The sequence below is a fragment of the Tardiphaga sp. 215_C5_N2_1 genome, from assembly GCF_052076055.1.
Taxonomy (GTDB): domain Bacteria; phylum Pseudomonadota; class Alphaproteobacteria; order Rhizobiales; family Xanthobacteraceae; genus Tardiphaga; species Tardiphaga robiniae.
In genome coordinates this window covers 170674-401359 of record NZ_CP197240.1, presented here as the reverse complement: position 1 = coordinate 401359, position 230686 = coordinate 170674, and the positions used below count along the sequence as shown (strand labels likewise).

The 230686-nt window shown below is 60.7% G+C and carries 172 protein-coding genes, 1 tRNA gene and 2 pseudogenes (2 of these 175 running past the window's edge); 74 read left to right on the top strand and 101 right to left on the bottom strand.

Annotated elements, in window-relative coordinates; genetic code table 11:
• The 3 genes from AB7828_RS01675 to AB7828_RS01665 form a co-directional block, all read right to left on the bottom strand.
• On the bottom strand, positions 1–1548 hold the 5' portion of the coding sequence (locus AB7828_RS01675) for a S8 family serine peptidase (RefSeq protein ID WP_441229216.1). 201 nt of this gene lie to the left of the window's left edge; only the first 1548 of its 1749 coding nucleotides appear in the window; its start codon is at positions 1546–1548; its stop codon lies off the left edge, out of view.
• An 80-nt stretch (positions 1549–1628) separates the two neighbouring features.
• Positions 1629–2363 (bottom strand): hypothetical protein, encoded by a 735-nt coding sequence (locus AB7828_RS01670; RefSeq protein WP_439057924.1) that lies wholly within the window; start codon positions 2361–2363, stop codon positions 1629–1631.
• A complete protein-coding gene (locus AB7828_RS01665) occupies positions 2360–2929 on the bottom strand; it encodes a sigma-70 family RNA polymerase sigma factor (protein WP_089266985.1) in 570 nt (189 codons plus the stop codon). The genes AB7828_RS01670 and AB7828_RS01665 overlap by 4 nt, the downstream gene beginning before the upstream one ends.
• Positions 2930–3480: 551 nt before the next feature.
• On the opposite strand from AB7828_RS01665, the gene AB7828_RS01660 reads away from it, so the two are divergent.
• From AB7828_RS01660 to AB7828_RS01645, 4 genes are all read left to right on the top strand, one after another.
• Entirely contained in the window at positions 3481–4629 is a 1149-nt protein-coding gene (locus tag AB7828_RS01660) for a GGDEF domain-containing protein (protein WP_089266984.1), read from the top strand.
• A gap of 69 nt (positions 4630–4698) precedes the next feature.
• Positions 4699–5811, top strand: coding sequence for a DUF2336 domain-containing protein (locus AB7828_RS01655; RefSeq protein WP_309949079.1), 1113 nt, complete (start codon positions 4699–4701; stop codon positions 5809–5811).
• A gap of 189 nt (positions 5812–6000) precedes the next feature.
• Positions 6001–6975, top strand: a complete 975-nt coding sequence (locus AB7828_RS01650; protein ID WP_441229215.1) for an NAD-dependent epimerase/dehydratase family protein — start codon at positions 6001–6003, stop codon at positions 6973–6975.
• Positions 6972–8300, top strand: coding sequence for a flavin-containing monooxygenase (locus tag AB7828_RS01645; protein ID WP_175366663.1), 1329 nt, complete (start codon positions 6972–6974; stop codon positions 8298–8300). The genes AB7828_RS01650 and AB7828_RS01645 overlap by 4 nt, the downstream gene beginning before the upstream one ends.
• A 40-nt stretch (positions 8301–8340) precedes the next feature.
• On the opposite strand, the gene AB7828_RS01640 is transcribed toward AB7828_RS01645, so the two are convergent.
• Positions 8341–8979, bottom strand: coding sequence for an NrsF family protein (locus AB7828_RS01640; protein ID WP_441229214.1), 639 nt, complete (start codon positions 8977–8979; stop codon positions 8341–8343).
• Positions 8980–8981: 2 nt separating this feature from the next.
• Positions 8982–9527 (bottom strand): sigma-70 family RNA polymerase sigma factor, encoded by a 546-nt coding sequence (locus AB7828_RS01635; RefSeq protein WP_175366665.1) that lies wholly within the window; start codon positions 9525–9527, stop codon positions 8982–8984.
• A gap of 331 nt (positions 9528–9858) precedes the next feature.
• On the opposite strand from AB7828_RS01635, the gene AB7828_RS01630 reads away from it, so the two are divergent.
• Positions 9859–10542: a hypothetical protein gene (locus AB7828_RS01630; RefSeq protein WP_441229213.1), complete on the top strand. Its 684-nt coding sequence runs from the start codon at positions 9859–9861 to the stop codon at positions 10540–10542.
• Between the two features lie 76 nt (positions 10543–10618).
• Positions 10619–11398: an enoyl-CoA hydratase gene (locus AB7828_RS01625; protein ID WP_439076586.1), complete on the top strand. Its 780-nt coding sequence runs from the start codon at positions 10619–10621 to the stop codon at positions 11396–11398.
• Here AB7828_RS01625 and AB7828_RS01620 read toward each other — a convergent pair.
• Positions 11395–13245, bottom strand: coding sequence for an acetyl-CoA hydrolase/transferase C-terminal domain-containing protein (locus tag AB7828_RS01620; protein WP_441229212.1), 1851 nt, complete (start codon positions 13243–13245; stop codon positions 11395–11397). The two genes, AB7828_RS01625 and AB7828_RS01620, sit on opposite strands and share 4 nt — an antisense overlap.
• A 330-nt stretch (positions 13246–13575) precedes the next feature.
• On the opposite strand from AB7828_RS01620, the gene AB7828_RS01615 reads away from it, so the two are divergent.
• On the top strand, positions 13576–14991 hold the full coding sequence (locus AB7828_RS01615; RefSeq protein ID WP_089266977.1) for a TolC family outer membrane protein: 1416 nt from the start codon (positions 13576–13578) through the stop codon (positions 14989–14991).
• Between the two features lies 1 nt (position 14992).
• On the opposite strand, the gene AB7828_RS01610 is transcribed toward AB7828_RS01615, so the two are convergent.
• The 4 genes from AB7828_RS01610 to AB7828_RS01595 all read right to left on the bottom strand — a co-directional run bounded on the left by AB7828_RS01610 (position 14993) and on the right by AB7828_RS01595 (position 23754).
• Positions 14993–17557 (bottom strand): HWE histidine kinase domain-containing protein, encoded by a 2565-nt coding sequence (locus tag AB7828_RS01610; RefSeq protein ID WP_441229211.1) that lies wholly within the window; start codon positions 17555–17557, stop codon positions 14993–14995.
• 250 nt (positions 17558–17807) lie between these two features.
• Positions 17808–20930 (bottom strand): efflux RND transporter permease subunit, encoded by a 3123-nt coding sequence (locus AB7828_RS01605; RefSeq protein ID WP_089266975.1) that lies wholly within the window; start codon positions 20928–20930, stop codon positions 17808–17810.
• A 36-nt stretch (positions 20931–20966) separates the two neighbouring features.
• A complete protein-coding gene (locus tag AB7828_RS01600; RefSeq protein WP_441229210.1) occupies positions 20967–22136 on the bottom strand; it encodes an efflux RND transporter periplasmic adaptor subunit in 1170 nt (389 codons plus the stop codon).
• 220 nt (positions 22137–22356) lie between these two features.
• Positions 22357–23754, bottom strand: a complete 1398-nt coding sequence (locus AB7828_RS01595; RefSeq protein WP_441229209.1) for a CoA transferase — start codon at positions 23752–23754, stop codon at positions 22357–22359.
• 98 nt (positions 23755–23852) lie between these two features.
• Here AB7828_RS01595 and AB7828_RS01590 point away from each other — a divergent pair, with 98 nt between their 5' ends.
• On the top strand, positions 23853–24140 hold the full coding sequence (locus tag AB7828_RS01590; protein ID WP_089266972.1) for a hypothetical protein: 288 nt from the start codon (positions 23853–23855) through the stop codon (positions 24138–24140).
• A 32-nt stretch (positions 24141–24172) separates the two neighbouring features.
• Here AB7828_RS01590 and AB7828_RS01585 read toward each other — a convergent pair whose 3' ends face one another.
• The 3 genes from AB7828_RS01585 to AB7828_RS01575 are packed head-to-tail and all read right to left on the bottom strand — an operon-like array spanning position 24173 to position 29788.
• Positions 24173–27520, bottom strand: a complete 3348-nt coding sequence (locus AB7828_RS01585; RefSeq protein WP_441229208.1) for an error-prone DNA polymerase — start codon at positions 27518–27520, stop codon at positions 24173–24175.
• On the bottom strand, positions 27517–29103 hold the full coding sequence (locus AB7828_RS01580) for a Y-family DNA polymerase (protein WP_441229207.1): 1587 nt from the start codon (positions 29101–29103) through the stop codon (positions 27517–27519). The genes AB7828_RS01585 and AB7828_RS01580 overlap by 4 nt, the downstream gene beginning before the upstream one ends.
• Positions 28997–29788: an ImuA family protein gene (locus tag AB7828_RS01575; protein WP_175366676.1), complete on the bottom strand. Its 792-nt coding sequence runs from the start codon at positions 29786–29788 to the stop codon at positions 28997–28999. The genes AB7828_RS01580 and AB7828_RS01575 overlap by 107 nt, the downstream gene beginning before the upstream one ends.
• A gap of 162 nt (positions 29789–29950) precedes the next feature.
• On the opposite strand from AB7828_RS01575, the gene AB7828_RS01570 reads away from it, so the two are divergent.
• Together AB7828_RS01570 and AB7828_RS01565 are read left to right on the top strand one after the other, a co-directional pair.
• Complete coding sequence (locus tag AB7828_RS01570; RefSeq protein ID WP_441229206.1) at positions 29951–31192, top strand: putative DNA modification/repair radical SAM protein; 1242 nt, start codon at positions 29951–29953, stop codon at positions 31190–31192.
• A 22-nt stretch (positions 31193–31214) separates the two neighbouring features.
• The gene (locus tag AB7828_RS01565; RefSeq protein ID WP_441229205.1) at positions 31215–32678 is read left to right on the top strand and encodes a UdgX family uracil-DNA binding protein; all 1464 of its coding nucleotides are present in this window, start codon (positions 31215–31217) and stop codon (positions 32676–32678) included.
• Positions 32679–32681: 3 nt separating this feature from the next.
• Here AB7828_RS01565 and cnbZ read toward each other — a convergent pair.
• The 12 genes and pseudogenes from cnbZ to AB7828_RS01505 form a co-directional block, all read right to left on the bottom strand.
• Positions 32682–33426, bottom strand: a pseudogene (gene cnbZ / locus AB7828_RS01560) (2-amino-5-chloromuconate deaminase CnbZ).
• A gap of 127 nt (positions 33427–33553) precedes the next feature.
• Positions 33554–36643: a MexW/MexI family multidrug efflux RND transporter permease subunit gene (locus tag AB7828_RS01555; RefSeq protein ID WP_441229204.1), complete on the bottom strand. Its 3090-nt coding sequence runs from the start codon at positions 36641–36643 to the stop codon at positions 33554–33556.
• A 116-nt stretch (positions 36644–36759) separates the two neighbouring features.
• Positions 36760–37956 (bottom strand): efflux RND transporter periplasmic adaptor subunit, encoded by a 1197-nt coding sequence (locus tag AB7828_RS01550; protein ID WP_441229203.1) that lies wholly within the window; start codon positions 37954–37956, stop codon positions 36760–36762.
• 1 nt (position 37957) lies between these two features.
• Positions 37958–38665, bottom strand: coding sequence for a TetR/AcrR family transcriptional regulator (locus AB7828_RS01545; RefSeq protein ID WP_439061344.1), 708 nt, complete (start codon positions 38663–38665; stop codon positions 37958–37960).
• A gap of 587 nt (positions 38666–39252) precedes the next feature.
• Positions 39253–40116: a sugar phosphate isomerase/epimerase family protein gene (locus AB7828_RS01540; protein ID WP_441229202.1), complete on the bottom strand. Its 864-nt coding sequence runs from the start codon at positions 40114–40116 to the stop codon at positions 39253–39255.
• 1 nt (position 40117) lies between these two features.
• Positions 40118–41317 carry a dihydrodipicolinate synthase family protein gene (locus tag AB7828_RS01535; RefSeq protein WP_175366683.1) on the bottom strand — a complete coding sequence of 400 codons (1200 nt, stop codon included), beginning with the start codon at positions 41315–41317 and terminating at the stop codon, positions 40118–40120.
• A gap of 8 nt (positions 41318–41325) precedes the next feature.
• The gene (locus AB7828_RS01530) at positions 41326–42477 is read right to left on the bottom strand and encodes a Gfo/Idh/MocA family protein (RefSeq protein WP_089266960.1); all 1152 of its coding nucleotides are present in this window, start codon (positions 42475–42477) and stop codon (positions 41326–41328) included.
• 2 nt (positions 42478–42479) lie between these two features.
• Entirely contained in the window at positions 42480–43895 is a 1416-nt protein-coding gene (locus AB7828_RS01525) for a hypothetical protein (protein ID WP_441229201.1), read from the bottom strand.
• Positions 43896–43906: 11 nt separating this feature from the next.
• The gene (locus AB7828_RS01520; protein WP_089266959.1) at positions 43907–44758 is read right to left on the bottom strand and encodes an ABC transporter ATP-binding protein; all 852 of its coding nucleotides are present in this window, start codon (positions 44756–44758) and stop codon (positions 43907–43909) included.
• A gap of 50 nt (positions 44759–44808) precedes the next feature.
• Positions 44809–45801 carry an ABC transporter substrate-binding protein gene (locus tag AB7828_RS01515; protein ID WP_093761915.1) on the bottom strand — a complete coding sequence of 331 codons (993 nt, stop codon included), beginning with the start codon at positions 45799–45801 and terminating at the stop codon, positions 44809–44811.
• Positions 45802–45875: 74 nt separating this feature from the next.
• On the bottom strand, positions 45876–46607 hold the full coding sequence (locus AB7828_RS01510) for an ABC transporter permease (RefSeq protein WP_246297556.1): 732 nt from the start codon (positions 46605–46607) through the stop codon (positions 45876–45878).
• 194 nt (positions 46608–46801) lie between these two features.
• A complete protein-coding gene (locus AB7828_RS01505) occupies positions 46802–47461 on the bottom strand; it encodes a TetR/AcrR family transcriptional regulator (protein ID WP_309949136.1) in 660 nt (219 codons plus the stop codon).
• A 231-nt stretch (positions 47462–47692) separates the two neighbouring features.
• Here AB7828_RS01505 and AB7828_RS01500 point away from each other — a divergent pair, with 231 nt between their 5' ends.
• Positions 47693–48454, top strand: a complete 762-nt coding sequence (locus tag AB7828_RS01500; RefSeq protein WP_120291166.1) for a sulfite exporter TauE/SafE family protein — start codon at positions 47693–47695, stop codon at positions 48452–48454.
• Positions 48455–48551: 97 nt separating this feature from the next.
• Here AB7828_RS01500 and AB7828_RS01495 read toward each other — a convergent pair whose 3' ends face one another.
• Entirely contained in the window at positions 48552–49397 is an 846-nt protein-coding gene (locus AB7828_RS01495) for a VOC family protein (RefSeq protein WP_441229200.1), read from the bottom strand.
• 204 nt (positions 49398–49601) lie between these two features.
• On the opposite strand from AB7828_RS01495, the gene AB7828_RS01490 reads away from it, so the two are divergent.
• Both AB7828_RS01490 and AB7828_RS01485 read left to right on the top strand, forming a co-directional pair.
• Positions 49602–50495: a sugar kinase gene (locus AB7828_RS01490; protein WP_439057886.1), complete on the top strand. Its 894-nt coding sequence runs from the start codon at positions 49602–49604 to the stop codon at positions 50493–50495.
• 5 nt (positions 50496–50500) lie between these two features.
• Positions 50501–51411: pseudogene (locus AB7828_RS01485) on the top strand (ribokinase).
• 2 nt (positions 51412–51413) lie between these two features.
• Here the strand turns inward: AB7828_RS01485 and AB7828_RS01480 are convergent.
• Positions 51414–53120, bottom strand: coding sequence for an IlvD/Edd family dehydratase (locus AB7828_RS01480; RefSeq protein WP_441229199.1), 1707 nt, complete (start codon positions 53118–53120; stop codon positions 51414–51416).
• Between the two features lie 87 nt (positions 53121–53207).
• Complete coding sequence (locus AB7828_RS01475) at positions 53208–54023, bottom strand: NAD-dependent epimerase/dehydratase family protein (protein ID WP_441229198.1); 816 nt, start codon at positions 54021–54023, stop codon at positions 53208–53210.
• Positions 54024–54169: 146 nt separating this feature from the next.
• On the opposite strand from AB7828_RS01475, the gene AB7828_RS01470 reads away from it, so the two are divergent.
• A complete protein-coding gene (locus AB7828_RS01470; protein ID WP_441229197.1) occupies positions 54170–55129 on the top strand; it encodes an SMP-30/gluconolactonase/LRE family protein in 960 nt (319 codons plus the stop codon).
• Positions 55130–55327: 198 nt separating this feature from the next.
• On the opposite strand, the gene AB7828_RS01465 is transcribed toward AB7828_RS01470, so the two are convergent.
• The 3 genes from AB7828_RS01465 to AB7828_RS01455 form a co-directional block, all read right to left on the bottom strand.
• On the bottom strand, positions 55328–56758 hold the full coding sequence (locus AB7828_RS01465; RefSeq protein WP_068738114.1) for an aldehyde dehydrogenase family protein: 1431 nt from the start codon (positions 56756–56758) through the stop codon (positions 55328–55330).
• A gap of 264 nt (positions 56759–57022) precedes the next feature.
• A complete protein-coding gene (locus AB7828_RS01460; RefSeq protein WP_439088990.1) occupies positions 57023–57997 on the bottom strand; it encodes a DMT family transporter in 975 nt (324 codons plus the stop codon).
• Between the two features lie 157 nt (positions 57998–58154).
• Entirely contained in the window at positions 58155–59075 is a 921-nt protein-coding gene (locus AB7828_RS01455) for a c-type cytochrome (protein ID WP_441229196.1), read from the bottom strand.
• A gap of 164 nt (positions 59076–59239) precedes the next feature.
• Here AB7828_RS01455 and AB7828_RS01450 point away from each other — a divergent pair, with 164 nt between their 5' ends.
• On the top strand, positions 59240–59662 hold the full coding sequence (locus AB7828_RS01450; protein ID WP_184515328.1) for a CHRD domain-containing protein: 423 nt from the start codon (positions 59240–59242) through the stop codon (positions 59660–59662).
• Between the two features lie 77 nt (positions 59663–59739).
• Here the strand turns inward: AB7828_RS01450 and AB7828_RS01445 are convergent, their stop codons facing one another.
• The 5 genes from AB7828_RS01445 to AB7828_RS01425 all read right to left on the bottom strand — a co-directional run bounded on the left by AB7828_RS01445 (position 59740) and on the right by AB7828_RS01425 (position 66495).
• On the bottom strand, positions 59740–60186 hold the full coding sequence (locus tag AB7828_RS01445; RefSeq protein WP_093761935.1) for a c-type cytochrome: 447 nt from the start codon (positions 60184–60186) through the stop codon (positions 59740–59742).
• 92 nt (positions 60187–60278) lie between these two features.
• Positions 60279–62576: a xanthine dehydrogenase family protein molybdopterin-binding subunit gene (locus AB7828_RS01440; RefSeq protein ID WP_441229195.1), complete on the bottom strand. Its 2298-nt coding sequence runs from the start codon at positions 62574–62576 to the stop codon at positions 60279–60281.
• A gap of 103 nt (positions 62577–62679) precedes the next feature.
• Positions 62680–64212, bottom strand: coding sequence for a murein biosynthesis integral membrane protein MurJ (gene murJ, locus AB7828_RS01435; RefSeq protein ID WP_441229194.1), 1533 nt, complete (start codon positions 64210–64212; stop codon positions 62680–62682).
• A 43-nt stretch (positions 64213–64255) separates the two neighbouring features.
• Positions 64256–65407 (bottom strand): DegT/DnrJ/EryC1/StrS family aminotransferase, encoded by a 1152-nt coding sequence (locus tag AB7828_RS01430; protein WP_441229193.1) that lies wholly within the window; start codon positions 65405–65407, stop codon positions 64256–64258.
• Positions 65408–65484: 77 nt separating this feature from the next.
• Complete coding sequence (locus AB7828_RS01425; protein ID WP_441229192.1) at positions 65485–66495, bottom strand: Gfo/Idh/MocA family protein; 1011 nt, start codon at positions 66493–66495, stop codon at positions 65485–65487.
• Between the two features lie 274 nt (positions 66496–66769).
• Here AB7828_RS01425 and AB7828_RS01420 point away from each other — a divergent pair, with 274 nt between their 5' ends.
• Positions 66770–67261 (top strand): hypothetical protein, encoded by a 492-nt coding sequence (locus AB7828_RS01420; protein ID WP_441229191.1) that lies wholly within the window; start codon positions 66770–66772, stop codon positions 67259–67261.
• Positions 67262–67382: 121 nt separating this feature from the next.
• Here AB7828_RS01420 and AB7828_RS01415 read toward each other — a convergent pair whose 3' ends face one another.
• The 8 genes from AB7828_RS01415 to AB7828_RS01380 all read right to left on the bottom strand — a co-directional run bounded on the left by AB7828_RS01415 (position 67383) and on the right by AB7828_RS01380 (position 95679).
• Complete coding sequence (locus AB7828_RS01415; protein ID WP_441229190.1) at positions 67383–85190, bottom strand: T1SS-143 repeat domain-containing protein; 17808 nt, start codon at positions 85188–85190, stop codon at positions 67383–67385.
• Between the two features lie 637 nt (positions 85191–85827).
• Positions 85828–86172, bottom strand: a complete 345-nt coding sequence (locus AB7828_RS01410) for a hypothetical protein (protein WP_441229189.1) — start codon at positions 86170–86172, stop codon at positions 85828–85830.
• A gap of 124 nt (positions 86173–86296) precedes the next feature.
• Positions 86297–87334, bottom strand: coding sequence for a transglutaminase-like cysteine peptidase (locus AB7828_RS01405; RefSeq protein ID WP_441229188.1), 1038 nt, complete (start codon positions 87332–87334; stop codon positions 86297–86299).
• A gap of 224 nt (positions 87335–87558) precedes the next feature.
• Positions 87559–88893, bottom strand: coding sequence for an HlyD family type I secretion periplasmic adaptor subunit (locus tag AB7828_RS01400; RefSeq protein ID WP_116660556.1), 1335 nt, complete (start codon positions 88891–88893; stop codon positions 87559–87561).
• Positions 88880–91066 carry a type I secretion system permease/ATPase gene (locus AB7828_RS01395; protein WP_231077420.1) on the bottom strand — a complete coding sequence of 729 codons (2187 nt, stop codon included), beginning with the start codon at positions 91064–91066 and terminating at the stop codon, positions 88880–88882. Before AB7828_RS01395 ends, AB7828_RS01400 begins: the two co-directional genes overlap by 14 nt.
• Before the next feature lie 216 nt (positions 91067–91282).
• Positions 91283–92866, bottom strand: coding sequence for a TolC family outer membrane protein (locus AB7828_RS01390; protein WP_093761952.1), 1584 nt, complete (start codon positions 92864–92866; stop codon positions 91283–91285).
• Between the two features lie 392 nt (positions 92867–93258).
• Positions 93259–94671: a mannose-1-phosphate guanylyltransferase/mannose-6-phosphate isomerase gene (locus AB7828_RS01385; protein ID WP_441229187.1), complete on the bottom strand. Its 1413-nt coding sequence runs from the start codon at positions 94669–94671 to the stop codon at positions 93259–93261.
• Positions 94672–94680: 9 nt separating this feature from the next.
• Positions 94681–95679 (bottom strand): NAD-dependent epimerase, encoded by a 999-nt coding sequence (locus tag AB7828_RS01380; RefSeq protein ID WP_439068185.1) that lies wholly within the window; start codon positions 95677–95679, stop codon positions 94681–94683.
• Positions 95680–95935: 256 nt separating this feature from the next.
• On the opposite strand from AB7828_RS01380, the gene AB7828_RS01375 reads away from it, so the two are divergent.
• Positions 95936–96949: an MraY family glycosyltransferase gene (locus tag AB7828_RS01375; RefSeq protein ID WP_439068184.1), complete on the top strand. Its 1014-nt coding sequence runs from the start codon at positions 95936–95938 to the stop codon at positions 96947–96949.
• A 7-nt stretch (positions 96950–96956) separates the two neighbouring features.
• On the opposite strand, the gene AB7828_RS01370 is transcribed toward AB7828_RS01375, so the two are convergent.
• The 3 genes from AB7828_RS01370 to rfaD are packed head-to-tail and all read right to left on the bottom strand — an operon-like array spanning position 96957 to position 101336.
• Entirely contained in the window at positions 96957–98867 is a 1911-nt protein-coding gene (locus AB7828_RS01370; RefSeq protein WP_441229186.1) for an SDR family NAD(P)-dependent oxidoreductase, read from the bottom strand.
• Positions 98864–100333, bottom strand: a complete 1470-nt coding sequence (gene rfaE1 / locus AB7828_RS01365; RefSeq protein WP_441229185.1) for a D-glycero-beta-D-manno-heptose-7-phosphate kinase — start codon at positions 100331–100333, stop codon at positions 98864–98866. The genes AB7828_RS01370 and rfaE1 overlap by 4 nt, the downstream gene beginning before the upstream one ends.
• Before the next feature lie 22 nt (positions 100334–100355).
• On the bottom strand, positions 100356–101336 hold the full coding sequence (gene rfaD / locus AB7828_RS01360; RefSeq protein ID WP_441229184.1) for an ADP-glyceromanno-heptose 6-epimerase: 981 nt from the start codon (positions 101334–101336) through the stop codon (positions 100356–100358).
• A gap of 191 nt (positions 101337–101527) precedes the next feature.
• Between rfaD and waaF the strand changes: the two genes are divergently transcribed.
• Both waaF and AB7828_RS01350 read left to right on the top strand, forming a co-directional pair.
• The gene (gene waaF / locus AB7828_RS01355) at positions 101528–102601 is read left to right on the top strand and encodes a lipopolysaccharide heptosyltransferase II (RefSeq protein WP_441229183.1); all 1074 of its coding nucleotides are present in this window, start codon (positions 101528–101530) and stop codon (positions 102599–102601) included.
• On the top strand, positions 102598–103128 hold the full coding sequence (locus tag AB7828_RS01350) for an HAD family hydrolase (RefSeq protein WP_093761968.1): 531 nt from the start codon (positions 102598–102600) through the stop codon (positions 103126–103128). Before waaF ends, AB7828_RS01350 begins: the two co-directional genes overlap by 4 nt.
• Here AB7828_RS01350 and AB7828_RS01345 read toward each other — a convergent pair.
• Complete coding sequence (locus tag AB7828_RS01345; RefSeq protein ID WP_441229182.1) at positions 103110–104168, bottom strand: glycosyltransferase; 1059 nt, start codon at positions 104166–104168, stop codon at positions 103110–103112. The genes AB7828_RS01350 and AB7828_RS01345 overlap by 19 nt on opposite strands.
• 115 nt (positions 104169–104283) lie before the next feature.
• On the opposite strand from AB7828_RS01345, the gene galE reads away from it, so the two are divergent.
• Positions 104284–105297, top strand: coding sequence for a UDP-glucose 4-epimerase GalE (gene galE / locus AB7828_RS01340; protein ID WP_441229181.1), 1014 nt, complete (start codon positions 104284–104286; stop codon positions 105295–105297).
• Positions 105298–105305: 8 nt separating this feature from the next.
• On the opposite strand, the gene AB7828_RS01335 is transcribed toward galE, so the two are convergent.
• Positions 105306–106229 carry an AraC family transcriptional regulator gene (locus tag AB7828_RS01335; protein ID WP_441229180.1) on the bottom strand — a complete coding sequence of 308 codons (924 nt, stop codon included), beginning with the start codon at positions 106227–106229 and terminating at the stop codon, positions 105306–105308.
• Between the two features lie 386 nt (positions 106230–106615).
• On the opposite strand from AB7828_RS01335, the gene AB7828_RS01330 reads away from it, so the two are divergent.
• From AB7828_RS01330 to AB7828_RS01305, 6 genes are all read left to right on the top strand, one after another.
• Positions 106616–107425, top strand: a complete 810-nt coding sequence (locus AB7828_RS01330; protein WP_441229179.1) for an outer membrane protein — start codon at positions 106616–106618, stop codon at positions 107423–107425.
• 245 nt (positions 107426–107670) lie between these two features.
• Positions 107671–109473, top strand: coding sequence for an ABC transporter ATP-binding protein (locus tag AB7828_RS01325; RefSeq protein WP_093761976.1), 1803 nt, complete (start codon positions 107671–107673; stop codon positions 109471–109473).
• Positions 109474–109552: 79 nt separating this feature from the next.
• Complete coding sequence (locus tag AB7828_RS01320) at positions 109553–110251, top strand: fumarylacetoacetate hydrolase family protein (protein WP_441229178.1); 699 nt, start codon at positions 109553–109555, stop codon at positions 110249–110251.
• Positions 110252–110329: 78 nt separating this feature from the next.
• On the top strand, positions 110330–111355 hold the full coding sequence (locus AB7828_RS01315; RefSeq protein WP_441229177.1) for an LLM class flavin-dependent oxidoreductase: 1026 nt from the start codon (positions 110330–110332) through the stop codon (positions 111353–111355).
• Positions 111356–111451: 96 nt separating this feature from the next.
• Positions 111452–111748, top strand: coding sequence for a hypothetical protein (locus AB7828_RS01310; protein ID WP_231077434.1), 297 nt, complete (start codon positions 111452–111454; stop codon positions 111746–111748).
• 22 nt (positions 111749–111770) lie between these two features.
• Positions 111771–113171 (top strand): S8 family serine peptidase, encoded by a 1401-nt coding sequence (locus tag AB7828_RS01305; RefSeq protein WP_231077435.1) that lies wholly within the window; start codon positions 111771–111773, stop codon positions 113169–113171.
• Between the two features lie 23 nt (positions 113172–113194).
• On the opposite strand, the gene ahcY is transcribed toward AB7828_RS01305, so the two are convergent.
• The 3 genes from ahcY to AB7828_RS01290 all read right to left on the bottom strand — a co-directional run bounded on the left by ahcY (position 113195) and on the right by AB7828_RS01290 (position 117431).
• A complete protein-coding gene (gene ahcY / locus AB7828_RS01300) occupies positions 113195–114616 on the bottom strand; it encodes an adenosylhomocysteinase (RefSeq protein WP_231077436.1) in 1422 nt (473 codons plus the stop codon).
• Positions 114617–114821: 205 nt separating this feature from the next.
• A complete protein-coding gene (gene metK, locus AB7828_RS01295) occupies positions 114822–116015 on the bottom strand; it encodes a methionine adenosyltransferase (protein ID WP_089268239.1) in 1194 nt (397 codons plus the stop codon).
• 60 nt (positions 116016–116075) lie between these two features.
• On the bottom strand, positions 116076–117431 hold the full coding sequence (locus AB7828_RS01290) for a hypothetical protein (RefSeq protein WP_089268228.1): 1356 nt from the start codon (positions 117429–117431) through the stop codon (positions 116076–116078).
• Between the two features lie 198 nt (positions 117432–117629).
• On the opposite strand from AB7828_RS01290, the gene AB7828_RS01285 reads away from it, so the two are divergent.
• Positions 117630–118940 (top strand): UDP-glucose dehydrogenase family protein, encoded by a 1311-nt coding sequence (locus tag AB7828_RS01285; RefSeq protein WP_441229176.1) that lies wholly within the window; start codon positions 117630–117632, stop codon positions 118938–118940.
• Between the two features lie 86 nt (positions 118941–119026).
• Here AB7828_RS01285 and AB7828_RS01280 read toward each other — a convergent pair whose 3' ends face one another.
• The 6 genes from AB7828_RS01280 to AB7828_RS01255 all read right to left on the bottom strand — a co-directional run bounded on the left by AB7828_RS01280 (position 119027) and on the right by AB7828_RS01255 (position 124940).
• Entirely contained in the window at positions 119027–120145 is a 1119-nt protein-coding gene (locus AB7828_RS01280; protein WP_116660575.1) for a cobalamin-independent methionine synthase II family protein, read from the bottom strand.
• 31 nt (positions 120146–120176) lie between these two features.
• Entirely contained in the window at positions 120177–120923 is a 747-nt protein-coding gene (locus tag AB7828_RS01275; RefSeq protein ID WP_441229175.1) for an ABC transporter ATP-binding protein, read from the bottom strand.
• The gene (locus AB7828_RS01270; protein WP_089268231.1) at positions 120916–121668 is read right to left on the bottom strand and encodes an ABC transporter ATP-binding protein; all 753 of its coding nucleotides are present in this window, start codon (positions 121666–121668) and stop codon (positions 120916–120918) included. The genes AB7828_RS01275 and AB7828_RS01270 overlap by 8 nt, the downstream gene beginning before the upstream one ends.
• Positions 121665–122708 (bottom strand): branched-chain amino acid ABC transporter permease, encoded by a 1044-nt coding sequence (locus AB7828_RS01265; protein ID WP_441229174.1) that lies wholly within the window; start codon positions 122706–122708, stop codon positions 121665–121667. Before AB7828_RS01265 ends, AB7828_RS01270 begins: the two co-directional genes overlap by 4 nt.
• Before the next feature lie 7 nt (positions 122709–122715).
• Positions 122716–123582, bottom strand: a complete 867-nt coding sequence (locus tag AB7828_RS01260; protein WP_068738185.1) for a branched-chain amino acid ABC transporter permease — start codon at positions 123580–123582, stop codon at positions 122716–122718.
• A 188-nt stretch (positions 123583–123770) separates the two neighbouring features.
• On the bottom strand, positions 123771–124940 hold the full coding sequence (locus tag AB7828_RS01255) for an ABC transporter substrate-binding protein (RefSeq protein WP_175366718.1): 1170 nt from the start codon (positions 124938–124940) through the stop codon (positions 123771–123773).
• Positions 124941–125188: 248 nt separating this feature from the next.
• Here AB7828_RS01255 and AB7828_RS01250 point away from each other — a divergent pair, with 248 nt between their 5' ends.
• The gene (locus tag AB7828_RS01250) at positions 125189–125680 is read left to right on the top strand and encodes a MarR family winged helix-turn-helix transcriptional regulator (protein WP_068738189.1); all 492 of its coding nucleotides are present in this window, start codon (positions 125189–125191) and stop codon (positions 125678–125680) included.
• A 541-nt stretch (positions 125681–126221) separates the two neighbouring features.
• On the opposite strand, the gene AB7828_RS01245 is transcribed toward AB7828_RS01250, so the two are convergent.
• Together AB7828_RS01245 and AB7828_RS01240 are read right to left on the bottom strand one after the other, a co-directional pair.
• Positions 126222–129392 (bottom strand): autotransporter outer membrane beta-barrel domain-containing protein, encoded by a 3171-nt coding sequence (locus tag AB7828_RS01245; protein ID WP_441229173.1) that lies wholly within the window; start codon positions 129390–129392, stop codon positions 126222–126224.
• A gap of 231 nt (positions 129393–129623) precedes the next feature.
• Positions 129624–132419: an autotransporter outer membrane beta-barrel domain-containing protein gene (locus AB7828_RS01240; protein ID WP_441229172.1), complete on the bottom strand. Its 2796-nt coding sequence runs from the start codon at positions 132417–132419 to the stop codon at positions 129624–129626.
• A 213-nt stretch (positions 132420–132632) separates the two neighbouring features.
• Between AB7828_RS01240 and AB7828_RS01235 the strand changes: the two genes are divergently transcribed.
• Together AB7828_RS01235 and AB7828_RS01230 are read left to right on the top strand one after the other, a co-directional pair.
• The gene (locus tag AB7828_RS01235) at positions 132633–134357 is read left to right on the top strand and encodes a winged helix-turn-helix domain-containing protein (protein ID WP_175366722.1); all 1725 of its coding nucleotides are present in this window, start codon (positions 132633–132635) and stop codon (positions 134355–134357) included.
• Between the two features lie 199 nt (positions 134358–134556).
• Entirely contained in the window at positions 134557–134736 is a 180-nt protein-coding gene (locus AB7828_RS01230; RefSeq protein ID WP_092147566.1) for a hypothetical protein, read from the top strand.
• 32 nt (positions 134737–134768) lie between these two features.
• On the opposite strand, the gene purU is transcribed toward AB7828_RS01230, so the two are convergent.
• Complete coding sequence (gene purU / locus AB7828_RS01225) at positions 134769–135629, bottom strand: formyltetrahydrofolate deformylase (protein ID WP_231077455.1); 861 nt, start codon at positions 135627–135629, stop codon at positions 134769–134771.
• Positions 135630–135773: 144 nt separating this feature from the next.
• On the opposite strand from purU, the gene AB7828_RS01220 reads away from it, so the two are divergent.
• The 7 genes from AB7828_RS01220 (at position 135774) to AB7828_RS01190 (ending at position 144378) form a co-directional block, all read left to right on the top strand.
• Positions 135774–136610: a uroporphyrinogen-III synthase gene (locus AB7828_RS01220; protein WP_231077456.1), complete on the top strand. Its 837-nt coding sequence runs from the start codon at positions 135774–135776 to the stop codon at positions 136608–136610.
• 61 nt (positions 136611–136671) lie between these two features.
• Entirely contained in the window at positions 136672–139116 is a 2445-nt protein-coding gene (locus tag AB7828_RS01215) for a CoA transferase (protein ID WP_441229171.1), read from the top strand.
• A gap of 128 nt (positions 139117–139244) precedes the next feature.
• Positions 139245–140477 carry a branched-chain amino acid ABC transporter substrate-binding protein gene (locus tag AB7828_RS01210; RefSeq protein ID WP_441229170.1) on the top strand — a complete coding sequence of 411 codons (1233 nt, stop codon included), beginning with the start codon at positions 139245–139247 and terminating at the stop codon, positions 140475–140477.
• A gap of 202 nt (positions 140478–140679) precedes the next feature.
• Positions 140680–141627 carry a branched-chain amino acid ABC transporter permease gene (locus AB7828_RS01205; protein ID WP_068738207.1) on the top strand — a complete coding sequence of 316 codons (948 nt, stop codon included), beginning with the start codon at positions 140680–140682 and terminating at the stop codon, positions 141625–141627.
• Positions 141624–142937, top strand: a complete 1314-nt coding sequence (locus AB7828_RS01200) for a branched-chain amino acid ABC transporter permease (protein ID WP_441229169.1) — start codon at positions 141624–141626, stop codon at positions 142935–142937. Before AB7828_RS01205 ends, AB7828_RS01200 begins: the two co-directional genes overlap by 4 nt.
• On the top strand, positions 142934–143683 hold the full coding sequence (locus AB7828_RS01195) for an ABC transporter ATP-binding protein (RefSeq protein ID WP_231077459.1): 750 nt from the start codon (positions 142934–142936) through the stop codon (positions 143681–143683). Before AB7828_RS01200 ends, AB7828_RS01195 begins: the two co-directional genes overlap by 4 nt.
• Positions 143683–144378 carry an ABC transporter ATP-binding protein gene (locus tag AB7828_RS01190; RefSeq protein WP_441229168.1) on the top strand — a complete coding sequence of 232 codons (696 nt, stop codon included), beginning with the start codon at positions 143683–143685 and terminating at the stop codon, positions 144376–144378. Before AB7828_RS01195 ends, AB7828_RS01190 begins: the two co-directional genes overlap by 1 nt.
• 45 nt (positions 144379–144423) lie before the next feature.
• On the opposite strand, the gene AB7828_RS01185 is transcribed toward AB7828_RS01190, so the two are convergent.
• Positions 144424–145098, bottom strand: coding sequence for a Crp/Fnr family transcriptional regulator (locus AB7828_RS01185; protein WP_231077460.1), 675 nt, complete (start codon positions 145096–145098; stop codon positions 144424–144426).
• A 227-nt stretch (positions 145099–145325) separates the two neighbouring features.
• On the opposite strand from AB7828_RS01185, the gene AB7828_RS01180 reads away from it, so the two are divergent.
• Together AB7828_RS01180 and AB7828_RS01175 are read left to right on the top strand one after the other, a co-directional pair.
• Positions 145326–146147: an ABC transporter ATP-binding protein gene (locus AB7828_RS01180; RefSeq protein ID WP_441229167.1), complete on the top strand. Its 822-nt coding sequence runs from the start codon at positions 145326–145328 to the stop codon at positions 146145–146147.
• Positions 146144–148075, top strand: a complete 1932-nt coding sequence (locus tag AB7828_RS01175; RefSeq protein ID WP_441229166.1) for a long-chain fatty acid--CoA ligase — start codon at positions 146144–146146, stop codon at positions 148073–148075. The genes AB7828_RS01180 and AB7828_RS01175 overlap by 4 nt, the downstream gene beginning before the upstream one ends.
• 110 nt (positions 148076–148185) lie before the next feature.
• On the opposite strand, the gene AB7828_RS01170 is transcribed toward AB7828_RS01175, so the two are convergent.
• Complete coding sequence (locus AB7828_RS01170; RefSeq protein ID WP_441229165.1) at positions 148186–148593, bottom strand: endonuclease domain-containing protein; 408 nt, start codon at positions 148591–148593, stop codon at positions 148186–148188.
• 78 nt (positions 148594–148671) lie between these two features.
• Between AB7828_RS01170 and AB7828_RS01165 the strand changes: the two genes are divergently transcribed.
• The 4 genes from AB7828_RS01165 (at position 148672) to AB7828_RS01150 (ending at position 153030) form a co-directional block, all read left to right on the top strand.
• The gene (locus AB7828_RS01165) at positions 148672–149565 is read left to right on the top strand and encodes a branched-chain amino acid ABC transporter permease (RefSeq protein WP_089268124.1); all 894 of its coding nucleotides are present in this window, start codon (positions 148672–148674) and stop codon (positions 149563–149565) included.
• Positions 149566–149570: 5 nt separating this feature from the next.
• Complete coding sequence (locus tag AB7828_RS01160) at positions 149571–150644, top strand: branched-chain amino acid ABC transporter permease (RefSeq protein WP_441229164.1); 1074 nt, start codon at positions 149571–149573, stop codon at positions 150642–150644.
• 55 nt (positions 150645–150699) lie between these two features.
• Positions 150700–151980, top strand: coding sequence for an ABC transporter substrate-binding protein (locus tag AB7828_RS01155; RefSeq protein WP_441229163.1), 1281 nt, complete (start codon positions 150700–150702; stop codon positions 151978–151980).
• A gap of 210 nt (positions 151981–152190) precedes the next feature.
• Entirely contained in the window at positions 152191–153030 is an 840-nt protein-coding gene (locus AB7828_RS01150; protein ID WP_441229162.1) for an ABC transporter ATP-binding protein, read from the top strand.
• On the opposite strand, the gene AB7828_RS01145 is transcribed toward AB7828_RS01150, so the two are convergent.
• Entirely contained in the window at positions 153027–153653 is a 627-nt protein-coding gene (locus AB7828_RS01145; RefSeq protein WP_441229161.1) for a VTT domain-containing protein, read from the bottom strand. The two genes, AB7828_RS01150 and AB7828_RS01145, sit on opposite strands and share 4 nt — an antisense overlap.
• A gap of 73 nt (positions 153654–153726) precedes the next feature.
• Here AB7828_RS01145 and AB7828_RS01140 point away from each other — a divergent pair, with 73 nt between their 5' ends.
• Both AB7828_RS01140 and AB7828_RS01135 read left to right on the top strand, forming a co-directional pair.
• Positions 153727–154956 (top strand): phenylacetate--CoA ligase family protein, encoded by a 1230-nt coding sequence (locus AB7828_RS01140; protein WP_441229160.1) that lies wholly within the window; start codon positions 153727–153729, stop codon positions 154954–154956.
• A gap of 91 nt (positions 154957–155047) precedes the next feature.
• Positions 155048–155500 carry a GtrA family protein gene (locus AB7828_RS01135; RefSeq protein ID WP_441229159.1) on the top strand — a complete coding sequence of 151 codons (453 nt, stop codon included), beginning with the start codon at positions 155048–155050 and terminating at the stop codon, positions 155498–155500.
• Between the two features lie 13 nt (positions 155501–155513).
• Here AB7828_RS01135 and AB7828_RS01130 read toward each other — a convergent pair whose 3' ends face one another.
• Positions 155514–156665 (bottom strand): AGE family epimerase/isomerase, encoded by a 1152-nt coding sequence (locus AB7828_RS01130; RefSeq protein WP_441229158.1) that lies wholly within the window; start codon positions 156663–156665, stop codon positions 155514–155516.
• A gap of 844 nt (positions 156666–157509) precedes the next feature.
• On the opposite strand from AB7828_RS01130, the gene AB7828_RS01125 reads away from it, so the two are divergent.
• From AB7828_RS01125 to AB7828_RS01085, 9 genes are all read left to right on the top strand, one after another.
• Positions 157510–158328 carry an ABC transporter permease gene (locus tag AB7828_RS01125; RefSeq protein WP_441229157.1) on the top strand — a complete coding sequence of 273 codons (819 nt, stop codon included), beginning with the start codon at positions 157510–157512 and terminating at the stop codon, positions 158326–158328.
• Positions 158318–159751: an ABC transporter ATP-binding protein gene (locus AB7828_RS01120; RefSeq protein ID WP_441229156.1), complete on the top strand. Its 1434-nt coding sequence runs from the start codon at positions 158318–158320 to the stop codon at positions 159749–159751. Before AB7828_RS01125 ends, AB7828_RS01120 begins: the two co-directional genes overlap by 11 nt.
• Positions 159723–160583: a class I SAM-dependent methyltransferase gene (locus AB7828_RS01115; protein ID WP_441229155.1), complete on the top strand. Its 861-nt coding sequence runs from the start codon at positions 159723–159725 to the stop codon at positions 160581–160583. Before AB7828_RS01120 ends, AB7828_RS01115 begins: the two co-directional genes overlap by 29 nt.
• Entirely contained in the window at positions 160583–161551 is a 969-nt protein-coding gene (locus AB7828_RS01110) for a class I SAM-dependent methyltransferase (RefSeq protein ID WP_441229154.1), read from the top strand. Before AB7828_RS01115 ends, AB7828_RS01110 begins: the two co-directional genes overlap by 1 nt.
• A gap of 20 nt (positions 161552–161571) precedes the next feature.
• Complete coding sequence (locus AB7828_RS01105) at positions 161572–164568, top strand: glycosyltransferase (RefSeq protein ID WP_441229153.1); 2997 nt, start codon at positions 161572–161574, stop codon at positions 164566–164568.
• 36 nt (positions 164569–164604) lie between these two features.
• Positions 164605–165633 (top strand): GDP-mannose 4,6-dehydratase, encoded by a 1029-nt coding sequence (locus AB7828_RS01100; protein WP_441229152.1) that lies wholly within the window; start codon positions 164605–164607, stop codon positions 165631–165633.
• Positions 165634–165955: 322 nt separating this feature from the next.
• Positions 165956–166894 carry a GDP-L-fucose synthase family protein gene (locus AB7828_RS01095; protein WP_441229151.1) on the top strand — a complete coding sequence of 313 codons (939 nt, stop codon included), beginning with the start codon at positions 165956–165958 and terminating at the stop codon, positions 166892–166894.
• On the top strand, positions 166854–167639 hold the full coding sequence (locus AB7828_RS01090; RefSeq protein ID WP_441229150.1) for a glycosyltransferase family 2 protein: 786 nt from the start codon (positions 166854–166856) through the stop codon (positions 167637–167639). The genes AB7828_RS01095 and AB7828_RS01090 overlap by 41 nt, the downstream gene beginning before the upstream one ends.
• Positions 167640–167836: 197 nt before the next feature.
• The gene (locus AB7828_RS01085) at positions 167837–169666 is read left to right on the top strand and encodes a hypothetical protein (RefSeq protein ID WP_441229149.1); all 1830 of its coding nucleotides are present in this window, start codon (positions 167837–167839) and stop codon (positions 169664–169666) included.
• Between the two features lie 119 nt (positions 169667–169785).
• On the opposite strand, the gene AB7828_RS01080 is transcribed toward AB7828_RS01085, so the two are convergent.
• The 9 genes from AB7828_RS01080 to AB7828_RS01040 all read right to left on the bottom strand — a co-directional run bounded on the left by AB7828_RS01080 (position 169786) and on the right by AB7828_RS01040 (position 181578).
• Positions 169786–172152: a hypothetical protein gene (locus AB7828_RS01080; RefSeq protein WP_441229148.1), complete on the bottom strand. Its 2367-nt coding sequence runs from the start codon at positions 172150–172152 to the stop codon at positions 169786–169788.
• Between the two features lie 81 nt (positions 172153–172233).
• Positions 172234–174516, bottom strand: a complete 2283-nt coding sequence (locus AB7828_RS01075) for a hypothetical protein (RefSeq protein ID WP_441229147.1) — start codon at positions 174514–174516, stop codon at positions 172234–172236.
• Entirely contained in the window at positions 174513–175847 is a 1335-nt protein-coding gene (locus AB7828_RS01070) for an NAD(P)/FAD-dependent oxidoreductase (protein WP_441229146.1), read from the bottom strand. Before AB7828_RS01070 ends, AB7828_RS01075 begins: the two co-directional genes overlap by 4 nt.
• Before the next feature lie 68 nt (positions 175848–175915).
• Positions 175916–177007, bottom strand: coding sequence for a lysylphosphatidylglycerol synthase transmembrane domain-containing protein (locus AB7828_RS01065; RefSeq protein ID WP_441229145.1), 1092 nt, complete (start codon positions 177005–177007; stop codon positions 175916–175918).
• Positions 177004–177783, bottom strand: coding sequence for a glucose-1-phosphate cytidylyltransferase (gene rfbF, locus AB7828_RS01060; protein ID WP_441229144.1), 780 nt, complete (start codon positions 177781–177783; stop codon positions 177004–177006). The genes AB7828_RS01065 and rfbF overlap by 4 nt, the downstream gene beginning before the upstream one ends.
• Before the next feature lie 138 nt (positions 177784–177921).
• The gene (locus AB7828_RS01055; protein WP_441229143.1) at positions 177922–178899 is read right to left on the bottom strand and encodes a glycosyltransferase family 2 protein; all 978 of its coding nucleotides are present in this window, start codon (positions 178897–178899) and stop codon (positions 177922–177924) included.
• A gap of 9 nt (positions 178900–178908) precedes the next feature.
• On the bottom strand, positions 178909–179739 hold the full coding sequence (locus tag AB7828_RS01050) for an NAD-dependent epimerase/dehydratase family protein (RefSeq protein WP_441229142.1): 831 nt from the start codon (positions 179737–179739) through the stop codon (positions 178909–178911).
• A complete protein-coding gene (gene rfbG, locus AB7828_RS01045) occupies positions 179736–180809 on the bottom strand; it encodes a CDP-glucose 4,6-dehydratase (protein ID WP_441229141.1) in 1074 nt (357 codons plus the stop codon). Before rfbG ends, AB7828_RS01050 begins: the two co-directional genes overlap by 4 nt.
• A 121-nt stretch (positions 180810–180930) precedes the next feature.
• Positions 180931–181578 carry a TVP38/TMEM64 family protein gene (locus AB7828_RS01040; protein WP_441229140.1) on the bottom strand — a complete coding sequence of 216 codons (648 nt, stop codon included), beginning with the start codon at positions 181576–181578 and terminating at the stop codon, positions 180931–180933.
• 451 nt (positions 181579–182029) lie between these two features.
• Between AB7828_RS01040 and gmd the strand changes: the two genes are divergently transcribed.
• Positions 182030–183121, top strand: coding sequence for a GDP-mannose 4,6-dehydratase (gene gmd, locus AB7828_RS01035; RefSeq protein WP_441229139.1), 1092 nt, complete (start codon positions 182030–182032; stop codon positions 183119–183121).
• Positions 183122–183227: 106 nt separating this feature from the next.
• Positions 183228–184373 carry a glycosyltransferase gene (locus AB7828_RS01030; RefSeq protein ID WP_441229138.1) on the top strand — a complete coding sequence of 382 codons (1146 nt, stop codon included), beginning with the start codon at positions 183228–183230 and terminating at the stop codon, positions 184371–184373.
• Positions 184374–184385: 12 nt separating this feature from the next.
• Here the strand turns inward: AB7828_RS01030 and AB7828_RS01025 are convergent, their stop codons facing one another.
• Entirely contained in the window at positions 184386–185192 is an 807-nt protein-coding gene (locus AB7828_RS01025) for an SDR family oxidoreductase (RefSeq protein WP_441229137.1), read from the bottom strand.
• A 531-nt stretch (positions 185193–185723) separates the two neighbouring features.
• A complete protein-coding gene (locus AB7828_RS01020; RefSeq protein ID WP_441229136.1) occupies positions 185724–185858 on the bottom strand; it encodes a hypothetical protein in 135 nt (44 codons plus the stop codon).
• 248 nt (positions 185859–186106) lie between these two features.
• Between AB7828_RS01020 and AB7828_RS01015 the strand changes: the two genes are divergently transcribed.
• Both AB7828_RS01015 and AB7828_RS01010 read left to right on the top strand, forming a co-directional pair.
• A complete protein-coding gene (locus AB7828_RS01015; RefSeq protein WP_441229135.1) occupies positions 186107–187300 on the top strand; it encodes a CaiB/BaiF CoA transferase family protein in 1194 nt (397 codons plus the stop codon).
• Positions 187301–187422: 122 nt separating this feature from the next.
• The gene (locus AB7828_RS01010; RefSeq protein WP_441229134.1) at positions 187423–188352 is read left to right on the top strand and encodes a glycosyltransferase family 2 protein; all 930 of its coding nucleotides are present in this window, start codon (positions 187423–187425) and stop codon (positions 188350–188352) included.
• 29 nt (positions 188353–188381) lie between these two features.
• On the opposite strand, the gene AB7828_RS01005 is transcribed toward AB7828_RS01010, so the two are convergent.
• From AB7828_RS01005 to AB7828_RS00985, 5 genes are all read right to left on the bottom strand, one after another.
• Positions 188382–189899 carry a tripartite tricarboxylate transporter permease gene (locus tag AB7828_RS01005; protein ID WP_089267956.1) on the bottom strand — a complete coding sequence of 506 codons (1518 nt, stop codon included), beginning with the start codon at positions 189897–189899 and terminating at the stop codon, positions 188382–188384.
• A 10-nt stretch (positions 189900–189909) separates the two neighbouring features.
• A complete protein-coding gene (locus tag AB7828_RS01000; RefSeq protein ID WP_231077510.1) occupies positions 189910–190452 on the bottom strand; it encodes a tripartite tricarboxylate transporter TctB family protein in 543 nt (180 codons plus the stop codon).
• Positions 190453–190657: 205 nt separating this feature from the next.
• Positions 190658–191665, bottom strand: coding sequence for a tripartite tricarboxylate transporter substrate binding protein (locus tag AB7828_RS00995; protein ID WP_441229133.1), 1008 nt, complete (start codon positions 191663–191665; stop codon positions 190658–190660).
• Positions 191666–191856: 191 nt separating this feature from the next.
• Entirely contained in the window at positions 191857–192654 is a 798-nt protein-coding gene (locus AB7828_RS00990) for an enoyl-CoA hydratase/isomerase family protein (RefSeq protein WP_439057784.1), read from the bottom strand.
• Between the two features lie 111 nt (positions 192655–192765).
• On the bottom strand, positions 192766–193965 hold the full coding sequence (locus AB7828_RS00985) for a pyridoxal-phosphate-dependent aminotransferase family protein (RefSeq protein ID WP_441229132.1): 1200 nt from the start codon (positions 193963–193965) through the stop codon (positions 192766–192768).
• 232 nt (positions 193966–194197) lie between these two features.
• Between AB7828_RS00985 and AB7828_RS00980 the strand changes: the two genes are divergently transcribed.
• The 3 genes from AB7828_RS00980 to AB7828_RS00970 are packed head-to-tail and all read left to right on the top strand — an operon-like array spanning position 194198 to position 198584.
• Positions 194198–197167: an FAD-binding and (Fe-S)-binding domain-containing protein gene (locus tag AB7828_RS00980; RefSeq protein ID WP_441229131.1), complete on the top strand. Its 2970-nt coding sequence runs from the start codon at positions 194198–194200 to the stop codon at positions 197165–197167.
• 12 nt (positions 197168–197179) lie between these two features.
• A complete protein-coding gene (locus AB7828_RS00975) occupies positions 197180–197611 on the top strand; it encodes a GlcG/HbpS family heme-binding protein (RefSeq protein ID WP_309946411.1) in 432 nt (143 codons plus the stop codon).
• A gap of 7 nt (positions 197612–197618) precedes the next feature.
• Positions 197619–198584, top strand: coding sequence for a metallophosphoesterase (locus AB7828_RS00970; protein ID WP_441229130.1), 966 nt, complete (start codon positions 197619–197621; stop codon positions 198582–198584).
• 6 nt (positions 198585–198590) lie between these two features.
• Here AB7828_RS00970 and AB7828_RS00965 read toward each other — a convergent pair whose 3' ends face one another.
• From AB7828_RS00965 to AB7828_RS00955, 3 genes are all read right to left on the bottom strand, one after another.
• Positions 198591–199370, bottom strand: a complete 780-nt coding sequence (locus AB7828_RS00965) for an enoyl-CoA hydratase/isomerase family protein (protein ID WP_441229129.1) — start codon at positions 199368–199370, stop codon at positions 198591–198593.
• 44 nt (positions 199371–199414) lie between these two features.
• Entirely contained in the window at positions 199415–200065 is a 651-nt protein-coding gene (locus tag AB7828_RS00960) for a glutathione S-transferase family protein (RefSeq protein WP_175366772.1), read from the bottom strand.
• Positions 200066–200157: 92 nt separating this feature from the next.
• Positions 200158–200535 carry a hypothetical protein gene (locus AB7828_RS00955; protein WP_441229128.1) on the bottom strand — a complete coding sequence of 126 codons (378 nt, stop codon included), beginning with the start codon at positions 200533–200535 and terminating at the stop codon, positions 200158–200160.
• Between the two features lie 365 nt (positions 200536–200900).
• Between AB7828_RS00955 and AB7828_RS00950 the strand changes: the two genes are divergently transcribed.
• Positions 200901–201083, top strand: coding sequence for a hypothetical protein (locus AB7828_RS00950; protein WP_309946426.1), 183 nt, complete (start codon positions 200901–200903; stop codon positions 201081–201083).
• Between the two features lie 165 nt (positions 201084–201248).
• Here AB7828_RS00950 and AB7828_RS00945 read toward each other — a convergent pair whose 3' ends face one another.
• Positions 201249–203030, bottom strand: coding sequence for an adenylate/guanylate cyclase domain-containing protein (locus AB7828_RS00945; RefSeq protein WP_441229127.1), 1782 nt, complete (start codon positions 203028–203030; stop codon positions 201249–201251).
• Between the two features lie 253 nt (positions 203031–203283).
• Here AB7828_RS00945 and cysK point away from each other — a divergent pair, with 253 nt between their 5' ends.
• Entirely contained in the window at positions 203284–204339 is a 1056-nt protein-coding gene (gene cysK / locus AB7828_RS00940) for a cysteine synthase A (protein WP_441229126.1), read from the top strand.
• Between the two features lie 71 nt (positions 204340–204410).
• Here cysK and AB7828_RS00935 read toward each other — a convergent pair whose 3' ends face one another.
• From AB7828_RS00935 to AB7828_RS00915, 5 genes are all read right to left on the bottom strand, one after another.
• Complete coding sequence (locus AB7828_RS00935) at positions 204411–204851, bottom strand: hypothetical protein (protein ID WP_441229125.1); 441 nt, start codon at positions 204849–204851, stop codon at positions 204411–204413.
• Between the two features lie 313 nt (positions 204852–205164).
• Entirely contained in the window at positions 205165–205920 is a 756-nt protein-coding gene (locus AB7828_RS00930) for an IclR family transcriptional regulator (protein WP_441229124.1), read from the bottom strand.
• Positions 205921–206006: 86 nt separating this feature from the next.
• Positions 206007–207095: an extracellular solute-binding protein gene (locus AB7828_RS00925; RefSeq protein ID WP_441229123.1), complete on the bottom strand. Its 1089-nt coding sequence runs from the start codon at positions 207093–207095 to the stop codon at positions 206007–206009.
• A gap of 31 nt (positions 207096–207126) precedes the next feature.
• Positions 207127–208920 (bottom strand): ABC transporter permease subunit, encoded by a 1794-nt coding sequence (locus AB7828_RS00920; protein ID WP_441229122.1) that lies wholly within the window; start codon positions 208918–208920, stop codon positions 207127–207129.
• Complete coding sequence (locus AB7828_RS00915) at positions 208917–210068, bottom strand: ABC transporter ATP-binding protein (protein WP_441229121.1); 1152 nt, start codon at positions 210066–210068, stop codon at positions 208917–208919. Before AB7828_RS00915 ends, AB7828_RS00920 begins: the two co-directional genes overlap by 4 nt.
• Positions 210069–210319: 251 nt before the next feature.
• Here AB7828_RS00915 and AB7828_RS00910 point away from each other — a divergent pair, with 251 nt between their 5' ends.
• The 9 genes from AB7828_RS00910 to AB7828_RS00870 all read left to right on the top strand — a co-directional run bounded on the left by AB7828_RS00910 (position 210320) and on the right by AB7828_RS00870 (position 218682).
• Entirely contained in the window at positions 210320–211126 is an 807-nt protein-coding gene (locus AB7828_RS00910) for a CoA transferase subunit A (RefSeq protein WP_441229120.1), read from the top strand.
• Positions 211126–211893: a CoA-transferase gene (locus AB7828_RS00905; RefSeq protein ID WP_441229119.1), complete on the top strand. Its 768-nt coding sequence runs from the start codon at positions 211126–211128 to the stop codon at positions 211891–211893. The genes AB7828_RS00910 and AB7828_RS00905 overlap by 1 nt, the downstream gene beginning before the upstream one ends.
• Positions 211894–211926: 33 nt before the next feature.
• Complete coding sequence (locus AB7828_RS00900; RefSeq protein ID WP_441229118.1) at positions 211927–214239, top strand: molybdopterin-dependent oxidoreductase; 2313 nt, start codon at positions 211927–211929, stop codon at positions 214237–214239.
• 15 nt (positions 214240–214254) lie between these two features.
• Positions 214255–214824, top strand: a complete 570-nt coding sequence (locus AB7828_RS00895) for a peroxidase-related enzyme (RefSeq protein ID WP_068738357.1) — start codon at positions 214255–214257, stop codon at positions 214822–214824.
• 76 nt (positions 214825–214900) lie between these two features.
• Positions 214901–215587: an L-fuculose-phosphate aldolase gene (locus AB7828_RS00890; RefSeq protein ID WP_320447563.1), complete on the top strand. Its 687-nt coding sequence runs from the start codon at positions 214901–214903 to the stop codon at positions 215585–215587.
• Between the two features lie 33 nt (positions 215588–215620).
• Entirely contained in the window at positions 215621–216580 is a 960-nt protein-coding gene (locus AB7828_RS00885; protein ID WP_441229117.1) for a sugar kinase, read from the top strand.
• Between the two features lie 39 nt (positions 216581–216619).
• Positions 216620–217366 carry an SDR family NAD(P)-dependent oxidoreductase gene (locus AB7828_RS00880; RefSeq protein ID WP_309946442.1) on the top strand — a complete coding sequence of 249 codons (747 nt, stop codon included), beginning with the start codon at positions 216620–216622 and terminating at the stop codon, positions 217364–217366.
• Between the two features lie 328 nt (positions 217367–217694).
• On the top strand, positions 217695–218114 hold the full coding sequence (locus AB7828_RS00875) for a hypothetical protein (protein WP_441229116.1): 420 nt from the start codon (positions 217695–217697) through the stop codon (positions 218112–218114).
• Positions 218115–218445: 331 nt separating this feature from the next.
• Complete coding sequence (locus tag AB7828_RS00870) at positions 218446–218682, top strand: hypothetical protein (protein WP_120290462.1); 237 nt, start codon at positions 218446–218448, stop codon at positions 218680–218682.
• 354 nt (positions 218683–219036) lie between these two features.
• Here the strand turns inward: AB7828_RS00870 and AB7828_RS00865 are convergent, their stop codons facing one another.
• The 7 genes from AB7828_RS00865 to AB7828_RS00835 form a co-directional block, all read right to left on the bottom strand.
• Positions 219037–219312, bottom strand: coding sequence for a hypothetical protein (locus AB7828_RS00865; RefSeq protein WP_093760270.1), 276 nt, complete (start codon positions 219310–219312; stop codon positions 219037–219039).
• A 370-nt stretch (positions 219313–219682) separates the two neighbouring features.
• Positions 219683–219758, bottom strand: a tRNA-Lys gene (locus tag AB7828_RS00860).
• Positions 219759–219931: 173 nt separating this feature from the next.
• Complete coding sequence (locus AB7828_RS00855) at positions 219932–220585, bottom strand: Spy/CpxP family protein refolding chaperone (RefSeq protein WP_441229115.1); 654 nt, start codon at positions 220583–220585, stop codon at positions 219932–219934.
• A 138-nt stretch (positions 220586–220723) separates the two neighbouring features.
• Entirely contained in the window at positions 220724–222049 is a 1326-nt protein-coding gene (locus tag AB7828_RS00850; protein ID WP_068738414.1) for a TRAP transporter large permease, read from the bottom strand.
• Positions 222046–222621 carry a TRAP transporter small permease gene (locus tag AB7828_RS00845; RefSeq protein ID WP_068738416.1) on the bottom strand — a complete coding sequence of 192 codons (576 nt, stop codon included), beginning with the start codon at positions 222619–222621 and terminating at the stop codon, positions 222046–222048. The genes AB7828_RS00850 and AB7828_RS00845 overlap by 4 nt, the downstream gene beginning before the upstream one ends.
• 143 nt (positions 222622–222764) lie before the next feature.
• Entirely contained in the window at positions 222765–223766 is a 1002-nt protein-coding gene (locus AB7828_RS00840) for a TRAP transporter substrate-binding protein (RefSeq protein WP_441229114.1), read from the bottom strand.
• Positions 223767–224104: 338 nt separating this feature from the next.
• Entirely contained in the window at positions 224105–225685 is a 1581-nt protein-coding gene (locus AB7828_RS00835) for a 2-isopropylmalate synthase (protein ID WP_441229113.1), read from the bottom strand.
• A gap of 499 nt (positions 225686–226184) precedes the next feature.
• On the opposite strand from AB7828_RS00835, the gene AB7828_RS00830 reads away from it, so the two are divergent.
• Positions 226185–227078, top strand: coding sequence for a dihydrodipicolinate synthase family protein (locus AB7828_RS00830; protein WP_441229112.1), 894 nt, complete (start codon positions 226185–226187; stop codon positions 227076–227078).
• A 151-nt stretch (positions 227079–227229) separates the two neighbouring features.
• Here the strand turns inward: AB7828_RS00830 and AB7828_RS00825 are convergent, their stop codons facing one another.
• The 3 genes from AB7828_RS00825 to AB7828_RS00815 form a co-directional block, all read right to left on the bottom strand.
• Positions 227230–228204: a polyphosphate kinase 2 family protein gene (locus AB7828_RS00825; protein ID WP_441229111.1), complete on the bottom strand. Its 975-nt coding sequence runs from the start codon at positions 228202–228204 to the stop codon at positions 227230–227232.
• Between the two features lie 66 nt (positions 228205–228270).
• Positions 228271–228978 (bottom strand): NUDIX hydrolase, encoded by a 708-nt coding sequence (locus tag AB7828_RS00820; protein WP_441229110.1) that lies wholly within the window; start codon positions 228976–228978, stop codon positions 228271–228273.
• Between the two features lie 9 nt (positions 228979–228987).
• Positions 228988–230043 (bottom strand): ABC transporter substrate-binding protein, encoded by a 1056-nt coding sequence (locus AB7828_RS00815; RefSeq protein ID WP_089267889.1) that lies wholly within the window; start codon positions 230041–230043, stop codon positions 228988–228990.
• 130 nt (positions 230044–230173) lie between these two features.
• On the opposite strand from AB7828_RS00815, the gene AB7828_RS00810 reads away from it, so the two are divergent.
• Complete coding sequence (locus tag AB7828_RS00810) at positions 230174–230635, top strand: cupin domain-containing protein (RefSeq protein WP_441229109.1); 462 nt, start codon at positions 230174–230176, stop codon at positions 230633–230635.
• A 50-nt stretch (positions 230636–230685) separates the two neighbouring features.
• On the opposite strand, the gene AB7828_RS00805 is transcribed toward AB7828_RS00810, so the two are convergent.
• Position 230686, bottom strand: a 1-nt sliver of a protein-coding gene (locus AB7828_RS00805) for an ABC transporter permease (RefSeq protein WP_441229108.1). The gene runs 788 nt beyond the window's last position; just 1 of its 789 coding nucleotides falls inside the window; its start codon lies beyond the right edge, outside the window; only part of the stop codon is in view: it crosses the right edge, with 1 base visible at position 230686.

Below are 230686 nucleotides of genomic sequence, written 5' to 3'. Positions count from 1 at the left end.
ATCACGCGCGGTTGTCATCAGGATGCTGCGGATTTCGTTCGGCCGCAGTTGCGGATTGCGCTCGATCATCAATGCGGCGAGCCCGCTGATATAGGCCGCCGAGAACGAGGTGCCGGACGTCATCTGGTACTTGTTGTCCGGCGCGGGCAGGAAGATATCGACGCCCGGCGCAGCCACTGCGATGTGGCTGCCACGGTTCGACGCGGAGAACAGCCTGTCATAGGCATCTGTGGCGCTGACTGCGATCACGCTGGGGCTTGCAGCAGGATAAAGCGGCGGCGATTTCGGTCCGGCATTGCCTGACGCTGCAATCATCACGATGCCCTTGCTGGCTGACGCCGCAATACCGCGCTCGATCAGTGGATCCTGCGGGCCGGCGAAGCTCATATTGATGACCTGGGCGCCATTCAATGCCGCGTGGTTGATGCCCTTAAGGATGATGAAAGACGAACTCTCGGCACCGCCCTGCGACACACCAAAAGCGCGAATGGCCAAGATGCGCGCGCGCGGCGCGCTTCCCATCAGTCGCGCATGCGATACGATCGCCCCCGCAATGCCAGTGCCGTGCACGTGCGCCCCTTCCTTGCTGCGAAGCGCATCGAACGAACCCACGATGGCATCAGCGAGTTCGGGATGCGCGACGTCGATGCCGGAGTCGATCACGGCAACTGTGACATTGGCACCGGCCGACAGCTTGTGCGCCTCAGGCAGACGAAGCTTCGCCAGCGCATATTGCGCAGGATCGCCCTCACCCGGTGCCGGCGTTGTCACCTGGTCCTGCAGCACATAGCGGAAATTGGGTTGCACAGCGCGCACGTCGGCCTCGGCGCGCATCTGGGATTCGACAGTCTCGACCGAACGGTTGTCGGTGATGCGGAACAGGCTGATATTGGCGCCGATCAGCGGAAAGTCCTGCGACGACAGACGCTCCAGGCGCAGACGGCGCGCCAGCGCATCTGCCTGGTCGGGCGTCAGCGCGCTGTCGAGTTCGGCGACGATCTGTCGGGGGACATAACGCGTGTTCAGCGCCGCCTGTGGGCCATTGCTGCGCGGTCCACCACCGGCATTCTGGCTGCGCGGCGTCGGGCCGCCGCCGAGATCAGCAACGAATGGCTTCTCGTTGCATTCGCCGGATGCCGCGCGATTGGCATAGGCGCAGCTCGGATAGGTGTTGGGGGAATAGCGCACATAAGGAATGGTTGGCAGCACTCCCACGATCTTCAGCGGCGGCGTACGCCCTGGCCGCGAGGATATGGGCGGTGCCCGGCCGGCTGTCGTGCCGATCGCCGCCCCGCGCGGGCCGACGCTGGTGATACCGACGCGACCAGCAATGGGTCCACGGCTCACGATATTCGGGCCACGGCCGGCGATGCGACCCGCGCCGGCAGCGATGTTCGGATTGATGCGCGGTGTTGTGCTGGGTGCGATCGTGGGAACGCGCGATCCGATATTGAGGCTCGGCGAGCGCATCATACTCTGCGCGCCCGCGACCGAAAGGCCGAACGGCCATGCGACAGCGAGCGAAAGCACAGCGGCCGTGCATTTCATCATTGGTCCGGAGGCACCACGATCATGTCTCATGGAACAGGCCTCGCACGCACAATGCGGATCGGATCAACCGACGGCGCCTACTGCGCCTGAACCGCCATGCTGACGATCTTCTCGTTCTCCAGCCGGCGGATCAGCCCGGCGATCTGGTCCTTGGTCATCACCCGATTGCCGAACTGCAGCCGGAACAGCCCGTCCTTGCCGTTGTCAACAATCGTACCCTGATAGCCATCGAGCAGCGCCGTGATGTCAGACACCCGCGCAGTCGGCGCAAAACGGACGAACAGGCGCGTCGGGGCTTCTACCGAGGCCGGTGCCGGCGCGAGCGACCGGGTGACAGTGGTCGGTGCACTCGTTGGCGACGGCGCGGCTTCATAGGACGCAGTCTGGAATGTGCGTGTATCGCGCTGCATCAGCACGGTGCCAATCACACCGGCCTGCAGCATGATGGCGAGCGCACCAACAGCGGCCGAAGCCGCCAGCGTCCGCGGCGAAAGCGATGCGAAAAATCCGGAAATCCGCGCCGACAGACCGACCGACGTCGATCCGCTGCGCACCGGCTCGGCGTCAATCGCAGCAAACAGCTTCTGCATTGCCCGTGAGGACGGCGCACCGAGGCTCTCATTGAGGCCAATGGTCTCCGCGTATTCTTCCTGGATCACGGCATATTGCTTCGCCAGTTCCGGATCCTTGGCCAGTGCATCATCGACGCGGCGAGCATCACGCGCGTTGAGCGTGCCCGCGGCGTGCCAAGGCAGCAATGCCTCGATCTCGCCTGGCTCCTGGGTCGGCACTTTGTTGCTCATCGCCATCATGGCCAGCCTCGTTCAATGCCGGCTGCCTTGAGCAGATCGGCTAATTTCTTGCGCGCATAAAACAGGCGCGTCTTGACGGTGTTCTCGGGAATTCCGACGATCTCGGCCACCTCTTCCACGGACTTCTCGTGGTAGTAGACGAGATCGACGATTTCCCGATGCTCGGGCGAAAGGGATGTCAGGCACTTTCGCAACGCGTCACTGGTATCCTTTTTCTGAACCGACACTTCGGGATTATCGGACGTATCCTCGATCGCGTTGGCCGTCTCGTCGTCCAGTTCGGCGTCCTTGCGCTTGCGCAGCGCGGACAGCGCCTTGAACCTCGTAATCGCCAGGAGCCAGGTCGAGACCGCGGAACGGCCCTCGAATTTGCCTGCCTGCCGCCACACATCCAGGAACACTTCGCTGATAAGATCCTCAGCAATCTGTTCGTTCCGCACCAGCCGAAGGCCGAAGCGAAACACCCGGACGTGGTGCCTGCCATAAAGCACCTGCATGGCAAGACGGTCGCCTTGCGCAATCCGGGCGATCAGAATCTCATCCGATGCCGCCTGTGTTGCACTCACTGCCCGTCTCGCAAGGTTGGTCTGAATGAGGATGTAAGAGGTTCGATTGACAAGATAAAATCTTCTCGAATGGGCAGGAATATACCGGTCGCGGCTGTTTTAACCGCGCCGAACGGGCTTTTACCGCCCTTTTCTTGGGCGGAACGGGTAACAGGTAGCATAATGCTGGGGCATTTCCGACCCGAACGCCAGCGATTCACACGGCAACCTTACCAAGTCGTGGCTTCCGGAACAGCCTTGAGACGGCGGAACCTGCATTTTGCAGCCATATCCCGAAACCCTCGTCAATGAATACCGTAACTTGTCCCGGCGGCTTGTCCGCCACATCAAGTCAACTCGCCCGGGCCCGTCATCGGTCCGGGCATTTTTACTTAAACAACAAAGCTATGCTTGAAACCTTCTGGCAGTCCCGCAGTAAGCGATCTGTCGACAGATGTCGCCGGGAGCAGCAAATGAGTAGCCCGTTACCAGATTTGACTTGCGGCAATAGATACCAAACCTAAAGGCTTTGAGCACTAGAGTTCCATCAGCAAAACCCATCGATGGGCTCAATGACCGCAGCCGCTTCATCAGTCTTGAATCCAGTCAACGGCGACTTCGAAGCCGTCGATGGAGAGTTGCGGTCTGATATGCTGGCACGTCGCCTGAAGCGGCGGCGCCAAATGCTCGCATTGGCGGCCGCCAGTCATGCCGTCAACGTCGTGCTGCTTTTCGTCTTCCTTGCAGCAGGCACTATCGATGGCACCATCGTCGCGGCCTATGCCGGCTGCGCTTTTACCTCTGTCCTGATCTTCCTCGCGATCTCCGAGAGCGGCCTGACGGATGACTGGCGCGATCACTTCTTCGCAGCGCCCTACACGGCTGTCACTTACGCACTTCTGCTCGCCTTCGTTTACACAGCACCCAATGTCGCCGTCGTGTTTCTCTGCGCATTGTTTCTTGTGGCCAATGTCATCGCCTTGCGTACCTCGCCACGTGAAGGTGTCGGCGCCTGGACCGTCATGACCGGCGGCCTCGCGCTGCTGTATTTCTTCGTCGATCTGCCCTTGACGCTCCCCTCCAGCAACTCGATCGAACGCTTCGGCACCTTGCTGACATTCTCGATGACCATCGCCCGCAGTATGTTCATTGGCATTTTCTCCAGCTCGCTACGCGACGCGCTGTTTCGGCGCCGCGTTGAACTCGAGGCCGCCTACAAGCGCATCGAAGAGCTCGCAGAACTCGATGAACTGACGGGGTCGTTCAATCGCCGCTGCATCATGCGGCTGCTTGACGATGAAATCATCCGCGCACAGCGCAGCAACACACCCTGCACCGCCGCGCTGATCGACCTCGACTGGTTCAAGCGGATTAACGACAATTTCGGACACCCAACCGGCGACGAAGTACTGCGGACCTTCGCCATCACCATTTTCGCCAATATCCGCAGCATCGACAAATTCGGCCGCTATGGCGGCGAGGAATTCCTGCTGGTGCTGCCGGACACGCCGCATGACAAGGCCGTGCAAATGCTCGACCGTTTGCGGGGGATTGTCGAAGCACTGGATTGGAGCGCATTTTCCGACGGCTTGACCGTGACGATTTCGGGCGGCGTTGCGACATTGGGTCCGAACGACACGCCAGACACCTTACTCGCACGCGCCGACAGCGCACTCTATGCCGCCAAAGAGCGCGGACGAAATCGAATTGCAAGCGCCTGAACGAATTTAACGAACCCTGGCCGCAACATATTAGCGGCAGGACACGATTAGAATTACGGGATTTGATTTATGTCTTCGAAGTCACCGTTATCGCCAAATTTACTCGACGAACTTGACGCCGCACTGGCCCACGGAACGGTCGCACGGCGCGTGGAAACGCTGCGCCGTGTCACGGATCTGTTCGTCAATAATGCCGTGGACTACTCCGATGCGCAGATCGCAGTGTTCGACGACGTCTTCGATTGCCTGCTGACGCATATGGAAGCGTCTGCAAAGGCCCTTCTGGCCGAGCGACTGGCACCCATCCCTGTCGCACCGCCCCGGGTCGTCCGGACCCTCGCATTCGACGATTTGATCGAGGTCGCCGCCCCCGTGCTCTCACAATCGGAGCAGCTCGATGACCATGCGCTGATCGAAAATGCACGCACCAAGAGCCAGGACCATCTGCTCGCGATTTCGACGCGCAAGGTCCTGAGCGGCGCCCTGACGGATGTTCTTGTCGAACGCGGCAACGACGCCGTCGTCACCAGCACCGTCAACAACCGCGGCGCCGACATTACAGAGCGCGGCTACAATACCCTGCTCTCCCGTGCCGAGGGCAACGACACGATTGCGACATGTGTTGGCCTGCGTCCCTCCATTCCGCGCCACCACTATCTGAAGCTCGTCGCCAAGGCGTCGGCCTCGGTCCGGGCGAAGCTGGAAGCCGCCCACGTCCACCACACCGCCGACATATCTCTGGTGGTTCAGCAGGTCGCCCGGCGGGCTCGCTCCGCACCAGGCAGCATCAGTCAGCAGACCGTCATCGCCCATGGTCTCGTACGCTCCCTGTTTGAAGACGGTCGGCTGGATGAAAACGAAGTGGCGAAATTCGCCGAAGCCGGCAAGTTCGACGAGGCTAACGCCGCGCTCGCGTGCCTGGCCAACGTGCCAATCTCCGTCGCGGAAACCATGATGGTCGAATCCCGCAGCGAGGGCATTTTCATTCTGTGCAAGGTCGCGAATTTTTCATGGAAGACCGTCAAGACCATCATCAACATGCGCGAGCAACTCGCTGGAACACAGCTGTCTGACAGCGCGACCGACCGCGAGACCTATGAACGTCTGCGCATCTCCGCGGCACAACAGGTCCTGCGCTTCCACCGTATGCAGCAGGCGACGTCCGACCTACCTGCCGCCTGACGTTTGTCAGTCGACATGTTCCACGCGAATGGCCGCAGTCTGGCCATTGAGACCGAGCGCCGCAACGCCAATTGCGCTGAGCAGCCATTCCGTCAGCAGGCATCGACTTGCCGGTGAAGGCGCTGATAGTGATGCCTCGATCACGGCGAATAACGCCGGAACGGGTTGGCATCAAGCAGGGCGGGATTCATGCGCGTCTTGATTACAGGCGCCGGTGGCTTCATCGGCAGAACACTCACTTCTGCGCTGCTTCAAGCAGGCGCGCTCACCAGTACTGCAGGCACAAGCGAAACAATCGAGGAGCTCCTCCTTCTCGACACACATCTGCCGCCAGCATCCGACCGATGTGTGAGGCACTTGCAAGCCGACATCGACGCACCCGATACGCTGAAGAAAATCGCTGCATGGAAACCCCATAGCGTGTTTCATCTCGCCGCTGTGCTGACCAGCGCCGCAGAACAGGACCCGGCGCGCGCGCTGGCGGTGAATGTTTCGGCACTGGCGGAATTGATCGACGCGATCGGCGCGAAAGATGCTCCGCCGCGCCTGATCTTTCCAAGTTCGATCGCGGTCTTCGGCGGCCTATTACCTGATCATGTCGATGACGATCATTTGCAGCGTCCACAAACCTCCTATGGCACGCACAAGGCCATCGCCGAATTGATGCTGGCGGACGCCACGCGTCACGGAATGGTCGATGCACGCGCCCTGCGCCTGCCGATCGTGCTGGTGCACCCCGGCCCGCCAACACAGTCGGTATCTGACCGTATCGCAGGCATCGTTCGTGATGGCGTCGCCGGAAAGCCGTCGATTTGCCCATTGCGCGCGGACACCAAAGTGCCGGTCGTTTCGGTGGAGACCGTTGCGCAGAATTTGATCACGCTTCACAATGCCGATCCAGCCAAGATGCGCGGGAAACGCGTGCTCAATCAGCCTGCTTTGACGATCAGCATGGAGGACATCATTGAATCGATTGCACGTGTCACCAACGCCACGCCGAACGTGACATATACCCTCGATCCCGATCTCAAGAAGATCGTCGATAGCTGGCCGAAAGGTTTCATTTCCACCCGTGCGCCATCCCTCGGCGTCGTCGCCGACAAGAGTTTCGAGGACATCGTGAGCCAGTATCGCCAGCGTCTTGCCGAAAAATCTGCTGCATGACCGAGCCTGCAGTCGACATCTGCATCATTGGCGCCGGCTCATCCGGTATTGCCGTTGCCAAGGCCCTGCACGACAAGGGGCTCAGTTTCGACATCTACGAGAAGGGCTCAAATATCGGCGGGATGTGGCGCTACGGCAATGACAATGGCCTGTCCTGCGCCTATCGCAGTCTGCATATCGACACCAGCCGCAACAATCTCGGCTACTCCGATTTTCCGATTCCAGCCGACAAGCCCGACTTCCTGTCGCACCAGCAGTTGCTGGAATATCTGGAAGCCTATGCGGATCGGTTTGGCGCACGATCTCGCACCCGCTTCAACTGCGAAGTGACCTCGGTCGAAAAGACCGATGACGGCTGGCGCGTCACGACGAAGGAAGGCACCCGCGAATACAAGACGGTGATTGTCGCCAACGGCCATCTCTGGGATCCGCGTTGGCCGACGTTCTCTGGCACATTCAACGGCACGGCGATTCATTCCAGCCAGTATCGCACCGCGCAGCCTTTCGAGGATAAGAAGGTGCTGGTCGTCGGCATCGGAAATTCGGCCGTCGATATCGCCATCGATCTCTGCAAGCGCGCCAGCAGCGTCGTGCTGTCCACGCGAACCGGCGCCCATATCATGCCGAAATACATGATGGGCATCCCGATCGATCGCTGGTCAGCCTTCTTCGCGCGCAAGCTGAAATTCCCGACACTGCTGACACGCATGATCATGGCACGGCTGATCTATCTCGCTGTCGGCGACCAGACCCGCTTCGGCGTGCCGAAGCCGAAACATCCCATGTGGCGCGAACATGCGACATTGAGCCAGGAGCTGCTGCCTTATATCGGCCATGGCTGGATCAGCATCAAGCCAAACGTCACCGCGCTGGAGGGGGACGCCATCGCCTTCGCCGATGGCACGCAGGAGAGCTTCGACGCGGTGATCTACGCAACCGGTTACAAGACCAGCTTCCCGTTCCTCGCGCCCGAGATCTTCTCGGTGCCGGAAGATGGCGGCATGGTCGATCTCTATCGGCGCATCACGCCGCCGAACCGACCCGGCCTGTTCTTTGCCGGATTGGTGCAGCCCATCGGGCCGACCATACCGCTGGTCGAAATCCAGGCCCGATGGATCGCATCTGTGCTGACCGGAAAGGTCGCCCTGCCCAGCCCTGGCGATATGGCGCTGGAGGTCCGCGACTTTCACCAGAGGAAGATCAGCACCTGGCTCAATTCAGCGCGCTACACGCTGGAAGTCGATTTCAAGGATTATGCCGGCGAGCTCAACGGCGACATCGCGAAGGCGGCGAGCGGCCGTCCTGCGGCCATGGCATCGGCTTGACCGGATTCATTTTTCGCGGAACGCGTGGCTCGCCCGCCGCTCAATAGCGCAGTACTTTCGAACCGATGGCTGCACCCAGCGCCGCCACGACGAGGGCTGCGAGCGTATACCAAGTCGCCACAAACAGCGGCGAGTCATCCGCGCAATGCGCGGCATAAAACGTCGCCCCTAGCCCGGCTGACATCAATCCCGCGAGCGCACCGGCAATGGCGGGGCGTGACGGCGCACCGTGGCGCAGCGCGATCATCGCGCCGCCGAGAATCGGCAGCGACAGCAACGTGATCGCCGCCGAACACAGCGACGAGTTTCTGCCGATAATGCGCACCATCATCGGCGCGCGCTGCGGCATCGTCATTTCGACGATCAACGCAACGATGAGAATGAACGGCGACAACAATAACAGCCAGATCCAGCGCCCCAACGACGCCTCGGGCCGGGACAGATGGACACTGATCACAATGGCTGGAATGGCGAGCGCCAAGGTCACCAGAAACTTCGTATCGAAGAACGGATTGCGCATCGCCGACATGAAGTCCGGGCGAATGCCAAGCGTCACCAGCAACATCGCTGCAACGACCGGCAGCGTGACCAACAGGGCCATCGCGAGCTGCGTGCTCACGGAACGCGGCCTCTGATCATTGTCGGCGGCGAGCGTCTGAATCAGGCGATCGGTATCCATGGTCAATCCTTTCGCAGCTTGGCTGCGAGGCTCGCGAGCCCACGATGCAACGCCACGCGCACGGCGCCTTCGGTCATCGACAATTTCGACGCCGTGGTCTTGATGGATGCGCTTTCCACCGCGATCGATCGCAACACGTCGCGCTGCCGCGGCGGAAGATCGGCGAGATGATTGGATATCTCGACGGTGGGCAATGTTTCAGCTGGCGGTTCGCTCGGAATCGTCTCGGCAAAATCGTCGATATTGACGAAGACGCGACGTCCGCGGCGACGCAGCGCATCGATCAGTTTGTTGCGGGCGATCGCAAACAGCCACGGCGCGAATGGCGCGTTCGCGTCCCAGGTCTGCCGCTTCAAATGCACCGCCAGCAAAATGTCCTGCACAATATCCTCGGCCTGATCGGGCGGCTGGCCAGCCCGTGACAGGCCCTGCCGCGCTCCGGCACGCAGCACGGGCGTAACCGACTTCAGCAGGCGATGATAAGCAACGCTATCCCCTGCATTGGCCGACCGCATCAGATCGGTCCATTCGTCGTCACGTCCGCGCACGCGCGCTCCTAAAGCCAATTCGGCGGATAGTTCAATTTGTTACGTCAGCCGAGAGAAAAATCACGGAACCGTGAAGCCCTCACCTGCGCCCCAACCCCGAACCGAAGATTTCAAAGACATCCGGCTCATAACATCGAACCGTCAGAGTGACATCCGTCGCCTTGATTTCAAAGGCAGATTTTTGCCGACGTCTGTGGAGACGATGGCTGCGGCGGTGTTCATGCCCCGTTTTTGCCGGACTCGTCCGAAGATTCCCTTTTTTTGCCCCGGTGTGAACACCTGCGCAGTTTCCCTTGCGGCCATTGGGGGCCGGTATTTTGGGGAGATTTCCATGAACATCAGAGCCAGCGGGCGTGCGGCATTGGTCATCGCAGCCGGATTGTGGATCTGCACATCGGCACCGCTTCACGCGACCGAAAACGATGCCCCGGCATCCGAGCCGGCCGCAGCGGTCGGCAGCGCCGCAGACACATCCGCCGAACCAGCAGCGAAGGCCACCAAGCACCGCAGTGCTAGGAAGAGCGAAACGAAATCGCGCAAGTCCGACCGGCAGGCCACCAAGGCGTCGAAAAAGCCCGCTGAGGAGGACGCCGCCAAGACGGAAGACGCGAAGCCGGGAAGCAGTGATACCGCCATCCCATCATTGGTTGCTAATGCCAATGCGCAATGGCCCTCCGAGACCGCAGCGACCAACACCTACAACATGTCATCGCAAGCCGGCGGCGCGCTTGGCCAAATCGGCGGCCAGCAGGAACAGCCCGCAACGACGTCACCGGATTCCGGCGCCAGCAACGCGCAGCTCGTTGCCGCTGACCAGCTCAACGACCTCGATCGTGCCATCAGCAACGACAAGCCGCCGCTGACGCTCGCAAAGGCCACCATCGATACGCCGGCACCGGAAGTCGCCACCGAGAGCAGCACGACCTGGGACAAGACCTCCCTTGTTGGCAAGATCTTCATCGCATTTGGCGGTTTGCTGACCATGGCCTCTGCGGCCCGTATGTTTATGGCTTGAACCCCATCCCCCGAGCGGGCAAATTGCGCGGGGCTGCCGATCCTGGCAGCTTCGGCAAAAATCCGCGGGATGGAACATGAGCAGCTACGAACACCTCATCGTTGAGCGCAAAGGCGCGGTCGGCATCATCACGCTGAATCGCCCGAAGATGCTCAATGCGCTTTCTTTCGGTGTGTTCAGCGAAATCAAGATCGCCATCGACGAGCTGGAAGCCGACACCGACGTGGGCTGTATCATCGTGACCGGCAGCGAGAAAGCATTTGCCGCCGGAGCAGATATCAAGGAGATGCAGCCAAAGAGCTTCATCGACATGTTCTCCAGCGACTTCACCGCGATCGGCGGCGACCGTGTCGCCACCTGTACCAAACCGACCATTGCTGCCGTCTCAGGCTATGCACTCGGCGGCGGCTGCGAACTCGCCATGATGTGCGACATCATGATCGCCGCAGACACCGCGAAGTTCGGCCAGCCGGAAATCACTCTTGGCACCATTCCCGGCATCGGTGGCACCCAACGCCTCACCCGCGCCATCGGCAAATCAAAGGCGATGGACCTCTGCCTGACGGGCCGCATGATGGATGCGGCGGAAGCCGAGCGCTCTGGCCTCGTCAGCCGCATTGTCCCAGCCGACAAGCTGATGGAAGAAGCCATCGCTATGGCGGAAAAGATCGCCGCCATGTCGCGCCCGGTGGCAACGATGGCAAAGAACGCCGTCAATCGCGCCTTCGAGACGCCGCTCACCGAAGGCCTCAAGGTTGAACGCGATCTGTTTCACGCGACATTCGCGCTGGAAGACCGTTCAGAAGGCATGGCCGCCTTCATCGAGAAGCGGAAGCCGGTCAACAAGAACCGCTAGGCTGAGCCGCTGCGCGCGAGCGCGGCGGACACCAGCACACGATAGGCACGTTCGGCCCATGTGGCCGGACGATCGAGCCCAAGCCGCGCAAGCGCCGCTTCATCTGACGCACTCGGTGCGTGTGTCATGCCCTGCCAGAACAGGCCTGCGAGTTGTTGTGGCGACACCGATGCGGCGCTCAGGACCTGCAGCGCAGGGATCAGGCGCTGTTCTACTTCGGTGAAGTCGCTACCAAACGGGAACATGGGCAGCAGACCAGCGTCCCGCGCCGGCTTAAGAGCAGCGGAGATTCGCTCGGGCACGTTGTCGCGATACCCGGCGGGAATGTCATAGCTCCTGGGAAGCTTTCCAGCATCCTTGGCCTGCTTCATCAGCTCCGACTGAAAGCGCGAGTCGGACACCTGCAGCATGGCCGCGATCACGTCGGCGTCCGATTTCCCGCGCAAATCGGCGACACCATACTCCGTCACGATGATATCGCGCAGGTGTCGCGGGATCGTGGTGTGACCGTAGCTCCAGCGAATATTGGAGGCTGGCTTCTTGCCGGCGCGCGTCGCTTCGAGAGTCAGGATCGAGCGTGCACCCTCCAGAGCAAAAGCCTGTGAGACGAAATTGTACTGTCCGCCGACGCCGCTCACGACCTGGCCGTTCTCGAGACCGTCGGAGATCGCGGCGCCCATCAGCGTCGCCATCATCGTATTGTTGACGAAGCGCGCATCGACACGCGCCTGCCGTTTCGCCTCTTCGTTGCCATAGAGTTCGTTGGTGAATGACACCGGCATCATCTGGATTTTCGCCAGACGCTCCGGCACCATGTCGCGCAGCGCCTGATAGAATGCCTTCGGCCCAAGAAAGAACGCGCCATGCACGATGGTGCCATCCACCTCGCGCTTGAGAATGCCCGCGTCGATCAAACCGAGAAATGCTTCGAACAGCATTTCGCTCACGCCATAGAGACCACGTTCGAACGTTGCGACTTCCTTCGGAGGCGCGTCGGGGGCAAGATGCTGCATCAGACTGCGGAACGCCGCATTGTCGCGGTGGCGAACGATCAGGCCCTGCGCCAGCGCATCACCCACTTGTCCAATGCCGATCTGCAGCGTGCCGCCATCGCGCACCAGGCCTGCAGCGTGTAATCCAATCGCATATTTGGTGTCGTTGACCGGTTCGGACGGTGGCGCAAACAGCGGAAATTCAGCCTCCGGACTTTCGAGCACCGCCTGAAACTCATCGCCGGTGAGATCACCCTGCCCCGGCATGAAGGGCAATTCCGAATTGACCTGACCGATCAACTTGAACGAGACGCGCCCTTCGTTGCGCGCCCGCATCAGATCGAGCGTGGTGTCCGTATTGCAGCTCAGACTGTAGCGCGCCGCGCCATCGACCACACGCTTCGACACCAATTGCGTGATCACGTTAAGCCCGCGCGTCAGAAGATAGGACGACGCATGAGTGTAGTTCGCCGAGATATAGTGCTGCTGCGCGTCGGCAACCCGCAGCCATTTTCCCGCAAGGAAGAAGAATTCGTTGACCTGAATGTTTGGCGGGAGCTCGCCTTTATGCAACGCGTTTGCATAAGCGAGATCGGGATAGCCCCCGAACAGCCGTTCGATCACCGGATTGATGAAGCGCTTCTCCAGCTCGCTGGATGGTCTCGGCTTCTCCAGTGTCAGGGCAGAGAAGAACGTCAGTCTGACATTGCGATCGGCCAGCGCGCGCTGATAGAGCGCATTGATGATATGGTTGGCCTTGCCAAGCCCGAGCGGCAGCCCGACCACGAGCGTCGTCCCAACGTCGCGAATGATGTCTTCAGCGATGGCGTCGGGATCAGTGAAGATCTTGGGCATAAGCATTCCGGATGGGCAGGATCGGCAGCTCCTCAGCGCAATCGCGCAGCAAAGCCGGACAGAGTTACCACTGCGTGCGGTTATTCAGAAATGTGCCCGACATGCAACACACGCGGCCATGTGAAGCGGGTTTATTCGTCGCATTCACGGAGCGCCCCATCCTCCCTAGAGTCCTGATCAATCAAGCAAATCGGGGCAGCCAAATGCCCTGTGGGGAAAGCGCAAAAGCCCGGAGGTTCTTCGCCGGATGGTTTGCCTGCAAAGGCAACGCCCTCTAAACATACCTAGACGTCAGCGGGGGCGGACGTCCGAAGATTGCTTTGGGATAATATGGTTCGTCACGGCATATTTGGCCTCGCCGCAAGGCGCGCGCTTCGGACAGGCATGGCCCTGAGCCTGATTGGCTATGGCATTTTTGCTGCGGTCGATGCCCGAGCCGAAACGGTGTCGGAAGCCCTTGCCAAAGCCTATCAGTCCAATCCGCAGCTGAACGGCGAACGGGCTCGCCAGCGTGCCACCGATGAGAACGTTCCGCAGGCGATGGCCGGCTACCGGCCCCAGGTGGCAGCCACACTGAGCTATGGCCTTCAGGCCGTACGCAACCTGCTCGTAGACAACACCATCCAGGGCGCAACGCTGAAGCCATGGACCATCGGCGTCACAGTCACCCAGACGCTTTATAACGGAAACAAGACAGCCAACAGTGTCCGCGTCGCGGAATTGCAGGTCCAGTCCGGCCGGGAAGCGCTGCGCAATGTCGGCCAGGGCGTGCTGCTCGATGCTGTCGTTGCCTATACCAATGTTCTCGCCAACCAATCGCTGGTCGAAGCCCAGCGCACCAACGTCACCTCCCTGCGCGAAACCCTCGGCATCGCCCAGAAGCGGCTCAACGCCGGGGACGTCACGCCCACCGACACGTCACAGGCCGAAGCGCGACTGGCGCGTGGCCAGGCCGATCTCAATGCCGCCGAGGTCAATCTCGCCATCAGCCAGGCAACTTATACGCAGGTGATTGGTGCTGCACCCTCGCGGCTCAGTCCGGCGGAACCGATGGATCGGCTGCTGCCGCGCAACCGCGACGATGCCGTCAATCAGGCTTTCAAGGCGCACCCCGCCGTGCTGGCAGCCGGCTACGATGTCGACGTGGCGACCACGACGATCAAAGTGGCCGAGAGCAGCCTGTTGCCCACTCTGACGCTGCAGGGCAGCGCCAGCAAATCCAGCCAATCGGATCCGACGCTTGGCACTTTTGGCACCGACCAGGCTTCGATCGTCGGCCAATTGACGGCGCCGATCTATGACGGCGGCCTCGGTGCTGCGCAGACGCGCCAGGCCAAGGAACTGTCATCGGTTAGCCGTCTGGTGCTCGAGCAGGTCCGCAATCAGGCCCGCACAGCAGTCGTCGGTGCATGGGTGTCAAATGAAGGCGCCAAGACGGCGGTGAGTGCCGCTGAAGCCGAAGTACGCGCTGCTGGCGTTGCACTGCAGGGCGTACAGCGCGAGGCCCAAGGCGGTCAGCGCACTACTGTCGACGTCCTGAACTCACAGCAGGATCTCGTACAGGCAAAGGCACGCCTGATTGGCGCGCAACGTGACCGGGTCATCGCATCCTATTCGCTGCTCAGCGCAATTGGCAGGCTGGATGTGAAGACGCTTGGGCTGAACACGCCAGACTATCTACCAGAAGTTCATTACCATCAGGTGCGCGATGCCTGGCACGGGCTGCGCACGCCCTCGGGGCAGTAAACTATCCGGCCGAGCTCTTCTTCGTCATCGCCGTGGTCATCGCGGCGACCAGCGATGCGAGGTCGTAGGGCTTGCGTACGATCGGCACGTCATCCATCGACGCCGGGATCAGGCTGGTTTCGCCATAACCTGTGGCGAAGACGAAGGGGATGCCTCGCTCGCACAATGCCTGGGCCACCGGCACCGAACTGCCATTGCCGAGATTGACGTCGAGGATGGCAACATCAGGCCTCATGATCGCCAGCGCGATCAATGCCTCCTTGACCGAAGATGCTGTCTCGACCGATGCCGCGCCCTCGTGGGTCAGCATGGTCTCGACGTCCATGGCAATCAGAAGCTGGTCCTCGACCATCAACACCTTCAAGCCGCGCATCGACGCCATCGGCCTGTCGTCCTCGCGTCGGGCGCGCACGTTGCGCGCCGCCGCCGGCGCGGGCCAGACAACGAAGCGCGCCGGGATGAGCAACCGCACGCGCGCGCCGGCCGGCTCATAATCGACATCACTTTCACCCCCGAGATCATAGGGAATGCTGCGGCTGATCAGCATCGATCCAAAGCCCGGCCGCAATGGCGGCGCGACAAGGGGGCCGTCGCGCTCAAGCCAGTGGATTTCGCAGTCGCCGATATCGGTGCGTTTCCACTGGAGCGACAAGCGCCCCGTGCTTACGGAAAGCGCACCATATTTGGCGGCATTGGTGGCCAGTTCGTGCAGCACCAATGCGAGTACCGAATAGGCCCGAGCGTCGAGCGAAACATCGGGGCCGGTCACCTCGATCGCTTTCACCGACTCGCGATACGGCGAAAATTCCGCATCGAGCAATCCCTTCAACGCACCGCCACCGGCGCCGCGGATGACCTGATCATGCGCAAGCGACAAGGCCTGAATACGTCCCTTCAGGGAGGCGACATAATCCTCGATGCTGCGGCCATCCTCGACCGGGTGGGAGACCAGCGATTTGATCAGTGCCAGGATATTCTTGACGCGATGATTGAGCTCTTCATTCAACATTTTCTGGCGCAGGTCAGCCTTGTGCCGCTCATCCGCCAGTAATTCGTTGTGGCGAAGCACCACTTCCACCAAAGCCGAGCGCACGGCCTCGGCGGTGTCGCGCTCGTTTTGCAACCATGGCTGGGACTGGCGCTGTACGGTCTCCTTCCAGATCGCGAAGCTCTTGCGCGGTGTCAGCCGATCGCCCAATGGGCCGATTTCGTACGTCTTGTTGGGATCACCCGCCCAGTTCAGGGTTTGCGCAACTTCGCTACGAAAGAACAGAAGATAATCGCGCGGCAGTTGCGACAAGGGCACGGCCAGTACGCCGGAAACGGCAACGGCATAGTCTTCAGCTGCAGGTAATCGATCTGACAATGCGCTCGTCGCCCACACCCTGCCCTCGGCCACTGAATTGATGAAGCCCATGAGCGCCGGCGCTGCGGCAGCCGGTGGCGCACTGCCATAAGACGTCCAGGTCTTGTTGAGATATAGGCCAATACCGTCACACGGCATCAGTACGCTAAAATCGCGAATGCTTTCCTTGAGCAGGTCTTCGATATCGCTGTGATGCGAAACATTGTGCAACAGCTGGTCGAGATAGCGCCGCGCGCTTTCGCTAGCAGCCAGTTTGCGCTTTTGAAGAAGCCCGGCCAGTTGCATGGAAAAGAACTCGCCAAACATTTCTGCAGCGACGCGCTTCTCCATGGAAAGCGCGCGCGGTGCATAGTGATGACAGGCGATCAGCCCCCAGAGCACGCCGTCATGGATAATGGAAATCGACATCGACGCACCGACGCCCATATTGCGGAGATACTCGCAGTGGATCGGCGAAACGCTGCGCAGATGTGCAAAGGACAGGTCGAGTGGTTCACCGGATGTGTCGAACTCCGGATCGATGGCCACCCGCTCACCGCTTGCATCCGAGACGATACGCACCGTGTTCTGGACGTAAAGTACCCTCGCCTGCTGCGGGATGTCGCCGGCCGGGAAGTGCTGCCCTAGAAAGCTCTCGAGATCGCCGCGGCGCGCCTCGCTGATCACCCGGCCGGAGCCATCATGAGCGAATTGATAGACCATCACCCGGTCGTAGCCGAGTGCGCCGCGCAGCAGCCGCGCCGCGTTGTCGAACAACACATCGAGATCGTTGCATTGGCCGATGCGGCCGATCAGCAAGCGCGACAACTCCAGAGGCGGTGTCGCCTCGCTGGCGTCCACAGGCTCGAATTCGATGATGTTGACGCCCTTGTGCCGATGCACAGCGACGTTGAACGCGGTCTGCGAATGCGCGACCTTGAAATCGATCAGCAATCCCGGGCGCTGCTGGTTGCCCCATTTGGCGATGGCGTTGCGAATGTCGTGCGCCGGCCCCTCGCCGATCAGATCGTCTAGCCTGCGGCCATTGATGTCGCCTGATCCCACACCAAGCATCGCGCCGGCATTGACCGAATGGCGCCGGACCATCCCGACAGAGCCATCGCAGGCGAGCAGACAACCATAGGGTTGAACACTGCCGGGGATGTGGATTGGCTCGCGGTCGCAATTGGTCAGGTCGACAGAGGCGGTCTTGGTGAGCATCAAAAAGTCTCTGAAAAGATGCGGCGCTCGAAACGACGGCCGCCAGCATGGCACGGCTGCATCTTTGAAAAAAGATCAGTAAATACAGCGTTCAAGAGCACCTACCGAAACGCCACGGGGGCTGGAATAGCCGGGTGGGGAACCGGTCAACGGGCAAGCGCCGGTTTCGATCCATGCCGAGGCCGGTTTTTTGGATATGGCCATTGGGCTGCCTCAGGGACAGCCCGAGCCGCTCCCGTCGCAAGCTGGTTTAACGCGCCCGGCTTGAGAAGAACGAGATCAGCACCGGCAGGGTGATCAGGATCACCAGCGGCGCCAGCATCATGCCAGTGACGACGACAACCGCGAGCGGCTTCTGGACCTGAGACCCGATTCCCTCCGACAGCGCCGCCGGCAGCAGGCCGACGCCCGCAACGATGCAGGTCATGAGCACCGGCCGCAGTTGCAACTCGCCGGTCCGGATCACAGCCTTGATGCGCTCATAGCCCTCGTCGATCAGCTGATTGTATTGTGACAGGATCAGGATGCCGTCCATGACAGCAATGCCGAAGAGCGCGATGAAGCCGATCGCCGCCGATACGCTGAACGGAATACCCGTGATCAGTAGACCGAGCACGCCGCCAAAGATCGCCATCGGGATCACACTCATGGCCAGCAGTGTGTCGGCCATCGAGCCAAAGTTGAACCAGAGCAGCACGCCGATCAGAGCGAGGCTGATCGGCACCACGATGGAAAGCCGTGCGATAGCGTCCTGAAGATTGCCGAACTCGCCGACCCATTCGGTCCGCGAGCCCGGCGGCAGCTGAACGAGCGCGGCGACCTTGTCCTGCGCTTCCTGAATGGCGCTGCCGAGATCGCGTTCGCGTACCGAGAACTTGATCGGCAGATAACGCTCCTGGTTCTCGCGATATATATAGGCCGCACCGGAGACGAGATTGATCGACGCCACTTCACTTAGCGGGATCTGCGCGATCGTGCCGTTCGGACCGGGTGCGCCGATGCGCAAATTCTGGATCGCCTCAGCGCTACGGCGATATTCCGGCGCTAACCGCACCATGATCGGGAAATGCCGATCGCTGCCGGGCTCATAGAGATCGCCCGCGGAGTCGCCGCCGATCGCGACCTTGATGGTGGCGTTGATATCGCCGGGCGACAATCCGTAGCGCGCAGCCTTGGCACGGTCGACGTCGATCTGGATGGTTGGCTGTCCCAACGATGTGAACACGGCGAGATCCGTCACGCCCTGCACCGTCGACAGTACGGCCTTGATCTCGTTAGCGGTCTTGGTCAGTGCATCCAGATCGTTGCCGTAGAGCTTGATCGAATTCTCGCCCTTCACGCCTGAGACGGCTTCAGAGACGTTGTCCTGCAGATATTGCGAGAAATTGAACTCGACGCCGGGAAATTTCGTCTGCAGTTCCTTGAGCAGGCGCGCCGTCAGCGCATCCTTGTCCTGCGGCGCCGGCCATTCGGAGGCAGGCTTCAGCGGGGCGAAGAATTCCGCGTTGAACAAGCCAGCCGCGTCGGTGCCGTCATCGGGACGGCCGTGCTGCGAGACGACGGATTCTACCTCGGGCTGCTGGCGGATCAGCCTGCGCATCTCGTTGACGTAAGTGTTGCCTTCCTGCAGCGAGATCGTCGGCGGCAGCGTGGCGCGGATCCAGAGATTGCCCTCTTCCAGCTTCGGCAGAAATTCCAGGCCGAGGAAACGCGCCATGAAGAAAGTCACCACGACGAGACCAATCGCAATGCCCAGTACGATCTTTCGGCTGGCGACCGCCCAGTGCAGCACCGGCATATAGAGGCGATGCAGCTGGCGCATGATCCAGGTTTCGGTCTCCTGGACATGCGCCGGCAGAATGATCGCGCTCAGCGCAGGCGTGACGGTGAATGTCGCGATCAGGCCACCGGCCAGCGCATAAGCATAGGTCCGCGCCATCGGCCCAAAGATATTGCCCTCGACGCCAGACAGCGTGAACAGCGGCAGGAACGCGGCGATGATGATAGCGGCGGCAAAGAAGATCGAGCGCGACACGTCAGCGGATGCGCTGAGGATACCATGCTTCTTCATGCCCATGATGGTCTCGGGCGAGATGTGGCTGCGCTCCGCTTCGGAAAGCTCTGTGGTCTGGGTCAGCCGTCTGAAGATAGCCTCTACCATGATGACCGTACCATCGACGATCAGGCCGAAATCGATGGCGCCCACCGATAGCAGGTTGGCGGATTCACCGCGCAGCACCAGAATGATGACAGCGAAAAACAACGCGAACGGAATAGTGGCGCCAACAATCAGCGCGCTGCGCAGGTTGCCGAGGAACATCCATTGCAGCAGCACGATCAGCAGGATGCCGACGACCATGTTGTGCAGCACCGTATGCGTGGTGGTATCGATCAGGTCCTTGCGGTCATAGATGCGTTCGATCCGCACGCCGGGCGGCAAGATGCCTCCGCGATTGATCTGCTGCACCAGCTGTTCGACACGCGCGATGGTCGGCGAACTCTTCTCGCCGCGGCGCATCAGCACGATGCCCTGGACGATATCGTCCTCCTGATTGAGACCGGCAATGCCGAGGCGCGGCTTCTCGCCGACCGACACCGTGGCGACATCCTTGACCAGAACCGGATTGCCGTTGGTCTGGGAGATCATCGTATTGGAAAGGTCGTCGATCGAGCGAATGAGGCCGACGCCGCGCACCACGGCCGATTGCGCGCCGATATTCACGGTGTTGCCGCCGACATTGATATTGGCGTTGCCGACGGCGGTCAGCAGTTGCGGCAGCGTCAAGCCATAGGCAACGAGCTTGCTGAAGTCGACCTGGATCTCATAGGTTTTTGTCTTGCCACCCCAACCAATGACGTCGATGACCCCTGGTACCGCACGGAAGCGGCGCTGCATGATCCAATCTTGCAGGGTCTTGAGATCGAGCACGCTATAGTTCGGCGGCCCCACCAGACGATAACGGAAGATTTCCCCTACCGCAGAGATCGGCGATATCGTCGGCTGTGCATTGCCCGGCAAGGTCCCGAGCTGCGACAACCGGTTCAGGACTTGCTGCAATGCTTCGTCATAGGTGTAGTCGAACGAAAACTGCAATTTGACGTCGGAGAGACCGTAGAGCGAGATAGTGCGGATCGTTTTGAGGTTCTTGATGCCCGCGACCTGCGCTTCGATCGGAATCGTGATGTAGCGTTCGATTTCCTCGGCAGAGAGACCGTTGCTCTGGGTCACAATATCGACCATCGGCGGGGTCGGATCGGGATAGGCCTCGATATTCAGCTGATTGAAAGCAAACAGACCACCGATGAAAACGACGGCGAACATCGCCACCATCAGGAAGCGACGGTCGACGGCCAGAGCAACAAGACGATCCATCCAGATCGGACCTTTCAGAAGAGCCGAAGCTGGGGGTTAGCTGGCGGAGGCCGCGCGATCGATAAACAAGCTGCCTTTGGTGACGATGCGTTCGCCGGCTTTCAGGTTGCCATGGACCTCGACGAGATTGCCATTGGTCATACCGGTCTTGATCGTGCGCAGCTCGATGGTCTTGTCGTCATGCGCGACCCAGACGCGGACCTGATCGCCTTCATAGATCAGCGCCGTTTTCGGCACGCCTATCGTCGGCTGGTCGCCAGGCGCGTAGATCGTCACGGTGGTGAACATTTCCGGCTTCAGCAGACCGTTGCTGTTGTCCAGCGTGGCACGTACCAGCAGACGACGCGTCGCGGGATCGAGCGCAGTCGCGACATAGCTGATGCGGCCAGTGAGCACACGGCCCGGCAGCGCGAGTGCGGTGAAACTCATTTCCTGACCGATCTGCACGGCAGCAGCTTCGGTCTCGCGCACGAAGGCCGTGAGCCACACCGATGAGAGATCGCCGATCACGAAGACCGGATCGGCAGCGCCGGCGCTGATGTACTGGCCCGGGCCGATCTTGCGCTGAACCACCGTGCCTGCAAGCGGCGCGTAGATCGTCGTTTCCGGATTGATACGGCCTTTCTCCTGAAACGCCGTGATGGCGTCTTCCGAGAGGCCAAGAATACGAAGGCGATTGCGTGCGGCTTCGAGTGCCGTGTCGGCGGTGCGCAGATCGTTCTGTGCCTGCAGCAGCGTGGCCTGGCTCTGCTGATAGTCTTTCAGCGGCACAGCCTTGCCTTCGAACAGGTCGCGGGCGCGCTTGTCCTGGATCTGTGCGAGGTCGACTTGCGACTTCGCCTTGTTGAGAGCCGTGGTCGCGGCAACGAAATCATTCTGCGCGCCGACGGTGTCGGCTGCTTCGATCACAAAGAGCGGCTGGCCCTTTTCGACGTGGTCGCCTGGCTTGGCGAGCAGCTTGGTGACGCGGCCGGCATAGGGTGAGAAGATCGGGGTCGAGCGGTCCTCATCGACGGCAATCTTGCCCTCGGTGACGTGTTCGGCGCGGAAGGCACGCACAGTGACCGGCTCGATGGTCAGGCTCGCCCATTCCGACGGCGACGTTGCATAACGCTGCGGGTTCTTTCGCGACTGGCTCGAAACGTCGGAATGCCCCTTCGACGGGGTGGACAGCCGCACGTAGCCGATGCCTGCGGCGACCAGCATAGCAGCAATGCAACCGCCCGCGATCAGGCGTTTTCCGCTAAACAGCTGAGATCGTTGATCTAAATTCGTCACTGTCCAGTCCTTGGTAGGAAACGCACTTATTCCGCGGCGATTTGTCCCATTCACGCGCTAATAGTGCGCATCTGGGCGTTCAGACAATCTAAAAACGCGTGTGCACTTACGAATCTTCGTTAAAATTTTGAAATCCTGCAAATGGGTTTCAATTGCCGGACGGCCATACCGCCGGATGGCTGCCGAGGGGCATGGCTGGACGCACCCACGATGCCGGGGTTCGCGATAACACGGCTGCATGACGGACCGCCGACAACTGGCCAAATCCGGACGGCATATCCTCAGTAAAGGCTTTGACCATCTCTCCCTTCAAGTCTTCGACCGCGAGACCATCCGCGATCCTTCCCATATCCCACAGCCATTGACCGGTGCGGGCAAGAGAGACCTGCACGTGCCAGCTACCGCCTTCACGCGCCTGACGTGCACGGGCGATCATGGCGCCGAACGCCATTAAGTAGCCGGTGGCGTGATCCAGCATCTGGGCCGGTAATTCTCTGGGCCCATCGACGCCGGCCGCCTGCCCTTCGGCATGGTTGAAGCCGGTCGCGCATTGCACGAGAGAATCGAAGCCGCGGCGCCCGGCCCACGGCCCGGAGCGGCCATAGGCGGAGAGCGAGACATAGACGATACCGGGACTGACACGGGCCGCCTCCTCCGGCGAGAAGCCGAGCGCCGCGAGCGATTGCGGGCGGTAGCCCTGCGAGAAGATATCCGCCTGCGCGAGCAATCCTCGCAAGGTGTCGCGCCCCTGCCCGCTCTGAAGATCCACGAAGCTCGAGAGCTTGCCGCGGCCGGTATCGATGCTGAGCCACGGGATCGCCGGCAGATCGGGGCTGGAGACCAGCATCACATCCGCGCCATGGGCCGCAAGCGTGCGACCAGCGACAGGACCGGCGATAACGCGTGAGAGATCGAGTACGCGCAAACCGGCAAGCGGCCGGGCGCCGATCGGCCACAGCTTCGGTTCGGCGTCGCCAATCCGGGTGATCTCGACGAGCGGCAGTTCAGCAACGGCTTTGGCCTGCGGCAACCCCATCCATTCGTCATGGGATCGCATCAGCGCTACGACACCGCCGGCTGCATAGGCCGCGGTCTCGAAGGCCTCGCCGTTCCATTGCATCAGAGCCGCCTGCACCGCCTCACGCGTCGGCGCACATGACAGCACCTGGCAGACAGCATCGCGATGATGCGGGAAATTGGTATGCAGCCGCACGAACTTGCCGTCACCGGTCTGGTAGACGCCGGCGATCGCATCCCAGGCGGGCGGCGGCGGATTGCCGTCGCAGCGCAGATAGCGCTCGCTGCGGCATTCGACGATGGCGTGGCGCATGTCGACGGAGACAGTCTGCGTCTGCCCGCTGCGTAGCCGCCAGATTTCGGCAGCCGCCATTCCGGCCGCAGCGATACTGACCTGAGCGGCTGCACCGACATGGAATGACGACGGCAATTGCGGCTCATTGCCGGTCAGCGCGACACGCTGGAGCGCCGCAATATCACCGCCAGCCTGCCTCCAGAGGTCGCCGAGCAGTTCACGAATGCCGTACATCAACGTCCTCCCCCTTTCCCACGCCACCGATTCAGCTCACGCTTCCAGGTGACCACATCCGTCATCGCATCATCTTGTACAAGCATGGAGGAGAGAGCATGGCCACCATCGATCCATTGACAGCCGGCGCCGTGGTGCTGGCCACGGCTGCCACCGACGCGGTCTATGTGATGTTCACCTCTGCGGTGGTGGCCCGTCGGCGCATCCCTGCGGCCACCTGGAGCAGCGTCTGGTATGTACTCTCGTCCTATGCCGTCATCAGCTATACCGAAAACTGGATGTATGTGGGGTTCGCCGCCGTCGGTTCATGGATCGGCGCCTATGCCACTATTACTTTCCTGCACCGGCCGCCCGGCGGACCGCCAGTCGGTGCATCACCTGAATAGGTAAGAACGGCTGAATGGTTTCTGAACGGCGCTTAATGGAAATCCCGCGAGCGCGGCAGGATCCGGACATTGCGCGGATGGCGAATGCGTTGTGCGGGATTGTCGGGATGCTCGCGGCGATCGTCATTGATCGGTTCCGGACCTGACAGCGCCTGCTGCGGTGTGCCGAGTGCATCATTGCCAAGGTGCTTCAGATCGTCCGAGCGATCGATCAGCCGTTCGGCGACGAGATGCACGACCTTGTCCGGGCTGCTCTGAATCGTACCCTCGACCAGAATGAGCCTGGAGCCCATGACCTCCCTGCGAAACTCCTCCATCACCTTCGGCCATACGACGATATTGGCGATACCGGTCTCGTCCTCCAGCGTCATGAAGACCACGCCATTGGCGCTGCCCGGCCGCTGCCGCACCAGCACGACGCCGGCACAACGCACGCGCCGTCTGTCATTGGCATCCACAATGCTCGCGCAGGTCACCACTTTTTCCCGCGTGAAATTCGCGCGCAGGAACTCCATCGGATGTCCCTTCAGTGACAGCCGGATAGTCTGATAATCGGCGACCACCTGTTCGGGCAAAGGCATCTGCGGCAGCGGTGCCGCATGTTCGTCCGGCTGTTCGCGGGCACTCGCAATCTGGAACAGTGGTAGCGGCACGTCATCCGGCAAGCGCCTTACCGCCCATAATGCTGCACGACGATCCAGGCCGATGGAGCGAAATGCATCGGCATCGGCGAGCATGATCAGCGCGCGTTTTGGCAAAGCGGTATCGCGGGCAAAATCTTCCAGCGAGGTGAAAGGCTGTAGCTCTCGCGCGGCAACGATGCGCTTGCCCCAATCTTCTCCCGGCGGCTTGCCAGCTTTTTCACGTTCGCGCTTCTCATCCGGATCCGCCCATTTGAATCCATCGATCTGGCGAAAGCCGAGGCGAACGGCGCAATAGTCTCCGCTCGGTTCTTCTAGCGTATTCTGCGAATGACTGAAGGACACATCGATCTCCCGCACATCGACGCCGTTGTCGCGCGCATCGCGCACGATCTGCGACGGCGCATAAAACCCCATCGGCTGTGAGTTCAACAGCCCGCAGCAGAATGCATCCGGATGATAATGTTTCAGCCATGACGAGACATAAACCAGCTGCGCAAAGCTGGCCGCATGGCTTTCCGGAAAACCGTAGCTGCCAAAACCTTTGATCTGATCGAAGCAGCTCTGGGAAAATACCGGATCGTAGCCGCGGTCGACCATCTTGCCGACCATCTTCGCTTCGAACGTATGCATGGTGCCGACATTGCGGAACGTCGCCATGGCGCGGCGCAGACCATTGGCCTCTTCTGAAGTAAAATGTGCCGCTTGGATGGCAATGCGCATCGCCTGTTCCTGAAACAGTGGCACGCCAAGGGTCTTGTGCAGGACATTCTTCAGTTCGTCCTTGTTGCCCCCCTTCGGAAATGGATATTCGATATCATCAGGGTTCATCGCCCGCCGCTTGAGATAGGGATGCACCATGTTGCCCTGGATCGGGCCCGGGCGAACAATCGCGACTTCGATGACGAGATCGTAGAAGGTGCGCGGTTTCAAGCGCGGCAACATGTTCATCTGGGCACGACTCTCGACCTGGAATACGCCGAGGGATTCTCCCCGCTGAAGCATCTGGTAGACCGGATCATCATCCTTGGATTTGATGTCCTTGAGTTCGTAACGCTGTCCTTTGTGATAAGCGACCAGATCCAAACATTTCCGGATGCAGGTCAGCATGCCCAGCGCGAGCACGTCGACCTTCATCATTTTCATCGTGTCGACATCGTCCTTGTCCCATTCGATGAAGGTGCGGTCGTCCATCGCCGCATTCCCGATCGGCACATAGGTATCGAGCCGGTCCTGCGTCAGCACATAGCCGCCCACATGCTGCGACAGATGGCGCGGAAATTCGATCAGCTCGGTGGCAAGCTCGACTGCGCGCATGATCATCGGATTAGACGGATCGAGACCGGCCTGCTTGACCTGCATCTCGTTGAGGCCCTTGCCCCAGCTGCCCCAGACAGTATCGGCCAGCGCCGAGGTGACGTCCTCGGTCAGCCCCAGCGCCTTGCCGACATCGCGGATTGCCGAGCGCGGCCGGTAGTGAATGACGGTGGCGATGATCGCCGCGCGATGACGGCCGTATCTTTTGTAGACATACTGCATCACCTCCTCGCGCCGGACGTGTTCAAAATCGACATCGATGTCCGGCGGCTCAAGCCGCTCCTTGGAGATGAAGCGCTCGAACAAAAGGTCGACCTCGGCGGGATTGACCGAGGTGATATCGAGCATGTAGCAGACCGCTGAGTTTGCCGCCGATCCCCGCCCCTGACACAGGATGTTCTGGCTGCGCGCATAACGCACAATGTCGTGGACGGTCAGGAAGTAATGCGCGTAACCGAGCTCGGCGATGAGCGCGAGCTCCTTGCGTAAGGTGGCTTCGAGCGTCTCATCGACACTATTCGGGAAATGCCGGGCATATCCCTCCCAGGTCAGATCCGCGAGATGCTGCTGCGCGGTCTTTCCCGGCGGCACCGGTTCGTCGGGATATTGGTATTGGAGTTGGTTCAATGAAAACGTGATGCGATCGGCAAAACGGATGGTCTCGCGGATCGCATCCGGATAATCGCGAAACAGCCGCGCCATTTCAGCAGCCGGCTTCAGATGCCGCTCGGCATTCATTTCCAGCACGCGGCCGGCCTGCTCGATGGTGGCCTTCTCGCGAATACAACTGACCACGTCCTGCAGGATGCGACGCTCCGGCATGTGATAGAGCACATCATTGGTAGCAATCAGGGGCACGCGCGCAGTGGCTGCGATGCGCTGCAACTTGGCCAGACGGCGTTTGTCATCACCCCGATGAAACGGACTGGCGCCGAGCCATACACCGCCTGTCGAAAATTGAGATAGTGCGTCGAACGTGCGAAGGACAAGGTTGCTGTCAATACGATAGGCCGGCATCAAAACAAGCAGCAGCCCTTCGCTAAAGTCAGCGAGATCGCCGAGCTGCAACAGGCATTCACCCTTGTTGCCGCGCAACTTGCCCATACTGAGCAACCGGCACAGTCGGCCATAGGCAGCGCGGTCGCACGGATAGGCAAGGATGTCAGGCGTACCGTCATTGAAGACCAGCCGTGTGCCGATCAGAAGCTTCGGTTTGTAGACAAGATCCTTGTGGTCCAGCTCGGCAAAGGCACGCGCCACTCCGGCCATGGTATTGTGATCAGCAATGCCGATGGCATAAAGCCGCTCGGCACTGGCCTGATGCACATAGTTCTGCGGATGCGACGCACCGCGCAGGAACGAGAAATTGCTGGTAACACCAATCTCGGCATAATCAGTCGCGCCGACGCCGCCCGTGCTCATGCGAACAGCCCATGCACGAACCATTGCGGCGAAACGGCTTGATCGTCCGCGTCTCTGATCTCACCATAAAGCCCGTCGCGGAAGAGCCAGAAACGTTGACCTGCCTCATCCTCGACGCGAAAGTAATCGCGCGTGGGCTTCGCCTCCTGCGAACGCCACCACTCCATCGACACACGCTCCGGACCTTCCACATGAATGACGTTGTGAGAAACGCGTCGCCAGGTGAACTTCTTCGGCGGCTTGTCTGGAAACTCCGCGAGCGGAACATCGATCAGTTCGGGCTGCTCGAACAACCGTAACGGCCGCAATGGCAGCTCGTCTTCACGCGCCGGCCATGCTGCCTGCATGGCGGCAGCCAGATGATGCTGTGCCGGCACACCCAGCATCGCGCGTTCGGGAATGTGGCTCTCGACGGGCAGATAAACCAGCACACGCCGCGACCCGATCCGCGCAGCAATACGGTCGATCAGGTCGGCCAGTTCGTCATTGGCGTGAACATTGGCATCGAGGTCGCGCTGCTGCTGCACGACGATTTCCGTGCGGCTGGCTGACAGGCGGATCATATCGAAACCGAAGCCCGGATCGAGTGGATCTGCAATCGCGTCCAGTCGCTCGCGGAACAACCGGTCGATCACCTCGCCCTTGGTCACCGGCAGGCCGGTTTCCGCGGTGATCACCCGCACCGCGCCGTCGGTGCGAAAGAACGCCGCTTCCAGCCGCCGCGCGCCCTTGCCCTGCCTGTCCATCGCATCGATCAGCGTGCGCGCCAGCTTGGCCAGTGTCAGCGTAATCACGCCATCGGTGGCAATCGGTTCGGCGAAACGTTGCTCGACGATATAATCCGGCAGCGGCTTGCGCGGCGAGATCGGTGCATCGCTTTGCCCCAGCGCCTGTTCCAGCAGCGTCGTGAATTCCGCGCCGAAGCGCGCAGTGATTTCAGGGCGCGACCGCGAGGCGACATCGCCGATGGTCTTCAAGCCGGCGCGGCGCAATCCGCGGATGATCGCCTCATCGGCGCCGAGCGTGAACAACGGCAGCGACGTCACTGCCTTGGCCTCCTCGCCCGCGGCGACGATCCGGCCATGTACATATCGACTGAGCGTGCGCGCGCATGTCGATGTCCCCGCAATCGCTGCACTGACAATAAAACCCTGCCGCGACAGCGCCGCGCAGAGCTGCTCCATCAGTGCGGCCTCGCCACCGAACAGATGGGCACAGCCGGTGATGTCGAGAAACAGACCATGCGGCAGATCCAGCGCCACCAGTGGCGTGAAGCGGTCGCACCAATCGGCGATGTCGGTCAGTACCTGCGTATCGGCGACAGGATCGGCATCGAACACCTGAATGTCCGGACAGACCGCACGGGCATTGGCAAGCGGCAGACCTGGTTCAAGGCCGAGCTTCGCCGCGGCATCGTCCAGCGCGGAAATCTGCAGCGCATTGCTTTGCTTGGCGACGACAATACTTGCTTGCAGATTAGCTGGCGCGCCGTTGCGCGCGAGCTGACGTTTGATGCGATCGGTTGGCAGGCGCGGCAGCCACAGGCTGAGGATGCGCCGATGTGTCACGGAAAACGCACTCATCACACTTCCATTCCATGATCCATTGCCCGTTCGGGCCGTGGCGATTTCGAACCAGTTGCACGTCGAGCATGGGCACGCCCCATGATTGCCAGGGCCTGAATGGCGGCGAATGCGCGGAGCGGATGATCCAGCGCGTCTCTGCCGTACTTGAGACCGGAACGCCTGCAGTCCGCAGCAACAGGCACGTGACGCCCGAGCCGCGCGCCGCCAGCGTGAGCTTGCGGCTGGCGACGAGGTCGAACTGCTTGCTGTCGCCCCAGGTTTCCAGCACGACGCTGCCCAGCGCATCGCAGGCCAGCGCATCAGCCGTGGTCCGCAATGCCGTCTCGACATCGGGCGCGCGCACGGTGACCAGCAGGCGCGGATCGAGGCCGAGCTCACGCCAGCCGCTCATGGCCAGCGCGCCGCATTCGCGTTCGGAGAAATCCTGCCGGATCCACAGCAGCGGCCGCTTTGCCGAGACACGGTGCGCGAGGCCGGCGACAAAGCCCGTGGCCGCCGCGCTGTGCCGGCCTTCGGCGAACACCTCATGCATGGTGCCACGTGCTAGCCCGCCTTGCAGCGCCGCGTCCGCCTCGGCATGACCGAGCGACACGCGATCCGGCGCATAGGTATCGCTGTGGGTCTCGATGCGTTCGATGCTGCCGCGCAATTGCGCGAGCGTGGTCATGCGTGCGCCGGTCATGCGCCGCTCCTCGAAATTGTTTTGCCATCACGGGTTTTTAGTGAACCCATTGCCGGCCCATTTGTTCATGATATGTTCTAATATAAAGCTAAGATGGCAAGCCGAGTCAATCGGGATCATCAGCCACTTTTTTAGCATTTGAAATCAAAGGGATTTTTGAACATGGACCTGAAGCGCAAGCTGGAGATCCTGGCAGATGCCGCGAAATACGACGCGTCCTGTGCGTCCAGCGGTACCGAGAAACGGGACTCCCGCGACGGCAAAGGCATCGGCTCGACCGATGCAGGCATGGGGATCTGTCATTCCTATGCGCCGGACGGCCGCTGCATCTCGCTGCTGAAGATCCTGCTCACCAATGCCTGCAATTACGATTGTCTTTATTGCGTCAACCGGGCCTCCAGCAATGTGACGCGCGCCCGCTTCACCGTCGACGAAGTGGTGCAATTGACGCTGGATTTCTACCGACGCAATTACATCGAGGGACTGTTTCTCTCGTCGGGCATCATTCGCAGCGCCGATTACACGATGGAACAGGTTGTCGCCGTCGCGCGAAAACTGCGCGAGGAGCATTATTTCCGCGGCTATATTCACCTCAAGACCATTCCGGAAGCCGACGATGCGCTGATCACCGAGGCCGGCACATATGCCGACCGGCTCTCGATCAATATCGAGGTGCCCGAGGAAGACAGCCTGGCAAAGCTGGCGCCGGAGAAAGACGTCCGCGCCATTCGTCGCACCATGGGTCGATTGCGGTTGAAGCTCGATGAAGCCCGCGAGGGTCGCAAGCCGACGCCGCGCGGCAAAGTCGGGCCGCGTTTTGCGCCGGCCGGCCAGAGCACGCAGATGATCGTCGGCGCCGACAGCGCCAATGATTCAACCATCATCCGGACCTCGGCCAATCTGTACGGGTCCTACAATCTGAAGCGCGTCTATTACTCCGCCTTCAGCCCGATCCCCGATGCGAGCCGTTCGCTGCCGCTGCGCGCGCCGCCGCTAATCCGCGAGCATCGGCTGTATCAGGCCGACTGGCTGATGCGCTTCTATGGCTTCGAGGCCGACGAGATCGTCGATGACGCCGACGGCATGCTGTCGCTGGACATGGACCCGAAACTCGCCTGGGCGCTGCGCCACCGCGACCGCTTCCCGCTCGACGTCAACCGCGCCAGCCGCGAAGACCTTTTGCGCGTGCCCGGTTTCGGCGCCAAGGCCGTGCAGCGGATCATCGAAACGCGCCGGATCTCGTCGATCCGCATCGGCGACCTCGCCCGGCTGCATATTCCGCGGAACAAGGCACTGCCTTTCATCGTTCTTCCGGATCATCGCCCGGCCGTGAATTTGCTGGACAGCGCGAAGCTGGTGGAGCGGTTCAAGCCGAAGGCGACGCAATTGGGATTTGGGTTTTAGAATTTCATTTCAGGAGAACCCGATGCACAGTATCGTGCTGGAGAGCGACACCGACTTTGAAGGCTGGCGCAAGGCGGCACGCAAACTGGCGCTCAACGACATTGCTCCCACTGACGTGACATGGACGGTTGCAGGCGCCGAGCCTGAATTGTTCTCCGCCTCGCCAGCAACGTCGCTATCCGACGCCGCAAAAGGCGCGTTCAACGTTCCCGCCAAATTCGTCGAGCTCGCCGAGACTGCGGTCCTGCATCGCGATCCCGAACGCTTCGCCCTGCTGTATCGTCTGCTGTGGCGGCTGCGCGACAATCCCGATCTGATCCACGTCGCGATCGATTCCGACATCGCTAAATTGCAGGCGATGGCCAAGGCCGTCCGGCGCGACGAACACAAGATGCATGCTTTCGTACGGTTTCGCGAAATCGGCCGCGAGCCAAAATCGCATTTCGTCGCCTGGTTCGAGCCCGAACATCACATCGTCGAACTTGTCGCGCCCTTCTTCGCGCGGCGCTTCGCCGACATGGCGTGGTCGATCCTGACGCCGGATCTCTGCGCGCATTGGGACGGCCACGCGATTTCCATCACGCCCGGCGTCAGCAAGGCCGATGCGCCGACCAAGGATCGGCTCGAAGAAGTGTGGCTGACCTATTACGCCAACATCTTCAATCCGGCACGGTTGAAGACCAAGGCGATGCAGAACGAGATGCCGAAGAAATACTGGCGCAACCTGCCCGAAGCCGCGCTGATCAAACCGCTGATCGCGGAAGCTGAACGCATCACAGGTGACATGATCGCGGCAGAAGCCAGCGCGCCCAAGAAACCGCAACGTCGGGAGGAGACGATGGTCAAGTCGCATACGACCAAAACGGCCGAACATACCGGGAAGGAAAGTCTTGCCGCATTGCGCGACGAAGCCGCCGATTGCCGTGCCTGCCATTTGTGGAAAGATGCGACGCAAACCGTGTTCGGCGAAGGCCCGCAGCATGCTTCTGTGATGATGGTCGGCGAACAGCCCGGCGACAAGGAAGATCTCGCCGGCAAGCCGTTCGTCGGACCGGCCGGACAGATGCTCGACAAGGCGCTGAAGGAAGCCGGCATTGTCAGGGACAAAGTCTATGTCACCAATGCGGTGAAGCACTTCAAATTCGTGCCGCGTGGAAAATTCCGTCTGCACCAGAAACCGGCAACACCTGAAATCAAGGCGTGCCGACCCTGGTATGAGCGTGAAAAGGCGTCCGTAAGACCCGAGCTTGTCGTCGCGATGGGTGCGACAGCCGCGCAAAGCGTGCTCGGCAAGATCACGCCGATCGGCAAGACGCGTGGCCGTATTATCGAGGCTGACGACGGCACACAGGTTCTCGTGACCGTGCATCCATCCTATCTGCTACGACTGCCCGACGAGGATGCCAAGGCGCGCGAATATGCGCATTTCGTCGAAGACCTGCGCATCGTCGCCGCGCATCTCTGCAAATCAGCGCGCGCTGCCTGACGGTCAGATCACGAATTCACGCATCACACGCCGCGTATCCATCTCGAATTCGAGATCGACCACCGGCGGCCGCGCAAAATGCCAGGTCATGCCCTGCCGCGACGCACCGCGCTTGACCAATTCATCGGCCACCACGGGATGGAAATCCTGTACCGTGTAAATCTGCGTCGCGGTGGTGTCCTTCCACGAGAAGCCGAAGGCGCCGAGGCGTTCTTCCATATTGCTCATGGTCATCCGCGTTTTCTCCCGGAATGCGTCCGGCGAGGTCTCGCGATAGCGCGTGATGCGCTCGGGATATGTTCCAGGACCGCCACGCGCTTCAGCACCACCCGCAATCACGAAAGTCGGCTTGGCACCGAGCGACGGCCGCGTGAACGAGAACGCGTAAAACGACGGTTCACTCGGCGGATCGATCTCGAGGCACACATTGCTGCGCGCGACGGGATTGTTCGTGCCGTCGAAGATGCCCCATTCAGCAAGCGTCTTGACATAGTGCTCGTTGAACTTCCGGAAGCCAGCTTCCGTCCACCACTACAGGCGAGCGCAACTCGCAGGCGCAGAACGATGTCAGCGGGCGATCCGCCGCGAGAATGTAATCGGCAATACGCGCAAACCCATCGGCCAATGGCAGCCACGTGTCGAAACGAACGCGCTCGATCTCGAAATCCGCATTGGCGGCAACGCCGCTGGAATACTGAAACACTGCGGGAAGATAGCGATAATTGCCGGCCGGAAAATCGCGCGTCATGGGATGGGTCCTGTGGAAGCCATGCGGGCCGCCAAAAGATAATGGCGGATCGCATGAAGCGATCCGCCATCCAACCTCAAACCATGTGTCCCCGCAAGCTCAGCTTCGCAAGGCCGCGTCCGTGCGATCAGGCCGTCCGCGTATGCTCCAGATCGAATTCCTCGATCTGCTTGGCGCGCTCCGTCTCTTTGCCGGCGCGGTGATCGGTGGCGATGGCCACGTAAACCGCGGGCAGCACGAACAACGTGAACAGCGTACCGATCATCATGCCGGAGACGACGACGAGGCCGATCGAGAAGCGGCTCGCTGCACCAGCACCCGCCGCGGTGAGCAACGGCAACAGGCCGGTGACCATCGCGGCCGTGGTCATCAGGATCGGACGCAGACGCACGCGGGCAGCCATCTCGATGGCCGAACGACGATCGAGACCTTCCTTGAGCTGCAGTTCGTTGGCGAACTCCACCATCAGGATGCCGTGCTTCGAGATCAGACCGACCAGCGTCAGCAAGCCGACCTGGGTGTAGATGTTGATCGTCGCCATGCCGAAGAACAGCGGGATCAACGCGCCCAGGATCGCCATCGGCACAGTAATCATGATCACGAGCGGATCGCGCAGACTTTCGAACTGCGCTGCCAGCACCAGGAAGATGATGATCAGCGCGAAGCCGAACGCCACTGCCAGCTGGTTGCCCTCCTGCACATACTGCCGGGAATCCGCGAGATAATCGTGGTTGAAACCCGACGGCAGTTGCTTGGCGGCACCCTCAAGGAAGTCGACCGCCTGCCCCACTGTCACGCCGGGCATCGGCACCGCCTGGAAGGTCGCCGAATTCAGCTGGTTGTAATGCGACAGCGCGTTCGGGTTGGTGCCCGTTTCGACCTTCACCAGCGTCGATAACGGCACCTGCTGACCCGTGACCGTCGGCACATAGTAGTTCGCCAGCGAATCCTGCGAGAGCCGCATGCCGCGCGGCACCTGCGGGATCACCTGATAGGAGCGCCCCTCGAGGTTGAAGCGGTTGGTGTAGTTGCCGCCGAGCAGCGTCGCCAGCGTATTGCCGATGCTCGACATCGTAATGCCGAGGTCGTTGGCCTTGGAGCGATCGATGGAGACGCGCACCACCGGCTGATTGAAATCGAGATCGCTGTCGCTGACGATGAACAGGCCGCTCTTGCGCGCGGTGTCCTTCAACTTGACCATCTCCTCATAGACCGACTGGAAACCGTTGGTCGAGCTGATCACCATCTGGATCGGCAGACCGCCGGGACCGCCCGGCAGCGCCGGAAGGTTGAATGCGAAGGCGTTGACACCCTCGATCTTGCTGAGTTCGGCCTGCACCAGCGGCTTCAGCTGCGTGGACGAACGCTTGCGCTCGTCCCACGGCTTCAGCAGCATGCCGGCGATACCGTTGCTCGGACCGTTGGTGCCGTTGATGATGAAGCGCAGATCGGTTTCCGGGAACTTCTTGAACGCCTCGTCCATGCGATCGCCATAGAAATCCGCGTAGTCGATGTTGGCGTATTTCGGTGCCTTGGTCACCGCAAACAGAATGCCCTGATCTTCCTCGGGCGCCAGCTCCTTCGACGTATTCATGTACATGAAGCCGACGAGACCGAGGATCACAACGGCGAACATGGCCGTGATGGGGCGATAGTCCAGCGAACGATCGAGCTGCCGGCCATACCAGCGCGTGGTTGCGCCGAACACCTTGTCCACCTTCTTGGCGAACCAGCCCGGCTCTTCCTGCTTTAACAGCACCGAGCACATCATCGGTGACAGCGTCAGCGCGATAACGCCGGATACGATCACCGAGCCCGCCAGGGTGAAGGCGAATTCGCGGAACAGCGCACCGGTCAAACCGCCGATGAAGCCGATCGGCGCATACACCGCCGCCAGCGTGATGGTCATGGAGATGACCGGACCAACGATCTCGCGCGCGCCTTCCAGCGACGCCTGCACCGGCGATTTGCCCTCCTCCAGATGGCGGTGGATGTTCTCCACCACCACGATGGCGTCGTCGACCACGAGGCCGATGGCGAGCACCATCGCCAGCAGGGTCAGCAGATTGATGCTGAAGCCCATGACGAGCATGAGGCTGCAGACGCCGACCAGCGACAGCGGAATCGTCACCACCGGAATGATGACCGAGCGGAACGAAGCCAGGAACAGGAAGATCACCACGATCACGATGCCGACGGCTTCGATCAGCGTGTTCTGAACTTCCTCGATCGACGACGTGATGAACTTGGTGGAGTCGTAGGCTACCTTCATCTTCAGCGATGGCGGCAGGTTACGCTCGAGTTCGGGGAACAGCGCGCGCACGCCCTTGACGATGTTGAGCGGATTGCCGAGCGGTGTCGCCTGCACGCCGATAAAGATCGCGCGCTCGCCACTAAACGCCACGCTCGCGTCCGTACTCTGCGCGGCAAGCTCGATGGTGGCGATATCCTCCATACGAACAAAGCCACCGTCCTTGGCTTTCACCGTCATGCGCTTGAATTGCTCGACGTTCTGCAGGTCGGTATTCGCCGTCACGTTGGAGACGATGTAATAGCCCTTGGTCTGACCGGCTGCCGCCTGGAAGTTGTTGGCGCGGATCGCCGCAGCGACATCGTCCGGAGATACACCGCGGCCCTGCATGCGCAGCGGATCGAGCCACAGGCGCATGGCGAAGGTCTGACCGCCGAGGATTTCGGCCGACGCCACGCCGTCCACCGTCGACAGGATCGGCTGCACCGCGCGCGTCAGGTAGTCGGAGATCGCCGAGCCAGACAGTTCCTCACTGGAGAAGCCGAGATACATCACCGCCGTCGTCGATCCCGTGGACTTCAGAATGACGGGGTCATTCGCTTCGCGCGGGATCAGATATTTGACCGAATTGACCTTCGACAGCACTTCGGTGAGCGCAGCATTGGGATCGACGTTGAGCTTGATATAGACCGAGATCAGGCTCTGGCCCTGCGTCGACGCCGACGTCATGTAGTCGATGCCTTCAGCAGCCGCGACGGCCTGCTCGATCGGCGTGGTGATAAAGCCCTGCATCAGGTCCGGCGACGCGCCGGGATACACCGTGGTGACGGTGATCACGGTGTTCGACAGTTTCGGATACTGACGGATCGGCAGGCTGGTTGCAGCCTTGAAACCGATCAGCAGGATCAGCAGGCTGACGACCAGCGCCAGCACCGGGCGCTTGATGAAGATATCCGTGAAGACCATTGCGGTCGCTCCGTCATCGGCACCATCTGCCGGCCATTACAGGCCGCGCGACGATGCGAGAAAATTCATTCAGATGAGCCGGGACGGACCGCATGTCGCGGCCCGTCCATCGGGTTTCAGTTCAGCGGCGGCTTCGCCGGAATTTGCGGCAATGGATCGGTCGAGATCGACACCAGCGCGCCGGACTGCAACTTGAGCTGTCCGACCGCCACGACGCGATCACCGGCTTTCAGGCCCTGCGTGATCACCGCACGGCCATCGATGCGGTCGCCAGTGCGCACGAAGGTGCGCACCGCCGAGAGCTCGGTCTTGCCATCGTCGGTCTTCTTCTCGGTGATCAGGTAAACCGAGTCACCATAGAGCGTGTAGTCGACTGCGGTCTCCGGCACGGTGATCACAGCCGGTTTGTCCGGCAGCACGACGGTCGTGGTCGCGAACATGCCCGGCTTCAGAATGCCTTCCGGATTCTGCAGCGTCGCCTGAACACGAATGTTGCGCGTATCCGCACTGATCTGCGGCTCGATCGTGGTGATCTTGCCCTCGAACTTGCGGCCCGGATAAGCGTCCACCGAAATGCGCACAGCCTGACCGACCTGCAGCTTGCCGGAGTCTTTTTCCGTGACCGTGAAGTTGTTGTAGACGGCGGACAGATCGGTGAGCGACACGATCTGCGTGCCGGCCGTCAGGTACTGGCCGACTTCGACCCGACGCGTGCCGAGCACGCCGTCGAACGGCGCGCGCACCTGCTTCTGCGAAATCACCGCTTCGGTCTTGGCGATATTGGCCTGCGCCTGATCATACGCCGCCTGCGTGGTGTCGACGGTGGCCTGCGGACCAACCTGACGCTCAGCGAGCTGTTTGGCGCGGTCGAGATTGATGCGCGCCACGGTGGCAGCCGCCTTGAAGTTGGCGAGGTCGCCCTGGTCCGGTCCGTCGAACAGTTGCACCAGCGGCTGGCCGGCCTTGACGGTCGCGCCCGCGGTGAACTGGATGTCGGTAATGCGACCATTGACGTCGGAGGTGACGTTGACCTGATGCACAGCGGCGAGATCGCCGACGGCGCTAATCAGGTTGGGCACGACTTCGGACTTGGCATCCGCAACACTCACCACAGTCGGCGGCGGCTTCATGGTGGCGAAGAACTGCTTGATCATGTGGGCGCGGAATGCGTTGAAGCCCACCAGGCCGCCCACCAGGATCGTCAGCAGGATGCCGACGATGATGAACCAACGCACCATCCGCGGACGCGGACGGGGCTTCTCGACAGTCGCGCGCGGCGCCGTAGTGCTGTTGGGTTCGGTCGTGAGTGTCATGTCATGCGCTTTCTGTCGTAGTCGCTGGCATCAGGTACGCCGGAAGTTCGCGATCGATATACGTCGCGATCGCCGTGTCTTTCAGTCCGATACCGCGGAGAATAAACTCACAAAGTTGCCGCTCGTTGTCGGCGGTGCTGGCATAAGGCAAACAGGGAACCGAGGGAAGGCGCGATAATGCCGCCATCATCGCGGTGTGGTGCGCGAACCAGAAAAGACCCATCGGCTCTTTTCCGATCCGGACCGCATCGTTTGTCCGGACAGCGTCTTCAAGTGACGCCGTAAAGGTCGGGCCGATCAGCTCGCCGATCTTGTCAAACAGCAGCCGGGCGAATTCGCCGTCCTGCAACTGGCTGATGACCATTAGCCGCAGGCGCTGTGCCTCTTCATGATCGGGATCGGGATCGCGCGGAATGTCGAGGAAGTGCCCGACCATGCCGCGAATCAAAATCACCAGCGTCTCGGTCGACGGCGGCAGACCGAGCAGCTTGTTCAGTCCGGGATCGGCTTCGCATTCCTCCGCCAGGATCTCCGCATAGAGCGCCGACTTGGTCGGGAAGTGCTTGAACAGCAAGCCTTCCGAAATCGACGCCGCAGCCGCCACGCTCTTGGTCGTGGTGCCGGCAAATCCATTGCGCGCAAAGCATCGCTTCGCCGCACTGAGGATCAGCTCGCGCCTGAGGTCATGGGTCATTCGAAGTGTGCTCATAGCGTCGTGAGTAAGCACTCACCTCTATTCGTGTCAAGAAAATGGTGCATCGCATCCGGAGAATGACTGCAGGTGGTATCTGGCCGCCACAGTGTTGCATTCTCGCGACGCCAATGCGCCCGAGTTATGCGGCCCCCTCAAGATGAGGGGTGGCAGCGCGCCATGAGGCACAAAGGGTGGTTTTTATCGCGATCCGCTCCGCCGGAACGCCGGTAATCCGCAACCGCGCAACGCCACCGCAGACAAGTTTACGCAGTCTGCGACTGCTATGGGCGATTTCTGTCCCCGGGACCGTGCTTCCTGGGACGTGGCGCCGGCCGGTTTCCCCGCTTTTGCCTGTCCCAGTCCAGCCGTTTCCATCAGAGCCTGTAGTGGGCCCGGACGGCTACCCAGGGCCTCCCGAGTGCGCGAGGTACGTCCCCTCGCCGCCCGCGGGCGCCACAATCCCAGCTCCACCTCAAGACGCCTCTAGAAGCGCGCCTCGCGAACCGGATGAGCGAAGGACAATCCTTCTAGGTATATTGTCAAGATATATAGGAAAAAATGTTTAAGCTCTACCCTCGTGCGTTTCGGCACTACACCGTGAGTTACACCACCGTCTTGTGACGCTCGATGCAGGTCGTCATCACCTCATCCATCGACTTGCTCCACCAGTTCTCCGAGAAGATCTCGATCTCGGAATAACCGTCGAAGCCCTGCGCCTCGACGGCGGCGCGGGCGGATTTGATATCGATGACACCGTCGCCCATCATGCCGCGGTCGTTGAGGATGTCCTTGGTCGGCACCAGCCAGTCGCAGACGTGAAATGCGAGCAGACGGTCCTGCCCTGCCCGCGCGATCTGGGCATGCAGTTCAGGATCCCACCAGATGTGATAGACGTCGAGGGCGACGCCGAGCATGCCGGTGCGGTTGGGATCGAGCCGGTCGCAGATATCAAGCGCCTGTTCGGTGGTGTTCACGCAGGCGCGGTCGGCGGCGTAAGCCGGATGCAGCGGCTCGATGGCCAGCGGCATCTTCGCCTGCCGGGCGTATTCCATCATCTCGGCGATGCCATCATCGACCTGCGCACGCGCATTGATGATGTTCTTCGAGGGCGTACTGCCTGGCCGCGAATATTGCGGCAACCCGCCGACGACCAGCACGATGCACGGTGAGCCCAATGCCACGGCCTCGTCGACGCAGCGCTTGTTGTCGTCGCGCTGCTGCTGGCGATGGGCTTCGTCGGAGACGAACATGCCGCCGCGGCAATAGCCGGACAGTTCGAGGTCGTGATCCCGCACCGCCTTCACGGCCTTGTCGAGGCCGACATGAGCGACCTGGTCACGCCATGGGCTGACGCCGCGGATCTTGTGACGGGCACAGGCTTCTGCGATGGCGACGAAGTCGCCCTGCTTGCGGACTGTCGCCGTGTTCAGCGACAGCCAGCGATGGTCATTCGAGAAGTCCCGCATCTCAGGCTTCGATCCCGCGCGTTGCCATGATCGCCTTCATACGCTGCGTCGCCAGTTCGGGATTGGCCAAAAGACCGGCCTTGTCGGCGAGACGGAACAGTTCGGCGAGATGCTGCGTCGAACGCGTGCTCTCCTGCCCGCCGATCATGGTGAAGTGATCCTGATGGCCGTTGAGATAGGCCATGAACACGATTCCCGTTTTGTAGAACCGCGTCGGCGCCTTGAAGATGTGACGCGACAGCGGCACCGTGGGACCAAGCACGTCGTGGAAACCGGCCTCGTCGCCTGCCGCCAGACGCGACAGCGCATAGGATGCCGCCGGCGCGATGGCATCGAAGATGCCGAGCAGTGCATGGGAGAAGCCCTTGTCGTCGCCGGCGATCAGTTCGGCATAGTTGAAGTCGTCGCCGGTATACATCTTCACTTCGGGCACAAGGCGGCGGCGCATGTCGATCTCGCGCTGCGCATCGAGCAGCGACACCTTCACGCCGTCGACCTTGGCGGCGTTGCGGTTGATGACGTCAACGGCGATATCCATCGCGGTGTCGAGGCTCGACGTGCCCCAGTAATTCGCCAGTGCCGGATCGAACATGTCGCCGAGCCAGTGGATGATCACCGGCTGCGCCGACTGCGACAGGATGCGGTCATAGACGCGGCCGTAATCCTCGGCGCTCTTGCCGAGCTTGGCCAGCGCACGCGACGCCATCAGGATGATGCGGCCGCCGACCTTCTCGATCGCTTCGAACTGCTGTTCATAGGCCTTGATCACGTCGTCGATCGACTTGGCATCTTCCACCGCGAGGTGATCGGTGCCGGCGCCGGAGAACACAAGCGCGCCGCGCGGCTTGGCCGCCGCGACGGAGCGCGTGATGAGTTCGAGCGAGGTCGGCCAGTCCATACCCATGCCGCGCTGAGCGGTGTCCATCGCTTCTGCGACGCCGAGACCGAGATCCCAGACGTGTTCACGAAATGCGATGGTGCGGTCCCAATCGATGGTCTGATTGAGCCACGGATCGCACTCCGCCAGCGGATCGGCGACGATATGCGCCGCCGAGAAGGCAATGCGGTTCAGCGTGCCTTCCAGCTTGGCCGGAAACGTGCGCGACGCTGCGAGACGATAGGTCTCGATCGAACGATCGGCCTTCGGCAGCTTCAGCGACAGAGACGACGCAGTCGACGTGGGCATGACTGGCTTGTTCATGGCGGACCTCAGACCTTGAGTGTGGGAACGTCGATCCAGCGGCGCTCCTTCCAGCTTTCCAGCGCGCATTCGACGAGCTGCACGCCCTTGGCACCTTCGAGCAGCGTGTACTTGTAGGGCGCATCCTCACAGACGTGACGGATGAACATTTCCCACTGTTCCTTGAAGCCGTTGTCATAGACGGCGTTGTCCGGAACCTTCTGCCAGTCGGCATAAAAATCGTGGGTGCGCTTCTCGTCGGGATTCCAGATCGGGCGCGGCGTCGCCTGACGCGCCTGGATCATGCACTCGGTGAGACCGGCAACGGCCGAACCGTGGGTGCCGTCGACCTGGAAGGTCACGAGATCATCGCGATAGACGCGCGTGGCCCAGGACATGTTCATGTGGGCGATGACGCCGCCCTTCAGCTTGAAGGTCGCATAGGCCGAGTCGTCGGCAGTGGCCGTGTACTTCTTGCCCTGCTCGTCCCAGCGCGCCGGGATGTCGGTGGTGCCAAGGCACGTCAGGCTCTCGACTTCGCCGAACAGGTTGTCGAGCACGTAACGCCAATGGCAGACCATATCGAGGATCATGCCGCCGCCGTCTTCGGCGCGGTAGTTCCAGGACGGGCGCTGGGCTTCCTGCCAGTCGCCTTCGAACACCCAGTAGCCGAACTCGCCGCGTACCGAGAGCATCTTGCCGAAGAAGCCAGAGTCACGGAGCATCGCAAGCTTCTTCAGACCGGGCAGGAACAGCTTGTCCTGCACGGTGCCGTGCTTGAGACCCTTTGCGTTGGCCTTCTTGATGACGTCGAGCGCGGCTTCGAGATTGGTCGCGATGGGCTTCTCGCAATAGATATGCTTGCCGGCCTCGATGGCGCGGTTGAGCAGACCCGGGCGTGCCTGGGTGGTCGCCGCGTCGAAGAAGATGCTGTCGTTCTTGTCGGCGAAAGCCTTGTCGAGATCAGTGGTCCAGCGCTCGATGCCGTACTTCTTGGCGAGGCCTTCGATCTTCTCGGCATTGCGACCGACCAGGATCGGATCCGGCATCATGCGGTCGCCGTTCTTCAGGGTCACGCCGCCCTGCGCACGGATCGCGACGATCGAGCGCACGAGATGCTGGTTGAGACCCATACGGCCGGTGATGCCGTTCATGATGATGCCGAGGCGGTGGACAGCCATAGTCAGGACTCCTGGAGAACTTTAGTTTGAGAATGATCGGATGAAGCGAGCTGGAGCGGCGACAGCACCGACCAGTCCGGATGTACGCCGGATGCAAATCCGGCAGAGGTCAGCGATCCCGTGAGGAGATCGCCGTCGTGAATCGACAAGCGGATGGTTTCGTCGCCATCGCGGCGGTAGAGATCGGGATGGGCATTCAGGAATGCCTCGGCCTCCTCCGCTGGCGCGGTGCCGAAACCATCGACGTAGTGATGGCCGTTGCGCTCGGCATGGGTGGCGCCGATCAGCGCGCCAAGCGCCAGATCCTGCTGCACAGCAAGGCCGGCTTGGCAGGTGAGATCCTCGCCGGTGATGAAATGGTTGACACCCTGCGCGCTCCACGCGGCAGCACGGGTCGCATTCGCAATCGACTTGTAGAAGCCCTTGCAGGATTTCGAGGAGATGCCGCGATAGCCCAGCGCCTTGGCGGCGGGGAATGCATCCCAATTGTCGTCAGCCTCATCAATGATGAAACTGCGCGAGGACAAATTGCCAAGCGGCGACTCGCGCGTGATGTCTCGCGGCATCGGCTGTTCGATGTAAAGTAGCCTGGATGCAATCGGCGCCAGTGCGCTGTCATTGTCGAGGCGATCGACCAGCGCGCCGAGCGCGTTGAGATCGGCATATTGCTCGTTGGCGTCGAGCGTCACCTGATAATCGTAAGGCAGCGTCGTCAGCGCGTTTCCGATCCGGGTCAAACGTGCGGCGTCTGCCGCGGGATCGCCGTTCATCTTGAGCTTGAAGTATCGTGCGCCGCTATTCTCACGGGGGTCGGCGACACCGCCCTCGCCTTCGATCACATCATCGAGGCCGACGGTGTGGCGCAGCGCGACGCGCTCAAGCCGGTGACGGCTGGCCAGGAACGTCGCGATGTCGTCGGCGCCGAGATCGGGAGCAAGACGCGCGGTAAGACCGGCGACGTTGGCCTTCATGCCCGTGAAGAAATCCGTGCCCAAGCCACGCAGCAGCGCGTCGAGCACAGCCTTGTCGATTTCCGCCGGTCCGAAGCTTGCAGCCAGCGGTGGAATGTCCGCATCGGCGCAGGCCTTCATCTGGTCGCCGATGCAGGCTGCATGCAGACCGAAGGCCGAAATGAAGCCCGATTGTGCGCGATAGAGCTCTTTCGCGATTGCGAGCGACTGCCGCAGTTCGTTCACGGTGTCGCCGATGGCCAGATGCGGCCGCTTGTCGAACCACTTCGGCACCATCAGCTCGGCCGAGGCGCCGACAAACACGCCCTTGCCTTCGACCTCCAGCTCGACCCGAACGAAAGCCTGCGGCGCGGCGTTGACCGTCACGGCGCCAAAGCGAAACGGCCGCACGAACGCCACGTGGCGTTCGAACAGCGTAATGTCTCGCAAGGCGATCCGTGGCGACATGGAAATGGGCCTTAGTCCAGCGTGCTGTTGGTCATGAAGTGCTTGCGGATGCGCGCGACCAGATCGGTGAAGATCGGGTTCGACATCGCATCGAGCGTGCGCTCGCGGCCGAGCGGCACATCATAGATCGCGGCAATGCCGCCGGGGCGCTCGGTCATGACCAGCACCTTGTCGGCAAGGAACACCGCTTCCGGAATCGAATGTGTGATCAACAGAATCGTCTTGCCGGTGGTGCGCTGGATGCGCGACAGCTCGACATTCATCTTCTCACGCGTCATGGCGTCGAGCGCGCCGAACGGCTCGTCCATCATCATGATCTTGGGATCGTGCACCAGCGCACGGCAGATCGAGGCGCGTTGCTGCATGCCGCCGGAGAGCTGCCACGGCAGCTTCTTCTCAAAGCCCTCGAGGCCGACCATTTTCAGCAGCTGCTTGGCGCGGTCCATATACTGCGCGCGCGGCAGATTCTTCATGTCGATGGGCATCAACACGTTGTTGATGATGTTCCGCCACGGCAGCAGCAGCGCATTCTGGAACACGATACCGACATCGCCATGAGGCTCGGTGACTTTCTTGCCGTCGACGTGGATTTCGCCTGATGTCGGCGCAAGAAGGCCCGAGATCAGTTTGAGCAGTGTGGACTTGCCGCAGCCGGATGGGCCGACCACGACGAAGAACTCACCGTCATTGATGTGGAAGTCCAGGGGACGCAGCGACTGCACCTGGCCGTCGCCGGTCCCATAGGTCTTGGAGACGCCGGAGAGATTGATCCCCGACGCCTTTGATGGTGCGGACTGCTCGGATACGACGCGAAGATGCGCACTCGGTTGATCGACGCTCATGGTCCTCATCGCTGCAGTCATTACGGCTAGTCCTGTTGATTTCGTCAGTTCAGTCGAGATAACCGGGCCGGTTACTTCGGCAGATATTCGTTGGTGTAGAAGGCCTTCGGATTGTCCTTGGCCTTGGCTTCCAGACCGCCGTATTCGACCATCAGCTCTACTGATTCCTTCATGTTCTGATCGGTGACCTGGAACGGGCGCTTACCCTTGGTTTCCGGCGTGGTGTAGAGCGGGATGGTGAGCTCGAAGCCCTGGGTCAGGGTCTCGATCTTGCCGCCCTTCGGATTGGCATCGAGGATTGACTGCGCGGCAGCCTTCGGCTCCTTCGACGCAGCTTCGACGGCCTTGGTGGTGGCCGACATGAAGCGCTTCACGAGATCCGGATTGGCCTTGGCATAGTCGGTATTGGTGACGATGCCCGACGACACCAGATGAATGCCGTAATCGGCAAACTTGATCGGATACACATCCTTGCCGGTGGCATCCTTGATCTTCATGGACTGGTCCATGACGTAGCCGAGCAGCAGGTCGGCCTGGCCGTTGATGACGGCGTTGAGCTTGGTCTGTCCGTCGCCGGCGACGGTCTTGAAATCGGATTCCTTGAGGCCCGCCTTCTTGAGGAACAGCGGCCAGATCTGGGTCATGGAATCCGCCGGCGTGATCGCCACGGTCTTGCCCTTGATGTCGTCCGGCTTCCTGATGTTCTTGTCGACGAAGCCCATCACCGACATGGCCGAGGTCTGCAGCAGCACGCCGGTGGCGATCACCGGGGCGCCCTTCACGGCTGCGCGCATCATGGTGGGAACGTCGACATAGCCGAAGTTCACGCTCTTGGCGGCAACGGCCTGCACGGTGGCCGCCGAACCGCGGCCTTCCTGGATGTCGAGATCGATGCCTTCGGCTTCATAGATGCCCTTGGCCTTGCCGTAATAGAACGGCGAATGCTCACCATAGACATACCAGTTGAGCATCAGCGTCACCTTGTCGGCCGCAGCGGCCGGCGTGGCGAGTGCGAGCGTGACGGTGATCGCGGCAGTCGAAACAGCAGTAACCCATTTCAGCATTTTTAGCCTCCCATTGAAGCAGGTGATCGCGGCCCGTTTCGCCGGACCGCTTGTTTGGAAATTGCAGGTCCCGATCAGGACCCGATGAAGACATCCGCGCGCTGGCTGACGTGCCAGGGAATCGCAAAGCGTTCGATACGATCGACCAGCCAGAACAGAATGACGCCGAGCAGCGCGAGGATGACGAGAGCCGCAAACATCGTCGGCAGATCGAAGGTGCCGATCGAGCGCTGCAGCACATAGCCGATGCCGGAATTGGAGCCGACGAATTCACCGACCACCGCGCCGACGACGGCGAGCGTGACGGACACCTTGAGACCGGAGAAAATCGCCGGCAGCGCGTGTGGCAGGTTTACGGCGCAGAACACACGCAAGCGGCTGCCCTTCATGGCGCGGGCAAGATCGACCATGTCGGGATCGACCGACTTGAAGCCCTGCACCGCCGACACGACGACGGGAAAGAAACCGAGCAGGAAGGCGGCGATGATCTTCGGCACGATGCCGAAGCCGAACCACACCACGAACAAGGGCGCGATGGCGACTTTGGGAATCGACTGCGAGAACACCAGCAGCGGATAGACATAGCTCTCGACGGTCCGCGAACCGGCGATCAGCATGGCAATCGGAATGCCGAACACGGCCGAGGCGAGAAAGCCGAGCAGCGTGGCGTAAGTCGTCGGCCCTGACTGCGCGAGCAGCTCGGGCCAATCGGTGTAGAGCACCTTCACGACGTCGCCGGGCGCAGGGATCTGATAGGCAGGAATGTTGAAGATGCGGATCGCCAGATCCCAGCCGACAACGATCATCACCAGCAACAGGAACGGGCGCAGCCATGAGGCGTTCAGCAGCTTCGATACACTGCCGGGTGCTTTCTTCTCACTCACGCGTCTCGTCTCCCAGATGCCGGCTTCGCGGTCGCATTTAACTCGTTGGATAAATACAGCGCATGGCTTCACCGTTGTCAATTGGGCGCTTAACTAGCGAAAATTACACAATGATTTCAGGCGCTTTGGCGGGCCGAGGTGTGGACAACCGTCGCCGGCGGGAGCTGGAATTCGGCCACGGATCGGCCGGTGAGCGCCGCCAGGACGAGTGCCACCATATGGGCCAGCCGCTCGTCCCTCGCCTCCTTCGCCAGGAGATCCCTGCCGAAAATCACGCTGAGCGTAGCGTTGTTGCCGATATAGAAAAAGCTCAGCGCGGCGATGGAAATGTAGAGCTGCACCGGATCCATCGCGACCTTGAAATCGCCTGACGCGACGCCGCGCAAAACCACCGTGCGGATCATCTCCACGAAGGGCGAATGCATCGACTTCACCTTCGTGGAGCGCTTGATGTGCTTCGCGCGCTCCAGATTCTCGGTGTTGAGCAGCGCGAGGAATTCCGGGTTGCGGATAAAATAGTTCCAGGTGAAGGCGATCAGGCTCTCGATGGCCTCGGGCGGATCGAGATGTTCGAGATCGAGCGTGCGTTCTTCGGCGCGGATCTGCTCATAGGCACCTTCGAGTACCGCAAGATAGAGCGCATCCTTGTTGCCGACGTGATAGTAGAGCATGCGCTTGTTGGCGCCGGCCTGCGCAGCGATGCGATCGACGCGCGCACCGGCGAGGCCCTTGCTCGCGAATTCCTTCTTGGCAGCCTCGAGAATGCGCAGACGCATCCCTTCCGGGTCACGCTGCCACTTCAATGCTTTCTTCGGCGCTTTTTTAGTTGTTTTTGCCAAACCCGGATCCCGTCGCTCAGCGGAATGACGCAACAGCCGCACGTCTATCGCGTGTAGCATGCGTTTGCCCGCTTGAGAACAAAGCATGTTCCGGGCCATATGCGCAAACGGGCATCGCCTTTTGCGGGTGTCGTCGCTATCACTGCCCTGCCCCAACCGGACCTGCTTGTGCCTGCCATCATCACAGACCCGTTCTTCTATGCCGTCGCCATTCCGGCGGTGATTTTCCTTGGCCTCTCCAAAGGCGGCTTCTCCGGCGTCGGCATTGCCGCCACGCCGCTACTGGCGCTGTATCTGCCGCCGCTCGAGGCGGCCGCATTGCTGCTGCCGGTGCTGATCACGCAGGACCTGATCTCGATCTATGTCTATCGCCGCGAATGGGACGCCTCGAATCTGAAGATCATGTTGCCGGGCGCCGTCGCCGGCATGACGCTGGCGTGGCTACTCGCCTCCTATATTTCCGACAATGCCGTGCGCATCACCGTTGGTTTGATCGGCCTCATCTTCGTGATCGATGTCTGGCGCAAGCGCGCCAGGATCGAACCAACGCGCATGGGCCCGGCCGGCGGCGTGTTCTGGGGCGCGGTATCTGGCTTCACATCCTTCATGACCCAGGCGGGCGGTCCACCGTTCCAGGTCTATGTGCTGCCGCAGCGGCTGCCGAAGCTGGTGCTGGTCGGGACCACCACGATCTTCTTCGCCGTCGTCAATGCGCTGAAGATCGTGCCCTATTTCGCGCTCGGCCAATTCCACGCCGGCAATTTCGCGACATCGCTGGCACTGCTGCCGATGGCCATCATCGCGAATTTCATGGGCATCTGGCTGGTGAAACACACGCCCACCAACCTGTTCTACAACATCGCCTATGCGCTGTTGCTGGTGATCTCGCTGGTGCTGCTGTGGCAGGGTTGTTCGATGTTGTGGCGGTAGGTAGCAACACGTAGGATGGGTAGAGCGCAGCGAAACCCATCGCTTTCATGCGTTTAAATGATGGGTTTCGCGAAGACGCTCTACCCATCCTACACCTCTACACATCCTTCCCCGTCCGCTCGATCAGCAGCGTCGGAATTCCGCAGGTGCCATCGCGGAGGCTGACAACACGGGTGCCCGGCTTGCGGCCACTACGCACCTCCGACACGTTGACATGCGCGGCGAGCAAGCGCTCGCGGACGGCATCCGCGTCAGCGACGCGCCAGGTCATGCCCCAGAGCTTGTCGCGATTCTTGTCGGCCTTGTCGTCGGGGCGATGCACGACCTCGACGATCAGATCGCCGCAGCGGAAGAACATCAGATGGCCCCACTCCGGATTGGAGCGATCCAGTGCCATGTCGAGGCCCAGTCGCGCGCCATAGAGCGCAGCGGCGCGCTCCGGATCCTGCGTGGCGACAACGATATGGTCGAGGCCAAGGAACGGCGTATCGCCCACCGGAGGCGACACCGGACGCTCGTCGGACAGTTCGAGAAAGAATTGCCGGACGCCGCGCGTCGCGTCCGTCGCCGCACGGGTACGCTTCCAGGTGAGTGTGGCGCCGGTCTCGGTATCCCTGCTCTCGACCTCGGCGATGGGATCAGGCTTCAGCGCCAGGCGATCGAGCCGGCGATGCATCCCAGCGATATCGCCAGTCCGGAAACAGATGCTGGCCAGCGTCGCACCCTGCTCCGGCAGCACGGCCCTGATGCGATCGGCGGCCGGGCCGTGACCGACAGGCGCCATCAGCTCGACCGACATGTTGGCCACCGTGAAGATCGCCATGGCCGCACCGTCGCTGGTGCTGCGCCAGGCGGGCGCGCGGGCGAACAGGGTCTGATAGGTGGCGATCCCCACCTCCAGGTCCTCCAGCAAAATGACGACGTGATCCAGCCCGGTGATCATCGCATCCCTCCCGTCTTCGTGGCGTTGTTGTGATCGAACTATGCCAGTTTTCGAGCCGCAATGCTGAAAACCGACTCCGCCCGGCTGCGGCATCCTGCGGCATCGCACAATTTCGGTGGTGACCTCGTCGCAACCGCTGTTAAGCTGACTGATGCGCCGTCTCCGGACGGGTGCAGCCATCCCTCAGGCGAGACGGACGGATTCATGAAGGCACTCTTTATCGGACAGACCTATATCGACGTCACGTTCATCACCGACCATATGCCGACCGGCGACGAGAAGCATGTCGCCTCCGACTATGCCGTGTCGTTCGGCGGCAACGCGGTCACCGCCGCCTTCTGCTGCGCCAAGCTGGGCATCGTGCCTGATCTGATCGCCACCGTCGCCAATGACTGGCTCGGCCGCATGTTCATGGACATGTCGGCGAAATACGCCATCGAGGTCCATCCGCGCAAAGTGGCGAGTTCGTCGCTGTCCTTCATCATGCCGAAAGACGGCAAGCGTGCCATCGTCCGCTGCCGTGACGACGAACACATCCATCCGTTCCCGCTGCTCAATCTCGGTGCCTGCCGCGCGCTCCATATCGACGGCCATCAGCCCGATGCCGCGATCCACTACGCGAAGCTCTGCCGCGAGGCCGGCATCCTCACCTCGCTCGACGGCGGCGGCTTGCGCACCAATACCCATGAGCTGCTTGAGTTCATCGACGTCGCCATCGTCGCCGAACGTCTCTGCGAGCAGATGGACCTGACGCCGGAGAAGATGCTCGATTATCTCAAGAACCGCGGCTGCCGCGTCGGCGGCGTCACGCTCGGCGAGAAGGGCCTGCTCTGGTATGACGAAGCCGGCACAGTGCACACACTGCCCGCGCTGCCGATCCCGCGCGAAAAGGTGATCGATACCAATGGCGCCGGCGATGTTTTCCACGGCGCTTACGTCTATTCGTACCTCGCCAATCCCGGCCATAGCTGGGCCGAGCATTTCAAATTCGCGCGGGCCGCATCGACCTTCAAGATCCAGCGGCTTGGCAATGAAGCGGGACTGCCGACATTGTCGGATATCGCGGCGGTGCGTGAGGAATATCGGGCGCAGGTGTGACAACCATGGGCCAGGTTGTCGTCGCCGGCAGCATCAATATGGACGTGGTCGCGACAGCCGACCGTCATCCGGCAATCGGTGAGACTGTAGCAGGCCGCGAAGTGTTGTATTTTCCCGGTGGCAAGGGCGCCAATCAGGCCGTGGCTGCGGCGAAACTTGGTGCAGCGACCATGCTGATCGGCTGTACCGGCGCGGATGCCTTTGGCCGCGACACCAGGGCATTTCTGGCCATGCAGGGCGTCGATCTCGCTTACGTGCGTGAGGTCGCTGGCGCCGGCACGGGAACAGCGATCATCACCGTTGCGAGAGCTGAGAACACCATCATTGTCATTCCCGGCGCCAATGCGTTGGTCAATGCGGCCGATGTCGCTGCGTCCGCATTCCGAAAAGGCGATATCGCCGTCAGCCAATTCGAGATTCCGCTGCCGGCCATCACGGCTTTCTTCACGCGGGCGCGCGCATCCGGTGCAACGACGATTCTCAACCCGGCACCGGCGATGCCGATTGACCGTGAGCTGATGGCTCTGGTGGATATTCTGATCCTCAATGAAAGCGAACTCGGCCTGCTTGCAAGTCTCGAACTGCACGACACCGATCCCGATGCGCGCTTCATCGCCGCCGCATCGACATTGCAAACCGATCATCGGCCGAACATCTGCATCACGCTGGGCAAGCGCGGCGCGATCGCGCTGATCGATGGCCGGGTCCACCTCGAAGCCGCCCGCATCGTGAAGGCCATTGACACCACCGGTGCCGGCGACTGTTTCGTGGGGGCTGTTGCCGCAAAGCTTGCGGATGGACATTCATTGCAGAGCGCCATTGGCTATGCTAATGTCGCCGCATCGCTTTGCATACAGCGGATGGGCGCCGGGCGTCGATGCCAACCGCGGAAGAAGTGTCAGCGGCTGCCGGCTAGCGTCAGCCCTTCCCCTTCGCCGTCATGAAGTCGAAATCGCAGCCGTCATCGGCCTGCAGGATCGTGGTGTGAAACAGATGCGCATAGCCGCGCTTCGCCCAGTCCGGCGTCTTCGCTGGCGGGAGCGCAGCCTGGCGCTTCGCAAGCTCGGCATCGTCGACCAACAGATCGATCGAGCGCTTCGCCACATCCAGACGGATCATGTCGCCATTCTTCACAAGCGCCAGCGGGCCACCCACGGCGCTCTCCGGCGTGATGTGCAGCACGATGGTGCCGAAGGCTGTACCGCTCATGCGCGCGTCTGAAATACGCACCATGTCCTTCACGCCGGCACGCGCCAGCTTCATGGGGATTGGCAGATAGCCGGCCTCCGGCATGCCCGGTGCGCCCTTGGGACCGGCATTGCGTAGCACCAGCACGTCGTCTGCAGTCACATCGAGATCGGAGTCGTCGACGCGGTTGGTCATGTCCTCGACGGACTCGAACACAACGGCACGGCCGGTGTGCTGCATCAGCTTGGGCGACGCGGCGGAATGCTTGATGACGGCGCTGCGCGGCGCCAGATTACCGTGCAGGATCGCCAGCCCGCCTTCGCGCTTGATCGGATTGTCCTTCGAGCGGATCACGTCCTGGCCCGGCACTTCTTCGGCATTCACCACGATCTCGCGCAGCGTCTCGCCGGTGACAGATTTCGCGTCGAGATCGATGAGATCCCCGAGCTGTTGCATCAACTTCGGCACGCCGCCGGCATGATGGAAGTGCTCCATATAGTGATCGCCGGACGGCTTCAGATCGACCAGCACCGGCACGTCGCGGCCGAGTTCGTCGAAAGCGGCGAGATCGATCCGGTTCGGCGTGCGGTTGGCCATCGCGGTGAGATGAATGAGGCCATTGGTGGAGCCGCCGATCGCCTGCAGCACCACCTGGGCATTGCGGAACGAACCCGGCGTCAGGAATTCGCTCGGCTTCGGCCCCTTGTTCTTGGCGAGCGTCGCGGCAACCTTGCCGCTGGCTTCGGCGGACCGGAAGCGCTCGGCATGCGGCGCGGGAATGGTCGCGCTCATCGGCAGCGACAGCCCCATGGCTTCGGTGATGCAGGCCATGGTGGAGGCCGTGCCCATCACCATGCAGGTGCCGACCGACGGCGCGAGGCGCGCATTGACGTCGTCGATTTCCTGCTGGTCGATCTCGCCGGCGCGGAACTTGCCCCACATGCGCCGGCAGTCGGTGCAGGCGCCGAGCACTTCTCCCTTGTGATGGCCGACCACCATTGGGCCGACCGGGATAACCACCGTCGGCAGGTCGACTGACAGCGCCGCCATGATCTGCGCCGGCAGCGTCTTGTCGCAGCCGCCGATCACCACCACCGCATCCATCGGCTGCGCCTTGATCATCTCCTCGGTATCCATCGCCATCAGATTGCGCAGATACATCGAGGTCGGATGGGCGAAGCTCTCGCCGATCGAGATGGTCGGAAACACCATCGGCAGTGCGCCGGCCAGCATCACGCCACGCTTCACTGCCTCGATGATCTGGGGCGAATTGCCGTGGCAAGGATTGTAATCGCTATGGGTGTTTGTGATCCCGACGATGGGCCGGTCCAGCGCATCGTCGGAATAACCCATGGCCTTGATGAAGGCCTTGCGCAGGAACAGTGAAAACCCGGCATCGCCGTAACTAGTCAGCCCCTTGCGCAATCCGTCGGCCATGTGCGTTCCCATTCCAAGCTTGTTTTGAATGCTTCTTATGAAGCCGCCAAAATTCTTGTCAATGCGCGGGACGGACTGGCTGGGCCCCTATTTCGGCTCCCACACCTTACTGAAATCACCAGCGAATTCGGCGCTGCAAAATGCCCCGCCCTGATAGAAATCACCGACCGGATCGGATTTCATCTTCGCCTGTTCCGCCATTGCGTGTTCGCGATGATCCTCGGCTTTGCCGACCGGGCGATAGCCGAGTTCATAGGCGCGGGAGTTATCCCACCAGGCACGCTCGTTATAGGAGGCGCCATACAGCACCTCGAAATGGATCGCGGGATGTTCGAGCCCGATCTGGCAGAGCTGCACCAGATCCTCGGGCTTGAGCCAAATCGACAGCCGACGTTGATCCAGCGGACGGTCACCGAAATTGCCGATGCGCAGACATGTCACCGACAGTCCATATTTGTCGGCGTAGAGCGAGCCCACCGCCTCGCCGAACACCTTACTGACACCGTAGCGGCTGTCCGGCCGTGCGGTGACATCGGGCGGAATTTTGCTGTGACGCGGATAAAAACCAACTGCATGGTTCGATGACGCGAAGATGATGCGCTTGACGCCCTTCTTGCGCGCGGCCTCGAACAGATTGTAGCCGCCGATGATATTGGCCTGCAGGATGGTGTCCCACGGACCCTCCACCGAGAAGCCGCCGAAATGCAGGATGCCGTCCACGCCCTCGCAGATCGCCTCCACGGCGGCGAGATCGGCGAGGTCGGCCTGTTTGAAATTCTCGGTCGGCTTGAGATTGGGCGGCGTGGTGAGATCGCTCAGCGCCAGGTCAGGATAGATCGGCGGCAGCAATTCGCGCAAGCGCGTGCCAATTCCGCCAGATGCGCCCGTCATCAAGATCTTCATTCCGTCCCTCGCAATGTTGTCAGTTGTCAGACAAGTATGGCGCGGCGCGGGCGCAACGGCAAGGCAGTGGAACCGGCATTGCTTGCCGCCTACCCTCGCCAATGTTAGCAAACGCATCCGAGGAAACGACAGAGAACGAGACGCCAATGTCCGACACATCATCGCGCGGCTGGCAGCCGGCGACCTATTATCCCGATCCCGCCATCCACGCCCTCGATCCCCGTTTCGAGAAATACTGGATCAAGCTCGGCGCCATCGAACGCATCGCCACCGGCATGCGCTGGGCCGAAGGACCGGTATGGTTCGGTGACGGCCGCTATCTGTTGTGTTCAGATATTCCCAACAACCGCATTATCAAATGGGAAGAGGAAACCGGCGCGATCAGCGATTTCCGCAGACCGTCGAATTACGGCAATGGCAACACGCGGGATCGCCAGGGACGCCTGATCACCTGCGAACACGGCCGCCGGATCACACGCACCGAATATGACGGCTCCATCACGGTGCTGATGGATAATTTCGAAGGCAAGAAGCTGAACTCGCCGAATGACGTCGTGGTGAAGTCCGACGGCTCGATCTGGTTCACCGATCCGCCGTTCGGTCTGATGAGCAACTATGAGGGCAACAAGGCGCCGTCCGAAATCGGGCAGAATATCTATCGCATCGATGGCGATACGTTGAAATCCACCATTGTCGCCGATGATGTGCTCGGCCCGAACGGACTGTGTTTTTCGCCCGACGAGAAGCTGCTCTATGTCGTGGAATCCCGCGGCGTGCCGAACCGCAAGATTCTCGCCTACGACGTTGCCGCCGACAGCAAGACGCTGAAGAATAAGCGCGTACTGATCGATGCGGGCCCGGGCACGCCCGACGGCATGCGCTGCGATATCGACGGCAATCTGTGGTGCGGCTGGGGCATGGGCAAGCCGGAGCTAGACGGTGTCTTCATCTTCGCGCCCGACGGCGAACAGATCGGCCGCATCGCGCTGCCCGAGCGCTGCGCCAATGTCTGTTTCGGCGGCGTGAAACGCAACCGGCTGTTCATGGCATCGAGCCAGTCGATCTATGCGGTCTATGTGAACACGCAGGGGGCGTTGGGAGGCTGAGGGCACGCCGCCCTCTCAACGTCATTGCGAGCGTAGCGAAGCAATCCAGTCTTTCCACGCTTGTGGCCTTCTGGATTGCCGCGTCGCTTCGCTCCTCGCAATGACGGCGGAGAGACCATCGTAGAAACAAAAACGCCGGCATGGATGGCTCCATGCCGGCGTTTTCAGTCACGAAGCTTGCGCTTCAACGACGCGGTCTTACGCCGCGGTGTAGCCTGCGATCGCCTTGACTTCGAGGAAGTCCTCGAGACCATGCTTGCCCCATTCGCGGCCGTTGCCGGACTGCTTGTAGCCGCCGAACGGCGCCGTGCGATCGTTCGGAGCGCCCTGCAGGTTGACGTTGCCCGCGCGGATGCGACGGCCGAACTTGCGGGCGTTCTCAACCGTGTCAGCCGAGACGTAGCCAGCGAGGCCATAGGGCGTGTCGTTGGCGATGCGGAGCGCATCGGCTTCGTCCTTGGACCCCATGATCACAAGCACCGGCCCGAAGATTTCCTCGCGCGCGATGGTCATGTTCTCGGTGACGTCGGCGAAGATCGTCGGACGCACATAGAAGCCCTTGTTGACGCCTTCCGGCAGGCCGGGGCCACCGGCGACCAGCGTGGCGCCTTCCTCGATGCCCTTCTGGATCAGGCCCTGGATCTTGTCCCACTGGCCGCGATTGACCACCGGACCGATGACGGTGCCATCAGCGCGCGGATCGCCGGCCTTAGTCTTGTCCGCCTGGGCCTTCGCGATGGCGGCGATTTCCTTCATCTTCGCCTGCGGCACGATCATGCGGCTCGGCGCGTTGCACGACTGTCCGGAATTGTTGAACATATGCGCGACGCCGCCGGTGACGGCCTTCACGAAGTCGGCGCCGTCAAGGATCACATTCGGCGACTTGCCACCGAGCTCCTGGCTGACGCGCTTCACGGTATTCGCGGCGCGCTTGGCAACGTCGATGCCGGCGCGGGTCGAACCGGTGAAGGAGATCATGTCGATATCGGGATGTTCGCTCATGGCGACGCCGACATCCGGGCCGAGACCGTTGACGAGGTTGAACACGCCCTTCGGCACGCCGGCTTCATGGAGGATTTCCGCGAAGATCAGCGCTGAGGTCGGGGTGTATTCCGACGGCTTCAAGAGCATGGTGCAGCCGGCGGCGAGCGCGGGTGCGACCTTGCAGGCGATCTGGTTCAGCGGCCAATTCCACGGGGTGATCATGCCGACGACGCCAATCGGCTCCTTCGTGATCATGGCGGCGTTGTGCGCCTCGTCGAACTTGTAGGTCTTCAGCACGTCGAGCGTGGCGACGAGATGACCGAGCCCGGCACCGGCCTGCAGCTTCTCGGCCATCGGCAGCGGAGCGCCCATCTCGTCGGAGACCGACGCACCGATATCCGACATACGGGTCTTGTAGACCGCGATGATCTTTTCGAGCAGCGCGATGCGCTCTTCACGGGTGGTCTGGGAGAACGTCTCGAAAGCGCGCTTGGCAGCGGCGACAGCCTTGTCGACGTCGGCCTTGGAGCCCAGCGCAATGTCGTACATCGCATCTTCAGTCGCCGGATTGACGACAGGGGTGGTCTTTTTGACGACGGGATCGACCCAGGCGCCATCGATGTAGAATTGCAGGCGGTTGACCATTGGTAACCTCTTTGATTGCGGGAACGTCTGTCGTCAGAAAATTCTGTGCAGCCGGGTCTATCTGGGAAGGAACGACACGTCCGGCAAGCACCCTTGCGCGGTCATTTCGCCTCATGAGCCCGTCATGCACGGGGTGCCGCGTGAAAGCAGCAAATGCATATAAATCCAGCCGCGTGGCAGGAGCAAGGCCCCGTGTTTTGCGCGCGTTCTAAAATCGAAATGGCACAGCTTGCCAGTGTGCATTGCAACAAATTGAACAAGAAATCACCGCGACTTTGCGCGGACAGCGATGGGCGCGTCCGGATCAGCTTCGTCATCGGCCATGGTAGAAATCGGCGACATCGGTGTGTCACGCAGCCGCTTCAGGCCAAGATGGCGTTCGCGCAGGATGACGAAGATGCCTGCGCCCGCGACGATTACCGCGCCGCCGACCACGTAAGGCGTCGGCACCTCGCCGAACATCCAGAAGCCGAGCAAGAAGGCCCACAGCATCGCCGTGTAGTCGAACGGCGCCAGGAAGGACGCCGGCGCATAGCGATAGCTCTCGGTGAACAGCATCTGCCCGAGCCCACCGGAAATGCCGATGCCGATCAGCAGCGCCAATTCGAAACTCGTCGGCCAGCGCCAGCCGAATGGCGCCGTGAGCAGCGACGCCGCCATCACAATCAGCGTCATGAAGATGACGATCGCGGATGAGGACTCCGTTGCGGTCAGCCGGCGGATCTGGATGGTCGCACCGCCCGACGAGAAGGCATTGAGCAGCGCCAGCGACAGACCGATGATCATCGACGTGGTCAGCGCCGCGTGGTCGTGGAAATACGGCGACAGCATCAGGATCACGCCGGAAAAACCGATTGCCACCGCTGACCAGCGATAGGCATGGACCTGCTCTTTCAGGAAGATCGCGGCGAACACCACGGTGATCAGCGGCGCGATGAAGGCAATGGCGGTCACGTCCGCGATCGGCAATCGCGCCAGCGCGCCGAAGGTGCAGAACGTCCCGATCACGCTGAACGAACCGCGCACCAGATGCGCGGAGACGCGGTTGGTGCGCAGCGCGCCGCGCAATTGGCCGCGCCAGCCGAAGAACAGCACGATCGGGATCAGCGCAAACAACCCGCGCGCAAACACGATCTCGCCGAGCGGCACTTCGCTGCCGAGATAGCGACCCTGCGCGCCCATGATGGCAAACGCCATGGTGCTGGCAATCTTCAGCGACACGGCTTTGAAGATGTTCATGAGTTCGGGGAAATGGAGATCAGGGGAATCGTGGGGGTCTTCATATTGCAGCACACAATCACGTGAGGCCGCTCACGAAAACCGCCGATGCGACATGGCTTGGCGGGTTTCCATGCAGGGCTGCACCTCGCCACAACCCAACCTTGCGCGGTCGGTTTTAGCCCTTTTTGGCGGGCCTGAGGGGCCCCTCCACCGCAGGGAGCGACTTCAGATAGAGCGCTATCGCCGAGCGGTCGTCTGCGCTCAACTGGGAGGTATTGCGGATCACGCGGGCCATTGAGCCACCGGCGGTGTCGCCGTCCGGCGTCTGCCCGGTTTCGAGAAAATACGCGATGTCCTTTTCGCTCCAGTCACCGAGACGCTTTTGGGTGATGTTGGGTACCCAACCCTCTCCGTCAGGATTAGGACCTCCGGCAAAGCGCTGTGCCGTCACGATGCCGCCCAGCGCATTGCGCGGGCTGTGGCACTCGGCACAGTGGCCCAGCGCATTCACCAGATAGCTGCCGCGATTCCACTGCGGCGACTTCGATGCATCCGCCTCGAAGGGTTTGCCATTAAGGAACAGCAATTTCCAGACACCGAGATTGCGGCGGATGTTGAACGGGAATGGCACGGTGTGATCTGGCGCCTTGCTCGTGACCGGCGCCAGCGTCTTCAGAAAAGCGAACAGGTCGCGCGCGTCCTCCACCTTTATCTGCTGGTAAGACGTGTAGGGAAAAGCCGGAAAGTAATGCGAGCCGTTCGGCGACGTGCCCTTCAGCAGCGCCGTCACAAAATCAGCCTCGCTCCAGCGGCCGATACCGGCCGTGGGATCGGGCGAGATGTTGGGCACATAGAACGTACCGAACGGCGATGTCAGCGGGAGCCCGCCCCCGAGCTTGAGCCGATCCTGCTGCGCCGGCGTCGCATGGCATGACGAGCAGCCACCGGCATTGAAGACCACTGCGCCATTGCCGGGATTGGGCGTGTGCGGCGGAAGCGTGCTCGCAGCCACCGTTACGGGAATCGTCAGCCACCAGAACACGCCGAGGCCGATGACAGCCGCGACAAATGCGAGAATGAAAAGCCGTTTCAGCACGTGCATGTCCAATTGGTATCCGGGTCAAACTTCAGCACATAAAGCGCGTCGAACAGCCGCTGCCGGAACGAAACCGTGATCCATCCCTTAGGCTCCCGGGGGAATGAATTGGCGTCTCGGATGTTTCCAGCCATGACGACCTCACCATCATCAGGGAGAAACCCATGTCACCTCGTTCGATCATGCTCGCGTCCCTCGCGCTCGGCACCAGCATCGCCCTCGCCGGCCCCGCTTGCGCCGACAAGATGAAGGCGACCCTCAACAGCGCTTCCGAAGTGCCCGCCAATACCAGCGCCGGCAAGGGCACCGCCGATATCGACTTCGATCCCGCTACCAAGAAGCTGACCTGGAAGCTGACCTATTCCGGCCTCACGGGTCCTGCGACCATGGCGCATTTCCACGGCCCCGCCGAAGCCGGCAAGAATGCCGGAGTGGCCGTACCGATCACACCAGCCACATCCGGCTCCGAAGGCAGCGCCACGCTGACCGACGCACAGGCCGCCGACCTGTTGGCCGGCAAGTACTATGTCAACATCCACACTGAGGCCAACAAAGGCGGCGAGATCCGCGGACAAGTCACGAAGTAACATTCGAATCGACGATGGTTGAACAAAAGGGCGAGCGCTGCGGCGTTCGCCCTTTCATTCAGAGTTCACAATCGAGCTCAGATCTTCAGTCTGAACGTCTCGTGGCAGCCGCCGCATGCCTTGCCAATGCCGCCGACATTCGCCTTGAGGCTGTCGAGATCCTTGATCTTGGCCTTGGCGTCGGTGACGGCCTTGGCGAAGGTGACGATGTGGGCATCGAAACCGGCCTTGTCTTCCCAGACCTTCGGCGACGTCGAATAGTCACCCTCGGCCTTCAGACCCTTGGTGCTGTCCGGAAACAGTGTCGGCAGCTTCTTGGCGGTTTCGTCCAGCACGGTCAGCGCGGCCTCGACCGCGGCCTGATCATACGGCTTGTCGCCCTTGGCCATCGCGCTGAGCGTGCCGCCAAGAGCGCGACCATTGGACTTCATCAGCGTCTGGCGTTCCTTGACGATCTCTTGCTGGGCCGAGACCGCCCCCACACCCAACAGCAAAGCTCCGACAACGAGAAGCGCACGTTTCATCAACCAATACCCCTGTTTGGAATTCAATTAGGACTAGTTCGCAACATGTAGATGAACCCCGCCGCCATCCGGCTATTCCCGGCGGCGGCGCCCTACAGCGTGTGGAGCCGTTCGTGCTCGCGGATCGCCATCCAGACCCGCTCCGGGGTTGCAGGCATGTCGATGTGCTCGATTTTGTATTCGCGATAGAGGCCATCGATGATGGCGTTCATCACGGCCGGACAAGAGCCGATGGCGCCAGCCTCGCCCGCCCCCTTCACCCCCAGCGGATTGGTCACGCAGGGGATGTTGTGGGTCTCGAACGAAATCGGCGCGCCGTCGGCCGCGCGCGGCAGCGCATAGTCCATGAAAGTGCCAGTGACGAGCTGGCCGTCCTCGGGATCATAGACCGCCTGCTCCATCAGCGCCTGGCCGATGCCCTGCATGGTGCCGCCATGCACCTGGCCGGCCAGCAGCAACGGATTCAGCGTGACGCCGAAATCGTCGACGATGACGTAATTGACAATGGCGATCTTGCCGGTCGCAGGATCGATCTCGACCTCGACCAGATGGGTGCCGTTCGGGAACGTGCCGTCGGCGCTGCTGAAGGTTTCCGACGCATTGAGCTTCGACGGATCGGCCTTCTTCGCGAGATCGGCGAATGACACAGAGCGGTCGGTGCCGGCGATCTTCACCACGCCGCCATCGATCTCGAGGTCGGCGGCGCTGGTTTCCAGCACATCCGCCGCCAGCTCCTTGAGGTTGATACCGAGCTGCCTGGTGGCGCGCTGCACGCTGACGCCACCGGTCGGGATCGATGCGGAGCCGCCGGTGCCGAGACCGGTCGCCACCTTCGCCGTGTCGCCCTGAATGATGTGCACGCGATCCGGCGTCACGCCGAACTGTTCGGCGACGATCTGCGCGTAGGCGGTGTGGTGGCCCTGTCCTGTGGATTGGGTGCCGATCAGGATCGTGATGTCACCATCGGCGCCAACAGCAACGTTGGCGGTCTCGTCGCCCATGGTGCCGCAGACTTCCACATAGGTGGCCATGCCGATACCGCGAACCAGGCCCTCCTTCTTCGCGGCCTTGGCCCGCTTTGGAAATTCCTTCCAGCCCGCAACATCCATCGCGCGTTTCATATGCGCGGTGAAATCGCCGGAGTCGTAAACCTTGCCGGTCGCGGTCTTGTAGGGCATCGCCTTCGGCGAAATGAAGTTCTTGCGGCGGATCGCATCCGGCGTCATGCCGAGCTTGCGCGCGCATTGATCGACGAGACGCTCGACGACATAGGCTGCCTCCGGACGGCCGGCGCCGCGATAGGCATCCACCGGCACAGAATTGGTGAACACCGTGCGCACGCGGCAATGGAATGTCTGGATGTCGTAGAGACCCGGCAACATGCCGGCGCCGCCATGCGGGATGTAAGGTCCAAAGGTCGACAGATACGCGCCCATGTCGGCCATCAGGTCGACATCCATGGCGAGAAACTTGCCATCCTCGCTCAGCGCCATGCGTGCATGGGTAACGTTGTCACGGCCCTGCGCGTCGCCGAGGAAGTGATCGGTACGGTCCGCCGCCCACTTCACATTCTTGCCGAGCTTCTTGGCGGCAAAGGCCACCAGCGCATATTCGCGATAGGGAAACAGCCGCGTGCCGAAACCACCGCCGACATCGGGACAGATCACGCGCATCTTGTCCTTGGGCATCTTCAGCACGTTATCGCAGAGGATGTCGCGCAGACGATGGCTGCCCTGGCTGCCGATGGTCAGCGTCATGTAATCGCGCTTGGCGTCGTATTCACAGATCGCCGCGCGGGTCTCCATATAGTTGATGATGACGCGCGGATTGACGATCTTCACCTCGGCGACAACTGGCGCCTTGGCGAACACCGCATCGACCGCCTTCTTGTCGCCGATCGGCACATCGAACAGGATGTTGCCGGGATGCTTGGCCCACACCTGCGGCGCGCCCTTGCCGACGGCATTGACCAGACCGTTCACGGACGGCAGCGGCTTCCAGTCGACCTCGATCGCCTCAATCGCATCACGCGCCTGCGCTACAGTCTCCGCAACGACGAAGGCCACGGCGTCGCCGACATGGCGGACTTCCCCGGCGGCGAGGATCGGATAATCCGGCCCGGTGAAAGGATGATCTTCGAGATTGAACAGGCAGGGCAGACCGCCGAGGTCCTTGGTGTCTTCCGCCGTCAGAATCGCAGCGACACCCGGAAGTGTGTGCGCCTTGCTGACATCGATGGTGAAATTGGCATGGGCATGCGGCGAGCGCAGCACGAGGGCATGCAGCGTGACGGGCGCATGATCGTCGGTATAGCGGCCACGGCCACGAATGAGGGCGTCGTCTTCTTTGCGCAGGACACTCTGTCCGACGCCGAATTTGATGGGGGCCATCGTTCCTCCGCATGCAGTTTAGACTCAATCTACACTGCGGGAGGACGGCGGCAAGTGGCACGGGGGCGCCGCCCTGCCCGACTTTGGGACACGATGAAGCGAGCTATCTGGCGCGGACCAGGCTGCGCAGCCAGCTTTTGCCGAACAACATCAGAACCAATGCCGAATAGACCAGGACGGTCACGATGATGAGAACTCCCAGCGTCGCTTCGTCGCGGAGGCTGGTGAGGCCCGCAAACTGCTCCGCCGCAAGACGCGCGGCCCCCCACAGCACCGCGGCAAGGACCACGCCGGTCAGCGCGAATTTGCCCAGCGCCAGCAGGAATGCGCGGTCGAATTCGAGATAGCCGGCCCGCATGGCAAAGAAGATGACCAGCAGCAGATTGATCCAGGCGCCCGCCGCGGTGCCAAGCGCAAGGCCGATCTGCGCCAGGGGCCCCATCAGCAAAATCTTCAGCGTGACGTTGACTGCGATGCCGGTGAGCGCGGCAATCATCGGCGTCGTGGTGTCCTTGCGGGCGTTGAAGGTTGCAACCGCGCTGCGGATCATCACGAAGGGGATGAGCGCAATGGCATAGGCGGCGAGCGTCGCCGCAGCGACGGCAGCATCCGCCTTGGTGAAGGCCCCGCGGGTAAACATTGCGCGCATGATGACGTCGGGCACCACGAGGAATGCGGCGACGAAGGGCAGCGAGAACAACAGCGTGAACAGGAAGGCGCGGCGCTGCGCGCCCATGGCGCCGACGTGATCGTCTGCCGCCATCCGCCGCGACATTTCCGGCAACAGTACCGTGCCGATGGCGATACCGATCACCCCGATCGGCAACTGGTTGAGACGGTCGGCATAATACAGCGCCGACAGCGCGCCGACCGGCAAGAAGGTCGCGATGATGGTATCGGCAAATAATGCGACTTGCGTGCCCATTGAGCCGAGCGTCGCCGGGCCGAGCGCGCGGAAGAATCCGCGCACATCCTCGTCGAGGCGCAGCGGCGCGAAACGCGGTAGCCCGCCATGGCGCTGCAAGTCTCCGGCGAGCAGGAAATATTGCAGAAAGCCCGAAATCAGCACACCCCAGGCCGCCGCGTGACCTGCACTCGGAAAGAACGCAGCCAGCGCCAGCGTCGCCATCATGGAGATATTGAGGAAGATCGAGGCCGCCGCGGCACTGGCAAAGCGCTGCATGACGTTCAGCATGCCGCCATAGAGCGTCACCAGCGTGATCAGCAGCAGATAGGGAAAAGTGATGCGTGTCAGCTCGATGGCGAGATGACGCTGCGCGGGATCATCGGTGAAGCCCGGCGCCAGGATGCTCATGGCCTGCGGCATGAACAGAATGGCCAAAATGAGCAGGACGACCTGCGACGCAAACAGCAGCGTGAAGATGCGATCGGCAAACAGATGTGCCGATGCCGGCCCGCCCTTTCCCGTCACATGGGCATAGGCCGGGACGAAAGCGGCATTGAACGCGCCTTCGGCGAAAATGGCGCGGAAATGATTGGGCAGTCGCAGCGCCACGAAGAAGGCGTCAGCCACCGGCCCGGCGCCAAGGATCGCCGCGAGCATGATGTCGCGCGCGAAACCGGTGATCCGCGAGAGCAGCGTATATCCGCCGACGGTGAAAATGCGTCCCAGCATCAGCCGCTTCTACAGCATGAAGCGGCTGCGCAAAACGGCCAAATCAGGCCGCCAGTGCGTCGCGCACAGCCTGAATGACACGATCCTGGGTGGCCTCGTCGAGATAGGCATGAACCGGCAAGCTGATGACATCGGCCGACAGCGCCTCGCAGACCGGCAGGCCGCCATCGACGACCGGATAGTCCTTATAGGCAGTCTGCATATGCATCGACTTCGCGTAATAGATCGCGGTCGGCACGCCCTGCGCCTTCAGCGCATTGGCAAAGGCGTCGCGGTCGGTGCCCTTCGGCAGACGGATTACGTAGCAGGCCCAGATCGACGTATTGCCTTCGGCGACTCGCGGCACGGTGACGAGGTTACCGAGGCTGCGGGCGTAGCGGTCGGCTACTTTGTTGCGGGCGGCGATTTCGTCGTCGAAGATCTTCAGCTTTTCCAGCAGCACCGCGGCCTGGATGGTGTCGAGGCGGCCGGTGATGCCCAACCGGACATTGTCGTATTTGTCCGAGCCCTGGCCGTGGATGCGAATGCTGCGCAGGTCCTCGGCGAGCTGGTCGTCATCGGTGAAGATCGCGCCGCCGTCGCCGAAACAGCCGAGCGGCTTGGCCGGGAAAAAGCTGGTGGTGGTGGCCAGCGCCGAGGTGCCGACGCACTTGCCCTTATAGGTCGCGCCGAAGGCCTGCGCGGCGTCCTCCAGCACGAACATGCCTTCGGCCTCAGCGATGGCGTTGATCGCATCGAGATCGGCGGGCTGGCCGAACAGATCGACCGGGATGATCGCCCGGGGCTTAAGACCGGCCTTCCTGGCGGTGGCAATGCCACGCTTCACGGACTCAGGGTTGATGTTGAAAGTGACTTCATCGACTTCGACAAATACGGGCGACGCGCCGACCAGTGCCACGGCCTCGCCGGTGGCGCAGAAGGTAAAGGACGGGCACAGCACGGCGTCGCCCGGGCCGATCTTCTTGGCCATCAGCACCATCATTAGCGCGTCGGTGCCGCTGGCGCAGCTGATCACATGCTTGGCGCCGCAATATTTGGCGAGTTCTGCTTCGAGCCTGGCGACTTCCGGACCATTGATGAACTGGCAGTGATTGAGCACGCGGGTAACCGCCTCGTCGATCGACGTGCCCAGCCGCTGACGCTGCGCATTGAGGTCGATGAAGGGAACGGGGTCGATGCGGGTGTGCTGGTTCATGATGCCTGGCCTGCAGAGTGTCGTGTTGAAGTCTGGATATTGGACGCCGGCGTATGCATGCGCCGGCCGCGCTTGCGTCAGCCAACCACCTTGCGGGGCGCCGGACGCGTCGCCGTAGCCGCGCGCTTCTTTGGCGCTTCCAGGCACTGGATCGCGATTTCGAGGGAGGCAACGCCCTCCTCGCCCGTCACCGCCGGCACGCCACCAGTCCGCACGGCATCGAGAAACGCCATCAATTCGGCACGCAACGGCTCGTCCTGCCCGACCGGCAGATGGCGCATCGAATAGCTGCCATCGGTCTTGAAGCCGAAACATTCGGTAACCTGCCGGGTCAGCAGATCGCCCATCACATATTTGCCGCGCGTTGCGACCGTGACGGTGCGCGCCTTGAACGGCGTCAGCCAGTTGGTGTTGATATGAGCGAGTACGCCGGATGCCGTGCGGAACTGCAGCAGCGCGATGTCTTCGCGCTCGGCGACGGCGGAAGCCAGCTGCGGCTGCACCTCGACGATGTCGCTCTCGGTGAACCAGCGGATCAGGTCGATGTCATGCACGGCGAGATCGATGACGACGCCAACATTGGACATGCGCGGCGGGAACGGGCCGACGCGCGTGATGCCGATCGACAGAATGTCCTCGCCCTCGATCGCCTTCTTGATGGTGGCGACGGCAGGGTTGAAACGCTCGACATGGCCGATCATCAGAGTCACGCCAGCCTTTTGCGCGGCCTCGACGATCTCGCGTCCCTCTTCCACGGTGGACGCAATCGGCTTCTCGACCAGGACATGGATGCCCTTGGCGATGCAGGCGAGCGCGACTTCGTGATGCAAGTGAGTGGGCGCTGCGATGGTCACGGCATCGACGCCAGCGGCCAGCAGCGTGTCCAGATCAGCAAAGGTCTTGCAGCCGATCAGTTTCTCGGCGCGGGTGCGATGTTCGAGCATGGGATCGACGATGCCGACCATTTCGATGCCGGGCAGCCCGGCCAGCACGCGGCCATGATTGGTGCCCATGACACCTGCGCCCACGACGCCGACACGCAGCGTGCGCACCGCATCCTTCGTTGCGGAAGTTTCTTTCGACACCATTCAACAAACCTCAGAATTCTTAAGAGCCGGCGCGGCGATTCACCATACTGGCGCCGTAGGTTCTCCTAGCATGTCCGCCACAGATGTGGCGATTGCCCCGCGGAGCTACCCAAACACGTTTTGATTCAAAGAATTACACCAAGTCGTGAGACCGGCCAACCGCCCCTCGTCGACCCGGCCCGCGGACCTGCGATCCATTGATATGACAGCACTTTTGCTGCATCCTTGGGATGTCGCGACGCGCTGTTATCACCTGCCAATCGAGAGAAATTCCATGTTTCGCAAGCCGGTTGTCGCGCTGAGTCTCGTCATAAGCACTCTGGCGGGAACCGGTGCCGGAACCGCCGTCTGGGCGCAGACGCCCTCGCCCACGCCGCCTGCCGCGACACCGTCTGTCGTCGAGCGGACCGCCAAGGGCCCGACCGCGCGTAATTTCCAGGTCGGCGTTTATCTCAACGTCCAGCCGGACTGCACCTCGGGCACCCTGCCCGCCTTGCGCATGGTCACCCCACCTGCGAACGGCACCGTCAGCATCAAGCGCGGCAAGGTGAGCGCCACCAATTACAAGCAGTGCCTCGCTTTGGAAGTGCCAGGGTTCATCGCCTTCTATCAATCGAAGGCCGATTTCGTCGGCAGCGACGAAGTCACCATCGAGGTGAAGTATCCGGCCGGGCGCACGGAGGTGCAGCGGATCAGGATCGATGTGGGCGGGAGTGGCGGAGGTGTGCCCGCGGGGCCGAAGGCTCCTGCGGGGCAGAAGATCTGACAGACAAGTCCGATCTCACTGGCTCGTGCGGCCATTCCTTCATTTATAACACCCATTAAATAAAATCGCCGGAGGTTATCCTCCGGCGATTTTTGTTGTGCCTTCCCGGCTGTCGCAAAAATCAGGCTGCGTTCGTCAATTGACGGGCCTGGCTTTCGAGCTGGACCAACACATGGTTGCTGGCATCGCTGCTGAGGTGGAAGTCTGCAGTCGAATACTGTCCGGCAAATGCGATGTTGGCCGTGTGAGCGCCATCCGTCACCGTCAGAACACCACCGGTGCCTTGAGCGTTTTCGGTGTAGTTCACCGAAGCCGTGCTCCCGAGGATGTCGGCGAGATCAATGGTGTCGTTGCCATCGAAGCCGGATACCAAGCCGCCGAAGTCGGCCGAATGATCGAGCACCAGCGTGCCTTCGGCCGTGCCATCGAACAGGATGTGCTCGTTGAACACACCGCCGAGTTCGATGCTGGCATGGCCTGACAACAGCGCTGAACCACTGCCGGTTACATTGCCATCGAAGTCCAGGTCGCCGCCGTTAGCCCACACCAGACCATTGTTGACGACATCACTGTGCACATTGAGCCCACCGGTGCCGGTCGCTTCCAGCGTGCCGGTGTTGATCACCGCGTTGTCGCCGGTGTCGATCACCAGCGCATTGCTGCCGTCGGCAACGATCGTGCCTTCGTTGACCAGTGTGAGATGGCCATCGCCGAGCTGGCCCGCGCCGGAGATAGTGTTGTCGACATTGGTCAGCGTGACATCGTCGGCGCTGCCGAAGATGACATTCGACGAACTATCGGACAGCGTTACCGTTCCGCCACCGAGCAGCGTGAGACCACGCTGCACAATCTCAAAGGCGGTTTCACCACCGGTCGAAGCGAGGTGGATGCTGCCGGTGTTGTCGAGCACACCGCTGAACGGCATCAGTGCACCATTGCTGAGTACGATATCGCCCGCATTGTGCGTGAGTGGGGTCTCGTTGAACAGGAAGTCGTCCGCGCTGAGCGACGCAGCACTGACGCCGTTCAAGGTGATCGTTTGACCATCGCCGAGCGTGATGATGGCGTTACCTGCCGCATCGGTGCCGAGATGCGCCTGAACGTCCGCGAAGCTCGAGAAGCCGGCGAAGCCGATCAGATCGATCTTGTCGTGCACCGTATCGAAGTGGTGCACAACGTCGGTGCCGATCTTGTTGGCGAACACCAGCGTATCGGCGCCGCTCGACGCGGTCAGCGTATCGTCGCCCGACCAGGCGAAGATCGGCGCACCCTTGGCATAGGCTTCGACATTGTCGGCGACATAGGCCGTGCCGGTCGAGCCGTCGGCGTTGGTCCAGGTTTCGGTGACGTGGAGAACCAGCGCGCCGGTGTAGCCGTCGGGCGATGTGACCGACAACGACGACGGATCGCTGGTCAGGATCGACCAGGTGCCGTCGGTGTTGAGCGTGCCCTCGCTCAGGGTCCAGCCGGCGGCGAGACCGGCGATGGTGAGCGAGACCAAGCCGACGTGATCGGTCGGAGCGGTCAGTGCGAGGTTGATGGCTTCGCCGGAGGTGCCGGCGGGAGCAACCGACGTTTTTGTTGCTGAGGTCGTATTGCCTGCAAGATCGGTCGCAACCACTGTTATGAGCTGACCGGTCGAGAAGTTGGTGCTCGAAATACTCCAGCTGCCTCCAGGGAAGGTCGTATCGCTTCCAAGGCTAGTGCCTCCACTATTCCTTGTGGCGACCACCGACGCCATTCCGGAACCGGAGTCGCTCACTGTACCCGACAGCAGATCCTGTGAATTATCTGCCGTCGTAAACGCTAACGTAGGCGCGGTCGTATCGACCTTGTAGTTGCTGTTATCCGTCACGCTTGCGGCAGTCAGCGTCGCGTCGTTGCCGGCCGCGTCGCGGATCGTGCCTCCGTTCAGGCTTAGCCCATTGGTATTGATGCTGATGCCGTTGCTGTCGTTCTGACCTGCCACGACCGTGTAGGTGAACACCAAAGTCGAGCTGCCGCTGCCCGATGCGTAGTTCGCCTGCACCGTGGTGCCGTTGATGTTCAGCCCCAGTTGTGGCGTGCCGGTCACCGTCACAACCTCACTCATGTTGACGGTGATGCTCACAACATCGCCGGCATTGAGATAGCCATTCTGGATACCGGTCGCGCTGGTGATGGCCTCGCCACTCACTGTCGGCTTGGTCGTATCGATCGTCACGTCATTGGCACCGCTGGCGGACAATGCCCCAACGTTACCTGCAACGTCCGTAGTTGCAGCCCTCAAGTTGTAGGACGACCCGTTGGTCAGCGTCGGCGTCGTGATATCGACGAAGCCAGCGGTGATATTGGCGCCCGTCAACGTCACCGCACTGCCCAGCGCGGTGGTGTTGCTCGAGAGCTGTACCGTGTCGCCCGCGACAGCCCCTGTACCCGTCAGGCTGACGTGCACCACAAGCTGCGTATCGTCGCTGAACGCGCCGTCTGCCAGGTTCGTGCTCTGGATATTACCGACATTGTCGATAACGCTAATGCTCGGCGCACTCGGCGCCGTGGTGTCTTCCGTCACTGTCAACGTGCCGCCCTGGGTACCGGTGTTACCGGCCTTGTCGACCAACTGCACAGTGAAGTTATGCGCACCATCATCAAGGGTCGTGAGGACGATGTCCTTAACGCCACCGACACCGCCGCCGGCGCTGTTCCATTGGCTGCTGCCATTCAGATCGCTTGCCTGGACGGTGTAGCTGCCCACCACGGCGTTACCGTGGTTGGTATCAATGATCTGGATGACGTCTCCAACTGACATTGGGATACCGTTAAGATGCCCCACCGTGATGGTCGGCGTCGTAATCTTGGTGATGTTGTCGCTGTTGCTGGCACCCGCGCTGTCGCTAGCGTCGGTCAGATCCAGCGTCGTTCCAGCCAGGCTGCTGGGGGCCAAGGTGTCGATCGTCAGTGTGTAGTTGGCGGAAGCAGCACTGACGTGTCCCGCGATATCGGTCGCGGTCGCGGTGATGGTGGTGTGCGTGGTCGACGACAACGCATGCCCCGCATCCGGCGTAAAGGTCCACGCGCCGTTGGCGTCTGCCGTGGTGGTGCCGAGGACCGTGGCGCCGTCCTTGACCGTGACGGTCGAGAACGCCTGCGCCGTGCCGACGAAGGACGGCGTCGTATCGTTGGTGATGTTGTCACCGATCGCACCGCTATCGCTGGCGGCCGTGATACCGGTGATGACGGGAGCTCCTGGCAAGCCGTTCACCGTGACAGTAACGTCCTTGGTGACGACGCCGCCATGATGATCGTCGAGCGTCAGCGTGTAGGTTTCGTTGACACTTTGGCCGACGGCGAGACCCGCAATCTCGGAATCCTTGACCACGAAGGTCCAATTCACCTGGTCGGTGGCCTCGTCGACTGTCGCGGTCATGTAGCCGTAGGGGTTCACGGTCTTGCTCGCCACCGACACCGTATGCGTGTTGTCGGTCAGATCGACGTCGCTGAAGCTGATCGACCCCTGCGCGACTTCGGCCCGCACCAGCGAGACGCTGTCGATGCGCAGGTCCTGGTTCTTCGCGTCGAAGGCAAAGGTCAGCGCGTCGGAGTTGCCATCACCCGTGACCAGATAGGTATAGGGCGAACCAACGCCGCTATCGGTGTTGGTATTCTGGATGCCGCTCAACGAGATGATCTGCGAGCCGGCCCACGAGACCTTCAGCGTCGAATCCGGGCTCAGCCCATAGGCTCCCGCATAGTCGAACGCCAGCAGATAGTGCTGACCGGCGACGGTGCTGATCGACTGCGAAATCGTCGCGATGCCTTCTCTGGTTGCAGGGTTGGTGCCATAGACGTCGAAATTCCAAGTGTTGCCGCTGGCAAAATTGAACGTGCTGTCAGCCTGCGCGTAAGTATTGGGCTGCGCCACCACCGTCCAGCCGCTGGTATTGCCGGTATCGAATCCGCCATTCGTCAGCAGATTGCCCGTCGGCAGGGTCGATTGCGCCACGACCCCCGTGGCGGTGCCCGATCCGAACACCGGGGCGTCGTTGACGCCGGTCAGCGTCACCGTGACTTCCTTGATGGACGTGTTGGCGTGGTCGTCGGTAACCGCGACTTCATAGGTCTGGGTTACCGTCTGTCCGGCCGCGAGGGACTGCAGGGCGCTGTTGCTGGCCGAGAAGTGCCAGCCGATCGAGTCGGTGCCACTCGTTTCCGTTACGCTATCGAGGCTGAACGTGCCGAGATAGGCCGTCCCTGCAGAGTTGAGCGCGCTGCCCTGCGTGAAGCTGGCCGTATGGGTGTCGGCAGCCTCGTCGGTGAAGTGCAGCACACCAGACGCGGTCTGCGTTGTGTTGGCGGTGAACTTCGTCACCGAAACGTCGTCGAGGCGCATCGACGTATAGTTGGGATCGTTGCCGATGAAGGTCAGCGTGTCGTTGCCGGTCCCGGTCACCGTGACCTTGTATTCCTTCCAGCCCCCGGTTCCATCGCTGGCAGCGGCGATCGTATTGCCGTTCCACTGCACGTAGAGCGTCGCAGTGGTCGAATATTCCAGGACCCAGAAGTCGAGGAGATAGCTTGTGCCGGCAGTGGTCGGGATCGCGGTCTGGCTGAAGCTTTCATTGCCGCCGTATTCGACCATCCCCAGGAAGCCCGAGCTTGTGTGGTTTGCATACCAAGCCGGGCTCCAGAAGCCGCCGGAACTGGATGGCGTCCAGTTCGCGGCAAAGGAGTTGGCATAGTCATAGTTTTCGAAGTTGCCGTTCTGGATAAGGGTCGCGCCCTGTGTTGTTCCGGCATCCTCAACCACGCCGCCTGCCACATCGCTGGTCGTAAAGGCCGGTGCGTTGTTGGCACTAATCACGGCCACCGTCTGCGCAGTGGTTGCCGTGGTGTCGTGGAAGCCCTGGCCATCAATATAGGTCGCATAGGCCGAGATTGCGTGCCCTGCGTCGCTTGACCCAAGCGTATAGGAAGAGGACGTCCCGCTCGACACCTCGGTGCCGTCACGGAGCCAATGGTAGACGATGCTGGATTCTGCACCGTCAGGATCGGCACCGAGCGTCGCATTCAACACATCACCAACCTTCGGAGCGGTGGCGGTCTGGGTCGTATCGGTGATCGAGATCGTGGCCACGCCGTCATTCACCGGTGTCACGGTGAAGGTGAAGGCCTGATTCACCGGCGTCGAGTTATCCTCGTTGCCGTCCTCAACCTTGATCTGGAAGCTTGCCGAACTGGCCTCGCCCCCATTGTGGAAGAACTTCACCTGACCCGCAGCAAGCTCGGTGCCCGTGAACGTCGTCGCCGTCACGCCGTTGACCTGGAGCGTACCGTTGACGAGTGACGACGCGGTGAAGGTCACGCCCGACGCAACGTCGTCCGGATCCGAGAAGCCGAGATCCGCGGCAACGATCGTGTAGGTGCCACCTTCGGCCACGGTCGCGGTGTGATCGCCGGTCAGCACCGGTGCATCGTTGGTGCCGGTAACCGTTACCGTCACCGTCTGGATTGCCGTTGCGCCGTGTTCATCCGTTACCGTCGCGGTGAAGAGCTCTGCGACGTTCTGCCCAGCAGCCAGAGCCTGGACTCCCGGCAGGCTGTTATTCAGCGTGTAGGTCCACTTGCCGGTCGCATCGATCGCGATCGTGCCATAGGCTGGCGTACCGGAAATCGTCCAGCTTTGCGTCGCATCATTGTCGATGTCGGTAGCGGTCAACTGGCCGCTGACGGCATTGACCGTGGCGTCTTCCACGACCGTTCCCTTGGCGTCGCTTGCGACGGACGTAATCACCGGCGCATCGTTGGTGCCAATGATGGTGAGATACCCGATCGCCGACGTCAGCGCGCCATGACCATCGTCGATCACATATGTGAAGCTGTCGGTATGGGTTTGCCCCACGGCAAGCTGCTGCAGAATTTTGATATAGATCGAATTCTGATCCGCCGGATCGTAGGTGGCGGGATCATAGGTGATCATGCCCGTTGCTTTATCCAGCGTGAGCTTGGCTCCGGCGCCGGACATCTCGCTGACATAGGTCACCTTGAGCGTGTCACCCTCGGCATCCGTATCATTGGCAAGCAGCAGGCTGGTCGAGAACGTCGTGATGGCATTCTGGGGCACGCCCGCGCCAAAGAGGTTGTCGTCATTTGCAACAGGCGCATCATTGGCGCCGTGGATGGTGACAGTCACCACCTGCGGCGTGCCATCCGTCGTCTTCACTGTGAAGGTGTCGGTCAGCGTCTGAGCGGCACTCAGCGCCTGAACGGTCACGTTGCTATTGTCGAGCGTGAAGGTCCACGCGCCACCCGAGGTCATCGTATAGGTACCGTAACCGTGGGCCGTGGCGGTTGCCGTCGTCACCGCCGTGAAGGTGTTAGCAGCATTGTCGACGTCCGCGTCGGTCAGCGTGCCGGTCGCCGTCGGCGTGCCAACTGTACCGTTATCGACGCCACCAGCCTCGATCACACCGCCGGTGGTCGTACCCGAGATCACCGCGGCGTCGTTGGCGCCGTTGATGGTGATTACCAGCTGCGCGGTGTCGGTCAGATTGCCTGTATCTTTCACAGTATAAGTGAAGGTTTCAGTCAGTGTGCCGCCGACATTCAGCGCCTGAACCGCCGGGAGGCCGTCATTGAGAACGTAACTGTAGGTACCATCGGCATTCAGCGTCAGCGTGCCATAAGTGCCTAGCAGCGACGAACCAACCGTGCCGGACGTGCCGCTGCCAGCCTCCGTGCCGGTGCGAATGGACGAAACGACCAGCGATGCGCTGGCAGTCTCCGCATCAGTGTCGTTGCTCAGCACATTGCCGGTAGCGTTGCTGCCGCTGGTGCCGTTGGCCACGCCGCCCTTTTCGGTCGCCGTGCCGGTGTCGTTCACCGCCAGCGGTGCGTCGTTGACGGCAATGACGTGGACGACAGCCGTTCCGGTGTTGGAATTGTCGTGTCCGTCATTGACGGTGATCTGGAACGAGCGATCCGTCGTGGATGGATTCTCGCTGGTGCTGGCGTATTTCACCGCCTCGATGGCCAGCTCATAGGCCGCCTTGGTCGCGGCCCCGCTGAAGGTAATGGTGATTGCGCCAGCGAATTCCGCCACCAGGTAGGACACACCGTTCACGGTGCCGGTCGAACCGTTCGACAGAGCCGTGCTGTTGATCCAGAGCTGATCACCGGCCTGCTTGTTGGTCAGGACAACCGTGGCCGACGCCATGTTTGCATCGTCGACGTCGGACAGCGTCGCGTTGCTGATAATCGCGACCGCCGAGCCGTTCTCGGTAAAAGTCGGCTCGTTGCTGTAGGAGATATTGACGTTATCGAGATAGACGTAATCGTTGTCGCCAAGCCCACCCGACGCCACAAAGCGAATCGTCGTTGTGCTCGAACGGTAGGCTGAGAGATCGATGCTGGCGCTCAAGAAGCCATTGTCATCGAAGTTTCCACCACCGATCACAGCAATCTGCGTGAAGTTCACGCCATCGGTCGAGACCTGCACGAAAACCTGGTCACTCGAACTATCGAGATCAACGCGCCGATAGTCGAAGGTCAGCGTGGCCGACGACGTCCCGCTGAGATCGACCGTGCGTTGCAAGGATGAATTTGAACCGTCGCTATCACCCAGTCGGACGTAAGAGTTACCGCCGCTGGATGAAATTCGGATGTCGCCGTTGCTTGATGAGTTGTTGTCACCGACTTCGGTCCAGTTGGTGGTCCACAGGTTCGGGCTGCCGGTCGAGCCGGTATAGCCGCCGCTCTGGAAGCCATCGCCGATATCGTCGCTGACACCATTGGTCACGGTCAGCACAGGCGCGTCATTGGTGCCGGCGATCTTGATCGTCACGCTGGTCTGCGTGCCGTCCGCTGCGCTCACCGTGAAGGTGTCGGTATAAGTCTGACCGACCTGGAACTCGTCATGGGCGTTGTTGGCGGTGTAGGTCCATGCACCTGCAGAGGTGATGGAGAACTTGCCATAGGTGCCCGAAACATTGTTCTGGGCAACAAAGGTCGCAGGATTGTCGACGTCAGTGATCGTCAGCGAGCCCGTGGCGCTGATGGACGCAGCCGAATTGGTCTCCGTGAGGTTCACCGTTGCGGAAGACACAACTGCAGCGTCGTTGGCGCCGTTGATGGTGACGTCGATCTGCTTGGAGGTGCCGTCCGCCGTTGTGACGGTGATCAGGTCGTGAAGCGTGCCGCCGTTGTTCAGGCCCTGAACCGTGCTGTTGGCGTTGTTCAGGTTATAGGTCCAGGCGCCGTCGGCATCGATCGAGAAGGTGCCGTAGCTGGTCGCGACATTGCTCTGCACCGTGAAAGTCGCAGCATTGTCCACATCGGTCGCGTTGAGATCGCCGGTCGCGGTCGGGATTCCGGGCGTAGCGTTGGCAACGCCGCTCGCTTCCGTCACCGAGCCTGTGACGTTACCGGTGATGACAGCTGCGTCGTTGGCGCCATTGATCGTGATCACGAGCTGGGCTGTGTCGGTAAGACCACCCGCATCGCGCACCGTATAGGTGAAGGTTTCGGTGACAGACTGACCGACGTTCAGAGCCTGGACCGTGCTGTTCGTTTCCGTGACCGTGTAGGTGTAGCTGCCGTCGGAATTCAGCTTGAGGCTGCCATACTGGCCAGCCAGTGACGAACCGACTGTACCTGCAGTACCCGTACCGGCTTCCCCGCCGGTGCGAACGGCGGAAATGACCAGCGAGGACGTCGTGTTGTCGACATCGCCGTCGTTGGTCCGCACATTGCCCGTCGCAGTGACACCGCCGCTGCCGTTGCTGACGCCGCCCTTTTCGGTGGCGCTGCCCGTATCGTCGGTCGCCACCGGTGCATCATTGGCACCGTTGATGGTGATCGTGAGCTGGGCGGTGTCGGTCGCACCGCTCGGATCCCGGACCGTATAGGTGAAAGTATCGGTGATGGTGCCATTGACGTTCAGTGCCTGCACCTGCGCATCGGTCTCGTCGATGACATAGGTGTAGGTACCGTTGGCATTGAGCACCAGCAAGCCATGCGCGCCGGTCAGAGTCGAACCGACGGTCCCGGTGCTGCCGGCGGTGCCGACGCGCACGCCGGAAACCACCAGCGAGGTCTGGAGATCATCGACATCGCTGTCGTTGCTCAGCACATTGCCGGTGGCATTGCTGCCGCCGGTGGCATTGGCAACGCCGCCCTTCTCCGTAGCCGAGCCCGTGTCGTTGATGGCCAGCGGTGCATCGTTCACCGGCGTGACATGGATGGTGACAGTCGACGTATCGGACAACGCCGGGCCACTGCCGTCATTGCCACCGTCGTTGAAGGTGACGGTCGCCGTGCGATCCGCACCCGTCGGGTTCTCAGAGGTCGACTGATAGGCGAGAGCCTTCAGCACCGTTTCGACATTGCCGTCGGTGGCGCCAGCCGCGAGGCTGATCGTCATGTTTGCAGTGCCGTAACCGCTCACGGTTCCGACCACGGTGAAACCAACCCAGATGACATTGCCGACCAACGAGACGCCGCTACTACCGGCGAATACCAGCTGGTCGCCGCTGACCGCGGTCGCACCGAGCGAGGCGGTGATCGAACCGCCCACGAAGCTCGACGGGCTATCCGGATCGGTGACCGACGCGTTCGGCATCAGCTTCAGCGCGTTGCCGTTCTCCGTATAGCTGATCGAATTCGTGTCCGGCGCCAGAACCGGCGCCTCGTTTACATTGGTGACGGTGACGTTGATGGTCTGAACGGCCGTACCGCCATTGCCGTCCGACACGCGGACGTCAACCTCATAGGTGTTGTTGCCGTTGGTGCCGCCAACATCGGTCGGATTTTCGTAATCGGGCGCTGCGTTGAAGCTGAGCGCTCCGGTGACCGGATTGATCGTGAACTTCGCCCAATCCGTACCTGACGTCTGCAAGATCGAGTAAGTCGGCGTGCCACCGTCAGGATCTGTGGACGTTACGGTGGTCACTCCTGTGGTGTTCTCCGCCACCGAAACCGAGCGCTCGGAACCGCCAGCGATCACCGGCACGTCGTTGACCGGAGTGACATGAATGGTCACCGTCGAGGTGTCGGACAATGGGCCGCCGCTTCCGTCATGGCCGCCATCGTTGAAGGTGACGGTCGCCGTGCGGTCTACGCCGGTCGGATTGTCGGAGCTCGAATAGAACGCCAGGCTGCGCACGACAGTCTGCACATCAGCCACATCAGCATTCGCATTGAGCGCGATCGTCACGGACGTACCGCCGAAGCCGCCGGCCGAAATCGTGCCGATCGTCGTCCAACCGCCGAAGCCGTTGGAGACCTGCACGTTATTACCTTGCAGGCGCACATTGCTGTTGTCAGCAATCTGCAGCTGGTCGCCGGCAACGGTGTTGCCGAGGGTAACGGAGATGAAGCCGCCATTGAGCGAGGTCGGGTTGTCCGGATCGGTGATCACTGCGTTCGACAGCAGCTTCAGATCGTTACCGTTCTCGATATACGAAACTTCACGCGTTTCCGGCGTGATCACGGGCGCATCGTTCACCGGGTTGATGGTAATGGCGATCGTGTCGGTGTCGCTCTTGGCACCGCCCACGCCATTGTTACCGTTGTCGTTGGTCACGATCGTTAGCGTATCAGCGCCGTTGTAGTTGTTGGACGGCAGATAGCTCAGGCCGTTCAGCGCGGAATTGATTGCCGCAACCGTGCCTGTGACGGTTACATTGCCCGTGCCATTTCCGGTCACGGTGAGACCGCTCAGACCCGACAACGTCAGATTGCCGTGCAGCACCGACAGCGTGACGGTTTCGTTGCCACCGTTGTGATCGGCATCCGCGATCGAGATCGCGTTGCTATTGCCGGAACTGAAAACGATCGCCGTGTCTTCATTCACCACGCGCGCGGTCGGAACGGTGTTGGTCGGCGCGTCGTTCACCGCGGTGACGCTGATGACCAGATTGGCGCCGGCGGTGTCCTTATCGCCATCGATCAATGTGTAGGAGAACGTTTCGGTCGTGTTGGTCACGAGCTGGGCCGGCGCGCTGTAGCTCCAGGCGCCGGTCGAGAAGTTGAAGTTCAGGTGACCGTTGATGCCTGTGTCGATCGACAACGCATTGCCGGGGATCGTACCGGTTTCCCCGCCGCTCTTGGTGATGGTCGACGCGCCATTCCAGGTATAGGTGACGCTGCCGATCGTGATGGACAGAATCCGCCCACCATCGGCGCCGAAGTGGTCATTGCTGAGAATATTGCCGGTAACCGAGGTCGGCAGCGTCGGCGTGATGGTGCCGAGCAGCGCCGGATCGTTGGCCGTTGTGATGATCAGCGGTGAGCCGGGATAGGCGACATCGTTGAGGTCGGGATCGTTGGCGCCGATGCCGTTACCCACGCCGACGGCGTAGGACGTCATGCTCTTGCTTTGCAGGAAGCTTTCCCATGCAGCACGTTCCGTGCTGTTGAGACCGCCGCTACCTGTCGGCTGGCCATCGGTGAAGAAGTAGACCGAGGTACCGCCAGACGGAATCGTGGCGCCCTGGATTGCGGCCGTGGCGTTGTCGTAGTCCGTGCCGCCGTTCGTTCCCGGGAACGAATTGCTGTTGATATACGCGATCGCCTGCGCCTTGGTCATCCAGGACGAGGACGTGGCGTTGTCCGAGAATGTCACAATCAGAACCTGATCAGCATTGCTCGTGTTCAAGAGATTGATGGCTGCAGCCTTCGCCAGCGCAAGCCGCGACGAGAAACCACCCGAGCCATCCGGATCGTCATTCATGCTTCCGGAGCGATCGAAAGCCAGAATGATATTGCCAGTGCCGAGCGCCGGCGAGGATTCAGCCACCGTAGCGGTTTCGCCAGCAGCGGTCGGTGCGTCGTCGTTGACGGTGACCTTGAAGGATGACGTGGCCGTATCGCCGTCGCTGTCCGTTGCGGTGAAGTTGAAGGTCAGGTCGATATTGTCTTCGGTTGTCGTATCCGGATGGTCGAGCTTGCCCTTGAGCGTAAAGATGTACGAACCGTCGTTCTGGTCGGACAGCGTGACGCTGAACACTTCCGCCGTACCCGCCATGCCCTTCAGCACCGTGCCGTTGTTGCTGATGACATAGGTCAGCTCAACGCCGCCCTGAGAGAGATGCTGCGAGGTCAGCGCAGCCGTCGTCGCGCTATCGAAGGTGACGGCGCGGTCGCCATTCACTGACGCGCCATTGATGCCGCCATTGACGGAGCTGTTGCCGTCATCAGCCCCCCACGAAATGCCGAGCTTGCCGCCCACGGTCAGTCGGCTGCTGTCGGTATCGACCGTCACATCGGTGATCGGCGCAAGGCCATCATGATTTCCGGCCGACAGATCGTCCTCATCGACTCGTGATGCAGCCGGGCTGCCGATGGTCGGAAGATCGTCGTTGACGGCGACCGCAAAGGTGGAGGTCGCCTTGTCGCCATCGCTGTCGGTGGCGATGAAACTGAAGGTCAGATTGAGATTATCTGCCGTGCCGTGGGTCGGATGATCGAGGCTGTCGACAAGCGTGAAGATGTATTTACCCGAACCGTCATCCGACAGCTGCACCGTGAACACGGTCGCGCCGTTGGCCTTCGCCGTCAGCAGCGAATTACCCGAGCTGTAGCTATAGACCAGAGACGTACCGTCATGGGTCAGATGAAGCGCGTTAAGTGCCGTATTGGTCGCGTTCACATCGAACGTCACAGCGCGATCGCCGTTGACCGAGGCAGCACCGGTAATGCCGACATTGCCGAGATTGTTGCCGTCGTCGGCACCCCAGGAGATATTGAGTTTGCCGCCAACGGTCTTGCTGCTGTTGTCGGTATCGACGCTCGAGTCGGTGATGATCGACAGACCCGCCACATTGCCGAGTGAACTATCGTCGGCCTGGGCCGAGGCCGGGGTGCCGATCACCGGGCTATCGTCGTTCACTTCGACGGTGAAATTGCCGGCCGTGACATCGCCGTCCGAGTCGGTCGCGTTGAACTTGAACGACAGAGGCAGATTGTCCTCGCCGGACCGGTCCGCATGATCCAGATTGCGCGTCAGTGTGAAAATATACGAGCCGCTGTCGACGTCAGACAGCTTGACGTTGAAAATCTCTTCGCCATTCGCCTTCGCGGTCAGGGTCTGGCCATCGGCACTGATCTGATAGCTCAGCGCAGCTCCGTTATGCGTCAGGTTCAGGCCAAGCAGCGTCGTGATATTCGACGCGTCGAATGTCACGGCGCGATCGCCGGCCACCGGAGCGCCGGTGATGCCGCCATTGACGACCGTATTGGAATCGTCACTGCCCCAGGAAATGTTGAGCTTTCCGCCGACGGTGCGGTTGTTGTTATCGGTGTCGATAGCACTGTCCGTGATCAGGCTGAGGCCCGCCGGATTGCCGAACGCGTCCTCATCCGCCCGAGCCGACTCGGGTGTCCCAACGGTCGCCTTGGTGTCCGCGACTGTGATCGTGAAGGTGCGATCAACCGTATCGCCATCGCCATCGATAGCATGCGCCGTGAAGGTGAGCGTCAGGCTGCTGTCGTTACCAGCGCCGACATGGTCGAGATTCTGGAACAGCGTGGCAGCGAAGGCCGGATTGACCAGACCATTCAGCGCGACGATGAACACCGGATGGTCCACAGTGTCGCCGACCTTGTAGGCGACGAGCTCTTCATCAACACCGTTGGCCGCGAGACGCACAATGTAGGCAAGCGCAACACCGTCCGAGGTCAACCCCTGCGGAACGATGGCCAGGCCGTTGGAATCCTTTGCGAATTCAAGATGGGCCGAACCACGATCATCGGCATTCCAGTCGATGCCAAGATTGCCAAACGTCGACGAGACAGCCGGCAGCCCCGTTTCCGTGAGCGCGCCGACGTCGGCATTACCGACCAGTAGCGGGACATTATCGGTGACGACAACGGTGAAATTCGAGATCGGAGTCGTATCGCCGTCGCTGTCGGTCGCGGTGAAACCGAACGAGAGATTGAGCGATGTCCCATCGCCCGTCTTGTGATCGAGATTGTCGTAGAGCTTGAACGTGTAGCTGCCGTTGCCGAGATCCGACAGTTGCACGCTGAACACGCGTGCAGCATCCGATGGCGAGGTACCGAGATTGCCGCCACCGACCCCGATATAATTGGTGCCGTCAAAACGATAGGCCGTCAGCCCGGTGCCGTCAGCCGACAGCACATAGATCAAGGCAACGCCGTTCGAAGTCAGACCGCTCGGTGCCGTACCGGCGAGCGCGGCATCGAAGGCGACAGAGCGGTTGAACGCGCCGGAATTGTTGTCGTCCGCGCCCCACGAGATATTCAACGAAACGTCAGACAGAGTCTGAGTCAGGAAGGTATTGGAGAACTCGGTGCTGGTGCTTTCTGCAATCGTCTGATCGCCGATCTTGCCGATCGAAGGGGCATCGTCGTTGACCAGAACGGCGAATGACGTGTGAATGCTGTCACCATCGCTGTCAGTCGCACGAACTGCGAAGTTCAGCGTCACATTGTCTTCGACCGAATGCAGCGGGTGATCGATGGCGCCGGTCAGCGTGAAAGTGTAGGAGCCGGTGTCAACGTCGGACAACGCGACGTGGAAGATCTCCTGCTCTCCTGCCGAGGCGATCAGCTTGGTGCCGTCGGCAGAGATTTGATAGGTGATCACGGTGCCGTTGTGGGTCAGGCCCAAGGCCGACAGCGCGCTCACATTCGACGCATCGAAAGTAACGGCGCGGTCACCATTCACCGGCAAGCCCGTGATGCCGCCATCAACGACGCTGTTGCCGTTATCGGAGCCCCAAGAAATATTCAGCGCATTGGTGACCACGGTCACCTGACCGGCGACATCGCCGACACCGCCTGCCACGCCGTTGGCCAAACCATCTTCATCGACGATACCGACCGCTGCCGCCGTCAGGCTGACATTAGCGAGGAAGGTGCCGCTGTTATCGATGGCGCCCGTTTCCTTGAACGACAGCGTGTTACTGGTGCCATCGGCAACGACAGTCAGATCAATGGTCTGCATCGCGCCGGTTTGCGGCGAATAACTGCCAACCAGGGTGCCGTTCCAATACACTTCCAGATGTGCACCATACGGCCCCGTCGCTTCGCCGATCGCGAAAGACAGATGATAGGTCTGGCCGGTGGTCATGCCGCCAACGGTCTGGGACAGGGTCAGGTCGCCGGGCGAGGCTTCCAGATCCACCATGTGACCGCCATTCGGCAAGGTCGCGCCGAGATAGCCACTATTGACGCGCTCGAGACGGTCGCCGGTGATGGTCCAGCCGGTGACATTGGTGCTGTAGTTGCCCCAGCTCGCGACGCCCGACCAGTCGCCGGCGGAGAAGTCACCATTGATGATCAGATTGACCGGCGTGGTGACTGGCACCACTGGCGCGTCGTCGTTGATCGTCACCGAGAAGCTCGACGAGATCGCGTCGCCGTCGCCGTCGCGCGCCGTGAAACTGAACACCGGCGTCAGATCGTCTTCAACGCCCGAAATCGGGTGATCGAGATGACCCAGCATCGTGAAATTGTAGGAACCGTTGCCCTGATCGGACAGCGTGACGGCGAACACCTTGTCGCCATCGAGACGGCCTGAACCCTGATAGGCCGTCAGCGTCGTACCATCGGTCGACAGGACATACTGCAGCGCGACGCCGTTCGACGTGAGATTCTGCCCCTGAAGCGAACTGACGGCATTGCTCGCAAAGACCACCGAACGGTCGCCAGCACTGCCCGTGAAGCCGCCATCGACCACGTTATTGGCGTCGTCCGCCCCCCACGCGATGTTCAGCGATGCGGTCGCGGTCTTGGCTTCGCCAGCGAGATCGCCGGACGCATAGGTGTCGCCCGCATTGCCCTCCTCATCGACAAACTGGGGCGCAACGCCTTCGGAGGTGAAGGACGGAGTTTCGTCGGTAATGTTGACCGTGAAACTCGCTGGAACCGTCGAGTCGCCATCGCTGTCGGTCGCAATGAAGCCAAATGTCAGCGCCTGGCTGCCTTCGGAGCTGCCCCGATGGTCCAGATTGTCCAGCAAGGTGAAGTCGTAGCTGCCATTTCCGCTGTCGGACAACTGCACAGTAAAGATGGTGCGCGCGCTATGGCCTTCGGTGGCAGCAGTCGTTGCCGTCAGCAAAGTGCCCCCCGCGGAGATCGTGTAGATGATCGTCGCGCCGTCGGAAGTCAGGCCGAGGTTTTCGAGAGCGGTTTGCGTCGCAGCGGTGAATGTGACCGAGCGATCATGCGCGCCGCCCGCAGCAGTCGGATTCTGATTATCCGAACGCCAATCGATGTGCAGCGATACGGCTCCCGTATCCTTCGGCGTAAATGAACCGCCGACCACCAGCAAGGAGGGCATGTCCCCGCCACCTTCGCTCGGCGGCGTTTCGCCGTTGCCTTCGCTCAGTGTGCTTGCGTCGGCCGGACCGGTCACAACCGGCACCGTATCCGCGATCACCGCATGCAGCGTGCCGTTCACCGTATCGCCATCGCTGTCCGTCGCAGTGAAGTTGAAGGCCAGATCGATGTTCTGGAACGTGGCTGAACCATTATCGTGATCCAGCGAACGATACTGGGTGACGACATAGCTGCCGCTATTGCTGGCGTCGGACAGGGTCACGACGAAGACGACGTTGTTGGCAATTCCACCTTCGCCACCCTCGCCTTCACCGCTCGGCGTGCCGCTCTGCTGCAGATCGGCGAGGCTGGTCGGCGCGGTCGCGCCTGTATAGGCAACCAGCACAGTGCCGTTTTCGAGCAGCACGTAGTGGACGGTCTCGCCATGCGACGTCAGCGTACCAATGGCCGTTGCGCCGTCGCCGGTGGCCGTCACCTGCGTGTTGGCAAACACGACCGAGCGGTCGCCCGTTGCGCCTGTGGTCGCGGATACGCCGCCATCGACATGATCGTTGTAGCGATCGGCACCCCAGGAGATTCCCAGCGAGCCCGTCTGCGTCGCCGGATTGCCGGACAGCGGATCCGTCAGCGCGGCATCGGCAGGCGTGCCGATCACTGGCGTATCGTCGTTGATGCCGATCGGAATCGTGACGGCCACAGTGTCGCCACTACCATCCGTCGCGATCACGTTGATCGAGAGATTGATCGTGTCTTCGGTGCCGCCGATCGGATGATCGAGCGGACGCAACAGCGTGAAGGTATAGTTGCCCTGCAGCGATGAAGCATCCAGGGACACCGTGAAGACCTGATTGGCGGCGGCATTGAAATCGCCACCGACATAGCCGATCAGCACGGGCTGGCCGTTCACGGTGGTGAAAGCGAGCTGAACGGTCTGACCATCCGAGGTCAGGCCGGCGAGCGTCGGCTGATTCAGCGAGAACGCGAAGCTGCGATTCGAACCATCGGTACCGAAATCGACATTGAGCGAACCGGTCACGGACGTCGCGGTGCCGCCCGTGTCACCGGTGCCGCCGAGATTGCCTTCCGCAAAACCGTCTTCGTTCAGCGTCACAGCCGTCACGCCGCCGGGAATCGGCGACGGGTTAGGCGTCCCATCGTCGAGATTATCGAAGCCGCCACCAGTGTCTTCGCCCGTCAGCAGCGCGAGACGCGCGCCGGAGGCAGCAAGCGCGCCGACGGTCGCATCACCGAAATTCGCGCCGCCCGTCGGGCCCGTTGCACCGCCGGCTGCGGGCAGAACGGACTGATCGGTGGTGATCGGAAATGTTTGCGCGAACTGCTCGCCTGTCAGCGTGCGATCGGAGCCCATGTCGAATGCGAGATCGGTGAGCGGCTTGCCCATCGAGTCGAACACCGGATCGACAGTCACCGTCGACTGATTGTCGAAGAGGATGATGAGCTTTTCACCGACCTTGACGAAGGTCAGCTTCTCGCTCGCGATATCAGCAAAATCGAGCTTGGTGTTGCCGTCGAGATGGACCGAAATCGCCTGCCCATTTTGCGGCTTCTCGAGCTTCAGGTTCTTCGGAGACGGCGGGGTCTGCGTGGTGGAACCGGCGAGCTGCGCGAGCAATACGGGAGCGTTCATGACTACAACCTCAAGCTGATCGGACCGAAAAACGTCCAAGTCCTGCGAGGGTTAAAATATTCTTAAGAACGTAGAGACGTCAATGAATACCTGTAAAATTTGAAGCGTTTTCGTTGCATTGGTTAAGTTCAAAAATGAAACAGCGTATTAATAAAGATGAACCATTCCACAGTAATACTTCTTCTAGACAGTCTATTTTTGGGAATGCCCGGAAAAATCCACAAATCGCGGCGTATCTATTGTAAAAATAAGAAAGTATTCGAAAAAACGACTTATTTTATACTTTGTAAGATGACTTCTCATATCGCACTGAACAACGAAATCAGCTCACAACCACAGGCACGTCCGCCAATATTGGACGGGCGCCTGAATTTGCTTTCGCGAGCCGATATCGACAGCGGCGCGAACCGCTGCGTGGTGATCGCCCTTCGCGAGTAAATTTCGAAATGGGACAGTTGCTTAAAGCGCATTCGTGTCACGGCCAGATGGCAGGGTCGCCATTTGCCGTGCGCATTCCGCGAATCTCTGGGATCGCGCACTTGTTCTCCGGACACAGACGTGAGTCAGCAAGCTGCGCAGATGCGCAACTCGCTATCGCAGGACTGCTATCGCAGGAGATAGTTGATAGGATAAAAGTCTAGACGCGGGTAACGACGCACGCGACCGGGCTATACTTGGCCCGATACAACAGCGCGTGCTCGCGAATGCCATCCAGCCATACGCCACGGCCTGCATAGCGATATCCCTCACCCATCGGGATCAGGCGAACAGGCATTGCACGGTGCGGGGTCAGGTACAGATGGCCGGTGACGATATCACCCGGAAAGGTCACACGGCCTGAGGTCAGCTTGTAGACCGCCCCATTCTGACAATCGACGGAGAAGGCAGCGCCTGGAAGCAGGCCTTCGGCATGCGAGACAGTTGCACCGGAAGCCATTCCGGCAGCCACCAACAAACCCAACAGCGTGTGCTTGAAGCGCATCTCAATCCCCTCGTCGACCTCACCCTGGCGCATTAAGAGCCCAAGATGCACGGAAGTACAAGATCGCGAAGCGCATAAAACGTCGATATCAGGCCGATTATCGACGTTGTGTTGTCGAACTATCTCAGAGCGCCAGCGGCAAGGAAGAGCCACCCCCGAAGCCGTCCACCTCGGCCGCGGGCAACATGTCGGTCTCACTCTCATGATGCGGACGCGCGGCATAGGGCGCGGCGAACAGGCTGACGCCTTTGTGGTCGATGGCGAAAAGCGGCATGAAATGCGGCAGATCGCGCGTTTCCGACAGTCGGGAGTAGCGATTGTCGAGCACCAGCCAGCGGCCATCGACACGGACGGTCAGCACCGCATGGTCCTGGCGCACCGCCATGTCACGCACCAGCATCATCTTGATATCGGCCTCCGGCACACCCGTTGCGACGAGCATGGCGAATTTGGCGATCGCATAATCTTCGCAATCGCCGATGCCCGCAGACAGCGTCTCAAGCGGCGAACTCCACAGATCGGCGACGCCGTGCTGCTGATAGTCTCCAACATAGCGGATTGCGTAGTTGACGTCGCGATTGATCGCCTCGACGCGTGTGCGCAGATCCAACTCGGCGGCGGAACGCGTGACGGCGACGAACTTGCGCGCGCCGGCGGCGCAGTTCTCGCTATCGGCCTTGCAATCCTCGATCGATTTCATGTCGGCGCGCATACGTGCTTCGACACCGCGCCACTTCGTCCACAACAGCCCTTCGGGCGCGCGGAAGGTGAACAGGCCGAACGGCTCCTCGCTGGTGGCAGGCAGGATCGCGGCCGGAGACGGCGCATCGCTGATCACCTTGGCATCTGATCCCTGCGACGCGTCCAAGGATGCGAGTTCGATATTGCCGGGCTTTGCACGGTTCTCGCTGTCACGCTTGGCCAGCACCTGGTTGATCGTGAAGAACCGAACCGGCGGCGCGGTCATGCCCGCGATCGCCGATTCCATCACGGGGCGCTCAAGCACCGTCTTCTTCGCGCGTGACTTTGCAAATGCTCCATCGCAAGCGCTGACGCTTACAACACCGGCGAGCACGAACCCCAGCGCACGCGGGAATGCCCGCGTCTGATCGATACGCAACATGACTGACGCCCCGTTGTCCGGAGCATCGGCCGACGTCATTGCGTCGATCCCCGTCCGGATCTTGTGGCATCAGGGATAAATCGGGGGCTGCTTCAGGCCGGTTAAAACGCGTCAACCTAGGCTTGTATGTCGTTAAACGCGCTCAATCGCCTACCAACGCATTCGCTCGAATTTTAGCGAAGCCTGCGTTTTAAGAGTTCGTTGACTCTGACGGGCTGGGAGCAAGGTAACATACGGAGCACCGGAGATGCTCCGTAGCGCTATCAGCGTTCGCGAAACGCCTCGTCACGCAGCATGCGCGCAGGCTTCACGAGATAATCCAGCACCGACTTCTTGCCGGTCAGGACTTCCACTGTCGCCACCATGCCGGGAATGATCGGCAGCGGCTGCTCGGCAGTGCCGAGGTGGTTCTTTTCGGTGCGCACCATGACGCGGTAGAACGTCTCGCCGCGCTCATTCTTGTCACCCTTCTCGTCGGTGATGGTATCGGCGCTGATACGTTCGACCCGGCCGTGAAGCGATCCATAGACCGAAGAGTCGTAGGCGCTGAGCTTCACCACCGCCTCATGGTCCGGACGGATGAAGGCGATGTCCTGCGGACGAATGCGCCCCTCGACCAGCAGCGTATCCTCAAGCGGCACGATCTCCATCACGCTGGCGCCTGGTGCAACGACCGCACCAATGGTGGTGACATTGAGTCTATTAACGATGCCGTAGACCGGTGACCGCAGTTCGGTGCGCCGAACGCGATCCTGCGCGGACTTGATGTTCTCGTCGAGCACCGCGAGATCACCGCGCGATTTCGCGAGATCATCTTCCGCCGTGGAACGAAATGCCGTGGTGATATTGAGAAGTCGCGACTGCGCTTCCTTCACGGCGGCCTCGGTCTTGACCATGGTTGCCTGCACCACCGCGAGCTGGCCGCGCATGTCGGTGGCCTGCCGGTCGGACCGCAGCATCTCGATCTCGGGAACGACCTTCTGCTCATAGAGCCGGCGCGTCAGCAAGGTTTCGCGGGTCAGCAGCGTCAGCGTCTCGGAGAAGCGGGTTTCCGACGCACGGAGCTCGTCGATTTCCTTTTTCTTCTGCCATTCCTGCTGGGCAATCACGTCGATGTCCTGCGCAAGCTTGCGCATATGAGCGTCGAACACGCTCCGTTCGGTCTGAACCGCACGAGGTGCAAGCTTCGTGAGATCTTCCGGAAACTCGACGCTGGTCTTGCCGAAGGTCTCTGCCTCCAGTCGGATCACGCGGGCAGCCATGGCACCGCGCCGCTCGCGGATTTCGCCAAATTGCGCCGCGAAGTTGGTATCTTCGATGCGCGCCAGCGGCTGATCCTTTCTGACGATAGCGCCTTCCTGAATCAGCAATTCGCTGATGATGCCGCCTTCGAGCGATTGCACCACCTGGGTCTGGCGCGACGGCACCACCTTGCCATTGCCGCGCTTCACTTCATCCAGCACGGCGAAGTGTGCCCACAGCAGGAACACGACGAGCAGACCGGTGACGGTCATCAACAACATCCGCGCCGTGCGCGGCGTGCGCATTTCCATGGCCGCACGAACGTCGTTCGAAAATGCGAAATCAGACTGCGACATTGACCGGCCTCCCCGCGGCTTGAGGAGCCTGCGGCTGCGGACGCAAGCGCGTCAGGATCTGATCGGCAGGACCGTCGGCGACGATCTTGCCGTTGTCGAACACCAGAATGCGATCGACCAGCGACAGGAGCGACGGACGATGCGTCGAGACGATGATCGACATCTCGCCCTTGGCGAGCGTCTTGAGGCGATCGAGGAATTCACCCTCACTGCGCACATCGAAATGCGCAGTGGGTTCGTCGAGAAACAACACACGTGGCTTGCGGATCAGCACACGGGCGAGGCCGATCGCCTGTTTCTGGCCGCCCGACAGGCTACGGCCGCCTTCGGCAACCATCATATCGTAGCCTTGCGGATGACCGGCGATGAAGGTCTCGACGCCGGACAGCCGTGCAGCCGCGAGCACTTCCTCATCGGTCGCATCGGGACGGCCAAGCGTGATGTTGTCGCGCAGCTTGCCATAGAACAGATCGGTGTCCTGCAGCACGAAACCGATGCCGGCGCGCAGGTCCGCCGGGTCGTATTGCCGGATATCGATGCCGTCGATCAGGATGCTGCCTTCGCTCGGCGGATAGAACGCCGTCGCCAGACGGCCGACTGTGGTCTTGCCTGAGCCGACCCGGCCGATGATGCCGATCTTCTCGCCAGGCTTCACATGGAAAGAGATGCCGTCGAGCGCTTTGGCCGGGCTGTTCGGATAGGAGAAGCTGACATTGCGGAATTCGATGCTGCCCTTGGTGATCTCACGGGCCACGAAGATCTTTTCCGGCGGCCGCTCGCGCTCCGTCGCCATCAGGCGATCGATCGACCGCAGGGCCGACATGGTCTGCGTCGCGCGCGTCATCACAGCCGCGATGCCGGCGATAGGACCGAGAATGCGGCCCGACAACATATTGGCCGCAACCAGCGCACCGACCGACAGTTTGCCGTCAAGAATGAGGAACACACCGACCACGACCAGCAACAGGCTGCACAGCTGCGTCGCCACGCTCGCACTGGTCATCGCCAGCGACGACCAGAACTGCACGCCTTCGCTTGAACGTGCCGTCGCTGCGACGGAACGTTCCCACACTGTCTGCACCCGGCTCTCGCCAGCAACTGCGCGAACGGTCTCGATGCCGTTCAGCGATTCGATGAGAATGCCGTGGCGCGCGGCCGATTCTGCCTGCAGGCGCTTCATCGCACGATCGAGCGGCCGCTGGATCAAGAGACCGACGAGGATCATCACAGGCAGCATCGCCAGCGGGATCCAGGCCAGCGGCCCGGCAATCACGAACAGCACCGCAATGAAGATGATCGCGAATATCATATCGGTCGCCGACACGACCGTGCCCGATGTGAAGAATTCGCGCACCGAGTCGAAGTCGCGCATCTGATTGGCGAGAATGCCGACCGAGGGCGGACGCTTGTCCATCTTCAGCGCCATCACATGTTCGAAGATGTTCGACGCCAGCACCACGTCGATCTTCTTGCCGGTCATGTCGATGATGCGGCTGCGGACCACCTTGAGCAGGAAGTCGAAAGCGATCGCCAGCGACAGGCCGATACCAAGTGCCACCAGCGACGGGATCGCGCCATTCGGGATGACGCGGTCATACACGCTCATGGTGAACAGCGGCGCGGCGAGCGCCAGCATGTTGACGATGAAAGCTGCAATGGCAACATGGCTGTAGTTCGAGCCGAACCGGCTAACGACCGACCAGAACCAGTGCGCCTTCGGCAGATCGCCGGCGGCGACAGCACGCGGATCGCTGACAGACGCCGGACGGACGAAATAGACGAAGCCGGCATATTTCTCTTCGACGGCTTCGATGCGCTCCATGGCGATCGCGCCGTCACCGACGGGGGTTGCCAGTGTCAGACGGCCACTCGCCAGATCGATGCCGCGCAGAATCCGCGTCGAACCGTCGTGAAACAGAAGCACAGCAGGCAGGACCAGCGCGGGGATATCCTTGAGCGGCCGCTCGTTCAGTTCGGCCTCGAGACCAGCCCGCTGCGCCGCGCGCTCATACAGAGCCGTTGTCAGCACGCCGCGCTCGACCGGGAGACCGGCAAGCAGCGCACTGCGGCTGACAGCTCTGCCGTGGTGAGCGGCGAGATAAAGCAGGCTGTCCGTTAACGGATCAGCATGCTGATGCTCGACCTCCGCTACGGGCGCAGCCGGCAGGTCCATTGCAATATCGAACTGGGGTGAGCGAATGTTCAATGCAGCCTCGGAAATTCCAGGCGCCTTGTATGACCCGTGCGCGGATCTACTGGCCTTACAAAATATGACTTGCCAGCTTTACAGGCGATCCTTACGGAGCGCCTGTACTATTTCGCGGTTCAGACGAATTGCTGAACTTACGGTAAACCCGACCGCGGATTATAAATCCGCGTGCTTAATTGGTTAACGGCGCCCCGCAGAAGCATCGGCCGACACGCTGCCCTGCCCGACCTGGCCCGATGTCACGAACAATGCGTTGGCGTTCGACAGATCTTGCGAGGCCCAGCGATCACCGAACAGCACGGCTTTCGGTTCCAGCGCCGGTGCGAAAGGCGAATTCCAGGTCTGGAAGGGCAAAACCGTATTAAGCGGTTCGGATCCCGGCTCCGGCGCCGTCAGCAGGATCGGGGGCAGGCGATACGGGATCAGGCCGGATGCACGGCTCTCGATCGGCTCAGACTCCGGCGGCTTGCCGGTCTTCAGATAGGACAGCAACTGTCCCATGGCCGCCAGCAACTGATAGTCGGCGAACACGGTGACGCCGCGTGCAGACACCAGCGAGACGTTGGCGTTGAAGTACTGGTTCTGCGAGTTCAGCAGATCGATCAGCGTGCGCTGGCCGAGCTCGTATTCCTTGTTGTAGGCCACGAAAGTACGGCGAGCCGCTTCAACTTCACGCACCAGCGCCGCTGCACGTTCCGTCGTGATCGTCCGCGCAGCCCACGCCTTGTCGAGCGACTCCAGCGCATCACGCTGCAGGCGTGCATGGCGCTGCTGCTGCTCAATCATGCGTTCGCCAGCTTCGGCGCGCTTCCACGCATCCTGACCGCCGCGGAAGATATCCCAGCTCACAACAACCTTGCCGCTGACTTCGTCGCGATTGCCCGGATAGGTGATTGAGTCCTTGCCGCGCAGCGCGCGGCCTTCCAGGGCGACGTTCGGAACGAATGCGCCGGCGGTCGAGTCGAAAGCACGCTTGGCCGCATCGACATCTGCGCCAGCGGCGCGGATCGTCGGATTGTACTTGAAGGCGACGTCAAGCGACTCGTTCTTGGTTGCCGGCATATCCGGCAAGCGACCGGGGAAACGCACATTGAACGGCTCAAGACCGACGGTCTTGCGATACTTGGCGCGCGCAAAATCGAGGCTGAGGCGGAAATCCGACAACACGGCTTCTGCTGCAGCCACCCGCTCTTCCGCCTGCTGGGTATCGCCCTCACCGGCGCGACCGCCAGCGAAACGCGCACGGACGTTGGCGCGCAGTTCGAGATGAACCTTGAGATTTTGTTCGGCCAACGCGACCAGACGCAAATAGCGCGTCACATCGACATAGGCTTCTGCCGCATCGAGCGCGATCAGTTCGGTCCGTTCAAGCACCCGGAACGCAGCAGCATCGACGCGCGCAGCCTGACGCCAGATGTCGTTGATCGACGCAAAGCCGTCGAACACCAGCTGGCGCACCGTTACCGACGCCTCGCTGCCGTTGACATAGGAGCCATTGCCGGCCGGCGCAGGAACGATTGCCCGGTTCAACATCTCGGGACCGGTATTCGCCTGCAGCCTGATCTGAGGCAGCAAAGTACCTTGGCTCTGGCGAAGTTCCGCTTCGGTGGCGCGGCGATTGGCAGACGCCTCGCCGACACCTGGGTTCGTCTTTACCGCCTGATTGATGGCGTCAAGAATGAAAAATGGTTCGGCTGCATGAGCGAACTTGCCGCTCGATCCCAGCAATACAACTACAAGGAAAATCTTTGCGATCTGCTTCATGGATTGAGCGCTAACAAGAAACGGAACTTGCCGCAATCCGAAAGCCACATTTTGGATCGAAAACTGACTCATTGTTGCAAGAATGCATTACCTCGTCCGGAGGCGGCACGGTCCGCTTATCCGTCACGGCGCTGTCATTTTCGTCTCTGATTTCAGGCATTTATCAATACCTAACAACAGGTTAATACGATTTCGTGAGTGGCAGAACCGGCCCCAGGACAACGAATGCGCGTTGGCCGGACCAGCGCGCGCCCAATTGTGGCAATCATCGCTATTTCGTAAAATGGAAAAAGATACGACATGAAGGGATCGTGGTAGCCCCTCACCGGCACCAATTCAGGCGAATGCACGCTGTGGGTGCATCGATTCGGGCGAGTATCGCCCGGCGCCCGCTAGCTCCGCTTGTAGTCATCCTCGATGCGAACGATGTCGTCCTCGCCAAGGTAGCTGCCCGTCTGCACCTCGATCAGCTCGAGCGGAATTTTACCAGGGTTTTCCAGACGGTGCGTGGCACCGAGCGGGATGTAGATCGACTCGTTCTCGTGGACGGTCTTGTTCTGATCGTTGATCGTCACCTTCGCGGTACCACGCACAACGATCCAGTGCTCGGAGCGATGGTGGTGCATTTGGAGTGACAGCCGCTCTCCGGCTTTCACCACAAGGCGCTTGACCTGATAGCGCTCGCCATCCTCAAGGGCCTGCACGGATCCCCATGGGCGATGCACCTTGAGATGATCCTCGGTGACCTGCGGCGCCGTGACCTTCAGCTTCGCCACAAGCCGTTTCAAGCCGTTGGCATCCTTCTGACGGGAGACCAGCACGGCGTCGTGCGTCGCCACCACCACGAGATCGTCGACGCCCTCCAGCGCCACCACCGGACCATCGCTGGCCACGTTGCAGTTGCGCGAGTCCTCGAACACCGCCACCCCCTGCGCGGCATTGCCCTGCGCATCCTTGTCAGACAGCTCCCACACTGCGAGCCACGAGCCGACATCCGACCAGCCGCAGGACACCGGCACCACGGCCGCCTTCCTCGTCTTCTCCATTACGGCATAGTCGACAGAGATCGATTTTGCCTTCCCGAAAGCGTCCGCATCGAGCGTAAAGAAGCCGAGATCGCGGCCGGCCTTCGCCACAGCGCTGGTGATGGTCTCGACACTATCGGCGTCGACACCACGATATTCATCGAGCAGCATCCCCGCCCGAAACATGAAGTTGCCGCTGTTCCAGAGATAGCCGGCCTCAATATAACCGGTTGCCGTCTGCAGGTCCGGCTTCTCGACGAATTTGGCGACACTCTTCACCTCGCCGGAAAGCACCTGGCCTGGTGAAATATAGCCGTATTCGGTGGCCGGACGCTCCGGTTGCACGCCGAACGTCACGATGTGCCCGGCATCGGCAACCACCAGACCAGCCCGGCACGCCGCCACGAAAGCCGGCACGTCGCGCACCACGTGATCAGCCGCAAGTGCAAGCACGACCGCATCCTCATCGCGGGTTTGGGCGAACGCGGCACCGGCGGCAATGGCCGGGCCTGAATCGCGCCGCGCCGGCTCGAGCAGAATGTCTGCATCGAGCCCGATCTCGGCGAGTTGTTCGCGCACCATGAACCGATAGGCGGCACTGGTGATGACAATGGGACGATCGAACAAGCCAGTATCGGATACACGAATCACGGTGTCCTGAAAGGTCGAGCGCGGTCCGAACAATGGCAGAAATTGCTTCGGGCGCCCCTCACGCGACGACGGCCACAGGCGCGTACCGGCACCGCCACACATGATCAGGGGAATAATGCGCTTGCTCATCAGTCGCTCTCAACCCTTCGCGTTCAGATTACCGTAGTGGCTGCGATACCACGTCACGAATTGCCGAATCCCCTCCTCGATCGAGGTATCCGGTTTGAAGCCGACGTCACGCATCAGATCGTCCACATCGGCAAAAGTCTCAGGCACATCGCCCGGCTGCATCGGCAGCATCGTCTTGATCGCCTCAAGCCCCAGTTCCTTCTCAAGAACCGAGACCACATGCAAAAGGTCCTCTGGCTTGTGGTTACCGACGTTGTAGATTCGCGCTGGCGCCTCGTCCTCGCTACCCGTCGGCACATGATCAATCAGCCGCCCGATAGCACCGACAACGTCGTCGACATAGGTGAAGTCGCGTCGCATGTTGCCGTGATTGAAGAGCTTGATCGGCTGCTTGTCGAGAATCGCCTTGGTAAACAGGAAGATCGCCATATCCGGCCGACCCCAAGGACCATAGACGGTGAAGAAACGCAGCCCGGTGGTCGGCAGGCGATAGAGATGGCTGTAGGAATGCGCCATCAACTCGTTGGCCTTCTTCGTCGCGGCATAAAGGCTGATCGGATTGTCTACCCTGTCGCTGACGGAAAACGGTTTCTTCTTGTTGGCGCCATAGACCGACGATGACGACGCATAAAGCAGATGTTCACAGCCATTGTGCCGGCATCCTTCGAGGATATTGAGAAAACCCTCGAGATTGGCATCGGCATAGGCGTGCGGCTGATCGATGGAATAGCGCACCCCCGCCTGCGCAGCGAGATGAATGACAACAGGGAATTTGTATTCGCCAAACAGCGCCGAGATCGCGGGACGATCTGCCAGATTCGCTCTCACAAAGGTAAAGCGAGGCTGGCCCTCCAGCAGCTTCAGCCGCGCCTCCTTCAGCGCCGGATCGTAATAGCTGTTGACGCTATCGAGACCAACGACCGTTCGGCCTTCGGCCAGCAACTGCCGCGTCACGTGGAAACCGATGAAGCCGGCAGCACCGGTGACAAGGATGGGTTGTTCAGACATCGTGTCCCCAGACATTCGCCAGAAATCGCCATGTTGCATGACGATCCGTGTCGCATTCCATTAGCCATCCAGGCGATGATGTTGCAACACTTCGGCATCGCAGCATCCGATTGCGTCAGAAGCGCGGCCTTCGCCGCTAGCTATGCCATGAAAACAGGGTAAGAAGAGCCGCCGTGCATAACTCAGAACTATTTGTCTCATTGCGACCCAAATCTTCCCCGCAACGCATGTCTTTCCTGCGATCAATGTCATCCCGATGTCGTCATTCGAATTGATTACAACCTTCGTCGCTCTGGTTGTAGCCGCCGTTCTGTCCGCGGTTTGCATCAACGCTATTCATCCGCTGCTCATCCGCTATGCAATGGCGCGACCGAATGCCCGATCGTCCCACAAAGTGCCGACGCCGCAAGGCGCCGGCATCGCGGTGATATCAGTCACACTGCTGGTGGCCGGGCTCTCCGTTGCAGTTCTTCCCGCCTCAGCGACACCGGCACTGTGGGTGCTGTTCGGTGCAACGATCCTGATCGCGACCATCGGCGCGATTGATGATCTGCGTCCGATTTCCGTGACGCCGCGACTGCTGCTGCAAGCCGTGAGTATCGCTGCGATCCTGTTTGCCCTGCCCCCGACACTGCAGATCACACCGGACCTGCCTCTCTGGATCGAACGCGGCTTGCTGCTGCTGGCCGCACTCTGGTTCGTCAATCTCGTGAATTTCATGGATGGGCTCGACTGGATCACAGTGGCCGAAGTGATTCCGATCACCGCAGCGCTGGTGCTGATCGGCTTCTCCGGGCAACTGCCGTTATCGACGGCGTTCATTGCCGCTGCGCTCTGCGGCGCCACACTCGGCTTCGCGCCGTTCAATCGGCCCGTTGCGAAGATGTTTCTGGGCGACGTCGGCAGCCTCCCCATCGGGCTGTTGCTGGCTTGGTGCTTCCTGCAACTCGCCTATGCGCACCATCTGGCTGCCGCCATCCTGCTGCCGCTGTATTACCTTGCCGATGCGACCATCACCCTGCTGCGGCGGTTGACAAAACGCGAACCGGTATGGCTGGCGCATCGCTCGCACTTCTATCAGCGCGCGACGGACAATGGCTTCACCGTGATCGAGGTGGTGCGAACGGTGTTCGTACTCAATATCGGGCTGGCGGCCCTGGCCGGGTTGTCGATCTATTTCCGCTCAGGCGTCGCCGACACAGCTCTGCTTGTCCTTGGCAGCGTCGCCGTCGCCACGGCATTGCGGGCATTCTCGACGCCGCGCCGCTGACGCAGACTCACTGTGCCGCCGCCCGATATTCCGGCACCGCATCCTTCAGCGTCGCCACAGCGACCTCGTGTTGATCCGCCTCAATGGCTTTCCGCAAGATCGCAAGCCAGCTGTTCAGCGTCTCCAACGGCAGTTCGTTCGGGCGGGCAGCGACGATGCCGGCAATACCGATCTCGCTGGTTGGCTCCTGCTCGGCGAACAATATCTCGTTGAGCCGCTCGCCCGGTCGGACACCGGTGAACACGATATCGATATCGTAGCCGGGCTGAAGACCGGACAGCCGGATCATGCGGTCGGCGAGATCGACGATCTTCACCGGTTGCCCCATGCTGAGCACATAGACCGATGCGTCGGCATGCTGCGCATTCATCGCATGGGTTGCAGCGGTGACGACTAGATCGCAGGCCTCGCGGATGGTCATGAAGTAGCGCACCATATCGGGATGCGTCACCGTCACCGGCCCACCGGCTTCGATCTGCGCCTTGAACTTCGGCACGACGGACCCATTCGACGCCAGAACATTACCGAACCGCACCGAGATTAGCCGCATGGGTGATTTGGCGTCACTGCCGCTGATGGCGTCGCCATCGAGCGCCTGGCAATACATCTCGGCAAAACGCTTGGTGAGGCCGAGCATCGACACCGGCTCGATTGCCTTGTCGGTCGAGATCATCACCATCGCATCAGCGCCCGATGCGAGCGCCGCATCGGCGACATTCACAGAACCGAAGATGTTGGTCTTGACACCCTCGCCCCAGTCACGCTCCAGGATCGGCACATGTTTCAGCGCGGCTGCGTGAAACACCGCATCCGGCTTGAAGGCGATCATCAGTTGATGAATGCGCTCGCGGTCCCTGACATCGGCGATGCGGCCCTCGATCGCTGCGCTGGTGACTTTGGCCGCCAGCTTTTCCATAGCCGCATGAAGCGCCGGCTCCGAATTCTCGATAATGAGCAGCCGTGCCGCGCCGAAGGTGATGACGCGGTCGCAGATCTCGTAGCCGATCGAGCCGCCACCGCCGGTCACGACGATCGCCTTGCCGCGCACGAAATTCTCCAGTCGGGCATAGTCGATCTTGACGCTCGGCCGCAGCAACAGATCCTCGACTGCCACCGGCGCCAATTGCGGCGTATCGCGGCTTTCCTCGAGCGACGGAATCCGGCTAACCGTCAGCCCGAGCTTGCGCGCACGCATCAATACCGACTCGGGCAACGCCTCTGCTTCAAACGCCGACGGCGTCATCACGATCCGTTCGATCGGGCGTTGCCGCGTGCTGAAGTCATCAACGACATTACCGAGATCATCGATGCCGCCCAGGACCGGCACACCTCGGATCGCCTGTCCGCGGTCGGACATCGCCGGCGACAAGATACCAACCGGCCACATGCGCTTGACGGCACCACTCTCAATGCCGCGCAAGAACACCTCGGCATCGGCCGCACGACCGATCAGCAGTGCCGGTGACGCATCCATCGCGCGCGCCTGATTGCGCGTACGTGTATAACGGAAATAGCGATAGGCCAGTCGCGATCCGCTCAGAAAGAAGATCTGGATGAACCAGTAGATAATGATCGTTGTCTTGCCGAGGAAGAACGTGCCGTACACGTTCGGCGCCAGGAAGATGTAGTCGAGCACCAGAAGTGCGCCCGTCAACACCGTGGATGTCTTGATGATATTCAGCAAATCGGGCAGCGAAATGAAGCGCCACTTCGTCGTCGTCAGATTGAACAGGTAACAGACGAAAAAGCTGAAGACGACGAAATACGGCAGGATCTTCAGGAGCAGCGGCAGCCGATCCCACAGATTTTCGCCATCGAAACGCAGCACGAAGCTGAGAACGACCGCGGCCGCCGTGACGATGGCGTCATGCGTCGCAATCAGCCAGTTACGGGCAGAAAACTGTGTGATGCGTGTCATGACTGTCCGCTGCGCGCGCGCTCGACCAGCGACGTCGTGCTGTGGCCTTGGAGGATATCGATCAGGATCACCTCTCCGCCGTTGGCGGCGACAACCTCATGGCCAACCACCTGCTCTCGCGTGTAATCGCCGCCTTTGACCAGCGTCGCCGGCGCGATCTGCGTAATCAGGTTCAGTGGGGTATCCTCTTCGAAAATCACGACCAGATCGACCGCCTCCAGCGCCGCAAGCACTTCTGCGCGAGCGCGTTCGTCCTGCACCGGGCGCCCCTCGCCCTTCAGACGCTTCACCGACGCGTCGCTGTTGAGGCCGACGATCAGGCGATCGCAAGTCGCGCGCGCAGCCGTCAGAACCTTTACATGACCGGGATGCAGGATATCGAAACAGCCATTGGTGAAACCGATCCGCAACTGCTGTTTGCGCCAGTCGGCCAGTTGCGCATTGAGCTCAGTCGATGCCACGATTTTCTCTTCAGCGGCCAGAAATGCATGCGGCAAAATCCGGCGACGCAGTTCGGACGGTGTGACCACCGCCGTCCCCTTCTTGCTGACAGCGACCGCTGCTGCGGCAGTTGCCGCGCGCAATGCCGCTTCCCAGTCAGCTCCGGCCGCGAGCGCTACAGCCAGCATCGCCGCCACCGTGTCGCCGGCACCCGAGACGTCGCGCACCTTGACCGGCAGCGCTGGCACATGGATGGGCTCGCCATCGCGCGGCACCAGCGTCATGCCATGCTCGCTCTGGGTCACCAGCATCGCGGCGCAGTCCGCCAGAATCATCGCTTCCTGCGCGGCGGTCGCGATGTTGATGTCGCTGTCTGCACGGCTACGCGTTGCCTCGGCGAATTCCTTGCGGTTCGGCGTCAGCAAGGTCGCGCCGCGATAAATCGCAAAATTTGCACTCTTGGGATCGACGATGACGCGCTTGCGGAGCTTCTTCGCCGCGTCGATGACGTTGCGGATCACCCGCGCGGTCAGCACGCCCTTGGCGTAGTCGGACAGCAGTACGATGTCGACACGCGCGAGTTGCGGCAAAATTGTATCGATCAATTGCTTCTCGATGGCGGCGGACGCGGGCGCAGCCAGTTCCCAGTCGGCGCGCAGCATATGCGTCGCGAAATGCTCGGACACGAAGCGCACCTTGCGCGTCGTCGGGCGCGATGAATCCGTGACCAGCAATGCTTCGATCAGAGGCTCCTGCGCGAGCGCATTCTTGAGCGTTGCACCGGCATCGTCCTCACCGACCAGACCGACAAAGATGCATTTCGCGCCGAGGGCTGCAATATTACGTGCGACATTGCCGGCGCCGCCAATATTGATCTCGCTGCGCTGGACCGCGATGACCGGCGCAGGCGCTTCCGGCGAAATCCGCGACACCTCGCCATAGACGAATTCGTCGATCATCAGATCGCCGACGCAGAGCACTGTCTGGTCGGCAATCGCGTGCGACAGGGCGTCGAAATCAAACATCACACCGGTACCTGTTGTGCCGTCAACGGAAGCGATCGGGCTGGTCGAGGAAGCCCCTCACATAATGCGAGACCGCATCTTCCAATGTTGTAAAACCGCCGTTGTAGCCGGCGCCGCGCAACCGATCGACTTCGCTCTGCGTGAAGTACTGATAGCTGCCGCGAATCTGCTCGGGCATGTCGATATAGTCGATGTTCGGCCTGGTGCCGAGTGCAGTGTAGGCAGCCAGCATCAGATCCTTGAAGCTGCGCGCGGTTCCCGTCCCGACATTGAAGATGCCGCTGACATTGGGTGACGCCAGCAGCCACATCATTACGCGGACGACGTCCTCGACATAGATGAAGTCGCGGCGCTGATCGCCATCGGCAATACCTTCGCGATGCGACTTGAACAGCTGGATGCCGCGGCCGGCCTTGATGTCGTCGAAGCGCCGCGCCAGCACGCTCATCATCGAGCCCTTGTGGTACTCGTTCGGCCCGAACACATTGAAGAACTTCAGGCCGGTCCATTGCGGCGGCATCTTCTCGCCCTTGGCGACGCGCTCGGCCACCGCGAGGTCGAACAGGTGCTTGCTCCAGCCGTAGAGATTCATCGGCCGCAGTTTTTTGAGTTCGGGAATGGTCTGCTCGTCGCGAAAACCGTGCGCACCATCGCCATAGGTCGAAGCGGACGATGCATAAATCAGCGGCGTCGCATTGGCCGTGCACCAGTCCAGCAGGCGCATCGAGAGGCGGAAATTCGTCTCGATCACAAGATCACCGTCGGTCGCGGTGGTTTCCGAAATCGCGCCGAGATGAATGACCGCATCGAGCTTGCGGCCCTTCAGCCAGTCCATCAGCTCGGCTGGCGGCACCACATCCGCAAGTTGCCGCTTGGCAAGATTACGCCATTTTCCATCATGACCGAGCACATCGCAGACGGCCACGTCCGCGCGGCCGGCGTCATTCAACGCGGCCACGACATTCGATCCGATAAAACCGGCTCCCCCGGTCACAAGCAGCATGAAGTCCCCGATCTCATGATTGACCCACCTTTGCCTCAACCCTGCCCCACAGGCAACTTGGGCGCAGGGATGTCATAAAGACCGTGGGGACATATTTGGAAGCAACCCAAATGGCTTTACCTGCCGGAACGGAGCGGGTACCGATTTGAGCCGGATGTTGCCTGCGGCAGAACAGCGAAGTCCTTGAAAGAATGAACGTAAATTCCCCATACCAGGGCGTGATGGTCGATCCGGACGATACCCGGCCGATCCTGATCGTGCCCTATATGTGGATCGGTGATTTCGTTCGGGGTCATACGGTCGTCCGGGTTCTGAAAGAGCGCTGGCCGAACCGGCCGGTCGATTTGCTGGTGACCAGACTGGTCGCCCCGCTGGTCGACTACATGCCGGGCGTGCGCGCAGGCATCGTCTGGGACCTGCCGCGCAGCCAGCTCGCGCTCGCCAAGCAATGGGAACTGGCGGCCACCCTGCGCGCTCGGAACTATGGCACCGCGCTGGTAATGCCGCGGACCTGGAAATCGGCCCTGGCACCCGCTCTGGCCGGCATCCCGGAGCGTATCGGCTTTGTTGGCGAGGCGCGCTTCGGCCTGATCAATCAGTGGCGCTGGGGCGAAAAGAAGCTGCCGCGCATGATCGACAAGAAATGCGCGCTGGCGCTGCCAGATGGTACGCCGCTGCCGCCGGAATGGCCGGTGCCCCAGTTCCGTGTACCCGCCGACGAGATCGCGCGCTGGCGGCAGGCCAATGGGCTGGGAACCGGTCCGGCGGTCGCGCTCGGTCCCGGCTCGGTCGGCTCCTCCAAGCGCTGGACCTGTTACGCCGAGGCGGCAAAACTGCTGGTCGAGCGCGGGCTGGACGTCTGGGTCATCGGCGGCCCTAGCGAGAAGGACCTCGCCAATGAGATCATTGCTGCCGCTGGTCCCCGCGCGCGCGATCTTACCACCAACGACCTGCGCAATGGCGTGATCGGCATGGCCGCCGCCAATGTCGCCGTGGCCAATGATTCCGGCCTGATGCATATCGCGGCGGCTGTCGGCACGCCGACCGTCGGCATTTTCGGACCGACCAGCCCACAGCTTTGGGGACCGCTCAATCCGCTGGCGGCAACCGTGCAGACCAAGACCATCGTTCCGTGCCAGCCGTGTCACAGACCGGTCTGCACCATGAACAACCATGCCTGCATGCGGGACATTCCGGCCGACGATGTCGCCGAGATTATCCAGAGCGTGATGGCCGAGGCGTCCAACAGAAGCGCGCAGATATGACGACCACGCAAGCAAAGCCCGCAGCGTTTCTCGATCGCGACGGCGTCATCAATTACGACGACGGCTATATGGGCACATCCGATCGCATCCGCTGGATGCCGAACGCGGCCAAGGCTATTCGCCGGCTCAATGATGCCGGTTACTTCGTCTTCCTGTTTTCTAACCAGTCCGGCGTCGCACGCGGTTATTTCACCGAAGACGAACTCAATACGCTGTTTAAGTGGATGCGCTCCGAACTCGCCGCACAAGGCGCCCGCATCGATGACGTCCGCTATTGCCCGCATCATCCGGCCGGATCAGTTGCTGGCTATCTGGAAGATCATCACTGGCGCAAGCCGAGCCCGGGCATGATCCTCGATCTGATGCAGCACTGGCCTGTGCAACGCAAAGGCAGTTTTGCCATCGGCGACCGCGATTCGGATATCGAAGCGGCCAAGGCTGCGCACCTGCCCGGCTTCCTGTTTGCAGGCGGAGACTTGGACGCGTTCGTTGCGGATATCCTGCAGGGTCAGAGCAGCCTGCGATAAACCTCAGCGATTCCTCGCGCTTCCGCATCGAGGCTGAATTTGTCGAGCACACGCTGGCGCGCATGTGTGCCCATGGTTGCAGCGGCATCGGGATTGCGCATCAGCGGCTCCAATGCCAGCGTGAGTGCCACTGCATCGCCGGTTGGCACGAGCTTGCCGGTCACGCCCTCCTCGACCACGATCTCCGCGGCGCCCGCACGCGTTGCGACCAACGCGGCTCCCGCCGACATCGCCTCGATCAGCGTCAGACCGAAGCCTTCATTGCGCGAAGTGAAAGCGTAGATCGTCAGGCGTTGATACCATCGCTCGACGTCTTCGATCGGCAACTCGCCGGTGATGACGATGCGCGACTGCAGACCGGCATCGGCGATCTTCTTCTTGAGCTCATTGGCGAAGCCGATCTGATCCGGCGTGATCGCGCCGACGATAACCGCCGTGAAATCCGGATAGCGCGGCAACAACTCGCACATCGCCTCGACAAACAGATCGGTGCCCTTCTGCGCGCGCACGCGGCCGAAGCAGCCGATTGCATAGCGCCCCGGTAGCTTCGCCTCGGCAAACGCCGCTCGGCGATCGATGGGCGGCGCGTAGCGGTCGGTATCCACACCATGCGTCACCACCGTCGCAGACCGTTTCAGATACGACGCGGAGATCTCGCTGGTGGCGATGATGGCGTCCATCCTGCCGATCAGCCAGCGCGTGATCCACGTATGATGGCGCTGCGCAGCCGAGGTAAAGAGCAGTTTCAGCGGCCACCCGAGCGCCTTGAGCAGAACGCCGGCAATCATCTCGTTGTTGCGCCGCGCGTGCCAGATCACCGGCTTGCGGCGCAGCCACAATTTCATGAGATCGCCGATGTCCATGCGCGCAATGCCGGCGGGCGCGTCGGATCCGAGCCAAGCCGCGTCGAACATGTCTGCGAGTTTCGGCGCCACCATGCGATTGGTCGCCGTCACACCGGAGTAGCGCCAGTGCAGATTCGTGACGATCAGCTGCAATTTATCGGCCGTTTTGCCCGCAATCGGCACAGGTGACTCCATTTCGCCCGATTTCCTATACGCAACATTAAGCATAGTGGCCAGTTGCCGGCCGTCGAAACCCACTCTTCATCCCGGGCGCGATAGCGTTCCCAAAACGGGAGAGTGAGTAAATCCAATGACCGTCCTTGTCACCGGCGGCGCCGGTTATATCGGAAGTCACATGGTCCATGCGCTGGTGGAAGCCGGCGAGAGCGTAGTCGTGATCGACAATTTGTCGACGGGCTTCTCAACATATCTCCCCGAGGGCGTTCCGCTGTTTATCGGCGATGTCGCTGACGAAAATCTTGTCGAGGGCGTGATCGCCGCCCATGGCATCGATGCCATCATCCATTTTGCAGGCTCTGTCGTCGTCCCGGAATCGATGCGCGACCCGCTCAGCTATTACCGCAACAACACGATGACGACACGCAACCTGCTCAGCGCAGCGGTGAAATGCGGCGTCAAGCGCTTCATTTTCTCGTCGACTGCTGCCGTTTACGGCAATCCCGATTTCACGCCAGTGGCAGAAGATGCCCCAACGCGTCCGCTATCACCTTACGGGTCATCGAAGCTGATGACCGAGATCATGCTGCACGACATCGCCCCGGCCTATGGCATGGAATTCGTCGTGCTGCGTTACTTCAACGTTGCCGGTGCCGATCCGCAGGGCCGCACTGGTCTGGCCACCATGGGCGCGACGCATCTCCTCAAGATCGCCGTCGAGGCCGCCACCGGCCAGCGCAGCAAGATCGACGTGTTCGGGACCGATTACCCGACGCCCGACGGAAGCTGCATCCGCGACTTCATCCATGTGAGCGATCTTGTGCAGGCCCACCGCGCCGCGCTGAGCTACCTGCGCGAAGGCGGAGCATCGACCACCCTGAATTGCGGCTATGGCCGCGGCTATTCGGTGCTGGAAACCATCGAGGCCGTGCGACACGCATCGGGCCGAAACTTCGCGGTTCAATACGCTCCGCGCCGCGACGGCGATATCATGACCATGATCGCCGATACGTCCCGGATCCGCGCCACGCTGAACTGGACACCGCAATACGACGATCTTGAAACGATCGCCCGGCACGCACTGGCCTGGGAAGAAAAGCTAGCCCGAGAGCGCTATGGGATCGAATTGATAGCGAAGTCGGCCTAAGCATCCGATCAGCGCCGGCACTGCGTCGGCGTCTCTCCGAAACGCCGTCGAAACCGCTGATTGAAGTATGAGATCTCGTTGAAGCCACTGGCCAGCGCGATCTCACTGATCTTCAGCCGATCGCCCTGCTCGCTCGTCAGCAAACGCATTGCATGTTGCAGACGGCACTCCAGAAGGCGTTCGGTGAAACTCGAGCCGGTATCTTGCAGAAGATCCTGGAGATAGCGCGGCGACAAATCCAACCGACGCGCGACCTGCCCCACTGAAAAATCCGGATCGGCGAAATGGCGGTCGATCTCAGCAATAATCTCCTGCGTCCGTGACGCGCGCAGACCGCGCATCGAAGCGAGTTGCGCGGCGTCACCGCGCGCGCCAAGCGCTAGCGCAGTCAGATCCAGGAGGGTCGTGCTGATATGGCTGTCGAGCTCCGCATCATGCGGATCGCGCAGGAGATCGACAGAGATTTCGATGTAGCGCCGCAAATGGGCCACGACTGCGCGCCGTTCGTCGAGCGGCTGGATAAGGAGATCGTCGACATTGCCAATGAGGGGCAACAGGCGCTCCCTACTGACAGTCAGCGTCGTCGACGAAAAATTCGCATCCGACCGCAAATCGGCCGGACGTCCGTTTGTACCAATAAATGCGCGGTCAGACGACAAGGCCGTCTCGCGCCCCACCTGATCGACAACCAGCGTCCCCTCGCCTCGATGAAACATCAAACAGAAATCATCGTCGGGTCCGCGCGAGATTGCCGTTCTGGATCGCCGGATTCGACTGAACGTGCCGCCGAACCGCGTGACCCGCACCTTCGAATAATCTGCCCAGTGCACGAAGGCCGAGAATGGCCGATCTTCAGCACGTGTGATGTCCACGCAGCAGGTGAGCGCTTCCATATTTTCGCACCACAGCGCGAATTTCTGGTGATCCAGCAATTCCGGATCAAATCCATCTGAGACGAAACTAGCCTGATGCATACGTCCAACTCATTTCCGGCGGATAGTGTAGCAACACAAAACAAACTCATCACGAAAAATATCGGCAGAGCGATGTTCTGCCACCGTATTTGTACAGTGCGCTTATGTGCTGTTGCGACAACGCCACATCGACGCGAAGTTTAGTGGCAGTGCGCGAGAACTAAAATCTGCTACGCGCGTGAACAAGACCTCTCCGCCGGCCCTGTCATTGTGCACGGGGAAGCCGCGAGTCCCGGCATCATTCGCAGATGCCTTGGCCCGACGACACTTCTCACATGCGATCGCTGATGACGGCGATGCATCGAAAATCACTTGCCGAGAGCAAGAAACTGAGGGGCCTAATCATGAAGAGAGTATTCGCTGGCGCAGCACTGTTTATCGGTGCAGCCGTTCCTGCCATTGCGGCCGACATGCCCTATCCGGTGAAGGCGCCCGTCGCGCCCATCCAGGTGTTCTCCTGGACCGGCTTCTATGTCGGCGCCAATGTTGGTTTCGGCGGCGACAAGTTCGACTATCCGTTTCAGGCTACACAGCGGCAGTTGCAGGCCGAGGCAGCCGCGCTCGTTGCCAACACCAACGGCAATTTCAGCCTGACCTCGAGCGGTTTCTTCGGTGGTGGACAGGCTGGCTACAACTATCAATACAACGGCGGCTTCGTTGTCGGCATCGAGACCGACTTCCAGTGGTCCGGCATCAAGGGCCGCTTCGAGGGCAATCAGACGCTGAACAATAACGGCGTGACCACGTCCGCGGCATTCGGCACCGGCTCCGAAGTCGAATGGTTCGGCACGATTCGCGGACGGCTCGGCTATGCATGGGACCGCGTGTTCCTGTACGGCACCGGCGGCGGCGCCTATGGCCGGGTCAACACCAACGGGAACTTTACTCTGACCGGCCCGAATGGTGTACTCGGCCAGATTGCGGCGGTGTCGGCCGGCCAGACACAGTGGGGCTGGACCGCCGGCGCGGGCCTCGAATACGCGTTCACCCCGCAGTGGTCATTCAAGACCGAGTATCTCTATGTGGATCTTGGCCGGAGCACGCTGTTCTCCACTGCCGTCAACGACGTCGCCAATGGCTTCTCCTCCAACTCCAGCATCGCGGTCGATACCACGTTCCACACCATGAAAGCAGGCGTAAATTACCGGTTCTGATCGGGTTGCATCCTGCCGACCGGAAGCACGGCGCGTGCCGGTCACGTGCCGTGCTTTCGAGCGATTCTGGGACAAAATCGGCCCGCCCCCCACAGCGGACGTCGCTGGGCCAATGGGTTAACAAAGTCTTGGCAAGCCCGATTTTGGCTTGAAAAACCGCGATTTAACGGGCAATCAGGCGGCTGTTTCGCAAGCTGACCGGGCGCCCTGGCAAATCCCTGCCCGGCGCCGTCGCTGGACCGCGGATGGCCAAGATTACTCGCAAAGTCACTGACGATCCTTACGGCGCTTGGGCGCTGATCCGCCGCTTGGTCGCCGAACAGGCGGTCACCTATTGGCGGCGCTACCTCCTGGCTTTCCTGCTGATGGCCGTCTCCGCCGCCACCACCGCGGGCGCCGCCTATATGCTCGGCGAGGTCATCAACCAGGCCTATGTGGACAAGAGCATCGAGCGGATTGCACTGTTCTCGGGCTTCGTGGTGGTGATCTTCCTGATCAAGGGCGCCTCAACCTACGGCCACACCGTCATTCTCTCGAAGATCTCCAACGCCATCGTTGCCAACAATCAGCGCCGGCTTTTTGCCAAGCTGATGAACGAGAGCATCGGCTTCTTCTCGGAGCGGCATTCGTCGGAATTCCTACAGCGGCTCACCGCCGGCGCCAATTCGGTGACCCAGGTGCTCAGCCTGCTGATCAACGCCGTCGGCCGTGATCTCTTGTCACTGATCGCGCTGGTCGGCGTAATGGTGATGCAGGACCCCTATATGGCGCTGTTCGGCTTCCTGGTGGCGCCGCCTGCGATGTTGGTGCTGCGCAAGCTGGTCCGCCGCATCAAGGGGCTCGCCCGCAACCAGTTCACCGGCACCACCGAGATTCTGGAAGTGATGCAGGAATCGCTGCAGGGCATCCGCACGGTGAAGGCCTTCACGCTCGAACAGACCATGCAGCAACGCATGGAAGCGAGCATCACGGCCGTCGAGCAGAACGCCAACAAGATGGCGCGTGTTTCCAGCCGCTCCAGCCCACTGATGGAAACCCTCGGCGGCTTCGCCATCGCGGCGTCGCTGATGTATGGCGGCTATCGCGTGGTGGCGATGGGCGCGACACCCGGGCAATTCTTTTCCTTCGTCACCGCCTTCCTGCTGGCCTATGAGCCGGCGAAGCGGCTGGCGCGGCTGAACATCGATCTCAACAGTCAGATCATTGGCGCGCATACACTGCTGGAAATCGTCGACAGCCCGGCTTCCGAGCCGAATGACGACCACAAGCCGGCGCTTAAGCTGACCGATGCGCGCGTCGAATTGCATGACGTGACGTTCCGCTATCGCCCCAACGAGGTCGTGCTCAACCGCATGAGCTTCGTCGCCGAGCCCGGCAAGGTGACCGCACTGGTCGGCCCGTCCGGGGGCGGTAAGTCCACCGTGCTCGCGCTGCTGCTGCGACTCTACGAAGTCAGCGAAGGCGATATCACCATCGACGGCCAGTCGATCGGCCAGGTTTCGCGGCGCTCGCTGCGCGGCCAGACCGCCTATGTCGGACAGGACGTCTATCTGTTCCGCGGCACCATCCGCGAGAACATCGCCTTCGGCAAACCGGGAGCTACGGAAGACGAGATCGTCGCGGCAGCCAAAGCCGCCTGCGCCCATGATTTCATCATGGGCTTCCCGCTCGGATACGAGACGCCGGTCGGCGAGCATGGCGCACAACTCTCCGGCGGCCAGCGCCAACGCATCGCTATTGCGCGCGCGCTGGTGAAGAACGCACCGGTCATCCTGCTGGACGAAGCTACCGCAGCACTGGATTCCGAATCCGAAAAATCGGTGCAGGAAGCCATCGAGCATCTCTGCCAGAATCGCACCACGATCGTCATTGCGCACCGCCTGCACACCATCATGCACGCCGACGCCATTCTTGTGGTCGAGGGCGGCGAGATCGTCGAGCGCGGCCGCCACGACGACCTGCTGCGCCGTGGCGGACGCTACGCGTCGTTCTTCCGCTTGCAACATCGTGATGCTTCGCCGCTGGCACCGCTTCATGCGTCGGCGTAAGACTTGCTTTTGTTTTCTGCCGCGCAAGCGCGGCATCCGTTTTTGATCCCAGCCTTCACAACCAGCCCGAGAGCCGTCCATGACCGCATCGTTCGTTATCGCCCCTCCGCCACAGGCCACCATCGCCGTTCAGGGCGAGACTTCGACATTCCCGGTGCGCCGTGTCTGGTGCGTGGGCCGCAACTATCTCGAGCACATCCGCGAACTCGGCAATGACGAGCGCAACCCTCCCTTCTTCTTCGCCAAGCACGCCGACATGATCGTGCCAGATGGCAGCGAGATCCCCTACCCGACCCTGACCAAGGACATGCAGCACGAGGTCGAACTCGTTGTCGCGCTGAAGAGCGGCGGCCTCAACATCTCGCCGGAAAAGGCACTCGATCACGTCTGGGGCTATGGCGTCAGCGTCGATCTCACCCGCCGCGACCTCCAGACCATCTCGCGCAAGAAAGAGCAGCCCTGGGAAATCGGCAAGTCGTTCGACATGTCGGCGCCCACCGGCGCGCTGGTGCCCGCTTCGAAGGTCGGCCATCCCTCCAAGGGTAAGATCTGGCTCTCGGTGAACGGTACCGAACGCCAGAAGGGCGACCTGTCCGAGATGATCTGGAACATCGCCGAGATCATCGCGAAGCTCTCGCTGCAGGTCGAACTCGGTGCCGGCGACGTCATCCTGACCGGTACCCCGGCCGGCGTTGCGGCGCTTCAGCCGGGCGACAAGGTCGAATGCGGCGTCGATGGCATCGGCACCTTGAAGTTCGAAATAACCAAACTCAAGTAAGGCCCGCACGCCTTTATTGCGAAAGGCCGCGCATGATGCGCGGCCTTTTTCGTTTCGGCTCCATCAGGGAAGCGATCCATGCCGCTCGAACTAGGTCTCGACACGTTCGGTGACGTCACACGTGGCGCCGGCGGCGAAATGCTGTCACATGCACAAGTCATCCGCAATGTCATCGACGAGGCCGTCCTCGCCGATCAGCTCGGCGTCGACTTCTTTGGCGTCGGCGAGCATCACCGCGCAGACTTTGCCGTATCGACGCCCGAAGTCGTGCTCGCGGCCATCGCCGCACGCACCAAGCGCATTCGCCTCGGTTCCGCCGTGACCGTGCTGAGCTCCGACGATCCGATCCGCGTTTTCCAGCGCTTTGCCACCGTGGATGCTGTCTCCAACGGCCGGGCCGAAGTCATCCTCGGCCGCGGCTCGTTCACAGAATCCTTCCCGCTGTTCGGCTTCAAGCTCGACCAGTACGAGACGCTGTTCGAGGACAAGCTGGATCTGTTCGCAGCGCTCGCGTCTGAGCCAGAAGTGACCTGGAGCGGCACGACCCGCCCGCCCCTCACCAATCAGCGTGTCTATCCGCCGATCGAAACCGGCAATCTGACAACATGGATCGGCGTCGGCGGCAGCCCTGAGTCGGTCGTCCGCGCCGTGCGCTACGACCTGCCCTTGATGCTGGCGATCATCGGCGGTGAGCCCGAGCGGTTCAAACCCTATGTCGATCTCTATCATCGCGCCTATGTGCAGATCGATCGGCCGGTGAAGCCGATCGGCGTGCATTCGCCAGGCTATGTCGCCGTCAGCGACGAGCAGGCGCGTGAGGAACTGTGGTCTGATTACAAAGCAATGCGCGATCGCATCGGCAAGGAGCGCGGCTGGCCGCCGATGCAACGCCGCGAATTCGATCAGGAAGCCGAACACGGATCGCTCTATGTGGGATCGCCAGAGACCGTGGCGAAGAAGATCGCGAAAACCGCGAAGGCGCTCGGCATTTCGCGCTTCGATCTGAAATACAGCGCGGGGCCATTGCCGCATGAGAAGCTGATGACGTGTATCGAGCTATACGGAACAAAGGTCATTCCGATGGTGCGGGATATTCTACGCTGAGCGGACCACGAACGCGGCAAGATACAAAGCTGGAGGACTGCTCGATACCCGGACGTTTCGTGCTATTATCTTGGCTAGGCCGGTTCGAGGTATCGAATGCCCGACAACAATGACCCAATCCTGACACTACGGATCGCTCTAGATTCCCCGAGCGCTGGGATCTCGACAACCGCGGGCAGCCAGCTTAATGCGGCAGGCTTTTCTATTGAGGCGGCTACGCCAAGGAGCCTCATGGTCGAAGGAAAGCAATCTTTAATTGAACAATTCTTTGAAACACGCATTGATTTTATCGAGAACTCACCTCAATTTAAAGGTGAGCCGACCTTTGGTCGGCTTCCGGGCGGGATGGGTTATCGGGCATATTTTCCGAGAAGGCCGACCCCGTTTCCGTAACTAACCATCGGTGGGGGTAATCATGGCGGATCAGGTCGTTGTACGGTTGGTGCCGAAATCGCGCAGCCGCGCACCTCGGCTCGATTTTGCTCTGGAATCCATTCAGATAAAACCGCAGGAATTCTCACCAGATCCGGCTCGGGCACGTTCGGCTCTCAACTACTTCGCTGCAAACAGATCGGTAGAGGTAAAACCGACCGAAAAGAATCGCGTCGAGCTTGCAATGGGCCGACAGGAGTTCAATGAGCTGTTCGGCGTGACGTTGCAGCCCGGCGAATATTCTGATCGCCACAAGAACCGGACGCCACAAGCCGAAACTTTCCTGGTGCCAGAGAAGGCCCTCAAAATACCCACTCCGCTTAAGGATACAATTGACTACGCCTACATTCCTCGTCCGATTGAATTTTACAGCGCCTCCTATCGCCCGCCATCGGAAGACGTTCCCCATCTCCATCTCGATGACGTCCGCGCTGCGCTGAACGCGCCGCGTGCCCATCGACAGGACTGGACCGGACGTGGCGTCAAAGTCGCTATGGTCGACAGCGGATTCTTCCCGCACCCGTTCTTCGCAGCGAACGGCTACAAACTCATCGCTTCCGCCGCGCCAGGAGCAGAGAATCCGCAGGATGATCCAACCGGACACGGCACTGGCGAGTGCGCCAATATATTCGCGATTGCGCCGGATTGCACGGTGTATGGCGTCAAGAGCAGCATCAGCGCGGCGTCTTCACTGGAAGCGGCGATCGGCCTCGGTCCTGATGTTATGTCGAATTCATGGGGGTATGATGTAGACGTCAGGTCGCGTGATCAGCTCAAGATCGCGGACCCAAATTTCTTCAACGAGATGGTCGATATCGAGACCATCCTGTCCGACGCCGTTCAAGCCGGCATTATCGTTGTGTTCTCTTCAGGCAACGGCCATCACGCGTTTCCAGGCTGTATGCCCCAAGTGATTTCGGCAGGTGGTGTGACCATCCTTGAGGACGGATCACTCGAAGCATCGAGCTATGCCAGCTCGTTCGAGAGCCAGTTCTATCCTGGGCGTAGAATTCCCGATCTGTGTGGGGTCGTAGGTGCGGCAGGCTCGAATCCGCAGAAAAATCATATCATGCTGCCGGTTCCCCCCACCTCCACATTGGATGGTCTGAACTTCTCGTCCAACCGAAAGGGCACGGGCTGGGGGATTTTCTCAGGCACATCGGCCGCCTGCCCTCAATTGGCGGGAGCCGTCGCCTTGCTAAAAGAGATTCGTAAAAACGTTAATAGCGAGCAGGCTCGAACAGCTCTGTCGAAGACAGCAACTGATGTTGCGTCCGGCACAACTGCGATGGGCACTCAAGCCGCAGTTGGCCCGGACCTTGCGACCGGTGCGGGTTTAGCAAGCGTCAGGTCAGCCTGCGAGTTTATCGCATCGATGACCTGACGCCCGTCATAGGCAAACCGAACTCAGTAGCGGTAGTGGTCTGCCTTGAACGGACCTTCCTGCTTCACGCCGATATAGTCGGCCTGGTCCTTGCGCAGCTTGGTGAGGTTCACGCCGATCTTGGCGAGATGCAGCATCGCCACCTTCTCGTCGAGCGACTTCGGCAGCACATAGACTTCCTTCTTGTACTTGCCGTCCTTGTTGTTGGCATAGAGTTCGATCTGCGCCAGCGTCTGGTTGGTGAAGGATGCCGACATCACGAAGGACGGGTGACCCATGGCATTGCCGAGGTTCACGAGGCGGCCTTCCGACAGCATGATGATGCGGTGACCGTCGGGGAACGTGATTTCGTCGACCTGCGGCTTGATGTTGTCCCACTTCAGGTTCTTCAGCGACGCGATCTGGATCTCGTTATCGAAGTGACCGATGTTACAGACGATGGCACGATCCTTCATCGCGCGCATGTGCTCGATGGTGATGATGTCCTTGTTGCCGGTCGCGGTGACGAAGATGTCGGCCTGAGGCGCGGCGTCTTCCATCGTGACGACCTGATAGCCTTCCATCGCCGCCTGCAGCGCGCAGATCGGATCGACTTCGGAGACCATCACGCGGCAGCCGGCCTGGCGCAACGAAGCGGCCGAGCCCTTGCCGACGTCGCCGAAGCCGGCGACCATCGCGACCTTACCCGACATCATCACGTCGGTGCCGCGGCGGATGCCGTCGACCAGCGATTCACGGCAGCCATAGAGGTTGTCGAACTTCGACTTGGTGACGGAGTCATTGACGTTGATCGCGGGCCACAGCAGCGTACCGGCCTTCTGCATGTCGTACAGACGATGCACGCCCGTGGTGGTCTCTTCCGAAACACCCTTGATGCTCTCGGCAATCGCCTTGAAATAGCCCTTCGGCTTTTCCTTGAGTTGCTTCTTGAGCAGCGCGAAGAACACTTCCTCTTCTTCCGAAGCGGGCTTGTCGAGGAACGCCGTGTCGCCGTTCTCTGCCTTGAGGCCGAGATGGACATACATGGTGGCGTCGCCGCCGTCATCGAGGATCATGTTGGGGTGACCGCCGCCGTGCCAGTCGAACAGCTTTGCGGTGTAGTCCCAGTATTCGGTCAGGGTTTCGCCCTTGATGGCAAATACCGGAATGCCGGCAGCGGCGATCGCGGCTGCGGCGTGATCCTGGGTCGAATAGATATTGCACGAGACCCAGCGGATGTCGGCGCCGAGTGCCTTCAGCGTCTCGATCAGCACGCCGGTCTGAATGGTCATGTGCAGCGAGCCGGCGATGCGGGCGCCTTTCAGTACCTGCTTCGGGCCGTATTCCTCGCGGGTGGCCATCAGGCCTGGCATCTCGGTCTCGGCGATCGAGAGCTCCTTGCGGCCGAAGGCGGCGAGGTTGATGTCTTTGACGATGTAGTCGGTGAAACCGTTGGGGGCGGTCATATTTGAATCCTTGTTCCTATAGTGCGAGAGGTTCTCGCGGACGCTCAAAATTGCGCCCTCTCCCCTCGCGGGAGAGGGCTGCACAGACGGTCACGACATACTCGGTTCGGAGAGGGGGCTGGTCGTAGGCCCTCTCCCGCCTTCGCTTCGCGAAGGCACCCTCTCCCACTGCGCAAAGCTTCGCCGGGGGAGAGGGGAAGTAAGATCAGACGTTGCGCTTCAGCGCATCGACGAGGTCGGTCTTCTCCCAGGAGAAGCCGCCGTCGGCATCCGGCGTGCGACCGAAATGACCGTAGGCCGACGTACGGGCGTAGATCGGCTTGTTGAGGTCGAGATGCTTGCGGATGCCGCGCGGTGTCAGATCCATCGCGGCAGCAACGGCCTTCTCGATGGCATCGTCAGCGACCTTGCCGGTGCCGTGGGTGTCGACATAGATCGACAGCGGGCGCGCCACACCGATGGCGTAAGCGAGCTGCAGCGTCGCCTTGTCGGCGAGGCCTGCGGCAACGATGTTCTTGGCGACGTAACGCGCAGCGTAAGCGGCCGAACGGTCCACCTTGGTGGAGTCCTTGCCCGAGAATGCACCGCCACCATGCGGGGCTGCGCCGCCGTAGGTATCGACGATGATCTTGCGGCCGGTGAGACCTGCGTCGCCATCGGGACCGCCGATGAAGAACTTGCCGGTTGGGTTGATGTGCCAGATCGTCTTGTCGCTGATCCAGCCATCCGGCAGCGCCTTGCGGACGTAGGGCTCGACGCGTTCGCGCACCTGGTTCGAGGTCATGTCCTCAACGAGATGCTGATGCGAGACGACGATTTCGCGCACGCCGACCGGCTTGCCGTTTTCGTACTGCACGGTGACCTGGCTCTTGGAGTCCGGACCGAGCACCTTTTCTGTACCGGCATGACGGGCTTCCGAGATCAGGCGCAGAATCTTGTGCGCGTAGAAGATCGGTGCCGGCATCAGCTCGGGCGTTTCGTTGGTGGCATAACCGAACATGATGCCCTGGTCGCCAGCGCCTTCTTCGGCATTGGTCGGCTGCTTGGCATCGACGCCCTGTGCGATATCGGCCGACTGCGGATGCAGCAGAATCTCGACGTCGGCGGTCTTCCAGTGGAAACCGTCCTGCTCGTAGCCGATGTCCTTGATGGCGGCGCGAACGACGGCTTCGATGTGGTCGTTGGTGACGGTGGATGGACCGCGGGTCTCGCCGGCGATCACAACCTTGTTGGTGGTGGCGAGGGTTTCGCAGGCAGCGCGAATATCCCAGGGATCAATGCCCGCCTTCGGGCCTTCGCGGAAGAACAGATCGACGATCTCGTCGGAGATACGGTCGCAGACCTTGTCGGGATGGCCTTCGGAAACCGATTCACTGGTGAAGAGATAAGACGCGCGCATCAACTGGTCCTCTAGGTTGCGCCGGAGCCCGGCAGCCTTTGTCACATTGTTCCAGAAATGTCAGTCGCGACGCCGCGAGATGACGTAGGATTCGTCGTAGAACCAGAGACCGTTGTGCTTGCGCAAAACTTCTCGGGTGGCATCCAGGTAACGGCCGCTCTCCGTCACTTCCGTCAAACGGTCATCCTCGATTTGAGCCACGTAAACCGCCGCGTTCCACGCTGCAAAAGCCGTCGAAGTTCCGATCGATCCGGTCACCTCGTTCGGCAGCGCCTCCATGGCGTAGCGAAAGATCGACCGCTGGTCGGAATAGGCATTGAAGTTCAGATCGCGGCCGGCTGAGCCCAGCTCGTATTTCACTGCGCGCAATAGCTCATGACGGCTCACGGCGAAAGGGTTTTCTTTGGGCCAGACGGCTTGGACGATCTCCATACCGGGGTCCTGCCCATGCGAGTGGATACCGATCAGTCGCCCACCTGCCCGCAGCGCCCGGGCCAGCGGCGCCATGATCCGTTTGGCCCGAAATTGCACCGAAGACTTCGCCCGATAGGGCTGGGAGGCGATAATCAGGTCAAAATTGGCCTCCGTGCGCCCTGCGCGGGGGATAATAGAATCCAGCAGGAACCGGTGATCCTCGCGATAAACCACCAGCGCCACGGGCCGTTCATAGGTCGGCATGCCTGATCGGGGGTTGATGCTGGCCCGCCAGTTGTCCTCAAGAAAAGCTCCAAGTCCGGCGATCTGGTCGGCGAATTCGCCGGACGAAGCCCCCCGCAGCGGAACTTCGTGCCAGATCATGGCGGCCGCGGCGGCCGGCGATGCCGGGGTCAGTGTGGGCGCCTCGGCATAATGCATGTTGGTCAGCACGAAGACCGTGGCCGGATGTTCGAACAACCGATCCGGCACCTTGTCGAGAGTCAGTCGCACATCCTCCAGGCTGAGCTCCTTGCCGGCGATATAGAACGGCATATGCGGAAAACGGCCGTGCATCGAGCGCATCACCCGCGCCAGCACCGTGCCGTCACCGACGCCCGCATCGAACACCCGCAGCGCTGGCGGGCGCGGATGGATGCTTGCCAATTCGAGGCCGACGCGATCGGCAATGACCCGCTTTTCCGAGCAGGTATGGACAAACAGCAGGTATTTCTGCCGGTTCTCGAAGAAGCGGAAATTGCTGCGCGGATCGCGACGCTCGATTGGCGGCTCCAGCCCGCGTGGCGGCGGCACGCCCTCCGGCATCGACTGGGCGATGAAGGCCTGAATCCGCTCCAGCGTGTCGATAGTGATGCGCTTTCCCTCACGCAGGCGATTCACCAGCTTGCCGTCGTTGACGGCCCGGCGACCGAAGGTCGACTCCGCCATCTCCGCCTGTCGGCAGAAATCGGAGATGATTCCGAGGATCTGATCGTTCTTCATGTGCGGGGATGTGACCGGATGTGCGGGGATGTGACCGGAAGTGGGCAGAATTATGCTCGGCCCACTCTTTAGCACAGTCTGCCCACAGATGAAATGCCCCCTTCGATCCGCCTGCCGTCGTGTGAAAGTCGCGCGCTTCTGCTAGGATGTGCCAAGTTCAAATTCTCGCCTCTCGATCACTCAAAACGGGCTTTCTCCATGCGCATTGCGATGATCGGCACCGGTTACGTCGGCCTTGTGTCCGGCGCCTGCTTCGCCGATTTCGGCCATAGCGTGATCTGCGTGGACAAGGACAGCAGCAAGATCGACGCCCTGCTCCGTGGCGAGATCCCGATCTTCGAGCCCGGCCTGGACGCGCTGGTGGCCAGCAATGTGAAAAGCGGCCGGCTCGGCTTCAGTCTCGACCTCAGTGAAGCCGTGAAGACGGCGGATGCCGTGTTCATCGCGGTCGGCACCCCGTCCCGCCGCGGCGATGGCCACGCTGATCTCAGCTACGTGCATGCCGCCGCGCGCGAGATCGCCGCCAACCTGCGCGATTTTACCGTGGTCATCACCAAGTCGACCGTGCCTGTCGGCACCGGCGACGATGTGGAACGCATCATCAAGGAAGCCAATCCCGACGCCGACGTCGCCGTGGCGTCAAACCCGGAATTCCTGCGCGAGGGCGCCGCGATCCGCGACTTCAAGCATCCGGACCGGATCGTTGTCGGCACCGACGACGAGCGCGCACGCACGGTGATCTCGGAGATCTATCGCCCGCTTTATCTCAATCAGGCGCCCATCATGTATACGGGTCGGCGCACGGCCGAGCTGATCAAATACGCCGCCAACGCGTTCCTCGCGACCAAGATCACCTTCATCAATGAAATCGCTGATCTGGCCGAGCGCACCGGCGCGGATGTCCAGGACGTCGCGCGTGGCATCGGCCTCGATAACCGCATCGGCGCGAAGTTCCTGCATGCGGGTCCCGGCTTCGGTGGCTCGTGTTTTCCGAAGGATACCCGCGCACTGGTCAAGACCGGTCAGGACTACGACGCGCCGCTGCGGATCGTCGAGGCCGTCCTCACCGTCAACGATAACCGCAAGCGCGCCATGGCCCGCAAGGTGTCTGCCGCGCTCGGCGGCAATCTGCGCGGCAAGACCGTCGGCGTGCTCGGACTGACATTCAAGCCCAACACCGACGACATGCGCGAGGCGCCGTCGATCCCCCTGATCACCGCGCTTCAGGATCTCGGCGCGACGGTGCAAGCCTACGATCCCGTCGGCATGGAACAGGCCAGGCACGAACTGCCGGATATCACCTATTGCGACGATGCCTATGCCTGCGCGACTGGCGCCGACGCGCTCGTGATCGTGACCGAATGGGAGCAGTTCCGCGCACTCGACCTCGCGCAAGTGAAGCAGAAGATGAAGCAGCCGGTCATCGTGGACCTGCGCAACATCTACCGCCCCGAGGAGATGGAGAAGGCCGGATTCACCTATGAAAGCGTGGGCCGCGGCAAGTCCTGAGAGCTCATCGTCAGGAGACTAAATGCAAATGCCCGGCAAAAGCCGGGCATTTTTGTTGGCGAGCCGCCGGTCAGGCGACAACGGGCTTACTTGCCCCACAACTCGTTCGCGACATCGACCGCGAGCTTGAGCTTGGCCCACTGCTCTTCCTCGCTGAGGATGTTGCCTTCCTCGGTGGAGGCGAAGCCACATTGCGGCGACACGGCCAGCTGCTCGAGCGGCGCGAACTTCGAAGCCTCTTGCAGGCGCGCCTTGATGTCTTCCTTCTTCTCGAGCTCGCCGAACTTCGAGGTGATGACACCAACCACGACGACCTTGTTGCCCTTCGGCAGGAAGCGCAGCGGTTCGAAGCCGCCTGCACGATCCGAATCGTATTCGAGGAAGTAGCCGTCGTAATTGGTACCAGCGAGCAGCGTTTCAGCCACTGGCTCGTAGCCGCCCGACGAAATCCAGGTGGAGCGGAAGTTGCCGCGGCAGACATGCGTGGTGATCACCATATCCGCAGGACGCTCGGCGATCGCGTAATTGATGATGCGCGAATAGATCTGCTGCAGATTGTCGGCATCCTCGCCGCGCGCACGGACCTTGTTCAGCTCGTCTTCCGAGCAGAGATAGGCCCAGACCGTGTCGTCGAACTGCAGGTAGCGGCAGCCGGCGTCATAGAACGCCTTCACCGCCTTGCGATAGGTCTTGGCGAGATCCTCGAAGAACACTTCGATATCCGGATAGACCTCCTTCGAGATCGCCTTGCGACCGCCGCGGAAATGCAGAACAGCCGGCGACGGAATGGTCATTTTCGCGGTGACGCCCGCCGTGTCGCAATGCTTCTTCAGGAACTTGAAGTGCGCCAGCATCGGATGATCGTCGGGGAAATCCACCTTGCCGATCACGCGCACCGAGTCATGACGGGTCTCGACGCCGGTGAACTGGATGCCGGTGTCGGGATGATAGAGTTCGCAGCCGGTCAGCTTGGCGAGGAAGTCGAAGTGCCACCACGAACGACGGAACTCGCCGTCGGTGGCTAGCTTGAGGCCGGTCGAGGCCTGGCGATGCACAACCTTCTCGATCTCGATGTCTTCGACCTTGCGCAGGTCGTCGGCCGAAATCTCGCCCTTCTCCAGCTTGGCGCGCGCTTCCTTGATCGATGCGGGCCGCAACAGGCTGCCGACTTCGTCGGCACGGAACGGGGCTTTGGTTCTCTGCATAGTCGTTACTCCAGAATGTTCGGTTTGCAGATCAGCCGGGTGTGCCGGCCGTGTGTTTATTCTTGCTGCCGGCAGCGCCGGCGACGCCGAGGAAATGCTCCAGCACGGCAGGATCGGATTTCAAAGCAGCACTCGTTGCATCATGCACGATGGTGCCGCGTTCCAATATCACGACACGATCGGCGAGCCCGAGTATTTTTTGTGCATTCTGTTCCACGATGATGGAGCAGATGCCGCCGGCGCGTGTGATCTTGCCAAGCGCTGCCAGCAATTCATCGACGATGATCGGCGCAAGGCCTTCGGTCGGTTCATCCAGCAGCAGCACCTGCGGATTGAGCGTCAGTGCCCGACCGATCGCCAGCATCTGCTGTTCGCCGCCGGAGAGTTGATTGCCGAAATTGTTCTTGCGCTCTTCGAGCCGCGGAAACATCTCGTAGATCTTCTTGACGTCCCATGGCCCGGGCTGCGCCACGGCGGTCATGTTTTCTTCCACGGTGAGCGAGCGGAAGATATTGCGCTCCTGCGGCACCCAGCCGATGCCGGCTCGCGCACGCTGGTCCGGCCGCAGCGACGTGATGTCCTTCCCGTCGAGCTTCAGCGTGCCGCTGAAGCGGCGGGTAACGCCGACGATGGAATTGATCAGCGTGGTCTTGCCGGTGCCGTTGCGCCCGAGCAGTGCCAGTACCTGGCTTTCGCCGAGTTGCAGCGTCATCTTGGGAATGACCACGGCTTCGCCATAGCCCGCGCGCAGGTCATTGATGTCGAGAAGGTCAGACATCGGCGCCCTCGCCCAGATACACGGCCTTTACGCGCGGATCGCGCGCCACTTCGTCCGGCGGGCCTTCCACGAGCATGGCGCCCGCGACCAGCACAGAGATCCGATCGGCAAAGGAGAATACCAGATCCATGTCGTGCTCGATCAGCAGCACCGTGACGTCGCGCGGCAGGCTGGCGACGGCCGAGAGAATATCGTGGCGCTCGCTTTCCGGTACACCCGCAGCCGGCTCGTCGAGCAGCAGCACACGCGGCTTGGTGGCGATGGCGACGGCGATCTCAAGAAGGCGCTGCTTGCCATAGGGCAATGTCGCCGTCGGCTCATTCATGACGTCGAGCAGATGAAAGCGCGCGAGGTTTTCCGCGATCGCGTCATTGACGTCACTGCGGGTGCCCATGCGACGCCACCAGTCGCTGCCATGGCCGAGATGTTCGGACGCAGCGAGACCGACCGTCTCCAGCGGCGTCATGTCAGGATAGAGCTGATTGATCTGGAACGTCCGCGACAGCCCGCGCAGCACGCGCTTGTGCACCGGCAGGCCGGTGATGTCGTTGCCTTCGAGCAGGATGCGGCCGGAATTCGGCTTGAGCACGCCGGTCAGAAGATTGATCACGGTGGTCTTGCCGGCACCGTTCGGGCCGATCAGCGCATGGCGCGCACCGGCCTCGATCTTCAGCGACAGGTCACGGGTGACCCGCAGCCCACCGAAGGACTTTTCGAGATTGACGGTTTCCAGCGCGATGGTCATGGCGCCTCACCTTCCGGCGCAACGACCGGCGTCTTGGCACGGCCGAACTTGCTCGCGATCAGCCGCGGCAGAAACAGCGCCCAGCGATGCATCCGGTCGCGGCCGATCAGCACGATGACTACCAGCACGGCACCAATCCAGAACTGCCAGTATTGCGGCGTGATCGTCGAGAACAGTTCCTGCAGCAATTTGAAGATCACGGCACCAATCAACCCGCCATAGAGATAGCCGGTGCCGCCAATGATCAGGACCAGCATCAGGTCGGCCGAGCGGTCGAAGGCAAAACCGTCGAGCGAGGCCAGCGCCGTCGTCTGCGTCGAGAGTGCACCGGCAACGCCCGCATAGAAGGCAGCAATGGTATAGATCGCGATCAGTCGGCGATTGACTGGAATGCCGATCGCCGCGGCGCGCAGCGGATTGTTGCGGATCGCTCGCAGCGACAGGCCGAATGGCGAATGCACGATGCGTCGCGCCAACAGGAACAAGACGAACAGCACGCAGAGACAATAGATGAAGCCGACCTTGCCGAAGATGTCGAACGAGAACTGGCCGAGAATCGGCGCCATCTCGATGCCTTGAAGGCCATCGGAGCCACCGGTGATATTTGAAAAGCGGTTGGCGAGTTCGCGCAGTAACAGCGCAATACCGAGCGTCACCATTAGCCGCGTCAGATCTGACCCGCGCATGACGAGGAAGCTCGTCACGAAACCGAGCGCCATTGCGGCGAGACCGGCAACAACCAATGCAATCACCGGCTCGGTGACGATGCCGTGCAGTGCCAACAAACCCGCCGCGTAGCCACCGAAGCCGAAGAATGCGGCGTGGCCGAGCGAGACGATGCCGGCATAGCCGAGGATGAGATCGAGCGAGAGCGCGAACAGCGCGAGCCAGGCGATTTCGGTCAGGATCAGGTAGCGGTTCGGGAACAGCAGGATGCAGCCTGCGGCGAGCAGCCAGAATACGACTTCGGGCCAGCGCCATTGCGCGCGCGCCATGGCGAATTGGCCTACTTCCGGATGGGCGGTGCTGTTTACTGTCATGATGCCCTCACCGCGCCGCGGTGCGGCCGAACAGGCCGTTCGGGCGCCAGATCAGGATCACGATCATCATGGTGTAGATCACGAAGGCGCCGAGCTTCGGCACGTAATATTTGCCGGCTACATCGCCGATGCCGAGCAGCAGCGAGGCGAGGAACGGCCCGGTGATGCTGGACGAGCCGCCGACCGTCACCACGATCAGGAAGTAGATCATGAATTTCAGCGGGAAATACGGATCGAGGCCGAGGATTTCGGCGCCAAGTGCGCCGCCCATGCCAGCCAATCCGCAGCCGAAGGCAAAGGTCAGTGCGAAGACTTGCGGGACATTGATGCCGAGACCCGACGCGGCGCGTGGATCATCGACCGCGGCGCGCAGCCGGCTGCCGAAGCGCGTCTTCGACAGGATCATCTGCAATGCGATGGTGAGCAATCCGCAGATCACGATGATCATCAGACGATAGCGACCGACGCCAAGGCCGAACAGATTGATCTGGCCCTGCAGATAATCCGGGAGATGGATGAAGGTCTGCGCCGAGCCCATGAAGTAGTCCATCGCCGTCACGGACATGAAGACGAGGCCGATGGTGAACAGCACCTGGTCGAGATGGCTGCGCGTATAGAGATGGCGATATAGCGATCGCTCAAGCACGGCGCCGATCGCCGCGCTCACCACGAAAGCAATCGGCAAAGCCGCAAAGAATGGCAGGCCGGCGCGATTGACCAGGATCGCGCAAGCATAGCCGCCCGCCATGGCGAAGGCACCGTGGGCGAGGTTGACGAAGTTCATCAGCCCCAGCGTCACCGCCAGCCCGCACGCCAGCACGAACAGCAACATGCCGTAGGCGACGCCGTCGAACAGAATGGTGAGAAGGGTCATGCAGTCTTTCGTACTTTCTTGTCCCTCCGCCCTTGCGGGGAGGGTGGCCGGCCGCAAGGCCGGTCGGGTGGGGGTGGCGCCACCTGGAGAGCGCCGCGTGTGGCGCCCCACCCTACCCCTCCCCACGCAAGCGCGGGGGAGGGAAATTGCCGATGGCGGAGCTTACTACACTTCCGAAAAAGTGTCGCTTACTTCTTCGTCTTGCCGGGATCCTTCACCGCCTCGAACGTCGCGAATTCGATGTTGTAGAGTTCGCCGTCCACCTTCTCGACTTTGCGGATATAGATGTTCTGCACGATGTCGCGGGTCTCCGGATCGATCGAGATCGGGCCGCGCGGGCTTTCCCACTTCATGCCCTTCATCGCCGCGATCAGGCTGTCGCCGTCGGCCTTGCCGCCGGTCTTCTTCAGTGCCTCGTAGACGAGATGGATGCCATCCCAGCCACCGACGGCCATGAAGCCCGGACGGGTGTTGTAGGCCTTCTTGTAGGCCGCAACGAACTCCTTGTTCATCGCGGAGGGATGCGCTGCCGAATACAGATGCGCTGTCACGGCGCCCAAGGCTGCATCGCCCATATTGTTCAGCAGGTCGTCGTCCATCACGTCGCCGGGTCCGATCACCTTGATGCCGGACTTGTCGAGGCCACGCTCGGCATACTGCTTCATGAAGTTACCGCCCTGCCCGGCGGGCACGAACACGAACACCGCGTCGGGCTTGCTGTCCTTCATGCGCTGCAGGAACGGCGCGAAATCCGGATTGGCGAGTGGCACCTTGACCTCTTCGACGATCTCTCCGCCGCCGGCGGTGAAGTGCTCCTTGAAGAATTGCAGCGCGTCGTTACCCGGTGCGTAGTCGGAGGTCAGCGTCGCGACCTTCTTGATGCCGTTCTTGGCAGCCCAGTCGCCGATGATGGTGGAGGACTGCGCCAGCGTGAAGGAGGTGCGCACGATATAGGGCGAGCGCTCGGTGATGATCGAGGTGCCCGCGGCCATCACGATTTCCGGCACCTTGGCCTGGGTCGCGAGCGGCGCGGCGGCCAACGCGGCCGGCGTCACGCCGAAGCCGGCGATGATGTTGACCTTCTCGTTGACGATCAGTTCCTGCGCGAGGCGCTTGGTGTTGTCAGGCAGCGCCGCGTCATCCTTGAGGATGATTTCGACCTTCTTGCCGGCAACGGTATCGCCGTTCTTCTGCTGATAGAGCTTGATGGCGTTGTTGATCTGCTGGCCGGTCGAAGCCTGGCCGCCGGTCATCGGCACGATCAGACCGATCTTGACGGTCTCCTGCGCCTGCGCGAGCCCGCCGATGGACAGCACGCTGACAGCGGTCACGGTCGCGGAAATCAAATTCCTCAGCATTAATTCCTCCTCTGTAGGTGATGCCGGCTCTTCAAGGCCGTGAAGTCATAGTCCCCATACGCTGTCGCCTGCGATGATGATCGCCCGCGATAACGGAGCCATGTTGACCTGTCAACGGCTGGGTTGACAACACAACGCGGTCTGTTGAACTGCGTAATTCCGACGCATCGTGGCATGCTGCTAAAGTCTAGCCAAGCATTCACGGGCCGCTCGATTTCCGTTCATTTCAGATTGCAGATCGTATCCAGATGACAAAGCCGGTGATCAACCATGGACGATATGTACCGGCGCTCATCAATTTCCTGGGCAACAAGCTCGCCGCGGGCGCCTCGAGTGCCTATCGGCGCGAATTCGGCGTCGGCGTCACGGAATGGCGAATCCTCTCGAAGCTCGCCAGCGAAGACGCGTGCACCGCACAACAGATTTGCCAGTATTTCGATCTCGACAAGGGTCTCGTCAGTCGCACCCTTAAATCTCTGGTCGATAACGGCAGCGTGACAGTGACCGATCTGGCCGGCGACAACAGGCGCGTCGTCATCCTGACCAAATCCGGCCGCGCGCTGCATGACCGGATCATCGAGCTGGCGCTGGACCGCGAACGGGTCCTGCTGGATTGCCTCGATGAGAAGGAAGTCGAAAAGCTGATCGACATGCTGGGCCGCCTGCTGGCACAGGCACCGGCGGTCAACGCGGTACAGGTTCGCAAACCCGCTGCATCGAAGCGCAAGACCACGGCGTGAGACGACATGGCTGAGTGCGGCCACGCGCCGTCCTTGCCCGCGCCTGTGCGCGTGCGTGGCGGTCCCGGTGGCCTCCCTCAAGAATGAGGGAGATGAAGCGCCGAAAGGCGCGACTTGGGTACAGTGCCGCAGCGTAGTGTCCGGATCGCCGGACAGCAGAGGCTGCGGAAACGCCTTTCGACGCTCCATCGTGGCGATTTCTGTCCCCGGGACCGTTCTTCCGGGCAAAGGCGCAGACCTCCGCACTCCGCTGATCCCGACGGTTTCCCGCCGTTCACCAATGCCACGTCCAGCCAGCATGAGTGGCAGACCCCCGTAGTGGGGCCGGACGGTGACCCAAGGCCTCCCGAGTGCGTGAGGGAACGTCTCCCTCCCGCCCGCAGGCGCCACATCCCGCCCCGCGCTAACAAGCGTCCCTGGCAACGCCCCTCAAAGTGGGACGGGATGCAGGGGAATATAATCTGCGCTGAAACGACGTCAAGGATTATTTTCAAATTCCTGCCGAACGAATGCGCTCGGCGCACCGCGCCCTCGGCACCTGCTACCACGTATAACGCGCAACGCCCTTGCCGGCATAGCTGCGCGTGACGTCCGAGAACTCGCCCTCGAATGTCGCTGCCAGCGAGAAGCCGCTGATGAAGCCCATCTCGGCCGAGGCCGTGGTCAGCGCCGCATCGCGTGCCGGCGCTGCGCCTGACACCGTGAACGAGGCGCCGGGCAGTGACTGGAACGTGGCTGCGATGCTGCGATCGCTGTTGAAATCATGCGCCCACGCGGCGCGGCCACGCAGCGTCAGGATTGCATCGTTGACGGCGAAGGACTTGTCGGTGCGCAGGCCGAGTTCGCTGCGGGTCGATGTCACTGTCTTGCCCGCGTAGTTCAGCGCAAAGGTGCTGGCGCCGCCATTGACGGTTTCCGCATAGGACGGCAGGTCGAATGCGATCACCTGCGCGGCGACATAGGGCGTCACGCCGACGCCGCCGAGCCATGAACTCACAGTGCGGTTGCCGCCTTCGACCCGCGCCGAATAGGAATTCGCATTGAATTGCGCATGCAGGCGATCGATACCGGCGACGGTGACGATGCGATCGGTGGTGATGTCCTGCCAGCCATAGGCGGCGGCGGCGGTGATATAGGCCGACGACACGCTGTGGCGCACGAAGGCGCCCATCTGAAACATGTCCGAATGACCGCTGCCGCCATTGGCCACGGAGAAATTCGTGCCGGCGCCCGCAAGCGAGAAGCCGGCCACCGTGTTCGGCGACAACAGCACGTCGGCACCAACGGCGGTGCCGCCGATGCTGCTGCGCGCGGTGTTCGATCCCGTCGCCGCATTGCCGTCGGAGGTCTGCGACCCGCCGAAGCCCGACGCCCACACGCTCCAGCGTGCCTCGAAGGACGGCGCGCGCGGCGGCGCCTTGGTCAACATCGCGAAGGCATCACGCGGCTTGCGCGCATCCGCGTAGCCCATCGCGCCCGGCGCATCGAATCCCCTGCCCGCGCTGAACGGATCGGTCATCATGCCCATGAACTGCGTCATGGCGTTGAAGGTCGTCTGCTGCGATCCCGTCGCGGTTTCCCCCGAGGTCTGCGTCAGCGCGTTGCGCAGTGCATCGCCGGTGAGCGCAAACAGCGCGTTGAACTGGCCCGGCATCGTGCCGCCGCTCGTCAGCGCATTGTCGATGGCGGTTGCGACGGCCTTCTGATTGCGGCCGGCACTGTCCGGCAGGTTCGGGCTGAGCAGGCCGGGATCGACGGTCAGCAACACGTCGTTGCCCACATAGCTCAGCCGCGCATTGCGCGCGAAGTTGTTGAGCAGGGTTGTCGTGTCGAAGCTGCCGCTGATCGTGCCGGCAGTCAGGATCGTATAGGTCGTCGTCGCGGCGATGCGCGCCAGCGGATCGACCGTGACCTTGCCAGCCAGCGTCGCGGTGCCGGTGACGATGGTCTTGTCGGATGATGCTCCGGAGATCTGCACCAGATAGGTCGATGCCGCCGTCATCGTCAGGCTGCCAGTGACATTGAGCGTGCCGATAGAATTGCCCGGCGCCAGCGTGCCGCCATTGACCAGCGTGTCGCCGACAAAGCCGTTGCCGCCGAGCGTGCCGCCTGAATTCACCGTAGTCAGCGACGACGATGCGATCGAACCGTTGACGCTGAGCGTGCCGACGTCGACCGTCGTCGTGCCGGTATAGGTGTTGATCCCGCTCAGCACGGTGTTGCCCGCACCGGTCTTCACCAGTTTGCCCTGGTCGGCGCCGCTGTCGGAAATGACTCCGTCGAAGCTGTAGAAGTTCGAGCGATTGAAGATCAGCGTGCCGCCGTTGGCGACATCGCCGACGATCGAACCGGTGGTGCCGCCATTGCCGATCTGCAGCGTCGAGCAGAAGCAGATCGCGGTGCCGCCGGTATAGGTGTTGGCGCCGGTCAGTGTCGTGACGCCGGTGCCGTCGATCCACAGCGACATCTTCGCCGCCGCGCCATCTCTGATCACGCCGGCAAAGGTCGTGCTGCTGTTGTTGAGGCCGACGACCAGAACCGCATCGGCGGCGTTGGCATTGGTCACGCTGCCGGCGCCGGCCAGCGAGCCGATGAACTGGAACGGGTTGTCGAGGGCCAGCGTGGCGCCGGCCGCGATCGTATAGGCGCTGTCCGGGCTGAGCGAGCCGCGCGCCAGCAGCGTGCCGGCAAGAATATTGGTGGCGCCGGTATAAATGCTGTTGCCGGTGAGCGACAATGTGCCGGCGCCGCTCTTGGTCAATGCGCCAGGCGTCCCGCCGCTGTCCGCGATATTGCCGGACAGTCCGAGGGTGCCGGTATCGACCTGCAGGGTGCCGCCGCCAGTGCCCAAAGCAATGTTGCGCGCCGATGAAAAGCCGGCAGTCGTCTGCAGCGTGCCGCCGGTGAAGGTCAGCGCCCCCGCTGCGCCGCCGAGATTGGCATCCTGCGCGACGCTAATCGTGCCGCCGGCAAAGGTCGTGCCGCCGGTGTAGGTGTTGATCCCGGACAGGATCATCGCGCCGGCGCCGGTCTTCACCAGCGAGCCGCCGGTGCCGCCGTCGGCGATGACGCCGGTGACGTTGGTGGAGAAGTTGTTGCCACCGACCGTCAACTCGTTTTGGCCCAGTCTGAAAGTGCCGCCGCCGTTGATCGAGCCGGCGCTGAGCTTGTTGTCGCCAAGGGGGCCGGTCGATCCGCCGAAATCCGTGGTGCCCGCCGCGCCATTGGTGATGGCCGCGTTGCCGGCCGTGCTGGTGTTGATGAATTGCAGTTGGAAGTTGTTGGCGATGGTGGCACTGCCGGCCGTGCTGGAGTTGGCGAAAGTCATTACGCTGTTGTTGGTAATGTCGACTGAACCGCCGTTGACGACGATGCCGGCGCCGGTGAAAAAGAGACTGCTGCCGACGGTGAAGCTGTAAGCCGAAGCACCGGCATTGAAGGTCCAGCCGCCGAGGGTCGTAGAGGCCGAAAATGACAGCGCGGCGACGCCGGACGTGCCGAAGAACGCGGTGCCGGTCGGCACCGCGGCCGGACCCCAGTTCGCTGCCGTGTTGAAGTCGCCGCTGCCGGGCGTGTTCAGCCAGGTGGCGTCCTGCGCCGCCGCCGGCAGCGCCGCCAAAAAGGGCGCGATGCACAGCGCCGACGAGGCCAGCAAAATGGCCCGTAACCGGCGCGCCGCGCCGAAACGATCGTTGAGAACCCGTATCGCCACCCGCTCACCCCGTTGCATTTCGACGCTCAAGGGCGCGGCGAAGCCGTGTATCGGAGCGGACCCTGCCACAATGGAACCGCGCCGTCGTCGCATTTTGCGCAAAGCGACGCGCGGCACCCCAAAATGGTCGGTTCGGCAGGTGATTTCCCGGCAATGTCGCCGGAAAGTCACAGCCCGTTGGCGCGTCCTTGCACGACGACCAAGCCGACGTCACCCATCAGACAGGCGCGATCACCATGTGTAGCGCGCAACGCCCTTTCCGGCGTAGCTGCGCGTGACATCCGAGAACTCACCCTCGAATGTCGCCGCCACCGAGAGGCCGCTGGTGAAGCTCATCTCGGCCGAGGCCGTGGTCAGCGCGGCGTCATGCGCCGCCGCTGCGCCGTTGACGACGAAGCTCGCGCCGGGCAGCGACATGAACGTCGCCGATGCGGCGCGGTCGGTGTTGAAATCATGCGCCCAAGCCGCGCGGCCGCGCAGCGTCAGGATCGCATCGTTGACAGCGAAGGACTTGTCGGTGCGCAGGCCAAGTTCGCTGCGGGTGTCGTTCACGGTCTTGGATGTGTAGCTGAGCGCGAAGGCGTTGCTGCCGGCGACAGCGGTTTCCGCATAGGCCGGCAACATGACGGCGGTGAACTGGACGGCGGCGTAAGGCGTGAGACCGAGGCCGCCCTGCCATGACGTGACGGTGCGATTGCCGACTTCAAAACGTCCCGAAAACGTATTGGGGCTGAAACGCGCCTGCAACTGATCCGTCATCACAGCGCGGTTGGTGGTGACGTCCTGCCAGCCATAGGCCAGTGCGCCGGACAGATAGGTCGAGCCGATCGCGTGGCGCACGAAGCCGCCGATCTGGAACAGGTCGGAGCGACCGGAGCCGCCGCCTGTCACGCTGAAGCTGGTGCCGCCGCCGGCCATCGCAAAACCGGCGACGGTGTTGGGCGAGATCAGATAGTCGGCGCCGACGGCGACGCCGCCGATGCGGCTGCTCGATGTATTCGAACCGGCGGCCGCATTGCCATCGGTGGTCTGCGTACCGCCGAAGCCCGACGCCCACACGCTCCAGCGCGGATCATAGGCTTGCGCCAGTGGTGCTTTCGTGAACATCGCATAGGCATCGCGCGCCGCACGGCTCTTCGCTGTCGATGTGTCAGCGTTGGTGTCGGCGAATCCCATCGCGCCCGGCGCCGTGCCGCCGCGACCTGCTGCAAAGACGTCGGTCATCGATCCCATGAACTGCGTCGTCGCCCCCATGGCGATCTGCTGAGATCCCGTTGCAGTCTCGCCGGAGGCCTGCGTCAGCCCGGTGGCGGTCAGTCCGCCATAGACCAGCGGAATGCCGCCATTGCGGTTGAAGTAATTGACCAGCGCGCTACCGACGCCGGACTGATTGCCGCTGAGGCCGGTGTTCGGCGGCGCGATGAAGGCAAGCGCCAGATCCAGATAGGCATTGTTGGCGTCGTAGCTCAGGCTGGTCCTGAAGCCTGACGGCAGATTGCTGTTAACGAGCGCGTTGAAGGTGGTGCCACCAAGACCGCCGGTAGCGTTGAGGATGGCGTATTGCCTGACAACGTAAGAGCCTGCCGCGAAGCTGGCATTGACAGTGCCGCCGTTCAGCGTAGCGCTGCCGGTGACATTGGTGCGGTCGGATGAATACGGCGAGACCTCGACATTGTAGTTCGACCCGGCGCCGAAGGTCAGGTTGCCATTGACGGTGATGGTGCCGATCGAGTTGCCCGGCGCCACTGTGCCGCCCGATGCAATCGTCGTGTTGCCGAGCGTGCCGGTGCCACCGAGCATGGCGCCATTGTTGACGGTGAGCATCAATGACGAGGCAATCGAGCCATTGACGATCAGCGCGCCGCCATTGACCGTGGTCGCACCGGTATAGGTGTTGGCGCCGGACAATGTCAGCGTGCCGGTGCCGGCTTTGACAAGCGACCCGCCGATGCCGCCGGCGCCATGGCCACCATCAGCAATGATTCCGGTGACATTGGTCGACAGATCATTGCCGCCGACGGTCAGTTGGTTGGCGCCGAGGGTGAACGAGCCGCCGCCGGCAATCGAACCGACGCCAAGCGCGCCGACATGAGCGCTGAAATCCGTGACGCCTGCCGCGCCATTGGTAATCGCAGCGGTGCCACCCGTACTCGTACTTATAAAGTTTAGCAAACCGCCGTTGGTTATCGCCGCACTGCCGGCCGTGGAGGCGTTGTAGAAATACATCAAGTTGACATTGAGAATGGACGCGTTTCCGGCGCTGCTTGTGTCAAGAAAACGCAGCAAGTTTGAATTGGTGATCGTGGCGCCGCCAGCCGTCGCACTATTACTGAAAAACAGGTCATTGGTACTGGTAATGGTCGCGCTGCCGGCTGTGCTGCTCGCGTTGAAAGCGAGATTGCCGGTATTCGTGATCCTCGCATTGCCCGCTGTCGTCGTTCCGTTGAACGACATCGAATTGCTGCTGTTGATGGTAGCGTTTGCGGCCGTGCTGTTATTATAAAACCCCAAAACGTAGGTGTTGACGATATTGGCGCTGCCGGCCGTGCTGGTTTGATTAAAAGACAAAATACCCGGGTTCGTCAGCGTGGCGCTGCCAGCGGTGCTGGCATTGTTGAAATTCAGCAGTCCGCCATTGATAAAATTGACGCTGCCGCCAAGGACGGAAATGCCGCCGCCGCTGAACTCAAGCGTTCTGAGATTGTCGCTTGAGAACGTGTAGGCCGGCGCCCCGGCGGAAAAAATCCAGCTGTCGAACACAATATCGGCAGTGATAACCACAGAGGCGGCGTTCGTGACTCCGAATGTCGCAGTGCCGGTCGGCACCCCCGCGCTCCAGTTACCAGCCAGGTTGTAGTTGTTAGAGCCGGGATTGAGCAGCCAGGTCGAATCCTGCGCCGCCGCCGGCAGCGCCGCCAAAACGGGCGCCAGGCCCAGTGCCGACGACGCCAGCAAAATGGCCCGCAGCCGGCGCGCCGGCCCAAGTCTCTGGTTGGCGAGTCTCTGGTTGAAAAGCCCTAGCGCCACCCGCCACCCCATTCCAGTTCGCCGTCGCTCGGGCATTTCGGCAACCGAAGGCCCGAGACGGCAGAATCAACGTCGCACGGGTGGCGCGCGGGCGTCCTGAAGCAGCGCGCGTATTTTCTGAAGTTTTTCTGATATCTTGCGATCAGACGCCCGCACGGCGCGTTTTCTGGTAATTGCTGGCCCCGGACGGTTTCGGGAAACCGCGGAGGCACGGTGTACCGTTTTGCTGGCTTTGAATTTGATCGGCTGCGCGCCGAGCTGCGCGGGCCAGACGGCAAAGCCATCAAGCTTCGGCCGAAAACCTTCGATATGCTGGCGCTGTTCGCAGCCAACGCCGGCCGCATCATCAGCAAACAGGAGCTGATGGAGGCGGTCTGGCCGAACGTCCATGTCGGCGAAGACAGCCTGTTTCAGTGCATCCGGGAGCTTCGTACCGCGCTGGGCGACGATCAGCGGCAGGTGATCAAGCTCGTGTCCGGCCGCGGCTATATGTTCGATGTCGAGATGTTGGCCGAACCGGCCGCCGTGGAGACGCCAGCCGCGTTGCCGCTGGCCGCCTTGAGCGGGGAGCCTGCCCGCGCCGTGGCCGCCGCTGAACCCGTCGAACGGCGGCGGTTGTTCGGCTTGCGCGGACCCGCGGCGCTCGCCGCAATGGCGGGGCTCGGCGCGATCGTTGGACTGGCCGTTGCCGCCCCGATCTTCGGTCCGGATGTCATCTTCGGGCGAGCGCCGCCGACCATCGCCGTGATGCCGATCGCCGGTGTGGGCAGCGACAGTCAGGTCGCCGAGACGGCAGCGAACGTGACCACGCGTCTCGTCGATGGCCTGGCGAAGATCGACAATATTCGCGTGATGACGCAAACCGCGCCGCAGCCGGCATCGCCACTTGCGACACAACCGGACTTCGTCGTGAATGGCGAACTGGCGAAAGGCGAGCGGTCGTGGGAGCTGCGTGCGCGCATGACTAGGACGGCGACCGGCGAAGTGGTGTGGACTGTGCCGGTGGCCGTCAGCTTCAAGGATTCAGACCTGGAAGAGCCAGACCTCGGGATGCAACGGTCCCGGCTGGCGGCGGGACTTGGACATCCGCTCGCGCTTCGCATCAACGCGCTTCTTGAGCCGGGTGCACGAACCGCTGCAACCGTCGGCCGTTCGCCCGGCAATGCCAGGGTTGCGATCGAGCAGGCCATCGCCTCAATCAACCAGACCACACGCGAGCGTTTCGCCACGGCGCAGGCGATGCTGGAAAAAGCGCTCGCCGAAGAGCCCAACAATGCCGACCTGCAAGTCGCGCTCGCGGCGCTGCAAATGCGCGGCATCCAGATGGTCTGGTACGGCCCGGACGACGCCGCCGCAGCGGAGAAAAATGCCAAGGCCATGCTGGAGCGCGCGGTGCGGACCAGACCCAGTTCTATTCCGGTGCTCGAAGCCTATTGCCGCTTTCTCAACGCGACCAATGAATTTGTCGAAAGCCTGGTGGTTTGCGCCAGAACATTGGCGTTCGATCCCTGGAACGGAATGGCGTTGTACCACATAGGCCTCGGGCAACTTCCGCTTGGCCGGTTCGAGGACGCGCTGGCAACGTTCAAGCAAGCCAACCGGTTTGATACGCCGCCGGTGTCGCGCTGGACCTGGCTGCTTGGCGCGGGAGTGAGCTACCTGATGATGGGCCGCGACGAAGAAGCATTGCCCTGGCTGCAACGGTCCATCGCCATCACGCCGGCCTCCGGGCGTCCGCTTGTGCTGCTGGCCGCGGCCTACCAGCGGTTGGGCCGCACGGACGAAGCACAGGCGGCTTTGACGCAAGGCTTGAAGCTGCGGCCCGGTTCGACAGTGAGCAACATCGGGATCCCGACCAAGAATGTCAGCGCCGCATATATGGAAGCGCGCGGCCGGATCGAACAGGCGCTCATCGCGGCCGGATTGCCGGAGCGCTGAGGCCGTCCAGCCACGCTCGGTAATATTTGACCATTGATTTGCCGTGAATTCTCGGCAAAACCCGTCGCAGATCTGCTATATTCCGCAGACCGCCTCAAATGATGTTGCCGCCATGCCAGTAGCCCGCCGCGTCCCCGTTTTTGTCTGTCTTGTGCTGTTGTCCTGCAGCCTTGGCGGTTGTGGCTCAATCAGTTCATTCATGGCCGGTGGCATGGCCGACCTGATCCCGGCATGGGCCGGCGGCCTGCCCGCAGACGCGCCGCCGCGTCCGGGCAGCCCGGAATACGAAGCCTATGCGAAGCGACATGAGCAGCAGCAATCCGGCGCCATGACGGGGCCGGACCCCGCCACATCGCCCTCGGCAGAGGCTGTTCGCTGATCGCGGTGTCACCGACGCCGCGACGGCGTCGGTCAGTTCATGAAAACGACGGTCTTCATGCCGTTGAGGATCACCCGATCCTCAAGGTGATAGCGCATGGCGCGCGCCAGCACGCGGCGCTCGATGTCGCGGCCCTTGGCCACGAGTTCTTCCGGCGTGTCGCGATGGCTGATGCGCTCGACGTCCTGGTCGATGATCGGACCTTCGTCGAGATCGCTGGTCACGTAATGCGCGGTGGCGCCGATCAGCTTGACGCCGCGGGCATGGGCCTGGTGATAGGGCCGTGCGCCCTTGAAGCCCGGCAGGAACGAATGATGGATGTTGATGCACTTGCCGGACAGTTTCGCCGACATCTCGTCGGACAGGATCTGCATGTAACGCGCCAGCACCACGAGCTCGGTCTCGGTCGTGCCGACCAGATCCCAGATCGCCTGCTCCTGCTCGCGCTTGGTCTCCTTGGTGATCGGCATGTGGTGGAACGGGATGTCGCCGAAATCGAGATCCTTGAAGGCTTCGCGCGGATGATTCGAGACGATCGCGGTCGGGATCATGTCGAGATCGCCGGTGCGCCAGCGATACAGGATATCAACGAGGCAGTGATCGGACTTCGACACCAGCAGCATGACGCGGCGACGGGTCGCCCGGTCCCGCATCTGCCAGTCCATCTTGAAGCGCTCGGCGATGGCCCCGAAGCCGGTCTTCAGCGCCGCCAGCTCGACATTCACATCCGCGGCGTTGAACACGACGCGCATGAAGAAGTGGCCGGTCTCGACATCGTTGAACTGCTGGGCATCGAGAATATTCTGGCCATTTTGGGCCAGGAAGGTCGATACAGCGGACACGATGCCGGGGCGATCTGGACAGGACAGGGTCAGAACATATTGATGGGACATGGGACGGGCTGATCTGCTTCAAGTGAACTGGAAATTGAGGCCCTGCTCTATCATCCGCGGCGGCCTTGCGCCAATCCAATTGCGCGCTGCAATATGGACGTCATTGCCAGCGAATTAACGTGCGAAAACAGGCAGAAAACAGAGATGGCTGACAAGCTCAACGGTTACCGCATCCTGATCCTGGAGACCCGCGAGGAAGCGCAATTCTCCCGCCTGCTGACCGAACAGGGCGCCAATGTGCTGCAATGTCCGATGTTCACCATCGAGGACGCGCCGGATTCCGCTCCGGTCGAGGCCTGGATCGGCCGGTTCATTGCTAACCCGTTCGACGACCTCGTTTTAATGACCGGCGAAGGGCTTCGCCGGATGATGAAAATCGTGCGTCAACGCGGCATCGAAAAAGAGTTCGTCGCCGCGGTCGGCAAATCCCGCAAATTCGCACGCGGACCGAAGCCCGGTCGCGCCTTGCGCGAGATCGGCCTCGAGGCTGACATCACCACCGAGAAGCCGACCTCCGAAGGCGTCGCCGAAATGCTGTCGCGGCTCGATCTCAAAGGCCATCGCCTCGGCCTGCAGCTCTATCCCGAGAAGGACCACACCGTTCTGATATCAGCGATCACCGCCTGCGGCGCCGAGGTCGATACGGTGCTGCCTTACGTCTACGACTCCAAGGCCGCTGAAACGAACATCCTCTCGGCCATCGACGAAATGGAAGCCGGCCGCGTCGATGCCATCGCGCTGACGAGTTCGGGTCAGGTGCGCCGTCTCGTCGATGCTGCGAAGGCGCATGGCCGCGAGGATCAATTGCGCAGTGCACTTGCAAAGACACCGATCGCATCGGTTGGTCCCGTCGTGTCTGATGAATTGAAATCGTACGGCCTCGAGGCCGACATCTATCCAGCCAATGATGCGTTCTTCATGAAGCCGCTGATCTCGGCGATGTCGATCGCGCTCGACAAGGCTGCAGCGCGCGCCGAATGACTTGACGCCCGCACACATCTCGACATGATGCCCCGACACATAAAAAAATGATCGGGCGGAAATGCCAAACTTGCCACTATCGGATTTGCGTGTCGCGGAAATCGGATCCGGCGATACGCTGGATTACTGCGGCAAACTGTTTTCCGATTTCGGCGCCGAGGTCATCAAGATCGAACCGCCGGGCGGCGATCATGCGCGGCAATACCCGCCGCTCGTCGATGCCGGCAATGGCCGCCGCGAGAGCGGATATTTCGCCTGGCTGAATACCAACAAGCGCAGTGTCATCGCCGATCTCAACAAGTCCGACGATGTCGCGCGTGTTCGTGCATTGCTTGCGACATGCGACCTGCTGATCGACGCGCGCGCGCCTTCGGAGATTCCGAACTCACTCCTGACGCATGATGATCTGCGCAACGAGCAACCCGGCCTCGCGATCACCGCGATCTCGTGGTTCGGCGAACACGGCCTCTACAGCAATTATCAGACGACGGACTCCGTCTGTCGCAGTCTCGCGGGCAGCGTGAAGCTGGTCGGTGCGCAGGAAGGCCCGCCGGTGCTGCCGCGCGACGGCCAGATCGCCGTCATGGCCGGCCTCACTGCGTTCATCCCGACGCTGGCTGGCATGTATGATCGCAACACCGGCGCACGACGCTTTGCCGTCAGCGCACATGAGGCGATGCTGCAGATCAGCGAGTTCGACACAGGACTCGCGCTGGAGGTCGGCTTCACGCGGCCACGCATGGCCATCAACCGGTTCGGCCGCGGCTATCCCGTCGGCAATTTTCCAACCAAAGACGGCTGGCTCGGCATCACCGTCGTGACACCGGCGCAATGGGCCGCATTCTGCGTGATGCTCGGCCTTCCCGAACTGGAGACAGAGCCGCAGTTCAACGACGGTCTCGCGCGCACCAACAATTCCAAAGCGCTGTTCGATATCTTCCAGCCCATCCTGATGCACAAGAGCGCCAACGAATGGTTCGAGATGGGCATCAAGCTGCGTCTTCCGCTCGCTGTCGTGCCCGACATGGAGACGCTGCTGAAGCAGCAATACTATCGCGATCGCGGCGCTTTCGCGAAAGTCGAGATTGGAACGGCATCATTCGATGCGCCGGTGCTGCCGCAGACACTCACCGGCTCGCGGCCGAAGCCCAATGGCCGCGCGCCATTTGCCGGCGATGACACGATCGACGCCCTGCCCACGCATCAGCGCGTAGCGACGCGGCAGGCAACACCTGATGATCCGCAGCCGCTGAAGGGGCTGCGCATTATCGATCTCACCATGGGATGGGCCGGGCCATCGGCAACACGGCAGATGGGCGATCTCGGCGCCGACGTCATCAAGGTCGAGTCCTGCCAGTATCCCGACTGGTTTCGTGGCACCGATCCACGCGGCCCGTATTTTCCCGAACGCACCTACGAGAAAATCTACTGGTTTCAGCAGATGAACCGCAACAAGCGCGGCATCACGCTGGATCTCACCAATCCCCGCGGCAAGGAGCTGCTGAAGCAATTGCTCGCCGGCGCCGATGCGGTGATCGACAATTATGCCGCCGACGTGCTGCCGCGCATGGGCCTTGATGCTGCAGCCATGCACAAGATCAATCCGCGTCTCGTCGTCGTGACCATGCCCGCCTTCGGCATGACCGGCCCATGGAGCGGCGTGCGTGCCTATGGTTCGACGCTGGAGCAAGCTTCCGGCCTGCCGTCAGTGACCGGGCGTGAGGGCGATCCGCCGACCATGCTGCATGCCGCGCTTGGTGATCCCTTCGGCGGCGTCAGTGCCGCGGCGGCATTGATGCTCGGCTTCATGCATCAGAAGAATACCGGCCTCGGCCAACACATCGATCTCAGTGCGACGGAAGCCCTGCTGCCTCTTGTCGCACCCTCGGTCATCGAGCAATCAGCCACCGGCAAATCCGGCCCGCGCATTGGCAACCGGCATCCGCGCTTCGTGCCGAACGGTTGCTTTCTCTGTCTCGGCGAAGATCAGTGGATCACCATTGCCGTGCGCAGCGACGACGAATGGCGGGCGCTGTGCAAGGTCATGCATCGCAACGACCTGGCCGATGACGCCGCACTTGCCACAGCCGAGGGACGCCGCGCCGAAGAGGACCGTATTGAGGTCGCGGTCCGGCATTGGACGACGACGGTGCGGCCGGATCTGGCCATGGTGACGCTGCAGGACGCCGGCGTGCCCGCGGGTACCGCGCGACTGCCGCTCGATCTGGCCGGGGATCCGCACCTGCTCGCAGTCGGACATTGGCAGCCTGTGACCAAGGTATTTATGGGCCCGCATCTACTGCCCTCCGTTGCCTATCGCGAAGGCAGTGCAAAACTGCCCTACCCGATCACCCGGCTGGCGCCGACGCTCGGCCAGCACAATGAGGAAGTCCTGCGCGATCTCCTGGGCCTCAGTGCCATCGAAATCGACCAATTGCGCGCCGCGGAAATCATTGGCGACGCTGCAATATCCAAGAAAGCGAAGGCCGCGCCTACGACCAAGTGAGGCTGCAAGTGAGGCTTGCAGCTTCTACCGCCATGGCTCACACTCCCGGCATAAGGCCAGCGACGGATGGATCAAAAGATTCGGCGTCGCGAAAACGGCCAGCACAAATGCTTCCAGGGAGAAACACCATGCGCAAACTAGCCCTCATTGCGTCCATTGCGCTGCCGATGCTCGGCGGCACGGTGATGGCGCAGGAGACCGTGAAGATCGGCTATATCGATCCACTGTCCGGCGGCGGCGCCAGCGTCGGCGAAGTCGGCCTCAAGACCTTCCAGTTTCTCGCCGACGAGCTGAACGCCAAGGGCGGCATTCTCGGCAAGAAGGTCGAGATCGTCCCACTCGACAACAAGACCAATCCGCAAGAGAGCCTGATCCAGGCACAGAAGGCGATCGATGGCGGCATTCGCTACATCACCCAGGGCAACGGCTCGTCGGTCGCCGGTGCGCTGTCGGATTTCGTCACCAAGTTCAACGACCGCAATCCCGGCAAGGAAGTCCTGTACTTCAACTATGCCGCCGTCGATCCGGTTCTGACCAACGAGAAATGCAGCTTCTGGCATTTCCGCTGGGATGCCAATTCAGACATCAAGATGGAAGCGCTCACCAACTACATCAAGACCGTGCCTGCGGTGAAGAACGTCTACCTGATCAATCAGGACTACTCGTTCGGTCAGTCGGTGCGCAGCCAGGCGCGCGCCATGCTCGGCGCCAAGCGACCCGACGTCAAGATCGTCGGCGACGAACTGCATCCGCTGCTGAAGATCACGGACTTCGCGCCCTATATTGCGAAGATCAAGGCCTCCGGCGCCGACAGCGTCATCACCGGCAACTGGGGTCAGGATTTTGCCCTCTTGCTGAAGGCTGCGGCTGACGCGGGCCTCAAGGTAAGCTGGTTCACCTATTATGCCGGCGGCACCGGTGGCCCGACCGCGATCAAACAGGCCGGCCTGAATCATCAGGTATTCCAGATCGCCGAAGGCATCCCGAATCTCGGCCATGCCTCGGCCGACGTGTTCGAAAAGGCACTGCGCGCCAAGTATGACTTCAGCCTGTTCTATCCGCGCGCCGTGAACGAGATGCGCATGTTCGCCGCGGCCGCCGAGAAAGCGAAGTCGCTCGATCCGGTGAAGGTGGCGGCGGCCCTCGAAGGCATGGAGTTCGAGGTGTTCGACGGCGGCAAGGGCAATATGCGCAAGGACGACCATCAGTTCTTCCAGCCGATGTATATCGCCTCGTTCGGCGAGCGCACCGACAAGGAGCCGTTCGACGAGGAAAAGACCGGCTGGGGCTGGAAGCTGGCCGCGAAGATCGACACGCCGCAGACGGTGCTGCCGACGACCTGCAAGATGGAACGGCCGTAAGCCCTGCCTTCTCCCCGCCTGCGGGGAGAAGGTGGACCGAACTTGCAGAGCAAGTTCGGGACGGATGAGGGGGACTCTCAGTTTCACTCACTGCCTCCCCCTCACCCGGATTGCTGCGCAATCCGACCTCTCCCCGCAAGCGGGGAGAGGTTAAGACGCCGCCGCACTCCGGCACACTCCTCACCCGAGAGGCAGATACTTCGTGCTTGAACTGATCGTCATCTCCACGCTCAACGGCGTCCTCTACGGCATGCTGCTGTTCCTGATGGCCTCAGGCCTGACGGTGATCTTCAGCATGCTTGGCGTGCTGAACTTCGCCCATGCCAGTTTCTATATGCTTGGCGCCTTCTTCGGCTTCCAGATCAGCCGCTGGTTCGGCTTCTGGCCGGCGCTGATCCTTGCGCCGCTGCTGGCCGGCGCGCTCGGCGCCGCCGTAGAACGCTATGGCCTGCGTCACGTCCACAAGAACGGCCACGTCGCCGAGCTGCTGTTCACCTTCGGGCTTGCTTTCGCCATCGAGGAGATCGTGCAGATCATCTGGGGCAAGAGCCCGGTCGATTTTCGCGTACCGCCGCTGCTCGACTTCCCGGCCTTCACACTGTTCTCCACCAACTACCCGGCCTTCAAGATCTTCATGCTGGTCGTCTCCATCGTGATCTTCATCGGATTGCTGGTGGTGCTGAAGCGCACGCGCATCGGCCTGATCGTACAGGCGGCGCTGACCCATCCGCACATGGTCGGCCATCTCGGGCACAATGTCGGACGCATCTTCATGCTGGTGTTCGGCGTCGGCACCGCGCTCGCCGCCGTCGCCGGCGTGATCGCAGGCCCGGCACTGGTCACGCAGTCCAACATGGCCGGCCTGCTTGGCCCGATCCTGTTCGTCGTCGTGGTGGTCGGCGGCCTTGGCTCGCTGCCTGGTGCCTTCATCGCATCATTGCTGATCGGCCTCGTGCAAACCTTCGCGGTGTCGATGAACGGCTCGCTGGCCGGCGCCTTCGGCCCGCTCAGCCCCGACTATGCCGCCACCTGGCTGTCCGACATCTGGAACGTCACCGTCGCCCAGATCGCACCAATCATGCCCTATCTGCTGCTGGTGCTGATCCTGATCTTCCGCCCGATGGGCCTGCTGGGAACACGCGACACATGAGCGACGCCACCGCCAAAATTCCGGCAACCATCGCCCCGCCCCGCCCCGCCGCCTCCGACCGGCTGAAGTTCTACGGCATCTGGATCGCCGCCGCGCTGGCGCTGCTGGTGCTGCCGAAACTGTTCTCGTCGGGCGGATCGCTGACCACCTTCAGCCTGATCGGCATCTCGATCATCTTCTCGCTGTCCTACAATATCCTGCTCGGCCAGACCGGCATGCTGTCGTTCGGCCATGCCGTCTATTACGGCCTCGGCGGCTTTCTCGCGATCCACGCCATCAACATCATCGCCAGGAACAAGTTCGCGATCCCGCTGCCGCTGGTGCCTTTGGTCGGCGGCGCGGCCGGCCTCGTCTTCGCCATGCTGCTCGGCTGGGTGTCGACGCGGCGCTCCGGTACGGCCTTTGCGATGATCTCGCTTGGCGTCGCAGAACTCGTCGCATCCTCGGCGCTAATCCTGCGCACCTTCTTCGGCGGCGAAGCGGGCGTCTCCGCCAACCGTACCAAGGTGCTTCGTCTGTTCGACTGGAGCTTCGGCCCGCAGATCCAGATCTACTATCTGGTCGCGGCCTGGACGTTGATCGCCGTCATCGCCATGTATGCCCTCACCCGCACGCCGCTGGGGCGCATGTGCAACGCCGTGCGCGACAATCCCGAGCGTGTGCAGTTCGTCGGCTACGATCCGCACATCATCCGTTACATCGCGTTCTGCTTCTCCGGCCTGTTCGCCGGAATTGCCGGCGCGCTAGCCGCGATCAATTTCGAGATCGCCAATTCGGCCTATCTCGGCGCCGTACAATCCGGCACCGTGTTGTTCGCCACCTATATCGGCGGCGTCGGCTTCTTCATCGGTCCAATCGTCGGCGCGATCTTCGTCACGCTGCTGTCGCTCGGCCTCTCCGATCTCACGCAGGTCTGGCAGCTCTATTTCGGCCTGATCTTCATCGCCGTGGTGATGTTCGCGCCCGGCGGCATTACAGGCCTGCTGATGATGCACCGGCCGCTGCTGAAAGGCGGCACGCTCAGCCGCGTGCTGCCGAGCTATCTCGTCGCCTTCGTACCGACGCTGGCGATGATCACCGGCCTGATGCTGGCGATCGAGACCACCGTCCACTTCACCGTCAATCCCGGCGAGGATTCACACATCAAGGCCTTCGGGATTCCATTCGATGCAGCGAACCCTGCGATCTGGGCCGTTGCCGCCGTGCTGCTGATCGGCGGCTTCATCATTGCGCGCAAGACCTGGGCGCGCGTCGCCGGCAGTTGGGACGACGCCCTCTCCGCCGCGCGCGAGAAGGGAGTGGCCGCATGAGCACCGCCATCGAACTGCGCGGCGTCGAAAAGACCTTCGGCATCACCTCCGTGATCCGCAACGTCAATCTCACGGTCGCCCAAGGCGAACGCCACGCGCTGATCGGTCCCAACGGCGCCGGCAAGTCGACGCTGTTCAATCTCATCAGCGGCTACATGAAGCCATCAGTCGGCAGCATCCTGCTGCGCGATCAGGTGATCTCCGGCCTGCCACCGTTCCAGATCAACCGGCGCGGATTGTCGCGCTCGTTCCAGGTCACCAACGTGTTCGCCAAGATGAGCGTGTGGGAGAACCTGCGCTGCGCCGTGCTATGGGCGACCGGGCATCGTTACGCGTTCTGGAAGAATGTCGACAACCTGCCCGAGGTGCGCGACCGCACCGCGCAGATCCTGCAGGATATCAACCTCGTATCGCGCCGCGACGTGCCCGCAGGTCTCTTGACCTATGCCGAACAGCGCGCGCTCGAAATCGGCATCACCATTGCGGGCGGCGCCGATGTCATCCTGCTGGACGAACCCACGGCCGGCATGAGCCATGCTGAGACCGAACGCGCCGTGGCGCTGATCCGGCGACTGACCGAGGGGCGCACGCTGCTGATCGTCGAGCACGACATGAGCGTGGTGTTCGGCCTCGCCGACCGCATCTCGGTTCTGGTCTATGGCCAGATCATCGCGTCGGGGACGCCGGAGGAAATCCGCGGCAATCCCAAGGTCAAGGAAGCCTATCTCGGCGAGGAAGTGGCGTGATGCTCCAAGTTCAGGACCTGCACGCCTATTACGGCAAGAGCCACATTCTGCAGGGCGTCGATCTGCATATCGATGCCGGCGAAGTGGTCTCGCTGCTCGGCCGCAACGGCGTCGGGCGCTCCACCACCGTGAAGGCCATCATGGGTGAAGTGCCGCCGCACGGCACGATCACCTTCAAGGGCGCCAATATCGCCGGCCTGCCGAGCTTCAGGATCGCGCATCTCGGCCTCGGCTACGTACCGGAGCATCGCGACATCTTTCCGGGCCTCACGGTGCGGCAGAACCTGATGCTGGGCATCAAGGATCCGCGTCAGCCCGGCAAGTGGAAACTCGACGACATGCTCGGCATGTTTCCGAACCTCGCCGCGCGCGCCGATACCGCAGCGGGCGTGCTGTCCGGCGGCGAGAAGCAGATGCTGACGATCTGCCGGACGCTGATGGGCGATCCTGAACTCGTGATGATCGACGAGCCCACCGAAGGCCTCGCACCGATCATCGTCCAGCAGGTCGGCGACCTCATCGCGGAGATCGCGCGCCGCGGCGTGGCGATCCTGCTGGTCGAGCAGAAGCTCTCCATCGCGCTGCGCATCTCGCACCGGGTCTATGTGATGGGCCACGGCAAGATCGTGTTCGAAGGCACGCCCGCCGAACTCAAGGCCAATGACGCCGTGCGCAGGGAATGGCTGGAGGTCTGAGCGCCGACTTCCTTACCTCGCCCCGCTTGCGGGGAGAGGGAATCCCTAATCGCCGTAGCTACCTAGCTTCTCCAGATCGACCACTGTCACGCCGCCATATTCCAGGCGCAGCAGACCCTCCTTCTCCAGCGTCTGCAGGCATTGGTTGGCCTTCTGCCGTGATATGCCGGTGATGGCACCGAGCTCTTCCTGGGTGATGTCCAGATGCCTAGTCGCGTCACGATAGAGGATCGGGTTGAAGAGCGAAGCTATGCAACGCGCGAGACGCCCGGTGGCATCGAGCCTGCGCCCGTACTCGGTCAACGCGATGAACTGACCGAGCCGTTCGTTCAACAGCGAGACCAGGAAGCGGTTAAAGCCGACACTGTTCTCGAACAGCCACATGAATGCCGGACGCTCCATGAATGCCAGCTTGGAGTCGCGTAGCGGCACAATGTCGTAACGTCGCGGTTCGTTCTTCAGCACGCTGCCCTCGCCAAACCACGCGCCCGCCGTGAGGCCGGTGATGCTCACCTCCTTGCCGCTGCGTGAGATGGTGCCGATCTTCGCCAGACCGCTGACAACGCCGGTCCAGTATTCGAACTGGTCACCGCGCATGCAGACGAATTCATTCGCCTTGAACGACTTCTCGACGATGCCGGCGCGCGCGACCTCGATCTCCTTCTCGTTCAGGTCCCGTGCCCAGGCCGCGATGCGCTTGAGATGATCTGCAGCAATCATGGGCCCGGCTTCACTTCGAATGTTGCAACGCAAAAGAACGCGTGCGCGACAAATTGGCAGGCAGATTGTCCGCCGCGAGACATTTCAGGATACCGATTTGACGTAGGGAAGACTACCGCGAAAGGTCATTAGTAGAATGGCTTAGCGTGACCGGGCGATATAGGCTCGGGACCATCCGAGGAACGTGGATAAAGAGCGCGACAAGCGCCGTATCTGGGAGGATTTGAGTGGCGGTTGCTCTGGACGTGCGCGGGGTGTCACTGCGCTTTGGTGGCGTTCGCGCGCTCACCGATGTGAGCTTCGCTGTCAATGACGGCGAGCTGTTCTCGATCATCGGGCCAAACGGCGCCGGCAAGACCTCCATCGTCAATTGCATCTCCGGCCGCTACCGTCCCACCGAAGGCGAGTTGTTCTACCACGGCAAGAACATCACCGGGCTCAATCCAAACGCCCGTCCCGGCCTCGGCATCGGCCGCACCTTTCAGAACCTCGCGCTGTTTCATCATATGAGCGTGCTCGACAACATCATGGTCGGGCGCCATCACCTCCTGAAGAACAACTTCCTCACCGGCTCGCTGTACTGGCTGACCGGCGCGCGCAAGGAAGAGCTCGAGCATCGCCGCAAGGTCGAGGAGATCATCGACTTCCTCGATCTGCAGAGCGTGCGCAAGGCGACCGCCGGCACCCTTCCCTATGGTCTGCGCAAACGCGTCGAACTCGCCCGCGCGATGGCGCTGGAGCCCAACCTCATCCTCCTCGACGAGCCAATGGCCGGCATGAATTTCGAGGAGAAGGAGGACATGGCGCGTTACATCGTCGATCTCAACGAAGAATACGGGATGACGGTGATGATGATCGAACACGACATGGGCGTCGTGATGGACATCTCCCATCGCGTGATGGTGCTGGATTTCGGCCGCAAGATCGCCGAGGGCGATCCGGCTGCAGTGCTCGCCGACCCGCACGTCAAGCGCGCCTATCTCGGTGAAGAAGACGAAACCCTCGTCGATCCCGACCATGCGCCTATCGCTGCGGAGAGTGCCGCATGATGGACTATGCCGGACGCGTCAAACAGGCCGATACCTATCCGAAGCTGCTGCGCCTCAACGCCAAAGAACATGGCAGTGAGATCGCGCTGCGCGAAAAGGACTTCGGCCTGTGGCGGGAGTTCACCTGGAACGACTACCACGCCCGGGTGAAGGACTTCACGCTCGGCATGGTCGAGCTCGGCATCGCCCGTGGCGACGTCATCGGCATCATCGGCGACAACCGGCCCGACTGGGTCGCTGCCGAGATCGCCGCGCATGCCATCGGCGGGATGAGCCTCGGTCTCTATCGCGACGTGCTCGACGAAGAAGCTGCCTATCTCCTCAACTATGGCGAAGCGAAGATAGTTTTCGCCGAAGATGAAGAACAGGTCGACAAGCTGCTGACCCTCGCCGACCGCGTGCCCGCGCTGAAGCACATCATCTACAGCGACCCGCGCGGGATGCGGAAATACGACGACCCACGGCTGCTGGAAGCCGACAGGCTTGCGCAGATGGGCCGCGACCGCGCGGCGCGCGAACCCGCACTCTATGACCAGCTCGTCGATGCGACCAAGGGCGAGGATGTCGCGATCCTCTGCACCACGTCAGGCACCACATCGAATCCAAAGCTCGCGATGCTCGCCGCGGGCCGCGTGCTCGGCCACTGCGCGGTGTATCTGTCGTTCGATCCGAAGGGGCCGGACGACGAATATGTTTCGGTACTGCCGCTGCCCTGGATCATGGAACAGGTCTACGCACTCGGCAAAGGTCTCCTGAGCCGGATGAAGGTCAACTTCGTCGAGCAGGCCGACACCATGATGAACGATTTTCGCGAGATCGCGCCGACCTTCGTGCTGTTCGCGCCGCGCGTCTGGGAAGGTATCGCAGCTGACGTGCGCGCACGGGTGATGGATTCGTCGCCGCTGAAGCAGAGCCTGTATGAGCTCGGCATGAAGTCCGGGCTATCCGCACTTGCCAACGGCAAGCGCTCGGCCGTGGCCGATACGTTGTTGTTCCGCGCGCTGCGCGATCGTCTCGGCTTCACACGCTTGCGCTCGGCCGCCACCGGCGGCGCGGCGCTCGGCCCGGATACGTTCAAATTCTTCCGCGCCATGGGCGTGCCGCTACGCACGCTCTATGGCCAGACCGAAACGCTGGGCGCCTTCACGCTGCATCCGCCAGACGCCGTCGATCCCGACACCACCGGCATTGCCATGGGCAGTGGCATCGAGATCGAAGTCCGCGATCCCGATGTGCAGGGCGTCGGCGAGATCGTGGTGAGACACCCCAATATGTTCCTCGGCTATTACAAATCGCCCGAGGCCTCCGCTGCCGATCTGCGCGATGGCTGGATGCATTCAGGCGATGCCGGCTATTTCAATGATAACAAGCAGCTCGTCGTTATCGACCGCATCAAGGATCTCGCGCAGACCGCGCGCGGTGAACGCTTCTCCCCGCAATATATCGAGAACAAGCTGAAGTTCTCGCCCTATATCGCCGAGACCGTGGTGCTTGGCGACAACCGCGATGCGCTCGCGGCGATGATCTGCATCCGCTTCTCGATCATCTCGAAATGGGCCGAGAAGAATCGCATCTCGTTTACGACCTATACGGACCTGTCGTCGCGCCCGGAGGTCTATGAGATGATCCGCAAGGAAGTCGAGACGGTCAATGCCACGCTGCCGCCGGCGCAGCGCATCGCCAAGTTCCTGCTGCTCTACAAGGAGCTCGACGCCGACGACGGCGAACTGACCCGCACTCGAAAGGTCCGCCGCAGCGTCATCAACGAGAAATATGCCGATATCATCGACGGCATCTATGGCGGCGCGCGGGATATCCCCGTCGACACAACGATCCGTTTCCAGGACGGCACCTCCCAGCGCATCCGCACGCGATTGGTCGTGGTGGACATGGCGCGGGATGGCGCGCGGATGGAGGCGGCGGAATGAAGAACCTGAGCTTTACCGATAGCCCCCCTCACCCGGCACGCGCGCTAACGCGCGCCTGCCGACCTCTCCCCGCAAGCGAGGGGAGGTTAAGAAACTGCGGCGTCTCGGTTCTAGCTAACCTCTCCCCGCTTGCGGGGAGAGGTCGGATCGCTCTTGCGATCCGGGTGAGGGGGAGCTTCCGCAAGCGCCGTCGCAATGACTTCGAGAACACCCTCGATATTGTCCAAGACATCATGGTTCCAGAATCTGAGCACCCGGTAATGATGCTCGACCAGCCACTGGTCACGGGCAACATCGCGCACATTGTCAGCGTGTTGCCCACCATCCACCTCAACGATCAGGCGCCGCTCCCGGCAGATCAGATCGACGATGTAGTTGCCGATCGACTCTTGTCGCACAAACTTGTGTCCGTCCAAGGAACGTGCGCGAAGGCGATACCAAAGCGCATTCTCGGCATCGGTCGAATCTCGCCGCAGCCTTCTGGCACGTGTGGTTCTGACCGCATTGGCCTTGCGCATGTGGAAGCTCCCCCTCACCCGGCGCTGTGCGCCGACCTCTCCCCGCAAGCGGGGAGAGGTTAGCACTCCGGCCATCGCATGAACACGCAGTTCCTCCTCCAGCTTCTGGTCAATGGCCTCGTGGTGGGCACGCTGTATGGCGTGGTCGCGATGTCGTTCGTGCTGATCTACAAGGCGACGCAGGTCGTGAACTTCGCGCAGGGCGAATTGCTGCTGATCGGCGCCTGGGTGTGCTGGACGCTGCTGACCAAATACCAGGTGCCGTTCTGGCTCGGCATGCCGATGACCCTGGTGTTCATGTTCGCCTTCGGCATCCTGATCCAGGTCGTGATCCTGCGGCCGCTGGTCGGCGAGCCGGTCATCTCGGTGATCATGGTGACCATCGCGCTGTCCGCCGTGTTTCAGGCGGCACTGAAATGGATCTATGGCGTCAACCCGCAGCCATTCCCGCGTGTCTTCACCAGCCAGTCGGTGACGATCGGTAGCCTACAGATCCAGACCGTCTACGTGATGAGCCTGGTTGTCTCCGTCGCGATGATGATCGGCATGGCGTGGTTCTTCAAAGTGTCCAAGTGGGGTCTGGCGATGCGCGCCACCGCGTTCAACCAGCAGGTGGCGCAATCGCTGGGCATTTCCGTCAAAACCGTATTCGCGATGGCCTGGGCGATCTCGGCCATGGTCTCCGCCGTCGCCGGCGTCGTCGTCGCCGTCGTCAACGGCGTGTCATCCGGCTTGTCGATCTACGGCATCAAGGTGTTTCCGGCGGTCATCCTCGGCGGTCTCGACAGTATCGGCGGCGCGGTGGTCGGCGGCATCATCATCGGGCTGCTAGAGAACTTCGCGCAATTCATCGACAGCGAATATCTGCATTGGGGCAATCTGTATGAAGTGGCGCCCTTCTATGTGCTCATCATCATCCTGATGATCAAGCCTTACGGCCTGTTCGGCACCAAAGACATCGAGCGGGTGTAAGGATCATGGCCAGTCCCTCCCTCATCCCGGCCGGCGACTTCCGCACCAGCTATGCGGTCGACACCACCATCTTCCCAACCACCACCAGCCGCAACGCGGCGATCCTCGGCGTGGTGCTGATCTGCTTCGCGCCGCAACTGCTCAGCGAATACTGGCTCAGCCAGCTGATCATGATCGGCATCTACGGCATCGCGGCGCTGGGGCTCAACATCCTGGTCGGCTTTACCGGCCAGATTTCCATCGGCCACGCCGCGTTCTTCCTGTTCGGCGCTTTCACCTCGGCCTATATCTCCAACAACTATCCGATCCCGGTGTTTTTCTCGATTCCCATCGCCGGCGTGGTCACGGCCATCGTGGGACTCATTTTCGGCCTGCCGGCGGCGCGGTTGAAGGGGCTGTACCTCGTTATCGCCACGCTGGCCGCGCAATACATTCTGCTCGACTTCTTCTCCCGCGCCGACTGGTTCAGCGGCGGCTCGGTGCCGGCGACGGCCAAAGCGTTCTCGATCTTCGACTATATGCTGCGCGGCGACCGGCAGTATTTCTATGTGGTGCTGGCCTATGTGGTGGCGAGCTATCTGCTGGTTACCAACCTGATGCGCTCGCGCGACGGCCGCGCGCTGGTGGCTGTGCGTGATCACTATCTCTCGGCCGAGATCATGGGCATCAATCTCACCAAATATCGCACGTTGTCCTTCGGCCTCGCGGCGTTCTTCGCCGGTATCGCCGGCGCGCTGTACGCGCATAACCAGCTCGTGGTCTCCAACGAGGGTTTCGGCATCGAGCGCTCGATCCTGTTCCTGGCAATGGTCATCATCGGCGGTACCGGCTCGATCATGGGCACGCTGATGGGCACGGCCTTCGTGGTGCTGGTGCCGGAAGCGATGGAATGGATCAGCATGGAGCTGAAGGGCGGCGTCATCGACAAGGCGCTGGCGCTCAACAACAATCTCACCTTCCTGCGCGAGATCGCCATCGGCCTCATCATCATCGCCTTCCTGGTGTTCGAACCCGACGGGCTCGCGCATCGCTGGCGGCAGATCAAGACCTACTGGAAACTCTACCCGTTCTCGCATTGAGAACGGGACGGACTGGACGAAACGACAAAATATAAAATCCAACGGGAGAATGCTCATGACGATGAAAACATTTCTAACGTCCGCATCCATTGCCCTTCTCATTACGGGCGCCTCCGCCAGTGCGCAGGCGCAGATCGCCGTCGGCCACCTCGCCGATTATTCCGGCGGCACCTCTGACGTCGGCACGCCATATGGCCAGGGAGTTGTCGATACCTATGCCTGGATCAACAAGAATGGCGGCGTCGGCGGCAAGCAGGTCAATCTCGATAGCAACGACTATGGCTATCAGGTGCCGCGCGCCATAGCCCTGTACAAGAAGTGGTCGGGCGCCGACAAGGTCGCGGCGATCATGGGCTGGGGCACGGCAGATACCGAAGCGCTCACCGGCTTCCTCGCACAGGACAAGATCCCGGATATCTCCGGCTCCTATTCGGCCGCGCTGACCGACCCGACCGGCGCCGGCGGCAAGGCGAAGCCTGCGCCGTATAACTTCTTCTACGGCCCGTCCTATTCGGACGCGCTGCGCGCCGAACTGACCTGGGCCGCAGAGGACTGGAAGTCCAAGGGCAAGTCGGGCAAGCCGAAATATGTCCATATGGGCGCCAACCATCCCTACCCCAACGCGCCTAAGGCCGCGGGTGAAGCGCTCGCCGCCGAACTCGGCTTTGACGTGCTGCCGCCGCTGGTCTTCGCACTCGCGCCCGGTGACTACAGCGCGCAGTGCCTCAGCCTGAAGAGCGCCGGCGCCAACTACGCTTATCTCGGCAACACCGCAGCTTCGAACATCTCGGTGATGAAGGCCTGCAAGGCCGCCGGCGTCGACGTGCAGTTCATGAGCAATGTGTGGGGCATGGACGAGAACGCCGCAAAGGCCGCAGGCGATGCTGCCGACGGCGTGATCTTCCCGCTGCGCACGGCGGTGAGCTGGGGCGGCAACGCGCCGGGCATGAAGACGGTGCAGGAGATTTCCAAGATCTCCGATCCTTCGGGCAAGATCTATCGCCCGGTGCACTACATCGCGGCGGTCTGCACCTCGCTCTACATGAAGGAAGCGCTGGACTGGGCCGCGAAGAACGGCGGCGCCACCGGCGAGAACGTCGCCAAGGGCTTCTATCAGAAGAAGGATTGGGTGCCGGCCGGCATGGAAGGTGTCTGCAATCCCTCGACCTGGACCGACAAGGATCACCGCCCGACCACCAAGGTCGATCTGTATCGCTCGAAGGTCTCCGGCGCGACCGATGGCGATCTGAACGACCTGATGGCCAAGGGCACGATCAAGCTCGAGAAGGTCAAGACCGTGGAACTGCCGCGCAAGCCGGAATGGCATGGGTGGTAGTCCTCCCTTCTCCCCGCCCGGCGAAGCGGAGCTTCGCTAGGCGGGGAGAAGGTGGCGCGGACCTAGTCCGCGTCGGATGAGGGGGAGCCTCAGCAGGCTCTGAGCTAGCGGAGAGTCCCCCTCACCCGGATTGCTCGCTATCGCTCGCGATCCGACCTCTCCCCGCAAGCGGGGAGAGGTCGGCTAGAACCGGAATTCGGAGTTCATCCTGTGCAGCCAACCATCGATACCAGCACCCGCCCGACAGCGACACAGGCCACCGCCCCCCTGCTCGACATCCGCAACATCGAGGTCGTCTATGACGACGTGATCCTTGTGCTGCGCGGCTTGAGCATGGAGGTGCCGAAGGGCGCCATCGTCGCGCTGCTCGGCGCCAATGGTGCCGGCAAGTCGACCACATTGAAGGCGATCTCCGGCCTCCTGAAAACGGAAGATGGCGAAGTCACGCGCGGCGAAATCCTGTTCGACAATGAACGGATCGACGGCATCGATCCCGACAAGATCGTCCGCCGCGGCATCTTCCAGGTGATGGAAGGCCGCCGCATCGTGTCCGACATGACGTCACTGGAAAACCTACGGCTCGGCGCCTTCACGCGCAGGGACAACGAGGTCTCCGCCGATATCGACATGGTCTACGATTACTTCCCGCGGCTGAAGGAAAGAACAGGCTTGGCCGGCTATCTCTCGGGCGGCGAGCAGCAGATGCTGGCGATCGGCCGAGCGCTGATGGCGCGGCCGAAGATGATCCTGATGGACGAACCCTCCATGGGCCTGTCGCCACTGCTTGTGAAAGAGGTGTTCGCGATCATCAAGAAGATCAACCGCGATCTCGGCGTTACCATTCTGCTGGTCGAACAGAACGCGCGCGCGGCACTCTCCGTCGCCAGCCACGGCTACATCATGGAACAGGGCAAGGTGGTGCTCGACGGCACCGCCGATGAGCTGCGCGACAATGAGGACGTGAAGGAATTCTATCTCGGCGGCGCCGGCGACCAGCGCAAGAGCTTCAAGAATCTGAAGAGCTTCAAGCGCAGGAAGCGATGGCTTTAGCTGCTCACGGTCCCGCAGGTCGCGATGCCGGTCTTGCGCGCAAGGATCGCGCGAATGCGGCGCGACACCAGCAACAGGATGACAAGCACAATGACCAGGGCCATGGCAATCAGCACGCGGTTGAGCGGCATTGGTCCATCATCGAGCAACAACGCCCGTCCGGACGCACCGAGATACACGTAAAGCACGATCTGCGGCAGCGTGAACACGAAAGTGACCAGGGCAAACGGGAGCAGTCCGATATTTGTCAAACCGAACAGATAATTTTGCACCGAATTGGGCAATGGTCCGCCGAACCGCATCAGTGCGACGATGCGCCAGCCCTCGTCATCGACGGCCTGGGCAATGAGGCGCCAGGCCGCGCGTTTTTCGGTCTGCCGTTCCACCCAACCGCGCAGGATGGAGCGCGCCAGCATGAAGGCCAGAGCGGATGCAGCCGCGGCGACTGGAACAATGACGACGAGAGAGCGCAAGCCGAACGCAGCACCGGCACCGAACACGATGAATGTTCGCGGGACCGGCAAAAACGAAGAGGCAACCACCAATGCGGCCAGCACGACGGCAGCAGGAAAATCAAGCTGGCCGAAGCTGTCGAGCCATTGGACGATACGTTCTGACAACATGATTTCCCACTAGCACGGCGCCACAGGCTACCGGAATAACCGCGACGACGCCAAACCACCAGGACACACCCAGATGCGCCACTTCGACACACTCGAAAATTGCGATCCGTCGCAGCGCCAGGCCAATCTGTTTTCGCGCCTGCCGGATGTGCTGCGCCACGCGATGCAGGCGCCCGCTTATGCGGAGCATCTCAAGGGCATCGATCCCGCTGCGATCGTCAGCCGCGCCGCGCTGGCGCAATTGCCGGTGCTGCGCAAATCCGACCTGCCGGCCCTGCACAAGGCCAGCCCACCGTTCGGCGGCTTCGTGTCAGGCGCGACCGGCTCGTTCGGCCGGTTGTTCACCTCGCCGGGGCCCATTTTCGAGCCGGAGTCGAAACAGGCCGATCCCTGGCGCGGCGCGCGGGCGCTCTATGCCGCCGGTTTCCGCGCGGGCGACGTGGTGCTGAATACTTTCAGCTATCACCTGACCCCCGGCGGCTTCATCTTCGACGGCGCCGCGCGGGCGCTCGGCTGCGCTGTGATTCCCGCCGGTCCCGGCAATACCGAACAACAACTCGAACTGATCGAGGCCTATCGTCCATCAGCCTATAGCGGCACGTCGGATTTTCTGAAGATCCTGCTCGATGCCGCGAAGGCGGCCAATCGCGACGTCTCGTCCATCAAGCGCGCCATGGTGTCTGGCGCAGCCTTCCCGCCCTCGCTGCAGGCCGAGATCGCATCGCGCGGTGTCGAGGCCTATCAGGCCTTCGCCACAGCCGATCTGGGCTTCATCGCCTATGAGAGCACCGCCCGCGATGGCCTGATCGTCAACGAGGACCTGATCCTGGAAATCGTGACCCCCGGGACCGGCGAACCCGTGGCCGAGGGCGATGTCGGCGAAATCGTGGTGACCTCACTGGACCCCCACCACCCCTGGATCCGGCTGGCTCTGGGCGACCTGACGGCCGCCCTGCCCGGCCCCAGCGCCTGCGGCCGCAGCAATATGCGCATCCGGGGCTGGATGGGCCGCGCCGATCAGGCCACCAAGGTCAAGGGCATGTTCGTGCGCCCCGAACAGGTCGCCGAAATCGGCAAGCGGCACCCGGAACTCGGCCGGCTACGGCTGGTCGTGTCCAGAGACGGTGAAAATGATGCCATGGTGCTGAAAGCCGAAGCGGCGGTCCAGGACAAGCCTAGCCTGCAGGATGCCGTCACAGCCACGCTCAGGGCCGTCAGCAAGCTCGGTGGCGCCGTGGAGCTGGTGGCGCCGGCCTCGCTGCCCAATGACGGCAAGATCATCGCGGACGAGCGCGGGAACTGACCGCGCAGGACTGCCGCGGCGCATCATAAAAAGCCGGACTTCCCTGGGCGATCCTGCTATGCAGCCGCCCAGATCGAGGATGCCTGCTGCCGTGAGACTGATTTTACCACAAATTGTCGAGACCTGGCTGTCGCGCCCCACGGTGTCGAAGATCATCAGCTTCGGCGTGATTGGCCTCGGCAACGCCCTCATCGATCTGGCCATCTTCACCCTCGCCTATCAGGTGCTGAAGCTGCCGCTGGTGCCCGCCAATGTCATAGCCTGGCTGGTGGCCGTATCGTGTTCCTACGTGATGAACACCATGATCACGTTCCGCGCCGAATCCGGCCGCGTGTTGCGACGGAAGGATTATCTCAGCTTCGTCGCCTCGGGTGTATTAGGCGTGATCGCGACCACCACCACGCTCGTGGTGCTGTCGCACTTCATGCCGGTCTATGCCGCCAAGCTTCTGGCCATTTTGGTCAGCTTCATCGTGAATTTCACGATGTCGCATTTCGTAGTGTTTCGGACCAAGCCGACGGATCCGAACGAAGTCATCCGCTAGATCGCACAGATAGTCAGGCGCCGAGCACCCGTTCGGCTTCGGCGACCGCGCATAGAATGTGATAGAAGGATGACGCCGGGATCGTATCGACCAGCGAGCGTCCCTCACCGTCAAACTGATCGTACCAGCCGCCTTTGACGGGATACTGCAGATAATATTTGTCCAGCCGCATCAGCGCCGCCCGTGCCTCGTCGGCCGCGCCCTCGACGCCTGACTCCGCCTGCGCGACGAAGGCCTTGATGATCTCGGTCTGCGGCCAGCAGCGCCGTGTTGCCTTCACGATATTGCCCTGGGCGTCGCCTTCGTCCACCAGACAGCCGGTGGCATCGCGATAGCGCAGCGCGGATTCAAGTAACGCGGCACGCTGCTTGCCGGTCGGACAGCCGGTGATGCGCTCAAAGCCCTTGAGCAGCCAGACCCATTCCGCCTGATGGCCGGGCTCAACGCTGACCGGCTCGATCCGCGACCAATCCTGTTCGAAATATTCGCCGAGCACGTCTTTCTTCGCATCGAACAGGTTCGACGTGAACAGACCGAACAGATTACCGGCCCGCGCCTGGAACGCCAGATCATGGGTCGCGTCAAAACCCGCGATGAAGGCCTCCAGCAGATGCATCTGCGGATTCTGGCGCCGCGGCATCGAAGCCGGCACGCCCTCGAGATAACCGCCGTCGGGCGAGCGCAGTTGAGTATCGATGAACTGCATCAATTCGTCGATCTCGGCGCGCATCTTTGCATCGCGATCCAGCTGATAGACCGTCGCCAGTGCCAGCAGGACGAAAGCGTGGTCATAGGTGTCGCGCAGCGGATTCAGCACCGAGCCATCTGGCGCGAGAATATGCACGAAGCCCGGCTTGCCATCCGGCGCCTTCGCCTTGGCCAACGTGTAATCGAGACCCTTGCGGGCAATCTCGGCGCCCTGCGGATACCAGCCAAGCTGCGCGGCCTTGGCGAAACAATAGATCTGGCGAGCCTGCACACGGACACGACGGGGGGCAGCGAGATCGGCCTTACCATCACAATCAAGACGCTCAATGAAGCCGCCTGACTGTAAATCCCAGCCCTTGCCTGACCAAAGCGGCAGGGCGTCAGTGATCAATTTGGATTTAAGAAGCGCAACGATGTCCGGTTTCTTGCCATTTGAGTGATTGGGCAATTCATTCATGTGCAGCGCCTCTTACGTTTACAGACTCCACTCGCACAGCCGCGAGCTACGTCGATATGACTGCAATACCAGTCAACCGACAAGGAGGCGAACGCCATCCGCGCGACCAGCGCTGCCCGGCAAAGCCGCGATCAACGCTGGCTCCGTTTTCAAGCAATTCCACTGAGCTTTAAGGACGCAAAGCACCCAGAGGCAAAAGCGTTGGAGATCGAACTATAACGAGCAGGTCCGAATCGAGCGGCCGCAACCGGCGTGGAAGCACCATTTCCCGCCTGCTCATTGGGCACCTCCGCTGCCAGCGCTCGTCCAACAGAACAACCCCTATATTTAGCTGATGGCCAACTCAACCCTGGATCGGCAGATTTTCCGGTGCGAATTCCAAGCTCTCCGAACCTCAACTGTCGAAACCGCTATCCTGCGCATAAAGCAACCTTGGCGGGGAACCCGAGGCGGACAGAAAATAAACATAAGCAATTGATTTATTTGAACAATAAAAAAATTCGTGATGGGCGCTACGGCTGCCGCTGGAGGCAGAACGAGAGTTGTCCGTTCTATTGAAGTTCTGCTATGAACGTCATTGTTAATAGCATCATCACCGACAGCGCTATTAACACGTCTGAGGGCAAATCACCGGCGATCTGTGTAACCGCAGCTTGGTCAATACCTAATGTCGCCGGCATCGGTATACGACCCGGCCTAATGACGGCGGTGCCCTGAGCAACCGGCCGTTCGGCTAGGGATAAGCTCGTTCATAACCACATCGAAATTGATCTGCTCGTTTCACACATCGGGCGAATGCTTGAGTATGGCGGACTAGACCAAGGCGTCGGAACTTAGTGCTGAAATGAAAAATTATCCGATCGGTCTGGCTCCAGCGGCGCGGTCCTTTTACGCGAATGGCGGGCTTTTGTGGGAACTGATGAAACGGGACTTCATCGGGCGCTATAAGGGGTCGATTTTTGGCATCGCCTGGTCGCTGTTTAACCCACTTCTGATGCTGGCCATCTACACCTTTGTCTTCAGCGTCGCATTCAAAGCTCGCTGGGGCGCACAGGACGAAAGCCGGGTCGATTTTGCCATCGTGCTTTTTTCCGGACTGATCGTACATGCGTTGTTCGCCGAGTGTCTGATCCGGGCCCCCACGCTCATTGTGGTCAACGCGAATTACGTCAAGAAGGTCGTGTTCCCGCTTGAAATTCTTCCACTCATGACGATTGGTTCGGCACTTGGAAATTTCCTCATCAGCTTTGCCGTGCTGACCGTTTTCTGCTTGCTATCGGGAACGTCATTGCACGCGACAGGATTGTTGGTGCCGATCCTGCTATTACCGATGTTGTTGATGATCCTCGGCTTTAGCTGGCTTCTCGCTTCTCTAGGGGTCTATCTGCGCGATTTTGCGCAAATCATTGGCATGCTGACTACCGTCGCGTTGTTTTTAGCGCCGGTCTTCTATCCGATCACTGCTCTCCCGAAGGTCTACCAGACTCTTCTCAACTTCAACCCCATCACCCTGCCAGTGATTCAGCTCCGGGACTCGTTGCTGTGGGGGAACACAATCGACTGGTTCGCCTGGGGGATTAGCTTCATCGCGGGTCTCGCAATTTTCTATCTCGGCTTTGCCTGGTTTCAGAAGACCCGAACGGGATTCGCCGATGTCCTCTGACAAAGCCGTCATTCAAGTTCGCGATTTGGCCAAGCGCTACGACATCTACGAGAATCCCCGTGATCGACTGAAGCAGTTGGTCATCCCACGCCTGTCGAAGATGGCCTCATATGCCGGACTGAAGAAAAGGGACGAGGCGCCGGTCTATCACCGCGCGTTCTGGGCGTTGCAGGGAATTTCGTTCGAGGTCCGCCCCGGCGAGACACTTGGCATCATCGGCCGTAACGGCAGCGGCAAGAGCACCCTGTTGCAGATTATCGCGGGCACATTGTCGCCGACCGCCGGCGAGGTGAACGTTACGGGACGGGTCGCGGCACTGCTCGAACTAGGAAGCGGCTTCAATCCCGAATTCAGCGGCCGCGAGAACGTCCTTTTGAACGCCAGAATCCTCGGACTAAATCGCGACCAGATCGAAGCTCGCTATGATCAGATCGCTGCGTTCGCGGATATTGGCGATTTCATCGATCAGCCAGTCAAGACCTATTCCAGCGGAATGTTCGTGCGGCTGGCGTTCGCGGTGCAGGCGCATATCGACGCATCCATCGTCATCATCGATGAAGCACTTGCAGTCGGCGACGTGTTTTTTCGCCAGAAGTGCTATGCGCGCCTCGAGGAAATTCGCGCCTCCGGCGCGGCGGTCCTGCTCGTGTCCCACGCGATGACAGACATTGAACAATTTTGCGACCGCGCCATTCTTCTGGATCACGGGAAGACCAGCTTTATCGGAGACGCGACCGAAGCTTCGAAGAAATATTACCATCTTCATCAGAAACGGCTCTTGAAAATCGAAATAGAGCCAGATGGCGCGCAGGTAGCAAAATCCGCCGTTGGCGCGCCACTCGTTTCAGGCTTGGATTTCTGGCCAGACGATCATAACTTCGTTGACGCAACGTCTCTTACACAGATCGGTGATGGCTGGGCGACTTGCCTGCGGTATACCGTTTGCGACGTCAATAACCATCAATGCGCAAGCTTCGGCCAAGGTGAGACAGCCGTCTTCTATTATGAATTCCTCATCGAAAGGCCAATTTCTGTTCCCCTTGCCGGGATCGTGCTCCAAAACGAACGCGGAATAAACGTCCACGGAAAAGGAGCACTTGAGCACTACGTCAACGCTCCGAGCCATCTGCCCAAGGGGACAGTCATTCGATGTCGTCAGACAATCGAGCTGAAGCTGGAGTTGGGCGAATACACCTTCGAAGTAGGGCTAGCAACAATAGACGGTGCAACGTATGACCGAGTGAGCGAACTCAACCATGAGGGAATTTTTTCGCACATCGAGCGCCTTTGTCATATGCCTAGAGCTGGCGTGCTCGCGATCGGGTGGCGTCCCGCGCATGACGGCCCTCCCCTCACTCATCATGGAATAGCCGATTTACCGGGAAGCTTTGAATATGCCTTCGACACCCCTGACGCAAAGTAATGTACCAACGAGGATTCTTCCTGCGGCGGAAATCCTCAAAGGTTATGATGCAGTCGCAAGCCTTTATCCATACATCCCACCGCTGAGTCATTGGCGAGCTTGGGAGTATGCGGCGTACAAACATCATCGCATCGATGGTCGCATTCTAGACGTCGGCTGTGGCGACGGCCGCTACTTCAAACTTATTTGGCCCCACGCCAACAATGTCGTTGGCGTTGACATGGACAAGGAAGCTGCCGAAAGGGGCCGTCAAAGTGGCGTATACAATACGGTCCATACGACAATTGCCGACAGAATCCCCGAGCCGGACGCTAGCTTTGACAATGCGTTTGCTAATTGCTCACTCGAACATATGGACAATCTCAACGGCGTACTGCTCGAAATTACTCGATGCTTAAAGCCCGGAGGGACACTCTCCTGCAGCATCGTGACAAATCGTTTCGTGGATTGGTCGCTTTTGCCCACGATGATATCGCAGGCCGGCTTTCAAAAGGCCGCCGACCATTTGCACGCCGACTTTCTGAAATACCATCACTTAGCAAATCCTCTCAAAGTCGAGATGTGGGTGGATAGTTTCAATAAGGCCGGCTTAACTGTCGAGAGCCACATTCCTATTCTGCCGCGCTACAATACAAGCATCTTTCTTCTCATGGACACTCTTTGGCACGTGAAGAAGGACAATGGCGAATTCGGAGAGCTGATATATCCAATTCTGTCTTCAAATCCGGGGTTTCCGCGCGCGTTTCGTAAGATTGTGGATGCACTACTCGAGATGGAACAAGATTGGCACGACTGCTCCGGAGCGGTCTTTAGCGTTAGAAAGGCAAAGTAATGGCCGACAGAGATTGTTGGTGCGGTAGTCACAACCTATGTGGATTCAGCCCCGAATATGCCCGGTGCTCGGTATGCGGTACGCTTGTCGCGCTTGCAGGACTTTCCGACGAGGCCCTTCAAGTTAAAAACGACGACACCGACTTTTATGGAAAGCAATACTGGCTCGAACATCAGAGTAAGGACCTGGGTCACCCGGACATTTTTGGTCGGGCGCGGGAAGATCTTATTGAACGAAATCTCCACTGGTTGAGGACGCTCAAAGCATACAAGTTGCCAGGATCCAAGGTCTTGGAGCTCGGCTGCTCGCATGGAAGCTTTGTCGCCATGCTAAGACAGGCAGGTTACGACGCTTCAGGCATGGAAATGAGCCCTTGGGTCGTTAATTTTGCCAAGGAAACTTTCGACATTCCGGTCTTCGTTGGTCCGGTGGAAACCACCGAACTTCCGAACGGCAGTTTCGACGTCGTTGCCCTTATGGATGTATTGGAACATCTTCCTGATCCGATCGGGACAATGCGGCACGCACTGAATTTGCTCAATCCGGATGGTATACTGTTGATACAAACACCTCGGTTTCGAGAGGAGATGAATTATGAAACCTTGATTAACACCAATGCCACGTTTCTGGCGCAGCTCAAGTCCGATGAGCACCTTTACCTGTTTACGGAAGACTCGGTATCGAACCTCTTTAAGCGGCTGGGCGCGGATTACATCCGTTTCGAGCAGCCTATTTTCCATCAGTACGACATGTTTTTCGTAGTAAGTCGCCAGCCCATCGAACCCATTACGGACCCAAAAGAAGGATCCCTTCTTACTCCAAAGGGTCGTTTCGTGCAGGGGTTGCTCGACCAGGATCGAAAGATCAAGGAGCTGGAAGAACATATCAAGGTGATTGACTCTGATCGGGCCGCGAGACTGGAGCAGATTCTCGAGCTGACCAAAATGATCAACGAGCAGCGTAGCTGAGCGGAGCACTAGAGCTGGATATGTCGTCAAAGATCCTGCCGAAAATCTCTATCGTGACTCCATCCCTTAACCAGGGACGGTTCTTGCAGGATGCTATCGATTCCATAGCCGCTCAGAATTGGCCGAATGTCGAGCATTTCATCATTGATGGTGGTTCGACCGACAACACACTCGACATTATCCAGCGGAACAAAGCCAGCTTGGCTGGCTATGTCAGCGAGGCCGATAAGGGAGCCGCCGATGCCATCAATAAAGGGCTAGCGAGATGCACGGGCGACATCGTCGCCTGGCTTAACGCTGACGACTTCTATCTGCCAGGCGCGTTCCAGATTGTAGCAGACGCTTATCATGCCAGCCCCAACGCCAGCTTCTGGTTCGGCAACGGCTTGCGCACCGACGTCAACGGCAAGGAAACCGGTATATTCAACCGCACGACGGTGGCTTACGACCATCGGGCTCTGATCGAAGGTCTGGACTATATCCTCCAGCCGTCGACATTCATTAATCCGGTAGCCCTCAAAGCAACGGGGGGGGACCTCGATGGAGGTCTTCGCTGGAGCTTCGATTGGGATCTTTGGATTCGTCTCGCAGAGATTGCCGAGCCATACGCGATCAATGCCAACCTCGCCGCATCTCGAGAATGGGGAGAAACGCTTACGGCAAATGGCGGCTTCCGCCGCGCCGAGGAATTGCGCCTTCTCGCCGAACGTCACAGTGGAGATCCGATGACACCAGGAGCACTATGCTACTGGATCGACAACATGTCATCGTTTCTGCGATCGTCTCCCGGCGTTTTCAGTCAGCATACGGAGACGGCCCTGCAGGCGTTCTGGCGGGAAGCCCAGAAAGATATGCAGCAGTTGGACGTTGATTCCGCGGGTAACCCGCTGCGAACATCGGGACAATGTGTAGGAAAACTGCCATGGAAAAAACGCGACCGCATAAACTCCAAAAACCTGGACATCGCAGTTGATCTTTTCCCTCTGGTCGCCGGGGTTTCAGGCGGCATCGTGCCTTGGGTGCAAGGCGTTCTCCGGGAAATGGCTAGGCTATATCCTGAAGACAGGCTGGTCATGTTTCATCGGCCGGGCACATCCGCGCTGCTGATTGAAGAGCCCAATGTGGCCTTCGTTGCGCTCGATGAGCACCCCACTACGTTCTACGCAAAAATGACGCGCCATTGCAGAAGCATGGGCATCGACGCGATAATTCGAACCTATCCTCAGGAGCAACATCCGGCGCTGCCTGTTAATCGACAGATCTTTGTCATTCCGGATATGCAGCACGAGTTTTTTCCGGAGTTTTTCTCGAAGCCAGTATTGGCAGCCCGTCGTCGGGCATTCGGTTATGCTCTGTCCTGCGGCGCTGCGATTGCCACGATGACCAGCCACGCGCGCAAGACAATGGTCAGCAACGGCTGGCTCATGACCGATGACGTCTTTCTGATGCCTGCCGCTCTCCCCGAAGAGCTGCGAGATACGCCACCTCAAACAGATTTGCCGGCAGCAGCTGCATCCTTCGACTGTTTCTTTTACATGCCGGCCAACCTTTGGGCGCACAAGAACCATCGCCGTCTTTTTGAAGCATTCAAGCTCGCCCTTCCCAAGTTGCCTCCTGGGACCGGACTTGTATTGTCTGGATCTCCGGAAGATTTGGACAAGGCCCTCAAAGGTTTTGAAAGCCTGCCTATCGTACATCTGGGCTTTGTGCCTCACCGACAGGTCGCTGCCCTTTTCCGCCACGCAACGGCGTTGGTCTATTTTTCGCTCTTCGAAGGCTTCGGAATGCCGCTCTTGGAAGCATTCCACCATGGGACTCCCGTTCTCTGCAGCAATACGACGGCGCTGCCGGAAGTAGGAGGCGATGCAGTTCTTTCGTGCGATCCGACCGACGTTCCCGCGATGGCGAACTTGCTTGTGCGGATAACGATGGAAGAAGGTTTAAGACAGAGCCTTTCCGAAAAAGCCAAGCTTCGGGTTGAAACTTACAATTGGTCATCCCCAGCGCACGAGTTGCGTGCCGCGCTGGCTCGCGTTTCAGCCAGTCGCCCGAACCGTCCAAAAAAGGAGCCGCTGGTCAGCATCGTCATGCCGACTCGCAACCAAGGTCGCTTCATCCGCGCATCCATCGATAGCGTCCTGAGCCAGGATTACGCCAATATAGAACTATTGGTGATGGACGGCGCTTCGACCGACAATACCGTCGAGATCCTGAAGTCGTATGGCGATCGCATCCGATGGATCTCGGAGCGCGACAAAGGCCAGACCGACGCGATCAACCGAGGAATGGGGCTCCTCAGTGGAGAGGTGCTCGCCTATCTGAACTCCGACGACATCTTGCTGCCAGATACGATAAAAAAAGTCGTCGGCTATTTCAACGATCATCCGGAATGTGACCTTGTGTATGGAGATGCCGACTATATCGATGTAGACGGCAAAATCACCGGGCCCTATGCGACGGCCGACTATTCGCTCGATCGCTTGATGAGCGATTGCTGCATCTGTCAACCAGCCGCGTTCTGGCGACGGCGCATCGCCGAACGCGTTGGTCCTTTCGATGCTTCGCTGCAGACTGCCATGGATTACGAATATTGGCTTCGGATAGCGACATCAGGTGGCGTCATCTATCATACGATCGACAAACTGGCGCAGTCTCGTCTACACGAGGATGCGAAAACCCTGGCGATGCGCGGCAAGATCTTCGAGGAAATATTCGAAATTTGCAGAAAGCATGGCGGCTATGTCAGCTTGAACTATTTTTTAGGACGATGGTCCTATAGGCTATACGAGAGCTGGTGGGGTGGCAGCCGACTTCGAGCTATCGCACCTCACACATATAAGTTGCCCGCGACTGTCCTGTTTACCAGCCAACTCTTTCGGATTGGGAGCAATAGACGTCAGGCGATGGAGCTTTTGCGCACCGCATTTGATACAATCGACCGCCGGTCGCCCTATCTGGGACGGCTTATTCGCAAAGCTCGCGCGAGCTCGTCTTTCTTGCGTGGGCGGCTGCGTTGAGAGAATCCGTAGTCCTAAAATGAGGAAGGGCGTATTATGAAGCGAGCGCTCATCACAGGTATTACCGGGCAGGATGGCTCATATCTCGCGGAACTGCTTGTCGATAAAGGCTACGAGGTCTTCGGCCTTGCGCGTCAAAAGAGCTGGTACAGCCCGAATTGCGCCAGCCACTTGGCCGGGAAAGTCGGAATTCTATTTGGCGATGTCACAGAGGGCGCCGACGTTGCCAACGCCGTTCGCGATGTCGGCCCGGACGAGATCTACAATCTCGCCTCTCAGTCCAGCCCGGGCGAATCATGGGCCCGCGCCCCGGAAACTCTTTTGGTCAATGGGCTCGCTGCGATCCGGCTGTTCGAGGCCGTGCGCCATAATCGCCCCGAAGCACGCGTATACCATGCGTCTTCCTCGGAAATGTTCGGAAGATCCCTCGCTGATCGTCAAAACGAGAGCACGTCTTTCAATCCGGTAAACCCCTACGCTGCGGCGAAAGTCTATGCCCATCATATGGCGGCCATTTACCGGGATAGCTACAATCTCTACATAACAAGCGGGATTCTGTTCAACCACGAGAGTGAGCGCCGACCATTGCACTTCGTCACACAGAAGGTCGCATACGGAGCAGCTTGCGCTTCGCTCGGGATTTCGAATTCGCCCGACCGTAATGAGCGAGGACGTCCCATTGTCGAGGACGGCAAGCTAGCGCTTGGAAATCTCGGCATCGCCAGAGACTGGGGTTATGCCCCAGATTTCGTGCGCGCGATGTGGATGATCCTGCAGCAGGAGAGACCGGCCGACTTCGTGATCGGGACGGGTAAATTGCACACGTTGAGCGAATTATGTGAAGTCGCCTATCGAAGCGTGGGCTGCGATTGGCAGCAATGTGTTTTCAGCGATCCCGCACTTGTGAGACCGCTTGAATCAGGACAAATCCTATCAGATCCTTCAAAAGCACGGGACGTGCTCGGCTGGCGCCCGACGCTCAATTTTGAGCAGATGGTAGCGCAAATGGTACAGGCGCAGGTGAAGCGCCTGAGTTCGCTTATCGATGGTCGCGACGGACAATGAATGGTCACTCGGCATCCGAGCTAACCCAGGACGACTGGATCTGCACATCTTCGAGAGCACAAAAACGGCGCCCCAGTTGTCAGCCATCGGCCGGCCGAACTGGTCGGAAATTGCTCCATGAACTATAGAAGACTCACATTTTGGCTTTTTGAACTCCTGTCGCTATCGTACCATTAGAACTCCCCCTCATACGTGTTCGTGCAGCCAGAAATCACGTTTGTAGAACCGCCTCCCGAAATGATACGGGAAGGCTCGAATTGAACAAAGTGCAACGCTCGTGAAAAAGTGCAGCTTTGCCGGACCCGGCCATCAAGAGTAAGTCATGGACAAGAGTGCAAAGATCTATGTTGCAGGCCATCGCGGGATGGTTGGCTCTGCTATTGTGCGGCAGCTCCAGAAGGCCGGTTATTCCAACGTGCTGTGGCGCTCGAGCGCTGAGCTCGATCTGACCAAACAGACTGCGGTCGAGGATTTCCTTGATCTGGAAAAACCAGACTACATCTTCATGGCTGCCGCCAAGGTGGGGGGCATTCATGCCAACAACACCTATCGCGCTGACTTCATCTACGAAAACCTAGCTATCGAGGCAAACGTCATTCATGCCGCGGCTGAAGCAGATGTTAAACGGATGCTTTTTCTCGGCTCAAGCTGCATCTACCCACGTGATTGTCCGCAGCCCATCAAGGAAGAGTATCTCCTCACCGGCCCCCTCGAAGCGACCAACGAACCCTACGCGATCGCCAAAATCGCTGGCATCAAGCTTTGCGAGAACTACAACCGACAATATCAGACCGAGTATGTGTCGGTCATGCCTACAAACCTGTTCGGGCCGAACGACAATTACGACCTTGCCAACAGCCATGTTCTACCCGCACTGATCCGAAAAGCTCATGAAGCCAAACAGCGGGGAGACAGCGCTTATGAGGTGTGGGGCTCTGGACGCCCGATGCGCGAATTTCTCTACGTCGACGACATGGCAGAAGCTTGCGTGTTTCTGATGGAAAATGACGCGATCCAGGGTGGCATGTTCAACGTCGGAACGGGCGTCGACGTCACCATTGGTGAATTGGCAAATACTGTCATGGAAGTCATCGGATTTGAAGGCAAGGTTGTTTTCGATGCCTCGAAGCCTGACGGGACCCCGCGCAAACTTCTTGATGTGGAGAGGATGCAGGGATTGGGCTGGCAGGCCAAGACGAACCTGCGGGACGGTATTGCGCTTGCCTATCGCGACTTTCTGTCCCGATATGCCAAGCCCTGAAGCAACGGAGCCGCTGGTCACGGTTGCCGTGCCTTCTTTCAACCAGGGGCCATTCCTCGACCAGGCTCTCACCTCCATTTTTTCCCAGGGCGTGCCGGTAGAAGTGTTCGTCCTCGATGGAGGCTCGACCGATCAATCGCTTGAGGTCATCTCACGCTGTAAGGACCATCTCTCTGGTTATCGCAGCCATCGTGATGCGGGACAGGCAGCGGCGATCAACGAAGGCATTCGCAACGGCCGGGCAAAATATGTCTGCTGGCTGAATAGCGACGACTGGTTTTTGCCCGGAGCGCTATCGCGCCTTGTCGAAGTAGCAGAAAGCACCCCGCAAGCGCCTATGGTTTACGGGCGGTGCTGGAATCATATTGAAAGCACCGGCGGACAAAGAGCAGTCTGGGTCGAACCGTTCAGCGAAAGACGCCTCGCACAGCGCTGCATCATCGCGCAGCCTGCGACCTTGATACGCCGCGCGGCATGGGAAGAGGTCGGCGGCGTTGATTCCAGCCTGCACATGACGATGGATTACGACCTTTGGTGGCGCCTCTACAAAGCTGGCGGCGCCCCCCACTTCGTCGACGACTTTGTTGCGGTCAACCGCGTCCATCAAGCCACAAAGACGCGAAATAACAGGCAACTTCACTATAAGGAGGCGATGAGCCTGGTGCGACGACATCACGGCAGCGTCCCGCTGAAATGGTGGCTGGCGCAGCCTTATGCCGTCTGGTTCAAGTCACTGTTTGGCTAGTCTTCGGGAGACAGATCTGCCCGGTAACGCGAAGGACGGGCCAACTAGCGTTTGAAAGCAAGCACGCCCGCCCGCCAACATGTCGCCCTGAACCGCGCCAGCTACCCAGTGCAGGCTACCTTGGCGTGTCATTTCAAGCGAAGGCACGATACATGCCACATTAGAGTCCATAGCAGCTCTCAGGAAAGCTTATCAGCATGCGCATCCTCCCCCCTTTAAGTGTCCTGGCCGGAGTCGCCGCAGCACTGCTTGTGGTCGCAAACGGATCGTTCCACGGAATAGCCAGTAACGCCAGCGCGGGATGGGCGGTGGCATCCGGAATAGTAGTATTCGGAACGCTTGTAGCACAATCGCCTCGCTCGATCGAGATCGCGCTGGTGCCAGTCGTGTTTGCCATCCCGGCGATCCATTACCTTTGGCCGCTACTCGGAACGACACATCAGCTCATCTTGGTCGACGCCGGCGATTTCAATCAATATCTTGGTCTTGGGAGCTGGCTCACGTCTCATCCATTCAGCGAAGCGCCACATCTGGGCGCAGATTATAACACCCTCCAGTTCAACCTTTGGGACCACGTATCAAATTTCCTGCGGCCCGGCGGGATCTTTCTGCTCTCCCTGTTTGGGTCACTGGCTTCGCGCGAGATCGGCGAAATCTACTCGCCGTTTCTGGCCTTCGGGCTCGGGCTGCAAGCGCTCGGCGTCTACCTCTTCGCTCTGGCGGCATTCGAGAAACTTCCTGCGCCGGCGTGTGCCCTGATCGCAGTTTTGTTCACGATCTCGCCCGCAGCGACTTGGCCGGCCTACGCATCCTTTCTTCCACAAACGATCGGCATGGCTTTCCTGCTAGCAACGACGGGCACGGTCGTTACTGTGACCCAACAGTGGCCCAACCTTAGCCGGCGAGACGCGACAGTACTCGGCGGCGCATTGGCATTGTCGACCTTTGCTACTTGGTCAATCTACCCAGAAAGTGCGCCGCTTGGGGCAGCAGTGTGCGCTCTATTCGTTCTCTTGAGCTATCGGGCCATCGTTATCACGGACATCGGCAGGTTAACTGTATATTTTTGCAGCGTGCTAGCGCTCGCAATTGTAATCTCGCCGGACAGTTTCACCTGGGCAGTTCGGGGCGTCTGGGTACAACTGGGTTCTTTCGCACATGGCGGCGAACAGGTTTCGACGGTATATACGCTTCTTTCCGCAACACTCGCCTCGATTCAACTTCCCCTGGTCGATGTGGTCCTTGAGCATGTTCCGCGAGTTTTTGTAGTTCTCTCCGTTGTAATGACGGCGCTTGGGGTTCTCGGACTCTTCGCAGTCGTTTTCCTGGAACGCCAACCGATAGGCTGCGCCGTCCTCGCAGCATCAATTTTGTTATTTGCGGCCGTCATTCTAAAATATAACGCGGAACACTTTAGAAGCTATGCTCTCTGGACGAGACTATTTAGCTGGAATCTCTTTAAGGCGGCGCAGTATACGGCACCGTTCGTGACGACGATCGCGCTCGGAGGACTGATAATATCGAGCTTAAGATTTTTTAGACGCTTTGCCTACATCGTCGCGTGCCCAATATTGATTTGTATCTCGCTCGCCATCGCGATCGGTCAGGATCTCCAAGCTTGGCCGCGTGGATACAAGACCGAACTCAGTCGGGGCACGGTCGACTTTCTCCGGCAGCTACCGAACGACGGAAGGCTGCTGGTGAGCTTGGAAGGTGAGCTTCATCCATTCCGGTACCTAATTTACGGAGTATTGAAAGAGCGACAATTTCTATCCACCGAAGACTGGCAAGCTCCCGAGTTCGATTCTTCACCATCAATACGCGCCCAGATTCTAAGCAAGCCCGTCGCATATGTGCTTGCAGATGACGCTGGAATGATCGACGGATTGCCCGTGTTACAGAGATCGGGGCGCTTCCGTGTACTGGACGCTCGCGATGCAACGTTCACGCACAAGATAAATGGCTTTAACATAAAGCCAATTGTTCTAAATTTCACCCCCCGAGGGCTGAGCGTTGCTTCCTTCTAAGCGGGCCAAAGAGGGCAGCGTAATCTTACGCACTGAATTCCGGCCTGCGGGTAGACGCGCTGCCCCTTGTCATGTCCGTTGCCCAAGCAAAAATGCTGGAGAGGTGCTCCCACCGAACTCTATTGGACAGGCCAAATCAGCCCGTAAGCAATATTGCGAGAATCATTCGGAAAATGTTGGTGCGGCTGATCGCTTACCAGCCTTAGATTCGCGAGACCGAGACTATCCGTAGCAGCGCAAATGCTGACTTCGGCTGGCGTGGCAAAGTCCGCCCCCCTCGCTATCGGTACTTCAACATTAGCTGTGCCCCCCTCGATTCTGACCCGCAGATCAACGCTGCTCCAAGCGTTGATAAATCGCAGCTTCGTGCAGAACACTTGGCCTGGGTTTCGCAGTCTGGTTATCGTCAGCGCAGACTGGGGGGATACCCAACGGAAGCTACCCTGCGTCCCCGCCTCGATATCGTAAGCACCTGCTATACTTACGATAGTCGGAGGCACCCCACCTAGATCCAGTTCTCCTTTTCCGTCATTCACGGCCTTAATCATGTAGGCGTCATCCGCAACTGCCTGAACGAATCCGCTCGATCTCTTGGTTTCGGTAACTCGCAGAACCAATGCCAGATCACGATTGTTTGCGAGAAACACCTGTTCTGATTCCGTGCTGACGACCAATGCATCAAAATAATCAAACTTTCTGGCTCCAAACATTTGGTACGAATAAAAGTCGCGCGCGAATGGCGACTCCTTCGAAACATAGACCGCACTGTTGCGCGCTTCCCGCCAAGTAAAATCCATTGCAGCTGCGCTCACCGGATTATCAAATCCACCTGACCGAGTAACTATCGGTTTACCTCGCAAGAGCTGGAGGTGCTCCTGGTAATTTAGAGAGGTTCCGATCACAAAAATGACCGTTGCTACGAGAACAGGCAGAGCGGGAATACTTCTAAAACGATCAGAACGCGCCTGCAGCCCAAGTATCGTAAGCAGGACGCCAAACACGCCAAGACACCATTGAACGGCGTCTCGGGTGATATCCCAAAGGTTAAAATGCGAAAGTAGCGAAATGTTGAACTTTACATTCAGCAAGGCGAAAAGCGTTGTCACCGGCAGAAAGCTGAAAAATGCCAGGAGGAACGGCGTCCTTAGCCGGGGAGATAAAATAGGCGAAATTGACGAAAGCAACACGATCGCTACAGCGAGCCATCGATTGTTCATGGGGTACATCCCCAACAAGAAGTAAGCAGCGGACATCTTGCCGTCGAGAGGAGCATAGGACTCCGTAATCGGAATGCCATTCTCGAAGCCGATGACGATCCTGCCGACAATCGGCATAACCAGCCAGATTCCGAAAAAGCACAGCAGCGGGATAAAGCCCAATACGATCCCAGTTTGCGTATTGATCTTGAAACTTCTGCCCCTTGTCCATCTCTCGAAAATCTTCATTCCCCACAGAATAAACACGCCCAATGCAAGCGCGGGAACAAGTCCATGCCGCGCGAAAGACGCTTGCATTCCAACCACGGATATCATGAGCGCTCCGATAGCCCAGGCTGCGAGCCTATATGACCGTTTGAGGATCGCTCCACCGGAGAATAGGAAATAAAGCGCCCAGAACATCATCAGGTAGGGCACGGAAATGGCACCTAGCAAGATAGCACTGGACATGTAGAGACCTGGCTCATTCTGCTCGTCAGCGGCGTTTAAAGAAGCCGCCATCGATGCCAGTGCCATCAACAGTGCGAAGATCGAATCTTTACCGGTCTCAAACAGCCCATAAAATCCAAACTTACTTAGGGCCATATTCGCGAATACAAGCGTTGCACCGAGCAATACGGGTTTTATGCGGAATTGGCGTACAGCATAAAGTGAAACGAAGGCCGCGAGCACAAACAGAAGAACCTTGTTGGCCGCGGCGACGGTGACAACAGGCATATCGACGCGAAGCAGCGACGGCACAAAGAGAAGCCCAGCAAAGCCGGATTGGCCGGGCACATCTATTCCGCCAAAAAAGAAGTGCCATAACTTGGTGACGGCAGAGCCATCCGCCACAAGTTGCCCGCCCGCTCGTCCCAATATCAGGTTTTGGACTTGCAAGACTTGGATAGAGTCCAGAGTACTTGGAAACCGATATGCGGCGAAGACCCCAATCACGCAACCCATTGCCAACATGACAACCGCCGCAGGGTCTCGCGATAAATGAACATCTTTTGCGGAGAACCAACCGGCAATCGTGACAGCAAGATTCAAGGTTATCAGGGCAGCGGCAACGCTAATGGGATGATCCAGAGGCGCAAAAGTCCAGGCCGCCAGAAATAGTATGGCATTGATGTGAACGCCGAGAGCGAAGGATGAAAGGATCGTGGAGAGCGTGTCACTGCGAAAATGCATTCCACGCGTCGAGAGGATCTGCTTCAATCCCCAGCCGGGCAAAACGACGCCAAATACGGCAAAGAGGATGCCGATAATCACAATGCTGATAGTCACCGTCGATCCTGGTTGGTTATGCGCAGTCGGCGAAAGCATTTTCACGTTTAGGTAAGTGACGACTTCGCCCGATTAATCGTGTTAGGGAGATGGTTCAATACTGAGGTTCATTACCCGCCAGGCAGCTAGCCTCATATCTGAAGCGCCAAGAGGAGTGGCCTTCCCGTCTGTTGTCATATCGAGCTGGCTAACGCTCGTTGGTCGGACGTCGAGCACCTCATCGAAGGTCCCAAGCTCGTTACTTGTCACCGCAAACGAACGAGAGATCGCGCCTTCGTCGCCGCTAAGCCTCAGGGTTATCGTTTGCGTGCTACGGGCTTGATATCTGAAAGTGATTCTAGTCCGCTGCAACTGCGTGGGCACGCGCAGCGATTGCAATTGAAGCACGATAGACTTGTCAGTCCATTGCCACCAATCCTTGCCGTCGCTCTCCGGCTCATGCGCGGCCACGGTTGCGAGCGTCCGAATATGCCCATTTTCGTTCAAACGGCCCACGACCAATGGCCCAATAGCGCGACCGCTTGCGACAACCTGATTTGCGGATCGTCGCTCTACGATACATTGATCGGCCGTGAGTTTCTCGTGCCTTTTGCTTTCTGGCAACCAAGCGCCAACATCTGGATCCCAGTCAGCCTGGACTTCGCGATCTGGCAAATAAAGTGCAGCGATCCGTCTAAACTTCTCATCCCGATCGGAGAGCGCTAGATATACAGGGGCGTCCAAACGACATGCATCGAGCACCGCCTCGCGAAAGTTGGTGTAAAATCGTGCGATGTCGCGCAGGCCGTCATAGCTTTGCACATATGGCCTGATCCGCCCCTTCGCGATCGCGCCGGCCCCTAGAAACCCGCAAATAAAAAGCGAGATGATGAGCCGTCGCGACAATGTCTTTCTCTTCGGCAGGATCGAAAGAAAAGCGAGCAGCGCAAAGGCCGAAACGAAGGGATGCGCCCAGTCGGATAACTTGAATTGGCTCCAGCTTTGCCCTCGACCAACATTGAACGGCGAGACTACCCCGTATCGGAAGTAAACAATGCCGAGTCCGAACACTGAAAGAATGACGGCGGCTGGCAACAGCACAGGCTCGCAGACCATCGTCCATGTCCTATAGGTAGTCAGCGAACTCATGAGGGCAACGAAGGCGACAAAGAGTGCGATGCCCCCAAGGTAAGTCGCCCAGCTCGCTTGCGGCGCCGTCCATTGAAAGCCGTCCCAGGCGGCGCCGTGCACGCCCATCGCGTGGGCAACGAACCCCAGTAAGCTCCAGGCGACGGGCGAGCCGACAACGGCACCGGACTGTAATTTTAGCGCATTGTATGCACGCAGAACTTCGCCGTTGAGAATGAGCAGAGATATGCCCACCACTATCAAGCCGAAAACGGTCACCGACGACCAGCTTCGATTTCGAACGACCAGAACGATAACAGAAATTACCAAGGCAAGACCAACAAATGGCACAAGCTCGGAATAGGCCATTGTCAGAGCGCTGATGAGTAGCGCGCCGACGAAGCCTGCTTTGACGAAAGCGCCATCGATCTTGCGCGCTCGCGAAACCCAATCGACGACCGGACCAAGCAAAAATAATGCAGCGCAAGCAAACGCCATTCCCAGGATTTGCGGCAGAAATCCGAAATTGGCCGCAAAAACCAGGCCACCGGCGCCGAACGCGGGTAAGGTCAAGACCAGAAATCGTAAAGGCCTGCTCAGTCGGCGGAGCGGACGGGCGATCGGAAATCCGATGGAGAGGCAGCACGCGGAAACGCTGGTAATAATCACGGCCGGGTAGACGTCGTATGTCCACTGCAGACCGGACAGAGCCTGGACAAAGCTGAGCACGAAGGACGCGCCCATCCGAAAACCAAGTTGCTGGTAGAGAAGAACCTGCGTCGTCAGCGGTGTAACAGCCTCCGGTGCAATCTTTTCGGAGAAGCTGTGGCTTTGCAGCCAACCGCTGTGAGCCAGATAGGTAAAGGCGTCGTTGTGCGCGTTGAACGCACCGTAAAAGAGAAGCGGCACGAGCAGACTAGATCCACAAGCCAAACCGAAAAGACCGACGCCGCTCGCATGCCGGAACATTCTGACTTTGCTCGGTTCGCAAAAGAACGCCCATGCGGCCCCCCCGAACGCGACGAGCGGCACTAATAGATTGTGGCCGACAGGCACGCACCGCCCGAGAATACTGGCCACGACAGTGAGAAATGCGAGTCCCAGGGAAGGCGCCAAGTAGAACTCTGCGATTGGGCGCAGCTTATTTGGAAGCAGAGCGCCAAATCGGCGTCCGACGATCGTCGACCAGAAGATCAGACCAAACGTTGTTGCCAGGGTAATCCAGAATATCGCCGGCACTGTTGGCAGATGGGTCATCCCCGCTCGCTTTCCAAAAGATCGGAGATGTGACGTGCCACATCACGACCTTCGCGGATAGCATAGTTGGTGCCACGATCCTCCGGATAGATCTGGGCCATCGTCGAAATGGAAGCGTTCCTGAATGGAGTTTCGCGACCGGGAACATATTGCGAGTAGTTCCGCTCGGTGATGGGCTGAGCGTAGTCGGCGCGCCAGACCTTGTAATCAACCACCCAAGAACGATCCAATGACGGGAACATGCGCTTCAGGTGTTCAAGCGCGAACTGGCAATACTGTTCATCGTCATAGCCCCAAACGGGGTCTTCCTTGGCCAAATAACGCGACAGAAACGCGATGTGCGTGCCTGCGTAGTTCTCTGGCGCGTCGAAATTGGTATGCTCGATCACGCCCACGAAGGGGAAGCCAGGATCGTTGACATTAAGCCAATAGGTGCTGGACAAGCTATGTTTCAGCCTCAACACCAGGCACATATTGGCGAGATAACGCACCCGCCGCAGCCTATCGATCCAATCTGGCGTTGTAGCCTGCTGCAGAATGTCAGCGATAATTGGAAATGCCGGCGTGAAGAGAAATTGTTTACCAGCGACGTCACCGCTGGTTGTGGTGAGATGTGTGATCTTATCTCCCTCGGTAACCACCCCTGTGGCACGCGTACTGAAACGCACCTCGCCGCCGTGCGATCTAATCGCCTCCACCATAGCGTCTGCGAGGCGACCAAAGCCGCCCTTGAAATAGGCTAGTTCCTCACCGCCCTTATCGTTGCGTGTGCTGCCGCGCAGCACCAGCTTCTTCCACATCCACACAGCGTTTACGGCGTCCGCATAGATCGAGAATTTCGATTCCACGAGCGGTTTCCAGACAACGTCGTAAACCCGCTTGCCTGCAAGTGACTCCAGCCATTCGCGAATGCTGAGATGCTCAATGCTGTGCCAATCCTTGATGCGGCGCACCTGCAATACGATCAAGCCAAGCCGGATCCGGTCGATCAACGGCAATGCTGTAAATTTCAACAGGTCGAGCGGGGTCGACAGCTTCCATAGTCGGCCGTTGAAATACATACCGGTATTAGTTGGCAACGTGACAACGTCGCCCTTAAGGCCCAACTCCTCAACCAGTTCCGGTACAAACACATCATTGTTGAACCAGTGGTGATAAAATCTCTCCAGACGCACACCGTCCGAAAACGTGAAAGTACCGGCCAACCCGCCAGCCGCGGTGTCCGCATCCAGGAGGAGCACCTTATAGCCCTTCTTCGCCAGAACATAGCCGCTGGCCAGCCCGGTAAAACCAGCACCCACAAGGACGACATCATGTAAGTCAGCACTCATTCAACCAATCCTATGATGTTCACCATGGAGGTTCATGGCGCTGCTTGCTACTTTTCCGTGGCTCGATCTCACTGCGGCGGTGCTGCAAGTGTTTCGTTCTGGTCTACCGCAATCGCGGCAGAGTTCGAAAGTATCTTCTTACGACCGGCGAAAAGGCTGGGATTGCTTAGAATCGCGACGGCGCCGACGAACGTCGTTGGCAGCCAAATGCCAGCATGCGCCAGCACCGCGAAGCTTGCGGAGATCTCTGGCGAACTTCCCAAGATCGTAGTCGCAGCATAGGCAGCAAGATGAAACGGCCCGATATAGCCAGGTGACGACGGCACCATGGTGGCAAGGGTAGCGATGGTCATCGCCAACCCGGCTGCAGCCGGGCTTGTGGAAATTCCAAATCCGGCAAGGAACGACCAGAAAAAAAGCGCCTCGCCGGTCCAGACGAGTGCCGAAAGAACGACTACAATGCTCAACGCGCGCGGCCTCGACATCGCGCGAAATCCGAGCAGCAGGGAGTGCAGCGCCAGCAGCACATTTCGCACCCGCGGTGTAAGTTTGCCGAAATCCCGTTTCGATCCATACAAGGCCAGATTAGCAAACAGCCCGCTGAATGCGACGACCGAGATCAAGCCTACGAATGTCAGCACCGCCAACAGCGAAGCAGAAAGCTTGATGCTTTCCGGCACCGTGGCAGTCGGAAATGCGAGCAGCGCCAGCGTCAGAAAACACAGCAGCGTCGCCAGATCGAGTAGACGCTCAAGCACGAGGCTTCCCGTCGAGGCCACCTTCGTAATGCCGAGAGCGGAAGGAAAAACGAAGGCACGGATAACGTCACCAAGCCGCGCTGGCAGCACATTATTGAGAGCGATCGATCCGAGAAACGGCGCTGCACAACGCGCAAACGACGTACGAGCTCCGGCAGCGTCCAACATGATCGACCAGCGCAAGATGCGGATAGAATAGTCGCATATCAGCGCAACCAGCCCGACCAGAAGATAGGGCCACTTGAAATTAGCGATGGCTACGCCAACTCTTTGAAAGTCGATCTGCCACGCCATGAAGGCAATACAGGCTACAGAAATCGTGAGGCCAACGATATTACGCACTTGGCTAAGCAACGCTGCGCGCACCCTTACTAAGAAAGTTGGATTGGCCGTTTGCCTCATCGCGCAGGCCAGGTGTGCCAGGGCGCATTGCCGCTATCCCAGAGCGCTTCCATTTCGCGCTTGTCGCGTAGCGTGTCACAGGGTTTCCAGAAGCCGGAATGTTCGAATGCCGACAGCTGCCCATCTCGCGCCAGACCAAAAAGCGGCTCTTGTTCCCACGACGTGGCATCGCCGGCGATATAGTCGACCGCCTTCGGCTCGAGCACAAAGTATCCACCGTTGATCCAACCGATCTCGTCAGCCGGCTTCTCGCGGAATGCCCGGACCACCCCAGAATCAGCAATATCTAAGACACCAAAGCGCCCGGGAGGCTGTACCGCAGCCACAGTAGCTAGCTTCCCACGCGATCGGTGAAAGGCGATTTCTTTGGTAATGTCGATATCCGATAGACCGTCACCGTAGGTCATGCAAAAGGTCTCGTTGGCGAGATAAGGCAGCACTCTCTTCAGTCGGCCGCCGGTCATGGTCTCGGCACCGGTGTCGACCAGCGTGATCTTCCAGTCTTCGGATTGCGAGCTCAGTACCTTGGCGGAACCATCACGAAGATCTATTTCAAGGTTTGACGTGTGGCGATAGTAATTAAAGAAGTACTCTTTAATGACGTAACCCTTGTAGCCGAGACACACGATGAACTCGTTGATGCCATGCCGGCTATAGGTCTTCATGATATGCCAGATCAACGGCCGCCCACCGACTTCGACCATTGGTTTCGGCTTGGTGTCGGTTTCCTCACTCATACGAGTGCCCAACCCACCGGCAAGAATAACTGCTTTCATAGGTGCGCTTTCCTTCGCTGCACGCTCTCGCTGGCCCCGCTTTTAATTGACGCAGGCGGACTGCGGCAAGCTAGAATCGGCCCCATTTTGGACCCCACACCAACTAAGATGCGAGGGGCGGCCTTCCCCAGGCTGCCGTCACAGCTTCAAATCGGCCTTGGAAAAATTCAAGACCTCATCCACGATTGCTACGGGCTCCGACCGCAAAATCAGATAAATTCGGAGCAGGTACTCGCCAATAATTCCAAGTAGGAATGATTGCAGCCCAATTCCGAACAGAACCAGCACGTGGATACTTGCGAGACCCTGTGGCAAGTCTGGATCCAGCAACTTGAGGATCACGAAATAGGCTGCTCCGACCGCACTCATGACCAGCATAGCACCACCGATCAACGAAGCGATCCGGAGCGGTATGGCGGAGTGATTGAAGATCGCGGTCAGGCCAAGACGGATTAGACGAGAAAGTCCAAATTTGCTGACACCAGCGAGGCGCGCCTCTCGATCATAGACAACCCCAACCTGGCTGAATCCCAACCCCGCAATGATGCCCCGCAAATATGGATTGGGCGACTTGAATTTGACGAGCGCATCAATCACCGCTCGATCCATCAGCCTGAAGTCGCCGACGTCGCGCGGAATGGGATACTCGCTGATACTGTCGATGAACCAATATCCGAATTGACGAAACTTATTGATAAAGAAGTTTTCGCGGCGGCCCCGGCGGATACCATAGACCACTCGATTTCCGCTTTGCCAGAGCCCGAAAAACTCCTCGAGCAATTCTGGCGGATCCTGGAGGTCTGCGTCGATCTGCATCACAGCATCGCCGCTCGTATGCATATAATTCGCAAGAATCGATCGCTGAAAACCGACGTTCTTGGAAAAACGTATCGCCCGCACGCGCGAATCCCGCGCCGCAAAATCGGACAACTTTCGCCAAGTCGCATCGTCGGAATGGTTGTCGGTGAAAACAAACTCCAGATCGCATTTCGGAGCCATGATCGCCGCAACACTGTTCAGGCGTTGATATAGCGCATCGAGGTTATCGGCCTCGTTGAGGACCGGGATCGAAATCGATACGAGCGTCCGTTTTCCTGAGTTCTCCAAGCAATCCATGGGGCAAAACTACATTATTTCTTGTCGAGTTGCGATTTTGAGATCCTCAACCACAGCAGCTAAAGTGTCCCGGAAGACGATATCGCCCAGATCTGCCGGGCGCTCGAATATCCGATCGAAGTTTTCACTTCCCGCCGCGTGAATTGCACCAACTGCTAAACGATCGAGGCAATCGAACTGCTCGCAGACATGGCGAGCTAAAGCGCATAGCTGAACGGGGGCGCCATGACTGAGATTAACTGGCCCGGTAGCGCCCGTAGATACTAGCTGTTCGATAGCGACGACATCATCCTCGACATGATGATACTCTCGCAATTGCGTGCCAGCAGACATCCGGAAAATCTCCTTTTTCCGGATAGCATCAAATAACTGACCAAGAAACATATGGGGCGCGGGTGCCCCGCCGCCATAAAGCGTATGAAGCCGGACATGCAGCACATTCTCCCCGCGAGATGCTGCGACAACGTAGTCATTGAGACGCTGCTTGCTACTAAAATACGGATTTGGGGTGTCGCGGCCGACAATCTCTTCCATGATCGTGCCAAACGTCACCACCCGTATTCCCTGCCGCGAAGCCCCCTCGATGATGTTTCTCGCCAAATCCAGATTGACCTGCAGATGATCCTCAAGCGATCGCTTTGGATCGGTCAGGCCGGCAGCGATATAGATGACATCGTCAGCGCCTGAATATTCCTTGAGGAAGTCGGCGACAGCTCCCGCCGCCTTTGAACGGGTCCAACCGGCATAAACCGATCGATCCAGCGCAACCGTTTTAGAAACGGGAAGATGGGAGATCAAACTCCTACCCAATCGACCACGTGCACCAACTACCAAGTTCATCGCAGCGCGGCCCGCCAGGCATTGATCTGATCGCGACTCATCGCCGCCGCCGATTCTGGCGCGGCGTAATAGCCACGGTACCACTTCGCCGTTTCCTCGATGACTTTCTCCGTGCTCCACGGAGGTATCCAGCCGAGGATGTTACGCGCATTGCTGCTGTCGAGCGCCAAAGCGCCGGCCTCATGAACTGGATTGTCCATGTAGTCGATCGCCGGACGCTGCCAGTGATTGGCCATCAACTCCAGAACATCTCTCACCGAGAACTGCCGTGGATCCAGTGGCCCTAAATTCCATGCCCGTGCGAACCGGGCCGGATCATCCGATACGAGACCAGCCAGTAGCATCAGATACCCCTGCACCAAGGCCAAAACATGCTGCCATGGCCTGGTGGCATCTGGGTAGCGCAATGTCAGCGTCTTATTGTCAATAACGGCCCGAACGAAATCAGGAACAAGTCGATCTTCGGACCAGTCGCCTCCGCCGACAATGTTCCCGCCTCGCGCTGTTGCGATCGCAGGCCCTTCGCCCTTATTCCAACTAAACGACGCGGCATAGCTCTGGATCACAATCTCGGCTGCCGACTTTGAGGCGCTGTAGGGATCCTTACCGCCAAGCTCATCATTTTCGCGGTACGGCCACGACCATTCTTGATTGCGGTAAACCTTGTCGGTCGTGATGCACAGCACGCCCCGAACACTCTTACATCGGCGGGCCACCTCGAGCACATTCCCCGTACCTTGGGCATTGACCTCGAACGTTCGGAGAGGCTCGCGATAAGATTTTCGCACCAAGGGTTGTGCTGCCAAGTGCAGCAGCAATTCCGGCTGAAATTCGTCAACGGCAGCGGTGAGCGCAGGCAGATCAGTAATATCGCCGAAAGTGGTCGGAACGGCCCCGAGCGCCAGCGCACCAAACAAATTTGGGCGGGTTTCCGGCGGCAACGAAAATCCCGCAACGCGTACACCGATGAGGTCGAGCCACAATGACGCCCACCCCCCGGTGAAGCCCGTCGTGCCCGTCACGAGGACTTTGCGCCCCGCTAGCGCGGCTTCGAACGGTAGCAAATCCATCGCTTTTCCTCACCTCAATCCTGCGGCCCCCCGCTCTCACCGAGCGAGGTAGTCCATTTAGCCGAAAAGCGGAAGCATAAACGGGCCTATCCGAGCTGCGGGCGCCGAGCTGTAGGCTTTATCAAGATGATTTTCGGGCGTGGGCGGCGAGCGCGTGCAATCTGAGATTCGACTGGCGGCCGATGACGATAATCAAAAGCACCGTCATCAGTGAGCCAAACGCCCACGAAATCTGGCTCTGAATAGGAATATAGTCCTCTGACAGAGCAGCCCGACTTGACGCGCCGAGATAGACAAACAGTGCCATCTGGGGGATCGTGAACAAAAACGTACATAAAATGAACGGCGTGACACCAATCTTTGTGACTGCAAAGAGGTAGTTCTGGACGGCACTCGGAACCGGAACACCAAGACGCATGATCGCCACCACTTGCCATCCGGCTGCATCAACGGCGGATGCCACGCCACTAAACCGAGGGCGCCTATGAATAAATTCAGAAACCCGTTCACGAAAAAGAATGCGCGCCAGCAAGAAGGCAAGCGAGGCCCCCAAAGCTGCGCTCGGGATGACCACGGCGAGCGCCTGCAAGCCAAAAATTGCCCCAGAAAGGATCAGCAATACCGTTCGCGGGAACGGCAGGAATGCGCCCAAAACAAACACAGCACCAAGTCCTGCTCCCGTTACGAAGGTCAGTTCATCGTAGCCACGAAGCCAATCCGCGAAAACGCCGACATCCATGATCGTCGCGAATGCCAGTAAGTTATGCATAACCCTACGAAACCCTTTCGGCCGTCTACCAGCCCGCATGCCAAACGCGACGGAACTCAACGGGGCTTACAGCTTTTCCCAGGCCACTTTTGCCGAACCAAGCTGCGATTACTGGAGCCTCCCTCTCTATCAAAGCACACAATTTCTGTAACCGGTTTCGCAGAAACCGAGACCTCAGGAGCATGCGCGACACTCGAGGTTGTCTGCCCCAATACCGCTGCTCATCGATTTGCACGAGTCCAAATCGATGAGGACGCTGCGGCATGCCAATTGCAGCCCAGAAGCCAAGTTCTCGTATGTGTTGCTACCTTGTAAGCGACGCGCTATCTGCCCTACGGCCATCGCGAGCAAACGTCGAGTTGAGCGCGAGGCCGCCCTGTCATTTTTGCCCGGGTAAATTACTACGCTTTGGTGACCGTGCGACCGGCCCACAATCGAGAGAGCTTGTTCGATGAAAAAGAAGACCGCATTGATCACAGGCGTTACTGGACAGGACGGTGCCTATCTGGCGGAGCTGCTGTTGACCAAGGGTTACTCGGTTCACGGCATCAAGCGCCGGACGTCGCTTATTAATACCGACCGCATCGACCATCTCTACCACGACCCTCACGAGAAGGGTCTGGACTTCACTCTACACCACGGCGATCTGACGGATTCTTCCAGTTTGATCCGAATCGTCGAGGAAGTGCAGCCAGACGAGGTCTACAATCTGGCAGCGCAGAGCCATGTCGCAGTGTCATTCGAGGAACCGGAATATACAGCGAATTCCGATGCCCTCGGCACGCTCCGCATTCTTGAAGCGCTGCGCATTCTCGGCCTGGAGAACAAATCTCGTTTCTATCAGGCCTCGACGTCCGAATTGTATGGGCTCGTACAGGAAACGCCGCAGAGGGAAACTACGCCATTCTACCCGCGGTCCCCCTATGCCGTCGCCAAGCTTTACGCCTATTGGATCACGGTGAATTACCGTGAAGCCTACGGCATGTACGCATGCAATGGCATTCTATTCAACCACGAGTCGCCACTACGCGGCGAGACATTCGTGACGCGCAAGATTACCCGTGCGCTGGCGCGCATTAAGTTGGGCCTGCAAGATCGTGTGCATCTTGGCAATCTCGACGCCAAGCGTGACTGGGGACACGCCCGCGACTATGTCGAAATGCAGTGGCTAATGTTGCAGCAGGAAAAGGCTGAGGACTACGTGATCGCCACCGGCGAACAGTATTCCGTCCGGGATTTCGTCAGCTATGCCGCGGAGGAAGTTGGCATCAAGGTGCGCTGGGCCGGTGAAGGCGTCGAGGAAAGAGGCTACGATGCAGAGACAGGGCAGTGCATCGTGGCAATCGACCCTCGCTATTTCCGCCCTGCTGAAGTCGAGACATTGCTGGGCGACGCCTCCAAGGCAAAGCGACAGCTCGGATGGTCGCCGAAGACACCGTTCCGCGAACTGGTGAGCGAAATGATGCGCGAGGATCTGAAGCTTGCCGAACGTGATGAGCTTGTGAAGAAGCACGGCTTTCGCTTTTTCAACCATCACGAATAGGTGCTGGCTGCTGTTGCAGCGGATGCGCTGCGCCTGCGGGTCACCAGCAGCCGATAACCTGCCAACGCGATACTCCCCACAGAGGGGATAGCTGTGGGACAGACAGTTGCGTATCTTACATTCCTACAAGATCTATCGGCCAGACATAGAAGGCGGAATACCGGCTGTCATCTCTCATCTGACAGCTGGCGCACGGTCGGGCGAGGAACATTCCATCCTTTGCGCACGGCGATCAGGTACAGCGCGTAGCTATACGATTGATGGCACTGCTGTCGAAGCAGTTGCCTCGCTTGGCACATTGTTCTCCATGCCCCTGGCACCGGCTTACATCCCGATCCTTATCGGCCACACGCGCACCGCCGACCTCGTCGTTCACCACGCCCCGTTCCCGCTCAACGATGCAGCAATCCTACTTGGCCTGCCGAAACACGTCGCTTTGGTCGTCTATTGGCACGCCGACATCGTAGGTTACTCGTTGCTCAAGAAGCTTGTGTCACCAATGCTGCGCTCTGTACTCGCGCGCGCCGATCGTATCGTCGTCTCCGGGCAACCGATCATCGACGGCTCCGAATTCCTTCGGCCCCATGCGGGCAAATGCGTGATTATGCCCTACGGCATGGATCTGGAATACTGGCGGAAAGCGTCTCCCGAGAACACGGCGATCGCCGGTGAACAGCAAGCCATGCCACGTCATATCGTCTGCCTTGGACGTTTGGTCGGTTACAAAGGTTACGACGTTCTCCTGCACGCCATGCGCCAAATCGATGGACACGCTACGATCATAGGAGAAGGCCCACTACTGTCCAATCTACAGAAACTGGCAATTGAACTTGGCGTGGCCGACCGAATACGTTTCGCCGGGCGACTAGAGAGAGACGAAATCCACCGGCTATTTCATGCAGCACAGGTATTTGCATTCCCTTCGGTTACGGACGCGGAAGCGTTCGGAATTGTTCAGGTCGAAGCCATGGCGGCCGGCTTGCCGGTGGTTAATACGATGCTGACGACCACCGTCCCCCTTGTCGCTCGGCATGGCAAAGAGGCTCTAACAGTCCCACCGCGCAACGCACAGGCACTCGCCTCGGCGCTGAATCGCATTTTAGACGATCCGGCATTTGCGCAACGACTGGGTTCAGCGGGTCAAGCGCGCGCATTCGAGGAATTCGATCAGAGGACATTTCGGCTAAGGATGGCATTGGTATATGCTGATGCCTTGCTGGCAAGGCGTTCAAGCCTCGCGGCAAAAAGCTAGATACTCCGGTCCTTACCTGAACACCGGTCGAAACGGTCGTGGACTCCAGTCAAAATCGGCGATGGCAGGCTTCGGGTCGAAGATCATGTCTTGGGACATTCGCATCCCCATTGCCACGTTTGCGTTGGGAACGAAGGGGCCAGCCAACGCAAATGCCGCGCGCCATAGGAATGGCGGGACGGAAACAATGCAACGCCGTTTGTGCAATCCGTCAAAAATACGTCCTATCATTTCGCGATAGCTGAGGATCTCGGTGCCGGGCACAGCGTAGATTTTGTTTTCTGCAGCCGGACTTCGAGCAGCTGCGATGGCGCCAATGGCCAGATCTTCTGCATGCACTGGCTGCCGCAGGCCAGCGCCCGTGCCCGCAAGCGGCATGAAACTGATCTTTTGAATCAATCGCGCAAGCCTGGTGATATTGGCATCGCGCCCCTCCGCATAGATGATGGTCGGCCGCAATACCGTCCAGACAATGCCAAGTCGCTCGCAAACTTCAATTACTCGTCGCTCCGCTTCTTCCCAATGACGGACGTGTGCTCGCTCCTCAGCGATTTCAGAGTTTCGCTTGGTCACTATGCTGGTCGAGGTGAAAGCTACCACCCGCTTGAGGTTCGGAATCACAAAGTGAGGAAGCGATTCCGCTAAAAGTCCGACGTGGGCCGTGCAATAGAGTGTGCTGACTTCAGTCAAGTCCAATGACGTCGGCACCGCCAGATCCGCGACTAGCCAATCGGCATCAACCGCCCGACGCTGTTTACGCGATACAGCAAGGGGCCGCTGGCCATCTGCGACAAGACGCTCGACGATATAGTGGCCCACGATACCACTCGCCCCTAGAACTATGCTCTTTGTCATTCTTCCCGCCATCTGTCGCCTTGATCCGGAGCGCCATCGTAGTTTCACCGAGCGGCATGATAAATGGCTCGAATGCAATTGCGCGTAGCCAGATTGATGCCGAGGCGTTAACGCCCCGTCGCGCCCAATCACTGACTGAGGCGGAATAAAAGCGAAGCTATTGTACAGCGATGGTGCGCCTAGCCACATTCTCACTGACAAGATAGGCACAGCGATAGCGCGGTATCTATCGGCTGCCGAGAGCTTTAGGCACACGCCAAATCAAAGCGCTTCCATCACAGCCAATCGGCTATGATGAGAATACTTCGCAAGCCTATTTCAGCGCGCATGCCATCTTAAGAGAGCACAATTCTCCGTACGGTGCCCCTCACTCGTTGCAGCGCGCCCGGCATGACAACGCTCCGGCTTCGCCAAAGGCACCACATATGTTTTCGTCGGGCCGGGCCCCTAACTACCGGCGCGTTACAGGCAATAATCCCTTCGGCAGATAGCTTGCTACGTGGCCAGAAGCGACGGCGCGGCCACGGCAATCCGCTCGTCCGTCTGAATAAACTCGCCATGCAAGTCCGCCCTGCCGGCCATGACCCGCATCGCCAGCGTGTAGCCGACCGCGAAAACGATAAGTCCCAAAAGAATACCCAAACATACGCAAAACTCCAAATAATACCTTAGCAATCAACCGGTTAGATCGAGGGGCAAGTTGTTGCGTGCGTTCGGAGCGCAATTGCAACCGGTTGTGACATCCCGGTTGCATGGACTTTACGCAGAGAGGGCATGGCTGTACGCCTCGCTGGCGGTTGCAGGGGCATGACAAGCCCGCCGGTTTGCGCGAAAGGTAATGTCTCGGCCCAACCTTACGTCATCCCGGAGCCTTCTGAATGCCCTTCCCGCGTGCCTCGCAGGCCCTCTCCCGCTTTACCGTTCTCGACCTCACCCGGATCCGCTCGGGCCCGACAGCGGTGCGGCAGTTCGCGGATTGGGGGGCCAATGTCATCAAGATCGATGCGCTGAGCGACGACGCCGCGGGAGAACAGCCCGGCGGCCCGCGGCAGGGCTCGGACTTCCAGAACCTGCACCGCAACAAGCGGGCCATGACCCTGAACCTGAAGGACCCGCGCGGTCTCGCGGTGTTCAAACGCCTGGTCGAGAAAGCCGATGTCGTGGTCGAGAATTTCCGACCGGATGTTAAGGCCCGGCTCGGCATCGATTATGAGAGCCTGAAGGCGATCAATCCCGGCATCGTCTACGGCAGTATCTCCGGCTTCGGCCAGGACGGCCCCTATCACAAGCGACCGGGCTTCGATCAGATCGCCCAGGGCATGGGCGGGTTGATGTCGATCACAGGCGCCCCCGGCGAAGGCCCGATGCGGGTCGGCATTCCCGTGGCTGATCTCACCGCCGGGCTGTTCTGCGCGCTGGGCGTCCTTACAGCGCTGCTGGAACGCGATGTGTCCGGCCAGGGCCAGTGGGTGCAGACTTCGCTGCTGCAGGCCCAGATCTTCATGCTGGATTTCCAGGCCGCCCGCTGGCTGATGGAACAGGACGTGCCCAAGCAGGCCGGCAACAACCACCCGACCAGCATTCCCACCGGCGTGTTCAAGACCTCCGACGGTTACATCAACATCGCCACCACCGGCGGCAAGATCTGGGAGCGCTGCGCCCAGGCGATCGGCGCCCCCGAACTGATCACCCATCCCGATTACGCCACCGGCCCCGCGCGCTCGAAGAACCGCGACGCGCTCAACGCCGCGATCAGCGCCTGCACCGAGAAGCGATCGACCGAGGAATGGGTCAACGACCTCAACGCCGCCGGCGTGCCCTGCGGTCCGATCTACTCCGTCGACCAGATATTCGCCGATGCGCAGGTCAAGCACCTCGGCCTAGCGCAGGACGTTCCCAACGACCAGAACCGCAAAATCAGGCTGGTCGGTCAGCCCTTCACGCTGTCACGCACGCCGAGCCACATGGCCGCGCGGCCGCCAGAAGTCGGCGAGCAGACGGAGGAGCTACTCGCCGAATTTGGCTTTGGCGCCGAAGAGATCGCCGAATTGCGACAAGGCAAGGTGGTCTGAGGCGGCGAGCTGTCAAATACTGTGAAAATTAACGCCATAGGCTGCATTAATCGGGAGCACATCTTCGTCCAGGCGCAGTCGATCGGAGATCGTGCTGCCCCTCGAACCCGCAGGAAGGCTCCATGACCGCACCGCCCCGCGTGGCTATCCTGATCCCCTGCTTCAATGAAGAGGTCGCAGTCGCGACGGTCGTGAACGATTTCCGCAGGGCGCTGCCGGCCGCCACGATTTATGTCTACGACAACAACTCGAGAGATCACACGCGCGAAGTAGCCTCGCAGGCGGGTGCGATTGTTCGCAGCGAGCCGCGTCAAGGCAAGGGTCATGTCGTCCGCCGCATGTTCGGTGACGTCGATGCCGATGTCTACGTTCTCGTCGATGGCGATGCGACCTACGACGCGACATCCGCACCAACCATGATCGAAGCGCTGTTAAACGATCGCCTCGACATGGTCGTCGGCCGCCGCATTGAGCAGCAGGTTGCCGCCTATCGCCTTGGCCACCGTACCGGTAACTCACTGCTCACCGGCTTTCTGTCAATGACGTTCGGTCAGAACTTCAAGGATGTGCTGTCAGGCTATCGCGTATTCTCGAGACGCTTCGTCAAATCCTTTCCGGTGCTGTCCGATGGTTTCGAGATCGAGACCGAACTGAGCGTTCATGCGCTGCAGCTCGCACTGCCGGTCGCTGAAATCGAGACGCCCTATTTCGCGCGACCGCAGGGCTCCATCAGCAAGCTCAACACGTGGAAGGATGGCTTCCGGATCCTCGGCACCATCATGAAGCTCTATCGTTCGGAAAAGCCGCTGCGCTTCTTCGGCACAATTGGCCTGTTTTTCGGCATCGTCTCCATCGGCCTCGCGATTCCCGTCACCGTCACCTATCTGGAAACAGGTTTGGTGCCTCGGCTGCCCACCGCCGTGCTCTCGACCGGCCTGATGATCGTCGGCGTGCTCTCATTTTCGTCGGGCCTCGTGCTCGACACCGTCACCCGCGGACGCCGCGAGATAAAGCTGCTGGCATATCTGGCGCAGCCGTCACTGCCGGATTAGGCCCCCATCCAGCCAGGCGCGAGCACGGCTTACGTCGTCACCGGCGTCGGCCGCCAGATGCGTGCAACGGCCGTAAAGGCACGATCGATCAGTGGCCAGAACAGTAGCGTAATCGCCAGCGTGGTGATGGTGCCGACCAGGCCATTGGACCAGAACACGCCCACGCTGCCGCCGGAGCCGATCATGGCAAGACGGAATGCATCCTCGGCGCGGCTGCCGAGCACCAGCGCCAGCGTGAATGGCGCGAGCGGAATGCCGATCTTCTTGAAGACATAGCCGACGACGCCGAAGCCGAGCATCAGCCAGATGTCGAACATGGCATTCTGGATCGCATAGGCGCCGATGGCACAGGACACCACGATCATTGGCGCCACGGCCGCAAATGGCACGCGCAGGATCGAGGCGAACACCGGAACGGTCGTCAGCACGATAACGAGACCGACCACGTTGCCGAGATACATCGAGGCAATCAGGCCCCAGACGAAATCCTTGTGCTCGACGAACAGCAGCGGCCCGGGATTGAGGCCCCACACCATCAGGCCGCCGAGCAGGATCGCCGCGGTGCCGGAACCTGGAATGCCGAGCGCCAGCATCGGCAGCAGCGCCGCGGTGCCGGACGCGTGCGCCGCGGTCTCCGGCGCGAACACGCCTTCGATGCGCCCCTTGCCGAAGCTTTCGGGATCCTTGGAGAAGCGCTTGGCGAGGTTGTAGCCCATGAAGGAGGCCGCAATGGCGCCGCCCGGCGTGATGCCGAGCCAGCAGCCGATCACCGACGAGCGCAGCAGCGTCACCCAGTATTTCGGAAGGTCCATCCAGACCTTGAGCACCGTGCGCAGGCTGATCTTGGCGGCGTGTCCGCGCAGCGCGAGGCGCTCTTCCATGGTCAGCAGGATTTCGCTGATGCCGAACAGGCCGATCACCGCGACGAGGAAGTTGATGCCGCGCAGGAGATTGTCCGAGCCGAAGGTCATGCGCAGATTGCCCGACACCGTGTCCATGCCGATGCCGGCGATCAGCAGACCCAGGGCCATCGAGATGACGGTCTTGTGCTTGGCCTCGCGGCCGAGACCGACGAAGGAGCAGAAGGTCAGAAGATAGACCGCAAAGAATTCCGGCGGGCCGAATTTCAGCGCGAAGGATGAAATCATCGGCGCCAGAAATGTGATCAGCATCACCGCCACCAGCGACCCGATGAAGGACGAGGTAAACGCCGCCGTCAGCGCTTCCGCAGCCTTGCCTTGCTGCGCCATCGGATAGCCGTCGAAGGTCGTGGCCACCGACCACGCCTCGCCGGGAATATTGAACAGGATCGAGGTGATGGCGCCGCCGAACAGCGCGCCCCAATAGATGCAGGACAACATCACGATGGCCGAGGTCGGATCCATGGTGAAGGTCAGCGGCAGCAGGATGGCAACGCCATTGGGGCCACCGAGGCCCGGCAGCACGCCGACAAAAATGCCAAGCACGAGACCGACGACCATCAGCGAGATGATCTTCCAGGTCATCAGCACGGCGAAGCCGTGCATCAACAGTCCAAAGGCTTCCATCGTTAAAGTCCTAGCGACCGAGAGCCGATTCGATCGGCCCCTTCGGCATGATGACGTCGAACGCGACATCGAAGGTGACGAACATGATCGCGGTGAACACGAAGGCGGTGAGCAGCGACTTCCACAGCGCGATCTTGCCGACCATGCGCATGAAGCCGGCGATCAGCACGAAACTCGCGACATAGATGCCGAGGAATTGCGTGGCGAGACAAAACAGTGCGGTGGGAATGAACACCAGCGCCACGCGCCGCAATTGTGCGCGGGTGACGAAAGTGTCGGAACCGCCACTTCGGGCGAAGAATGTCGCGATCAGTCCATAGAGGCTGGCACCACCGAGAATGACCGAGAGATAGAACGGGAAATAGCCGGGCTGAGGCCCCGTGGAATCCCAGGCGATGCCGGTGCGCCAGTTGTCGAAGCCAAGCACGATGGCCAGTGCCAGCAGGACCAGCGAGACGATGATCTCGATGGTGCGCGTACTGACGACAGAGGGCGAGTCGTCCTCTGGGGCGGTGGGATCTTCGACGATGATTTCGAGGTCGGTGTTGGACATAGTGTCTCGCAGATGGGAGCTGGCGGAATGATCTGGCGCTAACCTCTCCCCTCTCCCGCGCACAGCGAAGCTGTGCTAGGCGGGGAGAGGTCGAAGCCTGAGCGAAGCGACGGCTTCGGGTGAGGGGCTCTTCGATCCGCAGGCTCGGCGATTTGCTTTGCGTTCGTGCCTCGCCCCTCACCCGAAGCCGTCGCTTCGCAGTTACTTACTTCGCCACGAATCCCGCTTCGGTCATCAGCGACTTGTTGAGCGCATCGTCCTCTTCGAGGAACTTGAGCATCTCCGGCCCCTTCAGGAAGATCGGCTTCAGCGCCTGCTTCTCCATGTAGTCCTTGTATTCGGCCGTCTTGGTCACCTTCTCGAACAGGTCGACATAGAAAGCCTGCTGCTCGGGCGTCACCTTGCCGGGCAGGAACATGGCGCGCAGCATCAGATACTGCACGTCGAGGCCCTCTTCCTTGCAGGTCGGGATGTCGTTCCACGACTGCGTCTCGGTGACCTTGGTCTTGTAGGAGATGCGTTCCTTGTCGAACACGCAGAGCGCGCGCACCTGGCCGGCGCGCCAGACTTCGAGATTCTCGCTGGGGTTATTGACGTTGGCTTCGGTGTGATTGCCGACCAGCTGCGTCGCCGCCTCGCCGCCCGACTTGTAGGGCAGATAGGAAAACTTCGCGCCGGTCTGCTTTTCCATGAACACCGTCAGCACATGGTCTTCACGCTTGGATCCGGTGCCGCCCATCTTGAACGGCGACGATGCAGCCTTGGCCGCCGCGATGAATTCCTTCACCGTCTTGGCGCCACCCGCATTGTCCCACAGCACGAACTGGTCCATCGCGACGACGGACACCGGTGTGAGGTCGCGCCAGTTGAACGGAATCTTGGCGGACAGCGGCAGCATGTAGATCAGCGAATAGGCGATCAGCACCTTGTTGGCGTCGCCCTCGCTGGACTTCATGTAGATCAGCGCTTCCGCACCGGATGCGCCACCCTTGAGCGACACCACCACCGGCGCCTTCATCAGATTGTTCTTCTGGATCGCAGCCTGCATCATGCGCGCCATCTGGTCGGATGCGCCACCGGCGCCCGCTGCAACCACGATTTCGACGGGCTTCGTGGGCTCCCAGGCGATGGCCGGCGATGTGGCCGATGAGAGGATGGGCGCGCTGGCGAGCACGGCTGCAAGCGCAGCTGTGGCCCTGATCGACTTGGACATTGGTTTCTTCCCTGTAGAGATCGGCGGATATTGGATGCCCGCCATTTTTCATTGGTTCTATTGTGCGGGGTATTGACCGTGACTTCAAGCATGTCCCGCGCATGCGAAGGCCGACTTTGGTCAGGGGCCGGCACCCTGTTCAGCTGCCGGGCGGCGGAATGAGGTGATTGCCCGAGACCGCCGCCTGCCCGTTATTTACCCTGCCAGTTCGGCTTGCGCTTGTTCAGGAAGGCATCCATGCCCTCGCGGAAATCCTCGCTCATATAGGCCTTGAGCACGAGATCCTTGCCCTCCTCGCGGGTCAGGGTCGGGCGCAGCCGGCGGACGGCTTCCTTGGTCACTTCGAGGGTGATCGGCGCATGGCTGGCCACCAGTTGCGCGAGTTCCAGCGCGCGGCGCTGCAGCGTCTCGACATCGGGCACGATCTCGTTGATCAGACCCAGCGCCAGCGCCTCATCAGCCTCGATGAGGCGGGCAGTGAAGATCATGTCCTTGGTGCGGGCCGGTCCGACCAGCGCCATCACGCGGCTGATATTGGACATCGACAGGCAGTTGCCGAGGGTGCGGGCAATCGGGAAGCCCATGCGCGTGGCAGCCGTACCGATGCGCAGGTCGCAGCAGGCGGCAATGCCGGCGCCGCCGCCTGTGCAGGCGCCGGCGATCGCGGCGATGGTCGGCACCCGGCAGGTCTCCAGCGCGGTGAGCACACGGTCGATCCGCGCCTCGTAATCGAGCGCGTCCTGCGCCGTCTTGAACTCACGGAATTGCGAAATATCGGTGCCCGAGGCGAAGGCCTTGTCGCCGGCGCCGGTCAGGATGATCGCCTTGATCGAGTGGTCCTCATTGGCAGCCTGGCAGATCTCCGCCATCCGCTCATACATCGAGAACAGCATGGCATTGCGCGCCTGCGGACGGTTGAAGGTGATCTTGGCGATCCCGTTCTCGACGGAATACAGCAGGTCTTCAGTGGCGGGCGTTGGTGCGTTCATGTGATTCGTCCTCTGGTGCAGCATTTCACTGCAACATGTTGAAAAGGCTGGAGCGATTATGCTCCAGCCTCCAGTAGATTGTTAGGCCTCACAGACGGGAATTCGCTGGCCTCAGGCCACCGCCGCCTTGGTCATCGGCACCACGCTTTTGCCGGTCAGCACATCCATCGCTGCCATCACGCCGCCGGCGCGGTGCGGGACCTTGGCGAGTTCGAGACCCATCTCGACACCAGCCAGCGTGCCCATCAGCATCAGGTCGTTGAAGTGCCCGATATGGCCGATGCGGAAGATCTTGCCCTTCCACTTGTTGAGGCCGGTGCCGAGTGACATGTCGAAATTGTCCAGCACCACCTTGCGGAACTTGTCGGCGTCATGCCCTTCCGGCATCAGCACGGCGGTCAGTGCCGGCGAGTGATCGTGCGACTCGATGGAAACCGTCTCGAGGCCCCAGGCCTTGACGGCTGCACGGGCGGCGGCGCCATGGCGCTTGTGGCGCGCGAACACGTTGTCGAGCCCCTCCTCCTCCAGCATCGCCACGCCTTCCTTCAGCGCATAGAGCAGATTGGTCGCGGGCGTATAGGGCCAGGAGCCGAGCTTGTTGGCAGCGATGATCTCCTCCCAGTCCCAATAGGACCGGAACGAACTGTTGGCCTTGGAGGCCGCCAGCGCCTTGTCGGACACGGCGTTGAAGCCGAGACCCGGCGGTAGCATCAGGCCCTTCTGTGAACCGGCGACGGAGACGTCGATGCCCCAGGCGTCATGTTCGTATTCGAGCGAGCCGAGGCCGGAGACAGTGTCGACCATCAGCAGCGCTGGGTGCTTCACCCGGTCGAGCAGCTTGCGGACGTCCTGCGGATGGGTGACGCAACCGGTCGAGGTCTCGTTATGGACGATCATCACCGCCTTGATGTCGTGCGACTTGTCGGCAGCGAGACGCTTCTCGATCTCGGCGAGATCGGCGCCGTGGCGCCAGTCGCCCGGCACGAAATCGATGTCGAGCTTGAACTTCTCGGCGAGGCCGCGCCATAGGGTGGCGAACTGGCCGGTCTCGGCCATCAGCACCTTGTCGCCTGGCGACAGCGTATTGACGATGGCGGCTTCCCAGGCGCCGGTGCCCGAGGAGGGATAAATGATGACCGGCTGCTTGGTCCGGAATACACGCTGCATCGCAGCAATGACATGGAGACCGAGTTCGGCGAATTCGGGACCGCGATGGTCCAGCGTGGGCATATCCATCGCCCGCAGCACCCGGTCGGGTACGTTGGTCGGGCCAGGAATCTGCAGGAAATGCCTTCCGGTGTGCACGGTCATGTCTCGTCCTTCCCAGGGAGTCCATTTTTATTGAAACGCCCGGATAGCACCTTTCAAACGGCTTGTCCCGCGTCTGGTATACCAGAGCGCTGAAGAAAAACGTGGGGCAGCCATGAGGATTTCTTATCCCTCCCGTATCTCCTTGTTGCGACTGCCGGAGCGCGGCACCGCCGGGTTGCCAAGCCGGAATCCGGATGCAAGACAGGACGATAGAGGGACAAGGCGGGAATCCATGGCGAAGGCGGCAATCATTCGGAGCACGGCTGCAGACAGCGCGCTGGCGGCAAAGCTCGCGCGTGAAGTCTCCGGCGACGTGTTCTTCGACCCGTTCAATCGCGGCCGTTATGCCACCGATGCCTCGTTCTACCAGATCGTACCGTTCGGTGTGGTCGTTCCGCGCACCATCGACGAGGCGCTGCGCGCGCTGGCGATCTGCCGCGACGATGGCCGCATCGTTACGCCGCGCGGCGGCGGTACCTCGCAATGCGGCCAGACCGTCAATGACGGCATCGTTATCGACCTCTCCAAGCATCTCAACAAGCTCATCTCGCTCGACGTCGAGAACCGCACCTGCATCGTCGAGCCCGGCATCGTGCTGGACGATCTCAACCGGCAGCTCAAGAAACACGGGCTGTGGTTTCCGGTGGATGTCTCCACCGCGTCGCGCGCCACCATCGGCGGCATGGCCGGCAACAATTCCTGCGGTGGCCGTTCGCTGCGCTATGGCACCATGCGCGACAATACGATTGCAATGGATGCTGCGCTGGCCGATGGCAACCTGCTGCATTTCGGCGAAGTAAATTCCGGGGACGATGCGCCTGCTTTGTTTCGCGACATGCTGGCGCTCGGCGAGCGCGAAGCGACCGAGATCGCGGAACGCTTTCCGCAGGTGCAGCGCCGTGTCGGCGGATACAATCTCGATGCGCTGACGCCGCGCAACACCGCCAACAACCTGGCGCATCTCCTCGTGGGCTCCGAAGGCACCCTCGCCTTCACCACACAGGTCGAACTCAAGCTGTGGCCGCTCATCGGCAGTAAGGCGCTCGGTGTCTGCCACTTTGGCAGCTTTTACGAGGCTATGGATGCGACTCAGCATCTGGTCAAGCTCAAGCCCATCGCCGTCGAACTCGTCGACCGAACCATGATCGCACTCGGCCGCGACATCGCGATGTTCCAGCCGATCATCAAGAGTGCCGTGCGCGGCGATCCGGATGCACTCCTGATCGTCGAATTCGCCGAGGACGATCAAGCCGCCAATGCCGCCAAGCTGAAAGAGCTGGGTGCGTTGATGGGCGATCTCGGCTTTGGCTGGAACAACCCGGCGCGCAAATGGGGCGGCGTCGTCGACGTCACCGAGCCAGCGCTTCAGGCGGGTATTGCCGAGTTTCGCGCGGCCGGCCTCAATGTCATGATGTCGATGAAACAGGACGGCAAGCCGGTCTCCTTCATCGAGGACTGCGCGGTGCCGCTGCCGCATCTGGCCGACTATACCGAGCGCCTGTCCGCGATCTTCAGGAAGCACGACACCACCGGCACCATGTATGCACACGCTTCCGAAGGCTGCCTTCATGTTCGCCCGGTGTTGAACCTGAAGCTCGACAAGGACGTCAAGGCGATGCGCGCCATCGCCGAAGAAGCCTTCGCGATGGTCAGGGAATACAAGGGCTCGCACTCCGGCGAGCACGGCGACGGCCTCGTGCGTTCGGAATTCCACGCCGAAATGTTCGGCGAGCAGATCATCAGCGACTTTGCCGAAGTGAAGCATCGCTTCGATCCGCAGAATGTTCTCAATCCCGGCAAGATCGTCGATCCGCCCAAGATGGACGATCGTTCGCTGTTTCGTTACACGCCGGATTATCGCGTCGGCGAATTGAAGACCGCGCTCGACTGGTCCGGCTGGCCCGGCGCCGGCGGCGGTTTCCAGGGCGCCATCGAAATGTGCAACAACAATGGCACATGCCGGAAGTTAGAGGGCGGCGTGATGTGCCCGTCCTATCGCGCCACGCGCAACGAGAAGGACGTCACCCGCGGCCGCGCCAACACGCTGCGGCTGGCGATCTCCGGCCAGCTTGGTCCGGATGCGCTGACGTCGGATGCCATGGCCGACACGATGAAACTTTGCGTGTCGTGCAAGGCCTGCCGCCATGAATGCCCAACCGGCGTCGATATGGCCAAGATGAAGATCGAGGTTCTGGCCGCGCGCGTCACGAAGCACGGCCTCACGCTACGCGATCGCCTCGTCGGCTATCTGCCGCACTATGCCGCACTGGCCGCCCGAGCTGCGCCGCTGGCGAACTTGCGCAACAAGAGCCCGCTGCTGCGCAACCTGTTGGAACGCTATGCAGGGATCAGCGCCAAACGCAGCCTGCCGGAATGGCGCAGCGATGTATTTCACAGAGATGCCGACGCCGTCGGCCCGGCAGATGGCCGCGAAGTCGTGCTGTTCGCCGACACCTTCAACCGCGCTTATGAGCGCGAGAATCTCGACGACGCACTCCGCGTTCTCACCGCCGGCGGGTATCGTGTGCATCTGCCGAAGCCCGTGGATCGCAGCAGTCGCGCCTTGTGCTGCGGCCGTACATTCCTCTCGGCGGGCCTTGTCGATCAAGCGCGCGCCGAACTAGACCGCCTCGTCGCCACCTATGCACCCTTCGCGGCACGCGGCGTGCCGATTGTCGGCCTTGAGCCGAGCTGCCTGCTGACGCTACGCGATGAATTGCTGTCGCTACGTTCCGACGATACGGCCAGGAGCGTCAGCGCGCACGCTATGCTGTTCGAGGAATTCCTGGTCCGCGAGGCCGAGGCCGGCCGGCTGCAACTGCAGCTGAAGCCGATCGCGCCGAAGGCGATAGTACATGGCCATTGCCATCAAAAGTCATTCGGTGCGTTCAAGCCGGTCGAACAGGCCTTGCGCCTGATCCCGGATCTGAAGGTCGAGACCATCGAATCCAGTTGCTGCGGCATGGCGGGCGCGTTCGGCTATGGTGCCGACACCTATGACGTCTCGATCCAGATGGCCGAAGCGTCCTTGCTACCCGCCGTGCGCAAGGCCGACGCCGATACGCTGATCATCGCCGACGGCACATCCTGCCGGCACCAGATCGCTGACGGCGCCTCCCGTCACGCGTTGCATGTCGCGCGCGTGCTGGCCATGAGCCTCGACGGCGCGACAACAAACGTCCATTCTTCCACGCTCAACTAGGAAACAACCGATATGGCCGACCTCACCCTCGATACAGCCCGCAAGATCATCGATGGCGCTCTCGCCAAGGTGATCGAGATGAAGCTCAAGCCCATGGTCATCACGGTGCTCGACGCTCGCGGCTGCGTAAAGGCCACCATCGCGCAGGACGGCACCAGCCTGATGCGCGGCGAGGTCGCACACGGCAAAGCCTATGGCGCGCTGGCGATGGGTCTGGGTTCACGTGCGCTGTTCAAGCGTGCGGAAGAGCAGCCGTTCTTCATCGATGCCGTGAATACCATGGCGCGCGGCGCGCTGATCCCGGTGCCGGGTGGCGTTCTCATTCATGACGCATCGGGCAGCCTGCTCGGCGCTATCGGCATCTCCGGCGATACATCGGACAATGACGAGATCGCAGCCGTCGCGGGCATCGAGGCGGCCGGCCTCAAGGCCTCGACCGGCTAGATCGACGTTGACTCAGCCATCGCATCCCCCGATCGACGACAGCGCGCTACGCCCGCTGATCGACCGTATCGGGGATGCGCATGTGAAGGCTCGGCTGGAGATCGAGACCCATCGCGATCACCAGCTGTTCGGCCAGGGCCGCCTGTTCTTCAATCTGGAGAACTGGCTCACCGCGCCACCGATCGTCCGCACTGCGTTGCAACTCACCGGCCTCTATGGCCGCGCCCGCCGCGAGGCTAACCGCGTGTTGGTGCGCGAGAATATCGTCGCCTCACCGCGCCTGCCCGCCGCGTTCAACGGCTTCACGATCCTGCATATCAGCGATCTCCACGTCGATCTCAGCGAGGACGCACTGCGCCACCTGATCTCCTTCGTCGGCGATCTCGATTACGACATCTGTGTGCTGACCGGCGACTATCGCGGCAAGACCTATGGGCCTTATCAGCGCGCCACCGAAGGTGTCGGCGAACTGCGCGCGAGGCTGCGCGATCCCGTCTATGGCGTTCTCGGCAATCACGACAGTATCTGCATGACGCCGGCGCTGGAAGGCATGGGCATCCGCATGATGTTCAACGAATGCGACGTGATTACTCGCGGCGATGACAGCATCTACATTGCCGGCGTCGACGATCCGCATTTCTATCTCGCAGACGACATCCCGAAGGTTGCATCGCAAATTCCGACGGGCGCCTTCTCGATCCTGCTGTCGCACACGCCGGAGACCTATGCCGAGGCGGCCGAGCACAATTTCGACCTCATGCTGAGCGGCCACACCCATGGCGGCCAGCTCTGCCTGCCCGGCGGCTACGCCATCAAGCTGGAGGCCGTGCTGCCGCGCCATATGGGCAACGGCGCATGGCGCCATGAAGGCATGGCCGGCTATACATCCGTCGGCGTCGGCACCAGCCTGCTCCCGGTGCGACTGAACTGCCCTCCGGAAGTGACGCTGCACCGGCTGAAACGCGCGGCGTGAAGCACCCTATTTACCCGGCCACACCGGCTTGCGCTTCTCGCCAAAGGCCTTGAGGCCTTCTTTCGCATCCTCAGTCATCGACAGGAGCGCGATCTGGCTTTCGGTATAGGCGATGCTCTCGTCGAACGACATCGCGGCGATGGCGCGCATCGCATATTTTCCGCGGCGGATCGCGGTCGGCGACTTGTCGGTGATGCGCGCGATCAGCCAGTCGACCTTGCTGTCGAGCTCGGCCGCCGGCACCACGTGATTCAGCAGGCCAGCGCCAAGCGCGGTCTGCGCGTCGAACGGCTCGCCGGTGATGCACCATTCGTTGACCAGGCGACGCGGCGCAATGGACTGCAGCAGCGCCAGCACCTGCATGGGAAACACGCCGACCTTCACCTCGGGCAAACCGAAGATCACGTTGTCCGCGGCCACCGCCATGTCGGTCATGCAGAGCAAACCCATGCCACCGGCCATGCAGACGCCGTTAACGCGGGCGATGGCGGGTTTGGTGGCGTTTTGCGACAGCCGCATGAGATCGGCGAGATCACCATTGGGCTTGGAGAAATCCATCGAGAAGGCCGCACCCGCATTCGCCAGATCAGCGCCGGCGCAGAACGCCTTCTCGCCCGCGCCGGTCAGAACGATCACCCGTACGCCCGCATCCTCGTGGGCGGTGCGATAGCCGTTGGCGATGCCGGCGATGACATCGCCATTCATGGCATTGCGCTTCTCCGGCCGGTTGATGGTGATCCAGAGTGCGGCGCCCTTCTTCTCCAAGATTACTCTATCATCGGCCATCGGTCTGCTCGCTTGGTTGAAGTTGATGCGGCTGGTATAGCCGCTCAGAAGCGGCGCGCCAAACCCAGCGCGTCGCCGGCGCGGTTCTCGGACTCAACCGCACGCAGGTAGCCCTCGCGCTGCTGCAATCGCGCCCAATAGGCTGTGACGCTCGGCCCGAATTGCGATGCAAGCCCGAGACGATTGGCCAGCAACAGTGCATAGCCGACAGAAATGTCCGCGGCGGTGAAACGGCCGGCGCAGACATAGTCTTTGCCGGTGGTGATGGTCTCGATCATACGCAACCGTCCAAGAAAGAACTTCGAATAGTCCTCGACCACCTGCGGATGACGGCGCTCCTCCGGCTCGAGCTTCGAATAACGCAGCACCAGCGCCTGCGGGAAGGTCAGCGTGGCCTCGCCGAAATGCAGCCAGTTCAGGAACGCGCCGTAGTCCGGCTCGTCAATGCCGACGGCCAGCGGCGTCGGGCCATGTTTGGTGACGAGATATTGCGCGATCGCCGCCGATTCCGTCATCCGGGTCTCGCCATCGAGCATCAGCGGGATGGTGCCGAGCGGATTGATGCCGAGATATTCCTTCGCAAAGACACGCGGCGGGAACGGCAGCATCTTCAGCTCATAGGGCAGCCCGAGCTCTTCAAGCGTCCATAGCGGGCGGAACGAGCGCGCGCGGGCGCAGTGATAGAGCGTGATCATCGGGCGAGACCTCCAAGCAGGCATGGACTATCGCCGTGCTGCCAGCCAATGAGAAGCAGCCGCGACGCTTCGTCAAGTCTTGCCCTTCTTCGTCAAGACTTGCCCTTCGCTACATGGTCCCGGCAAACCGGCGTCGCCCTTCCCGATCCGACCACACCCATCACCACGCGCACGTCACCGAGGCCGATCACGACGCCTTCGCGCCTCGGTTGCAACTGATGCGGCCGGCGGAAACGCTCCTCCACCGACAATGACCAGGTGTGTTCCAGCGGGTTCGGCACCGCATGCAGTGGATGATAGAAATTGAACGTGTAGGTGAGAAGGCTCAGCGTATGCGCCGGACCCAATCTGAAGATGAAGTAGCAGACGAGCACCGCGAGGTAATAGACCGGGAAGATGCGCAGCGCCCGGCGCATATAGAAGTCCTTGAAGGAGATGCGGCCGGTCTTGGCCCGTTCGCGTAGCAGCAAACGCGTGATTGGGTAAACACCACCACGCCAATCCCCCGGAAGCCGTCGAACGCCGGAAATTTCTCCAGCCGCTTGGCGACGCCTGCATTCTCCGACATTGCGATCTCCCCGTTTGAACCGGGGATAGCAACGGCGCGAATGAGGGTGAAGGCGATTTACAGGCCTACCACCTCAGGCGAAATGTTCGAGCTTAACGTGAATGTCCGTTTCCGCGGGAGTATTAGGGTCGACGCCGCCGCGTTTACCACAATCAGGACAATCTTCACTGCGAATCCAGCGCCGCTTACGGTCCGTTAAGCATCAGGGGACAGGCTGGGAACGATCAAAATTGACTCAACTTGTATCAGCAAGTGTGAGGGCAACAGATGACCAGGGTTCAGTATCTCAGAGAACAAGCGATCCGTGCCGAACGGTTGGCAAAGACCATTATGGATGCCGTCACCGTCACGCGACTTGTCGAAGCATCGCACGCATACCGCCAGGAAGCCGATCGCCTTGAGCAACACGAGGCGAGCGATCAGGCGACAACGATGCGGATGCCTCACTAGGGCGTGAACCCATAAACTTGGAGCGGACGGCGGACGTCCGCTTAGGTGCCGATAACGGACTCAGGTCGGACATCGCCTCAGGTCCGAAAAGTCCCACAAGCGGAAGTCAACTCATCGAGATGTGCTCGGAAAGGTATCGATGCCGGCCGGCTCTCTCCGGTCGTCCTAGTCAGGCAACCCGAGCTTTCGGAGGTTTTCTGCCATACGGTTCAGAACAGCAGGCGAAAACACCATTGCCTGTTTGAATTTTGAAATCGTCAGATCGGGGTAAGTAAGCATCAACTCCTCGAATGCTTGTTTAGCTTCGCCGACCCGGCCGGCTCCCGACAGGACCGACGCCAAATTGCGATAAATCCAACTAGCGTTTGCCCGTTCTTCGAGGGCGCGCCTATAGAACGCGGCAGCCTTGTCGTATTCTTGCGCTACTTCATGCGCAGAGGCTATTCCTACATAGTTGTTGAAATTCATTGGATCAATCGGGCTCAGGCGCAGAGCGCGCTCGAAATTGTCAATCGCCTTCTGAGGCTGATCGGCATAGTTCTCTAGCCATCCGAGCCTACTCCAGGCCCATGCAGCGTTGGGGTCGAGGCTGACGGCTCGCTCAAGCAGTATACGCGCGGTTCCATGGTTGCGTACAAATGTGTGCACTGCGCCGAGTACCGCCAGAATGATAGGGTCATCGCCACTCATCTCTGCTGCCCGCTCGGCGAGCGATCGCGCCATTGCCTGGCTTCCAACGATGTCGTCCGCCCAGTTATAGACCGAGCGCTGGGCATGGCACCAACCAGCAAGCGACAAAGCTAGGGGATATTCGGGATCAATCGCGAGCGCCTTTTCGAGAAGTTCAATCGCTTTAGCGCTTTCTTCCTTCTCCAACGCCCAGACATGAGGCATCGCTCTCATAGTATAGTCATAGCTGCTCAGGTCTTGCGGCCGTTTGCGTCGCGACCGCTCAATCTCGGCAATGCGGATGGAAGGCTGTAGAGCGCCTGCCACCTGCTCCGTTATTCGGTCTTCGAGGTCAAAGAACTCGTCGACCGCGCCGTCAAAGCGTGAGCTCCAAACATGTGCCCCTCCCTCGGTTTCGATTAGCTGAACGATAATGCGGAGGCGATTGCCGACTTTCTGCACGCTACCCTCAAGCAAATAAGCAACGCCCAACTCCTTACCGACGTTGCGCGCATTTATCGCGCGGCCCTTATAGGTGAACGCTGAGCTACGGGCGATGACGAAAAAAGAGCGAATGCACGAAAGAGCTGCGGTAATTGCCTCGACGATACCATCAGCAAGGTAATCCTGCCCCGCCTCAGCGGACATGTTGTCGAACGGCAGGACGACGATGGACGGTTTGTCAGGTAGCGCTAGATCTCGAACTTGTTTCGCAGACGAATTTGACGGGATCGCAGGGGCGCTCTCGCGGGCAAGCCGTATGAGCCATACGCGCATTGGTTCGGCAATATTCTTTAAAGTCTGCTCGCCGATGTCGTCGAAGGCGACGTCGAGCTTGCCGCGAATTTGCCTGTGTGCATCATCGGAGATGCAGATGCCGCCTGGCTCGGCAATTCCCTCAAGACGGGCTGCGATGTTGACACCATCGCCGAAAATATCGTTGTCGTCGATGATGATGTCCCCAACGTGTATGCCGATGCGAAATTCAATCCTGAGTTCCGGCGGAACGGCGGCGTTTTGTTGAGCCATCTCTTGCTGGATTTCCACCGAACAGCGCGCTGCATCGACAGCACTGGCGAATTCGACCAGCATGCCATCGCCAGTGGTCTTGACGATGCGACCGCAGTGCGTGGCGATCCTGGGATCGACAAGCGTCTTTCGAAACGCCTTTAGCTCCGCAAGCGTGCGCTCCTCGGCATGACCCATCAACCGGCTATAGCCGGCGACATCCGCCGCCAGCACAGCCGCCAGTCGCCGTTCCACGCGCTCGCCGGGCAAAAAACGCTCCCTGGCTCGGTGAAAAACTATCTGCCTCTACCAAAGCATAGGCGGTGGCTGTTCCGCTAGGTACAATGTTCAAAACAGGTCCATTTGCCGCGCTACGATCAATCAGGACGGGCGGTGAAGTCGGGTACGCCCTGAAAGCTAACTCTTGCGCGCCCAATGATTGTCCCCAATAACCGAGGGCAGCTTCGACGCAATGCATGGCAATTGGAGCCGTCGCAAACAACGCAATGTCGGGAAATGCATCATGGGACGGAAATATCAAAGTATCGTCGAAACGATCGGTAATACGCCGGTAGTGCGGATCAATCGTCTGGCGCCGGAAGGCGTGAATCTCTTCGTAAAAATTGAAGCCTTCAACCCGCTTAGTTCAGTGAAGGACCGATTGGCTCTCGGAGTAATCGAGGCGGCCGAAAAATCCGGAGAGCTCAAGCCTGGTCAGACGGTCATAGAGGCGACAAGTGGAAATACGGGCATTGGTCTTGCCATGGTCTGCGCCGCCAAGGGATACCCGCTTGTGATCACCATGGCAGAGCCATTTAGCGTCGAGCGGCGTAAGCTCATGCGGTTCCTTGGAGCGAAGGTCATCGTAACTCCCGCGGCTGAGCGCGCCGTAGGCATGATCAACAAGACCATCGAGCTCGCCAGGGCGCATGGCTGGTACATGACTAGGCAGTTTGAGAATGAAGCCAATCCCGATATTCATTCGCGTACGACAGCGCGTGAGATACTCGACGATTTCTCCGGAGAACGGTTGGATTATTGGATCACGGGCTATGGAACGGGCGGAACGTTAAAGGGCGTCGCGCGGGTGCTCGCAGAGGAGCGTCCCGAAACGAAGATAGTGGTTTGCGAGCCAGAGGATGCGCAGTTGTTGGCCAGTGGCACCCCGCAGTCGCGAAACTCAGATGGAACTCCGGCCGCCCCGCATCCGACATTCAAGCCCCATCCGATGCAAGGCTGGACGCCGGATTTCATCCCAAAACTCACCGACGATGCCGTCGCAATGAAGGTCATCGATCGCATCTTAGCGGTCTCCGGTCCGGATGCCATTCGCTGCAGCAAGGACCTTGCTACCAAAGAGGGCATCTTTGTGGGTATTACCTCAGGCGCAACCTTTGCGGGCGCGCTCAAGGTTGCAGCCGAGGCAGAGAAAGGGGCAAATATTCTCTGCATGCTTCCCGATACCGGCGAGCGCTATTTGAGCACACCCCTTTTCGCTGATGTGTCGGCAGACATGAACGAGGAAGAGCTTGAGATCTCACGCTCTACGCCGAACGGACAGCTCAAGCCTGGCTCTTGATTTGCAAAGATCGAATAAAAAAACATCCGACGTTATGAGGCCCGGACCGGAACGCGATGCTCTGCGCGCAATCAGTTCGCCCGACAGACGTCTCGTTGCGCTTTGAAAGCAGCAATGAATAACTCGAGGCCGGCCGAGGTTAATCCGCTTTCGGTGATCAGACCGAGCCGCATGAGGTTGACTGTTTCTATCGGACCATCACCATAGGCTGATCCGCCGCCGAACAGCTTGTTCATAATTCGCTGTTCGCGGCGCGTTAGCTCGTTCCAGAGGATCAAATCATTCATCCCAAATGCCTCGCGAGAATCATTGCGTGACGTTGCGAGATTGGCCGATCGCTCGGAGGCGAAATCGTGGCGATTCAGTTGTCGCCATTGAAAGTAGATTCGACGCCAGCGACTTCGAAGCAGGACATGCAAAACGCGTGCAGCGGACACCTTGTTGATCACTGGTGATGGCCGTGGCCGACGATGCTCAGCCAAGGCCACCACGCAATAGCGGCAGTCGATCAACTTTCGCTTTCACAGCGAACGCGACGGTTTGCGAGAGTACTACCAGTTATTTCGCGGCGTCGCGGGTGACGTCCCTGTGCTCGCCGCGCTCCTGCGACCGCGCGCGCCGGTGCCCAGGAGATCGAAACAGCCCATGTCTGGTGTGGGTCATTCGGGTCGATTTTGACATGTCCGGATATGTCCGCTTACGGGGTAATCTCGCAAGTACGGTCTTCCGTTTTTTGCCGATTGAAGGCATCGGCTTAGACGTGATTCAGGCGTCCAAACCGAAGCATCGATGTGGTATCACGGACTTCGAATGGGCAGCCATTGTTCACATCGCACGAACATGGCCGAGTGCCAGGCCGATGGCGCGCGCCGCTTCCATCACGTGAACAGCGTATTCCTTGATCTGCTTTCGCTTGACCCGGATGTCCGGGCCAGACATGCCGATGGCTCCGACGAGTTCACCGGAGCGTCCAACGATGGCGCAAGCGCAGGCGGCTATACCTTCCCGCCATTCGCCATGCAGCACTGACGAGTAACCTTGTGCCCGTGCCGCATGGATGTCTTCGCGCAACTCCTCGATGGTCGTTCGCGTCGTATCCGTATAACGCCTGAGATGCGGGCGAAAGTTCTCCAGATATTCGTCCGGCATTTGCGCGAGCATCGCCTTCCCGGTTGCCATGGTGAATGCGGGCGCACGCATGCCAACGCTGGTATGCGCGCGGATATGATGCGCGCTTTCAATCTTGTCCACATAGACAACGTCGGTACCCTCGAGCACCGACAGATGAACGGTCTCTCCGGTGACTTCGGCCAGCGCCGTCATCGCTGGGCGTGCGATACGGATGAGATCCATGCGCTGAATGACGTGGTTGCCAAGCACCCATAGCTTGGTTGTGAGCTCGTAGGTGCTGTGCGGCGGAATCTGGCGAACGAAGCCCTGCGATTGCAGCGTCGCCAGTAGTCGATGCACATTGCTCTTGGTGAACTTCAGCTCATTGGCGAGATCGGTGACCCCGCGCGGCTGCTCGCTCATCGCGAGCGCCTCGAGGAGCCTCAGTCCCTTGATAAATGCCTTATCCATCCAAGCAGCCGATATGAGGTAGTTCTCTATTGCGAACAGACCGGCGGCGCTGGGCCGCCGCCGGTCTCATTGTTGTATGGCGCGATTTACTGGGCAAGCAGTGCGTTCAGCTTTTCCTGCGCATATTCTTCATTGGTCGAATTGCCCGCGGGCGATGGCGCGCCCCAGAAGTCCGGGCTCCATTCGATCGCTTTGGAGACGTTCTCTGGATTGTTCGCCCAATAGCGCGCGACGTTCTTGTCCGTCGCAGCATCGAACACGACCTTCGAAGGAAGCGCGACCGGGAACGTGGAGGTCAGCTGGGCGGCGCGCTTGGGGTCGAGACGCCAGGACAGCAGCTTGAGCGCGTTGTCATAGTTCGGCGCGCCCTTCGGAATCGAGAAGAAGTCGTAATAGACGAAGCCCTGATTGAAGGTGAGATCAATCGGAGCGCCTTCCAGCGCCAGTTTGCTCATCGACCCCGTATAGGCTTGGCACATGTCGGCTTCACCATCGAGGATCAGCTGCGGCGGCTGCGCGGCGGTGGTCCACCATTTGACGATGTGCGGCTTGATCTCCTTGATCTTCTTGAGCGCACGCTCCATGTCGATCGGATAAAGCTTGCTCTTGTCGACACCGTCGGCCATCAGCGCGGCCTCGAAGGTGAAGCGCGGCCACGCTGGCATGCAACGGCGCCCCGGAAACTTCTTCACGTCCCAGAAGTCGGCCCAGTTCTGCGGTGCCTTATCGCCCTTAAACTTGTCCTTGTTGTAGACGAGGCCGACGCCGATCACCTGCAGCGCGACGCCCTTCTTGCGCTTCAGATTGTCCGGCATCGCCGCCAGGGTCTTCTGCGCGGATTCCGACAGCTTGGAATAGTCGATGTCAGCCAGGCAGCAGTCGCCGAGCAGCTTGGTTTCCTGATCGAAGATGAAGGTCAGATCCCACTGCGCCTTGCCAGCTTCGGCCTGCGCCTTGATGCGCGGACCGCTGCGCGCTTCCTGCACGGTGACGACCTTGATGCCGGTTTCCTTCTCGAACGGATCGTACATCACCTTGCGCAGCGCATCGCCATAGCCGCCGCCCGGATCCTGCATGATGACGACGTTAGTCTGGGCCACGGCCAGACCCGTACCCATGGCGATGAACGCCGCCGAAGCCAAGGCCGGCAGCCTGAAACGTTTCATTCCCAGCATAGTGTGTTTCCTCCTGTTTGATCGTTTGTCATCAGGTCGCTTTTTGCGACGTTGCGAGCACCGGCCGCGCGAGGAACAGTCCTCCCACGACCAGCAGCACTTCGAGCGTGGACACGACAGCCAGTACCGGATTGAGCCGGTAATTGATGTCGCCCCATAGCATCAACGGAAGCGTCTTCAGCTGCGCGCTCGACAGGAACAGGGTCAGCACCAATTCGTCGAACGAATGCAGGAACGCAAAGAAGGTCGCAGCCGCAAGGCCCGGCGCAATCGCCGGCAACGTCACCAGCCGCAGCACCGTGAGTGACGACGCGCCATGGACCGAGGCGGCCTGTTCGAGCCGCGAGTCCACGCCCTGCAGCGCAGCAGACAGGATCACCACCACGATCGGCAAACCGCCGATGGCATGGGCCGCCGCAAGGCCGAACACCGAGCCGACCAGATCGAACTTCAAGAACAGCGTGTAGAGCGACAAGCCGAGCACGACCGGCGGCACGATGATCGGGCTGACCAGCAGTAGCATGATCGCGGATTTGCCGCGCACATTACCCCTGACGATGCCGAGCGCCGCGCATGTACCGAGACCGACCGCAATGAAGGCCGAGACTGCCGCGATCAGCGCGGATGTCCAGAACGCGCGCATCCAGTTGGTGTCGGAGAAGAACTGCTCATACCAGCGCAGCGAGAAGCCCGGTGGCGGGAAGGTCAGATAGCTGGCGCTGCTGAACGAGATGATCATGACCACGATGATGGGCAGGATCAGCAGCGCGACCACCACGCCACCCATCAGCCGGACCGTCCATGTGCCGCAACTGGCCGGCAGCATGCCGAACAGCCGGAGCAGCGGCCAGCCGATGGCGTCAGCGAATGCGCTGCCGAAGCTGCGACGTGCGGTGGCGGACGTCGCCGCTGACGCGGCCTTCCCTGCTGTCGTCTCGGTGAGCTTGCGGCCGCCCCAGATGAATTCCAGGCCAAGGAAACGTCCGGCGATAGCGACCACCAGCAGCGTGATCAACAACAGCACGACGCCCAGCGCCTGCAGGAAGCCTTCCGACGTCACCGAGTCCGCCTGCTGCGTGATATGCATGGCGAACATCTGGTCGCCCGGGCCACCGAGCAGCGTCGGCGTGATGAAGAAGCCGATCGCGGCCACGAAAACCAGCAGGAAGCCGGCGCCGATGCCGGGCAGCGTCAGCGGCAGCAGAACCCGCCAGAACACGGCGATAGGCCCGGCACCGCTGGCCAGCGCCGCGCGCGTCAGGCCGGGATCGAGCCGCGACACGCTTGAATAGATAGTCAGCACCATCAGCGGCAGCAGCACCGCCGTCATGCCCATTAACACGGTGCCCCGGTGAAACAAGAGCTGAACCGGCTCGCTCAGGATACCGATCGACACCAGGAACTTGTTGACCGGGCCGTTGCGGCCGAGCAGCACCATCCAGGCATAGGTGCGGATCAGGATCGCGATGAAGTATGGCAGCACGATCGCGGTGGCGATCAGCGCGCGGGTGATGCCGCGGGTGCGATGGATCAGCAATGCGGTGGGATAGCCGAACAACAGGCACAGGAATGCGACCGTGACCGAGATCTGCATGGTCCGGACCAGCGATTCCCAATATAGCGGCACCGCAAAGACGCGCTGGAAATAGGTCAGCCAGCTTGGCCCGCTGATGCTGATGCGAATGAGATCAATCAGCGGCAGCAGATATATGAACGACAGGAAAGCGACCGCGGGCAACAGCAGCAGCGCGGGGTTCTTGAGCTTCATGGCCAGGCTAGAGCTCGCCTGATGCCTCGGCTCATCGGACAGCGAGATCGTCGTCATGTCAGCACCCAGCAGTCTTCCGGACCCCAGCTCACATGCAGGCGATCGCCGACATCGGGCAGCCGCCGCCTTGCGGTATCGGTACAGCGGATCAGCAGGGTGTCGCCGCCGTCCATCTGCGCCTCGATGCGCAGGATCTCGCCGAGGAAGATCGCCGATATCACGGCCACCGGCGTCGAATTCGCCACAGGCTCATTGGCAATCGCGATGCGCTCGGGCCGCACCAGCACGGTGACGCGACCGACATCGATGGCGTCGCGGCTCTCGGCATCGAACACATAGCCGGCGCGGTTCTTCAGCGTCACTGTGGTGCCGCGCTTCTGCATGATCTCGGCTTCGATCAGATTGCTCTCGCCGACAAACGACGCCACAAAACGATTGGACGGGTGACGATAGATCTCGAGCGGGCGGCCGATCTGCACGATCCTGCCGGCATCCAGCACCGCAATGCGATCGCTCATGGTAAGCGCTTCGCCCTGATCATGCGTCACGAACAGGATCGTGCTGCCGATCGTCTGATGCAGATCGCGTATCTCGATCTGGATCGATTCGCGCAGCCGACGGTCGAGCGCGCTGAGCGGCTCGTCCATCAGCACGACCTTCGGCCGCATCACAATGGCGCGCGCAATCGCGACGCGTTGCTGCTGTCCGCCGGACATTTCCGACGGCGATTTGTTCGCATGATCCGACAGGCGCATGATTTCCAGCGTCTCGGCGACGCGCCGCTCGGTGGTGGCGCGATCAACGCCGGCCATGCGCAGCGGGAACGCGACATTCTGTGTCACCGTCATGTTGGGAAACAGCGCATAGCTCTGGAACACCATGCCGAATCCGCGCTTATGCGTGGGCACGTTGTGCACCGGCCTGTCGTCCACGAGAATCTCGCCGCCGTCGAGGCTCTGGAAACCGGCCAGTAGGTTCAGCAATGTGGTCTTGCCGCTGCCGGACGGGCCGAGCAGCGTGATGAATTCGCCGGGTTCGATATCGAGATTGATGCGATTGACCGCATGGAACTGGCCGTATCGTTTCTCGGCATCGCGAACTGCAATGCGCGAACCGATGACCTGACGCTCGCTTGCACCGCCCAACTGCGATGCCGGAACACCCACGCCGGAATATCCCACGCGCAGCGCCAATGGCTCAGCCATCATCAACCTCCCTGGTCGTTCTATATTATGAGACGTTATTCCAATTATTGTTGGCGCGACGCATCGTCTTGTCAAGTGAATGCGCGATGCGACGACGCGCCGATCGTCATCGACTTACCGACGGGTTTGCATTTTCCCCTACGGGCAAAGTGCTTCGCGACACAAACGGATTGACAGCCGCGGCGCCGCGCGACTAATTTTATTTAGAACTAAGTTCTACAATATAGAACACATAAATCGGGAGGCGAATTGTGGTAAGCGATCTTCGCGCGTTGGCGAAGTATGTGGAGCCGGGAGTCCGGCTGGCGCTGCCGGTGGATTATGCCGGCGTCTCGATGGCGATGACGCGCCCGATCATTGAACACAACACACGCAATCTCGATCTCGTCTGCGTGCCAACCGGTGGCCTTCAGGTGGACCAACTCGTCGGTGCCGGTCTGGTTCGTTCGGTTGAGACCAGCGCCGTATCGCTCGGCGAAGCCGGCGGCGCGCCGCGCTTCAACGCAGCCGTCAAGGACGGCGCGATCGCATTGAAGGACGCCACCTGCCCCGCTATCCATGCCGGCCTGATGGCCGCGCAGAAAGGCAGCCCGTTCATGCCGATGCGCGGACTGATCGGCAGTGACCTGCTGCGCCACCGCAGCGACTGGCGCGTCATCGACAATCCGCTGGCGGTTGGCGGCGATCCCATCGTGCTCATCCCCGCTATCAAACCCGACATCACGATCTTCCACGCACCGATGGCCGACCGATTCGGTAATGTGTGGATCGGGCGACGCCGCGAACTCGCCGCGATGGCCTATGCATCGGCCACCACGCTTGTCACTGTCGAGCGCATCGTGGACGAAAGCCTGCTCGCCAGCGAAATGAGCGCAGCGGGCGTGCTGCCGGCGCTCTATGTCACCGAAGTTGCCGTCGCGCCTAAGGGCGCGTGGCCCTACGGCCTGTGGGGCGAATATCCGACCGACACGGCCGAGATCCTGCGCTATGCGCGCGCCGCGCGCAGCGCCGAGGGTTTTGCCGACTACATGACAAACGCACAGATGGAGCCCGCATGATGAGCGAGGTTCACCCGCGCGAGATCCTGATCTGCACCATCGCCAAGCTGCTCGATGGCGTCCGGCATGTCGCTGTCGGTGCGTCCTCACCGATCCCCGCGGCCGGCGCCATGCTGCTGCGGGCGCTGAAGCAGCAGGCCGGCGAGAAAGGCCCGCGCATCTCGATCCTCGGATCGGTGGAGCATAATTTCTTCACCAACGGCTCGGCCGAACTGTTCGATTGCGCCGGCCAGGGCCGCATCGATGCCTTCTTCCTCGGAGGCGGCCAAATCGACGGTCGCGGCAATGTCAATCTGGTGGGCACCGGCGACTATCCGCAGACGCAAGTGCGATGGCCCGGCTCGTTCGGATCGGCCTATCTGTATTACGTCGTGCCGCGCGTGATCTTGTTTCGCGAGGAGCACACGCCACGCGCTCTGGTCGAGAAGGTGGATTTCATCAGCGCGCCCGGCGTCAGCGACGATGGCGTTTACCGCAGTGGCGGCCCGATCGCGCTGTTGACGAGCAAGGCGCTGTTCCGCTTCGACAAGACGCGTCCGGGCTTCGACCTGCAGAGTGTCCATCCCGGACACGACCTCGCAGGTATCAAGGACGCCACCGGCTTCCAGTTCACCCATGAAAGCCAGCCGGAACAGACCGGGCTGCCGGATCCGCAGACGCTGGCTTTGCTGCGCGGGCGTGTTTACGACGAGGTCGCCGAAACCTATCCGGACTTCGCCGCGCAGATGCGGCGCGAGATCGAACGGCCGCTGTCCCATGCATCCTGACAGGACCGGCGAGCAACGACACGGAGACGATGCGTGAGTGAGATCAAGCGGATCCCGCATTGCAGCCACTGGGGCGCCTATGCGATCCTCGTGCAGGACGAACAGATCGTCGGCATCGAGCCGTTCGCCCATGATCCTGCCCCCTCGCCCATCATCCATTCAGTGCCGGAATGGGCCAATCCCGAACGCCGCATTCTGCGTCCGATGGTGCGCTCCGGCTGGCTCGACAAGCGCGAGCACAGCGATCCGCGCAAGCGCGGCGCGGAGAAGTTCGTGCCCGTCAGCTGGGATGAGGCAACCACGCTGGTGGCCGACGAAATCCGCCGCGTCTCCAGCACCCATGGCAATGCGTCGATCTTCGCGGGCTCCTATGGCTGGACCAATTCGGGCCGCCTGCATCATGCGTCGTCATTGCTCAAGCGCATGCTCAATCTGGTCGGCGGCTTCACCCGGCATGTGGATACATATTCCATTGCTGCCGGCCCGGTGATCCTGCGCCATACGCTGGGAAGCTCTGATGCTTGCGACGGCCAGGCCAATACGCTCGACACCATAGCCGCCCACACCGAGACGCTGGTGGTGTTCGGCGCACTATCGCCACGCACCGCGCAGACCGAAGCCGGTGGCATCGGCGCCCACCGCCTCGAATCCTATCTCAGGAAAATCGCCGAGCGCGGCATCCGCATCGTTCACGTCTCGCCGCTGAAGGACGATATGCCGGATTGGGTCGATGCCGAATGGTGGCCGATCCGCCCGAACACTGATACCGCGCTGATGCTGGGCCTCGCCGGCGAGATCGTGAAGGCAGGCCGGCACGCTCGGGATTTCCTCGATCGCTGCACCAGCGGCGCCGAGCAACTGCTCGGCTATCTCGACGGCTCGTCCGATGGCATTCGCAAGGATGCAGCCTGGGCCGCGGAGATCTGTGGGCTCGATGCCGACGGCATCCGCCAGCTGGCGCGACGCCTCGTCGATACCCGCAGCATGCTTACCGTGAGCTGGAGCCTGCAGCGCGCGCATCATGGCGAGCAGCCGTTCTGGGCAGCGCTCGGCCTCGCCTCCATCATCGGCCAGATCGGGCTGCCGGGCGGCGGTGTCGGCTACGGCTATGCCTCGCTCGGCGGCGTCGGCTCGCCCATCAATCTCGGCAAGTCACCGGCCATCTCGCAACTCACGCGCCCGATCGACAGCTTCATCCCGGTGGCGCGCATCAGCGACATGTTGCTCAATCCCGGCGCGACCTTCACCTATGAGGGCGAGACGCGAACCTATCCGGACACAAGGCTGGTCTACTGGGCCGGCGGCAATCCCTATCATCACCATCAGGATCTCAACCGGCTGTCCGAAGCCTGGACGCGGCCCGAGACCATTATCGTCCAGGATCCGATGTTCACCGCGACGGCACAGCGCGCCGACATCGTGCTACCGGCGACCACATCGATCGAACGCAACGACCTTGCCGGCAACAGGCGCTCCGACTTCATCATTGCGATGAAACAGGCCATCAAGCCGGTCGGAGACTCGCTGCCCGACTTCGAGATTTTCGACCGCATCGCCGGCAAGCTCGGCGTTGCCGACCGCTTCAACGAAGGCCGCGACGAAATCGGCTGGGTCCGTCATCTTTATGAGGCGAGCCGGCAGGACGCCTCCGAGCGGCTCGGCTTCGACATGCCCGACTTCGAAACATTCTGGCACGACGGCTATGCGCGCTGCCCGGTGCGCGCCGACCACACTTTCCTCGCCGATTTCCGCATCGATCCCGAGGCGCATGCGCTCAAGACCGAAAGCGGCAAGATTGTGCTCGGCAGCAAGACCCTTGCCCGGCTCGGTTATGCCGATTGTCCGTCGCATCCGGCCTGGGTTGAGCCGGCGGAATGGCTCGGCAGCGGCAGCGATGCGTCCGACTTGCACATGATCTCGCATCAACCGGCCGGCCGGCTGCACAGCCAGATCGAAACCGGCGTCGCCAGCGTGGCCAACAAGCGCAACGGCCGCGAACAGGCACGGCTGCATCCCGACGACGCCGCGGCGCGCGGCATCAGCGACGGACAGACCATCCGCATCTGGAATGCACGCGGCGCCTGTCTTGCCACTGCTGACGTCACCGACAGCGTGCGCTCCGGCGTGCTGGTGCTGCCGACCGGCGCCTGGTTCACCCCGCGCGCCGAGACTGGTCTTGAAGTCGCCGGCAATCCGAACGTGCTGACGCTCGACATCGGCACCTCGCAATTCGGCCAGGGCTGCTCGGCGCATACATGCCTGGTCCGCGCCGAACCCCATATTGCAGATCAACGCGACGCTTTTGAAGAATACCAGGACAGACTGGTTGCACTCGCGACCGCCTGAGAGGAAACAGAAACCATGACCACGCCAGCCATCAGCCGCTTCCCCGTCCCCGAAATCTCCAGCCTGCCGGAGGACATCCGCACGCGCATCCTCGCGGTGCAGGAAAAGTCCGGCTTCGTGCCCAACGTGTTCCTGACGCTGGCGCACCGGCCCGACGAATTCCGCGCCTTCTTCGCCTATCATGATGCGCTGATGGACAAGCCAGGCCCAATCACCAAGGCCGAGCGCGAGATGATCGTGGTGGCCACCAGCAATGCCAACCAGTGCCAGTATTGCGTGGTGGCGCATGGCGCCATCCTGCGCATCCGCGCCAAGAACCCGCTGATTGCCGACCAGATCGCGGTGAACTATCGCAAGGCCGACATCACGCCGCGGCAGCGCGCGATGCTCGATTTCGCCATGAAGGTCTCGATGCAGGCTTACGAGGTCGGCGATGCCGATATCGAGGCGCTGAAGCGCCACGACTTCACGGAGGACGACGTCTGGGATATCGCTGCCATCGCCGCCTTCTTCGGCATGTCGAACCGGTTGGCGAATGTCACCAGCATGCGGCCGAACGACGAATTCTTCGCCATGGGGCGCTGACCCGCCTCGCACCGATATAACGATCGCCCGCAGCGGCCGGTAAGAGCCGCAGCGACGACTTTCGAGGAAACAAGCCATGACGCATCCAAGCGCCGCAGACGTCGCAACCCGACAGGCCATCATCGATGCCTGCCACGAAATGTCGGCTGCCGGTATCAATCAGGGCACGTCCGGCAATATCAGCGTCCGCACCGGGGACGGCATCCTGCTGACGCCGTCCGGTGTTCCCTATGACAGCATGCGGCCGGAAGACATCGTCGCGATGAAATGGGATGGCTCGTGGACGGCGCCGGCAGGCCGCGTGCCCTCGACGGAATGGCGTTTCCACCTCGACATACTCAAGGCCAAGCCCGAAACGAATGCCGTCGTGCACGCGCATCCGATCTTCTGCACGATCATCGCGATCATGAACCGCAGCATTCCCGCGATCCACTACATGATCGCGGCGGCCGGCGGCAACGACATCCCCTGCGCGCCCTATGCGCAATATGGCACCGCGGAACTGTCGCAAGCGGCACTGGAGGCGCTGCGCCATCGCCGCGCCTGCCTGCTCGCCCATCACGGGCTGATCGCCATCGGCCCCAATCTGCGCAAGGCGATGTGGCTTGCAGTGGAGGTCGAGGTGCTCGCCAAGCAGTATCACGGCTGCTTGCAACTCGGCACGCCGCCGCTGCTGCCGGATGCCGAGATCGACAGCATCCTGAAGCGATGGGGACAATACGGCCTGCGCGACAGCGACGGCACGCCGAAGACCTCGACCTAACAAACCAGCACCAACAATTGCGAGACTTGCCACATGGCCCATCCCCACGACGTCAGCGTCTGCGGCACCTACATCCTGGACATTCTCGGCGTCCCCATCACCGAAATCCCGGCCGGCGGCGGCCGCGCGCTGATCGATGAGATCCGGCTCACGGTCGCTGGCACCGCGGGCGGCACCGTGGTGCCCTGCGCGCGCCTCGGGCTGAAGGCGCTCGCCGTCGGCGCGGTTGGCGCCGACGAGAAGGCCGACTGGGTGCTGAATGCGATGGAACGCGAGGGCATCGATATTTCGGTGATGGAGCGGATGGCCGGCGTGCCGACCTCCGCCACCATCCTGCCGATCCGTCCGGATGGCTCGCGCCCGGTGCTACATGCGCGCGGCGCCTCCGCGCGCTGGAAGATTTCGCCCGAAGCGCAGAAAGCCGCCTGCCGCAGCAAGGTGCTGCATCTTGGCGGCGTCGGCTCGCTGCTGGCGATGGACGGCGAGCCGACGGTGGCGCTGCTGCGCGATGCCAAGGCGACCGGCTGCATCACCACCGTCGATCTCATCCAGGCACGCGGCGAGACGCTGGCACTGGTCGAACCGCTGATGCCCTATACGGACTTCTTCATGCCGAGCATCGACGAGACCCACGCGCTGGTCGGCACCGACGATCCCGCGGCCTGCGCGCAGTATTTCATCGGCAAGGGCGCCGGTGCCTGCGCGATCTCGCTCGGCGAACACGGCTCTTTCATCATGACGCGCGACGGGCGGCAGTTCACGGTACCGGCCTTCGAGGTGACGGTGCGCGACACCTCCGGCTGCGGCGATTCCTATACCGGCGGCTTCATCGCCGGCCTGGTCCGCGACTGGGACCTGCTTGACTGCGCAAAACTGGCGACAGCCACGGCCGCCATCGTCGCGACGGGGCTCGGTTCCGGCGCCAATCTCGTGTCCTTCGAGGAGACGGTCAAGGCGATGAACACGCTGCCCGTCCGCGGCGCACGCGCCTAATCCATCCATCGACAGCTTTCATAGAAGCAGGAACATCACATGACCAGACATGCCATCGTCACCGGCGCCAGCCGCGGAATCGGACGTGCCATCGCCCTTGGCCTCGCCAAGCGCGGCTACAATCTCGCTCTGACGGACATCGCGTCGCAGGAGAGCACGCTGCTGGAGACCGTCACGGATGTGAAGAAGCTCGGCGGCAAGTGTATTCCGGTGCTGGCAGATGTCAGCAAGCTCGAGGATTGCCAGCGCTCGGTTGCGGAAGCGGTCGCGGGTCTCGGCCATGTCGATGTTCTCGTCAACAATGCCGGCATCCTGCGTCTCGCGACCATCGAAGAAACCACGCCCGAACACTGGGACCAGACCTTCGCCGTGAACGTCCGCGGCGTGTTCCAGATGACCCAGGCGATGGTCGTCCACATGAAGGAGCGCAAATACGGGCGCATCGTCAACATCGCCTCGCTGGCCGCGCGCACCGGCGGCCCCGGCCAGTCGCATTATGCCGCGTCGAAATCCGCTGTGGTGGGCTTCACGCGGGTCTCGTCGATGGAATTCGGTGGCCATGGCATCACGGTGAATGCCGTATGCCCCGGCATCATCCTCACCGAGATGGGCCGCAACAACCTGCGCGATCCGGAGCGGGTCACCTATTTCGAGAAGATCACCGACCTGCATCGGCTCGGCGAGCCGGAAGACGTCGTCGGCCCCGTCGCATTCTTCGCCTCCGACGATTCCGCCTTCGTGACGGGCCAGGCACTCAACGTGGATGGCGGTATCTTCTACAGCTAATCGACCTCAATCCGAGATCGACGCCCGGCAACGAACGCACGACCCTGCCGGACTTCGCGGACGTGCGTATCCGGGACCGCGCAATGATACGGCGGCCCCTGCTCCATACTCACAAACGATAACGCAGCGCTTCGACCAGACGCGTGAAGGCGGCGGTCGAACGTCGAAGCGATCCTGAACGCGCCTATCTGGACGTTAGGCTTGGAATTTTGGCGCGGTCAGAATGAGGTGACGCCTGGGCCGGCAGCTTTTTTTGCCCCGCGCTGCAACCAACGGGGTTCACGGATGTTGCAGCATTTGCTGGGTGGCTGTCCATAGGAGCGCATCCATGTGTGATTACAGCCTGCACGCGGTCGCCAACCGTCCCGCAGAGGTGGCGGATAGGTTGGTATCGGCAAGATTTCCTTCGACGACGACCAAAGGGTTCGCAAGCTTCGACGATCCAAACGTTGCGGTATGCCTTCGCCCTGGCACCGAGATCGCTTTTGAAGAAAACGTCCGAGTCGATGGATGGGTGTTTCGCCGCAACGTCAACGATCGACTAGCCCGCTTTCGTCAAATTGACATGGGCCAGTATCACAATCACCACGACGCGCTGGAATTCTCAAATGGCAGGATTGTTCTCGTCACAGACCTGAAACCCGGGCAGAAGGCAATCGTGCTGCAATTACCGGTCAGCCAGGCAATCCAGAAAACCAGGACCACTGAGCCTGCAGCTACGCCGCGGGCCGCTCGGACCACTCCCTGACGAGCCGTATCGCCAGTAGGCAGAAGAAACCCGCCGGCGCAGCTCGGCGGGTTTTCATTTCATTGGTAGGGTCTTCGACGCCTGGCGGCATATCGCCGAACCGCAGACCGCCATAACCCGCTCGATACCCGCGGGCGTTTTTTCTTTGGCTCCCTTGAACCTTTCAGCCACGTCCATCGTACCAATTTGAACTGGGGATTTGAGGGCCCAGTGTTTAGCCAACGTCGCCGGGGCGATCATACTCCGCCCAGGGCGGCGTTGCGCGTACGATCCCCACCCGCCTCACCCGCGGGCTTTTGCAGAGCCGCACGCCATCGGCTAGAATGCCGGAATGACGAACACAAAAGCATGGCAGTCCAAGCTGCTCGACGAACCCAGGATCGGCTTTGTTGAAGAGCACGGTTCGCGCGCGGCCAATGCCGAGCGCGCCATGGTCGTCGAGCGCCGGCACAAACCGACGGCATCCCCTCGGACGACTCCGAAACACGATCCTCTAGCGAAGATCCTAAACGAACCGCGCGTGGGCTTTGAGACTATCCATCGATCCGCCCCCAGGTCGCCAAAATGAAAGAGCCGCCCACTGAGGCGGCCTTACTGCTTGGGAAGCCTAAAACCAGATTGGTGCCGAAAATGAAAATACAGGCCGGCGCCTATTCCCAACACCCAGCATATCGTTGCGATGCCATGGATCATGTACTTCACCACAGGATGATCGTTGGGTATTCCGAACTGACTGACGCCCAGCACGAGCGCTAGACACAAGATTACCGTCGCCAGAATCCCGGCCGCCGACCCCGCGCAAGACCACAAAAAGAGCTTCATCTGCAGATAGTGGCCCGTCTGCCTCTAACGTTTCTTAAATTCGGCCACCGCGGTTTTCAAACCAGGCCACTGAGGTCGGAAAGCGGCCAAGACGAATAGTCTAGAGCTTCGCCTGGACCGTCCAGAATGATGCATCTTTATCGGACAGGTCATTGTGGATGGTGCTGTCGCTCGGGGCGTGTGGACGCAGCCGCCAGGCCTCCGAATTGATCTCCAATTCGAGCTCGCTGTGCGAAGCTGAGATCACCTTACCTGACACCCGACTTTTGTTTGGGTATTCGAGCGCAAGCGTTTCTCCCGGCGCCACCGATTTGGCGACGACAGAAATCACGGTACCGGTTTTGATGTCTTTTCCGTTGATGAAGGCGCTAAGCATCGACAAACTCCCATTTGCTGCTTGGTGATTGGACTTGAATGCAAAGCGCGCCGCACGACGGCACTGGAATGCTGTTTCTCCAGATGTAGGAACGTGCGCGCATCCCGGCGGTTCCACCTGGCCACCTCCCACAGAGGATACGGCGGTCGGCGTTTTCGCTCGGGTTGGCAAAGATCTCCGGAAGGATCGCTACAGCGCGCCGAGGAGGCTCAAAGGGTTTTCGACGTTTTGGGCCTATGTGGCCTAGTCGTCCGGCTGACTGATGGCTCAGCGAAAGAACAAAAGCAGGTGCCGCGTCAGAATGACGGACGACGTCCGGTCGGAACGACTGACCACCGAAATTCTAACAATCTGATTTGTTGAGATTTTTTGGTGGGCGCACTAGGGCTCGAACCTAGGACCCGGTGATTAAGAGTCACCTGCTCTACCAACTGAGCTATGCGCCCGGATCCAGATCCGGATATCCCCGTGGGGACGGCGTCGTTTAGCAAAGCGATCCCGGGATGTCCAGCGACGCTGTCACAAAAATTGCACCGTTTTTCGCAATCGCAAAAATGCGAAAAAGCCGCTGGATTTCAGCGGCTTCTTCGTCATTGCGACAGTGGAAAACTGCTCCGGATCAGAGCCGTTCGGCGCCCGGTGCGGCGTCGTGGTCGAATCTGTCGCCCGGGCCACCGGGACCGCGATCGTCGTCATCGCCGAAACGCGGGTGATCGAAGCCGGGAGGGCCGAATCCCTCGCCTTCGAAGCTGCCGCGCTCGAAGCCGGGTCGCGGGCCGCGGTGACGCCAGCCGCCCTCCCCGCCGCCGAAGCCGCGGTCCATATGGGTCAGCACCGCCAGTCGCCGCTTCTGGCCGTCGTCGAGGGTCTTGTAGAGCGGGTCGGCAGCATCGGCGATTTTCTTCAGCGCGGCGGCCGTGGTGGCGATGTCGCCGGCGCGCTGCTGCAGGCGGGCGACCGGATTGTCCGGCGTGTCGGCCCGCTTCGCGTCGTCGTCGCGGTTCTTGCGCTCTTCCATGCGCGCATTGGCGCGGTCGATACGCAGCTTGGCGAAATCGCGCACTGCGCTCTCTACCGCCGGCCACATCTTCTCCTGGTCCGGCGTCAGCTTGAGCCCGGCCTTCACGGCAGCGATGCGCGCATCGGCGAAGGCAGCGCGGTCTTCCGGATTCATCCGGACGTGATGATGCATCCATGGACGGTGCTGGGCATAGACCGCGGTAGAACCGGCGATCACGGCAACAGCGGCACCGGCGAGCAAGATCTTCTTCATGGCAACCTCCTTTGGAAAGTTACCCGAAGATGATCCTGCGATGCCGGACCTTCAACTTACGCTTTGGCCATATGTTTTCCGGATGTGTTCGTTTTCTGAATATGTATTCACGATGGAACACACTTCAGAATTCTTTTGTCACAGCATCCCGAGCAATCGCGGCAGCCACAGCGAGAGTTCCGGAATGTAGGTGATGAGGCCGAGGAAGATCAGCAGCGTGATCAGCCACGGCAGCACGGCAATGGAGAGTTCGGTGATCCCCATCTTCGCGATACCGGAGGCGACGTAGAGATTGAGTCCCACCGGCGGATGACACATGCCGATTTCCATATTGACCACAATGATGATGCCGAAGTGCACCGGATGAATGCCGAGCTTGACGGCGATCGGATAAAGGATCGGCGCCATGATCAGAACGATCGAGGACGGCTCCATCACATTGCCGGCGAGCAGCAGCAGCAGGTTCACCACCAGCAGGAAGGTGATCCAGTTGATGCCGCTGTTCGTGATCCAGTTCGACATCGCCTGCGGGATCTGCTCGCTGGTCATCAGGAACGAGAACAGCACCGCGTTGGTAACGATGTAGAGGATCATCGCGCTCATGCTGGCCGAGATCAGAAGAACCTTGGGCACGTCCTTCCACTTCATGTCCTTGTAGATGAACATCTCGATCAGGAAGGCGTAGACGGCGCTCATGGCGGCGGCTTCCGTCGGCGTGAACCAGCCGAGATAGATGCCTCCCAGCACGATAACGATCAGCGAAATGCCCCAAGCTGATTCCCGAAAGGCGTGCCAGCTCTCGGCCCAGGTTGCCTTGGGTATGCGCGGATAGTTGTTCTTCCACGCGCGATACCAGGTGGTGGCGGAGAGCATAATGGCAAGGATCACACCCGGTACCATTCCGGCCATGAACAATTGTCCGACCGAGGCGGAAGAGACCTTCTCGCCGGCAGGGCCAAAGTAAACCGCGCCGCTGGTCGATACTGCGTAAATCACCATGATGATCGAAGGCGGAATCAGATTGCCGAGCGCGCCGCCGGTGACGATGACGCCCGCGGCAAAGCGCTTCGGGTAACCGACCGACAGCATGGCCGGCAGCATGATCGAGCCGATCGCCACCACAGTCGCCGGCGACGACCCCGACACCGCTGAAAACAGCGCAGCGGCCATCGTGGCTGCAATGCCCAGTCCGCCGGCCCAATGGCCGATCATTGTTCGTGCGAATTCGATCATTCGCCGCGCGACGCCGCCATGCGTGAGGAAGTTTCCGGCGAGGATGAAGAACGGGATCGCCATGATCTCGAACTTCTCGATGCCGGTAAACAGCTTCAGCGCGACGGATTCGATCGGCACGTTGGTCATGAAAAACAGGAACGTCAGCACCGTGAGACCGAGCGCGATCGAGATCGGCATGCCCGTCAGCATCAGCACAACGAGTAGTCCGAAAATAATGGCAGCGATCATCGGATGATCCTCGCGGCGCTGGCGGCGGCGGCTTCGGGATCGATCCCCTCCACGTCGGTCTCGTCATGATGTGGGAGTTCGCCGGTGCGCCAGAATTTGCGAGCAACCTGCAGGAAGCGGAAGCACATCAGATAGGAGCCGAGCGGAACACAGAGATAGATGATCCAACTCGGCAGTTCGAGATCGGGCGTCACCTGATCGGTGTACATCAGCCCGTAGACGAATTTCGCACCCATGCTGCCGACCACAAAGGTGAAGAGCGCGCCGCAGAGCAGACCGAACATCACCACCGTCTTGCGCCAGGGCGGGTCGAGTTGGTTCACCAACACATCGACGCCGACATGGATGCCGGTCCGCACGCCGTAGGCGGCGCCAAACTTCGCCATCCACACGAACATCAAGATGCACAGCTCCTGCGCCCACGACAGGTGGATCGGGAACAAAAATGGATAGAAGAACGGGATCCCGACGAGGTAGCGATGTGCCACTGCAATGAAAATGATCACGGTCGCGGCCGCGATCAATGTCATGATCAGCAGTTCCTCAAGCCGATCGAGGATGCGAAGAAACATTTAGTCCCCCAGTGCGGGTCAATCGGCAATTGATCTGATCGCGGCGTGACCTTGCGCTAACCCCATTCCGCAGTCAGGCAACTGCGGCCCCCGGGCGTCAGTGGCTTCCGCACCCGAGGGCGCGGAAGCTCACATCGTCAATCCTAGTTGGTGGCGCCGCGCGTTTCCTTGAGAAATTCGTCGATCAGTGGCTTGCCTACCCGGCCTGCCACATCGGTATAAACCGACTCCACCGCCTTGCGCATGCCGGCATCCTGCTCCGGCGTCAGTGTAACAAATTCGGTCTTGCCGCTCTTCTTCATCTCGGCGAGTGCGTCGTCGTTTTCCTTCGCCGACTGGCCGTTGCCATAGGCGGAGGCTTCCTTCATGGCCTTTTCCAGAAGGCCGCGAGTATCCGCCGGAATGCCATCCCAGAATTTCTTGTTCACCACCACAACGTAACCGATATAACCGTGGTTGGTCAGCGTAGTGTACTTCTGCACCTCATGCATTTTCTGCGTGTAGATGTTCGACGGCGTATTCTCCTGACCATCGACCACGCCCGTCTGCAGCGCCTGGTACACTTCCGAGAACGCCATCACCTGCGGAATCGCGCCAAGCGTACGGAATTGAGCTTCCAGCACCTTTGACGACTGAATGCGGAATTTCATGCCTTTGTAGTCCGCGGGAGTGAGCAACTTCTTGTTCGCGGTCATCTGCTTGAAGCCGTTGTCCCAATAGGCAAGGCCGGTCATGCCTTTGGAATCCAGCAGCTTGAGCAGCCGCGCGCCGAGCGGGCCGTCAGTCACCTTGCGCAGGGTGGCGAGGTCCGGAAGGATGTAGGGGAGATCGAAAACCTCGAACTCCTTGACGCCGATAGGCCCGAACTTCGAGTTCGACGGCGCCAGCATTTGCACCGCGCCGAGCTGCAAGGCTTCCAGCTCTTCCTTGTCCTTGTAGAGCTGCGAGTTCGGATAGACTTCGACCTTGACCTTGCCGTCGGTGTATTTCTCGGCGAGTTCCTTGAACTTCTCCGCAGCGAGGCCCTTCGGCGTGTTCGGCGCGACGACATGGCTGAATTTGATGATGATAGGCGCCTGCGCGGCGGCCGGTCCTATCAATGCAAGCGCGGCGACCGATGCTGCTGCGAAAATCAATTTGCGCATGTGTTTCTCCCGTATGACGTGGGAGCTCATTGAGCGGCTCCCGCTTGTATGCCAGTTGCAGCAATATAGAGATCAATGCGCAAACGCCATTGCCCCTTCGCAGGGGTACAACATGAAATCGATGCTGCAACGCAAAACGCGGAGCGCCTGCTCCCTCTCCCCGTTCTGCACGGGGAGAGGGGCGGGGTGAGGGGCGAGGCAATGGCCTAACAGCGTGGGGAATCGTGCGGGTGCGACCCGTCAGTAAGTGAGGGATGAGAGGACAACGAACCGCCCCTCACCCGCGCGTAAGACCGCGCGACCTCTCCCCGCGCAGAGCGGGGAGAGGTTATCCGAGATCAGCTCGCGGCTGCAACCGGCGCCGGCATGTCGCGTGCGCGCTTCATGACGATCTTGTTCAGCCCGCCGAGATAGGCCTTGGCCGAAGCGACCAGCGTATCCGGATCGGCGGCGCGCGAGGTCATGGAGCGGCCTTCATGGGCCAGACGCACCGACACTTCCGCCTGCGCGTCGGTGCCTTCGGTGACGGCGTGGACCTGATACAGTTCCAGCTTGGCCTCGTGCGGGACCAGCGCCTTGATGCAGTTGAACACCGCATCGACCGGACCATTGCCCTCGGCCTCCTCGATCTTCACCACGCCGTCGATGTTCAGCTTCATCGTCGCGCGCTGCGGACCGTGCGTGCCAGCGATCACCGTCAGCGACACCAGCTTGATGCGATCATGGGCGGCGGTCATTTCCTGATCGACCAGCGCTTCCAGATCTTCGTCGTAGATGTCCTTCTTGCGATCGGCCAGGGCCTTGAAGCGCACGAAGGCGTCTTCCAACTGGTTCTGGCCCAGCTTGTAGCCCATCTCCTCCAGCTTGTGGATGAAGGCATGACGGCCGGAATGCTTGCCCATCACCAGCGAGGTCTGCTTCACGCCCACCGTCTCCGGCAGCATGATCTCGTAGGTCTGCGCGTTCTTCAGCATGCCGTCCTGATGGATGCCGCTCTCATGGGCGAAGGCATTACGGCCGACGATCGCCTTGTTGTACTGCACCGGGAACGAGGTTGCGGCGGAGACTTCCTTCGACGCGCGCATCAGCATTGTGGTGTCGATGTTGTTCCAGTACGGCAATTTGTCATTGCGCACCTTCATCGCCATCACAATTTCTTCCAGCGCAGCATTGCCGGCACGCTCGCCGATGCCATTGATGGTGCATTCGATCTGCCGCGCACCGCCGCGGATGCCGGCCATCGAATTGGCGACGGCCATGCCGAGGTCGTTGTGGCAGTGAACCGAGAAGATCGCCTTGTCGGAATTCGGCACGTTCTCGCGCACGCGCTTGAACAGGTCGTAATATTCCTCGGGCACCGAATAGCCGACGGTGTCGGGGATGTTGATCGTGGTCGCACCGGCCTTGATCGCCGACTCGACGCAGCGGCACAGGAAGTCGAATTCGGTGCGGGTGCCGTCTTCCGACGACCACTCGACGTCATCGGTGTAGTTGCGTGCGCGTGTCACCGACGAGATCACCAGATCGTGGACGGCATCCGGCTCCATCTGCAGCTTGTACTTCATGTGCACCGGCGAGGTGGACAGGAAGGAATGGATGCGGCCGCGCTTGGCCGGGCGGATCGCCTCGGCGCAGCGGTCGATGTCCTTCTGGCCGGCGCGGGACAGGCCGCAGACCACGGCATTCTTGGTACGCTTGGCAATCTCGTTGACGGCTTCGAAGTCGCCGTCGGAGGCGATCGGGAAGCCGGCCTCGATGACGTCGACACCCATGGTGTCGAGCATCGCGGCGATCTCCAGCTTTTCCTCGAAGGTCATGGTGGCGCCGGGGCACTGCTCGCCGTCGCGCAAGGTGGTGTCGAAAATGATGACGCGGTCCTTGTCGGACTTGTCCTGAACGGACGGGGTGGTCGAAGTCATGAGATATTCCTTAGGTCGGGGCGCATCTGTCTGGGCGCCAGAGGGAGCTGATGGTTCTGAATGTCATGATCCCCTGAGTACCCAGGCCAAACGGCCCAGACGGCGCTCAGGGGCAGATAAGCAGAAGCAGCCCGCCAAGAAGGAGGTTCGAGCGCAGCGCAGCCGGAATCGCGTCGGGACCAGCGGCAACAGCCACTCCCCCGGAAACTCCAACCATGTCGCTGCGAATCAGCATTGCCACACCTTCAGGCCCAGATCCTCGGCCAAAACCAGTTTCAAGGAAAACCCTTGATGGTTCGTTGCCGACGAGGCCTAAGGTCGTTCTAGACGACAAATGCGGGGCCCTGCAACGGCTAAGAGGGTCAGGAAGACTGACCTAAATCCTCCTGGGAAGCGCTCGGGCGCGTGGCCGACTGGCCTAGCCAGAACATCGCCAACTGGACGTTTTCGCAGCCATCCTTTTGCCCTAAGACCGAACGGCAATTGCGAGGACAGGACGATGACTTTCGCCAGGGGATTATCCGCTTTCCCGATCACGCCGATGAATACAAATGGCAGGGTCGATACGCCCGCGCTACGGCGGCTGGTGGCGCCGCTGGCGACCGCCAAGGTCGATTCCATCGGGCTCCTGGGCAGCACCGGGTCGTATCCGTTTCTCAGCCGTGACGAGCGCCGGCGCGCCACTGAAGCCGCCGTTGCGGAGGTGAACGGCCGCGTCCCCGTGCTGGTCGGCATCGGCGCGCTCCGCACCGACGAGACGATCGAACTCGCCCGCGACGCCAAGGCGGCCGGCGCCGCCGCAGGCCTGCTCGCGCCGGTGTCCTACACACCGCTCACCGAGGATGAGGTGTTCGAGCACTTCAGGGTGGTTGCCGAGACAAGCAAACTGCCGATCGTGATCTACGACAATTTCGCCACCACGCATTTCAAGTTCACGCCCGACCTTGTCGGCCGCATCGCACGTATTCCCGGCGTCGTCGCCGTCAAGGGCACCTCGCCCGAAGCCAGCCTCGCCGCAGATCACCTGAAGCAGATGCGTGCCGCCGTGCCATCAGGCTTTTCGGTCGGCTACGCCGGTGACTGGAATTCGATGGAGACACTGCTGGCCGGCGGCGACGCCTGGTATTGCGTGGCGGCGGGCCTGTTTCCAAAGAGCTGTCTGGCCATCACCCGCGCAGCGCAGGCCGGCAATGCCGACGAAGCGCGCCGCCTCAACGGCGCGATGCAGCCGCTGTGGGATCTGTTCAAGCAGTTTTCCAGCCTGCGCGTAATGTATGCGGCCGCGGAGCAGATGGGGCTGACGGATGCGAAGCCACCGCGCCCGGTGCTGCCGCTGACGGATGCGGCGCAAGAGAAGGTGGCAAAGGTGCTGAAGGAATTGAAGCTGAGTTAAACTAGCCCGCCGTAGCTGTCCTCCCCGCGAAGGCGGGGACCCATAGCCACGGTCGAACCAATCAAAACGGCAAAATCGCGACGACAACGTACGAACGGCCTCTTCGGCGTGTATGGATCCCCGCCTTCGCGGGGATGACAGCCAGAAAATATCACGTTTTCTTCGCCGCTTTCTTCTTGGCCACCTTCTTCTTCGCGACCTTCTTCACCACAGGCTTGCCTTCCCGCGGCGGCCCTTCCTTCTCCAGCGCCTCGCGGATCAGCGTAAAGTCCTTCTTCGCCTCGCCGTCCACGGTGGGGAAGTGCAGGTCCAGCTTCTCCAATGCGTTGACGATGGCCGAGCCGATCACCACGCGCGAGAACCATTTGCGATCCGCCGGCACCACATGCCATGGCGCTTCCTCGCAGGACGTATGCTTGATCAGGTCCTCATAGGCCTCCTGATACTTGTCCCATAGCGCGCGCTCGGCGATATCGGCCGATGAGAACTTCCAGTTCTTCGCCGGTTGCTCGAGACGATCGAGGAAGCGCTCGCGCTGCTCTTCCTTGGAGACGTTGAGAAAGAACTTCAGCACCACGGTGCCGTTGCGCGCGAGATATTTCTCGAAGGCGGTGATATCCTCGAAGCGCTCGCGCCAGATATCTTTTGTCACCAGCTCGGCCGGAATTTTCTGCTTGGCGAGAATCTCCGGATGCACACGGACGACAAGACATTCCTCGTAGTAAGAGCGATTGAAGATGCCGATACGTCCGCGCTGTGGCAGCGCGATGGTGTGACGCCACATGAGATCGTGATCGAGTTCGTTCGACGACGGCGTCTTGAACGAATGCACCTCGCAGCCCTGCGGATTGATGCCGTCGAACACGCTCTCGATGGCGCTGTCCTTGCCGGCGGCGTCCATGCCCTGGAAGATCAGCAGCAGCGACCAGCGATCCTGTGCATAGAGCTTTTCCTGCAGCTCCTGCAGCCGGCGGCGGTTGGCCTCGATGATCTTCTTGCCGGTCTCCTTGTGCAGCCCGCCGCTGCCATTGGTGTCATGCGCCTTGAGATGGAAAGCTTTCGAACCGTCGACCCGATACGGCTCGATATAGGACTTCAACGCGGACACAACTGGCTTGGCAGACATGAGATCGGCAACTCCGGGACACGGGGATTGCAAGCGTAGCGTGCCGATCCCCGCAATACCAGCAGATCACGCCGCTGGCGTCAGTTGCGCTGTCATAAATGCTGTCACAAACAACGGCATCGTCGGGGTGAAGTCGGCTTCGCTGCGCACCAGATGAATTCCGCGCAGCTCAGGCGACGTCTGACCGGCAAGATTGGCTTCGATGGTGTTACGCAATACCTCGCCCGGCTGATCCGCATCGAGAAGACGCATCATCGCCACCGAGAAATCCGTCACGACGCAGGACCAGCCAGCGTCGGCGCGGTAATCGGCTTCCGTCAGACCGAGCTCTTCCTCGACTTCACGGGTCACACTGCCGGCAATATCGACCACGTCGCCGCGCAGGTCGTCCAGATCGGGCGTGCCCGCCGCAAAATAGATGCGTCCGGCATTGGATGTATGTTGCCCCATCTCGCCGAGCACGAAGGCGCCGTCACTGGCACGCAGCGCGCCCATGCCAAATCCGTTGAACACATCCGGATCGGGACAACGCCAATCCCGCCACGCCAAGAAGCTCGCAAAATCGGTCTCGAAATATTCCGCGCTAAACTGGTTGCCAGTGAACTGCGCATTGCGCGCCAACAACACGCGCCCATTGAACAGTTGCGGCTTCTCGGCGCGCTTCAGGGCAAAGTGAGCGTCGATCTCGTCCCGCCGCTCACGCGCGAATGGCCACTGCCAATCGCTGCGTGTGAGGTCGAGTTGCGTGACGCGGTGAATGACCGGCGTCATCATGCGCAGAACCTACTTCGCATTCGTCCCCATCGTCTTGGCGAACTGTTCGACATATTTATTGGTGTAAGTCTTGCTGACATCGATATTGGCCTTGGCTACCTCAGGCGAGCCTTCGCTGAACACGGCGAGCACGGCGGCTGCCCCCTTCGGATCCATCAAGCCGGTCTCCGAATACATCGGGAGCGTGTTCTTGAGCGCCGCGAGATAGAGCTCCTTGTCCTTGCCGACGATGCCTTCCGGCATCTTCGCCATGATCTCTTCCGGCGTATGACTGTGAATCCATTTCAGCGTATTCATGATCGCGTTGGTCAGCCCCTGCACTTCTTTCTCATGAGCCTTGACCCAGGCCGTCGTCGAATACAGCGCGCCACCTGGATATTCGCCGGAGAACACCGCCAGCGTGTCCTTCTGCGTGCGGGTATCGCTGAGAATCGTGAGGTCTTTGTGGCTGCCCTGCAGCACGGTGACGGCAGGATCGAGCATCACCGCGGCTTCGATCTGGCCCTGCTCCATCGCCGCCACCGCGGTCGCGCCAAGGCCGACGCCGATCACCGCCGTGCCGGCCGGATCGAGGCCGTTTTTCTTAAGCTGATACTTCAGGAAGAAGTCTGTCGACGAGCCCGGCGCACTGACGCCGACTTTCTTGCCGGCGAGATCCTTGATCGACGTGATCTTGCCGGTGTGCTTCGGCGACACCACCAGCACGAGACCGGGATAGCGGTCGTAGACGACGAAGGATTGCAGCTCCTGCTTCTTGGCGGCGAGATTGACGCAATGATCGAAATAGCCGGACACCACATCGGCGCTGCCGCCGAGCACGGCTTTCAACGCATCGGAGCCGCCCTTGAGATCGACCAGTTCGACGGCGAGACCCGCTTTCTCGTATTCGCCAAGCTGCTTGGCCAGCACGGTCGGCAGATAGCACAGGCACGCCCCGCCGCCGATGGCGATGGTCACCTTGGTTTGCGCTGCAGCGGGATGAACGAGAAACAGTGACAAAAGGCTCGCAAGGAAAAGACGTGCAAGGAATAAACGGCTCAAGCCGGTTTTTATGTTTGTTGTCATTATTTCCTCCGCTGCTATCAGGCGCGGAGGATAGAGGAGCCTCTGCCGGTTGGAAAGCCGGCACTGGTCAACCCACGTCCCGCGACATAGCATCCGCGCGGCAAATCATTGTCATCCAGGGGGAACGTTCATGAAGCGCATCACCGCAACACTCTCCATCACGGCCGCCTTCGCCGCCGGTTGTCTCATCACGCATCTCGTGCCCGAGGGCATCACGCCGGCACAGGCTGCGGAAAACATCACCGCCCAGGTCATCCACGTCCCCGAACTCGTCGGCGATGCACTCGGCCCGGCCTCGCTCACCGGCTTCCGCTCCAAGATGTTCATGCAGGCCGACGGCGCGACCATCTCGGTGCAGGACGGCAATGTGGTGAAGCACATGCATCCCAACACCAACGAGATCCAGTATATCCTGGAAGGTACCGGGACCGTGTGGCTGGGCGACAAGGAAGTTCAGGTCAAGGCCGGCGACCTCATCATCATCCCGAAGGGCACGCCCCATGGCGGCACCAAGCCGGACGGCAAGCCGTTCCGCGCCATCGCCATCAAGACCCCGCCGCAGGCGCCGGACGACACCAAGCCGCTGCCATAAGCCACGGGCTCTGCTTAACCTCGCCCCGCAAGCGGGGCGAGGGAATCGTCT

Bases quoted from the DNA above. Each gene is read 5' to 3' on its own strand.
- murJ (WP_441229194.1), bottom strand. From the start codon at position 64,212: ATGCTGGGACGCATTTTCACCGTCGGCGGATATACGCTGCTCTCGCGG.
- AB7828_RS01405 (WP_441229188.1), bottom strand. From the start codon at position 87,334: ATGACGTCGGCCGATGCTCCGGACAACGGGGCGTCAGTCATGTTGCGT.
- AB7828_RS01070 (WP_441229146.1), bottom strand. From the start codon at position 175,847: ATGAGTGCTGACTTACATGATGTCGTCCTTGTGGGTGCTGGTTTTACC.
- AB7828_RS01385 (WP_441229187.1), bottom strand. From the start codon at position 94,671: ATGAGCAAGCGCATTATTCCCCTGATCATGTGTGGCGGTGCCGGTACG.
- AB7828_RS00880 (WP_309946442.1), top strand. From the start codon at position 216,620: ATGACCAGACATGCCATCGTCACCGGCGCCAGCCGCGGAATCGGACGT.
- rfbG (WP_441229141.1), bottom strand. From the start codon at position 180,809: ATGGATTTGCTACCGTTCGAAGCCGCGCTAGCGGGGCGCAAAGTCCTC.
- AB7828_RS01530 (WP_089266960.1), bottom strand. From the start codon at position 42,477: ATGGCTGTCCACCGCCTCGGCATCATCATGAACGGCATCACCGGCCGT.
- AB7828_RS01195 (WP_231077459.1), top strand. From the start codon at position 142,934: ATGAGCACCGCCATCGAACTGCGCGGCGTCGAAAAGACCTTCGGCATC.
- AB7828_RS01495 (WP_441229200.1), bottom strand. From the start codon at position 49,397: ATGATCACCGGGCTGGATCACGTCGTCATTTTGCTGGAGGACCTGGAG.
- AB7828_RS01540 (WP_441229202.1), bottom strand. From the start codon at position 40,116: ATGCGGGACTTCTCGAATGACCATCGCTGGCTGTCGCTGAACACGGCG.
- AB7828_RS01055 (WP_441229143.1), bottom strand. From the start codon at position 178,899: ATGGATTGCTTGGAGAACTCAGGAAAACGGACGCTCGTATCGATTTCG.
- AB7828_RS01525 (WP_441229201.1), bottom strand. From the start codon at position 43,895: ATGTCGCCACGGATCGCCTTGCGAGACATTACGCTGTTCGAACGCCAC.
- AB7828_RS01570 (WP_441229206.1), top strand. From the start codon at position 29,951: ATGGACCTGAAGCGCAAGCTGGAGATCCTGGCAGATGCCGCGAAATAC.
- AB7828_RS01095 (WP_441229151.1), top strand. From the start codon at position 165,956: ATGGACAAGAGTGCAAAGATCTATGTTGCAGGCCATCGCGGGATGGTT.
- AB7828_RS00890 (WP_320447563.1), top strand. From the start codon at position 214,901: ATGACGCATCCAAGCGCCGCAGACGTCGCAACCCGACAGGCCATCATC.
- AB7828_RS01670 (WP_439057924.1), bottom strand. From the start codon at position 2,363: ATGATGGCGATGAGCAACAAAGTGCCGACCCAGGAGCCAGGCGAGATC.
- AB7828_RS01450 (WP_184515328.1), top strand. From the start codon at position 59,240: ATGTCACCTCGTTCGATCATGCTCGCGTCCCTCGCGCTCGGCACCAGC.
- AB7828_RS01620 (WP_441229212.1), bottom strand. From the start codon at position 13,245: ATGCCCAAGATCTTCACTGATCCCGACGCCATCGCTGAAGACATCATT.
- AB7828_RS01190 (WP_441229168.1), top strand. From the start codon at position 143,683: ATGCTCCAAGTTCAGGACCTGCACGCCTATTACGGCAAGAGCCACATT.
- AB7828_RS01220 (WP_231077456.1), top strand. From the start codon at position 135,774: ATGGCTGACAAGCTCAACGGTTACCGCATCCTGATCCTGGAGACCCGC.
- AB7828_RS00885 (WP_441229117.1), top strand. From the start codon at position 215,621: ATGGCCCATCCCCACGACGTCAGCGTCTGCGGCACCTACATCCTGGAC.
- AB7828_RS01115 (WP_441229155.1), top strand. From the start codon at position 159,723: ATGCCTTCGACACCCCTGACGCAAAGTAATGTACCAACGAGGATTCTT.
- AB7828_RS01585 (WP_441229208.1), bottom strand. From the start codon at position 27,520: ATGAGCACGGGCGGCGTCGGCGCGACTGATTATGCCGAGATTGGTGTT.
- AB7828_RS01250 (WP_068738189.1), top strand. From the start codon at position 125,189: ATGACAAAGCCGGTGATCAACCATGGACGATATGTACCGGCGCTCATC.
- AB7828_RS01425 (WP_441229192.1), bottom strand. From the start codon at position 66,495: ATGGTGTCGAAAGAAACTTCCGCAACGAAGGATGCGGTGCGCACGCTG.
- AB7828_RS00990 (WP_439057784.1), bottom strand. From the start codon at position 192,654: ATGAACGCACCAACGCCCGCCACTGAAGACCTGCTGTATTCCGTCGAG.
- AB7828_RS01555 (WP_441229204.1), bottom strand. From the start codon at position 36,643: ATGGTCTTCACGGATATCTTCATCAAGCGCCCGGTGCTGGCGCTGGTC.
- AB7828_RS01275 (WP_441229175.1), bottom strand. From the start codon at position 120,923: ATGTCTGACCTTCTCGACATCAATGACCTGCGCGCGGGCTATGGCGAA.
- AB7828_RS01175 (WP_441229166.1), top strand. From the start codon at position 146,144: ATGATGGACTATGCCGGACGCGTCAAACAGGCCGATACCTATCCGAAG.
- AB7828_RS01265 (WP_441229174.1), bottom strand. From the start codon at position 122,708: ATGACAGTAAACAGCACCGCCCATCCGGAAGTAGGCCAATTCGCCATG.
- AB7828_RS01105 (WP_441229153.1), top strand. From the start codon at position 161,572: ATGTCGTCAAAGATCCTGCCGAAAATCTCTATCGTGACTCCATCCCTT.
- AB7828_RS00985 (WP_441229132.1), bottom strand. From the start codon at position 193,965: ATGACCGTGCACACCGGAAGGCATTTCCTGCAGATTCCTGGCCCGACC.
- AB7828_RS00815 (WP_089267889.1), bottom strand. From the start codon at position 230,043: ATGACAACAAACATAAAAACCGGCTTGAGCCGTTTATTCCTTGCACGT.
- AB7828_RS01145 (WP_441229161.1), bottom strand. From the start codon at position 153,653: ATGTTGTCAGAACGTATCGTCCAATGGCTCGACAGCTTCGGCCAGCTT.
- AB7828_RS00895 (WP_068738357.1), top strand. From the start codon at position 214,255: ATGACCACGCCAGCCATCAGCCGCTTCCCCGTCCCCGAAATCTCCAGC.
- AB7828_RS01085 (WP_441229149.1), top strand. From the start codon at position 167,837: ATGCGCATCCTCCCCCCTTTAAGTGTCCTGGCCGGAGTCGCCGCAGCA.
- AB7828_RS01230 (WP_092147566.1), top strand. From the start codon at position 134,557: ATGGCCGGTGGCATGGCCGACCTGATCCCGGCATGGGCCGGCGGCCTG.
- AB7828_RS01380 (WP_439068185.1), bottom strand. From the start codon at position 95,679: ATGTCTGAACAACCCATCCTTGTCACCGGTGCTGCCGGCTTCATCGGT.
- ahcY (WP_231077436.1), bottom strand. From the start codon at position 114,616: ATGACCGCCCCCAACGGTTTCACCGACTACATCGTCAAAGACATCAAC.
- AB7828_RS01520 (WP_089266959.1), bottom strand. From the start codon at position 44,758: ATGACTGCAGCGATGAGGACCATGAGCGTCGATCAACCGAGTGCGCAT.
- AB7828_RS01610 (WP_441229211.1), bottom strand. From the start codon at position 17,557: ATGCTCACCAAGACCGCCTCTGTCGACCTGACCAATTGCGACCGCGAG.
- AB7828_RS00995 (WP_441229133.1), bottom strand. From the start codon at position 191,665: ATGTCCAAGTCGATCAGGGCCACAGCTGCGCTTGCAGCCGTGCTCGCC.
- AB7828_RS00950 (WP_309946426.1), top strand. From the start codon at position 200,901: ATGACCAGGGTTCAGTATCTCAGAGAACAAGCGATCCGTGCCGAACGG.
- AB7828_RS01015 (WP_441229135.1), top strand. From the start codon at position 186,107: ATGCCCTTCCCGCGTGCCTCGCAGGCCCTCTCCCGCTTTACCGTTCTC.
- AB7828_RS00830 (WP_441229112.1), top strand. From the start codon at position 226,185: ATGACTTTCGCCAGGGGATTATCCGCTTTCCCGATCACGCCGATGAAT.
- AB7828_RS01535 (WP_175366683.1), bottom strand. From the start codon at position 41,317: ATGAACAAGCCAGTCATGCCCACGTCGACTGCGTCGTCTCTGTCGCTG.
- rfaE1 (WP_441229185.1), bottom strand. From the start codon at position 100,333: ATGTTTGATTTCGACGCCCTGTCGCACGCGATTGCCGACCAGACAGTG.
- AB7828_RS01320 (WP_441229178.1), top strand. From the start codon at position 109,553: ATGACCGCATCGTTCGTTATCGCCCCTCCGCCACAGGCCACCATCGCC.
- AB7828_RS01630 (WP_441229213.1), top strand. From the start codon at position 9,859: ATGAACATCAGAGCCAGCGGGCGTGCGGCATTGGTCATCGCAGCCGGA.
- AB7828_RS01590 (WP_089266972.1), top strand. From the start codon at position 23,853: ATGGCCACCATCGATCCATTGACAGCCGGCGCCGTGGTGCTGGCCACG.
- AB7828_RS00930 (WP_441229124.1), bottom strand. From the start codon at position 205,920: ATGGATAAGGCATTTATCAAGGGACTGAGGCTCCTCGAGGCGCTCGCG.
- AB7828_RS01660 (WP_089266984.1), top strand. From the start codon at position 3,481: ATGACCGCAGCCGCTTCATCAGTCTTGAATCCAGTCAACGGCGACTTC.
- AB7828_RS00840 (WP_441229114.1), bottom strand. From the start codon at position 223,766: ATGCGCAAATTGATTTTCGCAGCAGCATCGGTCGCCGCGCTTGCATTG.
- AB7828_RS01040 (WP_441229140.1), bottom strand. From the start codon at position 181,578: ATGCATAACTTACTGGCATTCGCGACGATCATGGATGTCGGCGTTTTC.
- purU (WP_231077455.1), bottom strand. From the start codon at position 135,629: ATGTCCCATCAATATGTTCTGACCCTGTCCTGTCCAGATCGCCCCGGC.
- AB7828_RS01330 (WP_441229179.1), top strand. From the start codon at position 106,616: ATGAAGAGAGTATTCGCTGGCGCAGCACTGTTTATCGGTGCAGCCGTT.
- AB7828_RS01165 (WP_089268124.1), top strand. From the start codon at position 148,672: ATGAACACGCAGTTCCTCCTCCAGCTTCTGGTCAATGGCCTCGTGGTG.
- AB7828_RS01420 (WP_441229191.1), top strand. From the start codon at position 66,770: ATGTTTCGCAAGCCGGTTGTCGCGCTGAGTCTCGTCATAAGCACTCTG.
- AB7828_RS01000 (WP_231077510.1), bottom strand. From the start codon at position 190,452: ATGTCCAACACCGACCTCGAAATCATCGTCGAAGATCCCACCGCCCCA.
- AB7828_RS01580 (WP_441229207.1), bottom strand. From the start codon at position 29,103: ATGAGTGCGTTTTCCGTGACACATCGGCGCATCCTCAGCCTGTGGCTG.
- AB7828_RS01600 (WP_441229210.1), bottom strand. From the start codon at position 22,136: ATGCTGGTCGCCGCAGGCATCGGCTACGTGCGGCTGTCCACCCCGTCG.
- AB7828_RS01655 (WP_309949079.1), top strand. From the start codon at position 4,699: ATGTCTTCGAAGTCACCGTTATCGCCAAATTTACTCGACGAACTTGAC.
- AB7828_RS01065 (WP_441229145.1), bottom strand. From the start codon at position 177,007: ATGAGGCAAACGGCCAATCCAACTTTCTTAGTAAGGGTGCGCGCAGCG.
- AB7828_RS00870 (WP_120290462.1), top strand. From the start codon at position 218,446: ATGACGAACACAAAAGCATGGCAGTCCAAGCTGCTCGACGAACCCAGG.
- AB7828_RS00960 (WP_175366772.1), bottom strand. From the start codon at position 200,065: ATGATCACGCTCTATCACTGCGCCCGCGCGCGCTCGTTCCGCCCGCTA.
- AB7828_RS00855 (WP_441229115.1), bottom strand. From the start codon at position 220,585: ATGAAGAAGATCTTGCTCGCCGGTGCCGCTGTTGCCGTGATCGCCGGT.
- AB7828_RS01170 (WP_441229165.1), bottom strand. From the start codon at position 148,593: ATGCGCAAGGCCAATGCGGTCAGAACCACACGTGCCAGAAGGCTGCGG.
- AB7828_RS01155 (WP_441229163.1), top strand. From the start codon at position 150,700: ATGACGATGAAAACATTTCTAACGTCCGCATCCATTGCCCTTCTCATT.
- AB7828_RS01280 (WP_116660575.1), bottom strand. From the start codon at position 120,145: ATGCAGAGAACCAAAGCCCCGTTCCGTGCCGACGAAGTCGGCAGCCTG.
- AB7828_RS01640 (WP_441229214.1), bottom strand. From the start codon at position 8,979: ATGGATACCGATCGCCTGATTCAGACGCTCGCCGCCGACAATGATCAG.
- AB7828_RS01200 (WP_441229169.1), top strand. From the start codon at position 141,624: ATGAGCGACGCCACCGCCAAAATTCCGGCAACCATCGCCCCGCCCCGC.
- metK (WP_089268239.1), bottom strand. From the start codon at position 116,015: ATGCGCGCGTCTTATCTCTTCACCAGTGAATCGGTTTCCGAAGGCCAT.
- cysK (WP_441229126.1), top strand. From the start codon at position 203,284: ATGGGACGGAAATATCAAAGTATCGTCGAAACGATCGGTAATACGCCG.
- AB7828_RS01120 (WP_441229156.1), top strand. From the start codon at position 158,318: ATGTCCTCTGACAAAGCCGTCATTCAAGTTCGCGATTTGGCCAAGCGC.
- AB7828_RS01310 (WP_231077434.1), top strand. From the start codon at position 111,452: ATGCCCGACAACAATGACCCAATCCTGACACTACGGATCGCTCTAGAT.
- AB7828_RS01215 (WP_441229171.1), top strand. From the start codon at position 136,672: ATGCCAAACTTGCCACTATCGGATTTGCGTGTCGCGGAAATCGGATCC.
- AB7828_RS01315 (WP_441229177.1), top strand. From the start codon at position 110,330: ATGCCGCTCGAACTAGGTCTCGACACGTTCGGTGACGTCACACGTGGC.
- AB7828_RS01075 (WP_441229147.1), bottom strand. From the start codon at position 174,516: ATGACCCATCTGCCAACAGTGCCGGCGATATTCTGGATTACCCTGGCA.
- AB7828_RS01465 (WP_068738114.1), bottom strand. From the start codon at position 56,758: ATGGTCAACCGCCTGCAATTCTACATCGATGGCGCCTGGGTCGATCCC.
- gmd (WP_441229139.1), top strand. From the start codon at position 182,030: ATGAAAAAGAAGACCGCATTGATCACAGGCGTTACTGGACAGGACGGT.
- AB7828_RS01650 (WP_441229215.1), top strand. From the start codon at position 6,001: ATGCGCGTCTTGATTACAGGCGCCGGTGGCTTCATCGGCAGAACACTC.
- AB7828_RS01595 (WP_441229209.1), bottom strand. From the start codon at position 23,754: ATGTACGGCATTCGTGAACTGCTCGGCGACCTCTGGAGGCAGGCTGGC.
- AB7828_RS01410 (WP_441229189.1), bottom strand. From the start codon at position 86,172: ATGCGCTTCAAGCACACGCTGTTGGGTTTGTTGGTGGCTGCCGGAATG.
- waaF (WP_441229183.1), top strand. From the start codon at position 101,528: ATGAACGTAAATTCCCCATACCAGGGCGTGATGGTCGATCCGGACGAT.
- AB7828_RS01440 (WP_441229195.1), bottom strand. From the start codon at position 62,576: ATGGCCCCCATCAAATTCGGCGTCGGACAGAGTGTCCTGCGCAAAGAA.
- AB7828_RS01110 (WP_441229154.1), top strand. From the start codon at position 160,583: ATGGCCGACAGAGATTGTTGGTGCGGTAGTCACAACCTATGTGGATTC.
- AB7828_RS01130 (WP_441229158.1), bottom strand. From the start codon at position 156,665: ATGAATGAATTGCCCAATCACTCAAATGGCAAGAAACCGGACATCGTT.
- AB7828_RS01325 (WP_093761976.1), top strand. From the start codon at position 107,671: ATGGCCAAGATTACTCGCAAAGTCACTGACGATCCTTACGGCGCTTGG.
- AB7828_RS01345 (WP_441229182.1), bottom strand. From the start codon at position 104,168: ATGGAGTCACCTGTGCCGATTGCGGGCAAAACGGCCGATAAATTGCAG.
- rfbF (WP_441229144.1), bottom strand. From the start codon at position 177,783: ATGAAAGCAGTTATTCTTGCCGGTGGGTTGGGCACTCGTATGAGTGAG.
- AB7828_RS00925 (WP_441229123.1), bottom strand. From the start codon at position 207,095: ATGCTGGGAATGAAACGTTTCAGGCTGCCGGCCTTGGCTTCGGCGGCG.
- rfaD (WP_441229184.1), bottom strand. From the start codon at position 101,336: ATGCTGCTTGTGACCGGGGGAGCCGGTTTTATCGGATCGAATGTCGTG.
- AB7828_RS00865 (WP_093760270.1), bottom strand. From the start codon at position 219,312: ATGCTTAGCGCCTTCATCAACGGAAAAGACATCAAAACCGGTACCGTG.
- AB7828_RS01395 (WP_231077420.1), bottom strand. From the start codon at position 91,066: ATGGACCTGCCGGCTGCGCCCGTAGCGGAGGTCGAGCATCAGCATGCT.
- AB7828_RS00975 (WP_309946411.1), top strand. From the start codon at position 197,180: ATGGCCGACCTCACCCTCGATACAGCCCGCAAGATCATCGATGGCGCT.
- AB7828_RS01505 (WP_309949136.1), bottom strand. From the start codon at position 47,461: ATGCGTCTGCGCATTCTCGAGGCTGCCAAGAAGGAATTCGCGAGCAAG.
- AB7828_RS01285 (WP_441229176.1), top strand. From the start codon at position 117,630: ATGCGCATTGCGATGATCGGCACCGGTTACGTCGGCCTTGTGTCCGGC.
- AB7828_RS01370 (WP_441229186.1), bottom strand. From the start codon at position 98,867: ATGACACGCATCACACAGTTTTCTGCCCGTAACTGGCTGATTGCGACG.
- AB7828_RS00915 (WP_441229121.1), bottom strand. From the start codon at position 210,068: ATGGCTGAGCCATTGGCGCTGCGCGTGGGATATTCCGGCGTGGGTGTT.
- AB7828_RS00965 (WP_441229129.1), bottom strand. From the start codon at position 199,370: ATGGCCGATGATAGAGTAATCTTGGAGAAGAAGGGCGCCGCACTCTGG.
- AB7828_RS01100 (WP_441229152.1), top strand. From the start codon at position 164,605: ATGAAGCGAGCGCTCATCACAGGTATTACCGGGCAGGATGGCTCATAT.
- AB7828_RS01490 (WP_439057886.1), top strand. From the start codon at position 49,602: ATGAAGGCACTCTTTATCGGACAGACCTATATCGACGTCACGTTCATC.
- AB7828_RS01415 (WP_441229190.1), bottom strand. From the start codon at position 85,190: ATGAACGCTCCCGTATTGCTCGCGCAGCTCGCCGGTTCCACCACGCAG.
- AB7828_RS01575 (WP_175366676.1), bottom strand. From the start codon at position 29,788: ATGACCGGCGCACGCATGACCACGCTCGCGCAATTGCGCGGCAGCATC.
- AB7828_RS01445 (WP_093761935.1), bottom strand. From the start codon at position 60,186: ATGAAACGTGCGCTTCTCGTTGTCGGAGCTTTGCTGTTGGGTGTGGGG.
- AB7828_RS01460 (WP_439088990.1), bottom strand. From the start codon at position 57,997: ATGAACATCTTCAAAGCCGTGTCGCTGAAGATTGCCAGCACCATGGCG.
- AB7828_RS01270 (WP_089268231.1), bottom strand. From the start codon at position 121,668: ATGACCATCGCGCTGGAAACCGTCAATCTCGAAAAGTCCTTCGGTGGG.
- AB7828_RS00820 (WP_441229110.1), bottom strand. From the start codon at position 228,978: ATGATGACGCCGGTCATTCACCGCGTCACGCAACTCGACCTCACACGC.
- AB7828_RS01400 (WP_116660556.1), bottom strand. From the start codon at position 88,893: ATGTCGCAGTCTGATTTCGCATTTTCGAACGACGTTCGTGCGGCCATG.
- AB7828_RS01615 (WP_089266977.1), top strand. From the start codon at position 13,576: ATGGTTCGTCACGGCATATTTGGCCTCGCCGCAAGGCGCGCGCTTCGG.
- AB7828_RS01050 (WP_441229142.1), bottom strand. From the start codon at position 179,739: ATGAACTTGGTAGTTGGTGCACGTGGTCGATTGGGTAGGAGTTTGATC.
- AB7828_RS01290 (WP_089268228.1), bottom strand. From the start codon at position 117,431: ATGAAGAACGATCAGATCCTCGGAATCATCTCCGATTTCTGCCGACAG.
- AB7828_RS01430 (WP_441229193.1), bottom strand. From the start codon at position 65,407: ATGAACCAGCACACCCGCATCGACCCCGTTCCCTTCATCGACCTCAAT.
- galE (WP_441229181.1), top strand. From the start codon at position 104,284: ATGACCGTCCTTGTCACCGGCGGCGCCGGTTATATCGGAAGTCACATG.
- AB7828_RS01160 (WP_441229164.1), top strand. From the start codon at position 149,571: ATGGCCAGTCCCTCCCTCATCCCGGCCGGCGACTTCCGCACCAGCTAT.
- AB7828_RS01550 (WP_441229203.1), bottom strand. From the start codon at position 37,956: ATGACACTCACGACCGAACCCAACAGCACTACGGCGCCGCGCGCGACT.
- AB7828_RS01565 (WP_441229205.1), top strand. From the start codon at position 31,215: ATGCACAGTATCGTGCTGGAGAGCGACACCGACTTTGAAGGCTGGCGC.
- AB7828_RS00875 (WP_441229116.1), top strand. From the start codon at position 217,695: ATGTGTGATTACAGCCTGCACGCGGTCGCCAACCGTCCCGCAGAGGTG.
- AB7828_RS00810 (WP_441229109.1), top strand. From the start codon at position 230,174: ATGAAGCGCATCACCGCAACACTCTCCATCACGGCCGCCTTCGCCGCC.
- AB7828_RS00905 (WP_441229119.1), top strand. From the start codon at position 211,126: ATGAGCGAGGTTCACCCGCGCGAGATCCTGATCTGCACCATCGCCAAG.
- AB7828_RS00850 (WP_068738414.1), bottom strand. From the start codon at position 222,049: ATGATCGCTGCCATTATTTTCGGACTACTCGTTGTGCTGATGCTGACG.
- AB7828_RS01475 (WP_441229198.1), bottom strand. From the start codon at position 54,023: ATGAAGATCTTGATGACGGGCGCATCTGGCGGAATTGGCACGCGCTTG.
- AB7828_RS01375 (WP_439068184.1), top strand. From the start codon at position 95,936: ATGTCGTCATTCGAATTGATTACAACCTTCGTCGCTCTGGTTGTAGCC.
- AB7828_RS01350 (WP_093761968.1), top strand. From the start codon at position 102,598: ATGACGACCACGCAAGCAAAGCCCGCAGCGTTTCTCGATCGCGACGGC.
- AB7828_RS01480 (WP_441229199.1), bottom strand. From the start codon at position 53,120: ATGGCCGACGGATTGCGCAAGGGGCTGACTAGTTACGGCGATGCCGGG.
- AB7828_RS00920 (WP_441229122.1), bottom strand. From the start codon at position 208,920: ATGACGACGATCTCGCTGTCCGATGAGCCGAGGCATCAGGCGAGCTCT.
- AB7828_RS01510 (WP_246297556.1), bottom strand. From the start codon at position 46,607: ATGATCGTTGTCGGCTGGGATCTGGCGATCCGCATCTTCAACATTCCT.
- AB7828_RS01625 (WP_439076586.1), top strand. From the start codon at position 10,619: ATGAGCAGCTACGAACACCTCATCGTTGAGCGCAAAGGCGCGGTCGGC.
- AB7828_RS00825 (WP_441229111.1), bottom strand. From the start codon at position 228,204: ATGTCTGCCAAGCCAGTTGTGTCCGCGTTGAAGTCCTATATCGAGCCG.
- AB7828_RS00835 (WP_441229113.1), bottom strand. From the start codon at position 225,685: ATGACTTCGACCACCCCGTCCGTTCAGGACAAGTCCGACAAGGACCGC.
- AB7828_RS01185 (WP_231077460.1), bottom strand. From the start codon at position 145,098: ATGATTGCTGCAGATCATCTCAAGCGCATCGCGGCCTGGGCACGGGAC.
- AB7828_RS00845 (WP_068738416.1), bottom strand. From the start codon at position 222,621: ATGTTTCTTCGCATCCTCGATCGGCTTGAGGAACTGCTGATCATGACA.
- AB7828_RS01260 (WP_068738185.1), bottom strand. From the start codon at position 123,582: ATGACCCTTCTCACCATTCTGTTCGACGGCGTCGCCTACGGCATGTTG.
- AB7828_RS01390 (WP_093761952.1), bottom strand. From the start codon at position 92,866: ATGAAGCAGATCGCAAAGATTTTCCTTGTAGTTGTATTGCTGGGATCG.
- AB7828_RS01470 (WP_441229197.1), top strand. From the start codon at position 54,170: ATGTCCGACACATCATCGCGCGGCTGGCAGCCGGCGACCTATTATCCC.
- AB7828_RS00980 (WP_441229131.1), top strand. From the start codon at position 194,198: ATGGCGAAGGCGGCAATCATTCGGAGCACGGCTGCAGACAGCGCGCTG.
- AB7828_RS01255 (WP_175366718.1), bottom strand. From the start codon at position 124,940: ATGCTGAGGAATTTGATTTCCGCGACCGTGACCGCTGTCAGCGTGCTG.
- AB7828_RS01305 (WP_231077435.1), top strand. From the start codon at position 111,771: ATGGCGGATCAGGTCGTTGTACGGTTGGTGCCGAAATCGCGCAGCCGC.
- AB7828_RS01140 (WP_441229160.1), top strand. From the start codon at position 153,727: ATGCGCCACTTCGACACACTCGAAAATTGCGATCCGTCGCAGCGCCAG.
- AB7828_RS01645 (WP_175366663.1), top strand. From the start codon at position 6,972: ATGACCGAGCCTGCAGTCGACATCTGCATCATTGGCGCCGGCTCATCC.
- AB7828_RS01545 (WP_439061344.1), bottom strand. From the start codon at position 38,665: ATGAGCACACTTCGAATGACCCATGACCTCAGGCGCGAGCTGATCCTC.
- AB7828_RS01210 (WP_441229170.1), top strand. From the start codon at position 139,245: ATGCGCAAACTAGCCCTCATTGCGTCCATTGCGCTGCCGATGCTCGGC.
- AB7828_RS01605 (WP_089266975.1), bottom strand. From the start codon at position 20,930: ATGGATCGTCTTGTTGCTCTGGCCGTCGACCGTCGCTTCCTGATGGTG.
- AB7828_RS01010 (WP_441229134.1), top strand. From the start codon at position 187,423: ATGACCGCACCGCCCCGCGTGGCTATCCTGATCCCCTGCTTCAATGAA.
- AB7828_RS01125 (WP_441229157.1), top strand. From the start codon at position 157,510: ATGAAAAATTATCCGATCGGTCTGGCTCCAGCGGCGCGGTCCTTTTAC.
- AB7828_RS01515 (WP_093761915.1), bottom strand. From the start codon at position 45,801: ATGCTGAAATGGGTTACTGCTGTTTCGACTGCCGCGATCACCGTCACG.
- AB7828_RS01005 (WP_089267956.1), bottom strand. From the start codon at position 189,899: ATGGAAGCCTTTGGACTGTTGATGCACGGCTTCGCCGTGCTGATGACC.